This window comes from Streptomyces sp. NPDC002018 (assembly GCF_042890865.1).
Taxonomy (GTDB): domain Bacteria; phylum Actinomycetota; class Actinomycetes; order Streptomycetales; family Streptomycetaceae; genus Streptomyces.
In genome coordinates, this window is the sequence record NZ_JBIASO010000013.1 from 1 (window position 1) to 229,112 (window position 229,112).

193 protein-coding genes and 7 pseudogenes are annotated in these 229,112 nt (G+C 71.3%); 82 read left to right on the forward strand and 118 right to left on the reverse strand.

Going from position 1 to position 229,112, the window contains the following annotated elements:
* The coding region (locus ACFYYH_RS21840; protein ID WP_388553484.1) for a lantibiotic dehydratase at positions 1-1,800 on the forward strand (1,800 nt) is incomplete at its 5' end.
* A 443-nt stretch (positions 1,801-2,243) separates the two neighbouring features.
* Here the strand turns inward: ACFYYH_RS21840 and ACFYYH_RS21845 are convergent.
* The 3 genes from ACFYYH_RS21845 to ACFYYH_RS21855 all read right to left on the reverse strand — a co-directional run bounded on the left by ACFYYH_RS21845 (position 2,244) and on the right by ACFYYH_RS21855 (position 17,335).
* Positions 2,244-9,602 carry an amino acid adenylation domain-containing protein gene (locus ACFYYH_RS21845; RefSeq protein WP_388553487.1) on the reverse strand — a complete coding sequence of 2,453 codons (7,359 nt, stop codon included), beginning with the start codon at positions 9,600-9,602 and terminating at the stop codon, positions 2,244-2,246.
* Positions 9,599-16,141 (reverse strand): amino acid adenylation domain-containing protein, encoded by a 6,543-nt coding sequence (locus ACFYYH_RS21850; protein WP_388553490.1) that lies wholly within the window; start codon positions 16,139-16,141, stop codon positions 9,599-9,601. The genes ACFYYH_RS21845 and ACFYYH_RS21850 overlap by 4 nt, the downstream gene beginning before the upstream one ends.
* Positions 16,142-16,291: 150 nt before the next feature.
* The gene (locus tag ACFYYH_RS21855) at positions 16,292-17,335 is read right to left on the reverse strand and encodes a TauD/TfdA family dioxygenase (protein ID WP_388553492.1); all 1,044 of its coding nucleotides are present in this window, start codon (positions 17,333-17,335) and stop codon (positions 16,292-16,294) included.
* A 187-nt stretch (positions 17,336-17,522) separates the two neighbouring features.
* Between ACFYYH_RS21855 and ACFYYH_RS21860 the strand changes: the two genes are divergently transcribed.
* From ACFYYH_RS21860 to ACFYYH_RS21880, 5 genes are all read left to right on the forward strand, one after another.
* A complete protein-coding gene (locus tag ACFYYH_RS21860; RefSeq protein ID WP_388553494.1) occupies positions 17,523-17,738 on the forward strand; it encodes an MbtH family protein in 216 nt (71 codons plus the stop codon).
* Positions 17,739-17,884: 146 nt separating this feature from the next.
* Positions 17,885-19,135, forward strand: a complete 1,251-nt coding sequence (locus tag ACFYYH_RS21865) for an MFS transporter (RefSeq protein ID WP_388553496.1) — start codon at positions 17,885-17,887, stop codon at positions 19,133-19,135.
* An 81-nt stretch (positions 19,136-19,216) separates the two neighbouring features.
* On the forward strand, positions 19,217-20,245 hold the full coding sequence (sbnA, locus tag ACFYYH_RS21870) for a 2,3-diaminopropionate biosynthesis protein SbnA (protein WP_388553499.1): 1,029 nt from the start codon (positions 19,217-19,219) through the stop codon (positions 20,243-20,245).
* Entirely contained in the window at positions 20,239-21,237 is a 999-nt protein-coding gene (sbnB, locus tag ACFYYH_RS21875) for a 2,3-diaminopropionate biosynthesis protein SbnB (RefSeq protein WP_388553502.1), read from the forward strand. Before sbnA ends, sbnB begins: the two co-directional genes overlap by 7 nt.
* 181 nt (positions 21,238-21,418) lie before the next feature.
* On the forward strand, positions 21,419-22,933 hold the full coding sequence (locus tag ACFYYH_RS21880) for a hypothetical protein (protein WP_388553504.1): 1,515 nt from the start codon (positions 21,419-21,421) through the stop codon (positions 22,931-22,933).
* Positions 22,934-23,014: 81 nt separating this feature from the next.
* Here ACFYYH_RS21880 and ACFYYH_RS21885 read toward each other — a convergent pair whose 3' ends face one another.
* A complete protein-coding gene (locus ACFYYH_RS21885) occupies positions 23,015-24,019 on the reverse strand; it encodes a phosphotriesterase (RefSeq protein ID WP_388553506.1) in 1,005 nt (334 codons plus the stop codon).
* 413 nt (positions 24,020-24,432) lie between these two features.
* Positions 24,433-25,104 carry an Lrp/AsnC family transcriptional regulator gene (locus tag ACFYYH_RS21890; RefSeq protein WP_388553508.1) on the reverse strand — a complete coding sequence of 224 codons (672 nt, stop codon included), beginning with the start codon at positions 25,102-25,104 and terminating at the stop codon, positions 24,433-24,435.
* Positions 25,105-25,258: 154 nt separating this feature from the next.
* On the opposite strand from ACFYYH_RS21890, the gene ACFYYH_RS21895 reads away from it, so the two are divergent.
* The 3 genes from ACFYYH_RS21895 (at position 25,259) to ACFYYH_RS21905 (ending at position 29,411) form a co-directional block, all read left to right on the forward strand.
* Positions 25,259-26,368: a M24 family metallopeptidase gene (locus tag ACFYYH_RS21895; protein ID WP_388553511.1), complete on the forward strand. Its 1,110-nt coding sequence runs from the start codon at positions 25,259-25,261 to the stop codon at positions 26,366-26,368.
* Between the two features lie 443 nt (positions 26,369-26,811).
* Positions 26,812-28,182: a bifunctional o-acetylhomoserine/o-acetylserine sulfhydrylase gene (locus tag ACFYYH_RS21900; RefSeq protein WP_388553514.1), complete on the forward strand. Its 1,371-nt coding sequence runs from the start codon at positions 26,812-26,814 to the stop codon at positions 28,180-28,182.
* A 110-nt stretch (positions 28,183-28,292) separates the two neighbouring features.
* Complete coding sequence (locus ACFYYH_RS21905) at positions 28,293-29,411, forward strand: homoserine O-acetyltransferase (protein WP_388554011.1); 1,119 nt, start codon at positions 28,293-28,295, stop codon at positions 29,409-29,411.
* Positions 29,412-29,489: 78 nt separating this feature from the next.
* Here the strand turns inward: ACFYYH_RS21905 and ACFYYH_RS21910 are convergent, their stop codons facing one another.
* The 6 genes from ACFYYH_RS21910 to ACFYYH_RS21935 all read right to left on the reverse strand — a co-directional run bounded on the left by ACFYYH_RS21910 (position 29,490) and on the right by ACFYYH_RS21935 (position 35,624).
* Complete coding sequence (locus ACFYYH_RS21910) at positions 29,490-30,842, reverse strand: M14 family metallopeptidase (RefSeq protein ID WP_388553517.1); 1,353 nt, start codon at positions 30,840-30,842, stop codon at positions 29,490-29,492.
* Between the two features lie 268 nt (positions 30,843-31,110).
* Positions 31,111-31,545: an SSI family serine proteinase inhibitor gene (locus ACFYYH_RS21915; RefSeq protein WP_388553520.1), complete on the reverse strand. Its 435-nt coding sequence runs from the start codon at positions 31,543-31,545 to the stop codon at positions 31,111-31,113.
* A gap of 290 nt (positions 31,546-31,835) precedes the next feature.
* Positions 31,836-32,714, reverse strand: coding sequence for a peptidoglycan-binding protein (locus ACFYYH_RS21920; protein WP_388553523.1), 879 nt, complete (start codon positions 32,712-32,714; stop codon positions 31,836-31,838).
* A 117-nt stretch (positions 32,715-32,831) separates the two neighbouring features.
* A complete protein-coding gene (locus ACFYYH_RS21925) occupies positions 32,832-33,173 on the reverse strand; it encodes a hypothetical protein (protein ID WP_388553525.1) in 342 nt (113 codons plus the stop codon).
* Between the two features lie 52 nt (positions 33,174-33,225).
* The gene (gene ctaD, locus ACFYYH_RS21930) at positions 33,226-34,956 is read right to left on the reverse strand and encodes a cytochrome c oxidase subunit I (RefSeq protein WP_388553528.1); all 1,731 of its coding nucleotides are present in this window, start codon (positions 34,954-34,956) and stop codon (positions 33,226-33,228) included.
* Between the two features lie 332 nt (positions 34,957-35,288).
* Positions 35,289-35,624 (reverse strand): CU044_2847 family protein, encoded by a 336-nt coding sequence (locus tag ACFYYH_RS21935; RefSeq protein ID WP_388553531.1) that lies wholly within the window; start codon positions 35,622-35,624, stop codon positions 35,289-35,291.
* 330 nt (positions 35,625-35,954) lie between these two features.
* Here ACFYYH_RS21935 and ACFYYH_RS21940 point away from each other — a divergent pair.
* From ACFYYH_RS21940 to ACFYYH_RS21950, 3 genes and pseudogenes are all read left to right on the forward strand, one after another.
* Positions 35,955-36,392: pseudogene (locus ACFYYH_RS21940) on the forward strand (SPW repeat protein); the annotation flags it as partial.
* A 114-nt stretch (positions 36,393-36,506) separates the two neighbouring features.
* Positions 36,507-37,064: an exonuclease domain-containing protein gene (locus tag ACFYYH_RS21945; protein WP_388553534.1), complete on the forward strand. Its 558-nt coding sequence runs from the start codon at positions 36,507-36,509 to the stop codon at positions 37,062-37,064.
* A 157-nt stretch (positions 37,065-37,221) separates the two neighbouring features.
* Positions 37,222-37,821 (forward strand): annotated as a pseudogene (locus ACFYYH_RS21950) (N-acetylmuramoyl-L-alanine amidase); the annotation flags it as partial.
* Between the two features lie 176 nt (positions 37,822-37,997).
* Here ACFYYH_RS21950 and ACFYYH_RS21955 read toward each other — a convergent pair.
* Positions 37,998-39,572 (reverse strand): alpha/beta hydrolase family esterase, encoded by a 1,575-nt coding sequence (locus ACFYYH_RS21955; protein ID WP_388553536.1) that lies wholly within the window; start codon positions 39,570-39,572, stop codon positions 37,998-38,000.
* A 256-nt stretch (positions 39,573-39,828) separates the two neighbouring features.
* Here ACFYYH_RS21955 and ACFYYH_RS21960 point away from each other — a divergent pair, with 256 nt between their 5' ends.
* From ACFYYH_RS21960 to ACFYYH_RS21975, 4 genes are all read left to right on the forward strand, one after another.
* The gene (locus ACFYYH_RS21960; RefSeq protein WP_388553539.1) at positions 39,829-42,243 is read left to right on the forward strand and encodes a SpoIIE family protein phosphatase; all 2,415 of its coding nucleotides are present in this window, start codon (positions 39,829-39,831) and stop codon (positions 42,241-42,243) included.
* A gap of 192 nt (positions 42,244-42,435) precedes the next feature.
* The gene (locus ACFYYH_RS21965) at positions 42,436-43,623 is read left to right on the forward strand and encodes a S8 family peptidase (RefSeq protein ID WP_388553542.1); all 1,188 of its coding nucleotides are present in this window, start codon (positions 42,436-42,438) and stop codon (positions 43,621-43,623) included.
* 356 nt (positions 43,624-43,979) lie between these two features.
* Positions 43,980-45,176, forward strand: a complete 1,197-nt coding sequence (locus ACFYYH_RS21970; protein ID WP_388553544.1) for a mandelate racemase/muconate lactonizing enzyme family protein — start codon at positions 43,980-43,982, stop codon at positions 45,174-45,176.
* Positions 45,177-45,259: 83 nt separating this feature from the next.
* The gene (locus ACFYYH_RS21975; protein ID WP_388553546.1) at positions 45,260-46,132 is read left to right on the forward strand and encodes a serine protease; all 873 of its coding nucleotides are present in this window, start codon (positions 45,260-45,262) and stop codon (positions 46,130-46,132) included.
* Positions 46,133-46,305: 173 nt separating this feature from the next.
* Here the strand turns inward: ACFYYH_RS21975 and ACFYYH_RS21980 are convergent, their stop codons facing one another.
* Together ACFYYH_RS21980 and htpX are read right to left on the reverse strand one after the other, a co-directional pair.
* Positions 46,306-46,893 carry a hypothetical protein gene (locus tag ACFYYH_RS21980; protein WP_388553548.1) on the reverse strand — a complete coding sequence of 196 codons (588 nt, stop codon included), beginning with the start codon at positions 46,891-46,893 and terminating at the stop codon, positions 46,306-46,308.
* A gap of 109 nt (positions 46,894-47,002) precedes the next feature.
* A complete protein-coding gene (gene htpX, locus ACFYYH_RS21985) occupies positions 47,003-47,908 on the reverse strand; it encodes a zinc metalloprotease HtpX (protein ID WP_388553550.1) in 906 nt (301 codons plus the stop codon).
* A 337-nt stretch (positions 47,909-48,245) separates the two neighbouring features.
* Here htpX and ACFYYH_RS21990 point away from each other — a divergent pair, with 337 nt between their 5' ends.
* A complete protein-coding gene (locus tag ACFYYH_RS21990; protein ID WP_388553552.1) occupies positions 48,246-48,851 on the forward strand; it encodes a DNA-binding response regulator in 606 nt (201 codons plus the stop codon).
* Between the two features lie 67 nt (positions 48,852-48,918).
* On the opposite strand, the gene ACFYYH_RS21995 is transcribed toward ACFYYH_RS21990, so the two are convergent.
* From ACFYYH_RS21995 to lanKC, 4 genes are all read right to left on the reverse strand, one after another.
* The gene (locus ACFYYH_RS21995) at positions 48,919-50,844 is read right to left on the reverse strand and encodes an ATP-binding cassette domain-containing protein (protein ID WP_388553554.1); all 1,926 of its coding nucleotides are present in this window, start codon (positions 50,842-50,844) and stop codon (positions 48,919-48,921) included.
* Positions 50,841-52,724, reverse strand: a complete 1,884-nt coding sequence (locus tag ACFYYH_RS22000) for an ABC transporter ATP-binding protein (protein WP_388553556.1) — start codon at positions 52,722-52,724, stop codon at positions 50,841-50,843. The genes ACFYYH_RS21995 and ACFYYH_RS22000 overlap by 4 nt, the downstream gene beginning before the upstream one ends.
* Positions 52,725-52,872: 148 nt before the next feature.
* Positions 52,873-53,001, reverse strand: coding sequence for a SapB/AmfS family lanthipeptide (locus tag ACFYYH_RS22005; RefSeq protein ID WP_384186777.1), 129 nt, complete (start codon positions 52,999-53,001; stop codon positions 52,873-52,875).
* Between the two features lie 61 nt (positions 53,002-53,062).
* Positions 53,063-55,708, reverse strand: a complete 2,646-nt coding sequence (gene lanKC / locus ACFYYH_RS22010; protein ID WP_388553560.1) for a class III lanthionine synthetase LanKC — start codon at positions 55,706-55,708, stop codon at positions 53,063-53,065.
* Between the two features lie 361 nt (positions 55,709-56,069).
* Between lanKC and ACFYYH_RS22015 the strand changes: the two genes are divergently transcribed.
* From ACFYYH_RS22015 to ACFYYH_RS22025, 3 genes are all read left to right on the forward strand, one after another.
* The gene (locus ACFYYH_RS22015) at positions 56,070-56,672 is read left to right on the forward strand and encodes a hypothetical protein (RefSeq protein WP_388553563.1); all 603 of its coding nucleotides are present in this window, start codon (positions 56,070-56,072) and stop codon (positions 56,670-56,672) included.
* A gap of 12 nt (positions 56,673-56,684) precedes the next feature.
* Positions 56,685-57,530 carry a fibronectin type III domain-containing protein gene (locus ACFYYH_RS22020; RefSeq protein ID WP_388553565.1) on the forward strand — a complete coding sequence of 282 codons (846 nt, stop codon included), beginning with the start codon at positions 56,685-56,687 and terminating at the stop codon, positions 57,528-57,530.
* Between the two features lie 171 nt (positions 57,531-57,701).
* The gene (locus ACFYYH_RS22025) at positions 57,702-59,210 is read left to right on the forward strand and encodes an MFS transporter (protein WP_388553568.1); all 1,509 of its coding nucleotides are present in this window, start codon (positions 57,702-57,704) and stop codon (positions 59,208-59,210) included.
* Between the two features lie 100 nt (positions 59,211-59,310).
* Here ACFYYH_RS22025 and ACFYYH_RS22030 read toward each other — a convergent pair whose 3' ends face one another.
* Together ACFYYH_RS22030 and ACFYYH_RS22035 are read right to left on the reverse strand one after the other, a co-directional pair.
* On the reverse strand, positions 59,311-60,066 hold the full coding sequence (locus ACFYYH_RS22030) for a hypothetical protein (RefSeq protein ID WP_388553571.1): 756 nt from the start codon (positions 60,064-60,066) through the stop codon (positions 59,311-59,313).
* Positions 60,050-60,637, reverse strand: a complete 588-nt coding sequence (locus ACFYYH_RS22035) for an RNA polymerase sigma factor (RefSeq protein WP_388553574.1) — start codon at positions 60,635-60,637, stop codon at positions 60,050-60,052. Before ACFYYH_RS22035 ends, ACFYYH_RS22030 begins: the two co-directional genes overlap by 17 nt.
* Before the next feature lie 305 nt (positions 60,638-60,942).
* Between ACFYYH_RS22035 and ACFYYH_RS22040 the strand changes: the two genes are divergently transcribed.
* The gene (locus ACFYYH_RS22040; RefSeq protein WP_388553577.1) at positions 60,943-61,752 is read left to right on the forward strand and encodes an SAM-dependent methyltransferase; all 810 of its coding nucleotides are present in this window, start codon (positions 60,943-60,945) and stop codon (positions 61,750-61,752) included.
* A 118-nt stretch (positions 61,753-61,870) separates the two neighbouring features.
* On the opposite strand, the gene ACFYYH_RS22045 is transcribed toward ACFYYH_RS22040, so the two are convergent.
* From ACFYYH_RS22045 to ACFYYH_RS22055, 3 genes are all read right to left on the reverse strand, one after another.
* Entirely contained in the window at positions 61,871-62,908 is a 1,038-nt protein-coding gene (locus ACFYYH_RS22045; protein WP_388553579.1) for a hemolysin family protein, read from the reverse strand.
* Positions 62,905-64,239, reverse strand: a complete 1,335-nt coding sequence (locus ACFYYH_RS22050; protein WP_388553582.1) for a hemolysin family protein — start codon at positions 64,237-64,239, stop codon at positions 62,905-62,907. Before ACFYYH_RS22050 ends, ACFYYH_RS22045 begins: the two co-directional genes overlap by 4 nt.
* Positions 64,240-64,443: 204 nt before the next feature.
* The gene (locus ACFYYH_RS22055; protein WP_388554014.1) at positions 64,444-65,715 is read right to left on the reverse strand and encodes an LCP family protein; all 1,272 of its coding nucleotides are present in this window, start codon (positions 65,713-65,715) and stop codon (positions 64,444-64,446) included.
* 387 nt (positions 65,716-66,102) lie between these two features.
* On the opposite strand from ACFYYH_RS22055, the gene ACFYYH_RS22060 reads away from it, so the two are divergent.
* Positions 66,103-66,558 (forward strand): tellurite resistance TerB family protein, encoded by a 456-nt coding sequence (locus ACFYYH_RS22060; protein WP_388554017.1) that lies wholly within the window; start codon positions 66,103-66,105, stop codon positions 66,556-66,558.
* Positions 66,559-66,689: 131 nt separating this feature from the next.
* Here the strand turns inward: ACFYYH_RS22060 and ACFYYH_RS22065 are convergent, their stop codons facing one another.
* The 4 genes from ACFYYH_RS22065 to ACFYYH_RS22080 all read right to left on the reverse strand — a co-directional run bounded on the left by ACFYYH_RS22065 (position 66,690) and on the right by ACFYYH_RS22080 (position 70,391).
* Positions 66,690-67,544: a YhjD/YihY/BrkB family envelope integrity protein gene (locus tag ACFYYH_RS22065; protein ID WP_388553585.1), complete on the reverse strand. Its 855-nt coding sequence runs from the start codon at positions 67,542-67,544 to the stop codon at positions 66,690-66,692.
* A 124-nt stretch (positions 67,545-67,668) separates the two neighbouring features.
* Complete coding sequence (locus ACFYYH_RS22070; RefSeq protein WP_388553587.1) at positions 67,669-68,427, reverse strand: PIG-L deacetylase family protein; 759 nt, start codon at positions 68,425-68,427, stop codon at positions 67,669-67,671.
* Complete coding sequence (locus tag ACFYYH_RS22075) at positions 68,424-69,116, reverse strand: papain-like cysteine peptidase (protein WP_388553590.1); 693 nt, start codon at positions 69,114-69,116, stop codon at positions 68,424-68,426. The genes ACFYYH_RS22070 and ACFYYH_RS22075 overlap by 4 nt, the downstream gene beginning before the upstream one ends.
* Positions 69,117-69,134: 18 nt before the next feature.
* Positions 69,135-70,391, reverse strand: coding sequence for an SAM-dependent methyltransferase (locus ACFYYH_RS22080; RefSeq protein ID WP_388553593.1), 1,257 nt, complete (start codon positions 70,389-70,391; stop codon positions 69,135-69,137).
* A gap of 314 nt (positions 70,392-70,705) precedes the next feature.
* Between ACFYYH_RS22080 and ACFYYH_RS22085 the strand changes: the two genes are divergently transcribed.
* The gene (locus ACFYYH_RS22085) at positions 70,706-71,524 is read left to right on the forward strand and encodes a lipase family protein (protein WP_388553596.1); all 819 of its coding nucleotides are present in this window, start codon (positions 70,706-70,708) and stop codon (positions 71,522-71,524) included.
* Positions 71,525-71,607: 83 nt separating this feature from the next.
* Here the strand turns inward: ACFYYH_RS22085 and ACFYYH_RS22090 are convergent, their stop codons facing one another.
* Positions 71,608-71,964 (reverse strand): PRC-barrel domain-containing protein, encoded by a 357-nt coding sequence (locus tag ACFYYH_RS22090; protein WP_365904259.1) that lies wholly within the window; start codon positions 71,962-71,964, stop codon positions 71,608-71,610.
* Positions 71,965-72,118: 154 nt separating this feature from the next.
* Between ACFYYH_RS22090 and ACFYYH_RS22095 the strand changes: the two genes are divergently transcribed.
* Positions 72,119-72,607 carry a GNAT family N-acetyltransferase gene (locus ACFYYH_RS22095; RefSeq protein WP_388553598.1) on the forward strand — a complete coding sequence of 163 codons (489 nt, stop codon included), beginning with the start codon at positions 72,119-72,121 and terminating at the stop codon, positions 72,605-72,607.
* A gap of 159 nt (positions 72,608-72,766) precedes the next feature.
* Here ACFYYH_RS22095 and ACFYYH_RS22100 read toward each other — a convergent pair whose 3' ends face one another.
* Positions 72,767-73,483 carry a phosphatase PAP2 family protein gene (locus ACFYYH_RS22100; protein WP_388553600.1) on the reverse strand — a complete coding sequence of 239 codons (717 nt, stop codon included), beginning with the start codon at positions 73,481-73,483 and terminating at the stop codon, positions 72,767-72,769.
* A 366-nt stretch (positions 73,484-73,849) separates the two neighbouring features.
* On the opposite strand from ACFYYH_RS22100, the gene ACFYYH_RS22105 reads away from it, so the two are divergent.
* Both ACFYYH_RS22105 and ACFYYH_RS22110 read left to right on the forward strand, forming a co-directional pair.
* Complete coding sequence (locus ACFYYH_RS22105; protein ID WP_388553602.1) at positions 73,850-74,269, forward strand: DUF4259 domain-containing protein; 420 nt, start codon at positions 73,850-73,852, stop codon at positions 74,267-74,269.
* A gap of 167 nt (positions 74,270-74,436) precedes the next feature.
* Positions 74,437-75,138, forward strand: a complete 702-nt coding sequence (locus ACFYYH_RS22110) for a 2-phosphosulfolactate phosphatase (RefSeq protein WP_388553604.1) — start codon at positions 74,437-74,439, stop codon at positions 75,136-75,138.
* 46 nt (positions 75,139-75,184) lie between these two features.
* Here the strand turns inward: ACFYYH_RS22110 and ACFYYH_RS22115 are convergent, their stop codons facing one another.
* Positions 75,185-75,859, reverse strand: a complete 675-nt coding sequence (locus tag ACFYYH_RS22115; protein ID WP_388553607.1) for a response regulator — start codon at positions 75,857-75,859, stop codon at positions 75,185-75,187.
* A gap of 95 nt (positions 75,860-75,954) precedes the next feature.
* Positions 75,955-77,244, reverse strand: coding sequence for a sensor histidine kinase (locus ACFYYH_RS22120; protein WP_388553610.1), 1,290 nt, complete (start codon positions 77,242-77,244; stop codon positions 75,955-75,957).
* Positions 77,245-77,474: 230 nt separating this feature from the next.
* Here ACFYYH_RS22120 and ACFYYH_RS22125 point away from each other — a divergent pair, with 230 nt between their 5' ends.
* Positions 77,475-78,413: a CPBP family intramembrane glutamic endopeptidase gene (locus ACFYYH_RS22125; RefSeq protein WP_388553613.1), complete on the forward strand. Its 939-nt coding sequence runs from the start codon at positions 77,475-77,477 to the stop codon at positions 78,411-78,413.
* Between the two features lie 258 nt (positions 78,414-78,671).
* On the opposite strand, the gene aac(6') is transcribed toward ACFYYH_RS22125, so the two are convergent.
* Together aac(6') and ACFYYH_RS22135 are read right to left on the reverse strand one after the other, a co-directional pair.
* Positions 78,672-79,145, reverse strand: coding sequence for an aminoglycoside 6'-N-acetyltransferase (gene aac(6'), locus ACFYYH_RS22130; protein ID WP_388553616.1), 474 nt, complete (start codon positions 79,143-79,145; stop codon positions 78,672-78,674).
* A 75-nt stretch (positions 79,146-79,220) separates the two neighbouring features.
* Complete coding sequence (locus ACFYYH_RS22135; RefSeq protein WP_388553618.1) at positions 79,221-80,072, reverse strand: helix-turn-helix transcriptional regulator; 852 nt, start codon at positions 80,070-80,072, stop codon at positions 79,221-79,223.
* 142 nt (positions 80,073-80,214) lie between these two features.
* Here ACFYYH_RS22135 and ACFYYH_RS22140 point away from each other — a divergent pair, with 142 nt between their 5' ends.
* On the forward strand, positions 80,215-81,063 hold the full coding sequence (locus tag ACFYYH_RS22140; protein ID WP_388553621.1) for an SDR family NAD(P)-dependent oxidoreductase: 849 nt from the start codon (positions 80,215-80,217) through the stop codon (positions 81,061-81,063).
* Positions 81,060-81,908 (forward strand): alpha/beta fold hydrolase, encoded by an 849-nt coding sequence (locus tag ACFYYH_RS22145; RefSeq protein ID WP_388553624.1) that lies wholly within the window; start codon positions 81,060-81,062, stop codon positions 81,906-81,908. Before ACFYYH_RS22140 ends, ACFYYH_RS22145 begins: the two co-directional genes overlap by 4 nt.
* A gap of 195 nt (positions 81,909-82,103) precedes the next feature.
* Here ACFYYH_RS22145 and ACFYYH_RS22150 read toward each other — a convergent pair whose 3' ends face one another.
* A complete protein-coding gene (locus tag ACFYYH_RS22150; RefSeq protein ID WP_388553627.1) occupies positions 82,104-83,489 on the reverse strand; it encodes a hypothetical protein in 1,386 nt (461 codons plus the stop codon).
* A gap of 250 nt (positions 83,490-83,739) precedes the next feature.
* Between ACFYYH_RS22150 and ACFYYH_RS22155 the strand changes: the two genes are divergently transcribed.
* Positions 83,740-84,927 (forward strand): PQQ-binding-like beta-propeller repeat protein, encoded by a 1,188-nt coding sequence (locus tag ACFYYH_RS22155; protein WP_388553630.1) that lies wholly within the window; start codon positions 83,740-83,742, stop codon positions 84,925-84,927.
* A 131-nt stretch (positions 84,928-85,058) separates the two neighbouring features.
* Positions 85,059-85,298: a hypothetical protein gene (locus ACFYYH_RS22160; RefSeq protein WP_388553633.1), complete on the forward strand. Its 240-nt coding sequence runs from the start codon at positions 85,059-85,061 to the stop codon at positions 85,296-85,298.
* Between the two features lie 292 nt (positions 85,299-85,590).
* Here ACFYYH_RS22160 and ACFYYH_RS22165 read toward each other — a convergent pair.
* Positions 85,591-85,986, reverse strand: a pseudogene (locus ACFYYH_RS22165) (hypothetical protein); the annotation flags it as partial.
* A gap of 294 nt (positions 85,987-86,280) precedes the next feature.
* On the opposite strand from ACFYYH_RS22165, the gene ACFYYH_RS22170 reads away from it, so the two are divergent.
* The 3 genes from ACFYYH_RS22170 to ACFYYH_RS22180 all read left to right on the forward strand — a co-directional run bounded on the left by ACFYYH_RS22170 (position 86,281) and on the right by ACFYYH_RS22180 (position 88,488).
* The gene (locus tag ACFYYH_RS22170) at positions 86,281-86,598 is read left to right on the forward strand and encodes an ArsR/SmtB family transcription factor (RefSeq protein ID WP_388553636.1); all 318 of its coding nucleotides are present in this window, start codon (positions 86,281-86,283) and stop codon (positions 86,596-86,598) included.
* A complete protein-coding gene (locus ACFYYH_RS22175; RefSeq protein ID WP_388553639.1) occupies positions 86,595-87,224 on the forward strand; it encodes a hypothetical protein in 630 nt (209 codons plus the stop codon). The genes ACFYYH_RS22170 and ACFYYH_RS22175 overlap by 4 nt, the downstream gene beginning before the upstream one ends.
* Before the next feature lie 139 nt (positions 87,225-87,363).
* The gene (locus ACFYYH_RS22180; RefSeq protein ID WP_388553641.1) at positions 87,364-88,488 is read left to right on the forward strand and encodes an acyltransferase family protein; all 1,125 of its coding nucleotides are present in this window, start codon (positions 87,364-87,366) and stop codon (positions 88,486-88,488) included.
* A gap of 51 nt (positions 88,489-88,539) precedes the next feature.
* Here ACFYYH_RS22180 and ACFYYH_RS22185 read toward each other — a convergent pair whose 3' ends face one another.
* Together ACFYYH_RS22185 and ACFYYH_RS22190 are read right to left on the reverse strand one after the other, a co-directional pair.
* Positions 88,540-88,995, reverse strand: a complete 456-nt coding sequence (locus ACFYYH_RS22185; protein ID WP_388553644.1) for a tellurite resistance TerB family protein — start codon at positions 88,993-88,995, stop codon at positions 88,540-88,542.
* A gap of 77 nt (positions 88,996-89,072) precedes the next feature.
* The gene (locus ACFYYH_RS22190; protein WP_388553647.1) at positions 89,073-91,160 is read right to left on the reverse strand and encodes an ABC transporter ATP-binding protein; all 2,088 of its coding nucleotides are present in this window, start codon (positions 91,158-91,160) and stop codon (positions 89,073-89,075) included.
* 499 nt (positions 91,161-91,659) lie between these two features.
* On the opposite strand from ACFYYH_RS22190, the gene ACFYYH_RS22195 reads away from it, so the two are divergent.
* Positions 91,660-92,385 carry a dienelactone hydrolase family protein gene (locus ACFYYH_RS22195; protein WP_388553650.1) on the forward strand — a complete coding sequence of 242 codons (726 nt, stop codon included), beginning with the start codon at positions 91,660-91,662 and terminating at the stop codon, positions 92,383-92,385.
* Between the two features lie 115 nt (positions 92,386-92,500).
* Here ACFYYH_RS22195 and ACFYYH_RS22200 read toward each other — a convergent pair whose 3' ends face one another.
* Positions 92,501-93,472: a UbiA family prenyltransferase gene (locus ACFYYH_RS22200; protein WP_388553653.1), complete on the reverse strand. Its 972-nt coding sequence runs from the start codon at positions 93,470-93,472 to the stop codon at positions 92,501-92,503.
* A gap of 190 nt (positions 93,473-93,662) precedes the next feature.
* Between ACFYYH_RS22200 and ACFYYH_RS22205 the strand changes: the two genes are divergently transcribed.
* From ACFYYH_RS22205 to ACFYYH_RS22215, 3 genes are read left to right on the forward strand one after another with little or no spacing between them, the layout of a single operon-like run.
* A complete protein-coding gene (locus ACFYYH_RS22205; protein WP_388553656.1) occupies positions 93,663-94,724 on the forward strand; it encodes a type III polyketide synthase in 1,062 nt (353 codons plus the stop codon).
* Positions 94,725-94,767: 43 nt separating this feature from the next.
* A complete protein-coding gene (locus tag ACFYYH_RS22210) occupies positions 94,768-95,292 on the forward strand; it encodes an isoprenylcysteine carboxyl methyltransferase family protein (protein ID WP_388553658.1) in 525 nt (174 codons plus the stop codon).
* Positions 95,289-96,305 carry an NAD(P)/FAD-dependent oxidoreductase gene (locus ACFYYH_RS22215; protein ID WP_388553661.1) on the forward strand — a complete coding sequence of 339 codons (1,017 nt, stop codon included), beginning with the start codon at positions 95,289-95,291 and terminating at the stop codon, positions 96,303-96,305. Before ACFYYH_RS22210 ends, ACFYYH_RS22215 begins: the two co-directional genes overlap by 4 nt.
* 34 nt (positions 96,306-96,339) lie before the next feature.
* On the opposite strand, the gene ACFYYH_RS22220 is transcribed toward ACFYYH_RS22215, so the two are convergent.
* Positions 96,340-97,596, reverse strand: a complete 1,257-nt coding sequence (locus ACFYYH_RS22220) for a DUF4032 domain-containing protein (RefSeq protein WP_388553663.1) — start codon at positions 97,594-97,596, stop codon at positions 96,340-96,342.
* A 216-nt stretch (positions 97,597-97,812) separates the two neighbouring features.
* On the opposite strand from ACFYYH_RS22220, the gene ACFYYH_RS22225 reads away from it, so the two are divergent.
* Positions 97,813-99,324 (forward strand): MFS transporter, encoded by a 1,512-nt coding sequence (locus tag ACFYYH_RS22225; RefSeq protein ID WP_388553665.1) that lies wholly within the window; start codon positions 97,813-97,815, stop codon positions 99,322-99,324.
* Positions 99,321-99,962, forward strand: a complete 642-nt coding sequence (locus tag ACFYYH_RS22230; protein ID WP_388553667.1) for a TetR family transcriptional regulator — start codon at positions 99,321-99,323, stop codon at positions 99,960-99,962. Before ACFYYH_RS22225 ends, ACFYYH_RS22230 begins: the two co-directional genes overlap by 4 nt.
* A 10-nt stretch (positions 99,963-99,972) precedes the next feature.
* Here ACFYYH_RS22230 and ACFYYH_RS22235 read toward each other — a convergent pair whose 3' ends face one another.
* From ACFYYH_RS22235 to ACFYYH_RS22250, 4 genes are all read right to left on the reverse strand, one after another.
* Positions 99,973-101,724, reverse strand: a complete 1,752-nt coding sequence (locus ACFYYH_RS22235; protein ID WP_388553669.1) for a TIGR03767 family metallophosphoesterase — start codon at positions 101,722-101,724, stop codon at positions 99,973-99,975.
* A gap of 572 nt (positions 101,725-102,296) precedes the next feature.
* Positions 102,297-103,634: an FAD/NAD(P)-binding oxidoreductase gene (locus ACFYYH_RS22240; protein WP_388553671.1), complete on the reverse strand. Its 1,338-nt coding sequence runs from the start codon at positions 103,632-103,634 to the stop codon at positions 102,297-102,299.
* Positions 103,631-105,085, reverse strand: a complete 1,455-nt coding sequence (locus ACFYYH_RS22245) for an FAD-dependent oxidoreductase (RefSeq protein WP_388553673.1) — start codon at positions 105,083-105,085, stop codon at positions 103,631-103,633. Before ACFYYH_RS22245 ends, ACFYYH_RS22240 begins: the two co-directional genes overlap by 4 nt.
* 75 nt (positions 105,086-105,160) lie before the next feature.
* Positions 105,161-106,681 carry an FGGY family carbohydrate kinase gene (locus ACFYYH_RS22250; RefSeq protein ID WP_388553675.1) on the reverse strand — a complete coding sequence of 507 codons (1,521 nt, stop codon included), beginning with the start codon at positions 106,679-106,681 and terminating at the stop codon, positions 105,161-105,163.
* A gap of 773 nt (positions 106,682-107,454) precedes the next feature.
* Here ACFYYH_RS22250 and ACFYYH_RS22255 point away from each other — a divergent pair.
* Both ACFYYH_RS22255 and ACFYYH_RS22260 read left to right on the forward strand, forming a co-directional pair.
* On the forward strand, positions 107,455-108,459 hold the full coding sequence (locus ACFYYH_RS22255; protein ID WP_388553677.1) for a hypothetical protein: 1,005 nt from the start codon (positions 107,455-107,457) through the stop codon (positions 108,457-108,459).
* 201 nt (positions 108,460-108,660) lie between these two features.
* Complete coding sequence (locus tag ACFYYH_RS22260; protein ID WP_388553679.1) at positions 108,661-110,190, forward strand: amino acid permease; 1,530 nt, start codon at positions 108,661-108,663, stop codon at positions 110,188-110,190.
* Positions 110,191-110,335: 145 nt separating this feature from the next.
* Here ACFYYH_RS22260 and ACFYYH_RS22265 read toward each other — a convergent pair whose 3' ends face one another.
* The 3 genes from ACFYYH_RS22265 to ACFYYH_RS22275 all read right to left on the reverse strand — a co-directional run bounded on the left by ACFYYH_RS22265 (position 110,336) and on the right by ACFYYH_RS22275 (position 114,209).
* On the reverse strand, positions 110,336-111,157 hold the full coding sequence (locus ACFYYH_RS22265) for a glycoside hydrolase family 75 protein (protein ID WP_388553681.1): 822 nt from the start codon (positions 111,155-111,157) through the stop codon (positions 110,336-110,338).
* A gap of 115 nt (positions 111,158-111,272) precedes the next feature.
* Positions 111,273-111,767, reverse strand: a complete 495-nt coding sequence (locus ACFYYH_RS22270; RefSeq protein ID WP_388553683.1) for an NUDIX domain-containing protein — start codon at positions 111,765-111,767, stop codon at positions 111,273-111,275.
* 246 nt (positions 111,768-112,013) lie between these two features.
* A complete protein-coding gene (locus tag ACFYYH_RS22275; RefSeq protein WP_388553685.1) occupies positions 112,014-114,209 on the reverse strand; it encodes a discoidin domain-containing protein in 2,196 nt (731 codons plus the stop codon).
* 420 nt (positions 114,210-114,629) lie between these two features.
* On the opposite strand from ACFYYH_RS22275, the gene ACFYYH_RS22280 reads away from it, so the two are divergent.
* Positions 114,630-115,484, forward strand: coding sequence for an SDR family oxidoreductase (locus ACFYYH_RS22280; protein ID WP_388553687.1), 855 nt, complete (start codon positions 114,630-114,632; stop codon positions 115,482-115,484).
* A 76-nt stretch (positions 115,485-115,560) separates the two neighbouring features.
* Here the strand turns inward: ACFYYH_RS22280 and ACFYYH_RS22285 are convergent, their stop codons facing one another.
* Entirely contained in the window at positions 115,561-116,325 is a 765-nt protein-coding gene (locus ACFYYH_RS22285) for a TetR/AcrR family transcriptional regulator (protein WP_388553690.1), read from the reverse strand.
* Between the two features lie 315 nt (positions 116,326-116,640).
* On the opposite strand from ACFYYH_RS22285, the gene ACFYYH_RS22290 reads away from it, so the two are divergent.
* Positions 116,641-118,719: a SpoIIE family protein phosphatase gene (locus tag ACFYYH_RS22290; RefSeq protein ID WP_388553693.1), complete on the forward strand. Its 2,079-nt coding sequence runs from the start codon at positions 116,641-116,643 to the stop codon at positions 118,717-118,719.
* Between the two features lie 105 nt (positions 118,720-118,824).
* On the forward strand, positions 118,825-122,271 hold the full coding sequence (locus ACFYYH_RS22295; protein ID WP_388553696.1) for a BTAD domain-containing putative transcriptional regulator: 3,447 nt from the start codon (positions 118,825-118,827) through the stop codon (positions 122,269-122,271).
* 66 nt (positions 122,272-122,337) lie between these two features.
* Here ACFYYH_RS22295 and ACFYYH_RS22300 read toward each other — a convergent pair whose 3' ends face one another.
* Positions 122,338-123,420 carry a siderophore-interacting protein gene (locus ACFYYH_RS22300; protein ID WP_388553699.1) on the reverse strand — a complete coding sequence of 361 codons (1,083 nt, stop codon included), beginning with the start codon at positions 123,418-123,420 and terminating at the stop codon, positions 122,338-122,340.
* A gap of 46 nt (positions 123,421-123,466) precedes the next feature.
* Positions 123,467-124,351, reverse strand: a complete 885-nt coding sequence (locus tag ACFYYH_RS22305; protein ID WP_388553702.1) for an ABC transporter substrate-binding protein — start codon at positions 124,349-124,351, stop codon at positions 123,467-123,469.
* A 271-nt stretch (positions 124,352-124,622) separates the two neighbouring features.
* On the opposite strand from ACFYYH_RS22305, the gene ACFYYH_RS22310 reads away from it, so the two are divergent.
* From ACFYYH_RS22310 to ACFYYH_RS22325, 4 genes are all read left to right on the forward strand, one after another.
* Positions 124,623-125,108, forward strand: a complete 486-nt coding sequence (locus tag ACFYYH_RS22310; RefSeq protein ID WP_388553705.1) for a cation:proton antiporter regulatory subunit — start codon at positions 124,623-124,625, stop codon at positions 125,106-125,108.
* A gap of 6 nt (positions 125,109-125,114) precedes the next feature.
* A complete protein-coding gene (locus ACFYYH_RS22315) occupies positions 125,115-126,593 on the forward strand; it encodes a cation:proton antiporter (RefSeq protein WP_388553708.1) in 1,479 nt (492 codons plus the stop codon).
* 333 nt (positions 126,594-126,926) lie between these two features.
* Positions 126,927-127,337 (forward strand): BlaI/MecI/CopY family transcriptional regulator, encoded by a 411-nt coding sequence (locus ACFYYH_RS22320; RefSeq protein ID WP_388554020.1) that lies wholly within the window; start codon positions 126,927-126,929, stop codon positions 127,335-127,337.
* A gap of 4 nt (positions 127,338-127,341) precedes the next feature.
* Entirely contained in the window at positions 127,342-128,370 is a 1,029-nt protein-coding gene (locus tag ACFYYH_RS22325) for a M56 family metallopeptidase (protein ID WP_388553711.1), read from the forward strand.
* 150 nt (positions 128,371-128,520) lie between these two features.
* Here ACFYYH_RS22325 and ACFYYH_RS22330 read toward each other — a convergent pair whose 3' ends face one another.
* The 5 genes from ACFYYH_RS22330 to dhaK form a co-directional block, all read right to left on the reverse strand.
* A complete protein-coding gene (locus tag ACFYYH_RS22330; protein WP_388553714.1) occupies positions 128,521-130,065 on the reverse strand; it encodes an SDR family oxidoreductase in 1,545 nt (514 codons plus the stop codon).
* Between the two features lie 203 nt (positions 130,066-130,268).
* Complete coding sequence (locus ACFYYH_RS22335; protein WP_388553717.1) at positions 130,269-131,717, reverse strand: FAD-dependent oxidoreductase; 1,449 nt, start codon at positions 131,715-131,717, stop codon at positions 130,269-130,271.
* A 246-nt stretch (positions 131,718-131,963) separates the two neighbouring features.
* Complete coding sequence (locus tag ACFYYH_RS22340; protein WP_388553720.1) at positions 131,964-132,392, reverse strand: PTS-dependent dihydroxyacetone kinase phosphotransferase subunit DhaM; 429 nt, start codon at positions 132,390-132,392, stop codon at positions 131,964-131,966.
* Positions 132,389-132,994, reverse strand: a complete 606-nt coding sequence (dhaL, locus tag ACFYYH_RS22345; protein WP_388554023.1) for a dihydroxyacetone kinase subunit DhaL — start codon at positions 132,992-132,994, stop codon at positions 132,389-132,391. The genes ACFYYH_RS22340 and dhaL overlap by 4 nt, the downstream gene beginning before the upstream one ends.
* Before the next feature lie 153 nt (positions 132,995-133,147).
* Positions 133,148-134,140 (reverse strand): dihydroxyacetone kinase subunit DhaK, encoded by a 993-nt coding sequence (gene dhaK, locus ACFYYH_RS22350; RefSeq protein WP_388553723.1) that lies wholly within the window; start codon positions 134,138-134,140, stop codon positions 133,148-133,150.
* 631 nt (positions 134,141-134,771) lie between these two features.
* On the opposite strand from dhaK, the pseudogene ACFYYH_RS22355 reads away from it, so the two are divergent.
* A pseudogene (locus tag ACFYYH_RS22355) lies at positions 134,772-134,917 on the forward strand (pirin family protein); the annotation flags it as partial.
* A 246-nt stretch (positions 134,918-135,163) separates the two neighbouring features.
* Here the strand turns inward: ACFYYH_RS22355 and ACFYYH_RS22360 are convergent.
* From ACFYYH_RS22360 to ACFYYH_RS22375, 4 genes are all read right to left on the reverse strand, one after another.
* Positions 135,164-135,589: a hypothetical protein gene (locus ACFYYH_RS22360; RefSeq protein WP_388553725.1), complete on the reverse strand. Its 426-nt coding sequence runs from the start codon at positions 135,587-135,589 to the stop codon at positions 135,164-135,166.
* Between the two features lie 121 nt (positions 135,590-135,710).
* Positions 135,711-136,166: a hypothetical protein gene (locus ACFYYH_RS22365; protein ID WP_388553728.1), complete on the reverse strand. Its 456-nt coding sequence runs from the start codon at positions 136,164-136,166 to the stop codon at positions 135,711-135,713.
* 93 nt (positions 136,167-136,259) lie between these two features.
* Positions 136,260-136,598, reverse strand: a complete 339-nt coding sequence (locus ACFYYH_RS22370; protein ID WP_388553731.1) for a hypothetical protein — start codon at positions 136,596-136,598, stop codon at positions 136,260-136,262.
* Between the two features lie 164 nt (positions 136,599-136,762).
* Entirely contained in the window at positions 136,763-137,200 is a 438-nt protein-coding gene (locus ACFYYH_RS22375; protein ID WP_388553734.1) for a hypothetical protein, read from the reverse strand.
* Between the two features lie 246 nt (positions 137,201-137,446).
* Here ACFYYH_RS22375 and ACFYYH_RS22380 point away from each other — a divergent pair, with 246 nt between their 5' ends.
* The 8 genes from ACFYYH_RS22380 to ACFYYH_RS22415 all read left to right on the forward strand — a co-directional run bounded on the left by ACFYYH_RS22380 (position 137,447) and on the right by ACFYYH_RS22415 (position 143,984).
* Positions 137,447-138,445, forward strand: coding sequence for a DUF5937 family protein (locus ACFYYH_RS22380; protein WP_388553737.1), 999 nt, complete (start codon positions 137,447-137,449; stop codon positions 138,443-138,445).
* Positions 138,446-138,791: 346 nt separating this feature from the next.
* Entirely contained in the window at positions 138,792-139,085 is a 294-nt protein-coding gene (locus ACFYYH_RS22385) for an Hsp70 family protein (RefSeq protein ID WP_388553740.1), read from the forward strand.
* On the forward strand, positions 138,976-139,299 hold the full coding sequence (locus ACFYYH_RS22390) for a hypothetical protein (RefSeq protein ID WP_388554037.1): 324 nt from the start codon (positions 138,976-138,978) through the stop codon (positions 139,297-139,299). Before ACFYYH_RS22385 ends, ACFYYH_RS22390 begins: the two co-directional genes overlap by 110 nt.
* A 432-nt stretch (positions 139,300-139,731) precedes the next feature.
* Positions 139,732-140,808, forward strand: coding sequence for an MBL fold metallo-hydrolase (locus tag ACFYYH_RS22395; protein ID WP_388553742.1), 1,077 nt, complete (start codon positions 139,732-139,734; stop codon positions 140,806-140,808).
* 64 nt (positions 140,809-140,872) lie between these two features.
* Positions 140,873-141,682 (forward strand): alpha/beta hydrolase, encoded by an 810-nt coding sequence (locus ACFYYH_RS22400; RefSeq protein ID WP_388553745.1) that lies wholly within the window; start codon positions 140,873-140,875, stop codon positions 141,680-141,682.
* The gene (locus ACFYYH_RS22405; protein ID WP_388553747.1) at positions 141,679-142,485 is read left to right on the forward strand and encodes an SDR family NAD(P)-dependent oxidoreductase; all 807 of its coding nucleotides are present in this window, start codon (positions 141,679-141,681) and stop codon (positions 142,483-142,485) included. Before ACFYYH_RS22400 ends, ACFYYH_RS22405 begins: the two co-directional genes overlap by 4 nt.
* 61 nt (positions 142,486-142,546) lie before the next feature.
* Complete coding sequence (locus ACFYYH_RS22410; RefSeq protein ID WP_388553749.1) at positions 142,547-143,578, forward strand: alpha/beta fold hydrolase; 1,032 nt, start codon at positions 142,547-142,549, stop codon at positions 143,576-143,578.
* Positions 143,579-143,726: 148 nt separating this feature from the next.
* Positions 143,727-143,984: a hypothetical protein gene (locus ACFYYH_RS22415; protein ID WP_388553751.1), complete on the forward strand. Its 258-nt coding sequence runs from the start codon at positions 143,727-143,729 to the stop codon at positions 143,982-143,984.
* Positions 143,985-144,164: 180 nt separating this feature from the next.
* Here the strand turns inward: ACFYYH_RS22415 and ACFYYH_RS22420 are convergent, their stop codons facing one another.
* Positions 144,165-146,945, reverse strand: a complete 2,781-nt coding sequence (locus ACFYYH_RS22420) for an ATP-binding protein (RefSeq protein ID WP_388553753.1) — start codon at positions 146,943-146,945, stop codon at positions 144,165-144,167.
* A 257-nt stretch (positions 146,946-147,202) separates the two neighbouring features.
* On the reverse strand, positions 147,203-149,965 hold the full coding sequence (locus ACFYYH_RS22425) for an AAA family ATPase (protein WP_388553755.1): 2,763 nt from the start codon (positions 149,963-149,965) through the stop codon (positions 147,203-147,205).
* A 782-nt stretch (positions 149,966-150,747) separates the two neighbouring features.
* Here ACFYYH_RS22425 and uvrA point away from each other — a divergent pair.
* Positions 150,748-153,234: an excinuclease ABC subunit UvrA gene (gene uvrA, locus ACFYYH_RS22430; protein WP_388553757.1), complete on the forward strand. Its 2,487-nt coding sequence runs from the start codon at positions 150,748-150,750 to the stop codon at positions 153,232-153,234.
* Here the strand turns inward: uvrA and ACFYYH_RS22435 are convergent.
* From ACFYYH_RS22435 to ACFYYH_RS22450, 4 genes and pseudogenes are all read right to left on the reverse strand, one after another.
* The gene (locus ACFYYH_RS22435) at positions 153,186-153,467 is read right to left on the reverse strand and encodes a transposase (RefSeq protein WP_388553759.1); all 282 of its coding nucleotides are present in this window, start codon (positions 153,465-153,467) and stop codon (positions 153,186-153,188) included. The two genes, uvrA and ACFYYH_RS22435, sit on opposite strands and share 49 nt — an antisense overlap.
* A gap of 273 nt (positions 153,468-153,740) precedes the next feature.
* Positions 153,741-154,013 carry a DJ-1/PfpI family protein gene (locus ACFYYH_RS22440; RefSeq protein ID WP_388553761.1) on the reverse strand — a complete coding sequence of 91 codons (273 nt, stop codon included), beginning with the start codon at positions 154,011-154,013 and terminating at the stop codon, positions 153,741-153,743.
* Positions 154,014-154,051: 38 nt separating this feature from the next.
* Positions 154,052-154,501 (reverse strand): DUF1931 family protein, encoded by a 450-nt coding sequence (locus ACFYYH_RS22445; RefSeq protein WP_388553763.1) that lies wholly within the window; start codon positions 154,499-154,501, stop codon positions 154,052-154,054.
* A gap of 416 nt (positions 154,502-154,917) precedes the next feature.
* Positions 154,918-155,244 (reverse strand): annotated as a pseudogene (locus tag ACFYYH_RS22450) (aldo/keto reductase); the annotation flags it as partial.
* 380 nt (positions 155,245-155,624) lie between these two features.
* Here ACFYYH_RS22450 and dnaK point away from each other — a divergent pair.
* Genes dnaK through ACFYYH_RS22495 form a run of 9 tightly spaced genes read left to right on the forward strand, consistent with a single transcriptional unit; the run spans position 155,625 to position 165,215 of the window.
* Positions 155,625-157,520 (forward strand): molecular chaperone DnaK, encoded by a 1,896-nt coding sequence (gene dnaK, locus ACFYYH_RS22455; protein WP_388553765.1) that lies wholly within the window; start codon positions 155,625-155,627, stop codon positions 157,518-157,520.
* An 8-nt stretch (positions 157,521-157,528) separates the two neighbouring features.
* The gene (locus tag ACFYYH_RS22460) at positions 157,529-158,140 is read left to right on the forward strand and encodes a nucleotide exchange factor GrpE (protein ID WP_388553767.1); all 612 of its coding nucleotides are present in this window, start codon (positions 157,529-157,531) and stop codon (positions 158,138-158,140) included.
* 6 nt (positions 158,141-158,146) lie between these two features.
* A complete protein-coding gene (locus tag ACFYYH_RS22465) occupies positions 158,147-159,100 on the forward strand; it encodes a DnaJ C-terminal domain-containing protein (RefSeq protein WP_388553769.1) in 954 nt (317 codons plus the stop codon).
* Positions 159,097-159,504 carry a chaperone modulator CbpM gene (locus ACFYYH_RS22470; protein WP_388553772.1) on the forward strand — a complete coding sequence of 136 codons (408 nt, stop codon included), beginning with the start codon at positions 159,097-159,099 and terminating at the stop codon, positions 159,502-159,504. The genes ACFYYH_RS22465 and ACFYYH_RS22470 overlap by 4 nt, the downstream gene beginning before the upstream one ends.
* Complete coding sequence (gene clpB / locus ACFYYH_RS22475; RefSeq protein ID WP_388553775.1) at positions 159,495-162,134, forward strand: ATP-dependent chaperone ClpB; 2,640 nt, start codon at positions 159,495-159,497, stop codon at positions 162,132-162,134. The genes ACFYYH_RS22470 and clpB overlap by 10 nt, the downstream gene beginning before the upstream one ends.
* Complete coding sequence (gene trxA, locus ACFYYH_RS22480; RefSeq protein WP_351578620.1) at positions 162,131-162,577, forward strand: thioredoxin; 447 nt, start codon at positions 162,131-162,133, stop codon at positions 162,575-162,577. The genes clpB and trxA overlap by 4 nt, the downstream gene beginning before the upstream one ends.
* A gap of 5 nt (positions 162,578-162,582) precedes the next feature.
* Positions 162,583-162,846 (forward strand): UBP-type zinc finger domain-containing protein, encoded by a 264-nt coding sequence (locus ACFYYH_RS22485; protein WP_388553779.1) that lies wholly within the window; start codon positions 162,583-162,585, stop codon positions 162,844-162,846.
* Positions 162,846-164,660 carry an FAD-dependent oxidoreductase gene (locus tag ACFYYH_RS22490; protein ID WP_388553782.1) on the forward strand — a complete coding sequence of 605 codons (1,815 nt, stop codon included), beginning with the start codon at positions 162,846-162,848 and terminating at the stop codon, positions 164,658-164,660. The genes ACFYYH_RS22485 and ACFYYH_RS22490 overlap by 1 nt, the downstream gene beginning before the upstream one ends.
* A 54-nt stretch (positions 164,661-164,714) precedes the next feature.
* The gene (locus tag ACFYYH_RS22495) at positions 164,715-165,215 is read left to right on the forward strand and encodes an Hsp20/alpha crystallin family protein (protein ID WP_388554026.1); all 501 of its coding nucleotides are present in this window, start codon (positions 164,715-164,717) and stop codon (positions 165,213-165,215) included.
* A gap of 694 nt (positions 165,216-165,909) precedes the next feature.
* On the opposite strand, the gene ACFYYH_RS22500 is transcribed toward ACFYYH_RS22495, so the two are convergent.
* Together ACFYYH_RS22500 and ACFYYH_RS22505 are read right to left on the reverse strand one after the other, a co-directional pair.
* Positions 165,910-166,380, reverse strand: coding sequence for a DUF4334 domain-containing protein (locus tag ACFYYH_RS22500; protein WP_388553784.1), 471 nt, complete (start codon positions 166,378-166,380; stop codon positions 165,910-165,912).
* 304 nt (positions 166,381-166,684) lie between these two features.
* Positions 166,685-167,290, reverse strand: coding sequence for a reverse transcriptase N-terminal domain-containing protein (locus ACFYYH_RS22505; protein WP_388553787.1), 606 nt, complete (start codon positions 167,288-167,290; stop codon positions 166,685-166,687).
* A 71-nt stretch (positions 167,291-167,361) separates the two neighbouring features.
* On the opposite strand from ACFYYH_RS22505, the gene ACFYYH_RS22510 reads away from it, so the two are divergent.
* Positions 167,362-168,324: a threonine/serine dehydratase gene (locus tag ACFYYH_RS22510; protein ID WP_388553790.1), complete on the forward strand. Its 963-nt coding sequence runs from the start codon at positions 167,362-167,364 to the stop codon at positions 168,322-168,324.
* 231 nt (positions 168,325-168,555) lie between these two features.
* Here the strand turns inward: ACFYYH_RS22510 and ACFYYH_RS22515 are convergent, their stop codons facing one another.
* The 4 genes and pseudogenes from ACFYYH_RS22515 to ACFYYH_RS22530 all read right to left on the reverse strand — a co-directional run bounded on the left by ACFYYH_RS22515 (position 168,556) and on the right by ACFYYH_RS22530 (position 170,656).
* Positions 168,556-169,356: a hypothetical protein gene (locus ACFYYH_RS22515; RefSeq protein WP_388553793.1), complete on the reverse strand. Its 801-nt coding sequence runs from the start codon at positions 169,354-169,356 to the stop codon at positions 168,556-168,558.
* 251 nt (positions 169,357-169,607) lie between these two features.
* Positions 169,608-169,793, reverse strand: a pseudogene (locus tag ACFYYH_RS22520) (hypothetical protein); the annotation flags it as partial.
* 31 nt (positions 169,794-169,824) lie between these two features.
* Entirely contained in the window at positions 169,825-170,154 is a 330-nt protein-coding gene (locus tag ACFYYH_RS22525) for an AAA family ATPase (RefSeq protein WP_388553796.1), read from the reverse strand.
* A gap of 358 nt (positions 170,155-170,512) precedes the next feature.
* Entirely contained in the window at positions 170,513-170,656 is a 144-nt protein-coding gene (locus ACFYYH_RS22530; RefSeq protein ID WP_388553798.1) for a hypothetical protein, read from the reverse strand.
* Positions 170,657-171,041: 385 nt separating this feature from the next.
* Between ACFYYH_RS22530 and ACFYYH_RS22535 the strand changes: the two genes are divergently transcribed.
* Together ACFYYH_RS22535 and ACFYYH_RS22540 are read left to right on the forward strand one after the other, a co-directional pair.
* Positions 171,042-172,157 carry an AI-2E family transporter gene (locus ACFYYH_RS22535; RefSeq protein WP_388553801.1) on the forward strand — a complete coding sequence of 372 codons (1,116 nt, stop codon included), beginning with the start codon at positions 171,042-171,044 and terminating at the stop codon, positions 172,155-172,157.
* A gap of 354 nt (positions 172,158-172,511) precedes the next feature.
* Positions 172,512-172,976, forward strand: a complete 465-nt coding sequence (locus tag ACFYYH_RS22540) for a TetR/AcrR family transcriptional regulator C-terminal domain-containing protein (protein WP_388553804.1) — start codon at positions 172,512-172,514, stop codon at positions 172,974-172,976.
* Between the two features lie 132 nt (positions 172,977-173,108).
* On the opposite strand, the gene ACFYYH_RS22545 is transcribed toward ACFYYH_RS22540, so the two are convergent.
* Positions 173,109-174,593 (reverse strand): MDR family MFS transporter, encoded by a 1,485-nt coding sequence (locus ACFYYH_RS22545; protein ID WP_388553807.1) that lies wholly within the window; start codon positions 174,591-174,593, stop codon positions 173,109-173,111.
* Positions 174,594-174,684: 91 nt separating this feature from the next.
* Between ACFYYH_RS22545 and ACFYYH_RS22550 the strand changes: the two genes are divergently transcribed.
* Positions 174,685-175,245 carry a TetR/AcrR family transcriptional regulator gene (locus tag ACFYYH_RS22550; RefSeq protein ID WP_388553809.1) on the forward strand — a complete coding sequence of 187 codons (561 nt, stop codon included), beginning with the start codon at positions 174,685-174,687 and terminating at the stop codon, positions 175,243-175,245.
* A 451-nt stretch (positions 175,246-175,696) separates the two neighbouring features.
* On the opposite strand, the gene ACFYYH_RS22555 is transcribed toward ACFYYH_RS22550, so the two are convergent.
* Positions 175,697-177,163, reverse strand: coding sequence for an aldehyde dehydrogenase family protein (locus ACFYYH_RS22555; RefSeq protein WP_388553812.1), 1,467 nt, complete (start codon positions 177,161-177,163; stop codon positions 175,697-175,699).
* 418 nt (positions 177,164-177,581) lie between these two features.
* Between ACFYYH_RS22555 and ACFYYH_RS22560 the strand changes: the two genes are divergently transcribed.
* From ACFYYH_RS22560 to ACFYYH_RS22570, 3 genes are all read left to right on the forward strand, one after another.
* Complete coding sequence (locus ACFYYH_RS22560) at positions 177,582-178,754, forward strand: NAD(P)-dependent alcohol dehydrogenase (RefSeq protein WP_388553815.1); 1,173 nt, start codon at positions 177,582-177,584, stop codon at positions 178,752-178,754.
* Positions 178,755-178,808: 54 nt separating this feature from the next.
* Positions 178,809-179,876: an MBL fold metallo-hydrolase gene (locus ACFYYH_RS22565; protein ID WP_388553819.1), complete on the forward strand. Its 1,068-nt coding sequence runs from the start codon at positions 178,809-178,811 to the stop codon at positions 179,874-179,876.
* Between the two features lie 133 nt (positions 179,877-180,009).
* Complete coding sequence (locus tag ACFYYH_RS22570; protein WP_388553822.1) at positions 180,010-180,516, forward strand: MarR family winged helix-turn-helix transcriptional regulator; 507 nt, start codon at positions 180,010-180,012, stop codon at positions 180,514-180,516.
* 140 nt (positions 180,517-180,656) lie between these two features.
* Here the strand turns inward: ACFYYH_RS22570 and ACFYYH_RS22575 are convergent, their stop codons facing one another.
* The 21 genes from ACFYYH_RS22575 to ACFYYH_RS22675 all read right to left on the reverse strand — a co-directional run bounded on the left by ACFYYH_RS22575 (position 180,657) and on the right by ACFYYH_RS22675 (position 197,755).
* The gene (locus ACFYYH_RS22575) at positions 180,657-181,712 is read right to left on the reverse strand and encodes an ABC transporter permease (protein WP_388553825.1); all 1,056 of its coding nucleotides are present in this window, start codon (positions 181,710-181,712) and stop codon (positions 180,657-180,659) included.
* Between the two features lie 191 nt (positions 181,713-181,903).
* Positions 181,904-182,470, reverse strand: coding sequence for an FMN reductase (gene msuE / locus ACFYYH_RS22580; protein ID WP_388553828.1), 567 nt, complete (start codon positions 182,468-182,470; stop codon positions 181,904-181,906).
* Positions 182,467-183,537 (reverse strand): LLM class flavin-dependent oxidoreductase, encoded by a 1,071-nt coding sequence (locus ACFYYH_RS22585; RefSeq protein ID WP_388553831.1) that lies wholly within the window; start codon positions 183,535-183,537, stop codon positions 182,467-182,469. Before ACFYYH_RS22585 ends, msuE begins: the two co-directional genes overlap by 4 nt.
* A gap of 180 nt (positions 183,538-183,717) precedes the next feature.
* Complete coding sequence (locus ACFYYH_RS22590; protein ID WP_388553834.1) at positions 183,718-185,145, reverse strand: MFS transporter; 1,428 nt, start codon at positions 185,143-185,145, stop codon at positions 183,718-183,720.
* On the reverse strand, positions 185,138-185,584 hold the full coding sequence (locus ACFYYH_RS22595) for a MarR family winged helix-turn-helix transcriptional regulator (protein ID WP_388553837.1): 447 nt from the start codon (positions 185,582-185,584) through the stop codon (positions 185,138-185,140). Before ACFYYH_RS22595 ends, ACFYYH_RS22590 begins: the two co-directional genes overlap by 8 nt.
* 66 nt (positions 185,585-185,650) lie before the next feature.
* Positions 185,651-187,057, reverse strand: a complete 1,407-nt coding sequence (locus tag ACFYYH_RS22600) for a serine/threonine-protein kinase (protein WP_388554028.1) — start codon at positions 187,055-187,057, stop codon at positions 185,651-185,653.
* Positions 187,058-187,416: 359 nt separating this feature from the next.
* Positions 187,417-187,689 carry a GlsB/YeaQ/YmgE family stress response membrane protein gene (locus tag ACFYYH_RS22605; RefSeq protein WP_388553840.1) on the reverse strand — a complete coding sequence of 91 codons (273 nt, stop codon included), beginning with the start codon at positions 187,687-187,689 and terminating at the stop codon, positions 187,417-187,419.
* A 282-nt stretch (positions 187,690-187,971) separates the two neighbouring features.
* Positions 187,972-188,784, reverse strand: coding sequence for a type 1 glutamine amidotransferase (locus ACFYYH_RS22610; RefSeq protein WP_388553843.1), 813 nt, complete (start codon positions 188,782-188,784; stop codon positions 187,972-187,974).
* Between the two features lie 440 nt (positions 188,785-189,224).
* On the reverse strand, positions 189,225-189,710 hold the full coding sequence (locus ACFYYH_RS22615; protein ID WP_388553844.1) for a hypothetical protein: 486 nt from the start codon (positions 189,708-189,710) through the stop codon (positions 189,225-189,227).
* Between the two features lie 47 nt (positions 189,711-189,757).
* Complete coding sequence (locus ACFYYH_RS22620; protein WP_388553847.1) at positions 189,758-190,159, reverse strand: gas vesicle protein K; 402 nt, start codon at positions 190,157-190,159, stop codon at positions 189,758-189,760.
* A 59-nt stretch (positions 190,160-190,218) separates the two neighbouring features.
* On the reverse strand, positions 190,219-190,440 hold the full coding sequence (locus ACFYYH_RS22625; RefSeq protein ID WP_388553850.1) for a gas vesicle protein: 222 nt from the start codon (positions 190,438-190,440) through the stop codon (positions 190,219-190,221).
* The gene (locus tag ACFYYH_RS22630) at positions 190,437-191,321 is read right to left on the reverse strand and encodes a GvpL/GvpF family gas vesicle protein (RefSeq protein WP_388553852.1); all 885 of its coding nucleotides are present in this window, start codon (positions 191,319-191,321) and stop codon (positions 190,437-190,439) included. The genes ACFYYH_RS22625 and ACFYYH_RS22630 overlap by 4 nt, the downstream gene beginning before the upstream one ends.
* Positions 191,318-191,764, reverse strand: coding sequence for a gas vesicle protein (locus tag ACFYYH_RS22635; protein ID WP_388553854.1), 447 nt, complete (start codon positions 191,762-191,764; stop codon positions 191,318-191,320). The genes ACFYYH_RS22630 and ACFYYH_RS22635 overlap by 4 nt, the downstream gene beginning before the upstream one ends.
* 41 nt (positions 191,765-191,805) lie before the next feature.
* A complete protein-coding gene (locus tag ACFYYH_RS22640; RefSeq protein ID WP_388553856.1) occupies positions 191,806-193,029 on the reverse strand; it encodes an SRPBCC family protein in 1,224 nt (407 codons plus the stop codon).
* Positions 193,022-193,624 (reverse strand): hypothetical protein, encoded by a 603-nt coding sequence (locus ACFYYH_RS22645; RefSeq protein WP_388553858.1) that lies wholly within the window; start codon positions 193,622-193,624, stop codon positions 193,022-193,024. The genes ACFYYH_RS22640 and ACFYYH_RS22645 overlap by 8 nt, the downstream gene beginning before the upstream one ends.
* Positions 193,625-193,654: 30 nt before the next feature.
* Complete coding sequence (locus tag ACFYYH_RS22650) at positions 193,655-193,912, reverse strand: gas vesicle protein GvpG (RefSeq protein ID WP_388553860.1); 258 nt, start codon at positions 193,910-193,912, stop codon at positions 193,655-193,657.
* Positions 193,913-193,938: 26 nt separating this feature from the next.
* Positions 193,939-194,652, reverse strand: a complete 714-nt coding sequence (locus ACFYYH_RS22655; RefSeq protein ID WP_388553862.1) for a GvpL/GvpF family gas vesicle protein — start codon at positions 194,650-194,652, stop codon at positions 193,939-193,941.
* A gap of 6 nt (positions 194,653-194,658) precedes the next feature.
* On the reverse strand, positions 194,659-195,120 hold the full coding sequence (locus ACFYYH_RS22660) for a gas vesicle structural protein GvpA (RefSeq protein ID WP_388553864.1): 462 nt from the start codon (positions 195,118-195,120) through the stop codon (positions 194,659-194,661).
* Between the two features lie 73 nt (positions 195,121-195,193).
* Positions 195,194-195,502, reverse strand: coding sequence for a gas vesicle protein (locus ACFYYH_RS22665; RefSeq protein WP_388553867.1), 309 nt, complete (start codon positions 195,500-195,502; stop codon positions 195,194-195,196).
* Positions 195,503-196,045: 543 nt separating this feature from the next.
* Positions 196,046-196,636, reverse strand: a complete 591-nt coding sequence (locus ACFYYH_RS22670) for a hemerythrin domain-containing protein (RefSeq protein WP_388553870.1) — start codon at positions 196,634-196,636, stop codon at positions 196,046-196,048.
* 225 nt (positions 196,637-196,861) lie between these two features.
* Positions 196,862-197,755 carry an SDR family oxidoreductase gene (locus ACFYYH_RS22675; protein ID WP_388553873.1) on the reverse strand — a complete coding sequence of 298 codons (894 nt, stop codon included), beginning with the start codon at positions 197,753-197,755 and terminating at the stop codon, positions 196,862-196,864.
* A gap of 349 nt (positions 197,756-198,104) precedes the next feature.
* On the opposite strand from ACFYYH_RS22675, the pseudogene ACFYYH_RS22680 reads away from it, so the two are divergent.
* The 4 genes and pseudogenes from ACFYYH_RS22680 to ACFYYH_RS22695 form a co-directional block, all read left to right on the forward strand.
* Positions 198,105-198,275: pseudogene (locus ACFYYH_RS22680) on the forward strand (oxidase); the annotation flags it as partial.
* A 206-nt stretch (positions 198,276-198,481) separates the two neighbouring features.
* Positions 198,482-199,189: a M24 family metallopeptidase gene (locus ACFYYH_RS22685; RefSeq protein WP_388553876.1), complete on the forward strand. Its 708-nt coding sequence runs from the start codon at positions 198,482-198,484 to the stop codon at positions 199,187-199,189.
* Entirely contained in the window at positions 199,186-199,821 is a 636-nt protein-coding gene (locus ACFYYH_RS22690) for a LysE family translocator (protein ID WP_388553879.1), read from the forward strand. Before ACFYYH_RS22685 ends, ACFYYH_RS22690 begins: the two co-directional genes overlap by 4 nt.
* 133 nt (positions 199,822-199,954) lie before the next feature.
* Positions 199,955-200,371, forward strand: coding sequence for a PH domain-containing protein (locus ACFYYH_RS22695; RefSeq protein WP_388553882.1), 417 nt, complete (start codon positions 199,955-199,957; stop codon positions 200,369-200,371).
* A 95-nt stretch (positions 200,372-200,466) separates the two neighbouring features.
* Here the strand turns inward: ACFYYH_RS22695 and ACFYYH_RS22700 are convergent, their stop codons facing one another.
* The 4 genes from ACFYYH_RS22700 to ACFYYH_RS22715 form a co-directional block, all read right to left on the reverse strand.
* Entirely contained in the window at positions 200,467-201,120 is a 654-nt protein-coding gene (locus ACFYYH_RS22700; protein WP_388553885.1) for a TetR/AcrR family transcriptional regulator, read from the reverse strand.
* A 148-nt stretch (positions 201,121-201,268) separates the two neighbouring features.
* The gene (locus tag ACFYYH_RS22705; RefSeq protein WP_388553888.1) at positions 201,269-202,159 is read right to left on the reverse strand and encodes a fumarylacetoacetate hydrolase family protein; all 891 of its coding nucleotides are present in this window, start codon (positions 202,157-202,159) and stop codon (positions 201,269-201,271) included.
* Positions 202,156-203,391 (reverse strand): cupin domain-containing protein, encoded by a 1,236-nt coding sequence (locus tag ACFYYH_RS22710; protein WP_388553890.1) that lies wholly within the window; start codon positions 203,389-203,391, stop codon positions 202,156-202,158. Before ACFYYH_RS22710 ends, ACFYYH_RS22705 begins: the two co-directional genes overlap by 4 nt.
* A 51-nt stretch (positions 203,392-203,442) precedes the next feature.
* A complete protein-coding gene (locus ACFYYH_RS22715) occupies positions 203,443-204,711 on the reverse strand; it encodes an FAD-dependent oxidoreductase (RefSeq protein ID WP_388553893.1) in 1,269 nt (422 codons plus the stop codon).
* A 57-nt stretch (positions 204,712-204,768) separates the two neighbouring features.
* Between ACFYYH_RS22715 and ACFYYH_RS22720 the strand changes: the two genes are divergently transcribed.
* Complete coding sequence (locus ACFYYH_RS22720) at positions 204,769-205,578, forward strand: IclR family transcriptional regulator (protein WP_388553895.1); 810 nt, start codon at positions 204,769-204,771, stop codon at positions 205,576-205,578.
* A 52-nt stretch (positions 205,579-205,630) separates the two neighbouring features.
* On the opposite strand, the gene ACFYYH_RS22725 is transcribed toward ACFYYH_RS22720, so the two are convergent.
* The 16 genes from ACFYYH_RS22725 to ACFYYH_RS22800 form a co-directional block, all read right to left on the reverse strand.
* Positions 205,631-207,196: an ethanolamine ammonia-lyase reactivating factor EutA gene (locus ACFYYH_RS22725; RefSeq protein WP_388553898.1), complete on the reverse strand. Its 1,566-nt coding sequence runs from the start codon at positions 207,194-207,196 to the stop codon at positions 205,631-205,633.
* Positions 207,193-207,924, reverse strand: coding sequence for a class II aldolase/adducin family protein (locus tag ACFYYH_RS22730; RefSeq protein WP_388553901.1), 732 nt, complete (start codon positions 207,922-207,924; stop codon positions 207,193-207,195). Before ACFYYH_RS22730 ends, ACFYYH_RS22725 begins: the two co-directional genes overlap by 4 nt.
* On the reverse strand, positions 207,924-209,081 hold the full coding sequence (locus ACFYYH_RS22735; protein WP_388553903.1) for a Rieske 2Fe-2S domain-containing protein: 1,158 nt from the start codon (positions 209,079-209,081) through the stop codon (positions 207,924-207,926). Before ACFYYH_RS22735 ends, ACFYYH_RS22730 begins: the two co-directional genes overlap by 1 nt.
* On the reverse strand, positions 209,071-209,409 hold the full coding sequence (locus tag ACFYYH_RS22740; protein WP_388553906.1) for a hypothetical protein: 339 nt from the start codon (positions 209,407-209,409) through the stop codon (positions 209,071-209,073). Before ACFYYH_RS22740 ends, ACFYYH_RS22735 begins: the two co-directional genes overlap by 11 nt.
* A gap of 2 nt (positions 209,410-209,411) precedes the next feature.
* On the reverse strand, positions 209,412-210,548 hold the full coding sequence (locus ACFYYH_RS22745) for an ethanolamine ammonia lyase-activating protein (RefSeq protein ID WP_388553909.1): 1,137 nt from the start codon (positions 210,546-210,548) through the stop codon (positions 209,412-209,414).
* A gap of 18 nt (positions 210,549-210,566) precedes the next feature.
* On the reverse strand, positions 210,567-211,682 hold the full coding sequence (locus ACFYYH_RS22750) for an ABC transporter substrate-binding protein (protein WP_388553911.1): 1,116 nt from the start codon (positions 211,680-211,682) through the stop codon (positions 210,567-210,569).
* Entirely contained in the window at positions 211,682-213,565 is a 1,884-nt protein-coding gene (locus ACFYYH_RS22755) for an ABC transporter permease (protein WP_388553913.1), read from the reverse strand. The genes ACFYYH_RS22750 and ACFYYH_RS22755 overlap by 1 nt, the downstream gene beginning before the upstream one ends.
* A complete protein-coding gene (locus ACFYYH_RS22760) occupies positions 213,562-214,737 on the reverse strand; it encodes an ABC transporter ATP-binding protein (protein WP_388553915.1) in 1,176 nt (391 codons plus the stop codon). The genes ACFYYH_RS22755 and ACFYYH_RS22760 overlap by 4 nt, the downstream gene beginning before the upstream one ends.
* A gap of 101 nt (positions 214,738-214,838) precedes the next feature.
* Positions 214,839-215,834: a PDR/VanB family oxidoreductase gene (locus tag ACFYYH_RS22765; RefSeq protein WP_388553918.1), complete on the reverse strand. Its 996-nt coding sequence runs from the start codon at positions 215,832-215,834 to the stop codon at positions 214,839-214,841.
* Positions 215,835-215,840: 6 nt separating this feature from the next.
* The gene (locus tag ACFYYH_RS22770) at positions 215,841-216,476 is read right to left on the reverse strand and encodes a 4-carboxy-4-hydroxy-2-oxoadipate aldolase/oxaloacetate decarboxylase (protein ID WP_388553920.1); all 636 of its coding nucleotides are present in this window, start codon (positions 216,474-216,476) and stop codon (positions 215,841-215,843) included.
* Positions 216,473-217,159, reverse strand: coding sequence for an RraA family protein (locus ACFYYH_RS22775; protein ID WP_388553923.1), 687 nt, complete (start codon positions 217,157-217,159; stop codon positions 216,473-216,475). Before ACFYYH_RS22775 ends, ACFYYH_RS22770 begins: the two co-directional genes overlap by 4 nt.
* Positions 217,156-217,854 (reverse strand): RraA family protein, encoded by a 699-nt coding sequence (locus tag ACFYYH_RS22780; protein WP_388553926.1) that lies wholly within the window; start codon positions 217,852-217,854, stop codon positions 217,156-217,158. Before ACFYYH_RS22780 ends, ACFYYH_RS22775 begins: the two co-directional genes overlap by 4 nt.
* Positions 217,851-218,939: a hypothetical protein gene (locus ACFYYH_RS22785; RefSeq protein ID WP_388553929.1), complete on the reverse strand. Its 1,089-nt coding sequence runs from the start codon at positions 218,937-218,939 to the stop codon at positions 217,851-217,853. Before ACFYYH_RS22785 ends, ACFYYH_RS22780 begins: the two co-directional genes overlap by 4 nt.
* A gap of 5 nt (positions 218,940-218,944) precedes the next feature.
* Entirely contained in the window at positions 218,945-219,982 is a 1,038-nt protein-coding gene (locus ACFYYH_RS22790; RefSeq protein ID WP_388554030.1) for an amidohydrolase family protein, read from the reverse strand.
* Positions 219,983-220,315: 333 nt separating this feature from the next.
* Positions 220,316-222,346 carry an NAD-binding lipoprotein gene (locus ACFYYH_RS22795; protein WP_388553931.1) on the reverse strand — a complete coding sequence of 677 codons (2,031 nt, stop codon included), beginning with the start codon at positions 222,344-222,346 and terminating at the stop codon, positions 220,316-220,318.
* 178 nt (positions 222,347-222,524) lie between these two features.
* A complete protein-coding gene (locus tag ACFYYH_RS22800) occupies positions 222,525-223,598 on the reverse strand; it encodes an alkene reductase (RefSeq protein WP_388553934.1) in 1,074 nt (357 codons plus the stop codon).
* 129 nt (positions 223,599-223,727) lie between these two features.
* Here ACFYYH_RS22800 and ACFYYH_RS22805 point away from each other — a divergent pair, with 129 nt between their 5' ends.
* Together ACFYYH_RS22805 and ACFYYH_RS22810 are read left to right on the forward strand one after the other, a co-directional pair.
* Positions 223,728-224,105, forward strand: coding sequence for a MerR family transcriptional regulator (locus ACFYYH_RS22805; protein WP_388554032.1), 378 nt, complete (start codon positions 223,728-223,730; stop codon positions 224,103-224,105).
* Between the two features lie 174 nt (positions 224,106-224,279).
* The gene (locus ACFYYH_RS22810; RefSeq protein ID WP_388553937.1) at positions 224,280-225,119 is read left to right on the forward strand and encodes an oxidoreductase; all 840 of its coding nucleotides are present in this window, start codon (positions 224,280-224,282) and stop codon (positions 225,117-225,119) included.
* Between the two features lie 58 nt (positions 225,120-225,177).
* On the opposite strand, the gene ACFYYH_RS22815 is transcribed toward ACFYYH_RS22810, so the two are convergent.
* The 5 genes from ACFYYH_RS22815 to ACFYYH_RS22835 form a co-directional block, all read right to left on the reverse strand.
* Entirely contained in the window at positions 225,178-225,753 is a 576-nt protein-coding gene (locus tag ACFYYH_RS22815) for a DUF4396 domain-containing protein (protein ID WP_388553939.1), read from the reverse strand.
* A gap of 164 nt (positions 225,754-225,917) precedes the next feature.
* Entirely contained in the window at positions 225,918-226,601 is a 684-nt protein-coding gene (locus ACFYYH_RS22820; RefSeq protein WP_388553942.1) for a DUF305 domain-containing protein, read from the reverse strand.
* Positions 226,602-226,694: 93 nt separating this feature from the next.
* Entirely contained in the window at positions 226,695-227,108 is a 414-nt protein-coding gene (locus ACFYYH_RS22825) for a DUF6153 family protein (protein ID WP_388553944.1), read from the reverse strand.
* Positions 227,109-227,620: 512 nt separating this feature from the next.
* Entirely contained in the window at positions 227,621-227,860 is a 240-nt protein-coding gene (locus ACFYYH_RS22830) for a hypothetical protein (RefSeq protein WP_388553947.1), read from the reverse strand.
* Positions 227,861-227,953: 93 nt separating this feature from the next.
* Positions 227,954-228,982 carry a FecCD family ABC transporter permease gene (locus ACFYYH_RS22835; protein WP_388553951.1) on the reverse strand — a complete coding sequence of 343 codons (1,029 nt, stop codon included), beginning with the start codon at positions 228,980-228,982 and terminating at the stop codon, positions 227,954-227,956.
* Between the last annotated feature and the right edge of the window lie 130 nt (positions 228,983-229,112).

Here is a 229,112-nt window from a genome sequence, read left to right on the forward strand (position 1 = left end):
GAGGTGTATTTCTCGAGTTGGTCGGTGGACGCTCTGGCTCGGGTGATCGGTGGGGTCGAGGGGGTGCGGGAGTGGGTCGCGCCGCGCCGGGTCCCGTTCGTGGGGGTCGTGGACGGGACCGTACGCGTACCGGGACGCCCCACCCGCGACGTCTCCGCGGAGGTGCTCCGCGTTCTCGAACTCTGCGACGGCATACGCTCCGCCCACGCCATCCAGGAACTGCTGGGACCGGACACCGATGTCACCGAGGCGCTCGACACCCTGGTGGGACTCCGCTGTGTCACCTGGCGGCTGGACGTTCCCGCCGACACCCGTCCCGAGCGGAAGCTGCGGGAGATCCTGGACCGGATCGGCGACCCCGCCGTACGGGACACCGCGCTCGCGAAACTGGACGTACTGGAGCGCGGACGCGACCGTGTCCGGGAGGCCGGGGACGATCCGGAGCGGCTGATCACGGCGATGGCGGGGCTGGAGGAGGACTTCGAGCGGCTCACGGAGGCGGCCGCCCAGCGCGAGAAGGGCGCCACCACCGCGCCGTGCCGGGCCCTCGTCTACTCCGACTGCGTACGCTCGGCGCAGGCCGTGATCGGGGGCGACCTCGTGACGGCGCTGGCCCCGCTGGATCTCTTCATGACCAGCGCCACCTGGCTGACCTCACGGCTCGCCGAGCGGGTGATGCACCGGGCCGGTGAGGTGTTCGACCGGCTCGCCGCTCAGGCGGGCGGGGACGGCACGGTGGATCTGGCGTCCTTCTGGTTCGGCTGTCTGCCGGTGCTGCACGGGGAAGGCGCCGCCGACGCGAGGCGTCTCCAGGAGGAGTTCCGCCGGCGCTGGAGCGACATCCTGCGTGTGCCCGAGGGGGTCCGCCGGGTCCGGGTGCCGGCTGCGGAGATCGCCGGCCGGGTGGAGGAGGCGTTCGGCGGTACGGGGACGGGCTGGACGGCGGCCCGCTATCTCAGCCCGGACGTGATGGTCGCCGCGGCCGGCCAGGACGCGCTGGAGCGCGGCGAGTTCGAACTCGTCCTCGGCGAACTCCATCTCGCCACCAACACCCTGGGCGCGTCCCTCTTCGTCCACCAGCACCCCGACCCCGGGGAGCTGATCGCGAGGACCAGCCGCGACCACCCCGGTCCACGGCTGATGCCGCTGCTGCCCAAGGAGCACAAGTCCCGGCTCTCCGCCCGGATCAGACACTCCCTGGTGCGGCCGGAGGACTACCATGTCGCGCTCCTGGACCACACGGCCGACCCGGGCCGGCCCAATACGGTGCTGAGCGCCGACGCCCGGGTCGAACGGCGGGGAGACCGTCTGGTCGTGGTGGTGCCCGACGGGAAGGTGTTCGACGCCGTCGATGTCTTCTCGCACGTACTGACCACCCTGGTGATGGATCTCTTCCAGATCCTTCCGGAGAGCGACCGTTCGCCGCGGGTCGCCGTCGATTCGCTCGTGGTGGCGCGCGAGACCTGGCGGTTCGTTGCGTCGGGGATGGAGTTCGCGGGGGAGAAGAGTGAGGCGCGTCGGTTTGTGCGGGCGCGTCAGTGGCGTGTGGCGCAGGAGTTGCCGCGGTGGGTGTTTGTGGTGTCTCCGGCGGAGCCGCGTCCGTTCTTCGTGGATTTCGACAGTCCGGTGTATGTGAATATTTTCGCGAAGGCGGCGCGTCGGTTGGCTCGTAAGGATCCGGGGGCGCGGATGACGGTGTCGGAGATGCTGCCGACGCCGGAGCAGGCCTGGCTGACGGATGACGAGGGCAACACGTACACCTCCGAACTCCGCCTCGTCGCGGTGACCGACGGAGACTGACCCGTACTGCCCGCGGTTCCCGGCCCGGGGCGGTCCTGACCATCAGGACCGCCCCGGGCCTTGTCCTGTGCGGACCCGGTGCCCCGTCCGCGCCACCGCCTGCCGGCACGCCCGCCTGTCGGGCACGCCCACGAGCCCGCACGCCCACGAGCCCGCACGCCCACGAGCCCGGCGGACATGGACCACCGCCCTGCCGACGGGGTACGCCCGGTACGGGCACCGCCCCGGGTACGACCGCCTCCGGTACGCCCGCCCCCGGGTACGCCCGCCTGTGTACGACCGCCCCGCGTGCGGGCACCCCGCGTACGTCCGTCCCCCGCGCGTCCGGCGCCCGTCCGTACGGCGACCGGCGCGCACGAGAGCGGTGGGACACCGTCCTCCGGTGTCCCACCGCTCTCCGTAGGCTCCCGCCCTCGGCCGTGAGCCGTGAGCCGTGAGCCGCGTCAGCCGTCCGTCGGCCCCTCGCCGGCGATCACCGCGTCGATGACCTCCGCCAGCCGTGCCACATGCGGTGGCTTCATCACCCCGAAGTGGTCGCCCGGCACCCGGTGGACCTCCACCCCCTCGGTCAGCAGCTCGCGCCAGCGGCTCACATAGTCCTCGAACGTCTGACCGAACGCCACCTCGTGCTCGCCCTGGGCGAGTTCATCGCTGACGATGAGATGGAGCCTGCCGGGGAACGGCCGGTGCCGGTACGCGAGGTCCATCTCCATCACCTCCCGCCAGATCCGGGCGGCCCGCGGCCAGGCCTCGCCCACGCCCTCGTCGGGCAGCGTGATCCCGGTCTCCTCGTCGACATCGTCGACCAGGTGGTTCAGCAGATCCAGGATCTCCGCCCGGCGCTCCGGGGTGTCCGCCTCCGCACCGCCCCGCGCCACCTGGTCGACCAGCCGCTCCAGCCGGCGGATCAGCGCCAGCTCCCGCCATCCCTCGGCCCGCTCGTGCGCGTCGAGGCCCGGGTCGAGGAGCATGAAGGTGACCTCCTCGCCCGCGCTCACCAGCCGGTGCGCCATCTCCGAGGCGATACCGCTGCCGCCGCACCAGCTGAAGAGCACATACGGCCCGACGGGCTGGAGGACCCTCAGCTCGGTGAGATAGCGCTCGGCCATCTCCTCGGCGGTCGGCGGGGCGGCCGACGCGTGCGGTCCCGGCCACTCGAACGCCGCCACCGGCCGGCCGGTCCGCAGATGCGGGGCGAGCCGCAGATACCAGTGGGCGCTGCCGCCCCCGGGGTGGACGAAGAACAGCGGACGGCCGCTGCCCTCCTCGCGGATCCACAGCATCGCCCGGCCGTCCTCCTCGTCCGCCGCGGCCGACGCGCCCCGCGCGGCCTCGACGCTCGCCGCCAGCCCGGCGACCGTACGGTGCTCGATGAACGACCGGAACCGCAGCTCCAGACCGTGCCGGGCGCGCAGCGTCGCCACGATCCTCATCAGGGCCAGCGAATGACCGCCCAGCTCGAAGAAGTCGTCCTCCGCCCCGACGCGTTCGATGTTCAGCGCCTCGCTCCACGCCTCGGCGATGGCCTCCTCCAGCTCGCCCGAGGGAGCCACGTACCGCGCCAGGAGCGCGGGGCGCGCACCGTCCGGTACGGGCAGGGCCGCGCGGTCGACCTTCCCCGCGGGGGTGAGCGGGAAGGTGTCGAGGACGAAGTAGTGCGTCGGGAGCAGCGCCTTCGGCACCCGGCCGCGCAGACGCTCACGCAGCTCGGACGGCTCCGCCGTGCGCCCCGGCGCGGTCCTGGCGTACGCCACCAGGGTCGCGTCGGCCGTGCCCGCGCGGTGCACCGTGACCACCGCCGAGGCCACCGCGGGATGGCCGAGCAGCAGATTCTCGATCTCACCGGGCTCGGCGCGCAGTCCGCGCACCTTCACCTGGTGGTCCTGGCGGCCGTGGTACTGGAGGGTGCCGTCGGCGTTGCGCGACACCAGGTCCCCGGTGCGGTAGAGCCGTGCCCCGGGGCGGTCGCCGTACGGGTCCGGCACGAAGCGTTCCGCCGTGAGCTCCGGACGGTTGAGATACCCCCGGGCCAGCCCTGCGCCGCCCACATACAGCTCGCCCTGGACGCCGTCCGCCACCGGGCGGAGGTCCGCGTCGAGGACGTACACCTGGAAGTTCCCGATGGGCCGGCCCATCGACGGCGGGCCCGGCCGGGCGCCCGCCCCGGCGGGGGACACGGGCGCGAGGGTGGCGCACACGGAGGTCTCGGTCGGTCCGTAGGCGTTGATGAAGGTCACCCGGTCCGACCAGCGCGCCGCCTGCTCGGCGGAGCAGGCCTCCCCTGCGGACACCAGCACCCTCAGCCGGGGGAAGTCCGCGGGCGTCAGCCGGTCGAGCAGGGACGGCGGCAGGGTCATATGGGTGACCAGCCCGGCCTGCTGCCGCAGATCACCGGGGTCCGTGTCCGGCGGAGGCAGCACCAGCTCCGCCCCGTTGGTGAGCGCCATGATCACCTCCCAGACGAAGGCGTCGAAGCTCGGCGAGGCGAACTGGAGCACCCGGTCGCCCTCGCGCACATCGAGGTGTTCCCGCTGCGCGTACCGCAGGTTGAGCGGTCCCCGGTGCGGCACCCCGACGCCCTTGGGCAGTCCGGTGGAACCGGAGGTGTAGATCACGTAGGCCAGGCTGTCCAGCGAGGGCCGGCCGCCCGGATCCGGCGCGGGAGGCCGCCCGCCGGGCAGATCCGCGTCGTACGGTTCCCCGTCGGGCGGCACCCCGTCCTGCGGGCTCCCGCCGTCCCGTTCCCCGTCGAGCTCAGCGGGCAGGTCCTCGACGCTCTCCACCGCGCAGGTCACCCCGGAGGGAAGCGCGGAGCGCAGCGCGTCCGTGCTGAGCAGCACCGTGACCCCGGAGTCGGTCACCATGTGCCGCAGCCGCCCGGCCGGATACTCGGGATCGAGCGGCAGGAAAGCGCCCCCCGCCTTGAGCGTCGCCAGCAGCGCCACGACCAGGTCCGGAGTGCGCGGCAGATACAGGCCGACGACGGTGTCGGGCCCGACGCCCCGGGCGCGCAGCCGCCGCGCCAGACGCTCGGCGCGCTCGTCGAGGGCGCCGTACGCGACGCTCTCGTCCCCGTACCGCAGGGCGACCGCGTGCGGGGTCGACCCCGCCTGCCGGGCGGCCAGTTCGTGCACCAGCGCGTCGCCGGGCACCGGCCGCTCGGTGTCGTTGCCCCGGCGCAGGGTCCGGTCGTGGTCGGCGGGCGGCAGCGTCAGCCCGTACGCGTCACCGTCCGGGTCGGTGGCCATCGCCTCCAGCACATGGCGGTAGACCCGGCCCAGCAGTTCGAGCCGGTCACGTCCGATCACGCTCGGCCGGCCGCCGAGCCGCAGCACTCCCGGGAACGTCCACACCTCCAGGGCGAGTTCGCTGGGGCTGAAGTCGTCGACCATGCCGACCTCGTCGGACTCCCAGTCCAGGACATGGAAGTCCAGATAGCCGAAGGCCACATCGATGAGCGTGGGCGAGGTGCCCCACTCCCGCTGCATGGCCGGCATCGGATAACGGCGGTGCGGCCACAGCTCGGCCTCGCCCGCGAACACCCCGCCGACCAGCTCGCGCCAGGTCGCGGCCGACAGATCGGCGGCGAACGGGACCGTGTTGAGATACAGCCCGCGCACCTCGTCCCCCCGGGCCAGCTCCGGCCTGCCGTTGCAGACCAGCCCGGTGTAGAACCGCCTGCGGCCGGTGACGGCCCCCAGGGCCCGCAGATGCGCGGCGTGCAGCACGCTCTTCAGCGAGCCGCCGGCCGCCGCCGCGAGCCGCCGCAGACCGGGCAGCAGATCCCGGTACGGCACCTCGACGATGGTGGCCTTCTCGTCCTGCTCCGTGGTGCCCCAGGCCTGCGGGAGCTCGAACTTCTCGCCGTCACCGATCCGGGCGGCCCAGAAGGCGCGGTCCTCGTCCGAGGCCAGCGCGGCCCGCTCCAGCGCGACGAAGTCCGCGAACCGCACCTCGGGCGGCGGCGGAAGATCCGGTGTCCCGCCCTGCCGTACCGTCCGGTACAGGGAGATCAGCTCGGCGACCACCGAGGTGTGGCTCCAGCCGTCCAGGATGGCGTGCGCCTCGATATGGGTCAGCCACCACTCCTCGTCGGAGACCTGATGGACGTGGTAGCGCAGCAGCGGGGGACGGCCGAGGTCGAAGGGCCTGCGCCGCTCGCCCACCAGGAACCCGTCCACCACGGCCCGCTGGTCCGCCGCGGGGACGGACCTCAGATCGTCGAAGCCGAGGGGGAGTTCGGCCTCCCGGTGGACGAGCTGCATGGCCTCGGAGTAGCCGGACAGATCGAACGAGGTGCGCAGGATCTCGTTGCGCGCGACCAGCAGCCGGGCCGCCTCGGTCAGGGCCGCCAGGTCGAACGGCAGCGCGTCGCGGACCGTGTAGCAGGAGACGTTCTGGTAGACGGCCCGGTCGGTGGCCGCCAGCATCTCGTAGACCATCCCGGCCTGGGTCTGTGCCAGGGGATACGCGTCGTCCAGGCCGTCGGGAAGCCGGGCCCGGTCCTCGTCGGTCACCAGGGCGAACCGCTCCACGAGCGCGTCGGCCGCCCCGGCGCCCGCCGTACCGCCCGCGGACCGCCCGCGCGCCAGCTCCGCCAGTTCGGCGACCCGCTGACGGGTGAACAGATCGTGGACGGAGACCTCGAACCCCTGCTCACGCAGGCGGCCGACGGCCCGGATCGCGCGCAGCGAGTCACCGCCGAGCTGGAAGAAACTGTCGTGCACCCCCACCTTGTCGACGCCCAGGGCGTCGGCGAACGCGTCGGCGAGTGTCCGCTCCAGCGCGTCGCGCGGCGCGGTGTACTCCCCGGCCCAGAGGGAGCGGGCGTCCTCGGGCGCGGGCAGCGCCCTGCGGTCCACCTTTCCGCTGGTCGTCAGCGGCAGGGCGTCCAGCAGCATCCAGTGCGCCGGGCACATGTGCTCGGGCAGCCGTCCGCGCAGCTCCTCCCGTACGGCGGCGACATCCGCGGTGGCGGGGGTGAGGTGGGCGACGAGCCGCTCGTCGTGCAGGGTGACCGCGACCGACTCCACCCCCGCGCACTCGGCGAGGACGGCCTCGATCTCCCCGAGTTCCACGCGCTGGCCGCGGATCTTGACCTGGTGGTCCAGCCGTCCGAGGTACTCGATGCTCCCGTCGCTCCGGTACCGGGCCAGATCGCCGGTGCGGTACAGCCGCTCACCGGAGCCGGAGCCGGAGCCGGAGCCGGTGCCGGTGCCGAACGGGCTGGGCACGAACCGCTCCGCGGTCAGCGCCGGCCGGCCGAGATACCCGCGGGCGAGCTGCGCACCGCCGAGCAGCAGCTCTCCCGGCACCCCCACCGGGACCGGCCGCAGCCCGTCGTCCACGATGTACGTACGGGTGTTGGCGACGGGCCGTCCGATGGTGACGGGCAGACCCGGCACGCACCGCGCGGCGGTGACGTCCACCGCGGCCTCGGTCGGCCCGTACAGATTGTGCAGCTCGCAGCCGATCCGCTCGTGCACGGCCGTGACCAGGTCGGCGGTGAGCGCCTCGCCGCTGCATATCATCCGCCGCAGCGAGGGGAACGGGGGCAGCGGTCCGGCCAGGAACGCCCGCAGCATCGACGGTACGAAGTGCAGCGTGGTGACGGCCTCGGCGGTGATCACCCCCGCGAGATAGGCGGGATCGCGGTGCCCGCCGGGACGGGCGAGCACCAGGGTGGCGCCCGTCACCAGCGGCCAGAACAGCTCCCACACCGACACGTCGAAGCCGTACGGGGTCTTCTGGAGCACCCGGTCGTCCGCGGTCAGGAGGTACGCCTCCTGCATCCCGTGCAGCCGGTTGACGATGGCGCGGTGTTCGACCACCACCCCCTTGGGACGGCCCGTCGACCCCGAGGTGTAGATGACATAGGCGGGATGCTCCGGCGCCGGGCGGGGGCCGGGGAGCACGCCGCCCGGCCCGGACCGGTCGGCGTCGATGTCCACGACCCGCCGGTCCCCGCCGGACACCAGGTCCGCCAGGGCCGCGTCCGTGACCACGACCGTCGCGGCGGAGTCGTCCAGCATGAAGGCGAGACGGTCGCGCGGGTACTCGGGATCCAGCGGCAGATACGCGCCCCCGGCCTTCAGGACGGCCAGCAGCGCCACCACCAGACCGGTGCCCCGGGGAAGACACACCCCGACCACCGACTCCGGGCCCACACCGCGCGCCCGCAGCTCGCCGGCGAGCCGGTCGGCCTCGGCGTCCAGCCGCGCGTACGACAGCTCCGTGCCCTCGTACCGCAGCGCGGGCGCGTCCGGGGTCCTGGCGGCCTGCGCCTCGAACAGCGCGGGCAGCGTTCCCGCCGGATACGGCCTGGCGGTGTCGTTCCACTCCTCCAGCAGCAGGCCGCGCTCGGCGGCGGGCAGGATCTCCAGCTCGTCGACGGGCACACCGGGCTCGGCCGTGGCGCTCTCCAGGAGCCGGGCGAAGTGCGTCGCGAACCGCTCGGCGGTCTCCCGGTCGAAGAGGGCCGACGCGTAGTTCAGGCCCCCCGACAGGGAACCGTCGGACAGCTCGGACACCCCCAGCGTCAGATCGAACTTGGCCGTGCTCTCACCGACCGGCAGCCGGCCCGCCGTCAGCCCGCCCATGGTCCGTGGTCCGGCCGCCGCCGCGGACTCCTCCTGCCACAGCAGCATCGCGGAGAACAGCGGGGTACGGGACGGATCGCGCTCCGGCGCCAGCTCGTCCACCAGCCGCTCGAAGGGCACCTCCTGATGGGCGTACGCGTCCAGCGCCGTCTCCCGTACCCGGCGCAGCACCTCCGTGAAGGAGGGCGCGCCGGACAGATCGGTCCGCAGGACCAGGGTGTTGAGGAACAGTCCTGCCATGTCCTGCACCTCGGGCCGGTCGCGGCCGGCCACGGGCGTGCCGACGGCCACGTCCCGCTGTCCGCTCCAGCGGCCGAGCAGCACCGCGTACGCGGCGGTCAGCGCCATGAAAGGGGTGGCGCCCCGGGCGCGCGCCAGCTCCGTCAGCCGCCCCGCCACCTCCGCCGGGACCCTGAGCGGCACCTGGCCGCCCGCGACCTCGCGGACCGCCGGACGCGGCCGGTCCGTGGGCAGCTCCAGCGGCTCCAGCCCGGCCAGCCGCTCACGCCAGTGGGCGAGCTGCTTGTCCAGCAGCTCCCCGGAGAGCCGTTCGCGCTGCCAGACCGCGAAGTCCGCGTACTGCAAGGGGTTCTGCGGCTCCGCCGTGGGACGGCCGGCCACCGCGTCGCCGTAGCGGGCCGCCACCTCGGCCACCAGCAGGTCCTCGCTCCAGCCGTCCGAGGCGATGTGATGGAAGGTCAGCAGCAGCGCGTGCTCGTCACGCGCCAGCCGGACCAGGGTCGCGGACAGGACGGGACCGGTCGCCAGATCGACGGGGTGCCGCTCGGAGGTGACGAGGGCCGCCAGCCGGGCATCCGCCTCTTCCCGGTCGAGTCCGCCGAGGTCCAGCTCGGTCAGCGGTACCGGGCCCGGCTCGTCGATCATCTGCACCGGCTCGTCGCCCACCACCGGATAGCGGGTACGCAGCACCTCGTGCCGGGCCACCGTCCCGTCCAGTGCCGTGCGCAGTGCGGACGGGTCCAGCTCGCCCCGCAGCCGCAGGGCCGCGGTCATCAGATACTCCGTGCCGCCCGGCTGGAGCTGGTCGAGGATCCACAGCCGGCGCTGTGCGAAGGACAGCGGCAGCGGGCCGCCGCGCGGGGCCCGGCCGATGCCGTCGCTCCGCCGGGGCGCCGCCCGGCCGCTCAGCCGCTGCCGCAGCAGTTCCTGCCGCAGCGCCGCCCGGTTGCTGGTCTCGGTCATCGCGCACTCCTCTGGGACAGCAGTCCCGCCACTTCGTCGTCCGACAGCCCGGCGATCTCGGCCTCGACGGCCTCGGACACCGCCTCGGCCAGCGCGGCCACCGTGGTGGCCTCGAACAGCCTGCGCAGCGGCAGGTCGACCGCGAACGCCTCTCTGATCCGTGCGAGAACCCGGGTGGCCAGCAGAGAATGGCCGCCCAGCGCGAAGAAGTCGTCCAGGGCGCCGACCCGCGCCAGATCGAGCACCTCGCACCAGATCGCGGCGACGGTCTCCTCCGCCGGGTCGCGCGGTGCCAGGTACTCCCGTCCGCCGTCCGTCCGGGCGAGCACGGGATCGGGCAGCGCCGTGCGGTCCACCTTCTTGCTGGTGGTCAGCGGCAGCGCCGGAAGTGTCACCCACAGCGAGGGGATCATGTACTCGGGCAGCAACTCGCCCAGATGGGTGCGGAGTTCGCCGATGGCGGGGACCGAGCTGTCCGGCCGCGCCACCAGATACGCGGCCAGCCGCCTGTCCCCGGGCGCCACCTCCGCCGCCACGGCCACGGCCTCCTGGATCGCGGGATGGCGCACCAGCGCCGCCTCGATCTCGCCCAGCTCGATCCGCAGGCCGCGGATCTTGACCTGGTGGTCGATCCGGCCCAGGAACTCGATGACGCCGTCGGGCCGGTGGCGTACGAGATCACCGGTCCGGTACAGCCGCCCGCCCGGCTCGGTGCCCAGCGGATCGGGGACGAACCGGTCGGCGGTCAGCTCCGGCCTGCCGTGGTAGCCACGGGCCAGCCGCACCCCGCCGAGGCACAGCTCACCCGGCACACCGGCCGGCACCGGGCGCAGATCCGCGTCCAGCACATAGGCCCGGGTCCCGGCCACCGGCCGTCCGAGGGGCAGCGCGGAGGCGCCCTGTTCCGTGCCTTGTTCCGTGCCGGGTTCCGCGCCGACCCGGTGGAGGAGGCAGGTGACGGTGGCCTCGGTGGGCCCGTAGTTGCACAGGAAGCGTCCGGGCAGCCCGGTCTCGGCCCAGCGCCGCGCGTCGGCCGCCGTGACCACGTCACTGCCGACATTCATCAGCTTCAGACCCGTCAGCCGGTGCAGCGAGCCGGACTCCGCCATCGCCCGGTAGTAGGCGGGGGTGATCTCCACGATCGTCACACCGTGCTCGGCGAGCCGGGCGGGCAGTTCCGCGGGCGTCCAGAAGACCGGATCGCCCACCACGATCGTGGCGCCGGCCGTCAGGGTGGCCGCGATCTGGTCCATCGCCACGTCGAAGGTGAGCGCGGAGAGCAGCACCACCCGTTCCCCCGGCTCGATGCCGTACTCGTCCGCGATCACCCGGCAGTGGTGGGCGTAGGAGCGGTGCTCGATCATCACCCCCTTGGGGCGCCCGGTGGAGCCGGAGGTATAGATGATGTACGCGAGATTGCCCGGGGCCACCGGTACGGGCACGTCGGCGGAGGCCTCAGGACCGGCCGTCGTTTCCGGTCCGGCCGCCGCTCCCGGTCCGGCCGTCGTCCCCGGTCCGGCCGCCGGACCGTGGTCCGCCGCCGTCCCCGGTCCGCCGCTCGTGTCCAGGCCGTCGACGGTGATCACACGGTACGGGCCGCTCCCCAGCCGTTGCGCGAAGTCCCCGGCCGTGACCACCACCGACGCCCCGACATCGCCCACCATGAAGCGCAGCCGCTCCAGCGGGTGCAGCGGGTCGAACGGGGCGTACACCCCGCCGGCCTTGAGCACCCCCAGCAGCACCACCACGGCCTCCGCGCTGCGCTCCAGGCAGGACGCGACGACCGTCTCGGGACCGACGCCCAGGGAGCGCAGCCGGTGCGCGAACCGGTTGGCGCGGGCGTTCAGCTCCGTGTACGTGATCTCCAGTTCCCCGGCCACCACCGCGACCGCATCCGGTGTCCGCGCGGTCTGCCGCTCGAACAGCTCGGGCACGGAGAGCGCGTGCTCCGCGGCGGGGTCGAGCAGGGCGAGCCGGTCACGCTCCGGGTCCGCCCAGATGTCCACCAGCGTCCGGTGCTCGGCCTCGGTGAGCAGCGCCAGTTCGCCGATCCGCGCGCCGGGACCGGCCGTCACGCTGTTCAGCAGCGCCAGATAGTGCCCGGCCATCCGCTCGATCGTGGAGCGCTCGAACAGCCCCGTCGCATACTCGAACCAGCAGTGCAGCCGGCCGTCCGCACGCTGCTTGACCGTCAGGGTGAGATCGAACTTGGCCACAGAGGGACCGGTGTTGACCGGCTCGATGACCGACTCACCGAGGGTCGCGGGCACCCCCTCCATGTGCTGGAGTTCGAACATCACCTGGAACAGCGGATTGCGGGAGAGATCGCGGTCGGGCCGCAGCGCGTCCACGAGATGCTCGAACGGCACGTCCTGATGGGCCATCGCCTCCAGGGACACCGTGCGCACCTGGTCCAGGAAGTCGGTGAAGACCGGATTGCCCGACAGATCGTTGCGGATCACCAGGTTGTTGGTGAAGAAGCCGACCAGGTCCTCGGTCTCCTCCCGGGTCCGTCCCGCGACCGGGGTGCCGACCGCGACATCCGTCCGCCCCGTGTAGCGGCCGAGCAGAAGCTGGAACGCCGCCAGCAGCACCATGAAGGAGGTCGCGCCGTGGCGCCCCGCGAGATCCGACACGCCCCGGCCCGTCCCGGCCGGCACATCCACGATCACCGTGTCACCACGGGCGTCGCGCACGGCCGACCTGAGCCGGTCGGCGGGCAGTTCGACGGGGCTGAGCCCGGCCAGCCGGTCACGCCAGTAGGCGAGCTGTCCGGCGATCTCGCCCGCCGCCTGCTGTTCGCGCTGCCAGGCCGCGAAGTCCGCGTACTGCACGGGCTGGTCGGGGGACGGCGCGGGCAGCCCGGCGGCCAGCGCCTGGTACGCCGCGTCGAGATCCTTGAGGTAGATCCCCATCGACCAGGCGTCGAAGGCGATGTGATGGAGCGTCAGGCCGATGAGGTGGTCGTCGGGCGCCGTACGGATCACCGTGACCCGGAACGGGGCCTCCCGCTCCAGATCGAACGGCAGACCGGAGGCCCGGTCCAGCAGCTCCCGGGCCGTGGTCCCGGCGTCCGGTGCCCCGGACAGATCGTGCAGCGCGAAGGCCACGGGGCCGGGCGGGTCGATGAGCTGCACCGGATCGCCGCCGCGCGAGACATACCGGGTGCGCAGGATCTCGTGCCGGGCGACGGTGGCGTCCACGGCCCGCCGGAACACCCCGGTGTCCAGCGGCCCCCGCAGCCGCAGCGCCACCGGCACGACATACTCGTCGCTGCCCGGATCGAGCTGGTCCAGGAACCACATGCGCTGCTGGCCGAACGAGAGGGCCAGCTCCCCGCCGCGCGGCACCGGCCTGATCCCGGGCTCCTCGGCGTCCGCCCCGGCCGACCCGACCCTGGCCGCCAGCTCCGCGACCGTGCGGGCATGGAACAGCTCGCCCACCGTCAGCTCGACGCCGAAGGCGCGCCGCAGCCGCAGCACCAGCCGGATCGCCAGCAGGGAGTGCCCGCCCAGCGCGAAGAAGTCGTCGTCGGCGCCGACCCGTTCCACCCCGAGGATCTCGCCCATCAGCTCGGCGACGGTCCGCTCGGCGGGCGTACGCGGGGCGGTCCGGACCGTCCCGCCCGGCTGGGTCCGGCTCTCCGGCGACGGCAGCCGGCCACGGTCCACCTTGCCGTTCGGCGTCAGCGGAATCGCGTCGAGGGCCACGGTGACCGACGGGATCATGCTCTCCGGCAGCCGGGCCGCCAGCAGGGCCCGCAGCTCCTCCGGGTCCGGCAGCGCCGTCCCCGGAGCCGGTACGAGATACGCGACCAGCTCCGTGTCCCCGGACTCCGGCCGGTGCGCGGTCACCACGGCGGCGGCGACCGCCGGATGGGCCGTGAGGGCCGCCTCGATCTCGCCCGGCTCGATCCGCACCCCCCGCACCTTGACCTGGTCGTCGATCCGGCCGACGAATTCGAGCGCGCCGTCCGCGCGGTGACGCACCAGGTCCCCGGTGCGGTACCAGCGCTCACCGGGCGTGCTCGGGAAGGGATGCGGGGTGAAGCGGTCCGCCGTCAGATCTCCCCGCCCGGCGTATCCGCGCGCCAGGCCGACCCCGGCGACACACAGCTCACCGGGGACACCCACCGGCACGAGCCGGTCCTCGGAATCCACCACGAACACACGGACATTGGGCAGCGGACGGCCGATCGGGACGATCTCGGCCGGCTCGGTCCCGTCATAACGCCACGCCGTGGAGTCGATCGCGCACTCGGTCGGGCCGTAGGTGTTGAACACCTCGGCACCGACCGTCTCCCGCAGCCGCGCGCACAGCTCCGCGGGCAGCGGTTCACCCGCCGAGCACACCAGCCGCAGCGCGGAGCACGCGCCGAGGTCCGTCTCGGCCAGCAGCAGCCGCAGCACCGAGGGGACGAGCTGGAGCACGGTCACCCCGTGCTCGGCCACCGCCCGGACCATGACGGAGGGATCACGGTGGGCGTCCTCGGGCGCCATGACGACCGTGCCGCCCGCCACGAGCGGCGACAGGAACTCCCACACCGCCGCGTCGAAACCGATGGTGGTCTTCTGGAGCACCCGGTCGCCCGCACCGAGCCCGTAGCGGCCCACCGACCACAGCACACGGTTGCGTATTCCGGCATGGGTGACCACCACACCCTTGGGCCGGCCCGTGGAACCGGAGGTGTACATGATGTACGCGGCGTCCAGCGCCCCGACCCCCACCGGAGGCGTGCCGGCCGTGTCCGCCGGTCCGTCGGCGTGCCAGGGGCCGTCGACGGTCACCACCCGGGGGTGGGCGGGCAGCCGCTCCCGCAGCGACTCCTGGGTGAGCAGGACCTCGACCCCGGCGTCGGAGACCATGAACGCCAGCCGCTCCGCCGGATGTTCGGGCGCCAGCGGTACATACACGCCTCCCGAGGCGAGGACCGCCAGGAGCGCCGTGACGAGATCGGTGCCGCGGTGCAGTGCCACTCCGACCGGAGTGCCCCGGGTGACCCCCAGGCTTCCCAGCCGGCGGGAGAGGGCGCCGACCCGCTCCGCGAGTTCCGCGTAACGGGTCCGCGTACCGCCTGACACCACGGCCACCGCGTCCGGCGTGGCCCGCGCCCGGTCCAGGAACAGCTCGGGCAGGGACCGGTCGGGGACCGGCGTGTCCGTACGGTTCCACTCGGTGAACCGGGGCACCTCGGACTCGGGGACGATCTCCAGCCGGTGCACGGACACCTCGGGACGGTCGGCGATGTCCGTCAGCAGCCGCAGCAGCCCCGCCGCCGTCCGCTCGATGCGCGCCCGGTCGAACAGGGCCGTCGGATAGAGGAACTTCGCCTCCAGCGAGCCGTCCGGCAGCGCGGCGAGGTGCAGCGACAGATCGAACGCCGAACTCGCCGTCGGGGACTCGTACTTGGAGACCTCCAGGCCGGGCAGCCGCAGCGGCCGGCGCCGGGCGTTGTGCAGCGCGAACCCCACCTGGAACACCGGGTTGCGGGAGGGATCACGCTCCGGGGCCAGATCGGCGACGACCCGCTCGAACGGCACCTCCTGATGGCTGAAGTCGTCCAGATTGCTGTCACGGACCCGTCCCAGCAACTCCACGAACGAGGGATCGCCGGACAGATCGGTCCTCAGCACCACGGTGTTGAGGAACATCCCGATCATCTGGTCCAGCTCGGCCTGGTCACGGCTGGCCACGGACACCCCGACCGCCACGTCCCGCCGGCCCGAGTGCCGGGCCAGCAGAAGCTGGAACGCCGCGAGATACGTCATGAACGGCGTCGCGCCCGCGCGCCGGCCGATCTCGTCGACCCGCGCCGCGAGCGCGGCCGGCACCGTGAAGGACAGGCTGTCCCCGGCGGAGTCCCACCGGGCCGGCCGCGGCCGGTCGGCGGGCAGTTCCAGCGGATCGAGATCCGCCAGGCGCGCACGCCAGTAGGCCCGCTGACGCTCCATCGCCCCGGCGGACGCCTCATAGCTCTCGCGCTGCCACTGCGCGTAGTCCAGATACTGCACGGGCAGCGGCTCCAGCGGCGACGGCTCACCCGCCGCGAACGCGCCGTACAGCGCCTCGATCTCCTCCGCGAGCACCCCCCACGACCAGCCGTCGAAGGCGATGTGATGCACGGTGACCAGCAGCGCGGTGTCGTCGGGGCCGAGGTCCACGAGGGTGGTCCGCCATGGCGGGCTCTCCCGCAGATCGATCGGCGTACGCAGCTCGGCGGCGCTCAGCTCCCGCAGCCGTGCCCGCCGTTCGTCGGCGGGCAGCCCGGAGAGATCCACCCGGGCGGGCCGGACCGGCCGTGGATCGTCCACGGTCTGCGCGCCCGCGCCGTCGGCCGAGGTGTAGCGCGTGCGCAGCACCTCGTGGCGCACGGCGATCTCCGACAGGGCCGCCGTGAGCGCGCGGGCGTCCAGCGGCCCCCGCAGCCGGAAGGCCTCGTGCAGCAGATACTCGGTCGTGGCTCCGGACCGTAGCTGATCGAGAAACCAGAGCTGTTCCTGTGCGAATGACAGCGGGTACGGGCCGTCGCCGGTTGCCATCGGTCGCCTCCCAGAGCGAGAAGTAGGGGTTCACGGGACCGGGATGAGGACACCCGGTGGTGCGGAGCGGGACGCCCCGCGGAAGGGGAGCGCGGGTCCGGGCCGGACCGGGGAGCGCGGTGCGCGCGCCGGCCGGGGGAGCGCGCGTGCTCAGGCCGGGCGGGGGAGCACGGCGTCCGACGGCTCGGCCATGGCCACGGCGATCTTCCGAAGGCCGGTGAACGGCTCACGGGCGTGCGACGCCAGCATGTTGTCCACCAGCAGCACATCGTCGCGCTGCCAGTCGAAGCGGCGCAGTTCCGCGCGGTAGCAGCTCCGCAGATGGGCGACGATCTCGTCGGGGATGCGCTCGCCGTCGCCGTAGAAGGTGTTGGTCGGCAGCTCGTCCTCGTCGAACATCTCCCGCAGGCCCGAGCAGATCTCCTCGGCCAGCGTGGTCACATGGAAGAACGAGAGATGGTTGAACCAGACCTCCTCGCCGGTGACGGGGTGCCGGTGCACGGCCTTCCTGCGGGCCCGCGTCCGCAGCCCGTCGCCACCCGTCCACTCCACCTCGACCCCGTTGCGGGCGCAGTAGCGGGCCACCTCGTCGCGGTCGTCGGTGTTGAACGCCTGCTGCCAGGGCACCCCGAAGCCCTGGATGAAGTTGCGCACCACCATCCAGCCACGGGCGGCGAACTCCTCGCGCACCGCGGGATCGATGGCCCGCAGCACCCGGCGCGTGTCGGCGAGCGGGGTCGCCCCCAGGGACGCCGGTGGCCGGACACAGTAGAAGAACAGCGTCATCGGCCAGGTGGCCTGGTAGGAGTTCTCGTTGTGCAGGAAGATCTCCTCGGTCGGCGGATAGTCCGTCGAGGTGTACACCTGCCCCTTGATGGTGCTGCGGGGGGACGAGCGCTCCGCGTACGCCAGGGGCTCGCCCGACACCGCGCGCACCACGTCCTCGAACCCCTCGACACCGCCGACGTCGAAGCCGCGCAGCAGGACCGCGCCGTGTTCGCGCAGCCGCTCACGGATGAACGGGCGGGCGTCGGGCAGGAACGAGGCCACGGGCGTGCCGGGCGTCCGCGCCGGGACGACGAACGGCAGCGTGGAGTCGGCGGCCTGGCCGGACGCGTCCGGCCCGGGGGCGGACCGCCGTCCGGAATCCGCGCGGGCGGGCGGGGCGGTGGATGCGGATGGGTTCGCAGTCATGCGCCTCAGCCTCAGCGGCGGGCCGCGCCCGAACGAGAGAACAAGCGGCAGCACTGTCGGCAGCGCGCGTGCCCGCCTCTCTGCGCTTTCTTCTCTGCAACCCGCGGTGAACCACCGGCAGGCTCGCTTCCGTCGCCACCGATCACGTGGCGTCCATGACGCGACCGTGAAGCCGAGGAGGGCCGCCATGGCCGAGGAACACACCGACGAGCGTACGCACCAGGTCGTCGTGAACGACGAGGAGCAGTACTCCGTCTGGCCCGCCGACCGGGCCCTGCCGCTCGGGTGGCACGCCGAGGGCACCCGGGGCAGCCGGGCGGACTGCCTCGCCCATATCGGCACCGTCTGGACCGACATGCGGCCGCTCAGCCTGCGCCGTGAGATGGAGCAGGCCGGCGCCTAGCGCCTCGCGCCCACCGCCCTTCACGCCGTACCGGACCCTGCTGGCCGAGGTGCCTGACTGATGAACATGCCAAGGACCCCCGAACGAGGTCTGCCGGGCCGGTACGCCGCGGGGCGGGTACCGGCCACCGTGGGAGGGGACACACCATGACCACCGTCGCGAAGTCCCCGCCCGACGGCCCGGTGACCCCGCTCCACCGCAACCGCGACTTCATGCTGCTGTGGAGCGGATCCGCCGTCTCCCTCGTCGGCTCGACCGCCTCGACGGTCGCCTACCCCCTGCTCGTGCTCGCCCTGACCGGCTCGGCGTCCGACGCGGGCATCGCCGGCTTCTTCTCCCTGCTGCCCGCCCTGCTGTTCCAGCTCCCGGCCGGTGCGCTGGTCGACCGCTGGAACCGCAAACGCCTGATGATCTGGTGCGATGTCCTGCGCTGCCTGGGGGCCGCCAGCATCGTGGCGGCCCTGGCGCTCGGTGAACTGCGCCTGGCGCACATCCTGGTCGTCGGATTCGCGGAGGGCACCCTGTCCGTGTTCTACGCGCTGGCCGCGCACGCGGCGGTCCCGAATGTCGTCGGCCCCGGCCAGTTGCGACTCGCGCTCTCGCGCAACGAGGCACGCGGCCGGGCCGCGACGATGCTCGGGACTCCGCTGGGTGGCATCCTCTTCGGCGTGGGACGGGCCGTCCCGTTCCTGCTCGACGCCGTGACCTATCTGGTGGCGCTGGTCAGCCTGCTCCTCGTACGCGGGGACTTCGAGGCCGAGCGGACCCCCCGCCGTGCCGGCGGCATGGCCTCCCAGGTCTGGGAGGGACTGGTCTGGCTCAAGGACCAGCCGTTCGTACGGGCCACCACCCTGCTGGTCGCGGGCAGCAACTTCCTCTTCCGCGCGCTGTTCCTGATCGTCATCGTGATGGCCACCGGCGCCGGGGCGTCCTCGGCCGGGATCGGCGTCATGGTCGGGGCCGCCGGGGCCGGCGGGGTGCTCGGTTCGCTCACCGCCACCTGGTTCGGCCGCAGATTCTCGCTCGCCGCCCTGGTGATCGGGGCGAACTGGGTCTGGGCGCTGCTGATGGGCGTCATCGTCTACGCCGACCATCTCGTCGTCCTCACGCTCGCCTACGCGGCGATGTGGTTCGTCGGGCCCGTCTGGAATGTCGCGGTCGGCAGTTACCAGCTCGCCGTCACCCCGGACCGGCTGCGAGGACGGGTCCTCGCGGCGACCAGCATGCTCTCCGCCGGAGCCCTGCCCGTCGGCGCGCTCGCCGGCGGACTGCTGCTGGACGCGGTGGGGGCGCACCGGGCCGCCGCCGCCCTGGCCGTCTGGATGGTCCTGCTGGCCTGCGCCGCGACCTTCTCCCGCTCGGTACGGCGGAGCACCGCTGACTCGGTGGATTCCTGACCCAACCGGTGCACAACCAAGGAGGAACAACCGTGTTTCGCACGATGCTCGGACCGCGACTCCCCGGGACGGGGACGAGACATGCCGCCGTCTGACCCCGGGTCCGTACGACCCGCCGGAGTGCTCGGGACCATCGGGGGGACGCCGCTGGTCGAACTGGCCAGGCTCGACCCGTCCAGGCCGTTCCGCACCTTCGCCAAACTGGAGGCGCACAACCCCGGCGGCAGCATGAAGGACCGGTCCGCGCTGGAGATGCTGCGCGACGGCATCCGTGACGGCCGGATCGTCCCGGGCCGCTCGGTCGTGGTCGAATCCAGCTCCGGCAATCTGGGCATCGGTCTCGCCCAGGTGTGCGCGTACTACGGAATCCGGTTCATCTGTGTCGTCGACCCCCGGACCAACCAGCAGAACGTGGCGATCATGCGGGCGCTGGGCGCCGAGGTGGAGGTCGTCCGGGAGACCGATCCGGCGACCGGCGAGTATCTGCCGGTCCGTATCCGCCGCATCCGGGAACTCACCAGTCTGATCAGGCACGCGTACTGGCCCGACCAGTACTCCAACCCGCTCAATCCGCGGGCCCATCAGAACACCATGGGGGAGATCGTCGACAGCCTGCCGGGCGGGCTCGACTACCTCTTCTGCGCCACCAGTTCGTGCGGCACCCTGCGCGGCTGCGCCGAGTACGTACGGGCCAACCGGCTGCCGGTGACCGTGGTCGCCGTGGACGCCGAGGGGAGCGCCATCTTCGGCAACCCGCCCGGCCCCCGGCTGATCCCCGGCCATGGCGCGGCGGTCCGCCCCGGCCTCTACCGCGACGGCCTGGCCGACGAGGTCGTCCATGTCGCCGATCTGGACTGTGTGGTCGGCTGCCGCAGGCTGGCGGCCCGTGAGGCGATCCTCGCCGGCGGCTCGACCGGCGCGCTGATCGCGGCCCTCGGCGCCCTGAGCGAGCGCATTCCGGCGGGGGCGAATGTCGCGCTGATCCTGCCCGACCGGGGCGAGCGCTACCTCGACACGATCTACAACGACGAATGGGTCACCCGTCACTTCGGTGATGTGTCGCACCTGTGGAAGGAGAAGAGGTCCGAGATGGGGGTGGCACCATGCTGATCCTGGGAGCCGAGGACGTGCACCAGGTCCTCGACGGCGCCGAGAAGGATGTCCTGGAAGCGGTCCGCCAGGCGTATGTACTGCACGACCAGGGCCGTTCCGCCCTGCCGCACTCGGTCTTCCTGAGGTTCCCGGACGACCGGCGCAACCGGATCATCGCCCTGCCCGCCTATCTGGGCGACGACACCCCGGTGGCCGGCGTCAAATGGGTCTCCTCGTTCCCCGGCAATGTGGCGGCCGGTCTGCGGCGCGCGTCGGCGGCGATCATCCTGAACTCGATGAGCACCGGTATGCCCGAGGCGTTCATGGAGGGCTCCGTGATCTCCGCCCGGCGCACCGCGGCGAGCGCGGCCCTGGCCGCCGCCACGCTCGCGGCGCGGACCCCCGACACCGGGGTCTCCCTCGTCGGCTGCGGAGTGATCAACTTCGAGGTGCTCCGCTTTCTCCGGGCGGCTCTCCCCGATCTGGCGGAGGTCACCCTGTTCGACCTGGACCAGGAGCGCGCGCGCTCGTTCGCCGAGCGCTGCGCCGCCCACTGGCCCGAGCTGCGGATCGGCCCGGCCGCCATGGCGGACGAGGCACTCGCCGCACACCGGCTGGTGAGCATCGCCACCACGGCCGCCACCCCGCATCTGACCACCGACGCCTGCCGGCCCGGCACGCTGGTCCTCCATCTCTCGCTGCGGGACCTCACGGAGGAATCCGTCCTGGCCGCGGTCAATGTGGTCGACGACGCCGACCATGTCTGCCGGGAGGCGACCTCGCTCCATCTCGCCGAACAGCGGACCGGCGGCCGTGACTTCATCGAGGCCCCGATCGGCGCCGTCCTCGCGGACCCGGCCGCCCAGCGGCGCTCCGAGGACCGGATCACCGTCTTCTCCCCGTTCGGTCTGGGGGTGCTCGATCTCGCGGTCGCCGATCTGGTCCGCCGCAGGGCGCGGACGCTCTCGCTGGGTACCCGGCTGCCCGGCTTCCTGCCGGCCCCGGACTGACGACCCGCTCCACGCGACGTCCCGTGTCTGCGCGCAGCAGCGTACGACGGGGGAACCCGCCCTCCCCGGGGGCGGGTTCCGCCGTTCAGGGCGTGGGAGCGGCGTCGGGCGGTCCCGGCCGCGTCGTCCGGGTGCCCCGTCCCGATGGTGGGGCGGGCGGCGCGGATGCAGCGTGGTGCGTATGGCAGAGATCTCGGCCGTGGCGTCCGGACCACGGGGGACGCGGGCCCGGCCCGGGGAGGGCAGGGCGAGCGCGCGCGACCTCGGCCTGCTCGGGGCCGTCGCGGGTGTCTACACGCTCGTCCAACTCGTGTTCTTCGTCCCCGGCTCGGGGCTCGGCTGGGACGAGACGGTGTACGTCAGCCAGGTCGCCCGGGACGCCGACGCCGCGTTCTTCAGCGCGCCGCGCGCCCGGGGCATCACCTATCTCGTCGCGCCGGTCACCCTGCTCACCCCGTCCGTCGGGGTTCTGCGGGTCTTTCTGGCGCTGCTCTCGGGCGCCGGTCTCCTCTGCGCGCTCCTGGTGTGGCGACGGCTGCTCCCCGTGCCGGTACTCGCCGTCGCGGGGGCGCTGTTCAGCGGACTGTGGATCACCGTGGTCTACGGTCCGCAGGTCATGCCCAATCTGTGGGTCGCCCTCGGGTCGCTGTGCGCGGTCGGCTGCTTCCTGCGGGCCGCGCGCGACCGGTCCGACCGCCCCGCCCTGGCCGGTCTGGGCGGGGCAGTGGCGTTCGTCGCGCTGATGCGCCCCTCGGACGCCCTCTGGCTCGCCCTGCCGCTCGCCGCCGTCGTGCCGCTGGTCCGGGAGTGGCGGCGGCCCGTCCTGCCGCTGGTGCTCGCCGCCGGGGTGGCGGCCGGCTGCGCGCCCTGGGTCGTCGAGGCGTACACCGCCTATGGCGGCCTCACCGCGCGCCTGCGCCGCGCGAGCGAGATCCAGGGGCATCTGGGCTGGCACCTCGCCTTCTTCGACCAGATACGGGCACTCGACGGACGGCTGCTGTGCCGCCCCTGCGACGTGCCGTGGCGGCGGCCGGTCACCGCCCTGTGGTGGTTCGCCCTTCCGGCGCTGGTCGCGGGCGGTGTGACGGCCGCCGTCCGGCGGCGGCTGGGGGCCGTCGTTCTGGTGCCGGCGCTGACCGGTCTCGTGCTGGCGGTCCCGTATCTGCTGCTGATCGGTTATGCCGCGCCGCGCTTCCTGCTCCCCGCCTACGCGCTGCTCGCGCTACCGGTGGCGCTCTGCCTGACCTGGATCGGCGGATCCCTGCGCCCGCGCCCGCTGGCGGTGACCGTGCTCGCCGTGGCGCTGACCGGGCATCTCGCGGTCCAGTACGCGGTACTCGACGGTGTCGCCGCCCGCAGCCGCGCCGGTCAGATGGCGTTCGGCCGGGTGGCGGCGGAGCTGGCCCGCCAGGGGGTCCGGCCGCCCTGTGTGATCAGCGGCGCGGAAGCCGTCCGTATCGCCTTCCGGTCCGGCTGCGCCTCGCGTCAGACCGGCGGACACGACGCCAGCGTCACCCCCGCCGGACTCCTCGCCGCCGCCCGCGACGGGCCGGTGGCCGTCGTGGTGGACGGGGACGGCGAGCCGCCGTCGTACACGCGCGGCTGGCGGCTCCGGCGGCTGCCGGACCTGCCGGGCGGGCTGCGCTGCCGCGCCTATCTCTCCCCGTCCGCCCGTGCCGCTCCCGGCGCCCGGTGACCGGCGAGGGGCGTCGGCTCCGCCCGGTGGGGCGGTGTCCCGCGCTCGCGCGGTCCCTCGGTACGCGCCACGGCGTTCGAGTCAGTACGCGCCACGGCATTCGAGGATCCGTCTCGGATTGTCGACCAGCATGGTGGTGATCTGCTCCTCCGTCACGCCCCGTCGGCGCAGGGCGGGCAGCACCTCCCGCGAGATGTGCAGATAGTGCCAGTTCGGCAGGAGGACGGGCAGATCGCGCATCGGAAGCCAGTCGATGTAGCAGGAGGCGTCGTGCGCCAGCACGATCCGGTCGGTGTAGCCGCGTGCGCACAGGGCGGCGACGGTGTCCACCCGCTGTTCGAACGGCAGGAACACATCGAGGCCGAAGCGGTCCATACCGAGGAAGGAGCCCCGGTCCGCGATCGTCATCAGATAGTCCAGGTCGGCGGTGTCGCCGCAGTGCCCGATGACCACCCGGGTCAGATCCACGCCCTCCGCGGCGAACACGTCCTGCTGCTCGATACCGCGGCGCGTCTGCGCGTGGGTGTGCGTCAGGATCGGGACCCCGGTGGCGCGATGCGCCTGGGCGACGGCCCGCAGCACCCGCTCCACACCGGAGGTCAGACCGGGCGCGTCGGTCGCGCACTTGAGGATGCCCGCCTTCACCCCCGTGTACGCGATGCCGTCGGTGATGTCGGCGATGAACATCTCCACCAGCGGATCGTCACCGCCCAGCAGGGTGCCGGGACCGCGCAGGCTCAGAAAGTGCGGGACGTCCTCATAGGTGTAGAGCCCCGTCGCCACGACGATATTGAGGTCGACCCGCTCGGCCACCCGCTGGATCCGGGGTATGTAGCGGCCGAGTCCGATCACCGTCGGGTCGACGATGGTGGAGATGCCCGTGGCGGCGAGTTCCGTCAGCCGCCGCACCGCCTGGGGCACCGCCTCGGACTCCCTGAACCCGGCGTGTTCGGGATGGTTGGTGACGAACTCGGGGCTGAGGACGAAGATGTGCTCGTGCATCAGGACCTGGCCCAGTCCGCCGACCGGCACGGGGCCGCGGACGGTGTTCACCTCGGCCGTGGCCGAGACGGTTTCGTACGGCATGTCGGGCTCCCGCATCACGCGTGGACGCACGGCGGTCGGCCGCGCTGAGGACGGACTGAGAACGGACTGAGGACGGTGGGGCTCACCCGGCCCGGCCGGCCGCCGCGCCGCGGCACCCCCGGTCCTCCGGCGGAGCCGCCGCGGACACCCTCCACCCGCGTGAACGCGGTGGGTTCACGAGCACCCTCGGTACAGATTTGCCGCCGCCACCGACCCTGTGAAGGCGCATCCTCCCGGCGCTTGGCGCACGCGGACCTGTCATCGAACGCAGGGGAGCGCCCCCTGCTCCAGCGGCACTCCCGCACCGCCGACCGCGCGCCTCTCGTGAGCCGACGCCCGGCCCCGTGCACACCGTCCGTGCCCCCGGCAGGTGCCCGTCCCCGTCCGGGACGGGGACGGCTCCGCCCTCCGGATCAGGCGTCAGGTCCGCGCCCGAGACCGGACCGGCCCTCGGCGGCGGGGATGAAGCGGGTCATACCGAACCGGTCGGCCACGGGCGGGACATCGGGCGGCGCCCCGTCCGGAGCCCCGTCCGACGGGTCCGCGCTGCGCGCCGGGCCACCGGAGATGTCCGAGGGCAGGACATAGGGCCGGCGGAGCACCTCGTCCAGGATGATCACCGTCTCCGTGGCGCGCACCGCGGGGATACCGGCGAGCCGCTCGGTGACGAGCCGGTGCACCGCGCCCACGTCGGGCACCCGGATCTGGATCATCGCATCGTGCTGACCGGTGGTGATGGCGCAGTACTCCACCTCGGGCATCCGCGTCAGCGCGGCCCTGAACTGCGGCCACATCTCCTGCCGTACGGTGACGAAGACCAGCGCGCAGACGCCGAGCCCCACCCGCGCCGGATCGACCCGCGCGGAGAATCCGCTCACCACACCGTCCGCGCGCAGCGCCTCGAAGCGGGTGTAGGCGTTCGCCCGGGAGACCCCGATCCGCTCGGCCAGGGCGGCGATGGAGATACGCCCCTGGGTACGCAGCACATCGAGGATCCTGAAGTGCACCGCGTCCAGGGCGAGACCGATACCGATCCGTCCAGGGCGCCGGTCACCCGATGGCTCCGGACGCGACATATCCCCCATGGGGAGGTCCCTTCACGACATTCCGTCTCGCGATGATCCCGCCGAGCCGAGAAATTGATTGGCTTCGCCCACCCTAACGATGAATCGTCCAGAGGATCTCCGTACGCCCCTCGCGGGGGGCGCACGGGACCGCGCACGCCTCGGAGGCCCGCTGATGACACCACGCTGCCAGGCAGACCGACTCGACCGGGCCCGGGAGGCCGCGTCCGCCGCCGGGATCGATGTCCTGCTGGTCTCGCCCGGAGCCGATCTGCGCTATCTCACCGGCTACGACGCGCAGCCGCTGGAGCGCCTCACCTGTCTGGTCCTGCCTTCGGACGGCGAGGCGTTCCTGGTCGTACCGGCCCTGGAGAGGCCCGCCGCCGAGGCATCGCACGCCGGGCGCCTCGGGATCGGGATCACCGGCTGGGACGAGACCGACGACCCCTATGCCCTGATCGCCGCCCGGCTCCCGCGCGCCCCGCGCCGGGTCGCCCTCGACAACCGGATGTGGACCGAGAAGTCACTGGCCTTCCGGGCCGCGCTGCCGGAGGCCGAACAGGTGCTGGCGGGGGAGGTGCTGTACGCGCTGCGGGCGCGCAAGACCCCGGCGGAGGCGCAGGCGCTGCGGCGCGCCGGGGCGGCGATCGACCGGGTGCACTCCCGGATGGCCGAGTGGCTGCGGCCCGGCCGGACCGAACGTGAGGTGGGGCGGGACATCGCCGACGCGATCGTCGCCGAGGGGCATGTCCGGGTGGACTTTGTGATCGTCGGCTCCGGGCCGCACAGCGCCAGTCCGCACCACGAACTGTCCGACCGGGTGATCGGGGCGGGCGATCCGGTGGTCGTCGACATCGGCGGCACCACCGAGGAGGGGTACTGCTCCGACTCCACCCGCGTCTACGCGATGGGTGAGCCGCCCGAGGAGTTCCGGCGCGCGTACGAGGTGCTGCTGCGCGCCCAGCGCGCCCAGACCGAGGCGGTACGGCCCGGCCTGCGCGCCCATGAACTGGACGCGATCGGCCGCGATCTGATCACCGAGGCCGGGTACGGGCCGTACTTCATCCACCGGACCGGTCATGGCATCGGACTGGAGAGCCATGAGGAGCCCTACATCGTGGCGGGCAATCAGCTTCCGCTGGAGCCGGGGATGGCCTTCTCCGTGGAGCCGGGCATCTATCTGCCCGGCCGCTACGGGGCCAGGATCGAGGACATCGTGATCTGTACCGAGAACGGCGGGGAGCGGCTCAACCGGACCGGCCGGGAACTGGTGCTGCTTCCCTGACCCCGTGTCCCGGGGGTGGTGGCGGGGGCCCACCGCCCCCGCCCCGTCCCCGTCCGTCCGGCATCGAGCGCGCGCCGGCGGCTCCCGCGCGCGGAGACGAGGCGGGTTGTACGCGACGCGGTGCTGTGGTTACCTGACGTCATGACGCTCCGGCTCGTGACCCGCCGCCACGTGGACTACGTGCGTGTCACCAGCACGGGCTGTCACGCCGCACGCTGACGCCGTGCCGGCCGTGCCGGCCGCCGCTTCCCCGGCCGCCGTGGCCCTCGCCATCGCATCCGCCGTTCCCGCAGGGCCGGTCCAGGCCACGCCCCGCGCCGGTGTGCGCCCTCGTGCGCCCCCGCCGCCCGTGTCCTCGCCCTCCCCTGTGCTGACTCCACCCTGCTGTTCACCGTCTCCGCCGTCTCCGCCCGCTCGGCACCCGTACCGCACCAGGGAGAACCATGAGCCAGTCCAGCCAGCCCATCGATTCCGTCACCGCCGGACACACCCCCGAGGACCACTCCGACGGCCCCGACACCTCCGCCTGGTCGTTCGAGACCAAGCAGGTGCACGCGGGCGCCACGCCCGATCCCACCACCGGCGCGCGGGCGGTGCCCGTCTACCAGACCACCTCGTTCGTGTTCCGCGACACGCAGCACGCGGCGGACCTGTTCTCGCTCGCCGAGCCGGGCAATATCTACACCCGTATCCACAACCCCACCCAGGACGCGTTCGAGCAGCGGATCGCCGCGCTCGAAGGCGGCGTCGCCGCCGTGGCGCTGGCCTCGGGGCAGGCCGCGGAGACCCTGGCCATCCTCACGCTCGCCTCCGCCGGGGACCACATCGTCTCCAGCACCTCGCTCTACGGCGGGACGTACAACCTCTTCCGCCACACGCTGCCGAAGTTCGGCATCGAGGTGAGTTTCGTCGACGACCCGGACGACCTCGACGCGTGGCGGGCGGCGATCCGGCCCCACACGAAGGCGCTGTTCGCCGAGACACTGGGCAATCCGCGCGGCAATGTCCTGGACATCGAGGGTGTCGCCGAGGTCGGGCACAGCTCCGGCGTGCCGCTGATCGTGGACAACACGGTGCCGACGCCCTATCTGCTGCGGCCCATCGAGCACGGCGCGGACATCGTCGTGCACTCGGCGACCAAGTTCATCGGCGGCCACGGCACCACGATCGCCGGTGTCGTCGTGGACGGCGGCACCTTCGACTTCGGCGCGCACGCCGAGCGTTTCCCGGACTTCAACGAGCCCGACCCGAGCTATCACGGACTGCGGTACTGGCCGGCCCTGGGCCCGAGCGCGTTCGCGGTCAAACTGCGGGTGCAGCTCCTGCGCGACCTCGGCCCCGCCCTGTCACCGCTGTCGGCGTTCCTGCTCCTCCAGGGGGTCGAGACACTGTCGCTGCGCATCGAGCGGCACTCGGCCAACGCCCAGGCGCTGGCCGAGTGGCTGGAGCAGCGGGACGAGGTCGCCGCGGTGTACTATCCGGGGCTGCCGTCCAACCGCTGGCACGAGGCCGCCCAGCGGTATCTTCCGCGCGGAGCCGGCGCGGTGCTGGCGTTCGAGCTGCGCGACGGGGTGGAGGCGGGCAAGCGCTTCGTCGACGCGGTGGAGCTGTTCAGCCATCTCGCCAACATCGGCGATGTACGGAGCCTCATCATCCACCCCGCCTCGACGACCCACAGTCAGCTCGACGCCGGGCAACTGGCCGCGACCGGCACCTCGCCCGGCCTGGTGCGGCTGTCGGTCGGCATCGAGAACCTCGCCGACCTCAAGGCCGATCTGGAGGCGGGCTTCCGCGCGGCGAAGGGCGCGTCCTGAACACCGGGACCGATACGGACCCCGGACCGCCGGGTTCCGGTTCCCCCGGGCCCGTCCCCCCGGCTTCCGTCCCCCTCCCGCCGGCCACCGGTGCCTGGCGGGAGGGGGACCTGCCGGGCCGCCGCGCGTGGTGGGCCGCGCCGAAGCCGCTGCCCCTGGAGTCGGGCGCCGAACTGCCGGGAGTCCGTATCGCCTACGAGACCTGGGGAGCGCTCGCCCCCGACGCCTCCAACGCGGTCCTGGTGCTGCACGCCCTGACGGGGGACAGCCATGTCGCGGGCCCGGCGGGGCCAGGTCATCCCACGCCCGGCTGGTGGGACGCGCTGATCGGGCCGGGACGGGCCCTGGACACCGACCGCTGGTTCGTCGTCGCGCCCAATGTGCTCGGCGGCTGCCAGGGGAGCACAGGACCGTCCTCGGCCGGCCGGCACGGCGGGCCCTGGGGCTCGGCCTTTCCCCGGCTGACCCAGCGCGACCAGGTGGCCGCGGAGACCGCTCTCGCCGACGAACTGGGCGTCGAACGCTGGGCGTTGGTGCTCGGCGGCTCGATGGGCGGAATGCGGGCCCTGGAGTGGGCCGTCGCCTTCCCCGAGCGCGTGGGAGCGCTGATGCTGCTCGCCACCACGGCGAGCGCGAGCGCGGAGCAGATCGCCTGGGCCACGCTCCAGGCCCGCGCGATCCGCTCCGATCCGTGCTGGCGCGGCGGCGACTACCACGACGCCGGGCCGGGGCGCGGTCCGCACAACGGGCTGGGACTGGCCCGCCGGCTCGCCCATGTCACCTATCGCAGCGAGCCCGAACTGCGGGTCCGGTTCGGACGGGAGCCGCAGGGCGGGGAGGATCCCCGGCGGGGCGGCAGATACCAGGTCGAGTCCTATCTGGACCACCATGCCGCCAAACTCGTACGGCGCTTCGACGCCGGCAGCTATGTGGTGCTCACCGAGGCCATGAACGGCCATGACGTGGGACGGGGGCGCGGCGGCACGGCCGCCGCGCTGCGCCGGGTCACCGCGCCGGCCCTGGTGGCGGGTGTCGACTCGGACCGGCTCTACCCGTCCTCCCAGCAGAGGGAGCTGGCCGCGGGCATCCCCGGCGCGGACCGGATGCGGGTGATCGAGTCGCCGTACGGCCATGACGGCTTCCTCATCGAGACGGACCAGGTCGGCACGCTGGTACGGGAGCTGACCGGTGCCGAAGGACCCGTGCGGCAGGAATCCCGCCCCCGCTGACGGCCGCGCGCACGAGGGCGCCCCCGCCGCCGGCGGGGGCGCCCCTGTACGCACCTCATGGCACCTCACGGCACCGGATCAGCAGTACTGCGCCTCCTTGCCGATGGAGCGGTACATGCAGTCCGCGTTCTCCAGCAACTGGAGCACCGCGTCGCGGTTCCTGCTCGTCTCGCGGTCGATCACCTCGTCGGGCGGGTAGAAGCCGCCGCCCGAACTCGACGACGGGTACATCTCGAAGGTGTACGAGAAGACCTTGTGCGTGCCCCACAGCCAGTCGTCGATCGAACCGTCCGTGATGTAGAGGTCGCTCGCCTGCTCGGCGGTGTAGCCGTTGCTGGCGGCCATCTTCCGGCCGACGGTCGCGAAGGCGTTGCGGTCGTCCGCCGTCATACCGGTCGTGGTGTCCGCGGTGGTGTAGCCGAAGGGCCACAGGACCAGTTCGCTGTAGGTGTGGAAGTCGATCGCGGCCTTGATCTGCTGCACGCCGCCGAGGACCCGGCCGCGGACGAAGTTCGCCACGACCTTCACCTCGGGGGCGGACTCGCCGGCGCTGCCCCGGTAGGTGTCCGAGGAGGGGCTGCTGGAGGAGCCGCCGCAGCAGCCCCACCGGTAGGCCCAGTTGCGGTTGAGGTCCGTACCGATCGCGGTGGAGCCCGAGTTGGGCTGACGGTTCTTGCGCCAGCTCCGGTACGAACCGGTGGCGACGTCGTACTCGCCGCCGTCCGGGTTGAGGTCAGGGACGATCCATATCTCACGGCTGTTGACGAGGTTGGTGACCCGCGAGTCGGTGCCGTAGTCGGAGGTCAGCTCCTTGAGCAGATAGAGCGCCATCTCCACGGTGAGGTGCTCACGCGCGTGCTGGTGGTGGGTGAAGAGGACCTCGGGCTCGCTCTCGTCGGTGGCGACGTTGTCGCTGATCTTGAGGGCGACGATGTTCCTGCCCTGGTACGAGGTGCCGATCACCCGCTGGCTCACCAGGCCGGGGTTGGCCGCGATGACAGCGCTGATCTCGCTCGTCATCTCCGCGTAGTTGTGGTACCTGGAGTCGGCGGAGGGGAAGTCGAACGGCTCGACGACGCCGTTCAGGGTGCGGTCGGGGACGGCGCCCAGCGGTGTGGGGTCGTAGCCGAGCGCGCGCAGCCGCTTCGCCTGCGCGGGATCGGCCGAGACGACCACGGTCTCGCTGTCCGACTCGTCGATGGTCACGCCCGTCCTGGCGAGCGCGGTGCGTGTCGCGGAGGTCGCGTGCATCTGGATCTCGTACTGCCGGATCTCCTCGTCGGCCGCCGCGGCCCTGGCGGCGGCGGACGGGGGCGTGGAGTCGGCGCTGGTGGCCGTGGCGGTGACGCCGAGGGCCAGGGTCAGCAGGGCGGCCAGGGTCGCTGTCCGTCTGCGGCCGGTGGTGCCGCTTGCGCGTGTTCGGAGCCGCATGAAGTCTCCCGGATCTGGAGGTGTGGGGGGTACCGCTGCGACGCGCCCTGTGCGGGATGGATGAAGTCGGGCCGTCCGGGGTCATCCTGCGGGTATGACATGAGCCGGTCAAGAGTGCCGAAATGGCGGCCCGTACGACCGGGGCGGACGGGGGCACGGGTCCGCTCGCGGCGGCTCCCGCCCCTGGCGGCGCCGGGGGCGGGAGCGCGTCGCGGCCGGACGCCCGGCCCCGGCCGCCCGTCGGTGGACGTCCGGAACCGGACGGGTGTCAGAAGGCGAAGACCGCGCCGCTCCCGCTGTCCTTGGCGCACGGGTTGCCGAAGGTGTGGGCGTACGAGAAACGTCTGCCCTCCCAGACGCCCTCCGCCGTCACGGTCACCGGGTTCCACTCCTTGCTGCACGCGGCGCGCGAGCCCGGGGTGGTGATCGTGTCCAGCCGGGCCCGGGTGGCGCGCAGTTCCGCGCAGGCGCCGACCGCGTCCGGATGGCTGCCCTGTGCCGTGGGCGCGCAGGTGAGCGTCACGGCGCGCAGCACCGTACCGGCCGTGGCGTCGTCTCCCGCGGTGACGGCGAGCACCAGGGCGGACGGCGCGTACAGGCTCTCCGCGCCGGTCTGTGCGGCGCTCGCCGCGCCGGTGCCGGCCGGCGTGGTGAACGCCAGGGCGGTGGCGGTGAGCGTCAGGCCTCTTGCGATGGACCGCATGCGAACACTCCTTGGGTCGGGTTCGTGGAACGCAGGCAGTCTTGCCCGCTCCGACCCGGAACGCGTGGCGCCACCACCACATCTGCTCGCTCCGAGTGACGGATCGGATGTGGTCCATGAGGGCGCGGCCGAAGAGCCCGTGTCCGGTGATGGATCAATGGATCATAAGAGCGAAAACCGTTCGCGCCTTTGACCGCGAGGACCGGCTGTCCGGCGCCCCGGCCGCGGAGTCGCTCCGCGGCCGGGGCCCGCGAAGTGGCTCCGCGCGCACGGGGCGCCGGGCCGGTGGATCAGACGTTGGGCACCTTGAGACGGTCCCAGCTCGTCTTTCCCGGCGTACCGTCGGCGTCACCACCGGTGTAGCCGAGCTTGCGCTGCCAGGCGGCGTACGACGCGCGGTCGGCGTCGGACCACGCCGGTCCCGGCCCGACCTCGTACCGTCCGCACCCCTCCGCCACCAGCCGCTTGCCCATCGCCGTGATGATCGCGCTGCGCCGGCCGGCCGCGAAGAACGCGGCTCCGGGGAACGGTTCGTAGGCCACCGGGGGCTTCGGCGGCGGGGAGGGGGTGCCGGGGCCGGCGGCGAGCCGCTCCTTGACGCGCCCGCGCATCGACTCCATGGTGAAGCCGCGCGGGTCGATCTTGCCCGGCTGCCACTCCAGATGCCCTATCACGGAGCGGTGACTCCAGCCGTGCGCCCGGCAGACGGCCGCCGCGGCCTTCTCGATCGCCTCCAACTGGGCGGCCGGCCACGGGTCCTTGCCGTCGCCCAGATTCACGGCCTCGAAGCCGTAGAAGTGCCGGTTGCCGTCGGTGTTGGCCTCGTTGTCGGCGGGCAGCGCCGATTCGCCGATCACGGCGCGCAGGACCTCGTCGTCACCGAGGCCGGCGTGGTTGGCCCGGCCGTTGCCGACGAGATGGACCGAGCCGTCCTTGGCGATCACCCCGTGGCACAGCGGGCCCGGCAGGGTGGAGTGGCCGTTGTAACACAGCTCGACCGAGGCGGCCGTGCCCGAGGTGACGGTGTGATGGATCATCACGCCGTGCAGCGGGCCCCAAGGACCCTTGTGATTGCGGTTGTGCGTCCGCCAGCTCCGGTGCTCGACGACCTTCAGTCCCTCGTCCCGGAGTGCTTTCAGGAGTTTCGCGGCGGTCAGAGGAGTTGCCATGGTGGTGCTCCTTCCCAGGTGCGATGGGCCGATTCTGCCGCGCCCCCGGTTCTCCCGTCGCACCGCCCGTGCCGCACGGCGCCGCCGGGCCCCGGCACCGCCCCGCCGCACCCGCCGTCAACGGCCGAGAGACATCACCGCCGCGCACAGGCCGCCCGCCGCGCCCACCGCCAGAACGGCCGCCGCCACACAGCGTGTTCTGAGCCGCCGGTAGCGCTCCGTGTACTCGTCGCGCAGTTCGGCGGCGCGTTCCGAGATCCGGACGAGCATCGCCTTGGAGAGCGCCAGCCGGTCGGCGACATAGACGCGTTCCACGTCCTCGCGCTGGGCCGTCGTCAGCCAGGGCAGCTGTTCGCAGAAGCGCACCGCCCGCGCGCGGGCGTCCCCGACCTCGGCGCTCCACAGGAGATAGCCTTCGAGCTGGACAAGACCGCGAGCGCTGTCCTGGTCGGGCTCCACGCGTTCCTCCTCGTTCCGGCGCGGCGTGCCACGCCCTCTCCGGCTCCTGTTCTCACTTCTGGTTGTCCCCCGGCGCCACCGTCGCGGAGGTGTCGTGCCGGTTCGCGGCCTCGTCGAGCGTCCGGATGGCGGGGTAGTGCAGATCGAACGCCGGGGACTCGGAACGGATCTTCGGCAGGGTGAGGAAGTTGTGCCGCGGCGGCGGGCACGAGGTCGCCCACTCCAGGGAGCGCCCGTAGCCCCAGGGGTCGTCCACGTCGATCTTCTTGCCGTACTTCGCGGTCTTCCAGACGTTGTAGAAGAACGGCAGCATCGACAGCCCGAGCAGGAAGGAGGAGATGGAGGAGACGGTGTTGAGCGCGGTGAATCCGTCGGAGGCGAGATAGTCCGCGTACCGGCGCGGCATTCCCTCGGCGCCCAGCCAGTGCTGGACGAGGAACGTGCCGTGGAATCCGACGAACAGCGTCCAGAAGGTGATCTTCCCGAGCCGCTCGTCCAGCATCTTCCCGGTGAACTTCGGCCACCAGAAATGGAATCCGGCGAACATCGCGAACACCACGGTGCCGAAGACGACGTAGTGGAAGTGCGCGACCACGAAGTACGAGTCGGACACATGGAAGTCCAGGGGCGGCGAGGCCAGCAGGACACCGGTGAGGCCGCCGAACAGGAAGGTGACCAGGAAGCCGATCGACCAGAGCATCGGGGTCTCGAAGGAGAGCGAGCCGTGCCACATGGTGCCGATCCAGTTGAAGAACTTCACCCCGGTCGGCACCGCGATCAGGAAGGACATGAAGGAGAAGAACGGCAGCAGTACACCGCCCGTCACGAACATGTGGTGTGCCCACACGGTGATCGAGAGACCCGCGATCGCGATGGTCGCGCCCACCAGACCGATATAGCCGAAGACCGGCTTGCGGCTGAAGACCGGGAGGATCTCGGTGACGATGCCGAAGAACGGCAGGGCGATGATGTACACCTCGGGATGGCCGAAGAACCAGAAGAGGTGCTGCCAGAGCAGGGAGCCGCCGTTGGCCGCGTCGAAGACATGCGCGCCGAACTTGCGGTCCGCCTCCAGGGCGAGCAGCGCGGCGGCCAGCACGGGGAAGGCGAACAGCACCAGCAGGGCGGTCAGCAGCACGTTCCAGGTGAAGATCGGCATCCGGAACATCGTCATGCCGGGGGCGCGCATACAGACGATCGTGGTGATGAAGTTGACCGAACCGAGGATCGTGCCGAAGCCCGAGAAGGCCAGCCCCATGATCCACAGATCACCGCCGACCCCCGGCGAGTGGACCCCGTCGGTGAGGGGGGAGTACGCGAACCAGCCGAAGTCCGCGGCGCCGTTGGGGGTCAGGAACCCCGCCACCACGATGAGCGAGCCGAAGAGATAGAGCCAGTACGCCAGGATGTTCAGCCGGGGGAAGGCGACATCGGGCGCGCCGATCTGGAGCGGCATGATCCAGTTGGTGAAGCCGGCGAACAGCGGTGTCGCGAACATCAGCAGCATGATCGTGCCATGCATCGTGAACGCCTGGTTGAACTGCTCGTGCGAGATGATCTGGATCCCGGGACGGGCCAGTTCGGCGCGCATGAAGAGCGCCAGCACACCGCCCATGATGAAGAATCCGAATGAAGTGACCAGATAGAGCGTGCCGATCGTCTTATGATCGGTGGTGGTCAGCCATCCGACGATGACAGCGCCCGGCCGCTTGCGCCGTACCGGCACCTCGTTCTCGTAGGAGTCCTCGGCCTCAGCCGACTCTTCCGTGCCTGTCGTCGTCACTGCAACGTTCCTCCGGTCAACGCCTGGGGTGGGGACTCGGCAAGCAGCATGGCGTTGCTTTCCCCGGCGCGGCGCGACCGCTTCCTCCCCGGCGCGTCGTCAAGGCTCCCGGCGAACCCGTCGGAGGTGCGGATTTTCCGGGCCAGCGCGGCGAACCGGACAGCCGCGCACGGCCCTTCCCCCGTCAGCCCCCGCGACATGACTTTCACCCGATAGGGCGGTCGGCGCGGGGTTACGGGCGCGGGCGGCCGGTGTCCCGCGGTCCCGTACCCGGGTACGGGACCGCGGGTACGCGTCGGCCCCACGTACGGACATGGCGCGATGACGGCCGGTCAGGAGGTCGGCAGCGAGCCGCTGTGCCACTCCAGGTGCACGGTGAAATTGGCCTCGGTGGCGGCCTTCGCCACCACCACCCCGGCCTCGGCGGTGAGCTTGACACCGAAGTCCACGGCCACGGTGTCCGGCGGATGCGCCAGCTCGCGCACCTTCTCCACCATCACATTGAGCGCCGGGCGCACCCGGTCCAGAGCCTCCTGCAAGGTCTCGGCGACGGTCTGCACCTCGGCGCCCCCGCGGGCCGCCCTGGATATCCCGCCGTCCTCCCCCTCGTCGATCTCCAAGGGGACGGACGTCCCGTCCGAGAGCCGCAGTTCCCCCATGTACGGCATGGCCACCCCTCCGCCGCCCGGTCGATCAGCCCCGTAAGGATCCAGCGAAATGCCCCTGAAAGCAACGCGGTTGCGGTGCCGCTTCCCGCCCCGGCGCCCTTCGGCCCGCTCCGGGCGGCACCCACCGCCACCGTTCGCTCACCCTCCGTGCGGGGTGCGACGCGGTGGGCGCGGAGCCGCCGGGGAGATGTGAACGGGCTCTGAGGTGCGGCGATGGTCCGCCGGGGCCCCGCGTTTAACAAAAACCGACAAAGCGCGCAGAATGGACAGAGCGCGACCCGGTGTCGCGCCTCGCGGTCAGACTTGCGGCGAACGAAGGAGGCGAGTCGTATGGCCGACGTTTCACATGCGAGGGGGGACCTTGCCGGTCATCCCGATGTCCCCGAGATGCGGGAGCGGTACGCGCGCATGCTCGGCGGACGCGATGTGGCGCTCGTGGACGGACCGGTGTTCCTCGTCGGTCTGTACTGCGCGCTGTCACCCTGGATCCTGCACTTCTCGAACACCCAGCAGTCGCTGACGATCCACAACGTGATCATCGGTATCGCCATCGTCGTGCTGGCGCTCGGCTTCACCAGCGCCCCGGCGAGGATGTACGGGCTGAGCTGGGCCATGTGTCTCATGGGAGTGTGGCTGATCGTGTCCCCCTGGGTCGTGGGCAGCGGCCCCGACAAGGGCATCATCTGGAGCAATGTCGTCATCGGCGCGCTGACCTTCCTGCTCGGTCTGCTCTGCGCGGGCGCCGCGATGAGGAGCGGACGCAAGCGCCGGGTCGGCACGGTGGAAGACAGCCCTCTCGGACCCCCGCAGGGAAACAGCCGACTCGGCCCCAACCAAGGAAACAGGTGACCGCCAGGCGAACTTCGCACTACGCTCTGCGGCATGCGCAGCTCCGGGGGACTGCTGAACGTCGTTGACGTGGAAGCCACTTGCTGGGACGGAACGCCACCGCCCGGCGCCGTCAGCGAGATCATCGAGATCGGACTGACCGTCGTCGACCTCGACGCGGGCGAACGGATCGCGCGGCACCGTATTCTCGTACGGCCCGCGCGGTCCACGGTCAGCGACTTCTGTACCGGGCTGACCGGCCTGACCCAGGCGGAAGTGGACACAGGCCTCGGCTTCGCCGAGGCCTGCCGCGTGCTCGCGGTGGAACACGCGGCCGGTCTGCGGCCCTGGGCGAGCTGGGGCGACTACGACCGGCGGCAGTTCGCCCGGCAGTGCAGGACCAGCAGCGCCACGTACCCCTTCGGGCAGCGGCACACCAACGCCAAGCTGGCCTTCACCGCCGCCCACGGACTGCGCAGGCGCCCGGGGATGGCCGAGGCGCTGCGCATCGCGGGACTTCCGCTGGAGGGCCGCCACCACCGCGGGGACGACGACGCGTGGAACATCGCCGCGCTGGTCCTGACGCTCGCGGCCCGGGGTGCCTGGGTGTAGGCCGCGGGGAACCGTTTGGGGCAGAAGGGTGGTCTTCCCTGTCCGGGTGACCCGGGTGCCGGGTCGATCCCGGCGGGGACCGTCCCGCCGTTCAGCATGGGGCGGGCCGCGCCGCGCGTGCGGCCCGCCGGCCCGCCCAGCAGAACAGGAGAGCCCCATGGAAACCGAAGGAACCGCCCCGACGCGACGGGCGTTACTCCGCGCCGGCGCGTATCTCGGCTCCACGGCTCTCGCGGCCGGCACGGCCTCCGCCGTCGCGCGGGCCGGTGAACGCCGGGCCCCCGTCGCGCCTCCCCCCACGCACTGGATGCCGGCCACCCCCGCCAACTACACGGTCTCCGACCGCCCCTCGGAGTATCCGGTCGAGTTCGTCGTCATCCATGTGACGCAGGTGGCCTTCCAGAAGGCCAGGAGGATCTTCCAGAATCCGGCCAAGCAGGTCTCCGCGCACTACATGGTCGCCTCGGCCGACGGGTACATCGGCCAGTTCGTGCGGGAGCGGGACATCGCCTGGCACGCGGGCAACTGGGACTACAACACCCGCAGCGTGGGAATCGAGCACGAGGGCTGGGTGGACCGGCCCGCGTACCTCACCGACGCGCTCTACGACGCGTCGGCGGCGCTGACCGCCGCCGTCTGCGACCGGTACGGCCTGCCGAAGGACCGGGGCCACATCATCGCGCACAGCGAGGTCCCCGGCGCCACGCACACGGATCCCGGGCGCTACTGGGACTGGGACCGCTATATCGACATGGTCAACCGCACCGGCCCGGGGGCGCGTTGGGGGGCGGGGCCCCCCCCCCCCCCCCCCCCCCCCGCGGGGGGGGGGGGGGGGGGGCGGGCGCGCCCCCCCCCCCCCGCCCCCGCGCGCGGCGCTGTGGTGGGCTGTGCCGGGCCCGAGCGCCGAAGACGGCGGACCGGTACGGGGGCTGGTTACTCCTCCCACTCCACCGTCAGCGTCGCGTCGGCGCCCGACTTCAGAAAGACGTACGCCGTCGAGGCCGGCGCGTTCACCAGGCGCAGCCGTGCCTGGGTGACGCCCGTACGGTTGACCGTGGTGAAGGCGCCGGACGCCTTCGTCCCGGAGGTGAAGGCGCCGAACTCCGCCGCCTCCGTCACCGAGGCCGCGGCGCCCCAGTCGTCCGACCCCGTCGAACAGGCGGCACCGAAGCAGCCGGTCCTGATGTCCAGCACCAGCCGGTTGCCCGCCGCCCAGGGATCACCGCCGCCGCTGCCGCGCGCCACCGTCACATAGGCCCGCTTCACGTTCGCGCCGTCCGGCAGGGACGAGGTGTCGAACGAGAGGAGGGCGCGGTTGTGGAGCCCGTCCGTACCCCGGCCGACCGCGACCCCGAGGCTGCCTTCGAGGGTGCCGACGGCGGGAGCGCCGCCCGTCGCCGACGCCTTCACATACCCGTCGTCCGCGCCCAGGCTCGGAAACACCACGGTGCGCGGCGGCTCCTCCCCGCCGGGCTCGCCGGGATCCTCCGGCGTGCCACCGCCACCGCCCAGACCCCAGAACTGACCGATGCGGTACGAGGCACAGATGTTGACGTCCAGGATGTACGCGCCCGCGGTGCCGCACTGCTCGGCCCCCGTACCCGGGTCGACCGGCTGGCCGTGCCCCATGCCGGTGAGGGAGTACGTCTCCACCACGGCCCGTCCGGCGCCGTCGCGGTACACCGCGTGCGGATAGCCCGCCACGGTGTCGTTGGTGTCGGCCGTGGCGTCCGTGCCGTGGACGGCGGTCCACTGCTCCACGGTCTCCCGCATGTTGGCGGGGACGACCGTCGCGTCACTGGTGCCCTGCCAGACCGAGACCGACGGCCTGCTCCCGGTGTAACCGGGGTACGCGCCACGGACCTTGTCCGCCCAGGCGGCCGGTGTGAGGTTGGTCCCCGGGCTCATGCAGGTGTAGGCGGCCAGCACACTGGTCGCACAGGCGTAGGGCAGCCCCGCCACCGGCGCTCCGGCGGCGAAGACGTCCGGGTAGGCGGCGAGCATCACATTGGTCATCGCGGCCCCGGCGGAGAGCCCGGTCGCGTACACCCGCCCCGGGGCACTGCCCAGATCGGTCTTCATCCGGTCCGTCATCTGCTTGATCGACAGGGCTTCGCCCGCGCCCCGCCCTATGTCGCCGGATTCGAACCAGTTGAAGCAGGAGTTGAGATTGTTCCCGGACTGCTGCTGCGGCAGCAGCAGGGCGAAGCCCCACTGGTCGGCCCACTTGGTCCAGCCGGTCTCGGTGTCGAACGCGGCGGCCGACTGCGTACAGCCGTGCATCGCCACGACCAGGGGCCGGCCCGTGGGCAGACCGTCGGGCACATAGCGGAACATCCGCAGATTTCCGGGGTTCGAGCCGAACCCGGTGACTTCGGTGAGCGACGCGGCCCGCGCCACGGGCACGAACCCGGGCCCACCCGCACCGAGCAGGGCGACCAGCAGCGCGAGCAGCAGCCCGGCGGTGGAGAGTTTTCTCTGACGGGTTCGTGTACGGGTTCCCTGCATGGCGGCTCCTTCGAGGTGTCCCCCCTCTGGTGGATACGGAGAGTAGGGCCGCTCACGCACCGCCGAGCACGGGCCGGACCACCATCAATCCGGTGGAGCGGTGGGGTCCGGCCATATGGACGCCCTACGGAGCGGCACCGTCCGGCGACGGACCGCTCCACCACGCATGACGCCCCACGCGGAGGGAATACCAGTGTGAAGGGCTAATAGTCCGATATGTGGAGAATCATGAAATTGTGCGAAAGCTGAGATCGGGATGGATGACACGCGCGGCACGGCCGCCTCGCGGACGCCGGCCGGGTCCGGCGGCGGGGTGACCTGGGCCACGGCGACCGTCGACGCGCAGGGCGTCGTCCTGGCCTGGAGCACGGCCGCCGAGCACCTGCTCGGCTACGCGCCCGTCGAGATCGTGGGACACCCCGCCTCGGAGCTGCTGCGAGGCGCTCTGCCCGCCTCCGGGCGGCGCTCCCTGTCCCGCAAGGAGCCGTGGAGCGGCCGGATCCCGGCACGGCACCGGGACGGCGGCCCCGTGGACGTGGACCTGCTGGCCTCCCCGCTCCGGAGCGCCGACGGAACCGGCCAGTGGCTGCTGGCGACCGTGGCCCACCCCTTTCCCGCCCCCGGCGCCGATCTGGCGGAGCGTTCCTTCGCCCAGGCGGTGCTCCCGATGGCGATCCACGACACGGACCTCCGGCTGCTGCGTGCCAACCACGAGATGTGCCGGATCGTCGGCCTCACCGAGGACGAGATGCGCGGGAGGCGGTCCGGATTCCTGACGGAGAACCGTACGGACGCCCACGTCGAGAGGCCCATGCGACGGGCACTGCGCACGGGCGAACCCGAGACCGCGCTGACCTTCCGCCGGGCGGCGGGCGAGCACCACGAGCGCGCCTGGAACGTGTCGCTCTCACCGCTCACGGACCAGGAAGGACGGGTGAGGGCCGTGGCCGTGACCGGCCTGGAGATCAGCGAGGAGTACCGGGCCCGCGAGGGCCTCGCCCTGCTCAACGAGGCGGGCCTGCGGATCGGCACCACGCTGGATGTGACCCGTACCGCCCAGGAGCTGGCGAGCACACCCCTGCCCCGGTTCGCCGACTTCATCAGCGTCGATCTGCTGGACTCCGTACTGCACGGTGACGAGCCGACGCCCGGCCCGCCCACCGGCGACGTACGGCTGCGGCGGGTCGCGCACCGCTCCGCCCACCGGCCCGACGCCCCCGAGGCGGCCGTCGCCCTCGGTGACGTCGACAACTACCCCGAGTACTCACCCCCCGCCCGCTGTCTGTCCACCGGCCGGGCCGTTCTCACCGGGCCCTGGGACACCGAGTACCTCAAGTGGATGACGCGGGACCCCAACCGGGCCGCCAACTGCCCGCGCTACGGGGTCCAGTCGATCGTGGCGGCGCCCCTGGTCGCCCGGGGGAACATCCTGGGCGCTGCCCTCTTCTGCCGCAGCGTCAACCCGGAGGCCTTCACCGAGGAGGATCTGCTGCTCGCCGAACAGCTCGCGGCCCGCGCCGCCGTCTGTATCGACAACGCACGGCGGTACACCCGGGAACGCGGCACCGCCGTCACCCTGCAACGCAGTCTGCTGCCCCGGGGAGAGGCCCCGCAGTCGGCCGTGGAGGTCGCCACCCGTTACCGGCCCGCCGACAGCCAGTACGGGGTGGGCGGCGACTGGTTCGACGTCATCCCGCTCTCCGGCTCCCGGGTCGCCCTGGTGGTGGGTGATGTGGTCGGCCACGGCATCCACGCGTCCGCCACGATGGGCCGGCTGCGCACCGCCGTCCGCACGCTCGCGGACATGGACCTGCCGCCCGACGAGCTGTTCACCCATCTGGACGATGTGGTCGTACGGCTCGCCTCGGAGAACACCGGCGCGGTGGCCGACGACGCCAATGTCGGCGCGAGTTGTCTCTACGCCGTCTACGACCCCGTGTCCCGCCACTGCTGTGTGTCCCGCGCCGGCCATCCGCCGCCCGTGCTCGCCGGGCCCGACGGCACGGTGGAAGTGCTCCAGGTGCCGGCGGGACCGCCGCTGGGCCTGGGTGATCTGCCCTTCGAATCGGCCGAGTTCGACATCCCGGAGGGCAGTCTGCTCGTCCTCTACACCGACGGGCTGATCGAGTCCCGCGAACACGACGCCGGCTCCGGCATCGAGGTGCTGTGCGACATCCTGCGCACCCCCTCGCCCTCGCTGGAGTCCGTCTGCGACACCGTGCTCCAGTCCCTGTACTCCAGCACTCCCGTCGACGACGTCGCCCTCCTCGTCGCACGCACCCATACGCTGGACGCCGGCCAGGTCGCCACCTGGGAGCTGCCGGCCGAGCCCGCGCTGGTCGCCGACGCCCGCGAACGGGTGACGGGCCAGCTCGCCTCCTGGGGCCTGGAGGAGCTGACCTTCAGTACGGAGCTGGTGGTCAGCGAGCTGTTCACCAACGCCATCCTGCACGCCGGGGGCCCCGTCCGGTTGCGGCTGATCCGTGACCGGACCCTGATCTGCGAGGTCTCCGACAGCAGTACCACGGCCCCGCACATGCGCCGGGCGCGTGTCTTCGACGAAGGGGGCCGGGGACTGCTGCTGGTGGCCCAGCTCAGCGAGCGCTGGGGCACCCGGCAGATCCCCACGGGGAAGTCCATCTGGGCCGAACAGGCGCTCCCCGCCGCCTGACCCGTACCCTTCCGTATCCCTCCGTATTCCTGCGTATCCGGTCCCCGGCGCGGCGCTCCCCGGCCGCGGCGGGGCGCTGCGCCATTCGGCCGACGCCGCTCAAGCGGAGCGTGTGTCGTGGACGAAGGACGGGTGTTCCTCCCTCGCGTACACCCCTGTCCGCGACCGAATCCGTCATCCCAAGGAGAACGCATGCGCCTGCGCACGCGCTGGGCACCGGCCGCCCTTCTGCTGCTCGTCCCCCTGCTCGGCGGTACCGACGCCCTGGCCGGGGCCCGTGAGGACCACATTCCGGTGGAACGTTCCGCGCGGGCGGTGCCCCACCAGTACATCGTCACGCTGAAGCCCACGCTCTCACCGGCCGAGGCGACGCGGCGGCTCGGTCTCGACCCGCTCTTCGTCTACGAGACCACTCTGCGGGGATTCGCCGCCGTCCTCACGCCCTCCCAGCTCGGCGCGGTACGCGCGCTCCCCGGGGTCGCGGCGGTGGAGGAGAACGGCCGGGTCTCTGTCAGTCCGCCCGTGGCGGGGCGGGACCGCGGCCGGGACCGGAACACCGTGGCGAGCTGGGGCCTCGACCGGATCGACCAGCGGAATCTGCCCCTCGACAAGGAGTTCACCGTGACCGGCACGGGCAGGGGCGTCACGGCGTACATCCTCGACACCGGGATCGAGACCGCGAACAGCGAGTTCGGCGGCCGCGCCACGGTCGGTTTCGACGCCCTCCGCGACCGGCGCAACGGCCAGGACTGCAACGGCCACGGCACGCATGTGGCGGGCATCGCGGGCGGTGCGGTCCATGGTGTGGCCCGCTCGGTCTCGCTGGTCGGCGTACGCGTACTCGACTGCCGGGGCAACGGCACCTGGGCCGGCATCCTCGCCGGGCTCGACTGGATCGCCAGGAACGCCAAGAAGCCCGCGGTCCTCAATGTGTCACTCGGCGGGCCCTCGTCCACGGCGGCCGACGACGCGGCCGACGCCGTCGCGGCCCGGGGTGTCCTGCCCGTCGTCGCGGCGGGCAACGAGTCCGCGGACGCCTGCGCCGCCTCGCCGGCGGGCGCCGAACAGGTGGTCGCCGTGGGCGCGACCGACGTACAGGACCGTGAGGCCGACTTCAGCAACTACGGCGAGTGCGTGTGGACATACGCCCCGGGCTCCGCCGTCGTCTCGGCCAGACTCGGCGGCGGCTCCGTCGCGCAGAGCGGCACCTCCATGGCGAGCCCGCATGTCGCCGGGGTCGTCGCGCTGTACCAGGAGAAGCACCCGGAGGCGAGCCCCAAGGACATCGCCCTCTGGATCGCGGAACAGGCGGGCAAGAACCTGGTGTCGCCCATCAGCAAGGGCTCGCCCAACCGTCTGCTCCACACCGGCGGACTCTGACCGTACCGGCGGCGGGGCCGGCCCCCGTCCCCGTGCTCTCCCGTGCGCCCCTGCCGGGCCCGATCCGGGCCCGGCAGGGGCGTTTTCGTGGTCAGGCATGACCGAGGGCCTCCCGTTCGGATCGTGCTGGGCTCGCGACCCAGCCTGATCCAAACGAAAGGCCCTGGGGGCCGGCGAGGCGTGGACGGGGCGACCGGGGGGCAGGGCTCTCCTCGTCGCCGTGCCGGCCCGACGGGTTCGACTACGCGGGGCGCGGTCGCCGGGGCAGCCGTCCGTTCCGGCCGCCCTCATCCCGACGGCCGGTCTCCGACGCCGTAATGCGACGTACCCCGCGCGTAGTTCGAAGGAGCCGTGTCATGTCAGCCGCCGCCCAGCCCTCCACCCCCCGGCCCTCCGCCGCCCAGCCGTTCGCCCAGGCCCCGGGGCCGGCCACGCTCGACCGGATCTGCGGCGTCCGTCTCTCGCTCGTCAGGCTGCCGCTGCCCGCCCCGGTCAGCGACGCCAAAGTACTGACGGGGCGTCAGAAGCCGCTCACCGAGATCGCGTTCGTCTTCGCGGAGATCAGCACCGAGGGCGGCCACGAGGGGATCGGCTTCGGCTACTCCAAGCGGGCGGGCGGTCCCGGACTGTACGCCCATGCCCGGGAGATAGCCCTCGAGCTGATCGGTGAGGACCCCAGCGACACCGGCCGGCTCTGGCAGAAGCTGGTCTGGGCGGGCGCGTCGATGGGCCGCAGCGGACTGACCACCCAGGCCGTCGCCGCCTTCGACATCGCCCTGTGGGACCTCAAGGCCCGCCGGGCGGGACTGCCCCTGGCCAAGCTGCTGGGCGCCCACCGTGACTCCGTACGCTGTTACAACACCTCCGGCGGATTCCTCTCCGCCCCCCTCGACCAGGTCCTGGAGAACGCCGGCCTGGCGCTGACGCGGGGCATCGGCGGTATCAAGATCAAGGTGGGCCAGCCGGACCACCGGACGGACCTGCGGCGCGTCGAGGCCGTACGGGAACGCCTCGGCGAGGACGTGCCGTTGATGGTCGACGCCAACCAGCAGTGGGACCGCACCACCGCCGCCCGGATGGGCCGCGCCCTGGAGGGCTTCGGTCTCACCTGGATCGAGGAACCGCTGGACGCCTATGACGCCGAGGGGCACGCCGCACTGGCCGCGAGCCTGGACACCCCCGTGGCCACCGGTGAGATGCTCACCAGCGTCGCGGAGCACACCGGCCTGATCATGTCCGGAGCCGCCGACTTCATCCAGCCCGACGCGCCCCGGGTCGGCGGGATCACCCCCTTCCTCCGGATCATGGCGCTCGCCGACCACAGGTTCCTGGGCATGGCGCCCCACTTCGCGATGGAGATCCACCTCCATCTCGCCGCCGCCTATCCCCGGGCCACCTGGGTCGAGCACTTCGAGTGGCTGGAGCCGCTGTTCAACGAACGGCTCGAACTGCGGGAGGGCCGGATGGTCGTGCCGAGCCGCCCCGGACTGGGTCTCTCACTCAGCGATCAGGCCGCGGCGTGGACCTCGGAGACGGCAACGGTCGTGCGCTGAGGCGTGGTTGCCCGCCGCCGTGGGCGCATCCACAATGCGCATGACAAAACCGAAGGCACTTCGGTCACAGAGGGGACCCCCACATGAAGAAGCCTCTCCTCGGCGCGCTCCTCGCCGTCCTGCTCCTCGGAGCGGGTACGGCACCCGTGATGGCAGCGAGCCATGACACGGTGGCGCCGACGACGGCCGCCACGACCGACACGACTCCTCAAGTCGAGGTCAAGGCGGTCGACTTCGCCGGAACGGTGGCACTCAGCAACTGCTCGGGCTCCGTGGTCCGTACGCCGGGCTCGCAGCCGAACGATCCCGCCCTGGTCCTGTCCAACGGCCACTGTCTGGAGACCGGCTTCCTCGGCCCCGGCGAGGTCGTCGTCGGCCGGGCCTCCACCCGTACCTTCAGTCTGCTGAACTCCGCGGGCAGCAGCGTCGCGACCCTGCGCGCCGGCAAGATCGCGTATGCGACGATGACCGACACCGATGTCTCGCTGTACCAGCTCACCAGCACCTATGCCCAGATCCAGAACACGTACGGGATCACGGCGCTGGAACTGAACACCACACGTCCGGTCCAGGGCAGCGCCATCAAGGTGGTCTCCGGCTACTGGAAGCGCATCTACAGCTGCAATGTCGACGGCTTCGCCTACCGGTTGAAGGAGGGCGACTGGACCTGGAAGGACTCGGTCCGCTACACCTCCGCCTGCAACACCATCGGCGGCACCTCGGGTTCGCCCGTGATCGACAACACCACCGGCAAGGTCGTCGCCGTCAACAACACCGGCAACGAGTCCGGCGGCCGGTGCACGCTCAACAACCCGTGCGAGGTGGACCAGAACGGCACGGTGACGGTGCGCCAGGGCATCAACTACGCCCAGGAGACCTATGGCATCGTGCCCTGCGTCGGCGCGGGCAACCAGATCGACCTGAACCGCGCGGGCTGCGCCCTGCCCAAGCCGTAACGCCCCAGGGCCTCCCGCCCTGGGCCTCTCGACCCTGGGCGGGAGCGCGGACCATCCGTGAACGCGGCGCCGCCGGCCGTCCGGCGGCGCCGTCGCCCCGCCCCGCCCGCCCGCGCCCGTTCCGGTGCCACCGTCGCGTATGAGCGGTCCTGTCGTCGCCCCGGGGCCCGGTGTCACAGACCGGGCGCGCCCCAGACGGGGAACCAGCGGGCCAGATCGGGTTCGATCCGCAGATCGTCGCCGAGCAGGGCCCGCACCTGGAGCTCCCGTTCGTTGTCCCTCTTCTCGGCGCCCCCGGGCAGCGGGGCGAAGGGATAGAAGGCGCCGCGCTTGTAGAGATAGACGAGCCCGAGAGGCCGCTGCTCCGAGTCCCGGAAGCTCATCAGGGAGCAGAGGAGCTGCGGGCCGAAGCCGCCTTCCTCCAGCAGGGTGTTCACCGCGTGGAGATCGTTGACCAGGGCGGCCGTGTCCTCGGGCGGCTGCCGGGTGAGCAGCCACGTATAGCCGTACGCGTCCTGGCTGAACACCACCGGATCACCGGCCGCCCGGCCGGAGTCCGCGTCGAGCAGCTCCCGCACGTCCTGCCGGATCCGCGCGAAGCCGCCGCCCTCCACGCCCGCGAAACAGACGGAGCCAAGACCGGTGGGCACGAACCCCGCGCCGGCCTGGAGGGTGAGGGCGGCGGACGGAAGGGCGAAGAGCTGATCGAGGTCGGGGCGGACGGGTTTGCTCCGGCCGAGGATGGTGTCGAGAAGACCCACGGGACCAGCTCCTCGCTGCTCGGGTCGTACACGGCTGCTCGGGTCGTACGCGGCTCCGGTCGTACCCGCTCCGGTCGTCCGCGCGTACGGCCGGTCGCACGGTCCCGGGTCACGGGCGGGCCAGTTCGGCGGACAGCCGGGCGAGCTGCTCCAGACGCTGTTCCAGGGTCGGGTGGGAGGAGAACAGCCGGCTCAGGCTCTCCTTCGAGGAGAACGCGGGGACGAAGAAGAAGGCGTTGTACGGCTCGGCCTTGCGTAGGTCCCGGGTCGGAATCCGGGCCATCTGACCGCTCACCTTGGTCAGGGCCGAGGCCAGCGCCGACGGGCGGCCGGTGAGCAGCGCGGCCGCGCGGTCCGCGGACAGCTCCCGGTACCGCGAGAGCAGCCGGGTCAGCAGAAAGCCGATCACGTACACCACCGAGCTGACCAGGGGGATGACCATGATCGCCAGACCGGCGGGACCGGCGTTCCTGGCACTGCTGGACAGCCCGCTGTAGAGGGCGAAACGGGTGATCAGACCCGCCATCACGCCCAGGAACGACGCGATCGTCATGACCGCCACATCGCGGTGGGCGACATGGGACATCTCGTGCGCCAGAACCCCTTCCAGTTCCTCGGGCTCCAGCCTGCGCAGGAGTCCCGTGGTGGCACAGACCAGGGCGCTGCGCTCGCTGCGCCCGGTGGCGAAGGCGTTCGGGATGTCGCTCTGCGAGATCGCCACCCGTGGTTTGGGCATGTCGGCCAGCGCGCAGATCCGGTCGATGGCGCCGTGCAGCTCGGGCGCCTGCTCGGGAGTGACCTCACGCGCGCCCATGCCGAAGGCCGCGATCCGGTCGCTGAACCAGAACTGCGCGATGAACAGCGCGCCCGCGACGATCAGGATGACGGGCCAGAACTTGCCCAGCACCGCGAGCAGCACACCGACCAGGACCACATACAGCAGACCGATCAGGAACATGGTGGTCACCATGCGGGTGGTCAGCCCATGATCCTGGGTGTAGCGGGTCTGTGACATCGCTTCGCCTCCAACGGGGACTCTCTCTTCTGCTATTTTCCTCCTTTCCCGGCGAAACGGGATAAGTAGCGCATATGGACGGCCGGGGGCCGCCCACCCTCCGGCCCGCCGGTCCTCCGGGGCGCCCCGGCCCCCGCCGGCCCTTAGCGTCCGGCGGCGCTTCTGTGAACCCCCTTGGGCTTATACGCCGTACCGCTGGGCGCGCGCGGTGGCGCACTGCTGCACGCGGGGGCTCGCCGTGCACCGGAAAGTGCCTCCCTTACCGACGAATTTCGCGTTCTTCCTCGCATTCCCGGGGCATTGTGGTGTGGGCGATGACACCAAGAGGAGGCAGGGCATGATCCGGGTACATGTGGTGCACCATGTGAGTCTGTTCCGCTCGGCGCTGGTGGCGTTGTTGCGGGCCGAAACGACACTCGATGTGTCGTCGGCACCCGGATGTACGCCATTTCACGGTGCGTACGGCACACCACCCCATGTGTATGTAGCCGATGTCGACTGTCTGGATACACCGGGACATGCCGACAAGATGGAATCCACCTACGGTGACCTGGGACATGGCCCTGGTCTGCTGGTTCTCGCCACCGTACGGAAACCGGGAGCTTTGCGGAAAGCTTTTGACGCGGGGGCTCTCGGTTACGTCAACAAAGACGGTGAGCCCCGGCGATTAGTCGAAGCCATCCACAGAGTCGCCAGAGGTGAGCGATTCATCGACGAATCGTTGGCCTTCGATTTTCTCCAGGCCGCGAAGATGCCGCTGACACCACGCGAACTCAGTGTTCTCGCGCTGGCGGCGGAGGGCGCGCCGATCGATGAAATCGCGCGGTCCCTGCATCTGTCCAAGGGGACTATACGCAACTATCTGGCGGCCGCGATACGCAAGGTCGGTGGACGCAACCGGCTGGACGCGGTCCGCATTTCCCAGGGCGCCGGCTGGCTCTGACCGGCGCGGGCCGGCCGTCCCCACCCGCTCCGGCCCCTCCCGCCCGTTCCGACAGCGGCCCGCCGGATCACCAGTGGCCCGTCAGATCGCGGTAGAGGGCCGAGCCGGTCAGCAGCTCCTCATGTGTCCCGCAGGCGGGTCTGGTCCCGTCCAGCACGAGGACGCGGTCCGCGCGGCGCGCGGAGGAGAGCCGGTGCGCGACCACGATCAGCGTGCCGGGACGTTCGGCCAGAGCCCGTTCCGCACGCGCCTCCGCGACCGGATCGAGATGGCAGGTGGCCTCGTCCAGGATCATCAGGGGCGCGGCGGAGACATAGGCGCGGCACAAGGAGAGCACCTGGCGCTCGCCCTGCGAGAGCTTCGCTGGCTCGACCGTCGCGTCCAGCCCGCCGAGCCGCCCGATCAGGCCGTCGGCGTCGAGCACGCCGACGGCCGAGGTCAGCTCGGCGGACGACGCATCGGGACGCAGGTGCAGCAGATTGTCGCGGACGGTGCCGGTGAACACGTACGCCTGCTGCGGTATCAGCACCCGGTGGCCTGCCAGCTCCCGCGCCGGCCGGCCGGCCACGGGCTCGCCCGCCAGCAGCACGGTTCCCCGGCCGGGAGCGAGCAGACCCGCGATCACCGCCGTGAGGGTCGACTTGCCGATACCGCTCGGACCGACGACGGCCAGGTGTTCGCCCTGCTCGACGGTGAGATCGAGACCGTCGAGCACGGGCGGCGCGCCGGGACCGTACGCCACCGTCACCGAACGGACCTCCACCGCGGGCCGGGACCGGCGCGCCGGCGGTGCGCCGCCGTTCGCCACCGCCTTCCGCGCCGGGCCGTGCGGCGCGGTCACCGCCGGATCCGCGCCGTGATCCACCGCGGTACGCCGCGGGGGACACCCGGTGGGACACGGCGCCGGGGGAGCGGAGCCGGCTGTCCGGTCCTCGAACCGCTCCAGGACCACCAGCAGCCGGGTGCCCGCGGCCCCCAGCGCGGTCATCAGCGTATGCAGGGCGGGCAGCAGGGCCTGGACCAGATAGGCCAGCGCCCCCATCAGGGCCCCCGCCGTCACCCCCTGGCGCAGCAGCCACGGGGTGGCGGCCAGCAGCACGATCACCGGTAGCTGCCCGGCCACCCCGAGCGCCAGGGTGCGGACGGCCGCCCACCGGGCCAGGACGCGCGAGGTGCGGGCGCCCGCGTCGATCAGCCGCTCCGTACGCCGGGCCACCTCCGCGCCCGTACCGCAGGCGACGATGTCACGCAGACCGGCACCGACCGCGCCGGCACGGTCCGCGATCGCCTCGTCGGCGTCCAGGAACGCGCGCTGGGCGGCCGCCATCGGACGCAGCGTGGCGAGGAACAGCAGCAGCCCCAGGGCCAGCGGTGGCACGACCACGAGCAGAAACAGCGGCGCGAGCGCCAGCAGCCCGGCCACCGCTCCCACCAGGGTGAACACAAAGGATCTGACGGTGAGGACGAGACCCGCGAAGCTGTCCCTGACGATCTCGGTCTGATGGGTGAGCCGTGAGACCGCGCCACCGTCCGGGCGTGCCGGGTCGGCCACCGCCCGGCGCAGGGCCTGGGTCACCGCGCGGCGGACCAGGGCGTCCCGCAGCGGCTCCACGAGCGAGGCCAGTTCGGTGAAGACACCGCGGACGAGGGGGCCGCCGACGAGGATGGCCGCGGCGGCCACGGCCAGCCACACCAGACCGGCTCCCGTCCGTCCCGCCAGGAAGCCGTGGTCGAGGGCGCGCGCCAGACAGTAACCGCCGAGGAAGGTCTGCGCGGACTCCAGCAGGGACCAGCCCGCGAGCCTGAGCAGAACCCCCTTTCTGCGCAGCAGGAAGCGGCGGCCCCGCGGCAGGAGCCGGCGTGCCGCGCCCCGGCCCTCGCGGCCCCGGTCCTCGGGTGGTACTCCCCGGTCCTCGGGCGGTACTCCCCGGTCCCCGCGCTGTGCTCCCGGGTCGTCGGCGCGAGTCCGCCCGGCCGCCTCCGTCGCCGTCACCGGCCGGGCCCTCCGGCCGGAACGTCCTGGGACAGCGTCGCGACCCCGGGGCGCGCGGAGTGCTCCGCCGCCGGTTCCGGCGACGCGAAGACCTCGCGGTAGGCCGGGAGCCGCCACAGTTCCGTGTGCGGTCCCACCGCCCGTACCCGCCCCTCCTCCAGCCAGATCACCAGATCCGCGCGGACGGCGGAGGAGAGCCGGTGGGCGATGACCAGCCGGGTGCCGGACCGGACCTCCTGGGCCAGGGCGCGTTCCACCTGCCGCTCGGTGACGGTGTCCAGGCTGGAGGTCGCGTCGTCCAGGATCAGCAGCCGGCCGGCGTGCGCGAACGCCCGTGCCAGTCCCAGCCGTTGGAGTTCACCGCCGGACAGGGGCGCCTCGTCCGGCGGTGTGTCGTACCCCCGGGGGAGCAGCCGTACGAACGCGTCCGCGCTCGCCGCCCGCGCCGCCGCCCGTACCCGGTCGGGGGAGACCCGCCCGGCGCCGCTCGCCAGGGCCTCGCCGATCGTGTCGCCCCACAGGACGGGCCGTTCGAAGGCATAGCCGATCTCGCGGCGCAACTGGTCCCGCTCGACGGCTTCCAGAGGCACTCCGTCGAGCAGGACGGAACCCTCGTCCGGCTCGGTGAGCCGCCCGGCGACGGCGGCGAGCAGGGACTTGCCCGCTCCTGAACGCCCCACCACGGCCGCCGAGACACCGCCCGGGATCTCCAGGTCCACACCGGAGAGCAGCGGCCTGCCGTCCCGCACCACCCGTACCCCGCGCAGCCGGAGCGTTCCCGGTCCGTCCGGGGGAAGGGACCCGGCCCCCTGGGCCAGGACGGGCAGGTCCAGCAGCTCGGCCGTTCTGCGGGCCGCGGAACGGCTCCGTACCAGCGAACCGAGAAACCCGGCGGCGGCGCCCACCCCGGCCGCCAGCGCCGCGTACCGGGAGGCGGCCAGCAGTTCGCCGACACTGATCGCACCCGAGGCCAGCCGTGTTCCGCCGACCGCCAGCACACCGGTCGTCAGCAGGGGCATCAGGACACCGGCGCGCGCGACGGCCCGGCCGTGCACGCTCCACATCCGCCGTCCCTGGACGGAGAGTTCGGGCAGCGGGGCGAGGATCCGTTCGAGTTCGCGCTCCGTCGTACCGGCGGCGGCGACGGTCCGCGCGCCGCCCAGCGCCTCGACGAGCCGGGACGCGAGGACGGACTGCGCCCGCTGGTAGCGCGCGACGCTGTCGGAGGAGTCACGGGTGAAGGCGCGCAGCACCAGGAAGAGCAGCGGCAGACCGACGAGGAAGGCGACGGCCGTCCAGAGGTCGATGAGGAACAGCGCGACGACCGCCCCGGCCGGTGCGAGAAGCGAGGCCGCGAGGGACGCGGCGGTCGCCGGAGCGGTGGCGGCCTCGGTGGCGTTCGCGGAGAGCCTGGCCGCCGTGTCGCCGGGGGAGAAGCGGGCGCCCCGCTCGGGCGGCGCCGAGAGCAGCCGGGTCAAGGCCCGGACCCGCAGCCAGGCGGTCGAATGGGCGTTGGCCGTACCGCTCACCAGGGCCACCAGGGCGTCCAGCAGCACTTCCGCCGTGATCGCCACGGCGCACAGCAGGAGCCAGAACCCGGCTCCGCCGTCGCGGTCCAGCAGCAGGTCGAGGGTCCGGCCCACGGCCGCGGGCAGGACGAGGGACGCGGCGGCCGAGGCGGCCGAGCAGAGGAACACCGCCGCGGTGGGGACCGCGCTGTGCCGGGCCGCGCCGAGGAGCGGACCGGGTCCTGACCGCGCCGGGAGCGGTGGCGGCGGCAGCGGTGCCGGTGGTGGCAGCGGCGGTGATGTCGGTGTCGGCGGCGGTGGTGAGTCGCGGTCCGTGGACGGCGGACGCTGGGGTCGGCGCCGGAAAACCATGGGGCGGGGATCTCCTCCGGTCCAGGGCCGGCGGGGGACCGACCGAGGGCCCCGGGCGGCGAACCGCCCGGGACCCCGCTGATCAGCGCGAGAGGCCGTACGTCACATCAGGCCGGCGGATGACGGACGACATCGTTCACCTGTGACGTCAGTTACAGGTGGTGATGCTGAGGCTGCTGTCACCGCAGAGCAGCAGGCTCGCGCGGCTTCCGGTGGCCACGTCGCCGGTCGCCTCTTCCTTCGGGGTCTCCATCGACTGCAGGTCGAGAAGGGTCATGGTCTTACCTCTCATTCATGGGGACGGTGTGCTCTGTTTCGGCTCCTGGCGGGAGCCGGCTCTAGGGCCGCCTGAGCGGCGGGAGGAAGGGCAGCTGGGCCGGACGGCCGGGCGACGCGGCGGCGAGCGCCAGCAGGCAGCCCGCCGTGCCGGTCGACAGATCCATCGACAGCCGCATCATCTGCTCTCCGGGAAAGGCCAGTTGGCCTCGGTAGGTCAGGGCGTGCCAGGAGAGGGCATCCATCTGGCGCCGTAGCTCGGCGGGGCCGGTACCGGGTCCCGGGGCCGTGGTGCGGCTGAGATACAGCACCATCCCCGCGGCGCCGCGGAACAGCCCCGGCTGCGCGTAGAAGGTGGCCTGCGCCGCCCGTACGATCTCACCGCGCGCCCGCTCGAAGGCGTCGTCCGCGCGGTGCGCGAGATAGTCGTCGAGCACCATGCCGATGCCCACGCTGCCCGCGCCCAGATACGGCATGGTGCGCCAGCCCTCGTCGACCTGGAGGGTCCCGCCCGCGCTGTGCTTGCAGCGGGCCAGGTCGCGACGGAGCGCGTCCGCCGCGAGATCGAGCAGCGCGGTGTCCCGGGTGCGCTCGTAGAGCCGGAGGAAGAGCAGGGCGACACCCGAGGTGCCGTACAGCAGCCCCGCGCGGGGCATTCCGCCGCCGGGCCGCGCCGGGCCGCCCGTCACCACGGGGGCGGCCAGCTCCGCGCAGCGCAGTGCCGCGTCGTACAGCGCCGACTCCCCGGACGCCGCCGCGAGGTCGAGCAGCGCGAGCCCGAGCCCGGCGGCCCCTCCGTGGAGATCCGGCGGCAGGGTCTCCCAGGACTGTTCGAGCGTCAGCTCGGCGAGTTCCAGGGCGCGCTGGGGGTGGCCGAGCCGGTGCAGCGTCCAGGCGAGACCGGCCAGGCCGTCGTAGAAGCCGAGGGGTGTGCCCGAGACCGGTTCCTTCGTTCTGAGCAGCAGCCACTCCTCGGCCGGTATGCACCGGCCCGCGCCGCTCTCCTCCAGCGCGTACAGCACCCCGGCCGCGCCGTGGCCGAACGACAGACCGCCGCCCGCCGTGGCGAACTGGGCGATGTCACCGGGGAAGAAGCGGTCGTCGCGGTCGGGCGACGCCGAGGCGAGGATGGCGTTCACCATGGAGTCCCGGCTCCGGGGCCAGTCGGCGGGCTCGGCCGGCAGATACGGACCCGTGGCGCCGCTGCCGCCCGCCACGGGCCGCACGGCGGAGCCCTCTCCCGCCGCCCGTGGACCGGTGGCCGCCTCCCGGTCAGCCACGGGGTCGCGGAGCAGTTCCGCGACGGCTTCGTCGAGGAACGCGCGCTCGACCGGGAACTGCCGCGCCACGATCTCGGCGAGATGGACGGCCTTGGCACGGTCGACGGCGAACAGACTGGTCAGCGGAATGAACAGGGCCAGCCGCAGACAGGCCAGCGCATAGCGGTCGACATCGAAGCCACGCCGGCCGGCCGGTGCGACAAAGGCCGGATTGGCCACGGTCTGGCGCCCGTTGTCATCGACGTGCGCGGCGGCCTCGAAGTCCAGCAGCACCACGGACGACTCGTCCTCGGAGACCATGATGTTGAACAGATGCAGATCGTTGAAGACCACGCCCCGCGCGTGCACCTCCTCGACGGCCTTCTCGACCAGCCGGTGGATGCGCAGGGCCCACGCCGTGTACTCGGTGAGCCGCGCCGTGCCGGGATCGGCGTCGATCAGCGGATGGCGCCGGGCGAAGAAGGTGTTGAGCGGCTTGCCCTCGATGTACTGGAGCACCAGGAAGTGATGGTCGCCCATGGTGAAGCTGTCCAGCACCTCCGGGGTGCAGGCGAGCCCCGACAGCCGTTCCAGGGCCTCCTGTTCCCGCTTCAGCCGGGTGACGGCGTCGGCGCCGTCGGCGGCCAGACCGGCGTACGGCCGTGCCTCCTTCAGTACGACCTTCTCGCCGCTCCTGTTGTCCCGGCCGGCGTAGACCCCGCCGCCGTTGGAGAAGTGCAGTGCCCGCTCGATCGTGTACGGCAGGTCCGCGACGGACACGGCGTCACGCGCGTCGAGATGCGGGCGCAGGAAGGACGGCGGGGTGACCCAGTCGGGTATCCGGAAGACGGGACCGCGCAGATCCGGCACGAGCCGTCCCTCGGCGTCCTCGACGGCCGGGCGGAGTTCGCCCTCGTCGTCGTAGCAGTTGCGCTGGGTGAAGCTGCCGTAGCGGAGATGGACCGGTCCGCGGCCCCAGCGGAGATCGCTGAGGATGTACGGTCCCGCCTCGCCCGCCAGCAGGGCGTCCAGTTCCGCGGCGATGGTGCCGCACCGCTGGTCGTCCGCCGGATAGACGGTGATGAACTTCCCGCTGGCGGCGCGGTCCGCGTACTTGGCGTTGCGGGTGTGCAGCAGATAGCGGCTCGGCACGAACTTGAAGGCGATGCCGCGCGGAACGCAGTAGTCCATGACGCGGTCCAGCACCGACTCGGCGTTGTCCAGACACGCCGACACATGGATCTTCCAGCCCTGGGAGGGCAGTTGGCCGTCGAGCGGACGCCAGGCCAGCCAGTCGCCGGCGCGGTGGCGCTGCCAGCCGTCGGGTGCCGGCCGCCGGGCGGCCTCGTACAGGGCCTCGTGGCCCGTGCCGCCGGTGGACGACAGCCGGTGCGGTGCGTCGTAGAAATGCCGGTCCGCATCGCAGAACGCGGCGTATCCCTTGTTCACACACACTCCCTCGGCCGTTGACGGTGCCAACCGTGTCATGGCCCCGGAAGTGCGGGTAAGTCGCCGATGTCACCTCCCCGCAGTGGACTACTCACGAGTAACTACCGCTGTCCTCAACGGTCGGGACGCCGGTGTCAGGAATGGCGCGGCTGGGGCGTCGCACGCGTCGGGTTCGTCTATCTGAACATTTTTCCGCCCATCGGTTCCGTCGCGAGGTCGACTGGGGTGTTCGGTGCGCCCCGTGGGGCTCTTGACGGATGATTGGTCCAGTCCTACGGTCCACTCAACCATTCAAATGCAGAGTCACTGTTCATATATGTGACGGTCGCTCTGGTCACGCCTCACGACAGGGAAGTGACACATGACCCATCGCCTCCGGATGTTCACGGTGCTCGCCGCCGTGGGTGTCTCCTCGTTGACCGCCGTTCCGCAGGCCTCCGCGGAAGTGGAGCCCGGCGGATGGACCTCGGTCTCGCCGACCTTCACCGTGCAGGAGCGGGGGTGCGGCCAGGTCGACGGCCTGACGTTCCGGCTCACCTGCTCCACCGCGAGCGGCGACCAGCGCGCCGAACGCCGGTACGCCACCTATACGGGAGGCACCCGGCAGTTCGAGGGCTACTTCCGGGTCAGCAGCCTGAGCGGCACCCGCATCAGCCTGAAGCAGACGTTCAACGAGTCGGCGGCCGGGCCGTACTTCATGCTGGCCGTCGAACGAGGCGGGCGGCTCTACGCCGTCCACGGGGGCGACACGCTGTCCAACGCAGGCACGGTCGGCGCGACGGTCCGCGTCAACACGGTCCACCAGGTGGGCAGTGCGCACCGCACCTATATCAACGGCTCGTTGCAGCACACCTACGCCAGCCCCGGCGGCAGCTTCTACGACAAGTTCGGCGCCTACCGCACCAACAGCGGCAACGGACCCGCCACCGTGGTCTGGAGCGATGTCCGCTTCTGGCGCAAGTAGCGGGGACCGGACGTGCCCCTCCCCCTGCGAGCGGTCGTACCCGCCGTGCTCGTACTCGCGCTGGCGGCGGCGTGCTCGGCGCCCCCGCCGGCCGGGCACTCCGCGCGGGTACCCGGCGCCCCACCGGGCGGTGCCCACCCGGACGGCACCGCCGCCGAAGGGCTCTCCCCGGACGGCGGATCCGCCGGCCCGGGGAAGGCGCGGGCCGGCGCGACCGCTCCCACGCTCCGCGCCACGCTCGCCACGCCCACCGACATCGATCTGAGCTGGCGCGGCGCACCCGGCTCCGCCGGACACGTACTGGAGTTCGCGACGGAGGAGGCGGGCCCGTACACCGTCCTGAAGTACCTGCCGCCCGGTGCGACGGCCTACCGTCATCCCGATCTGATCCCGCGCACGACGTTCTTCTACCGGCTGCGGGCCTTCCAGGGCCCCGCCTCCGCGCCGGTCGACGTCTCCCTGCCGGCCGGCGGACTGACGGCGGCCGACGAGGAGGCCGGGCATGACTGGCTGCCTCCCCGCACGGTTCCCGGCCGGTCCGTGACCGGCCACTCCGTACGGGACGGGGGAGCCGCCGCGCCCTCCGGCCTCACGGCCGAGATCAAGCACGCGAACGGGATCCTCTTCATCTGGACCGATCATGCCTCGGACGAAGCGGGCCATCTGCTGGAGGCCCGGCCCCGGGGGTCTTCGGCCTACGATCCGGTCGTCGTCCTCGATCGCGACATCAACTCCACCGGCCTGATCACGCTGCCCACCGAGAAACGGGCCTCCTACCGGGTCCGTGCCTTTCTTTACGGTGCGGAGTCGAACGTGGTCCGGCTGACCACCGGCGACTCCACCGCCGCCCCGGAATAGGCCGCGCCGCCGGGCCGGGCTCCGGGAGGGTCGGCCGGGTGCCGGGTGCCGGGTGCCGGGTGCCGGGTGCCGGGTGCCGGGTGCCGGGCCGGGTCGGGCGGGGTGCCGCGCTGTCCGCCGGTCGGCGCGCTCCGGGTGAGGGATCGGGGTACGCGAACTAGGGTCCGCTTCATGGGCGCAGACGCAACGCGGGACAGCGGAGCCGGCGCGGGCGGGCCCGCCCCGTCCACGCCGGGCGCGGCGCCCGACCCGCGACGCTGGAAGGCGCTCACGGTCTGTCTGGTCGCGGGCTTCATGACGCTCCTCGACGTCTCCATCGTCAATGTGGCCCTGCCGTCCATCCGCGAGGGCCTGCACACCCCGGTCTCCGATCTCCAGTGGGTGCTGTCCGGATACGCGCTCGCCTTCGGTCTCTTCCTGATCCCGGCCGGGCGGCTGGGGGACGCCCGTGGCCGGCGCCCGGTGTTCATGGTGGGGCTCACGCTCTTCACCCTGTCGTCCGCGGCCTGCGGAGCGGCCCAGTCCAGCCTGTGGCTGGTGATCGCACGGCTGGTGCAGGGCTTCGCCGGAGGCACGGTCACCCCGCAGATCTCCGCGCTGATCCAGCAGATGTTCTCCGGCCGTGAGCGGGGCCGGGCCTTCGGCATGTTCGGCACGGTGGTCGGTCTCTCGATGGCCGTCGGGCCGCTGCTGGGCGGTCTCATCATCCAGTTGGCCGGGGCGGACGAGGGCTGGCGATGGGTCTTCTACGTCAATCTCCCGCTGGGCGCGGTCTGTCTGCTGCTCGCCCGGCGGCTGCTGCCGGACACCCCGGCCGCGGGCCGGGTCAAGGTGCGCGAGCTGGACCCGGTCGGCGTACTGCTCCTCGGCTCCGGTGTGCTGGTCCTGCTGCTGCCCTTCGTCCAGTCCCAGCAGTGGCACCGCGACGAGAAGTGGCTGCTGCTGCTCGTCGCGGCGGGGCTGCTGTTCGGCTTCGTGAAATGGGAGTCCCGCTGCCAGTCGGGAGGCTTCCAGCCGGTTCTCGATCTGGCGCTGTTCCGGGTCCGCTCCTACTGGCTGGGATGTCTGCTGATCCTGCTCTACTTCGCCGGATTCACCTCGATCTTCTTCATCACCACGCTCTTTCTCCAGAGCGGTCTGCACTACTCCGCGCTGGAGGCCGGACTCGCCATCACCCCCTTCGCCCTCGGCTCGGGCGGCGCGGCGGGGATCGGCGGCCGGCTCGTCAGCCGGTTCGGCCGGCCGCTGGTCGTGGTCGGACTGGTCATGGTGACCGTGGGGCTCGCCGCCACCACCCTCGCCGTGCATCTCGTGCCGGGCCACGGCGCGGGCTGGGCGATGGCGGCGCCCCTGCTGGTGGCCGGGGTGGGCAGCGGACTCGTCATCGCGCCGAACCAGACGCTGACCCTGTCCGAGGTACCGGTGGCCATGGCGGGCAGCGCGGGCGGCAGTCTCCAGACCGGTCAGCGCGTGGGGTCCGCGGTCGGTATCGCCGCGGTGGGCTCGGTCTTCTTCGCCCAGGTGGAGCCGGACGGATGGCCGACGGCGTACGACCACGGGCTGGTGGTGGCGGTGGCGTTCGTGATCGCCGCGCTGGTGGTCGCCGTGGCCGATGTGGTCACGGGCCGCCGGGACAGGAAACACCCGCCGGCCGGCCCGCGCCCCGCCTCGTCGGAGTAGTCGCCCGGCGGCAGCGGCAGGGCGGCGATCACCCCGATGGCGTAGCCGGCGCAGACCACCGTGACCGTCAGCTCCCAGAAGCCGGGCCGGCCCGGCCGGGCTACCCCGCGCCGGGCGCCCGGCCATGGGTACGGCGGCCGGTGCCGCGGGCCGGATCGCGGGTCAGATCGTGGGCCAGGCTGTCATTCGGCTGGGGGACCTCACCGAAGTCCTCGTCCGCGCTGTCGACGCTGAGGCGGTTGATGACCGCCTCCAGCGGCGCAGGCAGGGTGGGATGACGCCCACGATGGCACTGGCTGAGCAGATCGTGCCGGACCGTCTCGGGCAGCAGGGCGGAGAGGGCGGGCGGTGTCCTCGTACCGCCGGGCCGGGCCGGCCCGCGCGACTGGGCGCGCCAGTACGCCGCGTCCCTGAACTCGGCCCGCTGCTGATGGGCGAGGAAGAGACAGAAGGCCGCGGTCCTGTTGCCGCCGCCGGCCGCGAACTGCCACCAGAACTGCGCCGCGTCCCGGTGGCCCGTCAGATGCAGCAGCGCGGCGAAGACGACGGCGCCCTCGGGGTCGATCCGCTCATGGTCGACCAGCCGGGTCAGACCCGCCGCCGCCTCGGGGGCGTTCAGGATCAGGGCGACGGCGAGATTGAGGTCCTGGGCCGCCTGTTCATGGGCGGAGGGGCGGCGCCGGGGCGGCACGCCCACGGGGCACGCCTGCCTCTCCTGCTTCTCCGCCGCGCACCGGGCCGCGACCCGGGCGCGGGCCGCCTCCGTGTCGTAGTCGTCGTAGGTGTCGGTGAGCACTTCGGCGTGCTCCAGCAGCACCTCGACAGGGCTGGACGCCGGTTCATCGGTGCGGTGCACGGTTCATTTCCCCCGTCTCGATCTCCCACAGGTCCAGTGCCTTGGCCAGCCGCCGTCTGGCGTGCCGGGCCTGGGAGCGGACCGTGGCGACGTCGATGCCCATGTACTCGGCGACCTCCTCGTCCGGGACCCGGAGGACATGGCGCAGCACCACGACGTCGTACTGCCGCTCGGGAAGCCGGGAGATCGCCGCGTACAGCCCGATCTCCTCTTCCAGCACCTCGAATTGATCGCGTGTCCCCGACAAGAGCAGTTTGCCGATCGCGGAGTGGAAGGCGGCGGTGCCGGCCAGCACCGGTTCGGGACAGCTGTGTTCGCCCAGCCATCGCGCCACCTCCTCCTTCAGGACGGCCCACGCGTACTGGGGTACCGATTCCCTGGAGAGGACATGCTGCCAGTCTTCCAGCAGTCGCGCACAGGCGGCGTCCACGACCTGCTCGGCGGCGGCCCCGCTGCCGACCTGGGTATGGGCGTAGCGCAGCCAGAGTGTGTGGTGGTGCGTGTCGAACGCGTCGAACGTCAACTCCAGTCGCCGCCGCGGCCGGTCGGAGATCTGCGGATCGACGTGCACGGACGCCCCGTTCCCTGGACGCCGCGCCGCTCCCGGGCAGAGGGCGTCGGCGCGAGAGGTGTGGTCCTCTCTCATTGATCAGCCGGCCCACCGGGTGCCCTTACTGCGCGGAGCACCTCTGGGGCTTTGCGCTGATAGTCATCATATGATTACTCAATCGCGGAGTCAGTGGCTTGGCCCATTCTGTTTCTTCTCTCACACCAGGCCCGCTGGTAACCGGAGTTGGCGTGTCTCGTACGGTTGTCCGTATGCGGTGGTGGGCAGCCACCGACGGTCAACCGGCATCGAGAACAGGGGTCGTCACGATGGGGGACAACAGCGCGGTGGATCTGGAGCTGGACCGGGCGCACTCGGCGCGGATGTACGACTACTACCTCGGCGGGACGACCAACTTCCCCGCCGATCGCGAGGCGGCGGCCCGTGCCATGACCGCCTTCCCCTCCATCCTGTCCACCGCCCGTATCAACCGTCGTTTCATGAACCGCTCCGTCCGCTTCCTCGCCCGCGACGGCATGCGTCAATTCCTCGACATCGGGACGGGCATCCCCACCTCACCGAACCTCCATGAGGTGGTGCAGCAGGAGGAACCGACGGCCCATGTCGTCTACACGGACAACGATCCCATCGTGCTGGCGCACGCCCGCGCGCTGCTCCACAGCCATCCCGCCGGGCGCACGGCCTACGCCCACGCCGATGTCACCGCGCCGGAAGCCCTGCTGGCCGCCGAGGAGATCCGCTCGACACTCGACTTCACCCGGCCCATCGCGCTCAGCCTCAACGCGCTGCTCCACTTCGTGACCGACGAGCACGGCGCCCATGACATCGTCGAGGTCCTCAAGGACGCGCTGCCGTCGGGCAGTACGCTCGCGATCGCCCATGTGACGCCCGAGTTCGACCCCGAGGGCATCGCCCGGCTGACGGCCGCCTACCGGGCGTCGGGCAACCCAGGACAGGCGCGCGGCCGCGAGGAGATCGCCCGTTTCTTCAGCGGCTGGGAGCTGCTCGAACCGGGGATCACCCCGTCGCACGAGTGGCGACCCGACCCCGAGGACCACGCGGAGAACATCACCGCCAAGGAAGCGGCCTGCTACGCCGGGGTGGCACGCAAGCCCTGAGCCGGATCCCGCGACCCGCGGCCCGCCGCGGCGTCCGGGGCCCGGGACGGGGCACCGGACGCCCGACGGATCGCGTCATCGCCCGGCGGGCCGGGGCCGTGTCACCGCCGACCCCGTGTCACTGCTGACCGGCGGTCCGTGAGCCGGCCGCCGGGCCGACCAGCTCGTCCAGGACGTCCTCCATGGTGACGAAGCCGATGACGGTCCCCTTGTCACCGGTCACGGCCGCGAGATGCGTCCCGGCGGCGCGCATGGCGGTCATGGTGTCGTCCAGCGGCGTGTCGATCTCGACCCGGATCACCGTGTGCAGCGCACCGCGGGGGAAGGGCCGGGTGCGCTCCTCGGCGCCGAGCGCGTCCTTGATGTGCAGATAGCCGAGGATGGTGTCGTCCGGCCCCGTGACCGGCAGCCGGGAGAAGCCGGACGACACGGCGGCGCGCTCCAGCTCCTGCGGGGTGACCCGGTGGCCGACCGTGACCGTCCTGCTCAGCGGGACCATCACCTCGCCCGCCGGGCGCGTGCCCAGCTCCAGGGCATCCCGCAGTCTCTCCCCGTCCGCCGGATCCAGCAGTCCCGCCTCGCTGGAGTCCTTGACCAGCCGGGCGAGTTCGTCGTCGGTGAACACCGACCCGACCTCGTCCTTGGGCTCCACCTTCAGCAGCCGCAGGATGGCGTTGGCGAACGCGTTGATCCCGAAGATCACCGGACGCAGCGCACGGGTCAGCGCGACCAGGACGGGCCCCAGCGCGAGCGCGGTCGGCGCGGGTGCGGCCAGCGCGATGTTCTTCGGCACCATCTCGCCGACCAGCATGTGCAGATAGGTCGCCAGGGTCAGCGCGATCACGAAGGCGATCGGATGGATCAGCCCCTCGGGCACACCGATCGCCTCGAACGGCGGTTCCAGCAGATGCGCGATCGCGGGTTCGGCGACGGCGCCCAGCACCAGCGAGGAGATGGTGATACCGAGCTGCGCCGTGGCCATGGCGGCCGACAGATGCTCCAGTCCCCACAGGGTGGTCCTCGCGCGGCGGCTGCCCTTGACCGCCAGGGGCTCGATCTGGCTGCGCCGTACGGAGATGAGGGCGAACTCCGCACCCACGAAGAGCGCGTTGGTGAAGAGGGTGAACACGCCGATGGCGAGTTGCAGGACGGTCATCGGTGGTCCTCCGAGGGGTCGCCGGCCGGCGCGGACGCGGTGATCCGCACCCGGTCGGCGCGCCGGTGCTCTATGCGCAGGACGGCGAACCGCCAGCCGTCGATCTCCAGGGTGTCCGCGAGGACGGGCAGCCGCTCCAGCCGCGTCGCGAGCAGGCCCGCGAGCGTCTCGTAGGGTCCGTCGGGCGCGTCCAGGCCGATCTCCGCGAGCTGGTCGAGCCGGACTCCGCCGTCCGCCTCCCAGACGCGGCGGCCGTCCGCGGTCGGTTCCTGCGGGACCAGGTCGGGCGTCTCGTCCGGGTCGTGTTCGTCGCGCACCTCTCCGACGACCTCCTCGACGATGTCCTCCACGGTGGCGACGCCCGCGGTGCCGCCGTACTCGTCGATCACCACGGCCATCGTCCGCGCCTCCCGCAGCCGCCGCAGCAGCCGGTCGACCGGGAGCGAGTCCGGGACGAGCAGCGGGCTGGTGGCCAGTTCGGTGACGGGGGTGTGGTCACGGAGGGTCTCGTCCAGCGCGAGGACATCACGGACATGGACGGTGCCGATGACCTCGTCCAGGCTGTCGCGGTAGACGGGGAACCGGGACAGACCGGTCGCCAGGGTCAGCCGGGCGGCGTCCCCGGCGGTGGCACGGGCCTCCAGTGCCCGGACATCCACCCGGGGCGTCATCACGTTCTCCGCGGTCAGCTCCGCGAGGTGCAGGGTCCGTACGAACAGCTCGGCCGAGTCCGCCTCTATGGCGCCTTCCCGCGCGGAGTGCCGCGCCAGGGCGACCAGCTCCTCGGGTGTACGGGCGGAGGCGAGCTCCTCGGCGGGCTCCAGACCGAAGCGCCGTACGAGCCGGTTGGCGGTGTTGTTGAGATGCCGGATCAGCGGGCCGAAGGCCGCGGTGAAGCCGCGCTGCGGCCCCGCCACCACCTTGGCGACGGCCAGCGGACTGGAGATCGCCCAGTTCTTGGGCACCAGCTCACCGACCACCATCAGCACCACCGTGGACAGGCCGACACCCAGCAGGGTGGCGACGGTGGAGACACCGCCCTCCGGCAGCCCCGTGGCCTCCAGCGGGCCCCTCAGCAGCACGGCGAGGGACGGCTCCGCGAGCATGCCGATGACCAGGGAGGTCACCGTGATGCCGAGCTGGGCGCCGGAGAGCTGGAAGGTCAGCCGCTTGGCCGCCGCCAGCGCGCCCGCGGCGCCCCGCTCGCCCGCGGCTGCGGCACGTTCCAGCTCGCTCCGCTCGATCGTGGTCAGGGAGAACTCGGCCGCGACGAACACCGCGCAGGCGAGGGTGAGCGCGAGAGCGAGGAGCAGCAGAAGTACCTCGGTCACCGTGCCACCTCCGCCCGCCGGCTCGTCGGGACGGGGATGGCACGGCTCGTACTGGGAGGCTCACCCATTGCGGGACCGCAGCTCCTTCTCGGATCGGATGGATGGGGACGGGGTGGGCACCCCGTTCAGATATAGTAAAGGAATCGTAAACAGCGCCCGGTGGCGGTCGGTGCGGGTCATCCGGTGGACCGGCCGTCGCGCGGATCATCTCAGGGTGTCGAAGTCCGGGCCCAGGGTCAGGGTCACCGCCCCGGGGGCCGCCTGGGCGTCCTCGCGTACGGCGCTGCCCGGCAGCCGGGAGGCCAGCACCTCCGCGGACGCCCTCAGGCCCGGCGGATGACGGACCGTGGTCCGCTGCGTGGGCTCGGGCGCGTTGCCGATGCCCGTGACGGTGAATCCGGCCGTGCGCAGGGTGTCCGCGGCCTTCGCGGCCCTCCCCGGGGTGCCGGTGCCGTTGAGGACCCGTATCCGTACGGTGTGGGCGTAGACGGGGTCCTTCGAGTCGGCCGCCAGCCGCTCCTTGTCGACCTCCTTGTCCTGCGCGAGGGCGGTGAACAGGTCGGCGGCCTGCGGATACTGCCAGACGACATTGGCCCTGTCGGCCGGTACGTCGACCTCGCGCACATAGTTCGGCACCGTCAGGAAGGTCAGCCGGTCGCCCGGGACGTGCTTGATCTCGGAGGCGAGGGCGGAGAGCGGCTTGATGCCCGCCAGTGCCTTGTCCGTGGTCAGGGACCTGGTGGCGGAGTCCAGGAATCCGTAGAGCGCGTTCGGGCTGGTCAGCTTGGTCCGGGCCTTCGCGGCCAGGGCCTCCATGAACTCCTGCTGCCTGCCGATGCGCCCCAGGTCGGAGCTGTCGCCGATGCTGTAGCGGGTCCGTACGTACCCGAGGGCCTTCTCGCCCTTGACGGTCTGGCAGCCCGCGGCCAGATCGAGATGGGCCTTGGTGTCGTGGATCGCCGTGCGGGGGCAGACCTCGATGCCGTCCAGCGCGTCGACCATGCCCTTGAAGCCCTGGAAGTCGACCGACATGAAGTGGTCGATCCGCAGTCCGGTGTTCCGCTCGACGGTCCTGATGGTGCAGGCGGCGGCGCCGGCGACCTCCCCGCCCGTACCGCCTATGGCGAACGCCTCGTTGATCTTGAAGTGGTGCGGTGCGGAGCGGCTGCCGTCGCCCCGGTCGCAGGCCGGGACGGCCACCCAGGAGTCCCGGGGGAGCGAGACCACCGTGGCCCATTTCCGGTCCGCGGCCACATGCAGGACCATCAGCGTGTCCGACTGCATGGTGGTGAGGTCCCTGCCGTACTTCGCGTTGCCGCCGGCCCGTGAGTCCGAACCCACCACCAGGATGTTCTTGGAGCCCGGACTCGCGTTGACCGGCCGCCCGCCCCCGATCCTGTTGTCGACGTCGGCGGAGTGGATATTGCCGTCGAGGTCCTGGTAGACCCAGGCCGCGGCGCCCGACGCGGCGATCATCCCCACGGCGAGGACCCCGCCGGTCCAGACGGCTATCCGGCCGCGCCGGGTCAGTCGGGTGCGGCGCGCGCCCCGGGCGGCGCGCGGCCGTCCGCCCTCGGCGGGGCCCCGCCGTTGCCTGGATTCCGTACCCACGCTGTTCCTCCGTCCCCCGTACCGGTCTGCCCACCGCCTGCCCGCTGGGCGCGCCGGTCATCACCCTGTGCGATTCGTGCACTCTACTTTCTCTACAGACGTGTAGAGGGAGTCGGGTGGTTGCCGTGCGGGGCCCGGTCGTGCGCGCCCTCGGGGTGCTTATTTCTACAGTGTTGTAGATTTACAAGGGTTGGGCCGGCCGGCCCAGCTCGAACGACCGTCATCGTGACCGACACTCCCAGGGGAGTTCCCGTGGCCCTGTGGGACCGCATCAAGGATTCCGCCTCGTCGATGCAGACGCAGCTCAACGCCAAGAAGAACGACCTCAGGAGCGGCGCCTTCCGCGACGCGAGCATGGCCATGTGCGCCCTGGTCGCCGCCGCCGACGGCTCCGTCGACCCGTCCGAGCGGCAGCGTGTCGCCTCGCTGATCATGACCAACGAGGTACTCCAGAACTTCTCCGCCGAGGACCTCAGGACCCGGTTCGAGGACTACTGCCACAAGCTCACGCTCGACGCCGGGTTCGGCAAGGTCGGCATCCTCCAGACCATCGGCAAGGTCGCCAAGAAGCCCACCGAGGCGCGCGCGGTGATCCAGATCGGCATCGTCATCGGCGGCGCCGACGGCGACTTCGACGAGAGCGAGCGGGCGGTCGTCCGCGAGGCCTGCTTCGCCGTCGGGGTCGCGCCGGGCGAGTTCGACCTCTGACGGGGGCGGGGCCATGAAACGGGGCGTGCCGTTCCGCGCGGCGCGCCCCGCGGGGAGTCCGCTCTCCAGCGGGAGGTGCCCGCCGTCCAGGGCGGATGTCCACCGTGCCGGGGCGGCCGGGCGCGGCGGGATCAGATCTTCTCGGCCTCGATCTCGTGCTGGAGGCGCAGATGGGTGCGGTGCTCGTGGTAGAGCCGGCCCACCAGCGCCCCGCCGTAGACCACGAAACCGACCCCGACGAGCCAGGACTGGAGGACCAGCACCGTGCCGAAGGGGCCGTAGGTGACGGCGTTCGCGGCGATCAGGGGCGAGAAGACCAGACGCGAGAACACCCGGAGCCCGAGCAGTCCCAGCGCCGTCGCGATGGCGCCGGGGATGAGGGCGCGCCAGCGGACGCGGCCCGCGAGAAGGAAGCGCTGCGACCACCAGAAGAAGAGGAACGTCCCGATCACATCACCCACCGTGGAGATCACCAGCTCGATCACGGACGCGGAGGTGACGGGCGTGTTGACGAAGACCAGCAGGAAGAAGACAAGGACCGCGAGCCAGACGACATGGCGCCACATGGTGTGCCAGCGGGCCGTCGGCAGCTCCCAGACCTTCTCGTAACCGGTCTGCACCGCCGAACCGAACGTCAGACCGAACGCGGCGAGCGCGGCGAGACCGAACGCCGTCGTACGCTGCAACGCCTGCCCCGGTCTGCCGAAGAGCTGCTGGATCTGCTCCTGCGCCGACGCCGACACCCCGAGCCCCTGACCCAGCCAGCGGGCGAACCCCTCGCCGCTCGCCGGGTCGGCGGCGGCGACCAGGACCAGCAGGGGCACCAGCGTCAGAAAGCCGAGCGCGGCGAAGCTCATGGCCCGGTGCATCAGCTCCATCTCCCGGCCGCGACTCCAGGCGAGCCCGGCGGGCGACGTGATGATCCTGCTGTACACGCGCTCCAGCCGGTGCCGGTATTCGGCCGCACCGAGAGGCTTTCGGGTCATATGTCGTCTACTACCCCGGCGGGCGCCCCGCCCGGTCCACGGCCCCCGGATGGGGGCCTCCGGTGCCCACGGCCGCGCCCGACGGCCGTGGTCCGTCCTGTCAGCCGAGGATATGCCGCACCGGTCAGCGGCGCTCCTCCAGCGCCCACACGCGCTCGGCGCGCAGCGGACCGCCGCGCGCCAGCACACTCCCGTGGTCGACGGCGAGCGGCGCGAGCTGCGAGGCGTAGCACTGCACCGCCGCGCGCTTGGCCGCCCACCGCTCGTCGGACAGGTTCAGCTCGTACGCGACCCGCAGCGCGAAACGGCTGTCGAGATCCTGGTAGGCCACTCCGAAGTCGACGTGCTTGGCGAGCGCGGCCTCCGTCCCGGGCGTGCCCCACTCCGGCAGATGACCCGTGTACGGCAGATCGGCGTAGACGAGGGGCAGCGGCCTGCCGAGGGCGGTGAGCCGCCCCAGGGCGTGGTCGCGCACCCGCGCGTGATCGGGCTGATTGGTGCTCAGCGGAACCAGCAGCCGGGTCCCGGGATCGAGGTCCGCGAGATAGCTGTCGAGCTCGTCGAGTGGGCCTCCGTCCTGGTAGGGGCCGTCGGGATGCCCCAGGGCGACGCACCCGGCACCGAGCAGCGCACAGGCACGCGCGTCCTCCGCCCGGCGGGCGAGATACGCCTCGCCCGCCGAGGAGAAACCGCAGGTGCTGTCCCACCAGGAGACGCCGTGGTCGGGGGAGGGCGCTCCGCCGTGGACGGTGACGACCGTGACCGGGGAGTCCAGCGAGGGGATCAGCCCCGCGAGCGACAGCACGGCGTCGTCGAAGTGCGGGGAGAGGATCACGGTGGCGGGCGGGGCGGACGGGGCCGGGGCCGGCCGGGGCGTGGTCATACGGGAGTGCTCCTGTCGGTCGTGGTGCCGAGCCGGTTCCCGGTCGTGGTGCCGAGCCGGTTCCGGACCGCCTGCGGTCGGCCGCCGGTGAACCGTATGCCGTGGAAGGCGGTGTCCCACTGGGCGTCGTCGCCCTGCCACCGCCCGGGAGCCGCCGCCACGGTGCCCCATCCGATCCCGGGGCCGAGCGCGTCCGCGTCCGGGGGCGGTGTACGGCGCAGCCAGAGCAGCTCGAAACGGTGCCCCGGATGCGCCGTCGCGATGACCAGCCGCAGCCGGCGCAGATCGGCCGCGACGAGTTCGTCGAAGGCGTCGTGATGGACGTACAGCACCCGCGCCGGCGATGCCGCGAGCGTGCGCCAGCGGCCGGCCAGCGCCGCGAACTTGGCCCGCACGGAGCCGAGTTGCGCCCCGATGTCCTCGTGGTTGAGCGCGCTGCCCGAGGAGGCCCGGAAGTCGTGGAAGAACCGGATGTCGGAGCCCCGGTCCAGCGCGCAGAGGCCGTCGCTGAACGGTTCGACCATGCCCGGCCGCAGAACGTTGGCGAAGTCGGCGGCGACGGTCTCCACGACGGACTCGAAGTCGAGATCGAGCCAGTCGAAGAAGTGCGCGCGGTCGTCGCCGGTGATACGGCGGATCTGATAGGTGGATTCGCAGTGGTAGCCGAGACCGACACAGCGGTCGTACATGTCCGCTCTCCCGGGTGGTCAGCCGGCCGTGCGCCGCAGCAGCAGGCCCACACTGCCGCGCTTGCTCAGATAGGCGCGTCCCGCGCAGACGGTCTCGACCCGCGGCGGGACGAGCACGACCTCCTCGTCCGCCCGCCACACCGTGGACCGTTCGAGCCAGGGCCGTACCTGGGAGGCGAGGGTGTCCGGTTCGAGGGCGACGAACACCAGGTCCGTGGCGAGTCCGTCGAGCAGCGCGAGATCCTGGCCGTAGTAGAGCATCTCGATCAGCAGATGGGCCGTGGCGCGCGGCGGCCCGTCCTCCTTGGCCAGTTCGGCCAGATCGGCTCCGTCCACGGTGACCGCTCCCGAGCCGGCGAACGCGGAGCCCAGCCGGGTCCTGAAGGCCGCGTTGGGCTCGGTGGCCCGTACGGAGAACCCCGCGGCGGCGAGCCGGTGGGTCAGCGCGCCCTCGCAGGCGCCCACCTCCACCAGGAGACCCCCGGCGCCGGCGCAGTGGTCCCGTACCCACTCCGCGGTGGCGTCGAGCCGCTGTTCCTCGTACGGCGAACTGCCGAACTCCCAGGGGTCCTCGACGGACGCGGCCTCGTCGTCCAGGCTGGCCAGCAGGGCGTAGAGCCGCTCGCGCTCGCCGGGGTCGGCGTCGAAGAAGCGCTCGGCGGCGGGGATACGGGCCGTCTGCACGACGTAGTCGGGGTCCTCCTCGGTCAGCAGATGCCCGCACGCGTGATTGACGAAGTCCAGCTTCGCGGCGACCCGGCTCCGGGTCAGCGGCCGGTCCAGATCGCTGAGGAACTGGAGATACGGCGAGTAGCCGACGGCGTGGCGCAGCGGGGGCCCGTCCTCCCCGGCGCCACCGTCACCGCCGCCGTCACCGCCGCCGTCGAGCAGGCCGCGGGCGAGGGCGGTGTCACGGCCGAGCCGTCCTCGGCTGCGCCGGTTGTCCGCCGGGGAGTGTGTCCAGATCCGGACGGTCTCCGGGCTCTGTCCGTCGTGTGCGTCCGGCCCGTCCTGTAGGCCGCGCCCGGCTCCGGCCCGGCGGAGGAGACCGGCGAGGACCTCGGGGCCCGGCGCGGTGATGCCCCCGGTCACGGGCCTGACATGGGGCGCGAGCAGAGCGAGCCGCTCGGAGGTGTCCGTTCCGGCGGGGAGGGTCAGCATCTCGGCGCGGTCGCCGAGGATCACCCGGGTCTCACCGCCCTGGTCGTCGGTGAGCACGGACAGGAAGTCGAGGACGGCGTCCTCGGCCCGGAGTACGACAACGATATCAACCACGGCACTTCGGTCCTCGGTGCAGAGCCGACGGGGGGAGCGGGACAGGGTGAGGCCGGTCGGGGGAGGCTCGTGACGGGGTGTCGGCTGGCAGGGACCCTAGCGGGAGCCCAGCCATGTGGTCCAGACCAATCGAGAGAGGGGGCGTCGGTTTTCGGCCAACTCCCTGGGAGGGATACGCGCTTCGCGCGCTCCCCGGTGGCCCGAGCGCTTCCGTGCGCCGTCCGTGCGGGTGAACGCGGTTCTGGGAGGAGTCCGGAGAGTAGCCAATCATCGGGCTTGACACTGAATACCCGCATATGCCCGGAGGTTCTTTCGTGCCCCTCGCCCCGATCGACCATCAGACGACGGATTACGATCTGTCGCACGCCTACTGGCTGGCCAAGGCCTCGGAACTGGCCTACCGCGACCAGGACGTCGCCCGGTCCGCCCTGGCCGAATGGGGGTTCGACCGGTTCCGGCACTTCGCGTCACGGCACCAGATGCCGTTCCCCCTCGACGACACCCAGGCGTACACGGCGGCCAGCGACCGGATGATCATCACGGCGTTCCGCGGTACCACGCCCCACGAGATCCGTGACTGGCTGACCGACGGCACCACCCCTCCCGTGCCGGGTCCCGCGAACAAGGGCTTCGTCCACCACGGTTTCCACCAGGCGCTCGCCTCCGTCTACCCGGATGTGCGCGACGCCGTCGAGGAGTTCCGCACCGGCGGCCAGACCGTGTGGTTCACCGGCCACAGCCTCGGCGGCGCGCTCGCCATGCTCGCGGGCACCCGGATGTACTTCGAGGAGCCGAGGATCCTGGCCGACGGCATCTACACCTACGGCCAGCCCCGCACCTGCGACCGGCTGCTCGCCGCCGCGTACAACTCCGCCCTGAAGAGGCGTACGTACCGCTTCGTCAACAACAACGACATCGTTCCGCAGGTCCCGCCGGCGCCGCTCTTCACCCATGTGGACACCGTCAAGTACTTCGACGCGCACGGGAGGATCCATGACCGGCTGCCGTTCGTCGATGTCCTCAGGGACCGGGTGACGGGCCGTACGGCCGATATGTTCGCACCCGCCTCGGACGGCGTCCGCGATCACTTCATGCCCGCCTACCTGGCGAACCTGGAGAAGAACCTGGTCTGAGCCCGCTCGCGCCGACAGGCTCGGCCGTACGGGGCCCGGCCGACATACGGGGCCCCCGGGCCGGGCCTCCCGGCCGGCCCGTCTCAGCGGCGGGCGAGACGGCGTTCGCCCGCCGCGCCGGTCGCGTAGGGCAGTCCGTAGTGCGAGAAGATCTGCGGTTCGTCCTGCGCGAGCAGTTCTCCGTCGGTGTCGATGGAGGGAGCCTCCTTGGCGAGGTTCCTGTCCCAGGTGACCTTCAGATAGCCGGGACCGACCGTGGCGTCGCCCAGCGGGACGAAGACCAGGCGCCGCCTGGTGGGCAGTCCGACGGTGACGGTGGCGAACGACGGGGCGTCCGTCGCGGTGTCGACATAGACGGCTTCCAGCGAGCCGATCTTCTTCTTGTCGGCGTCGACCACATCGTGGCCCCGCCACTCACGAATGTCCTCAGCTTCGAACATGAGCGATTCGCCTCTTTTCGGCTCCCCCTCTTTGCCTCATTACGGTCATTATCCAGCAAAGACGGCAGGCCGCCCGGGGTGCGCGCGTAAGCCTCTCCGGGCCGCCCGGAGAAAGCGCTGGCGACCGGGCGGACGGTGGCGGCATCCTGGCCGCATGCTGATCAGGGAAGCCACCGCCGAGGACTGGTCCGCCATCTGGCCGTTCTTCCACGAGATCGTCGCCGCGGGTGAGACGTTCTCCTATCCGCTCGACCTGGACGAGAACGAGGGCCGGGACTGGTGGCTGCCGGCGGCTCCGAACCGTGCCGTCGTCGCCGTGGACGAGAGCGGCACGGTCCTCGGCACGGCGAAGATGCAGAACAACCAAGGGGGGAACGCCGCGCACGTCGCGACCGCCAGCTACATGGTCGACCCGGCGCGGTCGGGACGCGGGGTGGGCAGGGCGCTGGTCGTGCACACGCTCGACTGGGCCCGTGCGGCGGGCTTCCGCTCGATCCAGTTCAACGCCGTCGTGGAGACCAACACACACGCCGTGAAGCTGTACGAGTCGCTCGGCTTCCGGATCCTGGGCACGGTGCCGGAGGGTTTCCGGCATCCCGCGCGTGGCTATGTCGGGCTGCACATCATGCACCGCGCGCTCTGACCTCGCGCCCTCGGAACCTGCCCTCCGAACCCGCTTCCGGAACCCGCGCACGGCACCCGGGCGCGGCAGGCGGGCGCGGCGCCCGGCCACGGCACCCGGGCGCGGCACGCGCGCACGGCACCCGGGTACGGGACCCGCGGCGACCGTGGCGCCCCGGACTCACCCGCCCTCGGGCCGGTCACGCGGCGGCAGCCACCGCTCCACCGGGATCAGTGCCGCCCCGAGACCGAGCCAGGTGCCCGCGTAGAGCCACCCGCCGAGGACATCGGTCATCCAGTGCACCCCGAGATAGACCCGGCTCAGCCCGACGGCCACGGCCCAGCAGACGATCAGCGCGCAGAGCGCGTACGCGAGGAAGCCCCGGCCCCGGGGGCGCCCGTCCTCGCGGCCTGCACGGCTTCCACGGTCTTCGTGGCCTCCGTCGCCTTCGCAGCCCTCACGGCGGGAGGGCGCGCGGCTCCGGCGCAGCACCGCCCAGACCAGCAGACCCGCCACGAGGGCCGAGGTCGTCGCGTGCCCGGAGGGGAACGCGTAGCGGGAGGCGTGGGTCGCCCAGTCGGCGACCGGGGGCCGGGGCCGGCCCACGGCGTACAGGACGCCGTAGCGGACGGCCTGTACGACGAGGAGGAACACCAACGCGCCGGCCGCCGCGGTGAGCCGCCGTACGTCCCGGCCGGCCAGCAGCCCTGCCACGACCGCGCACAGATAGGGCAGGGCCCCGGTGCCGGTCGCCGTGATCCCCCGCGCCACCGCCAGGGCCTCGGACGGGCGGTGCCCCAGCGACCAGTCGAGCGCGTCACGGTCCAGGGGGAACGGCGCGCCGTCCCGGCCGGTCACCACCACCGTCAGCAGGGCGAACGCCACGGCGAGCAGCATGGCGCCCCCCAGCGGTGCCGGACGGACGCCTCGGCGCACGGGCGGGGCCTGGGGCGTCGGCCGGCTCACCGCGGGGCCACCGGGCGAGCGGCGAGCGCGGATACGGCCATAAGGGGGTTGCTCCCATAGGTGTGGGCGGGGGTGTCCTGCGTGACCATCCGACTCATCTGTAGCGCTGTAGACGGTCTACCGCACTGTGGACGAAAGGCGCGGGAGGAGCGTTCCCCGGCGCCTGCGGTAGGCCGCGAAGGGTTCGCAGCTGTCCGGCTGCGGACCGGGGACAGATCCAGAACCTCCTCCATGAGGACTGTCAGTGGCTCCTGGCACGCTGACCCCGTCCGAGACACCGATACCAGGAGCTCAGCCATGGGAACGTGGGGAACCGGCCCGTTCGACAGCGACCTCGCAGCGGACTTCGTCGATGAACTTGACGGACTCGCCCCCAAGCACATCGCTGACGTGCTCGAGCGGGCATTCCAACGAGTCATGAACTCCGGCGCGCGTCTGGACGGCGGGGACGGCGTCGAAGCAATCGCCGCTGCCGCACTCGTGGCCGGCCAACTTCCCGGCGCCCAGGTGGTGATCGATCCTGAAGACGGACCGAAGGAGCCACTGCCAGAGCTGCCGACATCACTCCGCGCGTTGGCCCGGAACGCCCTTCACCGAGTCCTGCGAGACGGATCGGAAGCGGCGACGGGCTGGGTGCACAGTTCCGACGCCGACCAATGGCGACAGGAAGTCCAACGGATCATCCGTGCTCTGGACACCGCTGACCATCAGGCTTGAGCCCGCAGGGGCTGTGTGCGGGAGACCCCGTGTGGCGCTTGAACAGGCACGTCGCTGTGGACCGCTTTCGCGGCGCGGGCAGTCGGGTGTGTTGCATTCCGATGCCGTCGATGTGATGTGGATCACCGCCTGGGTGCTTCGGGTCGGGCATGCGCGATCATGATCGGATGGACGTTCGTTTCCTTGGCATCGCTGAGCTGGTCGAAGTCCCGTCCGTGGCGGTCGTAGTGGACGTCATGCGTGCTTTCACCGTGGCTGCCTGGGCCTTTGCCCGGGGGGCGGAGAAGATCGTTCTTGCTGAGTCGCTGGACGAAGCCCTGGCGCTCAAGGCTTCCCATCCGGATTGGGTGGCGCTCAAGGACGGTCCGCCCGCGCCCGGGTTCGACATGGTCAACTCGCCGGGCCTGCTGCGCTCTGCTGACCTCGGCGGACGGACCGTTGTGCAGAAGACCACGGCAGGCACGGTCGGCGCCCTCGCGGTCAAGGAGGCGTCGCTGGTGCTGTGCGCCGGCTTCGTGGTGGCGGAGGCTACGGCTCGGCTCCTGCGGACACGCGCGAGTGACAGTGTCACGTTCGTGGTCACCGGCGACGAGGGGCAGGCCGATGAAGATCTGGCGTGCGCTCACTACATCGCTCGGAGGGCCACCGGGGCTGGGACGGATGCTGCTGGGTTCCTCCGCCGCGCTGCCGAGTCGCGCGCCGCCGCCGAGCTGGCGCAGGGGGTGCGCCAAGGAGTCCATCCCGATGACGTCGCACTCTGTCTTGAGGTCGACCGGTTCCCCTTTGCCATGGCGGCGGTCCTGGAAGGCTCGCTCATGGTCCTCCGCCCGTGCGCCGCGCCTTCGCCGGCCGACGGTGCCCCGATCTGATCGCCGGTGAAGTCCCCGACCCCCACCATGCGAGAGCCGGCGTCCGTCACGCGCTCCCGCCACTCCTGTCGGCGACGCCCGCGCGGTACGCGAGGACTACGGCCTGGACGCGGTCGCGCAGATCGAGCTTGGTGAGAATGCGGGACACGTAGGTCTTCACCGTCTCGCCGCTGAGCACCAGCTCGGCCGCGATCTCCGCGTTCGAGAGCCCTCGGCTGATCAGCCGCAGCACTTCGTGTTCACGCGGGCTGAGCACCTTGAGCCGCTCCCGGTTGGGCGAGACGGCCGGGGCGGAGGGGCGCAGACGGTCGGCGTACGTACCGATGAGGGTGCGGGTGACAGCCGGCGCGAGCAGGGAGTCCCCGCGTGCGACGGTGCGGACGCCCTCGACCAGTTCCCTCGGTGGCGCGTCCTTGAGCAGGAAGCCGCTGGCACCGGCGCGCAGGGCCTCGTAGACGTACTCGTCCACGTTGAAGGTCGTGACCACGAGGATCTTCGTACGGTGGGCGGACTCCGGTCCGGCGAGGTGGCGGGTGGCCTCGATGCCGTCGAGCACCGGCATGCGGATGTCCATCACGACGACATCGGGCCGCAGTGCCTCGGCCGCCTCGATCGCCGCGCGCCCGTCCGCGGCCTCGCCCACGACCGTCATGTCGGGCTGGGCGGAGAAGATCGTGACGTAGCCGGTCCGTACCAGGGCCTGGTCCTCGCAGACCAGCACCCGGACAGGAGCCGGCGGAACGTCCGTCCTGGCGGGGCCTGCAGCTCCGGCAGGTCCGGCAGGTCCGGCAGGTCCGTCGGGCGTGGGAGGCGTGCTCATACGGCACCTCCGGTGGGTATGCGGGCGCCGACCGCGAACCCGCCGCCGGGCCGGGACTCGGCCGTGAACCGGCCACCGAGCATGTCCACCCGTTCGCGCAGCCCACCCAGCCCTCGGCCGCCCGACACGTGAGCACTGCCCGACACGTGGCCACTGCCCGGCCGCGGTGCGGCCCCGGCGGCGGCACCGTCCGGCCCCTCGGTGATGATCGCGACGTCCATGTGATGGCGACCGTAGTGGACGCGGACCAGCGTGGGCCGTCCGGCGGCGTACTTCACCGCGTTGGTGAGCGACTCCTGTACGACGCGGTACACCGCGAGTTCGGTACCGATGTCCATGGGCGCCCGTTCACCGTCCTCCACGAATTCGACCGGCTGCCCCGCCAGCCGGGTCTGCTCGACCAGGTCGGACAACCTCCCGTGCGCCGGAGCCCGTTCGTTCGGAGCCGACTCGCCGGTCGCCTCCAGCACACCGAGCAGATAACGCAGTTCCGCCAGGGCGCGCCGGCCGGTGCCGCTGATCGCGGTCAGTCCCTCGGCCAGGCGGTCGTCGGAGGAACCGGGTGAGGCGGAGAGGAACTGCGCGGCGTCGGCCTGGACGACCATCGCCGTCACATGGTGGGTCACCACGTCGTGCAACTCCCTCGCCAGGCGCGCACGTTCTCCGGCGGTGGCCGCCAGTGCGGCGAGCCGCCGCCGCTCCGCCTCGTCCGCGCGACGCCCCCGTACGTACGCACCCGCTCCCCAGAACACGGCGAGCGCCAGAGAATAGACGGCGTAGTCGACGAAGCCCGCCGGGGAGCCCAGCCGCCACAGGACGAGCGCGAAGACCAGGTACGCCGCGACGGCGGGCACCGGCAGCAGCAGCCGCCACCGATCCTGGTGGGCGCCCACCGAGTACAGCGCGACATACAGGCCCATGCTGCCGAAGTTCGGCGGATAGGCGCACGTCTGGAAGGCCGCGAAACAGAGGCCCACCAACGCCAGACAGACGGCCGGCGCCCTGGTGCGCACGGCGAGCGGGAGGGTCTGCCCCAAGGTCAGCAGGACACTCGGGGCACCGGCCTGCCGGACGGGCAGGTCGCCGAACTGGGCCCCGACGCTGTCGAGCGGCGCCGCGAACGACAGCACGGCCAGCACCACCGCGAACTCGAGGTCCCGCGTGCCCGACGGCCGCGTGTGCCACCAGACCGACAGGGAGCGGTACCGCTCGGCCACCGTCGACAGCGGGCGGGAAAAGCGGGTGACGGCCTGCGGGCCGGGCGGCGGTTGCCTGTCGATTCTCACTACGTCCTCGCGCTTCGGGATCGGGCGTCGGGCGGAGCGTATCCAGGGGCCAGGGGTCCCCACGTCCCCCGTGGGAGGACATCTCATGTAGCTCGCAGGGGGTGGCTCCGACGGGGGACAGCCGTCCCCGGGAAGTGTCCACTCGGCGGTGACGATCCACCGTGCCTCCGGCGCCTACTTTTCCGGCGTCGGACATCGGTGCAGCCGCACCGGGCCACGAGGAGGACACCATGGCACCGCGGAACAACGATCAACGGCCCCCGGCAGGGGACGACTTCGCACCCGTACGGAGTGAGGGGACGAAGGCGGCCGGTGCGCGCCGGTGGGCACGGTCCCCGTGGGGACGGCCCGTCGTGGTGATCGTCGCCCTGGCGGTGTTCAGCGCTCTCGCCGGTCTGGTCAACGGCGCCGCCGACGCGACACCGGTGACAGGTCTGCTGTTCGGTGTGCTGACGGCCGCGCTGGGAATCGGCCTCTACCGGTGGCTGGTACGGCGCCTGGAGGACCGTGATCCGCGGGAGCTGCGGATGGCGGACGCACGGTCCGGAGTGCGGCAGGGCGCGCTGATCGGCCTCGGCGGCTTCGCCGTGACGATCACCGTCATCGCGATGACCGGCGGCTACCGCGTGGACGGCTGGGGATCGTTCGGCGGCGCGCTGACAACGCTGGGACTGATGTGCTGCGTGGCCGTCACGGAGGAACTCATCTTCCGGGGCGTCGTGTTCCGCCTCCTGGAGGAGCATGCGGGCACCTGGGGCGCGATGGCCGCGTCAGGGCTGATCTTCGGTCTCGTGCACCTGGTGAACCCCCAAGCCACGCTCTGGGGCGCTTTCGCCATCGGCATCGAGGGCGGCCTGCTCCTCGCCGCGGCCTACGCGGCGACGCGCACCCTGTGGCTGCCGATCGGTCTGCACCTGGGCTGGAACATGGCGGTGGGCGGCATCTTCGGCACCACCGTCTCCGGCTCGGCGGCCGGCCTCGGCAGCCTGCTGGAAGCAACGGTCAGTGGCCCGGAGGCGATCACCGGCGGCTCGTTCGGCCCGGAAGCGGGCGTCGTCGCGATCCTGGTCTGCCTGATCCTCACGGCCCTCTTCCTGCGCCACGCGAAGCGCCGGGGCCGCCTGTACGCGCGAGGCGACAGGGCGCGCCCGACGGCCACGCGGGACTGACCGAGGGCGCGTCGCCCCGCCGCCCCAAGGGCCGCGGGGCAAGGGCCACGGCCCGGCGTTACCGGCACACGGATGGTTCGCCGTCGCGCCCCGCGCCGTCCGGGGCCTGGCAGGGGATTCGAGCGAGACGCGCTGGAACCGTACGCCCTTGTGCGGCACGACCCCGAAGGGTTCGACAGCCCGCAGCCCGCAGCCCGCAGCCCGCAGCCCGCAGCCCGCAGCCCGTAGCCCGCAGCCGACCGCCGACAGCCGACCGTGTCAGGTCAGCTCGTCCGCGAGCAGGTCCATGAGCAACCCGTCCTGCCAAGCGCCACTGCGGTGGTCGCGCCAGTACGCTCGCATGATCCCTACGGGTTTGAACCCGACCTTGCCGTAACTGCGGATCGCCGCGGTGTTGGCCGCGGCGGGATCGATGGTCAGCCGGTGATGGCCGCGTTCGCGCACCAGCCACCGGGCCAGCGTGCGCACGGTGTCGGCGCCGAGCCCCTTCCCGTGATGACTCGCCGTCAGGAAGATGTCGATGCCGGCCCGCCGGAACTCGGGGTCGGTCTCTTCGTCGAACTGGACGGCTCCGATGACTTCACCCGCGAGAACGACGGCCAGCATGTCCTCGTAGTCGTCCGGGGGCGGCCACCACGCCGCGACCTCCGGTTCTCTGACGATCCTGTCGAGAACTTCGGAATCGCCCTCCGTCATCGTCCGCAGCACGACCCTGTCCCCACGCAGTTCCATGCCCTCATCCTTCCCGAGCGGGGACCTCACGACGAGCCAGTTTCCCGCGTGACGTGCTCGGCGGCCCGCGCGGCCTCAGGTCGCACCGGGTGAGCGGTGCCCGGTGGAGGCTCCGAGGGTGCCGAGGAGGGCGAGGCGTTCGGCGGTCGGTGTTCCCGCCGCGGGCGGGAAGAGGGCGAGGACCTGGGTACGGTCCTCGTCGATGAGGGCCTGGCAGTCGAGTTCCAGGAGGCCGACGCCGGGATGGTGGATGCGCTTGCGCCGGCTGCGCATCACACCGACGTCGTGCAGGCGCCACAGGGCTTCGAACTCGGGGCTCTCGCGCAGTAGCCGGCCGACCAGTTCCTTGGCCGGTGCGTCGTCGCGGCGGGCGACCGCGGCGCGGAGGTCGGCGACCAGTGCCCGGGACTCCGCGGTGTGGTCCTGGAGGGGATGTCCGGCGCGGGCCGAGGGGTCGGTGAACCATCGGTGGACAACGGTGCCGACCGGGCCGTGGAGCCGGGTGAGGTCGCCGAAGACCGCACGTGCCAGGTCGTTCTGGGCGAGGGTGGAGCCGAGGTCGGTCATGACCTGGGCCGGGAAGTCCGACAGCCGGTCCAGCACGCTCAGCAGGCCCGACGGCACATGGTCGTCCGAGCGTCTGCGCTCCGGTGGCCGGTGCCCGGCGAGGCGGAACAGATGGTCGCGCTCGTCCAGGGTCAGCCGCAGCGCCCGGGTGACGGCCCGCAGCACCCCCGGTGACGGCTGCGGCGCGCGGTCCTGTTCCAGACGCGTGTAGTAGTCCGTGGAGATGTCGGCCAGGCGGGCGACCTCCTCACGGCGCAGCCCGGGTGTGCGCCTTCTGCCCGTGGCGGGAAGGCCCACGTCGCCCGGGGTGAGCGCCTCGCGGCGCACCCGCAGGAAATCGGCGAGCTGCTGTGTGTCCACCCCTCAGTCTGCGCCGTCGGGGAAACGGCAGCCAGAGACCGCCGATCCCTGGGTAGAGCGACTCTGCCTACGGCCATGGCCCGGCGGAACACTGGCGTCGAGCCGGGAGACGCCCGGCCGGACGAATGCGGAGAGAACCCTCATGACGACTGCTGACACCCCCAGGACCTGGTTTGTCACGGGTGCGTCCCGTGGACTGGGCGCGTACTGGGCCGAGGCGATCCTCGCCCGCGGTGACAGGCTCGTGGCGACCGCCCGGGACTCGGCAGCGCTGGCCCCGCTGTCCGAGCGCCACGGCGATCGCGTCCTGTCACTGCGACTCGACGTCACGGACTCCGCCGCGGTGGACGACGCCGTGCGCGCGGCCGAGGAGCGATTCGGCGGGATCGACGTTCTGGTCAACAACGCCGGTCATATGCTGGTCGGCGCGGTGGAGGAGGTCACCGAAGAGCAGGCCAGGGCGCAGATGGACGTCAACTACTTCGGGGCGCTGTGGACCACGAGGGCTGTGCTGCCCGGCATGCGGCAGCGCCGCGCCGGCCGCATCGTGCAGGTCTCCTCGTTCGGGGGCCTGGTCGCCTACCCGGCACTGGGTGTCTACCAGTCCTCGAAATGGGCCCTGGAGGCGATGAGCGAGTCACTCGCGGCCGAGGTCGCGGCGTACGGCATCCACGTCACCCTGGTCGAACCCGTCATGTTCCCCACCGGCCTCGTGGCTTCTTCGCCCCAGGCCCGGCAGGATCCGGCCTACGCCCACGCCCGCGAGGCGCTGTACGCCGGGGCCGGCGCGAGCGGCTTCGCACCCGGTGACCCCGCCGCGACGGCGGACGCGCTCCTCGCCCTGGCGGACGCTCCCGAACCCCCCTTGCGTGTCCTTTTCGGGACCGGCGGCCTGGAAGCCCTGCGCACCGAGTACACCGGCCGGCTCGCCGCCCTGGAGCAGTGGGACCACCTCTCCCGCCTTGCCCAGGGAAAGCCGGGTGGCCAGTGACGCGGCACGAGGCGCGTACGGGCCGCGTGCCGGGACAAGGAGAGGACGCGACCGGCGCACAGGTCCCGGTCAGGGGCGCGGAGATCGCCTTCACCGCGAGGGGGAGGGGCGACGTCGTCCTCCACGCCCACGGGCTCACCTCCAGCCGTGCCGCGGATACCGCCCGCGACCTGGTCGACTACGCTCCGGCCGCGGCGGGGCACCGGCTCATCTCGTACGACGCCCGTGGACACGGTCGCAGCACAGGGGCGCCCAGGCCGGAGGACTACCGGTGGGACGCTCTCGCCCAGGACATGCTGGCGCTGGCGGACCATTTCTCGCCCGACAGGCCGGTCGGCGTCATCGGCGCGTCGATGGGAACCGCCACCGCGCTCCACGCGGCGGTGCGGGCCCCGCACCGGTTCTCCCGCCTCGTGCTCACCACCCCGCCCACAGCCTGGGAAGCCCGCGCGGCGCAGGCGGGCCAGTATCGGTACATGGCGGACCTCGCGGCGCGGGACGCCACCGGGCTGATGGCACTGATCCGCGACAGTCCGGCTCCCGCGGCCCTCGCGGGTACCCGTTACTCCGCCGAGCCCGATGTCTCCGCTGCGCTCCTGCCGCATGTGCTGGCCGGCGCGGCCGCTTCGGATCTGCCGGCGCCCGAAGCGCTCGCCGCTCTCCGGCTGCCCACACTGATCCTGGCCTGGGACACGGATCCCGTTCATCCGGTGGAGACGGCGGAGCGTCTCAAGGCGCTGATCCCGGCGTCACGACTCCACGTCTCCACCACGCCCCAGGACATCGCCGGCTGGGGCAGGCGGGCCGCCGCGTTCCTCGGTGAGCCGACCCGGTCGACGCACTGAGTCCGACGGCTCATCGTGTTCGATCATGCCCACGACCGTAGTCCCCGGTACTGACACGAACCGAGAGGATCACGATCTCCCCTCCGGCCCGTCGGCCCCGGCCCATCGGTGGTCCGGAGAGGTCGGGGCGCAGGTCGAGCCGGCCGGTCCCCGGATGGAGGGCGGGCCGCGGAACGGCGCTGGGGACCGGGGTGCTCAGCCCGGGACACCCGCCCGGTCCAGGAGCGCTGTCATCTCCCTGGCCGGCAGGGCGGGATTGCCGGCCGCGGCGGCGCCCACGTCGGGATCCTCCAGCAGCTCCACCAGCCTGGGCACCGGAAGCCGTGGGTCCCGGGCGGCCGCCTCCCGTACCCCCGGCTCCGGGTCCCGGCTCAGCCCTTCGACCAGCGCCGGTGTCGCACCGGGGTCGCGTACGGCCAGGGCGCGGGCCCACGGGTCCGCCGCGTCCGCGAAACGCGCCGCGAGGCCGGCCGCCGGGAACTGCGGCCTGACAGCCAGCATGCCGACGGCCCGGTGTGTGCCGTTCAGATACAGATCGAGGAGCAGTTCCGCCGGTGCCTTCGGGTGGTGCTCGGCGAGCAGCAGCCGCACGACGAAGTCCGCATCGTCCGCGAGTAGTTCCACGCAGTCGTCGGGCAGCTCCGTACACACCGCGGCGCTGCGCCGCAGCCAGGTGTGCGCGGACGTCGCGCACCGGCGCAGGACCTCTGGCTCCTCTCGGGCGTCCCACACCCATCGCAGGGTCTCCAGCCGGTCATCGGGGGTGACCGTCCAGTCGATCGCGGCCCGTTCCTCCTCCGAGAGGCCGGGGCGGGCGGAGACCGCGAGCCGCACGGCGGGATCCTCGTGATCGGCGAGCCGTTCCGCGAGGCCGGCGGGGAACGTGGGGTTGCGCGCGAGTCGCGCAAGCAGTCTCCCCTCGTCCAGCAGGCGCTCGGCGAGGGCCCGCCCGAGCAGGCCGTGTTCCATCACGTCCCCCAGCCGCCAGTCGTCCGCGAGTGTCTCGACGAGCTCGGCGGTGCGCTCCTCGTTCTCGTGCATGACCTGGAGCGACGCGGTCGTGCGCACCGCCGGGTGCGCATCGCCGAGGAGCGCCGTGCGCCGGTCGTCGGTGAGTCCGTGCCAGACGCGACGGCAGGCGGTCAGCCGGAACCCCGGGTCCTCATGGCCGGCGAGCCGCACCAGCACATGTCCCGGCACGGTGGGCGAATTGACCGTCTCGTACCGGACGAGGTCCTGCTCGTGGTTCAGCAGCCGCTCGTACGCCCACTGCGGCAGTGGCGGCACCTGGGTCCGGTACGGACGCGGGCCGAAGGCGACCGCGATGGCGTCCGACGCCGGCCCGTCGAGGAGACGGGCCCGCAGTCCGGGGTCGGCGGCCGAGCTCTCGGCGAGTGCGAACCGCACCCCGCGATGAGGGTGGGCGAGCATGGCCTCGGCCACACGGTCGGGCAGCGTCCGGCGCAATGACAGCAGCCTCGCGACCCGGTCGCCGTCGTCCAGCGCCAGCAGCCGCAGCAGCACGCCGACGGGTGCCGCCGGATTCATCACCAGCCCGGTCAGCGCACGATGCGTCGTCAAGGCTCCCCCCCTCGCTGGGCTTCCCGCGCCCTCACCCCGGACAGGGGATACCCGGCAACAGACAGGGGACACCCGGCGCCCCGGCCGGGATCGCGGAACGCGGTCGCGAAGATCTCCAACTGCCCGAAAAAAGCCGACCGTTCCGGCGGTCCTGGAGGACTATGGCGCGTGGAAGCGGGCCACCGGACCTGGGGGCTGGTCCGCCCTGAGCGCATCGCCACAGCGATGCCGGATGATGGGGGATACCTGAGTGAACCTTCGAAGAACCATCGCCGCCCTGATCGGTGCGTCGCTGTCGGCCGTCGCGCTGGTGACGCCGGTCTCGGCGCAGCCGACGCAGACCGGGGTCTCGACCACCTACCAGATCAACGCACGGCACGACGGCAGTCTCGTCGACTCCGGTGTGGGGGCGCCGCCGCTCCACCAGAAGTGGTCCCGTGACCTGGGCGGAAGCGTCTCCTATCCCATCGTGGCCGGCGGGCGCGTCTTCGTCACCGCTGCCTCGCCGGACGGGTACGGCACGATCCTCCACGCCATGGACGCGACCACGGGCGAGAACGCCTGGGCGCCCGTTGACCTCGGCGGCACCTACTGGTGGTCCGCGCTCGCCTACGGGGGCGGCCGGCTCTACGCCCAGAACGACGACGGCGTGCTGACCGCGTTCGACCCGGCCACCGGATCGGAGATCTGGACCGTCGAGTTGCCTGGGCAGTATTCCTTCACCTCGCCGCCCACGTTCGCCGGCGGTGTGGTGTACACGGGCGGCGCCGGCTCGGGCGGCACCCTGTACGCGGTGGACGCTGCTGACGGCGCGGTGCGCTGGACCCAGCCGGTCGAGAACGGGGACAACAGCTCGCCCGCCGTCACGGCCAACGGGGTCTACGTCTCGTACGCGTGCGAGCAGACCTACGCCTTCGACCCCACGTCGGGCGACCCGATCTGGCGCCACCAGACGGGCTGTTCCGGCGGCGGGGGCCGTACCCCCGTTCTCGCTGACGGCGGTGTCTGGGTTCGCGACGATGCAGGGACGGTCCCCTCGGTCCTCAACGTCGCGGACGGGAAGGTCCGCGGCACGTACGAGGCCACCGGCTGGTCGCCCGCACCGGCCTTCGACGGCCGTCAAGGCTACTTCGTCGATGACGGCGTCCTCCAGGAGCGACACAGCCGCACCCTGGCCACTCGCTGGCAGTTCGAGGGCGACGGCCAGATCAGCACGGCGCCGATCGTCGTCAACGGCTATGTCTACGTCGGTTCCCGCACCGGTCGGCTCTGGGCGCTCAACGGCGCCACCGGTGAGTCCGTCTGGTCCACCGACGTCGGCGCGCCGATCAACGAGCCCGACGAGCACAACGTGTCCGAGCCGCTCACCGGTCTCGGTGCGGGCGGCGGGCTGGTGGTGGTTCCGGCCACCCACCTGCTGGTCGCGTACGGGAAGTGAGCAGCGGGGGTGGTCGCCGGTCCCGGTGACCACCCCCTGCGGGCCCGCCCGCGAACACGGGGCGGAACAGTGCCGCGCGGCAGGCCGATGCGACGCGGCCGCTCATGGTGCGGGCCGTTGCCGATTCGTCGGTGGGTCGATTCGTCGGTGGGTGTGAGCCCGGCGGCAGTGGCGACGACGGATGCGCCCGGCACCGGGGCGGCGCTCGCACCCGCGAGCGGCCGGCCGAGGCGCTGCCCGCGAGGGAGCTGAGTCCGCCGCTCACCGCGCCGACGACGCCGCCGGACGCCGGGTCCGGGGCGCGCGTCGACCTGGCGGTGACGGCGGGTCCGGTGCTGTCCGGCGTCACGGCGGTGGGCGCCCGCGAATGACCACCCTGCGCATATCGAAATCACGCCGGGGGAAAGCGCGGGGGACCGACCCGCCGGTGCCGGACGGCGGGTCCGGATCACCGCGACGGCGGTTTCGCCTCCTCCTCCGGGCCCGTCGGGGAATTCATCCGTACAGCCGTCCCAGTCGCATCGTTTCGCCGGGCGATTCCTCATGCGTCATCCGCTGCCGGTCGGCGTGGCCCGAGTGTCTTCGGTACTCATGTGCCGGGGTCCGCGCGGAAGCCGCGAACGGGTACTCCTGGCGGGGTGTTTCCGGTGCCGAGGCGGTGCCCAACAGAACCGGAAGCGCCCGGTCCATTCGCAGCGCGTCCACCGATTCCGCGAGCAGTTCGTATTCGGTGGTCTCGTCGCGTGTGGCGACACGCAGCAGCCGTCCGGCGGCCAAATGCTCGGCGACCAGATCCTGATGGGCCACATCGTCCCGCCAGGCCCGGAGCGCTGCCGGTACGTCGGGTACGCTCTCCGCCACCGGAGCGAGAGCTTCCGCCGGAAAATGCTCGCTTTCCGGACTGGGATCGAGTCGTTCGGCGATCCATGTCGCGCGATCCCGCAACCACCACAGTGCAAGTGCCAGAGTGGGAGCGCGATATGTGCCGAGGGGTACGCCGATACGCTGTCCACCGCTTACTCCGTACGCGGTGACATGACACAGGAATTCGTCATGCACGGCCGCTCTCCTTGCGCCGTTCTGTGAGGCCGGACGGTCTGGGCCGCAATTCTTGGCAGTGACATCGCGCGGTGCCGCAGAGCGATTCCGGAGGCCGATTTCCCCAGTGGGCGGAGATCGGCCCTGGAAGGCCCGAAGTTACAACTATGAAGCCATTGCTGACGCCCTGTCATCAGGGGGATTTGGCCAGAGTGGCGCTTCTTCGTCGCACGGTGGCCGAAACCGCATGTAATCGCGTCGGGACACGCTGTGCATGGCTGACGGGCTATATAGCCGCCCTGGTATGTTCCGGATATGCCCATACCGTTCGACGTTCTCGCGGAACCGAACCGGCGGAAGATCCTCGATCTGCTCCTGGAGCGTCCCCACACGGTCGGACAGCTCACGGAGCGGCTCGGGCTGAGTCAGCCCGGCACCTCGAAGCATCTGCGGGTGCTGCGCGAAGCCGGTCTCGTCGGGGTCCGGCAGGAGGCCCAGCGCCGCTGGTACGAACTGCGGCCCGAGCCGCTCGCGGAACTCGACGCCTGGCTCGCCCACTACCGGCATCTGTGGTCCGGCGCGCTCGACGCGCTCGAACGGCATCTCGACGCGACGGAGGACGACTCCCCATGAACACCGATCCGCACGGCGACGCGCCGCGAGGAGACACCCCGCACGACCTGCCCCACCACCCGGCTCCTTCGGGTTCCGCTCCTCCGGGCGCTGTTTCCCCTTCGGGTTCCGCTCCCTCCGACGCCGCCTCCGACGCCACTCTGTCCGCCGCGGGGCCGATCGGGACCGTGCACGACCGGAGCGGCGCGCTGCACGAGTCCTACGTGAAACGGTTCGGTCTCGACCGGGGCGGCGCCGAGCGGGCCGAGGGCGGCAGCCGGATCCGCTTCGAACGCCAGCTCGTACGGCCGGCCGAGACGGTCTGGGCCGTCCTCTCGGCCGGTATGGAGCCGGTGGCAGGGCTGCCCGCCCCCGAGGGCTTCACCACGGAGAAGGCCCCGGCGGGCCCCGTCACGGAGGTCCGGGCGCCGAACTCGCTCACCTACAGCTGGCGGCAGCACGGAACGGTCACCTGGGAGCTGATGGGTGGTACGGGGCACGGCGCCCGGCTCGTGCTTGTCCAGACCGGCCCCGAGGACCTCGACACGGACGCCGCGCTGGCCGCCTGGCGGACCCGGATCGAACAGCTCGCGGAGGAACTGGTGCGTACGCGGACAGATGTCCGGGGGCCCCGGGGCGGCGGGTGAGGGCGGCCGGGGAGTGACACCCGGGTTAACGCCTGGTTGACGTACTCGTTAGGGTGCCTTGAATGTTCGCTCCGCTGATTCCTCCCACCACTCCGCCAAGAGGCGTTCCCGTCGCCCCAGGTTCCCCCGGGGAGGCGCTATGACGCAGATCACCGAGCAGTCGGCGCGGGCCGTGTCGGGCGCCTCGGCACAGGCCCCGGCCGCCGCGCGTACGGCCCCGGCGGCCAAGAGCCGGGACGCCTTCTTCGACAACGCCAAGTATCTGGCGATCGTCCTGGTCGCCGTGGCGCACGCGTGGGAGCCGCTGCGGAGCGGCAGCCGTGCGGTCTCGGCGGTCTATATCGTCGTCTACACCTTCCACATGCCGGCGTTCATCATCATCTCCGGTCACTTCTCGCGGAATTTCGACTTCCGGCCCGACCGGGTGCGCAGGCTGATCACGGGCATCGCCGTCCCGTACATCGTGTTCGAGGTCGCCTACAGCCTCTTCCACCGCTGGACCACGGACGATTCGGACATGCCGATCAGTCTGATCGACCCGTGGTACCTGACCTGGTTCCTGCTCGCGCTGTTCATCTGGCGGATGACGGCGCCCATCTGGCGGCTGGTGCGCTGGCCGCTGCCGCTCGCTCTGGCGATCGCCGCGCTGGCCACCACCTCACCCCAGATCGGCAACGACCTGGATCTTCAGCGGATCCTTCAGTTCCTGCCGTTCTTCGTGCTCGGCATGGTGCTGAAGCGTGAGCACTTCCTGCTCGTCCGCCGCCGCGCGGTGCGGATCATCGCCGTACCGGTCTTCGCCCTCGCCCTGGTCTTCGCCTACTGGGCCGTCACCCGGATGAACATGGCCTGGTTCTTCCACCGTGACAGCGCGGAGGAACTGGGGGTGCCGTGGTGGACCGGGGTGCTGATGACCTTCGCGCTCTTCGGCTGCTCCCTCGTGCTGACCGCCTGCTTCTTCGCCTGGGTGCCCGGCCGGCGGCTGTGGGTCACGGCGCTGGGAGCCGGCACGCTCTGCGGCTATCTGCTGCACGGGTTCGTCGTCCAGAGCGCGGGGACCTGGGGCTGGTACGACCCGGCGTGGATGCACCGGCCCGTGGGCGCGGTCGTCGTCTCGGTCGCCGCCGCCGTTCTCGTCACCCTGCTCTGTACGCCACCGTTCCAGCGGATCTTCCGGTTCGCCCTGGAGCCGGAGATGGCCTGGGCCTTCAAGAAGGATCCCGCGAAGCAGGCGCCCGGCGAGCGGGCCGCGAAGAGCTCCTGAAGCGGTGCGGGGCGGTGGCCGGGAACGGCCACCGCCCCGCCGTGTCCGCCCTCAGAGGTCGAACTCGTGCGGGGGCAGATCCAGCGCGTAGCAGGCCTCCCGGACCACGGCCTGCTCCTGCTTGTCGAAGTGGCCGTCCGCGCCGCCGATGACAATGCCGATCTGGATCACCGCCCGTGCCTCGGCGGGCTTCTTCTTCGCCTTGGCGACCTCCTGGAGGACACCGACCTTGCCGAACGCGAAGTCGGCGGTCAGCTTGTCCAGCGCCGCGTCGAAGCGGCGCTGGAGATCCTCCGCGGGGAAGTTCCGCAGCACCTCATTCGTGGTGATCAGGGACGCGACCCGCTGACGCTCCGCGGGGTCGACCGTGCCGTCCGCCGCGGCGACCAGGGCACACATGGCCATGCTCGCGTCGCGGAAGGCACCGCTCTTCAGGTCGTTCTTCTTCGCCATGAGCTGCGACTGCATCGTCGTGGCTGATTCCTTGAACCGGTCCCACAGAGCCATTCCGTCATCTCTCCTCAGATGGTGCACAGAGCCACCAGGACAACGCCCGGGACAGCCGCCACGTGCCCGCGCCGGAGTCACCCCGTACTTTCCGGGGCGCCGCTGCCCGCCCGGTCACCCCGGTCCGCCGCCGCCGAGCCGTTCTGGGCGGGCACGGCCGGCGCGCCCGTCCGGTACTGCTCCGACTGCAGCGTGAACAACTCCCGGAACAGGCCCGGCCCTTCGTGCTCGTCCGCCATCAGCGCCGCGAAGTCGCCCGCCTCCACCAGCCGGCCCCCGTCCAGGACATAGATCACATCGGCCGACCGGACACTGTGCAGCCGGTGGGTGACAAGGATGACGGTCTGCCCGTCGCCCGCGAGATCGCGGATCTGCTGGAACGCGGCGATCTCGGCCGCGGGATCCATACTGCTCGTCGGTTCGTCGCAGATCAGCAGGGCCGCCCGCCGGTAGTACGCGCGGGCCAGGGCGAGCCGCTGCCACTGACCGCCCGACAGGTCCACCCCGCCCTCGTACCCCTTCTCGCACAGCGTGTCCCAGCCGCGTGGCAGGTCCCCGACCACCGTGTGCGCGTCGGCCAGTGCCGCGGCCGTCTCCAGCCGCTCCGGGTCATGGATCTCGGACGGCCTGCTGATGGCGACATTGGCGCGTGCCGTGAACGGCCACCGCTGGTAGTCCTGGAGCACCAGCGCCACCTGGTCGAACACCTGGTCACGGTCGAGTTCGCGGACATCGGTCCCGTCCCAGCGGATCTGTCCGTCCGACGGCAGATACAGCCCGGCGAGCAGTTTGCTGAGCGTCGTCTTGCCACTGCCGTTGACCCCGACGAGGGCCACGATCTGCCCCCGGCGGATGGTCAGCGACACCGAGTCGAGCGCCGGGGTCCCGCGGCCGGGATAGGTGAAGGAGACCCGGTCGAACTCGATCAGTCCGGGCGGCCCCGGCACCGGAGTGCCGCCGACGGGAATGGCCCGGAGCGTGGCCTCGTCCCGCGCCTTGATCAGATCCGTCATGAACAGCGACTGCTCGTACAGATGGTGGATATGGGTGACCATACGGCGCAGCCCCGAGGTGCCGTTGGTCAGCGCGAGCGCGGCCGTGGCACCCGAGGCGAGCGGCATATGGCCATGGGTGAGCAGCCAGGCCAGCAGGCCGTAGGTCACCGCGGCGGTCACCCCGGACAGCGCCGAGGTCAGCAGATCGGTGCCGGCCTCCCGGTGCGCGAGCTTCGTCTGCTCCTCCGCGGCCTCGACGCCCATCCGGTCGAACTGCTCCAGCAGGAAGGGGCCCGCGCCGTGCACCCGCAGCTCCGGTCCCGCCTGCTGGGAGATCAGCAGCCTGCGCAGCGCGCTCTGCTGCCGTACGTGCTCGATCCACACCTGGATCGACTCGTAGCTGCGGCGGGCCGCCCTGACCGTGCCCCACGCCTTGGGCACCACGACGGCGATCAGCAGGGGCAGCAGCACGGGATGCAGCACCGCGAGCACCCCGCTGACCGCGATCAGCGCCATCAGCGATTCGACGATGCCCAGGGTGTGCTGGATCAACTGGCGGGCGGCGGTCTGGCCGTGCTGCCCCGAGTCGAGGATCTTGTGGAACTCCGGCTGCTCCAGATGCTCCATCTCCACCCGGATCACCGGGGTGAGCATGGTCAGCGCGGCCAGTCGCTCCACCTTCGGCTCCAGCCGGCCGGTGCCGCCGAAGGTGACCGCGCGCAGCACGGCCGCCACCGCCCCGGCCCCGCCGACCAGCAGCAGCGAGGGCAGCGCCTCGGCGATGCGGTCCGCCGTGGGGCCCGCGGTGAAGAGGCTGACCAGCACCCGGTTGGTGGCCAGCAGCCCGAAGACGGTGGCCGCGGCCTGTCCGAGCTGGGCGATCGCGACGACGGTGAGCGCGGCGCGGTCGGCCCGCCAGGCCAGCGACACCGTATGGCCCACCAGCCGGGGGATCTGCCGCAGGATCGTCCAGAACGAGGTCCGCAGCGGCGCGCCCTCGTGGACGGCCCAGCCCCAGGCGCTCTTCAGCCGGCCGCCGAAGAGCAGTTGCTCGGGCGGGGAGTTCTGGATGTACGGCCTCCTGCCCCATCGGAAGCGCGGACGGGGCCGGGGCGGCCCGGGGAGCGGGGACCGGCGGCGGAGCGGGGACCGTAAGCGGGGCGGCCTCACGTGTCGGCACCGCCTTCGGCGTCGGCCCGGCGTACGGTCGCGCCGGGGGCCGCGCCACCGTACGTGAACGGGCGCGGTGCACGGCGGGTGCGGGCGGGTCGGGGAACGGGGAACATGAGTCCTCCTGAAACGACGGCGACGGATACGGGCGCTCGGACAACGGACCTGATCAAGGGCGTGTAACGGGCCGCGAGGGGCGAATCGTCGGACAGGGTTCCGAGAAGGCCCGGCGGCCCCCGGCCGGCCCCGGCGGTCGGCTCATCGTGCCCCGTTCGATTCACCCGGGAGGGGGCGTTCGGCCACCGGAAGGATCGTGTCGCGGCAGTGGAGCCACGGTGCGCGCCGGGTCGCGGGACACCGCTGCGAGGGCTCCCGGGACACCCCGCGACGGCACATGACCGAGCGGCGCGCACACGCCGGCCCCTCCGCTCCTTACGATCTTGGTCTCACCGGCGACCCGGTCCCGGTGTCACCGCCCACCGTCTGAGGAGCACCGTCCATGGCCAGCGAGCCCACTTTCCAGAACGTCTCGTTCCCGAGTGCCGGGAGCACCGCGTACGGCTATCTCGCCGTACCGCCCGCCGGACACGGCCCCGGCGTCATCGTCATCCAGGAGTGGTGGGGGCTGACCGCCCATATCAAGGACGTCACCGACCGCTTCGCCCAGGAGGGCTTTGTCGCGCTCGCCCCCGACCTGTTCGGCGGCCGGGTCGCCCACGACTCCGACGAGGCGCTGCGCATGATGACCGAGCTGCCCACCGAGCGGGGCGTCGAACTGCTCTCCGGCGCGGTCGGCTACCTTCTCTCGCGGCCCGGGACGGACGGCGACACGGTCGGAGCCGTCGGCTTCTGCATGGGCGGCGGATTCGTGCTCCAGTTGGCCGCCCGTGACGAGCGGGTCTCCGCCGCCGTGCCGTTCTACGGTGTCGTCCGGGACGGCATGCCGGACTTCTCGCACCTCCGGGCGGAGATTCTCGGCCATTACGGTGAGGAGGACCACACCGTGCCGCCCGAGACCCTCGACGAACTCCGGAGCACGATCGAGTCCCAGTCGGGCATCGTCCCGGACTTCAGGCTCTACCCGGGGGCGGGCCACGCCTTCTTCAACGACACCCGGCCCCAGGTGTACCGCGCGGAGGCGGCCGAGCCGGCGTGGGAGCGCACGCTCGCCTTCCTCCGCAGCAGGCTCGCCCCGTCCGCCGCCGGGGCCGCCGCCACCGGCTGACCGCGGTCCGGCCGGCCGGTACGGTCCCCCCGGCTCCCGGTCGGCACCGTTCCCCCGGCTCCTGGCCGGCACCGTCCGACCGGCCCCGGCCGGCCCCCCACCGGCCGGGGCCGGCTCAGGACAGAGCCGTCCCCTGCCGGAGCAGCAGCGTGACATCGACGCCCGCTACCAGGATCGCCGCGAGGAAGGGAAGCCTCGGCCGGTGCCGGCCCATCAGCGCGCCGCCGGCCCCCGCGACCAGGGCCACGGCCACGGCGGCGGCACCGAACGCGCCCGGCGGGCCGCCGAGCACGAGCAGGGCCGTCGCCGCGAGCAGGGGAGCGGGCAGCAGCAGCCGGGTCCGGGACGCTCCCAGCCGCTGCGGCCAGCCGCGTACGCCCTGAGCCAGATCGGTGTCGATGTCGGGCAGCACATTGCCGAGATGCGCGCCGACGCCCATTAGCGCCGCCGCCGTGACGATCCACCAGGCGGGCCGGGGCTGCCCCGGCAGACCCAGCGTCACGAAGGCGGGCAGCGCGGCGAATCCGACCGCGTACGGCAGCCACGACAGGAGGGTCGACTTGAGCCGGACGTTGTACGCCCACGCCGCGACCACCCCGACGAGGTGCACCGCACCGGCGAGCCGCCCGTACGCGAGGGACAGCGGTACGCAGAGAGCCAGCGCGACGAGCGCCGCGGTCCCCACGGCCCGCGCGCCCACGGCGCCGCGCACCACGGGCTTGGCGCCCCGTCCGGCGGCGGTGTCACGCGCCGCGTCGACGGCGTCGTTGCTCCAGCCGACCGACAACTGCCCGGTCAGCACGGCGGCGGACACCAGCAGACATCCGGCCGCGTCCTGTCCGGCGGCCATCGCGAGTCCGGCGGCCAGCAGCGTCACCGCGGCGGTCGGCAGCGGGTGGCACGCGCCGAACAGGGCGGTGGTGCGGCGCGCCCACCGTCCCGGTGCGCCGCCGCGCTGATCCCGGCCGGTGCTTCCCCTCCGGCCGGGAAGGTCCCGTCCACCGGGAAGGGCCGACGCCCCCGGAAGATCCGGTACAGCGTGACGGTCCGTCCGGTCGGCCGCGCGCGCCCCGTCGATTGCGTCCACGCGGCCATCGTAGGCAGCGTGCCGCCACCGGACGAGTGCACCGGCGCCGGACGACCCGTCACGTGGGGGACCGGCTGTCGCGGATCCGGCGTGATATCGCTGTCGCGGGGCCGTACAGGCGACTTCGCGTGTGACGCGGCGGTGCGGGGGCAGGGATTGCTCGTCAGTCGCCCCCTACCTCGGACCGCAGATGACTCGCATCGCAGCCGTCCATGGAGCCCTGGCTCCGCATCAGCACTCCCAGCAGGACCTCACGGACATGGTCGCCGAGGTCTGCCTGCCCGAGGCCGCCGACCGCCGGGTACTGGACCGGCTGCACAGCGGCGCACGGGTGCGCACGCGCCATACGGCCCTGCCCCTCGACCAGTACGCGGGGCTCAAGGACTTCGGTGAGGTCAACGACGCCTTCATCGCCGCGGCCGTACCGCTGGGAGCCGAGGTCGTCGGCGCGGCGCTGGCCACCGCGGGTCTCTCGCCGCGCGATGTCGATCTGCTGATGTTCACCTCGGTGACGGGCATCGCCGCGCCCTCGGTGGACGCGCGCCTCGTGTCGCGGCTCGGTCTGCGCCGCGATGTCAGACGGGTGCCGGTCTTCGGACTCGGCTGTGTGGCGGGGGCGGCGGGAGTCGCCCGGCTCCACGACTACCTGCTGGGACGGCCGGACGACGTGGCCGTGCTGCTCTCGGTCGAGCTGTGTTCGCTCACCTTCCAGCGAAACGATTCGTCACCCGCCAATCTCGTGGCCACCGGACTCTTCGGCGACGGCGCGGCGGCCGTGGTGGCCTGCGGGGCCGGGCGTCGGCCCGCGGGGTCCGCCGGTCCCACCGTCATCGACACCCGCAGCTGTCTCTATCCGGACACCGAGGGGGCCATGGGGTGGGACATCACCGGTTCCGGCTTCCGTATCGTCCTCGACGCGAGCGTTCCCGACCTCGTACGCAAGAACCTCCCGGAGGAGGTCGACGGATTCCTCGCCGAGCACGGTCTGCGGCGCGAGGACATCACCGCGTGGGTGTGCCATCCCGGCGGGCCCAAGGTGCTGGAGGCCGTCGAGGAGGCACTCGAACTGCCCGACGGGGCGCTCGACATGACCTGGCGTTCGCTGGCGGCGGTGGGGAACCTGTCCTCGTCCTCCGTGCTGCACGTACTGCGCGACACGCTGGCGGAGCGGCCGCCACCGCCCGGGACCGCCGGACTGATGCTCGCCATGGGGCCGGGATTCTGCTCCGAACTGGTACTGCTCCGGTGGTAGGGCCGGGCGGGCCGCCGGGACCGGCGCGGAGGGACGGGGAGAGATGATCTGGTACACCGTGCTGGTGCTGGCCGTCGGCGCGGAGCGCGTCGCCGAACTGGTCGTCGCCCGCCGCAACGCGCGCTGGAGTCTGGCGCGCGGCGCCGTCGAGCGAGGGCGGGGGCACTACCCGCCGATGGTCGTCCTGCACACCGGTCTGCTGGTCGGCTGTCTCGCCGAGGTGTGGCTGGCCGGCCGTCCCTTCGCCCCGGCGCTCGGCTGGACGATGCTCGCCGTCGTGGTGGCCGCCCAGGGGCTGCGCTGGTGGTGCATCCGTACGCTGGGGCCGCGCTGGAACACCAGGGTGCTGGTCGTGCCGGGGCTCCCGCTGGTCACGGGCGGCCCCTACCGGATGCTGCGGCACCCCAACTACGCGGCGGTGGTGGCCGAGGGGGTGGCACTGCCGCTGGTGCACGGCGCCTGGATCACCGCGCTGCTGTTCACCGCGCTCAACGCGGCGCTGCTGACCGTCCGGATACGGTGCGAGAACCGCGCGCTGGAGACGGCCGTCGCCGGCGCGCACCCATGATCGATCTGCTGGTGGTGGGCGGCGGGCCCGCCGGACTCGCCACGGCGGTCCACGCCACGCTGGCGGGACTGGAGACGGTGGTGATCGAACCGCGCGCCACCCCGGTCGACAAGGCCTGCGGGGAAGGCGTGATGCCCAGTGGCGTCCGTGCGCTGACCGCGCTCGGACTCGACCTGCCACGCGGCCATCCGCTGCGCGGGATCCGGTACGTACACGGCTCCCACCGGGCCGAGGCGCCCTTCCACGACGGACCCGGGCTCGGGATACGCCGAACGGAGCTGCACACGGCGCTGGTCCGGCGGGCCGAGGAGGCCGGGGTGACCTTCGTGACCGGCCGGGCCGGCGAGATCGCGCAGAACGCGGACGGCGTGAGCGCGGGCGGGCTGCGGGCCCGCTGGCTGGTGGCCGCGGACGGACTGCACTCGCCCGTGCGGCACAGTCTCGGTCTGAGCCTGCCCGACCGCCGGCCCCGGCGCTACGGCCTGCGGCGCCACTACCGTATGAAGCCCTGGACGGACTTCGTGGAGGTCCACTGGTCGTCGGGCGGGGAGGCGTATGTGACGCCGGTGGCCGACGACCTGGTCGGGGTGGCCGTGCTGAGCACGGCGCGGCGCGGCTACGACGACCATCTCGCTGGCTTCCCCCGGCTGCTCTCCCTGCTGGACGGGGAGCCCGCGAACGCGGTGCGCGGGGCGGGGCCGCTGCGCCAGCGGGTGCGCGGCCGTACCGCGGGCCGGGTACTGCTCGTGGGGGACGCGGCGGGCTATGTCGACGCACTCACCGGCGAGGGCATCGCGCTCGCGCTGGCGTCGGCGGAGGCGGCCGTACGGTGTCTGCGGGCGGGTCGGCCGCAGGCGTACGAGGACGAGTGGCGCAGGCTCTCGCGGCGCCACCGGCTGCTGACGGAGGGGCTGCTCCGGGTGAGCGGACACAGGGCGGGCGCCCGGCTGATCGTCCCGGCCGCGGCCCGGATGCCCTCACTCTTCGCGGCGGCCGTACGCGCCCTCCAGTGACGGTGCAGGCGTGGCTCGTGCTCCCCACACGCCGTCAGGGGGACAGGCCGTTGGACGACTCCGCCGTCGGCGGGGCCATCGCCTTCAGCGAGTGGGGCAGCACCTGGGTGAGGTAGTCCTCGATGGTCGCCTCCAGACCCACATCGCGCCCCGCGCGCTCCGACAGATACCAGCGGTGCTCCAGCACCTCGTGGTAGATCTGCGCCGCGTCCATCTCGCCGCGCAGCTCCAGCGGCACGGCCCGTACCGTCGGCCGGAAGACATCACGGACCCAGCGGTGGGCCAGCACCTCGGGGCGGGCCCCCAGCGGATCGCCCGGCGCGTAGTCCTCCTCGCCGGCCATCCAGCTCTCCAGGTCGTTGAGCAGCCGCCGCGCCTGGTTCTCCTCGGCGTCCAGACCGGTCAGCCGCAGAAGCTGCCGCTGGTGGTGGCCCGCGTCCACCACCTTCGGCAGAAAGGTCACCGTGTCGCCCACCGGGGAGCGTTCGATCTGCATCTCCGCCACGTCGAAGCCCAGATCGTTCAGACGCCGGATACGCCGGTCGATGTAGTGCCGCTTGTCCACCGGGTACACCGACTCGCGTGTCACCTCGTGCCAGAGGTCCTCGTACCGCTGGACGATCGCCGCGCCGAACGGCACCGGGTCCACGGACGGATGGAGCGCGCCCGACGCCTCCAGGTCCATCAGCTCCCCGGCGATGTTCACCCGGGCCAGCTCGATGTCGTACTCCCGCTGGCCCCGGCTCAGGTTCTGCTGGATCTGCCCCGTCTCGGCGTCCACCAGATACGCGGCGTACGCCCCGGCGTCCCGGCGGAAGAGCGCGTTGGAGAGCGAGCAGTCGCCCCACGCGAAACCGGCGAGATGCAGGCGTACCAGCAGGACCGCCAGCGCGTCCATGAGCCGCTTGACGGTCGTGGGGCGCATCGTCGACTCGAACATGGAGCGGTAGGGGAGGGACCCCTTGAGATGGCGGGTGATCAGTGCGGGCTCCAGCGGCTCGCCGTCCGCGCCCACCCGTCCCGTCACCACCGCCAGCGGGTCCACCGCGGGGATACCGAGCCGGTGCAGATCGCGCAGCAGCCCGAACTCACGCACCGCGCCCCGCTCGGATATCTCCTTGACCGCCACCACCTCGGGCCCCGCCGACGCGAAGCGGACGACATGGCGTGAGATACCGCGGGGAAGGGCCACCAGACACGCGTCGGGCCACTGGTCCAGCGGCTCGTTCCACGGCAGATCGAGAAGCACGGCGGGCTGCTCGGGGTTGGTCGCGCTGATCTGGAGCGCCATCGTGCCTCCCACGGCGGTCGTTCGGGGCGGGCGCCGGACCGGGAACCGCCTCTCACAGTGTGCCGGGTCGCTCGGACAGCCGGCGTCCGGGTGGTGCCCGCCCCGGTGACCACCGGGTGCGGTCCTGGTGTGCCGCAGGGGTGCACACGTGTTTACCCTGGGGGTGAACGGCTGTGCACCCCGACCGTGCGCGCCGGACGCGCCCCTGCCCCCTTTGTGTCGGTACGGAGAGAGATGGCCGAAGCGAGAGAAGCGATATCCGAGCCCGCCGCCGCGCCCCACCAGCCCGCCGCCGCGCCCCACCCCCGCTTCCTGGTCGCCGTCCTGGCGTTCTGCGGAGTGGTCGTCGCCGTCATGCAGACGCTGGTCGTCCCTCTCCTCCCGCATGTCCCGGCGCTCACCGGCGCCAGCCCCACCGCCGCGAGCTGGCTGGTCACCGTCACGCTGCTGACCGGAGCCATCTGCACCCCCGTACTCGGCCGGGTCGGTGACATGTACGGCAAGCGCCGGGTGCTCCTCGCCTCCCTCGCCGTGCTGGCCGCCGGTTCCGTGCTCTGCGCCGTCAGCTCCCAGATCGGGGTGCTGATCGCCGGCCGCGCGCTCCAGGGCGCGGCGCTCGCCGTCGTCCCCCTGGGCATCAGCATCATGCGCGACGAGCTGGCTCCCGGGCGGGTGCTGTCCTCGGTCGCGCTGATGAGCTCGACGCTGGGCATCGGAGCGGCCGTCGGACTGCCCGTCGCCGCCCTGGTCGTGGAGCACTACGACTGGCACACCATGTTCTGGGCCTCGGCCGGGCTCGGCCTGCTCGACATCGTGCTGGTGCTGCTCTGCGTACCGGAGTCGCCGCGGCGCACCCGGGGCCGGTTCGACGCTCCGGGCGCCCTCGGGCTCTCCATGGCCCTGCTCTGTCTGCTGGTCGCGGTCACCCAGGGCGGCTCCTGGGGGTGGACATCCGTCCGTACGCTCGGACTGCTCGTCCTCGCCGCGGTGGTCGGAGCGGTCTGGGGCTGGTACGAACTGCGCGCCCCCACCCCCATGGTCGACCTGCGCGTCTCCGCGCGGCCCGCCGTCCTGCTGACCAATGTCGCCGCCCTGCTGATCGGCTTCGCCTTCTACGCCAACTCCCTGGCCACCGCGCAGATGGTGCAGGAACCCACGAGCACCGGGTACGGGCTCGGCGCGTCCATCGTCGTGAGCGGACTCTGTCTGCTGCCCGGCGGACTCGCCATGGTGGCGCTGTCGCCGGTCTCCGCGAGGATCTCCGCCGCTCACGGCCCCAAGACCGCGCTGGCGATCGCCTCGGCCGTGCTGGCGGTCGGCTATGTGGTGCGCTTCTTCACCAGCCATCGGCTCTGGACGATCATCCTCGGGGCGACCGTCGTGGCGGCGGGGACCGCGATCGCCTACTCCGCGCTGCCCGCCCTGGTGATGCGTGCGGTGCCGGTCGCCGAGACCGGCGCGGCCAACGGTCTCAACACCCTGATGCGCTCGGTCGGACAGGCGTTCTGCAGCGCCACCGTCGCCGCCGTGCTCACCCGTCTCACCTTCGAGGTGGACGGCCGCACGGCCCCCACCCTCCACGCCTATCTGCTGGTCTTCCTCATCGCGGGCGGTGCGGCGCTGCTCGCCCTGGCCGTCACGCTGTGCCTGCCGCCGCAGCGGATCAAGGCCACCGGTACCGTCGGGCGGGACGACCGTACGGCGTCGCTGGCCCAGGAGGGCACATGAACGGGCGGAGAGCGGACGGAGCCGCCGATGGCGGGGCGGCCGGCGCCGGGGCGGCTGACGGCGGGACGGCCGGCGGGACCGGCGGGACACCTTCCCCGGAGGCGGGTACGGGGCGTGCCGCGATCCTGCGGGCCGCGCGGCGCGCCTTCGCCCTGCGCCCCTATGCCGAGGTGACGCTGCGGGACATCGCCGCCGACGCCGGGGTGAGTGCCTCGCTCATCGTCAAGCACTTCAGCACCAAGGAGCGGCTGTTCAACACCGTCGCGGACTTCGGCCCCGCGGCCGATCAGCTCTTCGCGGCGCCCCTGGACGCGCTCGGCCACCATATGGTGCTGACCTTGGTCCGCAGCCGTCGCGAGCAGCAGCGGGGAGACCCGCTGCTGCGCGTCGTGTTCGCCCTCGGCAACGACGACGAGCGCACCCTGCTGCGCGAACGCTTCACCGAGCAGATCACCCGACGGCTGACGGCCCTTCTGACCGGCCGCGAACGCGCCGTGCGGGCCGAGCTGATCGTCGGGCAGCTCCTCGGCCTCGGGGCCACGCTCAGTCTGCACCGCGAGGGCGCGAACGCCCGGGTCACGCCGGAGCGTCTGGCCGCGCTGTACGCCCCGGCGCTCCAGGGTCTGATCAGCGAGTGATCACAATGGATCAGCGGGTGATGAGCAGTTCGGTGTTGCGGTCCATCAGCTTGCCCGCGGGGGCAGTGGTGGAGCCCGGCGCGTTGTGCGCCAGCTCCCGGTAGAGCGCGGCCAGACCGGTCTGTGACAGATCGTGGAAGTCCGTCCGGTGCGGGGCCGCCGACTCGATCAGGGTGGTGAACAGGGACAGGGTGCCGTCCCGGTTGTCGGTGATCTCGATGATCCTCGCGAGCTGGGGGAAGTCGATGTGCGAGGCCGTGGAGATCTCCCAGAAGGAACCGCGCGCGTTGATCGAGTTCCGGTGGCTGTGACCGTTGACCCAGGCCAGCACAGGACGGTGCCGGTTGAGCAGCGCCAGCACCTCCTCGCCGTTGTGCCGGCCCTCGCGGGGACGGGCGGGATCGGGATGCGTGTTGGTCATCGTCCAGCTGTTGTGATGGCTGAAGACCACGACGTAACCGTCCCGGTGCTCCTTGAGCGTCCGCTCCAGCCAGGTGAACTGGGTCGTGTCGAGCGAGCCCGTGAAGTGCCCGGCACGGTCCGTGGTGTCCAGGCTGATCCCCGTGATGTTCTCGCCCATGGGGAAGGTGTAGTAGAGCGTGTCACTGTCCAGATTGGCCTGGCTGTAGCCGTGTCCGACAGGGCCCGCGCCCCCGCGCGCCGGGTCGAGATGCGCGGCCAGATACTCGCGCGGGCCGAACGGCGCCCGGCCCGGGTCGGGGGTGACGGAGCGCATCCCGCGCCTCGACCGGCGCAGCAGTTCGATCAGTTCACCGCCGCCGGGCATGCTGCCCTTGGCGAGGATCTTCGCCAGCTTCACGGCGTCCGTGTCCGGGATGTCGTACAGCTTCCGTGCCCCGACGGCGAATTCGGCCAGATAGCCGCTGCGGTCGGCCATGGCACCGCTGGCCAGACTGTCGTGGTTGCCGACGGTCGAGTACCAGGGGAGCCGCAGCCCGGGGCTGTTCACGGAGCGGATCGCGGCCTCCAGGAAGCCGTCGATACGGGGGAAGCCGTACTCCTTGTCGGTGTCGCGGCGGGAGTCCTCCGGATGCCAGAACAGCCGCTCGTCGGAGTTCTGCACCCCTTCGTACCGGCGGTCGTCACCGGTGTTGGGGGTGATACGGCCACCGCTCATCACCGTGAGGTACCAGTCGAGTTCGGCCCGGGAGTTGTTGTCGGTGTTGTCGCCGGTCGTCACGGCGAAGGACAGCGGCTCGCCGGTCGCGGGTCCGGCCTTGACGGCGTTGATCTGCTCGATCAGCGCCACCGCGCCCGGCACGGTGAGGGCCTCCTGGGGCCGCCATCCCGAGACTCCCTGGGAGCGCAGATACTCGGTGCGCACCGGATGCTGGACATCCGTCAGATGCAGATCGGTGAGCTGTACGAAAGAGCTGAGCACCGTACGCCGTGCGGCGCGGCCCGCCCGGGGAGCCGCCAGCGACTCCCGTACGACGCGGCGCCAGCCGGGCCCGTCGCCCAGACGGCGGAAGGCCGCCGAGGAGTCGCGCGGCGCGGCGACCGTCTCCAGCGTCGTACGCGCGGGAACGGCGCGGGAGGGTGTGCCGGCGGGCGTGGACGGGACGGGCGTACGGGGGGCCGGCACCGCGGGCGCGGAGGCCCCGGGCGCCGCGGCGGCCTCTCCGGAGCCGCCACCCGCGCCGAGTGCCAGTCCGATGCCCGCGGAGACGCCGACCGCGCCGGTCGCGGCGAGGAAGGAACGGCGGTCGACAGCGGTGACTGCGGAGCGTATGCGTGTCATGGGTGCGGTCTCCCGAGTGCGAGCCCATCGGCAGGAGCGCCCGGGGATCGTCCCCTGGCTACTCCTCGATGTTCGGCACACGGCGTGGCCTGCGCGTGAACGACATTCCAACTGCGAACACCCATCACCACACAGGGATCACCGACGTCGGCGAACCGTCGCCGTGTCCATGGCCACAGGACGGAAGCCGGTCACTCGGCGTTCACCATGCGGGGAAGCGGCGGGTGCGATCCGCTCTCGGTCATCGACCAGGCCGGGTGCGCGGCCCTGGCGCCTACGCCCTGAGGGACGACTTCGCTTCTGCTACGGCCGCCGGGACGGATGCGACGGTGCTCGACACATTCGCCTTCCCGAACCACTCCGGCAGGCTCCATCCGGAGGTGGGCACGGCGCTCGCGATGCTCGACATGGAGTCGGACTGCTCTCCGCTGGTCCTGGGCTCTGCCTGACCGTTCCCGACGCGTTCCACCCGACGCGTTCCACCCGGCCCGTTCCACCCGGCCCGTTCCGCCCGGCCCGTTCCGTCCGTCATGGGACATCCGGCCCGGGACATTCCGGCACCCGCGGGGATCTCAGCCCGCCGAGATCACGACCGGGCCGCCGCCGGGGCGCGCGCGGTCTATCCAGTCGGCGGAGGCGTACAGAGGACGATTGGGGACCGCCGCCCGGCGCAGCCGCTCACGGTGCAGAAGACGGCCGTCCTGGGTGACGACCAGCGCCGACAGCCGGCCGGCCGTGCGCGTCGTACGCAGGGTGAACCGGCCCAGGGGCGGCCGGGGGCCATGGGGATCGATACGGTTCGGGGCGACCCACCGCAGGGGCGCGTCGACCTCCACCGGCACCTGACCGCCCGGCCAGGCGCCCTCCGCGAGATAGCGCAGGACGGGACCGGCGACCAGCCGCCCCTCCCGCGCCGCCGTGCCCGCGGGCTCCACGGCGTGCAGCAGATTGCCGACCGCGAAGACCCCCGGCGCCGCCGTACGAAACGCCGTGTCCACCGCCGGTCCCCGCGTGCCCCGGTCCAGTGCGATGCCACCGAGCCGGGCGAGTTCATGGTCCGGGATCCAGTCGCCCGTGAAGACGACCGTGTCACAGGCGACGGTCGTGGTCCTGCCGTCCGTGTGCCGCAGCGCGACCCCGGTGAGCCGGCCCCGGCCGAGGAGTCCGGTCACCGTGGTCCCGGTGAGCAGCGGGACCCGGTGCCGCAGCCGGGCGTCGAACCCCGACGCCCAGGAGGACTGGTGGTGCGGCTGGTCCGTCACCATCGCCGCGACCTCGACCCCCGCGCCCCGCAGGGTGCGTACGGCGGAGTAGCCGACGGGTTCGGCGCCGACGACCACCGCCCGCAGACCGATGTGCTGATGGTGCAGATGGACGGCCTGCTGCACCTCGCCCGTGGTGAACACCCCGGCCGGCCTGGTACCCGGCACCAGCCGTGCGCTGCGCGGCCGTTCCCGCGCGCCCGTGGCCAGGACGACCGCCCGTGCCGTGAGGCGTTCCAGTCCGTCCGGGCCGGTGGTGTCCACGGAGAGCGGACCCGCCCCGCCCGCGGGGGCCGCCACCGGGCCGGACGGTCCTGGCCGCCCCGCCCAGCCCGTGACGGAGACCCCGGTGCGCAGGGCGGCCCCCGCGCCGGTCGCCAGATCGCACCAGTGGCGGGCGTACGCGGGACCGCTCAGGGGGCGCCGCAGTTCGCGCAGCCCGAACCCCGAGTGGTAGCAGTGGCGCGGTACGCCGCCGGCCTGCTCCTCGCGGTCGACGACCTCGACCGCTCCCGCGCCCGCGGCGGCCAGCCGGGCCGCCGCGGCCAGACCGGCCGGACCCGCGCCGATCACCAGCACATCGACCGTACGCGGCCGCCGGTCGGGTCCGGGGACGGAGGAGCCGTCCCGGTTCGTCGTCGTGCTCATGGTCCGACCTCCGGCCGCGGGGATGGTGCGCCGCCCTCTGACGCGTCGGGGGCGCCGGTCGCTCCGGGGGTGAACAGCGCGCGCACCGCGGCCCCGCAGTGGAACCCCTGGCACCGGCCGCCCCGGGCGCGGGTGCGCCGCCGCAGCCCCTCGGGCGTGCTGGGCGCGATCGTACTGGCGAGAGCGTCCCGGATCTCCCCCCGGGAGACCCGTTCGCAGTGACAGACGAGCCGGCCGTACTCCGGATCGGCCGCGATCAGGTCGGCGCGCTCGTAAGGACGCGGGAACGCCTCACCGATGTTGGGCATCCGTACGGGTTCGGGTTTACGCGGTGTCCCGAGCTTCACGCCCGCGTCGGCGAGCAGCTCCACGACATGCGCGGCGATCGCCATCGACGCCGTGAGTCCCGTGGAACGGATGCCGCCCACCGTCACGTACCGCTGCTCCGCGTGGCAGCGGATCCGGTAGTCGTCGTGCTCGGTGGCGGCGCGCAGTCCCGCGTAGACGGCCGTGACCTCCTCGTCGAGCAGCGCGGGCAGGACCCGCCCGCCCCGCTCGCGCAGAAAGGCCAGGCCCTCCGCCGTGGAGCCGGTCGCCGTCCTGTCGTCCAGGTCCTCGGCGGTCGGGCCGAGCAGCACATTGCCGTACACCGTCGGTGCCACCAGCACCCCCTTGCCGAGCGCGGTGGGCACCGGCAGCAGGATATGGCGGACCAGAGCGCGGGCGAACTTGTCGAAGACCATGAGCTGACCGCGCCGGGGTGTCACGGTGAAGTCGGTGTGGCCGAGCCATCGGTCGATCTCGTCGGCGTACAGTCCGGCGGCGTTGATCAGGACGCGCGTGCGCAACGTGCCCCGGCTGGTCCTGAGTTCATGGGGAGCCCCGCCGTCGGCCCCCTCCACCGCGCAGTTGAGATGCAGATCGACACCGGCGCGGACGGCCTGGGTGGCGTACGCGAGCGTCGTCGTCCACGGGCAGATGACGCTCTCGCCGGGGACGTCGAGCCCGCCCAGCGCACCGGGGCCGAGAGAGGGTTCGCGGGCGTACAGCTCCTCCGCGCCGATGATCCGGGTCTCGCGGTACCCGTTGCGCTCGGCCTTCTCCACCAGCCGTGGCAGGGCGGCCAGTTGTTCGTCGTCCCAGGCGACGAGCAGCGCGCCGACCGGCTCGACGGGGATACCGGCCTCGGCGGCGTAGGCGGCCAGCCGTCGCTGCCCCTCCCGTACCAGCCGGGACTCCAGCGAGCCGGGGACGGCGTCGAAACCGGTGTGCAGGATGGCCGTGTTGGCCTTGGAGGTGCCGTCGCCGACATCGTCGGACGCCTCCACCAGCGCGACACGCAGCGGATAGCCGCCGAGTTCCCGCGCGATGGCGGTGCCGACGACTCCGGCGCCGATGACGACGATGTCGTACACCGCGTCCGGCAGCGCCCCGGAGGTGGTGACAGCCATGGTGCTCCAGTTCCGGACGTGGACTCGGGCGTGGACTCGGGCGTGGACTCGGACTCGGACTCGGACTTCGTGTCCTCAGTGTTCCGTGGCGGAGGCCGCGCGCGGGGGCGGGGGTGGAGCCGGCGTACGGTCGAGGAGCGTGGCCACCGCCGAGCGGAAGACACCGAGACGGTCGGCCGCCTCTGCCGCACCGATCCGTGGTTCGTAGACCGCCGCGGGCTTCCACTCCGGCACCGCCTCGCCGGGCGTCAGCGCCGCGTCGAGGCCGAGACGGGCGAGCGCGCCCACGCCCAGCGCCGTGGCATCGGGCAACGCCGAGACCTCGACGGGCCGTTGCAGCAGATCGGCCTGGGTCTGCATCAGCAGCGCCGACCTCGTCAGACCGCCGTCCACCCGCAGACTCGTCAGCGGTTCCCCGAGATCGGCGGCCACCGCGTCCGCGAGCTCCACGACCTGGGCGGCGATGCCCTCGCAGAGCGCCCGCACAAGATGCCCGGCCCCGGTGTCGAGCCCCAGCCCGCCGATCGAGCCGCGCAGATCGCCGCGCCACCACGGCGCGGCGAGTCCGGCGAGCGCCGGTACGAAGGTGACTCCGCCGCTGTCCGCCACGGTCGAGCCGACCGTGTCCAGCTCGGCAGCCCCGGAGATCACCCCGAGGCCGGTCAGCCAGTCCACGGCGGACGCGGCCGTGTAGACCTGCCCGTCGAGGCAGTAGCTGGTGTGCCCGCCGAGCCGCCAGGCGACACAGCTCACCAGCCCCGACGTGCCCCGGCGCGGCCGGCCGCCGGTCTGGGCGAGCAGGAACGCCCCTGTGCCGTAGGTGCACTTGGCGGATCCCGGTTCGGTCACGCTCTGGGCGAGCAGCGCGGCCTGCTGGTCGACGATCACCCCGGTCAGCGGGATCTCGGCACCGAAGGCGGTGGTCGTGCCGACCGTTCCCGCCGTATCGACGACACGGGGCAGCGCCTCGTCGGACAGTCCGAAGACCTCCAGGGCCTCCGCAGACCATTCGACACGGTCCAGGTCGAGAAGCTGGGTACGCCCGGCGGTCGCGGCGTCCGTGACGAACGCGCCGGTCAGCCGGTGGATCAGCCAGGAGTCGCTGGTGGTGACGGCGCCCTCGCGGGTCAGCCGGCGCCGGATCCACGCCATCTTGGGCGCGGCGAAGTACGGGTCGAGCGGAAGCCCCGTCAGGTGCCTCAACCGGTCGTCGTGCGGGGCGAGTTCACCGCAGAGGGACTCCGCGCGCCGGTCCTGCCAGACGATCGCGTCGGTGAGCGGTGCGCCGGTTGCGGGATCCCAGGCGAGGACCGTCTCGCCCTGGTTGGCCAGACCGACGGCCGCGACCGGTTCCGCCGCCTCGGCGAGGGCCGCGCGTCCCGCGTCGAGCACGGAGCCGAGCAGAACGGCCGGATCGATCTCCACCAGGCCGCCGGAGCCGTACCGGGGCGGCGCCGGTGCCGATCCCGTGCCGATCACCCCTCGTTCGGGGCAGATCACCAGCGCCTTGGTGGACGAGGTGCCCTGATCGATGGCGAGCACCGGCCGGGTGGCTGAGCCGGCGCGCGGGTGGGGAGAGTGCTGGGCTGGCGGCATGTCCCGCTTCTTCGTGTCAGGGATCTTCGGTTCAGGGATCTTCGGTCGGTTCAGATCGGTTCAGATCGGTTCAGATCGGTCCGGGTCGGTTCAGGTCTGTTCCTGCGGCTCCGGTGGGGCCGGGCCGGGTCGGCCGGCTTCCGCCGCTTCGGGGTTGTTCGGTCGAGTGGGGCCTTCCGCTGCCGGGGCTGATCGCTGAGCGAAAGCGTGGTGCAGGTCAGAGCGGGCGTCAAGGGTTTCAGGAGCCGTCCGGGCACCGTCGGCGGCCGTGGTGGTGAGGGTGCCCGGCGAACCGTTCCGGCACCCGTACGGGAAAGGGCTCAATCCGCCGTGATCAACGGAGAGTTGCGAAAGATCAGCAAAGTGTTCGAGCGTGGTCACTTGGGCCCCTACACTGATCGCCGCGGCGGCAGACGTCCCTGACCGGTTTCGTTCCTGCCCGCGGCCACGGCAGGCCCGTGCCTGTGTGACGCACCCCGGATCGCTCCACCCCCACCGTCCTAGAGGATCTATGACGACCATCTTTTCAGCCGGACGCCTCCTCGGTCGTGTCCGGCCCCGCACAGCCCCCGGGGCGTCCGGATTCCTGACACCTGCGCGTCTGTGTCATGCCCGTGTCCAGGGGCCGCCAGGGACGGGGGTGGAGGTCTGGTGCTAGGTTCCCCCGCCCGGCCGCCCTGCCGCCGGCCGTCGCACGCGCCGTCCCCCGCGCCCGGGTGCCCGGAATCCTCGTACGCCGGGCCGCCCTCGCCCGCGCGGACGGAGCCGAGCTGATGGCGAGCGATCACTTCCGTCCGGTCTACCACCCGGCCGGTCACGACAACGAACTGCGCACGGCGGTACAGGATCTGCGCACCGGGCGCTGGCTCGCGATGCGCAACCTCCTCGCCGAGACGACCGACTGGGGGCAGTGGACCCAGCGGACCCAGGTCCTCGCCGCCGTGGCCGCCGGTTCCGACGCCGTACAGGCCTGGCGCGCCGAGGAACCGCGGAGCCTCGCCGCGACGGTGATGCACACCCGGGTCACGGTGGAGCGGGCCGTACGGGCCCACCGTGACGGACATCCCCGTACCCAGGAACTGTGGCAGCAGGCATGGGAGGCGTGCCGCGCCGCCACCCGCCACGCGCCGGCCGACCCGGTGCCCTGGGTATGCCTGCTGGCACTGGCCCAGCTCGACGGCAGGCAGCAGATGGAGGAGCACCGGCTGCCCCCGCCGGGGCCGATGCTGTTCCCCGGCCCCTGGGGCCTGCTGGCCGAGGCCGACAAGCGCGACCCGTTCAACCGCGAGGCCTACCACCGCATGCTCCAGTTCGTCTATGCGCGACGGGCCGACGGATCGCTCTCCGAGGCCGTCAACTTCGTTCAGTGGGCGGCCTCCGCCGCTCATGAGGGCTCCCCGCTGCACGCCCTGCCGCTCTATGTCCGGGTGGAGCGCTACCGCCGCGAGAACGGCAACGAGAAGGCCCTGGACCTCCACTGGGTGACGGAGGACGCGACCCGGGACGCCCTGCGGGCCCTGCGCCTCTGGTTCGACCACGCGGTTCTGGCCGAGGCGTCGCTGCTCGATCTGAACCATCTCGCGCACGCCCTGTGGGGTTCGCTCCAATTCGATGAAGGGGCCCGGGTGTTCGAAGCGCTGGGGCCTTACTACGCCACGCTGCCATGGGCGTACCGTACGCGGAGTCCCGGTGACGCGGCCCAGGCCGAGGACGTGTTCCTGCGTGCCCGCAGCCGGTGCCTCGGCGCCCGCGAGGGGCGGAACGGACCGTCCGGCTGAGCCGCTCCCGCCGGGGCCGTACCCACCGCACGGTTCCGCCCGCACCGCGTACGTACCGCACGCATACGTACCGCACCGCACGGCCCCACCCCGTACCGCCCCGCCCCGCACCCGCACACGTACCGCCCCGCATGCCCGCACCGCCGCACGATCCCTGTCCCTGTCGCCTATACCTGTGCGTTTCCCACCGGAGGTACTTCCGTGTCCGTTTCCCCGCCGACGTGGTCGAAGGCCGACCTCGTGCCGCAGAAGGATGAAGAACAGAGGCTGCGGGAGCTGGGCTACCAGCCCGTCCTCGCCCGCCGTATGGGCGGCTTCGGCAACTTCGCGATCAGCTTCTCGGTCATCTCCATCCTCTCCGGCTGTATGACGCTGTACGGATTCGGCATGGGCGCCGGCGGCCCTTCGGTGATGCTCTGGGGCTGGGCGGGCGTCGGACTCTTCGTCCTCTGTGTGGGCATGGCACTGGCCGAGGTCACCAGCGCCTACCCCACCTCGGGCGCTCTGTACTACATGGCCGACCGGCTGGGCGGACGCAAGTGGGGCTGGTACACCGGCTGGCTGAACCTGCTCGGACTGCTGGGCGCGATCGCCGGTATCGACTACGGCGCGGCGCTCTTCACCGGGGCCTTCCTGAATCTCCAGTTCGGCTTCGACCCCACGCCGGGCTGGACCATGGTCATATTCATGTGCATCCTGCTGCTGCATGCCACGCTGAACCTGTTCGGCGTCCGGCTGGTCAGTGTGCTCAACTCGATCAGCGTGTGGTGGCATCTGGCCGGTGTGGCCATCATCGTCGGCGCGCTCGCGATCATTCCCGACAGCCACCAGTCGCCGTCGTTCGTCTTCACCGAGTTCGTCAATGAGACCGGCTGGGAGAATCCGATCTATGTGGCGGCCATCGGTCTGCTGCTGGCGCAGTACACCTTCTCCGGGTACGACGCCTCCGCGCATCTCTCCGAGGAGACCTCCAACGCCTCGGTGTCGGCCGCGCGCGGTATCGTCCGCGCCATCTGGGTCTCCTGGATCGCCGGCTTCGCGCTGCTGGCCGGACTCACCTTCGCCATCCAGGACTACGCGGGCACCCGCAACAGCGACACCGGTGTGCCGCCCGCGCAGATCCTGATCGACGCCCTGGGCACCAGCGGTGCCACGGCCCTGCTGCTCCTCGTGATCGTGGCGCAGCTCTTCTGCGGCAACGCCGAGGTCGCCGCCGCCAGCCGGATGGTGTTCGCCTTCAGCCGTGACAACGCGCTCCCGGGATCCGCGCTGTGGCGCCGCGTCAGCAGCCGTACGCAGACCCCTGTCCCCGCGGTCTGGCTCTCGGTCGTCGTCGCGTGCCTGCTGGCCGTACCGTCCCTGTACTCCACGACCGCGTACGGCGCGGTGACGGCCATCAACGTCATCGGTATCACCCCCGCGTACGCCATCCCGATCTATCTGAAGCTGCGCGCGGGCAACCGCTTCGAGCCGGGCCCCTGGACGCTGGGCCGCTGGAGCAGGCCGATCGGCTGGATCGCGGTGGCGTGGGTGGCGGTGGTCACCGTCCTCTTCTGTCTGCCGCAGTCGAACCCGGTGACCGTCGACTCGATGAACTACGCGGTGATCGCCCTGGCCGTGGTGCTGGTCCTCGCCACGGTGTGGTGGTACGTGGCCCGTGGCTCGTACAGCACCCCGCAGGCGTACGGCAACGCCCGCGAGCAGTCGGAGATCTCCGAGGGCATCGTCTGACCGCGGAAGGCCGCCGACGGGGGGTGGTGTGCGGCCGGGTCTCCCGCCGTGCACCACCCCCCGTTCCGCTGCCGCCCGCGCCGTCGGATCCGTCCCGCGCTCCGTCATCCGTTCCGCGTCATCCGTCGCGCCGTCCGTTCCTTCGTCAGTTCTCCAGCAGGAACTGCCTGGCGAGCTCCTCGCCCTGGAGCGCGGCGCTGTCCTGGTCCTCCAGGGACGCGACTTCCGAGTGCTTGAAGATGATGTAGGTCACCCCCTCGCCGATGCCGCCGCCGTACGGGTCGGTCGAGATCCCGAGCCCGCGGGCCGTGGCGAGCGAACCCTCCCCGATGATCCCGGGCGGACCGGTGTCACCGACGACGGCGTACTGGACCCGGTCGCCGTGGATGACCGCGGCGACGGACCCGCCCCGGATGCCCGAGGAGCGGTAGTTCCAGATCGCGCTGGGGGTCGGCACGACGATGTACGGCAGTTCCTTGGCGTTCAGCGCCCTGCCGCTGGACTCCGTGTAGGCCGTCGCGCTCTGGAAGTAGGGGTCGGTCTTGAGGTTGCAGCGGTCCGTCACCTGGCCGTCGCAGTCGATGTCCATGTCGGCCTTCCAGAACACGGCACCGTTCGCGTCGCAGACGGGAACCGCGGTGGAGGAGCTCTCGCGGGTGCGGTAGAGACCGTTGGAGATCTGCTGGCAGTGGCTGACCTTGGAGAGCAGCGCCTCCGCGGTGACGGGTCCTCCCTCGGTGGCCGGTCCGCCCCCGGCCGGCGGTCTTCGGGCGGGCGGCGGTGGTCCCGCGGCGGGATTGCCGGCCGGCGGTCCCGGGACCCCGCGGCGTTCGGCCCGTGGCACGGGGGCGGCGGGGGGCGGCTCGTCGGTGGACTGGGCCAGGGCGGGGAGCACGGTGATGGGGACGGCCGCGGCGGCCAGCAGAGCCGTACCGACGGTGATCAGGACATAGGTACGAGGGTGCACGGAGGATGATGCCCTTTCCTGGTTCCTGGACTGGGTGGCGGGGCCCCGACGGCTCCTGGACGGCTCCTTGGACGCTTCCTCGGACGGTTCGGACGGTTTCGGGGCGGCGAGTGGTCTAGCGGCCGGACGGGGGCCGGCGGAGGTCGTCGCCTATGCACTCGTCCAGTCGTTCGAGGAACACTCGCTGTCCCGTTACCAGCGGTTCCACGGCGTCCCGCAAAAGGAACCAGCCGACCCGGTCCAGCTCGGGGAACTCACGCACCACTCCGGACCCCCTGGGCCACTCCATGGCGAACGTGCCGAAGACGGCCGACGCGGGGTCCAGATCACCCTCGACAGCCCAGGCGGTGACGGTCTTGCCGCTCTTTTGGCGGACTTCGCCGAGGGGGGTCCAGGGCCCCTCGGGCACGGGCACTCCCAGCTCCTCCTGGAACTCCCGGCGGGCCGCGTCCCGCGGCCGTTCCGCTGATCCGTACTCACCCTTGGGGATGGTCCAGGCGGCGGTATGACGAGCTGACCAATACGGTCCGCCCATGTGTCCGAGAAGCACTTCGAGACCGGAGTCCATGACCCGGTAGAGGAGGATTCCCGCGCTTCGTTTGCCCGACATGCCGTCAAGTCTGGGCGGGGGCGCGAGGCGTCGCCATTCGCGCGCCGGGGGAGTGCGCCGCCCTCGAAGGGGGCCGATTCCGGCGCCGGCCCGGAATGAACGGGGCTCCGGCGCGTGCTGACACGCCGGAGCATTACGGTGATAACACCGAGCCGATCGTATGAACGGTTGCGCCGTCCGGCGGCAGGGCTGGGCCGGCCGCCGGACGGACCGGCCCGGCCTCCGTGGGAGGCCGGGCCGTGCGTGCTACGGGAACGAGGTGATGGTCGAGGGGACCGTCGAGGTTCCCGACGTCGGCGAGCCCAGGTTGTTGATGACGTGGTTGTACTGACCCATGCCGCCGAGGGAGACCACCAGGAGATCATGGAACTTCACACCGGGTTTGACCGGTGCCTGGAATCCATGGTCCTGCTGGATGTTCGGGTCCGAGGTGTAGTTGCAGTAGCTGCCCAGACCCCATCCCTCGTGGTTGTTGACGGAGTCCGCGACCTTGTAGGCGGCGTACCCCTTGATGCTGCCGTTCTGGATCGAGGCCTGGTTCGGCGCGTCGTACGCCTTCTCGTTCTGGAAGAAGATCGTCTTGCCGTTCTCGCCGTACCACTCCACGTCGTACTTGTTGAAGTGTTCGACGAAGAGACCGGTCGCCAGGACGTCGTCACCGTTGACCCGGACGCCGTAGTCCGCGCGGTTGGTCTCCCAGCCGACGTCGGCGCCGTGGTCGGCACGCCAGACCCAGGTGTGGTCGATGATGGTGTCGTCACTGTTGATCACCATGCTGGTGGTCGCCTTGCCGGGACCCGCTCCACCGATCCGGATGAAGACGTCCTGGACCGTGGTCGGGTTCACGGAGTGGTCCGCGGACGCGCCCTGCGGCCCGACCTCCAGCAGCGTGGGGGAGTTCACGGGACCGGCGTCGATCAGGAATCCGGCCAGCTTCACTCCGTCCACATCGGCGACCTTCATCGCGGTCACCCCGTTGTCCGGGATGATCGTGGCGAGGCCCAGACCGAGGACCACGGTGTTCGCGCGGTTCACGTTGATGGTCTGGTCGATGTGGTAGATGCCCGGCGTGAACAGGAGGTTGAGCCCCTGGGCGAGCGCCTGGTTGATCGTCGCCGCGGTGGCGCCGGGCTTGACGACATAGAACTGGTCGAGCGGCAGGGACTGGCCCTGCGGGGCGCCGTTGCCCCAGGTGGTGCCGCGCGCGTTGGTGCGCTTGGCGGGAACGAACACCTTGTACGCGTTGCCGTCCAGGTAGAGGAACGGCTTCTCGCGGGAGACGGGCGTGTTGTTCAGCGTGGTGTACGGCGGGTTCGGGAAGCTCTGCGCGGGAGCGCCCTCGACCCCGGAGAACACCATGTTCCAGACGCCGTTGGTCCAGCCGCCGACGGAGCTGTCACGGGTGTACCACTGCTGCTGGGAGTACGGGCCGACGGTGCCGTCGATCTTGCTGTCGGCGATGTAGCCGCCACTGGCCCAGCCGTAGCCGTTGGGGGCGAGGTTGAGCCCGCCCTTGACGTGCATACGGCGGAACGGCGCGGCCTGCGCGACCGCCCACCGGTTGGTGCCGCTGACCGGGTTGAGTGCCAGGTTCTCGGCGGAGCGCCAGAAGTTCTGGGTGGCGTTTCCGTTGAACCATCCGGCGTCCACGGTCACATCACCGTTGAAGGTGGTGTCGTCCGGGGAGAGGCCGAGGCCCGAGATCGAGGTGTAGAAGCCCAGTTGGGCGTTGATGTTGTTGTACGTGCCGGGCTTGAACAGCAGTTGGTAGCGGCCGGCGCCGAACTGGTCGGACTCCTGCTGCTTGAAGATCTGGTCCAGCCTGCCCTGGATGTTCGGGGTCGACGGGTCGAAGACCACGACGTTGGGACCGAGGTCCCCGCCGCCCGGGATCGGGTCGCCGGTGCCGCCCGAGGTGCCGCCGAAGACCTGGAACTCCCAGAGCGAGTAACCCCACTGGGTGGCCCGCGTGGTGCCCGTGAGCCGTACGAAGCGGGCGGTGCCCGACACGTTCAGGGTCTCCGTGCCACCGGGGCTGGTGGTGGTGGCGTAGGCCTGCGTCCAGCCGCTGGTGCCGTTGGCCGAGAACTCGATCTTGTAGGCCTTGGCGTACGCGGCCTCCCAGTTCAGGACGATCTGACTGACGGCGACACTGGATCCGAGGTCGATCTGGATCCACTGCGGGTCGGACGCGGCGCTCGACCAACGGGTGCCGGTGTTCCCGTCGTTGGCGGCCGAGGCGGGGGTGCCGCCGTTCTCCTGGCTGGAAGCTGTCACCGGCTTGCCCTGGGAGAGCAAGGTGGGTGCGGCCTGGGCGGTCGTGCTGGGGATGAGGAGCAGCAGTGAGGCGATCAGAGTGGCCGCGACCGAAGCGGCCAGGCCTCGCCGACGTCCCGGAGCGGATCTCCGGAACACCGGGGAAGTGAGCGGAGGAGCGTGCATGGGCAGGTCTCCTGAGTCGTCAGACATCGGGCAGGCGGAGCGAGAGGTATACCGGAGAGCGCTCTCTCGGTAGGGGAGATGCTTCTCTCGTGTTTCGGACACGTCAAGAGTTGTGCACGAAGCTGCCATGGTTGGTTCTGCTGTCGACAACAAATAACGGGCGGGACGCGGCGATTGTCGGGCTTTGCGCGGTGTCCGGGGTGCGATGAGGGGGTGTCGTTTCAGGATCTGACGGCTCGTGACGGGTGTCTGAAACATGGCCACGAGACCTGGAGAACGTGGCCACGAGACCTGGGGAACATGGCTGCGAGTTCTGCGGAACGTGGCTACGAGGCCTGGGGTAGCGTCGATAACGTATCGATGTTAACGTTGTTCCAGGTGGGTGCGGAGGATGCGCCCCGACCGGAACGGAGCATGGTCATGCCTGAGAACGCCGAGCGGATCGAGAACGCTGGTAACGCGGGGCGCGCCGGGAGTGCGGGGGACGCCGGGAGCGCGGGAGACGCGGGGCAGGGGGGACGCGCGCAGGGCGCCGCGGGTGCGGCTTCCGCGCGCCGGGTCGCCATCGTCACGGGCGGCTCGCGGGGGATCGGCCGACGGAGCGCGGAGCGCCTCGCGGCGGACGGCTACGCGGTCGTGGTCAACTACGCGGGCAACAAGGAGGAGGCCGACGCGGCGGTCGAGGCCATCACCGGTGACGGCGGGCGGGCGATCGCGGTCCAGGCCGATGTCGCCGACGAGACGGCCGTCGCCGCGCTCTTCGACACCACGACCGAGACCTACGGCGGAGTCGACGTGGTCGTGCACGCCGCCGGCAGTATGGTGCTGGCGCCGCTGGCCGAGGCGGATCTGGACGCGCTCGATCGTATGCACCGCACCAATATCCGCGGCACGTTCGTGGTCGACCAGCAGGCGGCGCGCCGGGTGCGCCGGGGTGGGGCGATCATCAACTTCTCGACCTCCGTGCTGGGTCTGGCCCTTCCCGGATACGCCGGCTACGCCGCGAGTAAGGGGGCCGTCGAGGCCATGACCCTGATCCTCGCCCGTGAGCTGCGCGGACGGGATGTCACGGTCAACGCGGTGGCGCCGGGACCGACCGCGACCGCGCTGTTCCTGGACGGCAAGGACGAGGAGACCATCGCGCGGATGGCGGCCCAGCCGCCGTTGGAGCGGCTGGGCACCCCGGAGGACATAGCCGAGGTCGTCGCCTTTCTGGCGGGTCCCGCGCGCTGGATCAACGGCCAGGTCGTGCGGGCCAACGGCGGCATCATCTGACCGCCCGCGCCCGGATCCGTTGGGGGCCTGACGGTTCTACGAGGCTCGGGTTCCGCGAGACCTGGCTCGGGGGTTTCTACGAGGCCTGAACGGTGGATGCCGGTGCGGGGACGGTGGCGCCCGGAGTGTTCGCCACGCGCTCCAGCCACTCGGACAGCAGCGCGGCCTCGACGGCCGTCAGGGACGAGGGCGGTGTCCGGCGGAGCAGGGCCCCCAGACGGGCCGCCGCGGCCGGGGTCTCGGTGCCGGGTTCCTCAGGGGCGGTGGACGTCTCACCGGAGGTATCGCCGTACATCGCCTCGGGAGTGAACGCGGCGGCGTGCACCGCGTCGCGAACCCGTCGGGACATATCGGGATCGGTGAAGGTGCCGGGCCGGGAGACCAGCATCAGCGCCACGCCGACATTGGCCGACATGATCATCTGGGCGGCGAGTTCGGGGGAGAGCCGCAGCAGTCCCCGGGCCGCGGCCCGCTCCAGATCGCGGGTGAGGATCTGATGTGACTCGGCGGCCGAGGCGGGTGGCTTGCGCATCAAGGGGGAGTTCATCAGCCGGTACAGATGGGGATTCGCCAGCGCGAACGCGACATGGGTGTCCCATCCGTCGCGCAGGTCCTGGATCGGATCGGTCCCCGGTTCACGCAGTCGCTTGGTCGCCAGATAGGTGTCGAAGCCGTAGTCGACGACGGCGGAGAGAAGTCCCTCCTTGTCGCCGAACTGCCGGTAGAGCACCGGCGCGCCGACCTGCGCGGCGTCGCAGACCGCCCGCGTGGAGATGTCCCCGTTCGGTGACTTCGCCAGCAGCTCGGCGGCCACCTCCAGAATGCGTGTTCGCGTGCTCATGGGAGGGATGCTACCAAGAAGGGGATAACGTTGCTAATGCGTATGTGTATCCATCGCTACGCCCTGGTGGGCGGGTCGGCGACCGGTGGTGGGCCGGTGGCGCACACGGTGCGCGGAGGTGGCTTCGGAGTGCGACTGTTATGCGGTGGTGTGCCGGAAAAGTTACGCTTCATGATTGGACACACGTGCCCCGGCGACCGGGCGAAGGAACCCTGGCCGTGGGTATCGGACCGCGGGGCGCGGAGCCAGTGTCCCGGACGACGAGGAGCCCGGCCGTCCGGCCGGGTTTCCCGGCCCATCTCCGGAGCGGGGCGCATGGCAGGATGCGATCGGGACCGCAGTCGGGACCGGAACCGAGCGGTGATCGGTGCCGATGAGAGGCTTGCCCTCAACCGCATGGGCAGCTTCGACTGGGATCTGGAGAGCGGAAACCTGGGACTGGACCCGGCGGCGCTCGATGTCTTCGATCTGTGCCCCGGCGAGTTCGAGGGCACGGCGGAGTCGCTGCTGCAACGCGTACCGCGTGCGGAGTGGATCCGTCTCGAAGCCGTCGTGGACGGGGCCGTCAGGAACGGCCGGCTGTCGTACGGCTCGTACTTCCTGCTGGTGCGCCGCAGTGGTGTGCGGCAGTGGACCCATACGCGGGGCCGGATCCTGCGCGACAGTCTGGGCCGCGCCTACCGCGTCGTCGGAATCGTCCGTGACGCGACGGCGGAGCTGGCGGAATTCTCCCTGGTCAGCCCCTCCGAGGAGACCCGCCAAGGGCTGAACAGCCTGGTCCGGAGCACCACGGAGGCGCTGTCCCGAGCGGTCACGGTGGACGATGTCGCCGCCGTGCTGACGGGAGTGGGAGGACTGGAGCGTTTCGGTGCCGACGGACTGGCGCTCGGTGTGGTCGAGGGCGGCACCCTGAGACTGATCGCCCTGGCCGGAGAGTCCATGGACGCGCTGGACGATCTGCGGCTGCACCGCCTCGACGGGACCCTGCCGCTCGCCGAGGTGGTCCTGAGCAGACAGCCGCGTTTCGTCGCCTCGCTCAGCGATCTCGTCGTCGACCGCTTCCCGGGGCTGCGGCCCTATGTCCGCAGACTCGGCTACAAAGCGGCCGCCTTTCTGCCGCTGATCACCCAGGGCCGCTCCATCGGCTGTCTCGCGCTCTTCTACCGGCGGCGCACGCACTTCTCCGCCGAGACCCGCTCGATGTGTCTGGGCCTGGCCGGGATCGTGGCGCAGTCGCTCCAGCGCGCCATCCTCCTGGACCAGGAACGCGAGTTCGCGACCAGCCTCCAGGCGTCCATGCTGCCCCGCGACATCCCCGAGTTCCCCGGCGCCGAGATCGCGGTGCGCTACCACGCGGCGTGGAGCGGCAGAGAGGTCGGCGGAGACTGGTACGACGTCATCGCGCTGCCCAGGAACCGGGTCGGCGTGGTCGTCGGTGACGTCCAGGGACACGACACCCATGCCGCCGCCATCATGGGCCAGCTACGGATCGCCCTGCGCGCCTTCGCGGGCGAGGGCCACAGCCCCGCGACCGTTCTGGCACGCGCCTCGCGCTTTCTCGCGGAACTCGACACCGAACGGTTCGCGACCTGCACCTATGCTCAGGTGGATCTGGGCAGCGGTGTCATACGGGCCGTACGGGCGGGTCATCTCGGCCCGCTCGTCCGCCATACCGACGGCAGGACCGGCTGGCCCAATCTGCGGGGCGGGCTCCCGCTGGGCTTCGCCACCACCTTCGGCCAGGAGGACTTTCCCGAGACCCGGCTCGATCTCGTGCCCGGGGAGACGCTGATCCTCTGCACCGACGGGCTGGTCGAGGAGCCGGGACGCGACATCTCGGCCGGGATGGACACCCTCGCGGACATCGTCAGATCCGGCCCCGGCGCGGCGGGCGCGCTGGCCGACCATCTCTCGGACCGGCTCTGGGAACGCTGGGGGACGGGCGACGACATGGCGCTGCTGGTGCTGCGCCGCCGCCCCGACCCCGGCACGGACCAGGCGCCCCGTATCCACCAGTACGTCCACCAGGCCGACCCCGAAGGGCTGGTCGAGACGCGTGCCGTGCTGCGCCAGGCCCTGGCGGACTGGGGCCTGGCGGCGCTGACCGACGATGTCGAACTGGCGGCGGGTGAACTGCTGGTCAATGTGCTGCTGCACACCGAGAGCGGCGCGGTGCTCACTCTGGAGATCCTGCCGGAACCGGTCCGCCGTGTCCGTCTCTGGGTCAAGGACCGCTCCAGCGTCTGGCCCCGCCGCCGTACCCCCGGTGAGGCGGCGACCTCCGGCAGAGGACTTCTGATGGTGGACGCGGTGTCCGCGCGCTGGGGAGTGGAGCCACGGGGAGACGGCAAGGCGGTCTGGTGCGAGTTCGACCCGGATGCCGGACGGTGCTGACGCGTGAGCCGGCGCTCAGGGCTGGGGCGCGCTCAGGGGTGGAGTGCGGCTCCTGCACAACAGATGCCGAAGGAGCGGAGGCCGAAGCCCAGGGAGAATGGCCGGGTGAGCTATCGCTACCACGTACTCGGCGCCACCCGGGCTGTTCGTCAGGACGGGACCGAGGTGCCGTTGAGCGGGGCACGGCTGCGGGCGCTGCTGGTCGCGCTCGCGGCGGCCGGGGGACGGACGGTGACCACCGGACGGCTGGCGGTACAGGTCTGGGGCGAGGACGAGGTTCCGCCCGCCGACGGGACGGCGGCGCTCCAGGCACTGGTGGGCCGGTTGCGGCGGGCACTCGGCGGTGAGGCCGTGGCCTCGGCTCCGGGTGGCTACCGGCTGGCTGTGCGGCCCGAGGCCGTCGATCTGTTCCGCTTCGAACAGCTCGCCGGGGAAGGCACCGCCGCACTCGACGCGGACGACCCCGAGCGGGCGGCCGGAGCGCTGGACGAGGCCCTGGCCCTCTGGGAAGGGCCGGCGCTGGCCGACCTGCCGGGGCGGGGAACGGAGCCGACGGCCGTACGCGCGGAGCGGCTCCTCACCGAGGCACGCCGCGCCCGGCTGGCCGCCGAGGTCGGACGGGGCCGCCCGGCACATGCCCTGGCCGGGCTCGCCTCCCTCGCCGCCGAGCAGCCGCTGGACGAGCCCCTCCAGGCACTGCGGATCCGGGCCCTGCGGGCGGCGGGCCGTCCCGCCGAGGCACTCCAGGCGTACGAGGACATGCGGACCCTCCTCGTCGAACGCCTCGGCACCGGCCCCGGCCATGAGCTGCGGGCGCTGCACGCCGAACTGCTGGCGGGCGAGGAACCCGCGCCGCCCGCTCCCGCCGGGCGGGACGCCCCGGGCGGCTTTCGGCCCGGCCCGGTCCGAGCGCCGGTCCGGCCATCGGGACGTCCGTCCGTCCGGGAGGCGTCCGCGCCCGCCTTCCCCGCCCGGCCCGCCGGATCCGGGAACCTCCGGACGCCCCTCACCTCCTTCGTCGGCCGGGAACCGGAGCTGGCCGCTCTCGCCACCGAGCTGCGAACCGCCCGCCTGATCACACTGACCGGTCCCGGCGGTGCCGGGAAGACCCGGCTCTCGCTGGAGGCCGCCGCCGCGTCGGCCGGAATCTGGCCGGACGGTGTACGGGTGGTCGAGCTGGCACCCGTACACGACGCGGGGGCGGTGCCGGAGGCCGTCCTCACCGCGCTCGGCGCACGCGAGACCGTCGTGCGGGGCCCGGCGGCGGCGGACGAGGGGCCGCGCGATCCGCTGCTGCGGTTGACCGAGCACTGCGGACAGCGGCGGACGCTGATCGTGCTGGACAACTGCGAGCATCTGATCGACGCCGCCGCCGTACTGGCCGAGACGCTGCTCACCGCCTGTCCCGGGGTGAGTGTGCTGGCCACCAGCCGTGAACCGCTCGGTGTGCCGGGCGAGTCGGTACGGGTCGTGGACCCGCTGCCGCAGGAGGCGGCCCTGCGCCTCTTCGCCGAGCGCGGCGCCGCCGCGCGCCCGGGGTTCCGTGTCGATGACGACCCCGGTGCCTGCGCCGAGATCTGCCGCAGACTCGACGGACTGCCGCTCGCCGTCGAACTGGCCGCCGCGCGTCTGCGGGTGCTCACCCCGCGCCAGATCGCGGACCGGCTCGGTGACCGCTTCCGGCTGCTCGGCGGGGGCGGCAGCGGCGGCAGAACCGCACTGCCGCGACAGCGGACCCTGCGGGCCGTCGTGGACTGGTCCTGGGATCTGCTCACGGAGGACGAACGTGCCGTGCTGCGCCGGATGGCGGTCTTCTCCGGCGGCTGCGCCCTCGCGGAGGCCGAGAGCGTCTGCGCGGGGAGCGCGGAGGACGACACCCTGGGGCTTCTCGCCTCGCTCGTCGACAAATCACTGGTCGTCGCCGTCCCCGAGAGCGCCGACGGTATGCGCTACCGGCTGCTGGAGACCGTCGCCGAGTACGCCGCCGAGCGGCTCGACGCCTCGGGGGAGCGCACGGCCGTCGAGCGGCGCCATCTCACCGCCTACCGTGAGCTGGCCCGCACCGGCGATCCCGAGCTGCGCGGCCCCCGACAGGACTCCTGGCTACGGCTGTTCGAGCGCGAACACGACAACATACGCGCCGCGCTGCGCACGGCCGTCGACCTCCGCGAGGAGCAGGAGGCGCTCTGCCTCACGCTCTCGATGAGCTGGTACTGGCAGCTCCGCGACCACCAGGGCGACGCCCACGCGTGGACCGCGGCGACGGCCGCGCTCGGCCCCGACCCCTTTCTGCCGCCCGTACGACCCGCCGGCCCCGTGGCCGAGCCGTGTACGGCGCTCCCGCCGCCCTGGCCCGAGGAGTGGCTGTGGGAGGCCAGACGCGGGGTACGGCTGATGTCGCTGGCGAGCACCGACACGGTCGGTACCGAGCTGGACCGGCCGGACATCCGGACCCAGGTGCGGGCGATCACCGCGGCGTACCGCCCCGGGCTGCCGCAGCTCTCCCGGCAGCCGGGTTCCCTGTGGTTCTTCGTCAAGCTGATGGCGGGAGGCTTCGCCGGGCTCGGTGAGACGGTGGACGCCCTGGTCCATGCCTGCCGGGAACAGTGGGACGGTCCGACGGGGCAGGACACGACCACGCGGGGCAGCCGGGCGAGTTGGGATCCCGGGCTGGCCCTGATGCTGCGGGCGCGGCTGCTGAGCGGCCGTCCTGACGGGCTGACACGCTCGGTCCGGGACGCGGACGAGGCACTGGCCCTGTTCGAGGGGACGGGCGATCTCGTGGTGATCGCCGAGACACTGGCGGTACGAGCGGGGGCCTACGAACGTCTGGGCCGGTACGCGGAGGCCGCCGCCGACTACCAACGCGCCATGGAGAGCTGCGCCCGGATCGGTGCCCCCGGCCAAGTACCCCTGTTCAAGGCGCGGTTGGCATCCGTACGGCTGGAGGGCGCCGCCGGGGACCCGGACGCCGAGGAGAGCGCGGAACGGCTGCTGCTCGACGCGGTCGAGGAGGCGGGGGCGGGCCTCGGCCAGCCCGTCTCCACCGCCCGGCTGCTGCTGGCCCGCCGCTACGGCCGCACGGGACGCACGGAAAGGGCGCGGGGGCAGCTCCGGGCGCTGGAGCGCGAGCCGTCCTTCGCCGAACAGACCCTCCTCAGCGGCATGGTCGCGGGCACGCACGGCTGGCTGGACTGTCTGGACGGTGCGTTCGGACGGGCGCGCGACCAGGTGGCGGCGGCCGTACGGCGGCTGGACAGTCTGGCCTATCTGGTCGCTCCCGACCTGATTCTCAGTCAGTTCCCCTGCGCTGCCTGGGCCGTGGCCCGTCTCGGCGCTCCGGAGGACGCGGCACGGCTGCTGGGCGCCTACGACCACCACGGCCGACTGCCCGAGAACACCGGTTTCCGCCCCTGTCCGGTGGCCCCCGACGCGGAGAACCGCGTGCACGCGGAGGCCTCGGTCCGCGCGGCTCTCGACGGCGACACCTACGCCCGCGCCCACGCCGAAGGCGCCGCCCTCCCGGTGAAGGAGGCCGCGGCCCTGATCTGATCCCGGGCCCCGGCCGCACTGTCCCGGCGCCCGGCGCAGGGCCCGGCCCCGCGCCGTACGACCACATCAGCCCCCGGCCGCCGCCCGCGCGTCAGCCAGGCGTTCCCGCGCCTCCGCGAGGTCCGCCTCCGTCGGCGCGTCGTCCTGGGTGAGGGCGACACGCCAGTAACCCGTGAAAAGCACCGAGCGCCTGTCGAGGCCGCGTTCGCCGACGAGATGACGCCGCAGCGCCCGCACCACGCCCGCCTCTCCCGCCAGCCAGGCGACGACCGAGCCCGCCGGGAAGACCGCGGAGCGCACCGCCGCCACCAGCGGGCCGTGCCCGGCCGGGGCCTGACCGCGGTGGAGCCAGTGCACGGTCACATCTCCCGCCGTCTCGAACCGTTGCTCCTCCGCCGCGTCCCGCACCTCCGCGTAGACCACCGCCCGAGCTCCCCGGGGCAGCGCCTCGACGAGTGTGCCGATCGCGGGCAGGGCCGTCTCGTCACCCGCCAGCAGCATCCAGTCGGCCGTGCCGAGCGGTACGGGTACCGCGAAGTGGGCGGACGGTCCGAACATGCCGAGTACGGCGCCGGGCGCGGCCGACCACGCCCATCGCGTGGCCGGTCCCGCCCAGGCCCCGGCCTCGGCACCGGCCCTGGCCCTGGCCTCGGCCTTGGCACCGACACCGGTCTCGGCACCGCTCTCCCGGTCCCGACGGGCGTCTCCGTCCGGTCCGGGAGGTCCGTCCCCGTGCAGGACGAAGTCGATGTCGATCGTGCCGCGGCCCGGGTCGTGCGCGCGTACGGAATAGCTGCGCATCCACGGCCGTTCCCGCTCGGGAATCGCCTGGAACGCGCCGTACCACCGCATCACGTCGCCGTCCGTACCCACCGCGGGAAGCCTGGGAGCGGTCTGCCCCGGTCTGGGGAAGTACAGCTTCACCTGCTGGTCGGGCCCGTCCAGGGTGAAGTCGGAGAGAGAGGACCCACCGAACGTGACGCGCACCATGCGCGGGGAGATCCGCGTGACCCCGGTCACCTCGACGGTCCGTACCGGCAGCGCCCGGGGTGCGGCGCCGCCGTCGTACTCCTCCTGGCCGTACGTCTCCTGGCTGTACCCCTCGCGGCCGTATCGCTCCTGGCCGTACCGCTCTGTGTTCTCTGTCATACGGGGAACGCTGGCAGCCGGCACCGACACGCGACCGACACCCCGCCTACACGGTGCCGGCCCGCACGGTGTCGACGGCGTCCGCGACGGTGTCGAGGAACCGGGCGTGCGCGAGATGGCTGCACGGCGCCTCAGGATTCCAGGGCACGATCCGCGCCCGCTCCTCAACGGCGAGCCAGTGCGCGTTGTCCCGGAGCCGTGCGCGGGGCGCCGCGTTGGCCCGTACGTCGGCGAGCACGATGTCCGGCTCCAGCGCGGCGGCCTCGGACCAGCCGACCGTACGCCAGTTGACGCCGCCGCCCTCCTCGGGCTCGATCAGGGCCACCCCCAGCTCACCGAGGGTCCGCAGATCCGGCCACGTCTGCGGCCTGGCCAGATAGGCGGTCTCGGGATCCGCGGCCGACAGCGCCAGCACCCGGGGCGCTCCGGGCCGGGCCGCCGAGCCCCGCAGCCGGGACTCCGCGCGCTCCAGCTCGGCCACCGCGGGCAGACGGGGGGCGTCCAGCGAGCGGGCGAGCGCCGTGAACCGGTCCCTGACCTCGTCGAGCGTGCGGTCCTTCCCGACGTCCAGGACGGCCACGGGCAGCCGCTCCTCCAGCCGCTTGGCGGCCTCCGGGTCGATGCCGTAGACCTGTCCGCCGCCGTAGCTGACGGCGACCACCAGATCCGGCTCCGCCGCGAGCAGCGCGTCCAGGTCGAGGGCGCTGCCCGCGCCGAAGTCGCGCAGCTCGGCGAGGGGCAGCTCACCCGCCTTCGCCGGATCGGGGACCCCGCCGTCATGGTGGGAACCGAAGATGCCCAGGGGGCGCAGACCGTGGTCCCACAGGGTCGCGCCCGCCTGTATGTAGGTCACCACCCGTGCCGGGCGGCTCTGTGCGACGGTCAGATGGCCTCGGTCGTCGGTGAACTCCCAGCGGTTGCCCGGGTTCATGTCTCGCCTCGTTCCGCTCGTGGTTCCGCTCGTGATGGCGCGGTGTCCTGTGCGCGGCGCCCGTACGCGCTGTTCGCGCGGGCACCACCCACTGTCTGCCCAGCCCGGGGCGCGGGAACTCCCGCTGTACGTTTGCGTGGACCGGTCCCGCTGAGCGTGGCGGCGGGATGATGCAGAATCCCTGATCGTGGCGGGCGGCACGCCTCCGCCGCACGGATCCCAGGGGCCTTGTGCCCGAAGACCTCTCAGCACGCCCGTATGGAGCGTATTCATGGAGCCCACCGCTCATGTCAGCAAAACCGCCCTGCCCGGGGTCGGTACCCGTTACGACCTGAACACGGACGCCGGAAAGCATCTGTCGATCGTCGTGCACCAGGACGGGCGGCGCATCCTCGCCTTCCACGACCCCGAGGACGACGACAACTGCATGGACGCGGCGTCCCTCGCCCCGCACGAGGCGACGGCCCTCTCCAAACTCCTGCTGCCCGACCCGGTCGCGCATCTGCACCAGCATCTGGAGATCGACCTGCTCACGGAGCACATCCCGGTCACCAAGAGGTCGCCGTACGTGGGCCGGACGCTCGGCTCCACCCAGGTGCGCACCCGTACCGGCGCCTCCATCGTGGCCGTACTGCGCCGCACGGACGCCTTTCCCTCGCCCACCCCGGACTTCCGCTTCGCCCTGGGGGACACCCTCGTCGTCGTCGGTACCCGGGAAGGCGTCGACGCCGTCGCCGAACTGATCACCGGAGGATAAACGCCCGTGCACGACACCACCGCACTGCTCATCGAACTCGGGTCCGTCATCCTGGCCCTGGGCATACTCGGCCGGCTGGCCGGCCGGGTGGGCTTCTCCGCGATCCCGCTCTATCTGCTCGCCGGACTCGCCTTCGGCCACGGCGGACTGCTTCCGCTCAACGCCAGTGAGGAATTCATCGCCACCGGCGCCGAGATCGGCGTCATCCTGCTGCTGCTCCTGCTCGGCCTGGAGTACAGCGCCTCCGAACTCGTCAGCAATCTCAAGACCCAGTACCCCTCCGGCATCGTCGATTTCGTACTGAACGCCGTGCCGGGCGCGGTCGCCGCACTGGTACTGGGCTGGGGCCCGGTCGCCGCGGTCGCCCTGGCCGGTGTCACCTGGATCTCCTCCTCCGGGGTCATCGCCAAGGTCCTCGGTGACCTCGGTCGGCTCGGCAACCGTGAAACGCCCGTGATCCTCGGCGTCCTGGTGATCGAGGATCTCGCCATGGCGGTCTATCTGCCGCTGCTCACGGCGCTGCTCGCCGGACTCAGCCTCGCCGGCGGCAGTCTCACCCTGCTGATCTCGCTCGGTACGGTCGGCGCGGTCCTCTATCTGGCCCTGCGCCACGGCCGGCTGATCAGCCGCGCCGTCTCCAGCGACAATCCCGAAATGCTGCTCCTGGTCGTGCTCGGGCTGACGGTCCTGGTCGCCGGGGTCGCCCAGGAGCTCCAGGTCTCCGCGGCCGTCGGGGCGTTCCTGGTCGGTATCGCGCTCTCCGGCGAGGTCGCCGAGGGCGCGCACAATCTGCTGGCCCCGCTGCGCGATCTGTTCGCCGCGGTCTTCTTCGTCTTCTTCGGTCTGAACACCGATCCGGCCGCCATTCCGCCGGTGCTGGTCACGGCCCTGATCCTGGCGACGGTCACCACCGCGACCAAGATCGGCACCGGCTGGTACGCGGCGAAGCGCGCGGGGGTCAGGACGGCGGGCCGCTGGCGGACCGGCGGAACCCTGGTGGCGCGCGGTGAGTTCTCCATCGTCATCGCCGGTCTCGCGGTCGGGGTGGAGCCCCGGATCGGCCCCCTGGCCACCGCGTATGTGCTGATCCTGGTGATCCTCGGCCCGCTGGCCGCGCGCTGGACGGAGCCGCTGGCCCGGCGTATCACCGGCAGGAAGGTGACCCGCGGGACAGCGACCCGCAAGTCAACGACCCCCACGGCAGCGGCCGGCGAAGCGGCGCCCGCGGTGTCGGGGGTCTCCGGGGTCTCCGGAGCGTCCGGGGTGTCCGGGGCGTCCGGGGCGTCCACATCGGAAACGCACTCTTCGGCGGCTCCGGCTCCGGCACCGGGAACGTCCGCTCCGAGCACGCCCGGCACGGAAGCGCCTGGCACGGAAGCGATCGCCTCGGACGTGTCCGCCTCCGGGACTTCCGCTTCGGACGGCGTGTCGCGGCCGGGACCGACCGCCCCGGAAGCGACGGACGCGGCGCCCAGCCACGGCTGACCGGCGTCGGCCGGCCGCCCAGCCACGGCTGACCGGCGCCCGCCGGCCGCCCGACCACGGCAGAACCACGGCGGAAACGGAACACCGCCCCCGGCCGGCGCCCCTGGCGACCGCCGACCCGCACGACAGACGGGGCACAGAACGCGCGCCCTGCGTCCTGTGCCCCTGTCGCGGCCGTGCCCGCCTGGCGCCGGGCCGAGGCGGGCCGATGACCGCCATAGAATCTACAGCAGTGTAGAAGCGTGCGGGAGGGCGCCCGTGGAGCGCGGGAGGCGCCGGGCTCAGTAGCATGAACGGCTGCCACGCGGTGCGGCCGCGCGGCTGGAGGGAGACATCGTGAGGGTGCACGGCGGTCCGGACGGTCCGGACGAACGCCCCCGCCGGCGCGGCCAGGGCGAGCTGGAGGCCCAGGTCCTCGCCGCCCTGCGGCAGGCGCCGGGACCCGTCACGGCCGCCTGGGTGCTGGAACGGCTCGGCGGGGATCTCGCCTACACCACGGTGATGACCATCCTGACCCGGCTCCAGGCCAAACGGGCGGTCACACGGGAGCGGGCGGGACGCTCCTTCGAATGGCGCGCCGCCTCCGACGAGGCGGGCCTCGCCGCCCTGCGGATGCGCAAGGTGCTGGACGCGGAGGCGGACCGCGAGGCCGTCCTGGCCCGGTTCGTCACCGCGCTCTCCGCGGACGACGAACGGCTGCTGCGCGATCTGCTCGGCCTGCCCGAGGACGGGGCGGAGGGCTGACGGAGTGGGGGTGTTCGTCTTTCTGCCGCTCGTCCTGCCACTGACCGCGCTGCCCGTCGCGCGCCTGGCCGAGATCCATCTGCATCCCCGTATCGCCACCCGGCTGCTGTCCGCGCTGGCCGGGGTGCTGGCCCTGTGCAGCACGCTCTGCCTGGGACTGCTGGTGGTGGTCGGTACGGCGCAGCTCCCCGGCAACCCGCTGCCGGACGCCTGGTCGGACCCCGAGGTCCGCGAGGCCGTCCCGTATGACGAGATCGCGGGGAAGGCGGCCATCGTGGCCCTCACCGTGGTCACCGTCGGCTGCGCGGCGGCGGCCGGACGCCACCGGCGGGTGCGCCGCCGCGCTCACCGCGCCCTGGCCGGGCTCCCCGACGGTGAACTCGCCGTACTGGCCGACGAGGCGCCGTACGCCTACGCGCTGCCCGGTTCCACTCCGGCCCGGCTGCCGGGCGCCCGTATGCGTGCGCGTATCCGAACGCGTACCCGTGCGCGTGCCCGTGCCCGGATCCACGGGTGGGGGAGCCGGGGACAGGGGCGGGTCGTCGTGTCCACGGCCATGCTCGATTGTCTGGACACCCGCGAGCGCGCCGCACTGGTCGCCCATGAGCGGGCTCATCTCAGCGGGCACCACCACCGGTATCTGCTGGCCGTACGGCTGGCCGCACGGGCCAACCCACTGCTGCGCCCGCTGCGCGCCGCCGTCGCCTACACCGCCGAGCGGTGGGCGGACGAGGAGGCGGCCCGGGTGACCGGGGAACGTACGGTCGTCGCACGGGCCATCGGCAAGGCGGCCCTGGTCTCGCGGGGCACACCCACGCCGACACTGGCCGGTCTCGCCGCGCCCGGCCCGGTGCCCCGCCGGGTGGCGGCCCTGCTGGAACCCGCGCCCTCCGCCGTGAACTGGCCGTCGATGTCCCTCGCGGTGGGTCTGGCCGTCTGGACGGCCGCGGCCGGGACGCTCGGCTCGGCTCTCTCCTCGGCGAACGCCACGGTCACGCTCTTTCTCGTGCTGAAGGCCGCCACGCCCCTCTGATCCCGCCACGCCCCTCTGATCCCGCCACGCCCCTCTGGCACCGCAATGCCCCACTGATCCCGCCACACTCCTCTGATCCCGGCCGTCCCCTCCGGCCCCGGCCTCGGCCACGGCGGGGTGCGGAGGGGCAGAGGGGGGACGGTGTCAGGCTCAGGTCCGGGCCGGCTCCCCGGTCGCGGCGGCCCCTGCCGTGGCGACCGCCGGGGACTCGGCGGCGCGCGCGATATTGCGGGCCATCCCTCCGAAGACGACGGCGTGGAAGGGCGAGACACTCCACCAGTACGCCTGACCGAGCAGCCCCCGGGGATGGAACAGCGCCCGCTGCCGGAACACCGTACGGCCCTCGTCGTCCTCGTCCGCCCGCAGCTCCAGCCAGGCGAGCCCCGGCAGCCGCATCTCCGCGCGCAGCCGCAGCAGTCTGCCCGGCTCGATCTCCTCCACCCGCCAGAAGTCCAGCGAGTCACCGACCCGCAGCCGCTGCGCGTCCCGTCTGCCCCGGCGCAGCCCGACCCCGCCGATGAACCGGTCCAGCCAGCCCCGTACCGCCCAGGCCAGAGGCATCGAGTACCAGCCGTTGTCCCCGCCGATGCCCTCGATCACCCGCCACAGCGACTCGCGCGAGGCGTCCACGGTCAGTTCACGGCGGTCCGTGTAGAGGCTGCCGCCCGCCCAGTCGGGATCGGTGGGCAGCGGATCGCTGGGCGCGCCGGGAACCGAGGCCGACGACCATCGTGTCGTCACCTGGGCGTCCTGGATACGCCGCAGCGCCAGCTCGACCGCGCGGTCGAAGGTGATCGGGCCGCCCGGCGGATCGGGGACGTACCGGACGATGTTCCGTTCGTGGCAGACGACTTCATGCCGCAGGGACTCCGCCAGCGGCCGGGCGATGGTCCGGGGGACCGGCGTGACCAGCCCGATCCAGTGGCTCGACAGCCGGGGCGTCAGCACCGGCACCGGAACGATGAGCCGCCGCGGCAGCCCGGCCACCGCCGCGTAGCGCCGCATCATGTCCTGGTAGGTGAGCACCTCCGGGCCGCCGATGTCGAAGGCCCGGGAGACCTCGGCGGGCAGCCGCGCGGAGCCGACCAGATACCGCAGCACGTCCCGTACGGCGATCGGCTGGATCGAGGTGCTGACCCAGCTCGGTGTCACCATCACCGGCAGTCGCTCCGTGAGATAGCGCAGCATCTCGAAGGAGGCCGACCCCGACCCGATGATCACCGCGGCCCGCAGCGCCGCGGTCGGTACCCCCGAGCCGAGGAGGATACGGCCGACCTCGGCCCGCGAGCGGAGATGCGGCGACAGCTCACGCTCCGGGACGCCGACCGGGGTGAGCGCGCCCAGATAGACGATGCGCCGCACACCCGCCGCCTTCGCCCGCTCGGCGAAGATCAGGGCGGCACGGCGGTCCGTCGTGGCGAAGTCCCCTCCGCTGCCGAGCGCGTGGACCAGGTAGTACGCCACGTCGATGCCGTCCATGGCCGCCGCGACCGACCGGGCGTCGGTCATGTCACCGCGCACGATCTCCGTACGGCCCGCCCACGGATGGTCGCGCAGCTTGTCCGGCGTGCGGGCCAGACAGCGCACCGAGTGGCCCGCGTCCAGCAGTTCGGGCACCAGCCGGCCGCCGATGTATCCCGTCGCTCCCGTCACCAGACAGCGCAGTCCGCCGCCGGCCCCCATGTCCGATGTCATACGACGCTCCCTTCGAGACCCAATGCCGAGGCCGGGGCTCCCTGGCGGTACCCCTCACCGTGAGCCTGTCCCCGGAGCGCGCGATCGGCAACGCGAACACGGGCGTACGGGAACCCGCCGCCGCACACAAGGGACCCGAGCGCCCCTCCACCACACCCGGGAGGATGCGCGACTCCGTGTCCGGGACGCTCCGCCGCGCGTGGTCAGTCCGCGGCGCGCTCCCTCCGCAGGGGCGGCTCCAGGGGCGCCGGAGCGACAGGGCCGAACAGCGCCGCACGTGCGACACGCGGCGAGAACAGCACGGACACCGGCTCCATGAGCGAGCTGGCGGCGCGGAACGCCGCTCCGACGACCGGATCACCGGGCGCCCGCTCCACCACCCGGGCGAGGTACCAGGCCGCGGGCCGGTCCACCAGCCGTGTGCCCGCCGCGTCGCCCCGCGCGCCCGGCAGCACCTTGTCCGCCCCGGACGCGATGTCCCAGGCCTGCCGGGACGCCTTGAGCAACGCGCGCTGGACCCGGCGTGTCGTGGGTGTACGGGCGGGGTCGGCCAGCGTGTCGCGCAGCGCGACCGCACCGAGCGCGGCGACCGCCATGCCCTGCCCGTAGACCGGGTTGAAGGCGCACAGCGCGTCGCCCACGGCGAGGAAACCGGCCGGGCGCCTGCCCGGACGGTCGTACCGGCGCCGGACGTTGGCCGTCGCGCGGAAGGCGTGCACGGGGGACTCGGGCCGGGCCCGCGACAGCCAGTCGTGCAGCACCGGATGGGGGAGCCGTGCCGCGAACTCGGTGAACGCCTCCTCGTCGGAGGGCGGTTCGGTGCCGCGCAGTCCCGACAGCGTGACGAGATGCAGACCGCCCTCGACGGGCAGAGCCACCCCGCCGCGCGCCTCGCCGCTGCCGGGGATGAAGTAGTAGCCGAGGCAGTCCCCGTCGTCGGCGTCCTCGTCATCGCGCCGGTAGAGCCGGGTGGCGTAGGCGAGCCCGGTGTCGAGCGTCTCCTCGTGGGGCGGTTCCGCGCCGATCGAGGCCAGCCAGTCGGGGGCGCGGGAGCCACGGCCCGAGGCGTCCACGACCAGATCGGCGGCCAGGTGCCGTACGTCATGACGGCTTTCCGCCCCGCGCTCACGCACCTGTACGCCCCGGACCCGGGTGGAGTCGCCGAGCAGCCCCACCACCTCCGTACCCTCCAGCACCGTGATCCGGCCCTCGGCCAGGACCCGGCGCCGTACCAGCCACTCCAGCAACGGCCTGGTGCCGGTGAGGAGATGCGCGGTGGCGGCGGTGCGCCGGTAGTAGCGCCCGGACTGCCACTGCACGAGGTCGCCGGGCAGCCCCACCCGGGGCGCGCCGTGCTCGCGCAGTTCGGAGACGATGCCGGGGAGCAGCTCGTCCAGCGCCCGCTGGCCGCCCTCCAGCAGCACATGGGTGTGGCGGCTCTGCGGGACCCCGGCCCGAGGCTCGGGCCCCTCGGGGAGGCGGTCACGCTCGACGACGGTCACCCGGTCGGCGTGGGCGCCGAGCACATGCGCCGTCAGCAGAGCGGCGATGCTCCCGCCGATGATCACGGCGTGGCGGGCCCGGCGGTCGGGGGAGCGGTACGCGCCGTCCCCCTCCGCCCCATCGGTCTCCCCGTCCGCCGTGTGCACCATGCTCGTCCCTCCGGAGTCCTGTACCGACAACGGATCCGCGTTCCCGGCCGGATCCGTGAGGGTTCAGTATTCCCATGCGGCGATACGGGGAAAGACCGCGATTCCCACGCGGCGATACGCGGAATGACCGCGCGGTGATACGAGGATCGCGGCGGTCACGCGCCGTTCCCGCCGTGATCCGCGCCGTACGGGCCGTCTCCCGGCGCTGTCGCACCGCTCGGCGCTCCCTTCCCATCCTCCCTCCGCTCACTCCTTGTGGTACTGGTACGCCTCCCTGGCGGCGGCCTCCACCGCGTCCAGATCCCCGCCCGCCGAGGCGGTGACGAGCGCGGCCACCGCCCCCTCGACGAACGGAGCGTCCACCAGCCGTGTCCCGTCCGGGAGTTCGTCTCCCTCGGCGAGCATCGTCTTCACCGTCAACACGGCGCTGCCGAGATCCACCAGAATCGCTACGCCCGCACCCCGGTCCACCTGGGCGGCGGCCGCCGAGATCAGCTCCGAGCTGGTTCCGAGCCCTCCGTCCGGGGTTCCTCCGGCCGCCGCCACCGGCGCGGTCGCGCCCCCTCCCGTCAGCCCCCGGGCCATGGCGGCGACGGCCTCCGCCAGCGGTCCGCTGTGCGACACGAGCACGATGCCGACCGGCTGCCCGACGCTCACCGGCTGCCCGACGCTCATGGAGTCGCCTCCGCCGTGTCGGCGAGCGCGGCGACCAGCAGGGCGGAGGAGGTCGCCCCCGGATCCTGGTGCCCGATGCTCCGCTCGCCCAGATAGCTCGCCCTGCCCTTGCGCGCCTGGAGGGGTACGGTGGCGAGGGCGCCCTTCTCCGCCGCCTCCGCCGCCGCCCTGAACGAGGTGCCGAGCGCCTCGGCCGCCGGCTCCAGCGCGTCCAGCATGGTCTTGTCCCCGGCCTTCGCCCCGCCGAGCTGGGCCACGGCCGCCACCCCGGCGCGCAGCGCCTCGGTGAACTGCTCCGGTGTGACCTCGGCGGCGTCACCGAGCGCCTTGCCCGTACGCCGCAGCAGTGTTCCGTAGAGCGGCCCCGACGCGCCGCCCACCGTGGAGATGAGCTGCCGTCCCGCCAGGACCAGTACGGCCCCGGGGCCGGCCGGTGACTCCTTCCCCAGTTCGGTCATGACGGACCGGAAACCGCGCTGGAGATTGCTGCCGTGGTCGGCGTCACCGATCGCCGAGTCCAGCTCGGTGAGGCGGCCGGCCTCGCGCTCCACCGCGCCGGCGGCGGCGGTCAGCCAGCGGCGGAAGAAGTCGGTGTCGAGCATCCGGTCGGGTTTCTGAGCGGTCACGTGATCTCCCTCGCCCGTGAGTCGTGCCCTGCCGTCCCAGTTTCTGTGCCTGTCCTGCCGTGCGTGCCGACCTTGTCTCCCTCTTACTTCGCCGTGCGCTGTCCGCTGCCTCTTCGCCGTTCGCCGTTCTCAGCGGCCCCAGCGGAGCGCGGGGGTCTGCACCGGCGCGTCCCACAGGCGCAGCAGCTCCTCGTCCACCTGGCAGAGGGTCACGGAACAGCCCGCCATGTCGAGCGATGTCACATAGTTGCCGACGAGCGTACGGGCCACCGGGACACCGCGCTCGGTCAGCACCCGCTGCACCTCGGCGTTGAATCCGTACAGCTCCAGCAGCGGTGTGCCGCCCATGCCGTTCACCAGGACGATCACCGGTCCCGAGGGGCGCTGATCCTCCAGCACCGTGTGCACGGCGAAGTCGGCGATCTCGCGCGAGGTCATCATCGCGCGCCGCTCGCGGCCGGGCTCGCCATGGATGCCGATGCCCAGTTCCAGCTCGCCCTCCGGCAGGTCGAAGGTCGGACTGCCCTTGGCCGGTGTGGTGACGGAGCTGAGGGCGACACCGAAACTCCTCGAACGGTCGTTCACCCGCCGGGCGATCGCCTCGACCCGCTCCAGCGGCGCTCCCTCCTCGGCCGCCGCGCCCGCCAGCTTCTCGACGAACAGGGTCGCGCCCGTACCGCGCCGGCCCGCTGTGTAGAGGCTGTCCGTCACCGCCACATCATCGTTGACCAGGACTTTCGCGATCTGTACTCCCTCGTCCTCGGCCAGCTCCGCGGCCATATCGAAGTTCAGGACGTCGCCCGTGTAGTTCTTGACGATGAAGAGCACCCCCGCCCCACTGTCGACGGCGGCGGCGGCCCGCACCATCTGATCGGGCACGGGGGATGTGAACACCTCACCGGGGCAGGCCGCCGAGAGCATGCCGGGCCCGACGAACCCTCCGTGCAGCGGCTCGTGCCCGGACCCGCCCCCGGAGACCAGCCCGACCTTCCCGGCGACGGGCGCGTCCGCGCGTACCACCACCCGGTTGGCCACATCCACGGAAAGCTCCGGATGCGCCGCGGCCATCCCCCGCAGGGCGTCCGCCACCACGGTCTCCGGCACATTGATGAGCATCTTCATGGGCGTCTCCCGGGTAGGTTAGTAGCTATGCCTCTGACCATGGTTTTCGCAGGTCACACTGGCTGTGGCCACTCTGCGATCTTGGCGGTCCCCGGCGCTCCGAAGCGGCTTTCGGCGGTACTGACGCTGACCAGACGCTGACTTTCCTGACGCATGGTCAGCTCCTTGGGGCGCGGTGGAAGACGCTCCGCGACGGTCTGCCGCTCGATCCAGTATCGATCCAACTCCGCCACCCGGCACGGCCTACGGGAAACGAGTTTGTTCCCGGGGGACACGTACATCCGTTCGGGTGAAGGTGGGCTGCAATCGAAAAGGAGGGCTGCTGTTCAGGCCTGGGCGGTGCGGTCGGAAAGCTGCGGCTCGTCTGTGCGCCACCGACAGCCGGAGGCCCCCAGGAGCTTTCGGCGCGGACCGCCGGCGCGCTTCCACCGGGAGTTCTGTGGTCACCTGGGCCAGCCGATTCAGTTGCCTTGAGCGCCTCTCCCGGCATTGAGGCGCGGCTTCGCCGGCGTCGACCCTCGGCGACCACACTGAAAACCCTCTCCGAGCTGCTCAGACCGTGTCCTATGTGGTGAGTCGGGTGAGTCCCTGAAGAAGGTCCCATGCCGCGGGCCAACGTCTTGGTTGCCATGGTCGTACGCGGCAGGAGATCGAAGAGGCCCGCCAGGCCTGGACGGACGGCACGCGCTTCGGCGAGGTGGAGGGCTACAACGGCGCCCCCCTCCCCGCCCCCGACCTCCCCCGGTCCCGCTGAAACCACGGGGACGGGTGCGTTGAACTGGGCGGCGGTGTCGCGGCGGCCATGAGGCTGTCGGGCCGCCCCGTCCGGTGCGCGTCGTGGTGGTGCCGAAGGAGCGGAACGAGGGTGAGTGGCCTCGCCTTTCGTTCCCGGCTTGTTGTGAAGCGGACCGCAGGCGTTATCGGAGAAATCCGATAACGCCTTTCCGTCCTTCTCGGCGGCCAGGTGGGGGCCGGACTGCGTTTCCCACCAACTTGCGCGCCGTTCCCGGATTCGGTCGGAACTCAGTAGGCGAGGAAGCCTCCGACGCGGATGCCGTGCATCGACTCGGTGGATTGGATCTCGACCCGGAAGGTGGTGTTGTCGAGCACGTCCGAGGCGATCACCAGCCAGCCGTTGCCCCAGCGGTAGCTCTTCCAGCCGTTGCACTCGCCGGTCCGCACGAAGCAGACCCGCACCAGTGCGTTGAAGCTGGTGTTGCTCGTCTGGGCGACCTTGAAGTTGATGTCCCCGCAGCGCGGTGAAGTCGTGTAGTGCTCGGTTCTCGAAGGAAGGAGCGGGTTCGGGGAATCGGCCGTCGCGTACCAGATGGTCGCACCGTCGTAGCAGGCGGCGGCGTAGGCCGGTGACGCGGGGAGCAGTCCCAGGGGCAGCGCCAGCAGCGCTCCCAAGAGGGCGATGGACCACTTCTTACCGAGGCTTTTGATCATGGTGCTGCGTTCTCCGATCCTGTCGTCGTGCCGGTCCTTCCGGAGGTACTGGGACGTGAGGTGAAGACCTGAGGACCCAGTGGCAGGCGGTCGACCGCGGAGGCGGTGACTCGCCGCCCGTTCAGGTGTGGCATTCGCCGCTGATCGCCTTCCACCCCACGTACAACCTGCCCCGCGCGTTGATGTCGACCCTCGACCCCGTGCTGTCGGGTGTGTTGCTGGCCCAAGTCGCCTGACTGCCCTGGTAGATGACGAAGTTGCCGTCCTCCTGGTACACGGCTCGGTCACCGCGCCCCACCGTGTTCGAGGCCCAGCAGACGCGCCCGTCGGCCGCGTGGAGCACCAGGTTTCCGTCGTTCTGCATGACCAGCCGAACCGTCTCGTTGCCGAAGTCGGGAAGGGACCGCTCGATCCAGTCCCCCCGGTTGAGGTAGTTCTCCCAGTCGATCCCCCGCAGCAACTCGTTCCCCTTGGAACCGGCGTGGGCCGGTGTCGCGGCCATCACCGGCAGCAGTGCCGCCAGGGAGAGGACGAGGGCCCGGATCGCGACCGACTTGCTTCTGACGTGAGGCTTCACAGATGGTTCTCCGTCTCTGGTGTTCCGGCCCGGAAGCGGGCGGAGTCGAGGACTGCGCGGAACAGATGGACCATGTCTTGCTCGGCCGGCGGATCAGGGCCAGAGGAGGTATTCGCCGGCGACCCAGCCGGTGAGCTTGGTGCCGCCGTTGTAGCCGTATCCGCACACCCAGTAATGGCCTCCGGACTGCACACCCGAGGAGCTGAAGTAGAAGGCGGCTCCGCCGGCGAGCTGGCCGATCGCCGTGTTGCTCGTCGACGGTCCGGTGCGTACCTTCAGCCAGTCCACGCTCGTCAGGACATGTGTGTAGCTGCTCAGAGAGCCCGGGCAGGTGACAGCGCTGATCGTGCTTGCCGGGGTGGCGTGGGCGGCCGGCACGACGGCAAGCGAGAGCGCCGCGGCGGCGAGGGCGGCGGCGAGGGCTTTTCTCACGAGAACTCCTGGATGAGATCGGATGCGGGAACGTCACGGGGCCATGACGAGGTCCGTGTGAACGTACGAAGGTGTGCGTCAGGCGTCCGGGACCCACGGCGGTTGCGGTGCGGGCTCGTTGTGGGCGTTCCATGGATCGCGTGCGCCCGGTTTCCCACCGGGCGTCACCACCAGGCGGTGGCGTTGGTGGAGTTGCAGGTGGTGACGATCGTGGTCACGTAGCAGGCGCGGAAGGCAACGGCCGAGCTGGAACTGGTCCGGTAGCCGCTGGTGTAGTTGCGGGTGCCGGCGGACCGGATGTCGGCGTATTCCCAGATGCCGCCGCCGAGGGAGACCTCGAAGCGGATGTAGTCCGCCGAGCCGTAGTTGAGGATGCGCCCCCAGCCGTACTGCGTGCCATCGCACGTGCCGAAGCGGATCTGGACCTGGCGACCGCTCACGGTTCTCTCGGTCCCCGTGGCGACGTTGGCGCAGGAGTTCGGGTCGCTCCACCACTCGGGGGCGGCGGTCGCCGGGACTGCGGCGAGCATGGTCGTGGCCGCGGCAGCGGCGCACACCGCCGCGATGGAGCCCATGCGACGGGTTTTCGTCTGCTTTGCCATGGTGTCCTCCGCTTCGTGGAACTGACTGGTGTCGCCACGAGGCGGCGCGACGACATGGTCCTGAGCGTGTGGATGTGGTGGGCCGGTCCAGGGCGGGGGGCCCGCGTTGTGCCGAGATCATGATGGAATCCGCTTTCCTGGACTCGCAAGGTTGTTTAGTCTCTGCCAATAGAGGCTGGTCAGACGGGCGTGCGGCGCTTGGAAGCACACAGGGCCGTTCGGGGGGCGGGATCTGTGGGGCTCAGGGTGCATTTCACGGCGCAGGATCTGGCCCGGGTGCGGGTGGCCGGCGGACCGGACGTGATGTGGGAGATCGTGCTGAGCGCCGCTCAGCTCGCCGGTACCACCGGCCAGGCCGTGTTCGGCCCCTGGCGCGTCCACGCGCGGACAGGGCTGCGCCGTTTGCCCGCTTCTCACCGGCGGCTGATCCGCTACCTGGCGCCCCCGGTGGGGGACTTCCCCGATTTCCTCACTCCGCCCCAGGCGGCCCAGGGCCTGCCCGCCGGTATCGACGCGGTGCTGTCCTTGCGCCCGCAACGGATACGCCGGGATCTGGCGGTCCTACCCGACGCACCGCACTGGGCCCGCTCGTTGGCCGACGCGGACCCGACCGCGCTGGGCGAACTCGCGGACGCGCTGCACGGCTACCACCGTGCCGTCCTCACTCCCGTCTGGCAACGTCTGCACTCCGCGGTCGACGCCGAACGGGCCGTACGCGCGCGTGCCCTGCTCAACCATGGTGTGGACGGACTGCTCAACAGCCTCAGGCCCACCCTGCGTTGGTCGCCGCCGGTACTGGAAGCGGACTATCCCGTCGACCGCGACCTTCACCTGGCCGGGCGGGGCCTGCTCCTGGTGCCCTCGGTGTTCTGCTGGCGCACCCCGGTCACCTTCGTGGATCCCGGCCTGCCTCCGGTCCTGGTCTACCCCGTTAACCTGGAACCCGGCTGGGTCACCGACCCCGCCGCGCCCGCCGGCCGCGCGTCAGGCAACGAGGACCCACTCGCCCGCCTGCTGGGGGCCAGCAGGGCCGCCGTCCTGCGCCTGGTCGAAGACGGCTGTACCACCGGTGAACTCGCCCGGCGTACCGGTCTCTCCCAGCCCTCCGCGAGCCAGCACACCGCGGTTCTGCGCGAGGCGAACCTGATCACCACTGTCCGCCGGGGAAACGAAGTGATGCACACCCTCACCCCCCTGGGAACCGCGTTTCTCACCGCGAACCCCTCGTCGGCGAGCCCTCGCTAGGGCATGACCGTAAAGTGTGCCGGCCGTTGGTAAGTCGTGGTGAGGCGTCATGAGTCGAGTGATGAGTCGTGGACTGTGGTGGAGCGCGGTGGACGGGTCGTCGCCGGCGCCTTGGCCGTGGCGCTGTCACTGGGCCAGGACATGCACGGCAGCACACGGTGCTTTCGGTGATATGCCCGCTGACGATCCGTCGGTAACGGAAACGGGGCTTGGCCGGATCGGGGGCCGTGCCGAAGCGGCGAAGGGTCTTCGCCGAAACGAGCGGTCAACTGGCCCTGGAATGTGCATGATTGCGGCTGTCGGCAGTTCCGCACGCGTAAAGGGGGAATCAGCGGTGGCGCGAGTTATGGGCATCGACCTCTGGACGACGTACTGCGCCGTGGCGGTCGCCGACCGGTCGGGCAGCCCGTCCATCGTCCGCAACCGGGAAGGCGAGAACATCACTCCGTCGGTGGTGATGTTCCAGGGCGACACCGTCGTCGTCGGTTCCCAGGCGAAGCGGTCCGCCGGCCACGGCTCCCGACTACGTGGTGCAGTCTGTCAAGCGTTACATGGGGGAGGCCGACCCCATTTACCACTCGGAGTCCGGCACGCCGTACCGGCCTGTGGAGATCGCCGCTCTGCTGCTCGAACGCCTTGAGGAGGACGCCGAGATGATGCTCGGCGAGCCCGTCGAGCAGGCCGTGCCGCCCGATTCGGCCTGCTCCTCGGCGCGCCTGGCTTCCAGCCAGGCGGCCTTGTCCGGCCGAAGCCGGCCGCGTTCGGGCCGCCGCGGTGTGCACGAGCGCGACCACCGCTCAGATGCCGGCGGCCCGCCAGCGCTCCGAGTAGGCGGGCTTCGTGGCTTGCCGTAATGCGGCAGCCACCTCGCCCACGATCCGCCGGACGCACCCGAGGTGAGCTGGGGCCAGGTCATGAGCACCCAAGGCCCGTGCCGACCTCGAAGGTCCACTGCCTGCGACGCGAGGATCGCCCTGGGGCGCGCCCGGCTGTGCGACCCGGCCGATCAGCTCTTCCGGGAGGGCTTCGGACCGGCTTCGCACCGGGGCCGACCCCAGCCGTGCCACGCGACCGCGGCGTACCAGGACAGGGGTCCTACCCCGGTTCGAACGGACCGGGTCGGCTGCTGTCCTGTTGGCAGCCGAGTGGAACGCCGATGGATGCCCGTCATGGGCCTCACCGCGGCGTGGCCCGCGGTGGCCGCGATCGTGCCCGGCACGGCGGACGGTCCGCCGCGAGCGCCTGAACCCCTCGGCGCCGCGTCTTCGATCCGGAAAGGCAAGTCCATGAAACCGATGCCCTGGAACGCCGCCACGGCGTACCGCCGGACCCTGCTGCGCACGGCGGCCGCGCTGCCCTTCGCAGCCGTCGTCGGCGCTGCCCTGGAGGGCACCGCCGTCGCGAGCGACACCCCCGGCCTTCCCGACTTCGCACCGGTCCCGGCCGCAGCGATCGGGCCGGAGCTCAACGACTCGGGGTACTTCGTCGGCCGGATCGGCGGAAACCTCCACTGGGTCACCGACGGCTTCTACCAGGCGATGTTCCTCAGCACCCGGGACGGCGTCGTCCTGGTCGACGCGCCGCCGACGATCGGGCACAACCTTCTGCGGGCGATCGCCGAGGTGACGCGGGCCAACGGCCGTCCGGCGAAGGTCACGCACCTGGTGTACTCGCACTCGCACGCCGACCACATCGGGGCCTCGTCGGTCTTCGGCAAGGACGTAGTGCGTATCGGCCATGCCGAGTGCCGGCGCCTGCTGCGGCGCGACAACGACCCGAACCGTCCGGCGCCGAGCGTCACCTTCGAGGACCGCTACACGCTCCATGTCGGCGGTGAGCGCCTGGAGCTTGCCTACCACGGCCCCAACCACAGCCCGGACAACATCTTCATCCATGCCCCGGAACACAAGACCCTGATGGTCGTCGACGTTCTGTACCCGGGCTGGGTGCCGTTCAAGAACCTCGCGGTCTCCCAGGACATCCCGGCCTGGCTCCGGGCGCAGGACATCGCCATGGGGTACCCGTGGCGGACCCTCGTCGGCGGCCATCTCGGCCGCCTCGGTGTGCGCGCGGACGGCGACCTCCAGCGTGCCTACATGGCCGATCTCGAAGCCTCCACGCGGGCGTCGATGAACCTGGACCCCACGCCCTACTTCGAGAAGTACAGCCCGCAGGGCAACTCGTGGGCGATCTTCAAGACGTACCTCGACGCGGTGGCGGCCCAGGCCGCCGCGCCGGTCGTCGCCAAGTACACCGGGGTCCTCGCCGCCGCCGACGTGTTCACCCTCGACAACGCGGCGGCCTTGGCCGAGTCCTTCCGCATCGACACCGGGCTGCTCGGCCCGTTCGGCATCCACCCCTGACGCCCGCACCGACATCGACGAACCCGCGTCTGCGGATTCCGCTCCAGAGAAAGGCCCCATCGTCATGACCAGCCCGATCCCGGTCCTCTTCATCCACGGCCTGTGGCTGCACAGCACGTCCTGGCAGCCGTGGGTCGACCTGTTCCGCAAGGAGGGCTACGCTCCGTCCGCGCCGGGCTGGCCCGGCGATCCCGACACCGTGGAGGAGGCGCGGCAGAACCCGGAGAGCATCGCCGACCACGGCATCGACGACGTCGTCGAGCACTACGCGGCGATCATCCACGGCATGGAGACGCCGCCGGTCCTCGTCGGCCACTCCTTCGGCGGCATGATCGCCCAGAAGCTGCTCGGCCAGGACCTGGCCGCGGCCGCCGTGGCGATCGACGCGGCACAGATCAAGGGGGTCCTGCCGCTGCCGCTGTCCGCGCTGCGGGCGACGCTGCCGGTGTTCAGGAACCCGGCGAACAAGCACCGCGCCGTGTCCCTGACCGCCGAGCAGTTCCGCTTCGCGTTCGGCAACGCCCTGACCGAGGAGGAGTCCGACGCGCTGTACGGGCAGTGGACCATCCCGGCGCCCGGCAAGCCGCTGTTCGAGGCCGCCGCGGCGAACTTCAACCCCCACTCGCCGGCGAAGGTCGACACCGCGAACTCCGGGCGTGGTCCGATGCTGCTGATGTCCGGCGGTAAGGACCACACCGTCCCCGAGGCCGTCACCCGTGCCACGCTCAAGCAGTACCGGCACTCGCAGGCCGTCACCGAGTTCGTGAGCTTCCCCGACCGCGGGCACTCGCTCACGATCGACGCCGGCTGGCGCGAGGTCGCGGACGCGGCGCTGGCCTGGCTTCGGCGGCAGAGCCTGGAGACCTCCCGGTGACCGCTCCCGCCTTCGACCTGGGCCTGGCCGGTCAACGGGCCGTGGTCACCGGCGCCGGCCGCGGTATCGGCCTGGCGGTCACCGAGGGCCTCCTGGCGGCCGGGGCCCGTGTCGTCGCCGGGACCAGGAAACGTACCGAGGAACTCGACGACCTGGTCAAGGGGGGCGCTGAGCTGACCGTTGTGGAGGTCGACCTGGCCACCCCCGACGGTCCGGGCGCGCTCGTGGCCGCGGCGGCCGGGCTGTACGGCGGGCTCGACGTCCTGGTGAACAACGTCGGCGCGGTGCGGCCGCGGGTTGACGGCTTCCTGGCCACGACCGACGCTGACTGGGACTGGACGTTCACGGTCAACGTGATGGCCGCCGTCAGGGCCACCCGCAGCGCGCTGCCGCACCTGATCGCGTCCGGCGACGGCCGGATCGTCACCGTCTCCTCCGTCAACGCCCGGCTTCCCGACCCGCTGGTCATCGACTACAGCGCCGCGAAGGCGGCCCTCTCCAACTTCTGCAAGGCGCTGTCCAAGCAGGTGGGACCGCAGGGCGTGCGTGTCAATTCGGTGAGTCCGGGCCCGGTCGAGACCGCGCTGTGGAAGGGCGCGGACGGGGTGGCCGCGACCGTGGGTGCCGGTCTGGGTCTCGATCCGGGCACCGTCGCCGAGACCGCCGCGGCCGATGCTGTCACCGGCCGTTTCACCCTGCCCTCCGAAGTGGCCGACCTGGTCGTGTTCCTGGCCGGGCGGTGTTCGGGCAACGTCACGGGCGCCGACTTCGCCGTCGACGGAGGCATGACCGACACGCTCTGATCCCGTGCGCCGTCGCTGCTCGCCGACGTTCCGTCATCCACCACCCGTCCAGGAGTACCGAATGAGATTCCCCCTGTCCGGACACCGCCGCCTGCTCGGCGTGGTCCTCGCCGTGGCCGTCGCCGTGGGCGCGACCACGATCACCGCGACCGTGACCTCGGCAACCCCCGTAACACCCGTAACGCACGCAACTCACGCGGCCCCCGCGTCCGTCCCATCCGCCGGCGAGAAGATGCCCGCGGGGTTCAGCGAGCACAAGACCCACGTCGCCGGCATCGGTCTGAACTATGTCATCGGCGGCCACGGACCGACGCTGCTGCTCATCCACGGCTACCCGCAGACCTGGTACGAGTGGCACGACATCATGCCCGCACTCGCGAAGCACTACACGGTCATCGCCCCCGACCTGCCCGGCGCCGGACAGAGCGACGCCCCGCCCTCCGGCTACGACAAGAAGACGATGGCCGCAAAGCTGCACGCGCTGCTGGCGTCGCTCGGCAAGGACGCCGACGTGCGGATCGTCGGCCACGACATCGGCTCGATGGTCGCCTACTCCTACGCCGCCCAGTACCCGGCCACCGTCACCAAGCTCGTCCTGAGTGAGGCGCCGATCCCGGACCTGGACATCTACAAGATCCCCTCGCTGACCGAACAGGGCCCCGGCGTGTGGAACTTCGGGTTCTTCGCCCTGACCAACGGCCTGCCGGAGAACATGATCAAGGGCCGCGAGGTCGCCTGGACCGCCGGCTTCATCAGCGGGTACGAGGGGGTCCAGGGCGCGGTGAGCCCGGCAGACATCCGGGTGTTCGCCCATTACCTGCGCGACCCCGCGCACCTGGCTGCGAGCCTGGCCTGGTTCCGCGTCTTCCCGCAGGACATCCGCGACAACGAGCGGTTCCGGGAGACCCCGCTGCGGATGCCGGTGCTGGCCATCGGCGCCTCGGGCAGCCTCGCCGGCGCGGTGGGGGAGCAGGCCGCGCGGTACGCCTCGGACGTCACCGGGGTGACCGTTCCGGACTCCGGCCACTGGATCTACGAAGAACACCCCGAGGAGCTGACCGCCATGCTGCTCGGCTTCCTCGGCCGCCCCTGAACCGCCGGCGCTGAGGCCGGTGACCTCCCCGCCGGCCTTCGACATGACGGCCGTCGTGGGCTCGGCGGAGGCCTTCCGTCCGCGTGTCACCGGACCACCGCCGACGCTGTGACCGGCCCCCGGGGCCCCGAGCCTGAAGGAAGCCGACATGACGTACACCCGGCCCCTCCCGTCCGGCCGAGCCCCGCTGCGGCGCAAGAGCGTCGTGATCCCCGCGCTGGTGGCCGCGGCTGCCGCCACCGCGAGAACAGCCAGGCCGACGATCGTCCTGGTGCACGGCGCCTTCGCCGACTCCTCCAGCCGGGACGGCGTCGTCGCCCGGCTGGAGCGCGAGGGCTACCCCGTCCTCGGCCTGGCGAACCCGCCGAGCGGGCCATGGCCCGGCGCGCCCACGCGCGCACGGTGACCGTCCCGGGCGCCTCGCACGCCGTGCCGGTCTCCCACCCGGGAGCCGTCGCGGACCTCGTCGAGGCGGCGGCGCGGGCCACCGTCTGAGCCGTCGACCACCGATCGGCGGGACCGTGCGGCCACACCGCTCCCGCCGGCTTCGTCCGGAAGGAGAACGACCCCCGCCCGAGCAGTGGCGTCAACTGACCGAAGACGGCCGCGGCGAGGACTGATCGCTGTGGGCGGCCAGGGCGGCAGCCAGCTGATTGCGGGAGGCGATGCCGAGTTTCGGGAACATCCGGTACAGGTGCGAGCTGACCGTCCGGTGCGACAGGAACAGGCGCTGTCCTATCTCGCGGTTGGACAACCCCTGCGCGGCCAACTCGGCGATCTGGGTCTCCTGCGGCGAAAGCAGCTCGCGCGGGCTCGACGTCGGCTGCCATCCGCGTTCGCCCGTCGCACGGAGCTCCTGGTCGGCCCGCCGCGCCCAGGTGCGAGTACCCACGGCGTCGAACGTGGCCCTCGCCGCCCGCAGCGGTCCACGGGACTCGACGACGCGCCGCTGCCGCCGCAGCCACGAGCCGTAAGCCAGCTCGACGCGGGCCCGATGCCAGGGCAGCTCGCGAGCCGCGCCAGCCATGGCCGCCTGGAAGAGCGACTCGGCCGAGGCGCGGTCGGCCAGCACCGCTCTCGAGTACTCCAGGGCGATGGCCGAGCCCGTGGGAGGGCAGGCACCCGCGATCTGTTCGACGGAGGCCAACACTGATCTCGCCTCGGCCCGGTGATTGGCGCGGACGGCGGCGTCGGCCAAGTAACTGAGTGTCCAAACCTGCTGCATCCGCTGGAACGCGGGATCGGCGGGCGCGAACACCCGGCGAAGCTCGCCGTACGCCTGCTCGTGCCGGTTCGCACCCAACTCGGAGACGCCACGGGTCAGTTGCACACCGGCCAGAAGGGACGACGCGGCATTCGGGGTCCGCAGCGCCACCTGCTCGGCGTGCGACAGCAGATCATGGCGAGTGTCCCGGTCTCCGCGGACCGCATCGATCAACGCCACGGCGATGCGTGCGGTGGCGGCCCACAGCGACTGACCCGTCTCGTCCGCGAGTCGCATGGCCTCGTCGGCCGAGCGGGCCGCGTCAAAGACCCCCAGGTAGACCTCGGCCCATGCCCGAATCGCCAGCGCCTCGGCAAGCAGGCTCATGCGGCCCTGCGCGCGGAGCTCCTGGACGGGCGTGGACAGGAAGGCGACGGCATGGCGGAAATCGCCGGTGCAGAACGCGGCGATGCCCAGCAGGCCCGCCAGATCCGGTCGTCCGCCGGCGTCCGCCGACCACCGCGCGAGCTGTTCGACGACCACCGGCCTCTGCTCGTCGGACTGGGCAAGGGCGTAAATGGCCAGCAGCCCGGGGTCGTGGGCCGGCAGGCTCACCTGCTGGGCGGCCCGGACGATCTCGTGCCGCACCGTCGCACCGGGATCGCGCCACCACACCCTCCGGGCCGCGCCGACCAGCAACTGCATGGCGAGGTCGACGTCCTGTGCGCCGATGGCGTGCTGCGCCAGGCCGACCAGGTGACGTACTTCCGCGGGCTCACCCGTGGAGCCGTCGTGGAAGACGCCTTCGAGCGCGGCCAGCCTCGACTGGTCCCGGTGCCGGAGCGTCATCCCCGTGACCTGCGCCTTGATCTGCTCGACCTGGCGGAACCGGCCGAGCTGATAACCGAGTTCCGCGGCGCTGAGCAGACGGGCGGCCTGTGACCGCGGGTCCGGACTCAGCGCGGCCGCTCGCTCAAGCCACGCGGTGGCCGAGGCGACCGCACCACGGCGCTGGGCGTTCTCGGCCGCCCGTTCCAACTCGGCCGCGAAGTGTTCATCGCGTCCTGACACCGAGGAGGCCCGGTGCCATGTCGCGCGGTCCGGCTGATCGGCCAGGACGCGCGCCAGCGCCGCGTGCGCCCGCAGACGTGTGGCCGGCGGCATGCCCTGCCGCAGGGCAGAACCGACCAGCGGGTGGGCGATCCGGTACCGCTCGCCGAGCAAGGTCAAGAGCCCCTGCTCGAACGCGGGCTGCGCCATGACGAGGTCGACCGGCGAACCGAACAGGATCCCCGCGGCCGCGAGGACATCGTTGAGGTCGTCGCCGTCGTCGACCGCGGCTATGGTCAGAACCGCGCGCACGGCCGGGGCGAGGTGCTCGGCATGCCGGGCGAACGTGCGTTCCAGGCGTGTGGTCATGGGCAGGTCCTGGTCGAACTCGGTCCACGTGTACCGACCCGACGCCAACGCACTGGCGAACTCGATCAAGGCGAGCGGATTGCCACGGGCTTCCCGCAGTACGCGATCGCGAACGGTCGGGACGAGCTGTGGCGCCCGCGCGTCCAGCAACGCGGCCGACGCGGCCTCGTCGATGCCTTCCAGCTCCACCCACTCGGTCGTGTGGGCATCGGCGAACGGTAGCGACTCGGGCCGCGATGTGCACAGTACGATCACCCGCTCACCGGCGATGCGACGGCTGACAAAGGCCAGCACGTCGATCGACGGCTGGTCCATCCAATGGAGGTCGTCGAGACACGCGAGGACCGGCATGTGTTCCGCCGAGTCGACGAGCAGCTCCAGAACGGCCAAGGACGTGAAGAACGGCCGCACCTCGATCGAATCGCTCATCGCGAAGCAGGCGAGGAGGGCGTCGCGCTGCACGGCCGGAAGACGGTCGACGCGGGGCAGCAGGGGCCGCAGCAGCTGATGGAGGCCGGCGAACGGGAGGCGCGTCTCGGACTGACTGCCCCGCGCGGTGAGCACGGTGAATCCGGCAGACCGCGCGTGCTCCACGACCTCTGCCAGCAGAGCACTCTTGCCGACCCCGGGTTCTCCGAACAGCCCGATCGCGCGCCCCCTGGAATCGACCTCGTTCAGGTACCCGAACAGGGATCGCAGCTCGTCGTCGCGCCCGACGAGACGCCGGCCGTTGGTCGTACTCACCCGACGATCATTCGATCGACAGCGCCCGCTGTCCACCATGGGCTGGACAAAACTAGGCCCTGTCCGGTCGATCTTCGTGGGCCCGGAACGCCTGGTACGGCACCTCGCCGCGTTGTCGGACTCGTCCACGTACGGTCCGGGCCGTCGACAATGCCGACCCTCCGCCTTGCGATGCTCCCCCGTAGCCTGAACGGCACGGGAGGTACCCCCTCCACCAGACGCCCCGGCCTGATCCACGAAGATCGACCGGACAGGACCTAGTCGGACGTTGAGGGACCGCCGTCGAATCCCGGCCGGCCGAGTGCGGCGGCGATCTGCCTCCGCGAGGTGAGCCCGAGTTTGCGGAACACCTTGTTCAGATGGAACTCGACCGTCGAGGTCGTGATGAACAGCCGGGAGCCGATCTCGGCGTTGGTCAGTCCTGAAGCGGCCTGCAGGGCCACCTGTCGTTCCTGGGGCGTGAGATCGAATCTGGTTTCCGGGACGCGTCTGCGCGCTGTCTCCCCTGTTGCGAGCAGCTCGATCCGGGCTCGTTCGGCGAACAGTGACGCGCCCCAGGCGCCGAAGGACTCATACGCGGCCCGCAGATGGGTCCTGGCCTCGGACCGGCGCTTGCGCCGACGGAGCCACTCGCCGAACAAGAGGCGTGACCGTGCGTGTTCCGCGGCGAGAGGGACAGTGGCCAGAAAGTCGATCGACTCCCGATACCGGATCTCGGCGTCGGCGGTCTCGTCCGTCAGGGCCCGGCATCGGGCCAGGAGCCCCAGCGCCCACGGCGTTCCGGCAAGCTGCGCACGCTCTTCGAGCCGCTTCAGCGCAAGGGCCGCCGTGTGCCGGTCGCCTGCGCGGACGGCGGCTTCCACGAGAAGCGGCAGCACGAGGTTGCCCTGCGACGGCACGTCCTCCTCGTAGACGGGCAGCGCGTGACGCAACGCCTCGTCGTAGCGCCCCATACCCAGGTCGAGAATGCAGAGTGCGTGAAGCGCCAACTGGCGCAGCATGCCCAGTCCGTATGTCGTGGCGACGACATCCATTGTCGCCACAACGGCGCGCACATCGCTCTCCCTGCCCATCCACGCGTACAGCAGGGCCCTGTTGAGATCTCCTTGCGTCGTCAGTCCCATGGCGGTGGCGTAGTCGTCGGCCTCGGCGAAGAGCGCGTCCGCCGCGGTCAGCCGTCCGTTGCGGATCTCGGTGTACGCCAGGGCCGACAAGGACAGGCTGAGGCCGTACAGCGCTCCCTGGCTGCGGTCCGCGGCCGCGAGCCGGCCGACGATCTCGACGGATGCCTCGATGTCCCACACGTCGTCCGCCGCGAGGCTCACGATGATGCTGAACGGGCTCGCCACGTCGTGCAGTTCGGCTGAGGCGCGCAGCTTCGCCAGGGCTTCCTGGATCGTCGCCACGCTGCTCTCGTAGCCGTAGGCCGTACGGAGAGCCAGGCCTTTGATCAGCTCGTCGGGGCTCCAGGCCGGGGCGTCCGGGCGGTGCGGGGTGGCGACCGCGGCCTTGGCCACGTCCGCCAGGGTCGTGCGATGCATGGGGTCCCGGGCGATGACGGCGGCGTGCATGGCCTCGTAGAGCAGTTCCCAGGTCATGCGGGGATCCGCGTCGGCGAGTTCGGCCACGGCGTCGAGCATCATGGCGGGGACGCGGTCGTTGCCGGTGTCGAAGAGCTCTGCCGTGGCCCGGATCCGGAGCGCTCGGGCGCGGGCGGAGGGGTGCCGGAGGGCCGGTACGGCGAGGTCGAGCAAGGGGTGCACCGCGGCGCGGTCGCCGGAGGTCAGATGGGCCTGGGCCGCGGCGAGATAGCGCTCAGCGCGTTTGGCCGGCTCGGCGGTGAGCTCTGCGGCCTTGGACAGGAACAACGCCTGAGCGGAGTAGCCACCCCTGGCCCGGGCCAAGTCCGAAGCGGCGTCCAGGTCCGCGGCCGCCGCGTCGTCGGGGCCGAGGGCCGCCTGGGCACGGTGCCAGGCCCGCCGGTCGGGAACATGGGCCGGATCGCTGGCCGCCTCAAGGGCGGCATGGATCCGCCGCCGGTCGTTCCCGGAAGCCGCCGCGTAGACCGAGGATCGGATGAGCGGATGCCGGAACCCGAGGCCGGCGCCGTGGTCCAGGATCCCGGCCTCGACCGCCGCGACCGCGGACCTGGCCGGCAGGCCCAGCACGCCCGCCGCGTGCCAGACCACCGCCATGTCGTCGGTCGGTGCCGCGGCCATGAGAAGGAGCAGCATCCGGGTGTCCGACGGCAGCGCGGCCACCGACTGCCGGAAGTGCTCCTCCAGCAGCCTGCTCACGGGCAGGGGCTCGGGCATCGGTGCGACCCCGGCCAGCTGCTCGGCACCGAGATGCGACGCCAGTTCGATGAGCGCCAGCGGATTGCCGCCGGTGCCGTCCACGATGGAGTCCGCGACCGCCGTGTCCAGGTGCCCGTCAACGGCGAGGGACAACAGCTCCCGGGCGTCGGCGGCGGGCAGCCCGCCGACATGCAAGGAAGGCATGGCGTCGAACAGTCTGTGGTCGGCGAGGTCGTTCCTGGCCGCGAAGATCAAGCCCAGCGAGTCGGCGTGGAGCCGCCGGGCGACAAAGGCCAATGTCTCGGCCGACTCCCGGTCGAGCCAGTGGACGTCGTCGATCAGGCACAGCATCGGCAGCTCCGACGCCGCGGAGGACAGCAGCGCCAAGGTCGCCAGACCGACGAGGTACCGGTCCGAGTGCGAGATGTCGGCCAGGCCGAGCGCGGCGTTCAACGCGTCCTGTTGTCTGGTGGGAAGCCGGTCGATGCGGTTGAGGTGCGGCCGTAGGAGCCGGTGCAGCGCGCCGTAGCCCAAGAGCTGCTCGGCTTCGACGCCGACCAGCCGCGTCAGCCCGACACCGGTGGCTTGGGCTGCCGCGTGTTCCAGCAGGCGCGTCTTGCCGATCCCGGCTTCGCCCACGAGTACCAGGACGCCGCTGAGCCCGTCCCGAGCCGCGTCGAGTAGTTGCTCGATCGCTTCGCGTTCGGCGAAGCGGCCGACCATCGGCCGCACCGTCCCGGGACGAGCCCCGCGCCACACCATGGAATCCCCTGTCGTCGAGACCCTGACGTGAGAAGACGCTAGGCGCGCGGGGATGTCGTAATCGAGCGTCACATGACGGTGATCCAACTCAAAGCGCCACCCGTCTTGCACGGCTCGGTGGAGAAGACGAGGCTGAGTGCGGGGAAGGCCCGGTGCTGGCGCGGGCCGCGCACCTGGCGGACGCGGTCCTCGAATGCGCCGGCTCGATGCCGGCCCCGGCCACCTCCTTCAGCGCGGTGCGCGATGGCGGGGTGAACCGCCCTGAAACAGCACCGGGCCGTGGCCACCCCATACGACAAGCGCGCTACGTCTTCCTCGGCACCGCAACAGCGGCAGCCCTGACCATGGGACGGTGCTGGGCTCTGTGGCGTGATCACCGTGCACGGCTCCCGGTGAGCGTTGAGCGGCCGTTGCCGGGCGGAGGCCCCGCACAGCTCGGATCGGGCATCCGCAACCGGCGGTTACGGTGGGCTGGGCGGAGGCGCTCCTGCCTTCGGCGAGGCCGCCCCACGCCTGGTGCTGGACGCCGGCTCGTGCATGGTGCCCAGGAGCCGGTCGGGGTCGGACGTTTGCGTGATCATGTCCATCCAGATCGGGCCGCCGGTGTGGGAGGGGACGCCGACACCGCTCGTCGAATGTTCCCCGGGAGCAGCTCATACCGGGATTCTCCGGATGCTCGTGTGAGCGGGCCCGATGACGGCGCCTGTCGCGCGGTTCCCGGCGCGATCAGGTAATCAGGAACGGTGGACAAGGACGCGACCGACCCCTTCGTGCATGTCCGGGGCGCCTGTGAGAACAACCTGCGGAACATCGATGTCGACGTTCCTCGGGACGCGATGGTCGCCTTCACCGGCGTCTCCGGTTCGGGCAAGTCCTCGCTCGCGTTCGGCACGCTCTACGCGGAGGCCCAGCGGCGCTACTTCGAGTCCGTAGCACCGTACGCCCGAAGGCTGTTGCAACAGGTCGGCGCACCGCACGTGCGGGAAATCACCGGACTGCCACCGGCCGTGGCCCTGCAGCAGCGACGCGGGACGCCCAGCTCGCGCTCGACGGTCGGCACCATCACCACGCTGTCCAATCTGTTGCGCATGCTGTATTCCCGCGCCGGCACCTATCCGCCCCGGGCCGCACGGCTGGAGGCCGAGTCGTTCTCACCCAACACCGCGGCCGGCGCCTGTCCGGAGTGCCACGGGCTGGGCGTCGTGCACGACGTCGCCGAGGACCTGCTCGTCCCGGACCCCTCGCTGAGCATCCGCGAGGGGGCGATCGCCGCCTGGCCGGGCGCCTGGCAGGGCGCCAACCTGCGCAGTGTCGTGAGCGGCCTGGGGATCGACATCGACCGACCGTGGCGCAGACTCAGGAAGAAGGACCGGGACTGGCTGCTGTACACGGACGAGCAGCCCTCCGTGTACATCGAGCCGGAGGAGGACCGCGTCGACTACGGCTACCAGGGCAAGTTCTGGAGCGCCCGCAAGCACGTCATGCACGTCCTCGCCGACTCCAAGAGCGAGAAGATGCGCGAACGGGCGCTCCGGTTCGTCAGGAGTGTGCCCTGCCCCGAGTGTCACGGCAGCGGACTGCGGCCCGAGGCGCTCGCCGTGACCTTCGCCGGACGTTCCATCGCCGGGATCAACGCGATGCCGCTCACCGAGGTCGTGGCGCTGCTGCGGCCTGTCGCGGGGCGGTCCGAGGCCGACGCCACCACGTCGACCGCCCGATCCGGGGAGACGACCGAGGTCGCGGTCCGGATCTGCTGCGATCTGGTCGCGCGGATCGACGTACTGCTCGACCTGGGCCTCGGATATCTCAGCCTCGGGCGCCGCTCGACGACCCTGTCGCCCGGCGAGGCGCAGCGCCTGCGGATCGCCACCCAGCTGCGCTCGGGGCTGTTCGGCGTCGTCTACGTCCTCGACGAACCTTCCGCAGGCCTGCACCCGGCTGACGCGGAACCGCTGCTGGACGTGCTGGACCGCCTCAAGGCGGCGGGCAACTCGCTGTTCGTCGTGGAGCACGACATGGACGTCGTACGGCGGGCGGACTGGGTGGTCGACATCGGCCCCGGCGCGGGCGAGGGCGGCGGACGCGTGCTGTACAGCGGCCCGGTCGCCGGTCTTGAGCGGGTCGGGGAGTCGGCCACGAGCCAGTACCTGCTCGGGCGCGCCCAGCCGCTCGATCACCGCCCGCGCACACCGCACGGCTGGCTGCACCTGCGCGGCGTCTCCCGCCACAATCTGCACGACGTGTCCGTCGACGTACCGCTCTGCGTACTGACGGCGGTGACGGGCGTGTCCGGTTCCGGAAAGTCGACGCTGGTGACGCAGGTGCTCGCCGAGGTCGTCCGCGGCCACCTCGGACTTGTACCCGAGGAGCCCGACGAGGCGCGGCTGGAGGTCGACGTCCAGGACGCGTCGGGGGTCGAGTCGTTCGACCGGCTGGTCCGGGTCGACCAACGGCCCATCGGCCGGACTCCCCGGTCCAACCTGGCCACGTACACGGGGATGTTCGACGCGGTGCGCAAGCTGTACGCGGCGACGGACGAGGCCAGGGCGCGCGGCTACTCGGCCGGGCGGTTCTCCTTCAACGTGCCCGAAGGGCGGTGCGAGACCTGCCAGGGCGAAGGATTCGTCGCGGTGGAACTGCTGTTCCTGCCCGGCACCTACGCGCCGTGCCCGACCTGCGAGGGCGCCCGGTACAACGCCGAAACGCTGGAAGTCACCTACCGCGGCAAGAACATCGCGGAAGTGCTGGCGCTGTCCGTCGACGCCGCCGCCACGTTCCTGTCCGCCGTCCCGGCCGCCTCCCGCAGTCTGGAGACGTTGCGCGAGGTGGGACTGGGGTACCTGCGGCTGGGCCAGCCCGCGACGGAACTCAGCGGTGGTGAGGCGCAACGCATCAAACTGGCCACCGAACTGCAGCGAGCCCGCCGCGGGCACGCGCTCTACCTGCTCGACGAGCCGACGACGGGGCTGCACCCCTCGGACATCGCGCTGTTGCTGCGACAGCTGCACCGGCTCGTCGACGCAGGCAACACGGTCGTCCTCGTCGAGCACGACCTGGACACGATCGCCACCGCCGACTGGGTCATCGATCTCGGGCCGGGCGGCGGTGACGCGGGCGGGCGGGTGGTCGCGGCGGGCCCGCCGGCCAAGGTGGCGAGGGCCCGCCGCAGCGCCACCGCGCCCTATCTCGCGGCCCGGCTCGCGCGCTGCCATCGGCGGAACGGGTCGTAGACCCGGCCCCACGGCCCGTACTCGACGGGCATGTCCCGCCACGGAACACCGGTACGGACCCGGAACCGTATGCCGTATGCCGTATGCCGTCGATCAACTGCCGCCGAGGCCAGACAGGCGGCCGCCCCTCCCTGGCACCGTGCCCAGGGTGGGGGCCTGCACCCCGCGCAAGGCGACCCGTAGGTCCGCCAGTCCAGCAGTGTGCCGCAGCGTCCGCCGTTCGGCGCCGGCATGCTGCGGCGTCCCGCGGTACTGATTGCGACCGCCGCCGGGGAGTGGAATGCCACGACTGGCTCGATGCAGTCATCCTGACGGCGCTCATCGTGGTGATGACGATCACCACGTGGGCGTGCCGGCCTTCGACGCGGCTGTGTGACGCTACGGACCGGCAGCCGTACGGAGGCGACCGCCCCGGCTGATCGGCCCGTGGGGTGGAGAGCGGGCCCAGCAGGCCCACCCGCCCCTGTGCACCGCCTGCTCCCACCGCCTGCGGCCAGGCCGCCGGGTCAGCCGGGCATGGGGTGGTGCGCCCGGGCGAACTGTTCCACGACGGCGGCGCGGAAGGCGGGCAGGTCGGCCGGGCCGCGGCTGGTGACCAGCTGCCCGTCGACGACCACCTCCTGCTCGGCGACGACCTCCGCGCCGGCGTTGCACAGGTCCGGTGCGGATGCAGGTCCGGTGCGGATGCTGAGCCAGGACGTCAGGCCGCGAACGCACTGCGGGGTGACCCGGGCCTCGGTGAAGGTTCCCAGTCTCTGCCTTCCGTCCTCGTCCGGCATCTCAGCTCAGTCCGGCGACACGCACCGGGGCGCGACTGCTACAGCAGCCGGTCGAACACCGCGGTCACGCCCTCCCAGTGACTGGTCTGCGGGTTCTTGACATCCGGATACACGATTTTGAACGTCTCGGCGAGGGCGACGCTGAGACCGCCGATGATCTCGGGGTACCGCTCTTCGGCCTCCGGCGTGGGTGTCCTGTCGAGGAGAGGGTGCGCGGCGAGCTGTTCCAGGATCGGCTTCAGCTCGACCTCCTCGTCGAGCCGCCGGAACCGGTGGATGCTCTCCTGGAGGCCCTTGGTAATCGGTAGATCCCACGGTTCGACGGTATCCCTGCCGTTGGCCTTGGCCGATGCCTGGCCGACGACCAGGAGGTCGTAGAGCTTGGCGTCGACGAAGTCGCCGTACCGCTTCAGATCGTTCCTGTCCACGTCGAGGCTTGCGGCGGCACGGAAGAACCTCTCGAACTTCGACACACCCATCACGGTCATGCCTCTCGCCTCCTCACCGGGAACGGACGGCGTCGTTCGCTCCCGCCCACGCCGCCATCGGCTGTTACCCGGTCGAGATTCGCAGAGCCCCTTGCTGAGCGCCTCCACACCCCGGGCCGAAAAAGGGCGCCCCCTCTTCCCCTGGCAGAGCAGCATGAAGTGCGCAGGCATCCCTCGGCCAGCCGTACGTCCGTCCGTCCGCAGGAGGCTGCACGGCGTTGCAATGCCTCGAACGAGAATTGCTGACCGGACGACACGACCAGCTCGGGGGGCGGGCCTGTATGAGGAGGGCTCCCAGCCGAGACCGGAACAAGACCGGGCTCGGCTCAGGGGGTCGGGCTGAAGAGCAGGCAGCGCGTGCGGACCTGGTGCGCCCGACCCGGGGCGCGCAGGGCGCCGCGGGCGGCCCGCACAACGTTGGTCAGCTCGACCATGTCGGCGACGTCCAGATTGCTCACGCCCCAGTAACGGATCTTCTCCGCCTCCACCAGATCGGTGAATCCCGCAGGGGTCTCCTCGAGTGGCCACCGTCCCCGCCAGCGCAGCAGGTAGAGGCGCCCCCGCCAGTGCAGCAGGCAGAGGTCCAGCCGTTCCGCACGGAGCCGCCGCAGGCCGCCCTCGCAGGCGGCGACGGTGCCCTTCCGGTCGGCGTGGCCGGGCAGCACCTTGCTGACGAGGAAGACCTCCTCCCGGCGTCCCCGGAGGGCCTCCCCGACGAGCTCCTCGGCTGCGCCGTCGCCGTAGAAAGGCCGGCCCGCCCGGTCGCCCGGTCGGTCGGAGCAGCGGTGCTACAGGCTGTGCGCCCGACTGCCGGCCATGGGATCACTCCGTTCTCCCTGAGCCTTCAGGGAGGAGCCTTCAGGGAGGCGAGCGGTATCTCATGTACCCGCTCCGGGCCGGCTTGTCCGAGATGTCCGGATTCTTTCTCTCGTCCTCGTGGGGCTACCAGACCCGTGCATTCCTGACTCGCCAGGCGCAGGCGTGGAGCCACCCGGTTTGCCACCCTGGGGAGTGTTAGAGACCCTCCGTGCGCACCGGTAGGAAACCGGCGGAGCTCCCACCCCTACCCGAACGAACGGGATCCGGAGAGTCGACGCAGGCGCCGTAGCGGGAGGAGTTCCTCATGGCCAAGGCAGTGGGCATCGACCTGGGCACCACCAACTCGGTGATCGCCGTGTGGGAGGGCGGCGAGCCGTCCGTCGTGCCCAACAGCGAGGGCAACCGCACGACACCGTCCGTAGTGGCCTTCACCGACACCGGGGAGCGCCTGGTGGGCCAGCTGGCCCGGCGCCAGGCGATCCTCAACCCCAAGGGCACCATCTACTCGGCCAAGCGGTTCATCGGCCGGCACTTCGACGAGGTCTCCGACGAGGCCAGGGCGGTGGCGTACGACGTCGTCGAGGGCGATGGCGGGGCGGCCCGCTTCAAGATACGCGACAAGCTCTACGCGCCTGAGGAGATCAGCGCACAGGTGCTGCGCAAACTTGCCGACGACGCCTCCAAGCAGCTGGGGGAACGGGTCACGGAGGCGGTCATCACGGTGCCCGCCTACTTCAATGACGCTCAGCGCACCGCCACCAAGGACGCCGGACGGATAGCGGGACTGGAGGTGCTGCGGATCATCAACGAGCCGACGGCGGCCGCCCTCGCGTACGGCATGGACAAGAAGGAGCACGAGAGCGTCCTCGTCTTCGACCTGGGCGGCGGCACCTTCGACGTGAGCATCCTCGACGTCGGCGACGGCGTGGTGGAGGTGCGCTCCACCGCCGGTGACAGCCATCTGGGCGGCGACGACTTCGACCGGCGTCTGGTGGACTATCTCGCGGACGACTTCCAGAAGGCGAACGGCATCGATCTGCGCAAGGACCCGCAGGCGCTGCAACGACTGTTCGAGGCGGCGGAGAAGGCCAAGACCGAGCTCAGTTCGGTGACGCAGACGCAGGTCAGCCTGCCGTTCATCACCGCTGACGCCTCGGGCCCCGCGCACCTCACCGACTCGATCATGCGGTCCACTTTCGAGCAGATCACCGGCGACCTGGTGGAGCGGTGCCTGGGACCGGTGCAGCAGGCGATGGCCGACGCCAAGGTCGGCGAGAGCGACATCGACGAAGTCATCCTCGTCGGCGGTTCCACCCGCATCCCCGCTGTCCAGGCCCTGGTCCGCCGGCTGACCGGCGGCAAGGAACCCAACATGAGCGTCAACCCCGACGAGGTCGTGGCCCTGGGCGCCGCGATCCAGGCCGGGGTGCTCAAGGGTGAGGTCAAGGACGTCCTGCTGCTGGACGTCACCCCGCTCTCGCTGGGTGTGGAGACCCGTGGCGGAGTGATGACGAAGATCGTCGAGCGGAACACCACCATCCCGGTGCGCCGCAGCGAGACCTTCTCCACCGCCGAGGACAACCAGCCGGCCGTCGATGTGGTGGTCCTCCAGGGCGAGCGCGAGCGGGCCGCCGACAACCGGGTGCTGGGCCGGTTCCAGCTCACCGACATCCGGCCGGCGCCGCGGGGCGAACCACAGATCGAGGTCACCTTCGACATCGACGCCAACGGCATCCTCAACGTCAGGGCCCGCGACCGGGACACCGGCAAGGAACAGGGCATCACCATCAGCGAGAGCTCCAACCTGGACCGCAGTGAGGTCGAACGCATGGTCCAGGAGGCCGAGCGCAACCAGGGCCAGGACCAGGCACTCCGCGAGGCCGTCGACGCCCGTAACGAACTCGACGCCGTCGCGTACCAGGTCGAGAAGCGCCTCGCCGAACTGGGCGACGCAGCGCCCGCGCACGAGAAGGCACGCGCCGAGATGCTCGTGTCCGACGCCCGGACTGCGGTCAAGGAAGATGCAGGCGTGGAGCGCGCGCGGCCCCTGACCTCCGAACTCCAGCAGGTGCTGGCCGGGCTGGCGGCCCATCAGGGCGCCGCCACCGCGGATGGCGGTCCCGGCCAGGACGCCGCCACCGGTGGTCCCACGAGCGGCGGTGGCGACGATGTCATCGACGCCGATTTCGACAAGGGCTGAGGCGCGCCATGCCCACCCACCCCCGTGAATCCGACCGAGCCGCGTCGGATCCGGTCGAACCGGTCCCAGAAGGCGCCGTACGCCCTTCTCGCGGCGATTCGCCGCAACCGGGCCCGCCGCCCCGGCCCGAAGCGGCGCACGACGAACCGGGACCCGACGCCGCCGGCCCCGCGGCTGCCGAGGACGAGTACACGACCGCGATCCAGGAACTGGAGGACCGCTGGCGGCGCGCACTCGCCGACCTCGACAACCTTCGCAAGCGTCACGCCAGGGAACTGGAGCGCGAACGGGCGGCCGAGCGGTCCCGCACGGCGGCCGCCTTCCTGCCCGTCCTCGACAACCTCGAACTCGCCCTGACCCACGCCGGCGCCGATCCGGGCGCGATCGTGGAGGGCATCGGGGCCGTACGCGACCAGGCGGTGAACGTCCTCGAACTGCTGGGCTACCCGCGGCACGCGGAGACCGGCGTCGCCTTCGACCCGGCCCGGCACGAGGTGGTCGGCGTCGTCCAGGACCCGGACGCCCCACCGGGCACGGTCGTCGAGGTGCTGCGCCCCGGCTACGGGGACGGCGAGAGGCAGCTCAGGCCCGCCGCCGTGACCGTCGCGAAGCGGGAGTGACCAGTCATGGCACGGGACTTCTACGAGGTGCTGGGCGTGTCACGGACCGCGAGCCAGGACGAGATCCAGCAGGCATATCGCAAACTCGCCCGCAGGTACCACCCCGACATCAACAAGGACCCCTGGGCGGAGGAGCGTTTCAAGGACCTCAACGAGGCATACAGCGTCCTGTCCGATCCCAAAACCCGAGCCCGCTACGACCGCTTCGGCGAGGATTTCCGCACGATCCCCGAGGACTTCGACGAACGGGTCGCGGCGGGAGCGGGCGGCGGCTTCCGCGGTCGGAGGACCGCAGGCGGGGACGGTCCTCACGGCCGGTACGCCACCGGCTTCGGCGACGGCTTCGGCGCGGAGGGTATCGACATCGAGGATCTGCTCGGCTCCATGTTCGGAGCCGGCGCCGCCCGAGGCGGCGTCCCCGGAGCGGACCAGGAGGCCGAGCTGCCGCTCACCGTCGAGGAGGCGTACCGAGGCGGCCGTCGCACCGTCACGCTCGCCGGTCCCACCGGGCAGCCGCGGCGGTACGAGGTCGACGTGCCGCCGGGCGTCACCGACGGGCAGCGCATCCGGCTGGCGGGCGAGGGCGGCCGGGGCAGTGGCGACGCCGTCGCGGGCGACCTGTACCTGCGGGTGCGTATCCAGCCCCACCCCCGGTTCCGGCTGGACGGCCGCGACGTGCACATCCAGGTCCCGGTCGCCCCCTGGGAGGCGGCCCTGGGCGCGACCGTGCCGGTGCCCACGCCCGGCGGCGGCGCGGCCAAGGTCACGGTGCCCGCGGGTTCGTCCAGCGGCCGGCGGCTGCGGCTGCGTGGCGAGGGCATGCCGAACCCGCGCGGCGCGAACGGCGACCTGTACGCCGAACTCCGCATCATGGTGCCGCCCACCCTCGGTGACCGGGAGCGCGAACTGTTCGAGGAGCTCGCCGCCACTTCCTCGTTCGACCCCAGGAGGACGCGATGAACGACCGACCCGCGGGAGCGGCAGGCATCGGCCGGGCCGGCGTGGGCGCCCGTCCGGTACGAACGGGCGCCGACATCACCGCCTCGACGGCTGTCCGGTACGCGCTCATGCCCGCCCCCAGGCTTTCCCTCGACGCCGTGGCCCGTCGCTCGGGCCTTCACCCCGATCTGATCCGCCGGTTCGTCGCCCTCGGCCTGGTCGACGCCGAACGCGACGCCGCGGGGCACCTGGTCTTCGACCCCACGGCGCCGGCGGTTCTCACCCGCATCCAGCGGCTGCGCACCGGACTCTGCCTCAACTACGCATCCATCGGCCTGGTGCTCGACCTGCTCGACCGCATCAGCCTGCTCGAAGCCGCCCTGCGCGGCCGCAGCACGAGGAGTGAAACACCGCCATGGACATGAACCGTCTCACCCAGAAGTCACAGGAAGCCCTCCAGGAGGCCCAGACAGCGGCCGTCGGCATGGGGCACACCGAGGTCGACGGGGAGCACCTGCTGCTCGCACTTCTCGATCAGGAGGACGGTCTGATCCCGCGGTTGATGCAGCAGGCCGGCACCGAGCCGAAGGAACTGCGGGCGGCCGTGCGCGAGGAACTCTCCCGCCGCCCGAAGGTCACCGGCCCCGGCGCGGCACCCGGCCAGGTCTTCGTCACCCAGCGCCTCGGCCGCCTGCTCGACGCCGCCGAACGGGAGGCCAGACGCCTCAAGGACGAGTACGTGTCCGTGGAGCACCTCCTGCTCGCCCTGGCTGAGGAGAGCTCTTCGACCGCCGCCGGGCGACTGCTCAAACAGGCCGGCATCACCAGGGACTCGTTCCTGGGCGCGCTCACCCAGGTCCGCGGCAACCAGCGCGTGACCTCCGCCAACCCCGAAGTGGCCTACGAGGCTCTGGAGAAGTACGGCCGCGACCTGGTCCTCGAGGCTCGGTCCGGGCGGCTGGACCCGGTCATCGGCCGTGACGCGGAGATCCGCCGCGTCACCCAGATCCTCAGCCGCAAGACCAAGAACAACCCCGTCCTCATCGGCGACCCCGGCGTCGGCAAGACCGCCATCGTCGAGGGCCTGGCCCAGCGCATCGTTCGCGGCGACGTCCCCGAGGGCCTGCGCGACAAGACGGTGTTCGCCCTCGACATGGGCTCCCTGGTCGCCGGCGCCAAGTACCGCGGCGAGTTCGAGGAACGCCTCAAGGCCGTGCTGTCCGAGGTGAAGGCCGCCCAGGGGCGCATCCTGCTCTTCGTCGACGAACTCCACACCGTCGTAGGAGCGGGCGCCGCCGAAGGGGCCATGGACGCGGGCAACATGCTCAAGCCGATGCTCGCCCGCGGCGAACTCCACATGATCGGCGCCACCACCCTCGACGAGTACCGCAAGCACATCGAGAAGGACGCCGCCCTCGAACGCCGCTTCCAGCAGGTCCTGGTCGACGAGCCGAGCGTGGAGGACACCATCTCCGTCCTGCGCGGACTGCGCGAACGCCTGGAGGTGTTCCACGGCGTGAAGATCCAGGACACCGCGCTGGTCTCCGCGGCCACCCTCAGCCACCGCTACATCACCGACCGGTTCCTGCCCGACAAGGCCATCGACCTCGTCGACGAGGCGTGCGCCCGGCTGCGTACCGAGATCGACTCGATGCCCGCCGAACTCGACGAGATCACCCGCCGCGTCACCCGCCTGGAGATCGAGGAAGCGGCCCTCTCCAAGGAGACCGACCCCGCCAGCAGAACCCGCCTGGAGGAGCTGCGCAGGGAACTGGCCGACCTGCGCGGCGAGGCCGACGCCAAACACGCCCAGTGGGAGGCCGAACGTCAGGCGATCCGCCGCGTGCAGGAACTGCGCCAGGAACTGGAGCAGGTCCGCCACGAGGCAGAGGAGGCCGAACGCGCCTACGACCTCAACCGCGCCGCCGAACTCCGCTACGGCCGGCTCCAGGACCTGGAGCGCCGACTCGCCGCAGAGGAGGAGCAACTGGCCGCCAGACAAGGGCAGAACCGGTTGCTGCGCGAGGTCGTCACCGAGGAGGAGATCGCCGAGATCGTCGCCGCCTGGACCGGCATCCCCGTCGCCCGCCTCCAGGAGGGCGAACGCGAGAAACTGCTGCGCCTCGACGAGATCCTGCGCGAGCGCGTCATCGGCCAGGACGAAGCCGTCAGGCTCGTCACCGACGCCATCATCCGCGCCCGCTCCGGCATCCGCGACCCTCGCCGCCCCATCGGCTCGTTCATCTTCCTCGGCCCCACCGGCGTCGGGAAGACCGAGCTGGCCAAGACCCTCGCCCGGACTCTGTTCGACTCCGAGGAGAACATGGTCCGCCTCGACATGAGTGAGTACCAGGAGCGGCACACCGTCAGCCGGCTCATGGGCGCACCGCCCGGATACGTCGGCTACGAGGAAGGCGGCCAGCTCACCGAGGCCGTACGCCGCAAGCCGTACTCGGTTGTGCTGTTCGACGAGATCGAGAAGGCGCACACCGATGTCTTCAACACCCTGCTGCAGATCCTCGATGACGGCCGCATCACCGATGCGCAGGGCCGCACCGTCGACTTCCGCAACACCGTGATCATCATGACGTCCAACATCGGCTCCGAGCACCTCCTCGACGGCGCCACCGCCGAAGGTGAGATCAAGCCCGACGCCCGCGCCCTGGTGATGGGCGAGCTGCGCGGGCACTTCCGCCCGGAGTTCCTCAACCGCGTCGACGACATCGTGCTGTTCAAACCGCTCGGCGAGCGGCAGATCGAGCGGATCGTGGAGCTGCAGTTCGACGAACTGCGGCAGCGGCTCGCCGAACGCCGCATCACCGTCGAACTCACCGACGCCTCCCGGGAAGTGATCGCCCACCAGGGCTACGACCCGGTGTACGGGGCCCGGCCACTGCGCCGCTACATCTCCCACGAGGTCGAGACACTGGTCGGACGCGCCCTGCTGCGCGGCGACGTCCAGGACGGCGCGACGGTCCGCGTCGACGCCGAACACGGAGAGCTGGTGGTCACCTACGACCAGCCCGAGGACGCGAAGGGAGCGCGGGCGGCATGAGCACGATGCAGGCCACGACCGTCAGTTGTCCGAACTGCGGGCGCACCAACCGAGTGCCCGTGGCCGCGGAGGGCCGCCCCAAGTGCGGCCACTGCAAGCAGCCCCTACCGTGGATGGTGGACGCGGGCGACGACGACTTCACCGAGGTCGCCGAGCGGGCCGACGTCCCCGTCGTGGTCGACCTGTGGGCCACCTGGTGCGGCCCCTGCCGCATGGTCAGCCCCGCGCTGGAGAAGGTCGCCACCGATCTCGCCGGCCGAATCAAACTCGTCAAGGTCGACGTCGACAAGAATCCGCGGCTGTCGCAGCGTTTCGAGGTCCAGGCGGTGCCGACACTGCTCGTCCTCGACCAGGGCGAGACGGTCGCCCGGCAGGCGGGGGCGGCGCCCGCCCCCGCTCTGCGCCAGTGGGTGGAACAGTCGATCACGGCCCGGGAAGGGTGATCCGGATGACCCTGCACGCAGACCCCCACCTCTCGCTTGTCCGGCCGGTCCAGCCGCTGACCCCGGAAGGGTGTCAGGAGTGTCTGCTGCTCGGCTCCCCGTGGGTCCACCTGAGGCTCTGCCTGACCTGCGGGCACGTCGGCTGCTGTGACTCCTCGCCGAACAAGCACGCGCGTGGGCACGCGGCCGCCGACGGCCATCCGATCGTGCGGTCGTTCCAGCCCGGCGAGGAATGGCGCTGGTGCTACGTACACGAGGCGTTCGTCTGATGTCCGGCGACCAGTCGCTGCCGGGCGAAGAACCGGTGCCGGAGAAGGCGGACGAGGCCGTCTTCTGGGAGACCCCGGACATCTACGGCGCGTATCCGCGCCTTACGGAGGACCAGATAGCACGTCTGGCGGAGCACGGGCAACGCCGGAGCACGGCTCCGAACGACGTGCTGATCCGGGAGGGGGAGCGCTGCGAGACGTTCTTCGTCGTCCTCGGCGGTACCGTCGCCGTCGTCGAGGACTACGGCACTCCCGAGGAGCGCGTGCTGCGCGTGCACGGCCCCGGTCGCTTCATCGGCGAACTCGGGCTGCTGCACGGACAGGTGGCCTTCTACACCGCTGTCGCCAGGGAGCCGGGCGAGGTCCTCGTCGTCTCCTTGGACCAATTGCGCCACCTGGTGGCCCAGGACTCCGCCATCGGGGACGTCGTGCTGCGCGCCTGTCTGGGCCGTCGCGCGCTGCTCGTCGGACAGGGCGTCGGCTTCCGCATCATCGGCTCGCGCTACTCGCCCGACACCCGGCGGCTGCGCGAGTTCGCCATCCGCAACCGGCTGCCGCACCGCTGGATCGACCTGGAGACCGACGAGGAGGCCGAGGAGCTGCTGCGCCGCTTCGGCGTCGGCCCGGAGGAGACACCGCTCGTCATCTGGCGGGACACCACCCTGTTGCGCAACCCCAGCAACGCGGAACTGGCCCAGCTCATCGGCCTGCCGTCACTGCCCCCCGGAAACCGTCACGGCGACATCCTCATCGTCGGCTCCGGACCCGCCGGCCTCGCTGCCGCGGTGTACGCCGCCTCCGAGGGCCTGAGCACCACCGTGGTGGAGGCGATGGCCACCGGCGGCCAGGCCGCCACGTCGTCCCGCATCGAGAATCTGCTCGGTTTCCCCGCAGGTATCTCCGGCGCCGAACTCACCGAACGCGCCGTGCTCCAGGCCGACAAGTTCGGCGCCAGGATCAGCATTCCGGTGGAGGCGACCGGTCTCCACCCCAAGGGCGAGGACCACTACGTGGTGGCGTTCGCCGACGGCAGCGAGATCGCCGCCCGCGCCGTCGTCCTGGCCACGGGTGCCCGCTACCGCCGGCTCCAGGTGCCCGGTATCGAACGCCTGGAGGGAACGAGCGTCCACTACTCGGCGACCGTCTACGAGGCCCAGCAGTGCCGCACCGACCCGGTGGGAGTCGTCGGCGGAGGCAACTCGGCGGGCCAGGCGGTGCTGTTCCTCGCCGGGTACGCGTCGAAGGTGCACCTGCTGGTCCGAGGACCCAGCCTTGAGGCCGGCATGTCCCGCTACCTGGTCGACCAGGTCGAGCGCCATCCGCGGGTGGAGGTCATGCTGCACACCGAGGTCACCGAGGTCAGCGGCCAGGAGGTGCTGGAGGAGCTCGACGTGGTCGACAACCGCACGGGTGGGCACCGCCGACTCGCGGTACGGGGCCTGTTCGTCTTCACCGGCGCCGACCCCCACACCGAGTGGCTCGCCGGCATCATCGCCCTCGACTCCCGCGGTTTCGTCCTCACCGGCCCGGAGGCCCAGGAAGCCTGCGCCTACCCCGAGGTGTGGCACGCGCGCGGGCGCTCGTGCATGACCCTGGAGACCAGCCTGCCCGGGGTCTTCGCGGTGGGGGACGTCCGTAGCGGCTCGGTAAAGCGGGTGGCCTCGGCGGCCGGTGAGGGCGCGATGGCCATCCACTTCGTGCACCGGCACCTGGGGCACTCGGCCGCACCCGGCACCACGGGCACGTCCGCTGCCGCGGGCGGCTCGGACGTCTCCCCACGCATACGTCGCAAGGAGTCCGCATGGCTCGCATGACGAATGGCGGGCGATGAGATCACGAGAAGGAAGAAGGAGGCGATGGCGATGGCCATGGCCACGCCCGTCCGGCGCCACCGCGGTGGCGGTCTGCAGGAAAGGCCCGTCTGGGCACCCACCCCTCTCAGTCCGCTGGTCGAGTTCGACGAACTGCTCAACCAGATGAGCGGCCTGCTGGAGTCGACGGTGGGCGCGACACCCGAGGTTGCGTGGACGCCTCTCGCGGACGTGTCGGAGTCCGAGGACGCGTTCCACATAGAGATCGAACTTCCCGGTGTGAAGAGCAAGGACATTGACGTCGAGGCCAACGGTCCCGAACTCGTGGTCACCGGAGAGATCAAGGAGCGGGAGCGCAAGGGGGTCCTGCGCCGCAGCACCCGCCGCGTCGGAGCCTTCGAGTACCGTTTGCGGCTGCCCGGAGAGTTGGACACCCACAAGATCAAGGCCGACATGCAGGACGGAGTGCTCAGCATCACCGTCCCCAAGGCCGAAGTCGCAAAGCCCCAGCACGTCGAGATCAGCGAGACGAGTGAAAGCACCGAGAGCGGCGGCTGAGACGCGAACGCCGCGGTTCCGGGCACCCGTCCGGCACCGCGGCCGGGCCGGCGAGGCTCGACACCCGGGGCGGCCGCGGCAGCCCTCGCGGTCCCCGGCGTGACCGGCCCGCAACCCCGCCTCGCCCAACGCCTCGCGGAAGCCGCCGCACCCACCCGCACGGGTAGAGCACTCCGCGGCCGGTCCTCCCCAGGTGGAAGTGGTGCGCACCGAACCGGCGAATACCTCTTCTGGATCACCGACCCGCAGGACGCCCCCGACACCTGGCGCATCGCCGTGAACGAAGCCCGCGGCCGCCGGTGGTTCACCTTCGAAGGCACCCTGACCGGCTTCCTGACGTCCGTCCTGAGCGGGGAGACAGCCGTCCCCGCGTTCCCCGAGGACCTGCTTGAGGAGCCGACAGGCTTCACTCCCTGCTCACATTCTTTGAAGCTTCGGAGGGAGTACATGCGAAAGAGGCTCATAGCCGCTAGCTCAGCGCTGGCGGCCTGTGGCGCTCTCATGGGCGCTTCACCTTCCACAGCGAATCCGTCAGGCGAAGGTGCTCTCGTAGCGCGCCACTTTCAAGTCACAAGCGGTACGTGGTATTGCGAGAACAACGCTGAAGGTTTGGCGACTGGCTCATCGTTCTACTCGCCGATGATCTCCAGGGGGTGGACCCTGTGTTAGCCGGGCCCCAGTTAGCGGCAGGAGTCTATGACTCTTCACGCTCAAGCCAAAAATAGTATGGGGCCTCAACTCCCAATGTCGATTCCAGTTTTCCTTCCATGACGGCCATGAGAAAACTGTCGTCGACCCTTGCAAAATGGTCAACCCATGGCATGTAGTCATAGACCAGAGCTGCCGTGACCTTATCGCGAAATTCCATCGACCACATGGAGGCTTCGCCGTTCCCGCTGGGTTCAGTGTTCGAGTAGATTTCGCCGTCGTCTTTTCGGCATAGCAGCGGCTTGACATCGAGCGGGCCGTTGAATTCCTTGCCGTACCAATTCATTTCTTCAAGCGCACTGTTCACAGCATGCCCTGTGGCAAATATGCCACCTCGCCACCTCCCGAGGAGCTCCTGAGGTGTCACAGGGGTCAGATGGGGCCACAGTTTATAAAGCTGATCGGGCGAAACATCATCGCTTGACCGAAGTTCATCGAATACGCGTTTAATCTCCATGCTGAGAATCTTACACCGCAGCTGCAGTTCCGGCCATGGCTACCTGTGAGTGTGGGACCGGATCAAGACGCTCGTTATTCGCAGTGCGGAACCGCCGACATGCGGAGGGTGGCGGGCGGGAATTCTTCTTGCGCGACAGCCGAGCCCCATCTTTTGACGACTGCCACCAGATGGCGTTGCTGTGACAAAGATCAATTCGGCAGGGCTGCTCCTCAATATTTTCCTGGAGTGCTGTGCCCCCCCTCGGGCCAGGCCCCTGCCAGCGGCACCCCCAAACGGCAGCACAAGTCCCGCGAATCCAGTCTTATAGGCGCGGTCTCCCGTGTGCTGTGCCGAAAAGCGAAGGTCGCTCCTGGCGACGCGAACGCACCGCGGACGTTGATCTTCGGATGGCATCTACCAGACCTCTGCAAGGTGCCTCAGCATACTTTTCAGAAGTCGTATCTCTATCGATCGCGAGGTCGGCTCCTGCGGCGATAACTGCCGCAGTGAAACGCGTTTTACGCGACGAAGATGCCGACTCGATCGCGTCATGGCAGCCCCGGCCCGGAAGAAAGCCGGTATGACCTCGCCTCGAACCGGGCCTCCCAGTCAGGTTCCAGCGCCGCCGACACACGGGCCTGATGAGCCCTGTCGATGATGACGGGAATGCCGAGTGGGCGCTGCTTGCGTCCCCTCCCTTGCGTCCGGCGTTGACCTCTGGCACCCGTCGCACGCTGACCAGCGGGTTGCTCAGGTTCCGGAGCATCAGCTTCTGCAGGTTCCTGACCTTGGCCAAGTCACCTTCCTTCGATGCCGTGAAGATGCGTTGGCGCAGGACCTCCTGGAGTCGTGGGCCGGCGAGCCGCGGCTGACGACGCAGGCGCCCAGCAGCATGCCAGTCGGCGGGGTGGGCAGGTTCTCCTCCCATGCCTCGGCCTCGTCATACCTCGTCACAGGCGAACTGATCGAGGGCGCGCGCGGTGCGGTACGTTGCTGGTCATGTTCACGACGCGCCTCGATCTTGCCCGGATCCGCGCGGCCCGCGGGGATATCGATCCGATCTTTCTGGATACTCCGCTGTACCGGTGTGACGCGTTGGGACGCGAGCTGGGGTGCACGGTGAGTGTCAAGCTGGAGACGGCGAATCCGGTGCGCAGCTTCAAGGCCCGGGGTACCGAGCTTGTCGCCGGCCGGCTGGCGGGCCGGGGTGGTACGGCCGCGGTGTGTGCCAGTGCCGGCAACCTGGGCCAGGCACTGGGCTGGTCCGGTCGCCGCCGTGGCATCGAGGTGACGGTCGTGGCATCGCGCCGGGCGCCCGCGGTCAAGCTCGACCGGATCCGGGCGCTGGGTGCGGAGTTGCTGCTGGTGGACGGTGACTTCGAGATGGCCCGCGAGCGGGCCGTGAGTGTCGCGCGACGGCGGGGCGTGCGGCTGGTCGAGGACAGTCTCGACATCGAGACCTGTGAGGGTGCGGCGACCATCGGTCTGGAACTGGCGAGCGGGGCGTCCTGCTTCGACGCTGTCCTGGTCGCCCTGGGCGGCGGCGCGATGGCCACCGGTGTGGGGTACGTCCTGAAGACGCTTGCGCCGGACGTCGAGGTGATCTGCGTGCAGCCCCTGGGCGCACCCGCGATGACCCGCTCGTGGCACCAGCGCCGGGTCGTCACCACCGACTCGGCCGACACCATCGCCGACGGCGTCGCAGGCCGGTACCCCATCCCCGAGGTCCTGGACGACCTCCTCGCGGTGGCCGACGACGCCGTCCTGGTCCACGAGGCGTCCATCGTCACGGGCATGCGCATGCTCCTGGAGCACGCGGGCCTGGTCGTCGAACCCTCGGCGGCCCTCGGCGTCGCGGCCGTCCTGGAAGACCCTGACCGCTTCGCCGGCCGCCATGTGGCCACCATCATCTGCGGCAGCAACGTCGACCTGGACGCCTACCAGCGCTGGATCCGCACATGAGCCGACCGACACGGCCGCCGACGGGCCCTGCACACCGGCCCCCCTGTTTCGGTCGACAGGCCAGCATCACGAGACCCGGGCCGGTCCCGCCGACCGCCGCACGCCCCCCGGCACCCGCGCCTGCGTCGCCGACCAAGGCGCCAACACGGTGTCGGTGATCGACACGCACGGCCAGCGCCATCACCGTCGGCTGAACTTCCCATACCTGAGGCCCTGTCCGTGGACAGGGCCTCAGCGCTGTTCGGGGCTACGCGGCTGCTTCCCAGGATCAGTCAGACGAAGTGTCTCTTTGATCCTCTCGTTTCCCCCGAGAATCTTCCCGAGTTCAGCCGATGTCTCATCGTCGAGAAACGATGGATTCGCCTCAAGCGTCTTGACGACGTTCGCAACTTGCTGAGGTGTCAGTTCGGCAACTGCGCGTGCCAGTTCAACAAAACCATCATCATCTTCGATGTGGGCACTGGAAACTATTCTTACCTGCTCTTCGCTGAACGCCTTGGCCGCCAGAGCCAACAGAAGGCGCACCCGCGCTTCTGTGCTGCTCATGCTGGCTCTATGTCCGTCGAGCGCAGAAACCACTTCTTGCGAGGAGTTCACCACTGTAGCCTCAATCACAGTCGACGCCTCGGCAGTGGCTGGTTGACTGTCGGTCCCACGAGTTCTGGCAGGTCTGTTCCACCGAGACTTGATGGCCGGAAGTGCCTGATTTTTCCACCATCTCTTGACGTGTGGCTTAGCCGTAGCGACAGCATGGTATATGGCATGAGAAAGCAGCTCGGAAATCACCTCGACTAGTTCGTCGCGCTCCTTTGACCGCGAAACCGACCTGTACTCGTCGGTGACGTAGACGTGGACGAATGCCGACGGCGGGTCCGTTGGTAAATCTGCTTCGTTCTCATCGTCGGGAAAGAACGTGCCATGGTCTGCGAGGCGTCCATGGCTGTCGTAGAGGTTTTGATGGAGGCCACCATCTTTTGATTTCCCAGGAGTCAGGTCATCAGGATATTCAAAACGACCTTTGATACTAGCCATTTGCCACCTTCAGCCTGCGGGCACGCCGCCGTTCGGGGAGCGCGATCAGTTCATTGGGAGCCATGCTCCGACTGTACGTGCGACCATCGGCGTTTCCACAGGGAACCATAACGGCCACGGACGGCCTCGGTGCCGTCATGGGGCACCAGTGGATCGGCTCGCTCGGATCGGAGCCTGGTGCGGCCGGGGCGCGAGCGTTCTGGGGTGACTTGATCAAGACCGCAAGAGCCGCGGCGGGAACAGGGGCGTCGTTACGCCGAGGAGAAGCTGGTCGGACTCGGGGGCGGGCGGCCCGACCCCTTTTGCATGTGGTGCGCGAAGGTCTGCGGTGTGGTCATGTCGAGCAGGAGCATGGCGTCGTGGTCGGGGGCGCCGGGTTCGGCGGCGTAGGCGCCGAGGCGTTGGCCGGGGGTGCCTTCGAGGTGCATGCTCTGGGACGCGTGACCGCTCGGCTATTGCCCCGCCTGCTCAACGGACGCATCCGCGGCCGGCCGCGCCGATCACCGAGCTGATCGCGGCGACACGGCGGGCCAGGCAGTCCGCGGGAACGTCGACAAGTTCGAAACCGAACTCACGGTAGCTCTGCTCGTGGAACCTCTCGAAAACCAATGACTCCTCGAAACTGATCCGACGGGCACTGGTGGGCTCACAGAATCCCAGATTGCGGACGAAGAGCACCTGACGCTCGTAGATGTCCTCGGCGGTGATCCGCTCGATCTCCGCACTCAATGCGCGGGACACGGGCAGCCCCAGGTAGTTGGCGAGCGCGTATGTGCAGACCGGAGACCGGTCGAACACCTGGACGCTGGGTCGTCTGACGCCGACGTCGGAATTCTGAACCGGGTCAGCGGCTGGCGCAGGGGTGAGGCCCTGGTCCGGTGTGGTCAGTTCCGGGAAGCTGGAGGCTCTCGTTCTCTCCCCGGTCAACGCGAGGGACGGGCACGTGAGTTCAGATGCGGCACCGGGTCCTGGACGCTGTCGTGGCGTCCAGGACCGTCCTGGACGAGTGGCCGCTGTGGCTGGCTGGGGACAAGACACGGGGGGAGCGGCTTGCAGAAGGGCTCGCGACCCGGTGGGCGTCGACGCGTGGCGAAGATATTGCCTGTCCGCCCGCTCGCGGGCGTCTATGTACCTAACGCGGCAGCGGAGTCGGGGATCACGTCGAAAGGCCGAGGGCGCGGTGGCGGTAGTCCCTGGGCGGGATGCCGTAGGTGGTGCGGGAGGCACGCGTGAAGGCCGTGTGGTCGTTGAACCCCCAGCGGACGGCCACGATCGATATGCGGTCCGGTCGTTCAGCCACTGCGCAGAGGTCTCTTGCATGCTTTCGCGCGCCTGCGTCGGCCGGTTCGGAGAGTCCAGGAACCCCCGGTGGCTCCCACGCCCGTGCCGGTGCCGGTGCCGATGCCCGTGCCCGTGCCCGGTTGCAGTCGGGCGGCCGTGGTCGACGGTTGGTACGAAGTGTTGTCCCCGGCGAGATCTTCAACAAGAAGCCCGTTCGAGTCACCATCGGTGTCCGGCGAGGCCGCATACGGTGAACAGCAGAAACGGCCGATTGGCCAGGACAGGCCGCCACTGTACGTCGCGAAGTCACCGTGCCTGGCAGTCAGTCAGCCGACGACAGCCACCACGCTGCTACGGATAGGCAGCGCTGCCGGTGTGACCGGAGCACCAATAGGGTGATCCCCATGTCTGCCGCGTTGAGTTCCATGAAAACTGCCGCCGCGCTCCGGGCGTCGGCGCGTGTCTCCGCCGAGTTGCTGCTGGTCCTCGCGACGGCTGCGGTGTCCCTGTGGGTTTTGGGCCGGATGTGGTCGGTCGTCTGGCCCCTCATAGTGGGGCTCTTCCTTACCACCCTGACCTGGCCTCTGGCTCGTTTCCTGCGTCGGCACGGGTGGCGACCCGCTCTGGCGGCGTCGGTGGTGACCGCGCTGTTCCTCCTGGTAGCCGCGGGCATCGTGGCGCTGATCGCGGTACCGGTCGCGTCCCAGTCCGGCGAGCTGACCGACGGTGTGGTCAAAGGCATCCAGCAACTGCGCGACTGGGCTGCCGGACCGCCACTGAACATCGGTGAGGACCAGATCGCAGGTGCCTCCGACGCGGCGATCGCCCGTATCCAGAACAGCGTCGGCAGCGTGGTCTCGGCCTTCGCCACGGGAGTGGGCACCGTGTTCAACGGCGTCGTCACCGCCATCCTCGCGCTGTTCCTGATGTTCTTCTTCCTCAAGGACGGCCCGCGGTTCTTGCCGTGGCTCTCCCGTCAGCTCCCCGGCCGGTTCGCCACCGATGTCCCGGTCGTGGCCGCCCGTGGTTGGGAGACCCTGGGTGCTTTCGTACGGTCCCAGGCATTCGTGGGCCTGCTCGACGCCGTCTTCATCGGCCTCGGACTGTGGCTCGTAGGGGTTCCACTGGTGCTCCCGCTGGCGGTGCTCACCTTCGTATCCGCGTTCGTGCCGATCGTGGGTGCGCTGTTCGCCGGTCTGGTCGCGGTGCTCATCGCGTTGGTGTCGAACGGTCTGACAGACGCACTGATCGTGCTGGCGATCATCGTCGTGGTGCAGCAACTCGAAGGCAATGTGTTCCAGCCCATGATCCAGAGCCGTGGGCTCGGACTCCATGCGGCGGTGGTCCTGCTGGCGGTGACGTTGGGCGGCAGTCTGGCCGGCATCGTCGGCAGCTTGCTCGCGGTACCGGCGGCCGCGCTGACGGCCGTGGTCTGGAACTATCTGCGCGAGCAGCTCAGCGACCCGCCGCAGGAACCGGATACCGACGAGTCGCACACTGGTGCCGCCGCCTCCTCGTAGTATCCGACCCCACCACGACGACCCGGCCGAGCCGAATACGGTAACGGACGTTCACTCCTGGGCGTTCCCGGGGTGAACGCCTCCCTTCGCGCCGACCGGGAGGGCCGCCGGCTCCTTGGACCGTGGGTGAGGACGCTCTGCGGCGGTCCGCGAGGGAGGGCGTGGTTGCGCGCCGCGTGCGCTCGGCCCCGGCGCCTTCGGTCGGCCGGGACCGAGCGCCGCGGGGAACGCGGGTCCTCCCGGTGCGACGCGCGCGCCAGCTCCTGATGGCTGCCCGGCCGCAGGGCGGTAAGCGGCGCAGGGGCGCGCCTGGTCGACGGCCGGACGCTGTCCCGGTGTTCCGCCGGCGCCCCGGTGGCTCGCCGGTCTGCGGCTCGCCGCCACCCCCACGTCCTGCCCCTGCTCATCGCCCAGGTCCCCGTCGGGCCCAACGGCCTCGCGCAGCGCGAACGCGTCCTGCGACTGCTGCTGGCCCACGGCTTCCCCGCGGACCTGGCGGCCCGGACCTTCACCGCTGTGAGCCACTACGTCATCGGCTTCGCCGCCCAGCAGCACGGTCCCGGCTCGGCCGACCCCGACAGCGCGCCTGCCCTCGCCGCGTTCTACCGCGGCCTCGACCCCACCACCTACCCCGCCATCACGGCAGCCGCCCGAACCCTCACCCGTACCCCCCTCGACGAGGAGTTCCACTTCGGCCTCGCCCTCCTCGTCAAAGGCCTGGAACCCGTCGTGGACCGGCACGCCGGGACGCCGCGCGCCGGGGCCGGTACACCCGGCGGTCGAACTGACGCTCCCGAAACCGGGTCCACCCACGGCTGACCACCGAGCCGCCTGGCCGGAGCGTGAAGGTGATCTCCCGCTGATCGGAGGCGCGTTGATCCGCCCGGGATCGTCGGCGTATGAAGGGTCTGCCTGTGCCGTCGGCAGCGGCACGGAGGTGTGCTGGAGGAACTAGGCCTGAGCGGCAGCTTCGGCTTCGGCCTTGTCGGCGGGGGCCGCTGGCTTGGGGCGGCCGGGCAGGAGCAGGCACAGGGGGAGGGCGACGGCGGTGAAGGCCACCGACCACCAGAAGGTGTCGTCGAAGCCGTCGGCCAGGGCGCCCGGGGTGTGGGCGTCGTCGGTCGTGTGCTGGAGGATGACGGCGAGGACGGCGGTGCCCACCGAGCCTCCGATCTGCTGGGCGACGCGGGTGATGATGCTGGCGTCGGGGATCTCCCCCTGTTCCAGGCCGACGTAGGCGGCGCCGGTGAGCCCGATCGTGGCGGCGCCCATGCCGATGCCGCGGACGAGCAGTGCGGCCATGAGCAGGACCTCACTGGTGTCGGCGGTGACGAAGGCGAACGGCACAGTGGCTGCGGCGACGACGGCGAATCCGGCGAAGGCGACCCGGCGGGGGCCGGTGCGGTCGGTGTACGTGCCTGCCAGGGTGCGTGAGAGGAGCAGGCCGACGCCCTGCGGGATGAGCAGCAGTCCGGCGCCGAGCGCGTCCTCGCTGCGGACCTGCTGAAAGTACAGGGGCAGCAGCAGCATCGCCCCGTACAGGGTGATGCCGGCCAGGAAGCCGAGGGCGGAAGCGGAGGCCGGCGCGCGGTGGCGCAGGAGCCGCAGGTTGACCAGGGCGCTGGTGGTGCGGGTCAGTGCCCAGGCGGTGAAGCCGCCGATCAGGGCGAGCCCGCAGGTCAGCGGGGTGAGGACCTCGGCGCCGGTGAAGCCCGCGCTGCCCTCGACCCGGGAGAGGCCGTAGATGATGGCGGCGACGCCGGGGGAGAGCAGGAGCAGGCCGATGACGTCCAGCTGGGTGCGGGGGCTGTTGGGCGCGGGTCGGTCGTCGGGCAGGTTGCGCCGGGCTAGCCAGGCGCCGACGACGCAGAAGGGGATGTTGACGAAGAACAGCCAGCGCCAGCCGGCCAGATCCAGGATGCCGCCGCCCAGGACCGGGCCGAGGATCGGGCCGAGCGCGGTGGGCAGGGTGATGGTGGCCATGACCTTGCCGACGTTGCGGCCCTTGGTGGCCTGGATGATCAGCGTCACCATGAGCGGCATCATGATTCCGCCTCCGATGCCCTCGACGACACGGAAGGCGATGAGGCTGGTCGCGTTCCACGCCAGCGCGCACAGGATCGAGCCGAGCAGGAACATGCCGATGGACGCGATCCACAGGCGTTTGCCGCCCAGGCGGGACTGGGCCCATCCGGCGAGCGGGATGGTGACGAACATGGCCAGCAGATAGCCGGTGCTCACCCACTGGATGGTGGAGAGCGGGGCGTCGAGTTCCTTCGCCAGGTCGTTGAGGGCGACGCTGACGATGGTGGTGTCGAAGACGACGGCGAGGGCGCCCACGATCAGGGTGAAGGCCATGCGTCGCACGGCGGGGTCCATACGGTCGGGGTCCGCCGCCGTGGGCGCGGGGTTGGTCGTCCCGTTGGGAGTACTCATGAACAGCCACCTAAGATATAGAGTCCTATCTTACGGCTGACAGGGTAGGGCGCTAGAATAAGATAGGCAAATCTATCCAAGGGAGATTCGGATGCCCGAGCGGCGCCGCGGGGCGGCACTGGAGAAGGCGCTCCTCGATGCGGCCTGGGAAGAACTCACGGACAACGGCTACGCCAGGTTCACCATGGACGCCGTCGTTCAGCGCGCGGGCACCAGCCCTTCCGTCCTCTACCGCCGCTGGTCCGACCGCGAGGAACTCGTCCGGGCGGCCATCGTCCACATCCTGGCGGAGTACCGCCTCGGCATTCCCGACACGGGAAGCCTGCGGGAGGACATCCTCACCCTGATGCGGGAGATCAACGCCACCCGTGTCCAGCTCATCACCCTCATGAGCGTGCACCTGGCCGGCTACTACCAGGAGACCGGGACCACACCCGGTGAGCTCCTCGCGACGGGTCCCGAGGAAAGCGTCGACGTACTGTTCGACCGCGCCGTCGACCGCGGCGAGATCAAACCGGAACTCCTCACCGAACGCATCAAGTCCCTCCCCTTCGACCTGCTGCGCCACGAAATCCTCACGACCTTCGCCCCCGTGCCCGACCATGTCCTCGAAGAGATCACCGACACGGTCTTCCTCCCCCTGGTGCACTGACCGCGGCGGCGGCACACCTCGGCTCTCAGAACCCAGGTCTCTGACCTGCGGCCACCGCACGACAAGCGCTATCCGTCAGTGTGTTCACGCACCGGGTCCACCCTGCGGCCCGGACGCGTCCGCCTCACCGTTCGCGACCGGAGAAGGCGGCCGGCGCAGCAGGGTCTCGCTGATCTGCCGCAGTTCGCCGACCTGCTCCGCGGAGAGAAGATCCAGGAACCGCTCCTGTGTGTACCGGGTGTGCCGCAGTGTCGCCTCCTGGAGGACGGTGTGCCCGGCGGGACCGAGTTCAGCCAGATGGGAGCGTCCATCGTGGCGGCTGTCCAGACGGCGTACCCAGGACCGCTCCTCCAGGGCGGGTCCGATCCGAGGGCGGGGGAGCGGGCCCCACCGGGCGTGGTCCCGGCGGGCCGGTGATCCGGCCGGCCGGGCGGCCGCCGGAAGATCTTGGTCAGGTATGGCGCGGGGCGGAGTGGACGATGTGTTTGATCTCCTGGAACTCCTCCAGGGCACGTACGCCGTTGAGGCGGCCGACCCCGCTCTGTTTGAAGCCGCCCTCCTCCATCTGGTCGACGATGACGGCCCAGGTGTTGGCCCAGACGGTGCCGGCCTCCAGCTCCCGGCCGACACGGAGCGGACGGTCGACGTCACGGGTCCAGACGCTCGCCGCCAGGCCGAACTCGGTGGCGTTCGCGCGGGCGACGGCGTCGGCCTCGTCGTCGAAGATCTCGAAAGTGGCGACCGGGCCGAAGACCTCCTGCTGGACGATCGGTCGGGACACGTCGTCGACCTCCACCAGGCTCGGCCGGACGAATGCCCCGGCGGCGAGCGGCCCGTCGGTGACGAGGCCGCCCCGAACCAGGATCGTCGCGTAGGCGGCGGCGTCGGCGACGACCTGATCCACCCGCTCGGCGTTGGCCCGGTCGACGAGGGGACCCATGTCGCTGGCGGGGTCGTCACCCGGACCGACCCGTACCGCCTCCAGGGTGGCGGACAGGCGCGTCCGCAGTTCGTCGGCGACGCCGCGCTGCGCCAGTACCCGGCTGCCGGTCATGCAGAACTGACCGGTGAAGGTGGTGATGGCCTTGGCCAGGACAGGAACGGCGACGTCCAGGTCGGCATCGTCGAAGACGATCATCGGGGTCTTGCCGCCGAGTTCCAGCGACATGCCCTTCAAGTGCTGGGCGGCGTCGGCCATGATGCCGCGCCCGACCCCGGTGCTGCCGGTGTAACTGATGACGTCCACACCGGGATCCGCGACGATCAGCCGGGCACCCGTGCTGCCTGATTCGGTGAAGGCGTTGAACACGCCCTTGGGCAGCGACGCGGTCGCGTCGACGATCTCGTACAGCAGGTTGTTCGTCAGCGCGGTCTGGCCCGGCAGCTTCAGCACGACCGTGCAGCCGGCCGCCAGCGCCGGTGCGAACGACCGCACGGAGAGGATCACGGGGGAGTTCCACGGTGCGATCACCCCGGCGACGCCGGCGGCCTGACGCAGCGTCATGGAGTAGAGGCCGGGCTTGACCTCTGCCGCACGTCCGGCGTCGGTCAGGGCGAGCGCCCCGTAGTAGCGGATCTTGGAGATGGTGAGGTCGACCTCGAGAGCCGCCTCGGGGAGGACCTTGCCGTTCTCCTTCGACAGGAGGCCGACAAGGTCGTCGCGCCGGTCCGCCATACGGTCGGCCATCTCGAACAGGGCCTGGGCGCGCAGATCACGGTTACGGGACCAGTCCGCCGTCTCGAAGGCGCGCCGGGCGGCGTCGATGGCGGCCCGCGCCTCCCCGGCGCCGCCGTCGGCGAAGGTGCCCAGTTCCTCTCCGGTGGCGGGGTCGAGGGAGGAGGACGTCGTGGCGGAATGGATCCACTTTCCGTCGATGTAGTTCCGGACGTGAACCGTGCCGGAGGTGGCGGGGGACATGGGATGCATCTCCTCGTAAGAGTGATGAACAGCGTGGGCCGCGCCCATCATGAGGTGGCATGGCGGCGGAGGCGAGCAGGCCAGATAGAAGCAAAATAGCTGCTCAGGGCTCTGATGTGTCGATGTGTAGTTCGTTCTGCAACGAATAATACATGCCGAGTGGGCGATGGGTGTGGGGGTGTGTTCGTGGAGCGGGAGACCGCCGGGCGGATCGCTTGACCCTGCGCGAAGCGCGTGCATATATTCGTTGCGCAACGAACTATATGGCCCCCGGGGCAACCGCGGAACAGCAACCGCCCCGCTCGCCCGGACGTTCGTCAGCGCTTTCAGGCGCCCTCAGCGGCAGCCGATGGATCGACTCGTGCGACGACGCGGCAAGCGGCCGACGCGGCGCGTGCAACCGGTTTGGAGAATCACCATGGCGGACCAGGAGAGCTCACTCCCACCGCATCCCTCGGGCAGTGCCCGCGGCACCACGGCGGTCACCGCCGCGGTCGTCCGTGAAAAGGGTCAGCCCTTCCAGTTCGAAGAGCTCACCCTCGACACCCGGCTCCGGCCGGACGAGATACTCGTGAAGGTCGTGGCGGTCGGCGTCTGCCAGACGGACGTGCACGTACGCGACCAGGACCTTCCCGTACCTCTCCCCGCCGTGCTCGGCCACGAGGGCTCCGGGACCGTCGAGGCGGTCGGCAGTGCTGTGACCGCGGTCGCCCCCGGCGATCACGTGGTCATGTCGTACCAGGCGTGTGGCCACTGCCGCCCCTGTCTGAGCGGTCGCTACGCCTACTGCGCGCGAGCCTTCCCCATCAACTTCGGCGGCTCCCGGCTGGACGGCACGAACGCGCTCCGCGGTGGTGCCGACGGTAGGGACGAGGAGATCCACGGACACTTCTTCGGCCAGTCCTCCTTCGCCACCCATGCCCTGGCCACCGAGCGCAACGTGGTCAAGGTGGACACCGGCATCCCGCTGGAACTGCTCGGCCCGCTCGGCTGCGGATTGCAGACCGGAGCCGGGGCGGTGCTGAACTCACTGGAGATCCCCGCAGGCTCGTCCGTGGTCGTCATCGGCACCGGAACCGTCGGGCTCGCCGCCGTCATGGCCGCCGCTGTCGCCGGCGCCGGCGCGATCATCGCCGTCGACGTGGTGCCGGAACGGCTCGCGCTCGCCGCCGAGTTCGGTGCCACCCACACCATCAACGGCACGGAGGAGGACATCGCCGCCCGGATCAGCGAGATCACCGGCAACGGTGCGGACTACGTACTGGAGATCACCGGACGACCGCAGATGCTCACCCTCGCCGTCGATGCCCTCGCCCCGCTCGGCACCGCCGCCCTCATCGGCGGCGCGCCCGCCGGAGCGCAGGCCCCGGTGAACATGAACGCCCTGCTGGGCGGCCGAAGCGTCCGTGGGATCGCGCAGGGTGACTCCATTCCACAGCTGTTCATCCCTCAGCTCATCGACCTCTACAAGGCCGGGCGGTTCCCGTTCGACCGGCTCGTGAGCTTCTACGACTTCGGTGACATCAACCAGGCCGTCACCGACACGCGGAGCGGCGCCGTGATCAAGCCGGTCCTGCGCATCGGGCGGTAGCAGCACCACCCGAGCCGCACCGCCCCACCGTCACCACTCATCGAAGGAAAGACCGTGAACGACCGCGAGAAGTTCGGCACCCCCACCGACCGCCATCAGCTCGGCGCCGCCGGAATGCCGCTCAACACCCTCTCCGACTACCGCCCCATACCGGCCGACGCCTACGGAACCCTCTTCCTGCCGGACCGTCTGGCCAAGGGCTACCACGTCGAAGAGATGAACGACGGGGCCTACTACGTCACCTCCGGCGCCTACGACGCGATGTTCGTGCGCACCGGGAACGGCGTGGTCGTCGTCGACGCTCCGCCGCTGCTCGGCGAGAACATGCTCCGAGCCATCAAGGAGGTCACCGACGAGCCGGTCACGCATCTGATCTACAGCCACTACCACTCCGACCACATCGGGGCCGCAGGTGTCTTCGGTGACGGCCTGACCGTCGTCTCCCACGAGTACACCCGGGAGATGATCCAGCGCTGGCCCGACCTGGGCGGCGAGAGGGGCTTGCCCGTGCCGACGCACACCTTCTCCACCAGCGAGACCCTCGACGTCAACGGCGTGAGGTTCCAGCTCGACTACCGGGGCGTCAACCACACCCCGGGCAACATCTTCGTCTACGCGCCGCGGCAGAAGGTGCTCGCGGCGATCGACATCATCAGCCCCGGATGGAGCGCCTTCAAGCACTGCGACGCCTCCGAGAACATCCGCGGCTGGGCGGAGGCGCACGACTGGATCCTCGACTACGACTTCGAGGCCGTCGTCTCCGGCCACGTCAACCGCTGGGGCACCCGCGAGGACGCGATCGCCTCCCGCGCCTACACCAACGACATCGTCGACTTCGCCAAGGAGGCCCTCGACCAGGCGGAGGACCTGGAGTTCATCAAGCGCATCGGCTTCAGCAACGCGTGGGTGCTCTGGGAGAACTACTTCAACGAGATGACGAACTACGTCACCAGGAAGACCCTGGAGAAGGTCACCGACAACGGCCAGACCTGGGCCCAGCGCCTTGCCGGCGCCGACGTCATGACCAAGTACCACGCGTACTCGATCCTCGAAGCCCTGCGTCTTGAGTACGGTCTGGTCACCGGCTTCGAGAAGCGGATCATTCCCCAGCCGCAGTCGTAGAACATCTGGCCACCGCCTCACAGCTCCCGTTCCCCGGATGCCGCCTCCTGCCCGGGGAACGGGAGCTGTCGGCGTCGGGCTGGGCTCCGGGGCGGATGTTACAATTCGTTGCTCAACGAACGTTGGAGAGAGCATGACAGCCAACCGTACCGAGGGCCCACACAGTCGGGCGGCCTGCTCCCCCTCCCGCGCGCTGAACCGGACGGAACGGGATGTCTGGCTGGGCTTCCTCTACACGCACCTCCAGCTTCTGCGCAAGCTGGACAAGACGCTCATGGACAGCCAGGGCATCCCGACGTCCTCGTACGAAGTCCTCCTGACGCTCTCGGAAGCCCCCGAGGGCCGGCTGCGGATGAAGGACGTGGCGGCATCGCTGGTGATCAGCCGTAGCGGGCTGACCCGGATAGTCGACGATCTCGAACGTAAGGGATACGTCGAGCGCCAGAAGTGCCCGACGGATGCGCGGGGCCTGGACGCGGTACTGACCGACAACGGCTGGAAGGCCTTCCGCCGCGCACGCAAGGTGCACCTGACCCATCTCCGCGGCGAGTTCCTCGACAAGCTCAGCGACGAGCAGCTCCGCGCGCTGGACGAGATCTGGCGGACCATCGGCCTGGACAAGCCCCTCGACGAGGACTGACATCTGCGCAGGGGCGGCAGAGGAGCAGCCGCCCCATCCCATCCGGCCGGCCGTGATGGCGCTGGGAGGGCAAGGGGCGGCGCGTGCGGCGTCGCCCCGCACGGAGACCCGCCCCCGGCATCGCCGGGGGCGGGCCCATGTCAGCGTCGCCCAGCCCGGCGGACGAGGAACCTTTGATGAAGCCAGAGGCCGGTGGCACCGGCCAGGGCCCAGGCACTCAGTAGTGTCACGGCCCTGGCCACTCCGTCCCCTTCGAAGAAGGCGAGCCCGTTGACGGCCCGCACCCCTACGCCGACCGGCAGGGCGGAGGAGAACGGGTGGAGCCAGCCGGGAAGGAAGTAGGCCGGCAGGCTGCCACCGCTGGTGGCGTTGCCGAGCGTCATGAACAGCACCGCCGCCGTGCTGGAGCCGACGACACCGAGCGTGCGGACGAGCAGCATGGTGGCGGCCCCGACGGCCAGCGCGACCAGCGCCACCAGGCCGGCAACGCCGAAGAAGGCCGCGGGCAGTACATCGAAGGCGCGGACGACGGCGGCGACCGTCATTCCGCCGGCGACTCCGAACGCGGCGAGGCTGGCAAGCCGTTGGGGCAGTGCGATGCGGGGTGCCAACTGGTACGTCATGATCCCGAACAGATAGCCGGACAGCACGAGGCCGAACGTCGTGTAGAACACGACGAGCCCCCGGGTGTCCCGTGGAGAGGCCGGGACGACATCGAGGGTCTCCAGTTCTGCCCCGTCCACGGCGGCGGCCTGATCGAAGGCATCTGTGACGACTCCCGTGACCGACGGGCCGTGCGCCCCGCCGTAGAGCATCCGAGGGCCACCGGCCGCGCGCGGTTCGTAGGCCCCGAAGACCTTCCCGTGCTCGACGGCGGTGCGTGCCGCGGCCGCGTCAGGAAGCGCTCGGACGCGGAAAGCGTGAGGAGTGCGGTCTGTGAGCAGCTTCTCCACGCGTTGTGCGTCGGCAGCCGTGCCGACCACGGCGACGGGCAGGTCGCGTGGCACCGGTGCGTGGAAGGCGGCGAGATACACGCTGATGAAGATTGCCCCGATCGACACCACGATGGCGACGGGAACGAAGGTCGCCCTGCTTCCGCTCAGCCCCGTCCGCACGGCAATGGGCGGGGTGTGGTGGTCCGCGGCGGAGGCGGGGCGGTTCTCGGTGGCGCGGCGTCCGACGGGAGTGCGGGGCATGTCGTGGTCCTTGTGGTGAGCCGCCGGGACTGAACGCGGAGGCCTTCCGCCGGCGGTGGGGAGAAAGAGGAAGACCCCGCCGCCGGAGGAGGAAGCAGCCGGTGACGGGGCGACCATCTGTAGTTCGTTGCGCAACGAGCTATATGGAGGTGGGGTACTGCGGTCGAGGCGCGCCTCACGTCGGCGGGCGGTCAGTCGGCCGCTGACTGCCGGGCCGCAGCCAGCGCCACCGCGATCGGCACCACGTCGGAGACGGCCATCTCGACGCGTTCGTAGACCTCGGGGTTGAGGATCGTGGTGCCGTCGAAGTCGCCCGCGCTCAGATAGATGCCGGCCGGTGCGGTCCATGCCTGGAGGAACGCGAACAGGGGCCGCAACGCGTGCTCCACGACAAGGGCGTGCCGGTCGCTGCCCCCGGTCGCGGCCAGGACCACCGGCTTCGCGGCCAGCGCGTACGGTGCGATGAAATCGAAGAAGTGCTTGAACAGCCCGCTGTAGGAGCCCTGGAGGACCGGGCTGGCCGCGATGACCAGATCCGCCGATTCCACGGCGCGCAGCGCCGCCTCCGCCTTCTCCCCGAGTTGCTCACGCTCCGCGGCGCCCACCAGGTCGGCGCCGAGCGTATGGATCTCGACGACCTGCGACTCCGTCTCCGTCCGCGCCGCGAACGCCGCCAGAATCAGCTCTGCCAGAGCCGTTGTCCTCGACGGGGAGCGCAGCGTACCCACGACCGCGACCACTCTCAGGGGCCCGCTCATGCCGTCTCCTCCGTCGCGGACCGGCCGAGGGAGGAGATCTCCTTGCGGACGACCGGTGCCACCTCGCTGCCCAGGAGCTCGATCGACTTGAGCATCTCCTTCTGGGGGACATCGCCGAAGCCCATCTGGATCATCACGCGGTCGTGCCGGAACAGCTCGTACTGCGCCATGATCTTGTCGATGACTTCCTGTGGGCTGCCGAGGAAGAACGCGCCCGCCGGGCTCGACTGCGCTTCGTAGGCCTGGCGCGGCATCGGGACACCGCGGCCGCGCTGATGGTGGTTGGCCATCCAGCCGGCCTGGAAGTACGGGTGGGACACCTCGACCGCCTCGTGGTGGGACGCCGCGAGGAAGCCGGGCGAGTTGATGGAGACCTTCAGCCGTGCCGGATCGTGCCCGGACTCTTCGGCGACCTGTCGGTACAGGTCGACGAACGGGGCGAACCGCGCATAGCCGCCGCCGATGATGGCCAGCGAGAGGGGCAGGCCCAGCCGGGCGGCCCGGATGACGGACGCGGGGGTCCCGCCCACCGCCACCCACACCGGCAGTTCGCGCTCGGGTCGGGGGGTGATGTCCCCCTGGTCGAGAGGCGGCCGCATCGTTCCCCGCCAGGTGACCGGATTTTCCCCGCGCAGGCGCAGCAGCAGGTCGAGCTTCTGCGCGAAGAGATCCGAGTAGTCGCGCAGGTCGTATCCGAACAGCGGGAACGACTCGGTGTACGAGCCGCGCCCCGCGATGATCTCCGCGCGGCCGCCCGAGATCAGATCCAGTGTGGCGAACTGCTGGAAGACGCGCACGGGATCGTCGGAGCTCAGAACCGTTACCGCGCTGGACAGTTTGATGTCGCGGGTGTTCTCCGCCATGGCCGCCAGGACGACGGCGGGAGTGGAGACCGCGAAGTCGGTGCGGTGGTGCTCACCGACCGCGAACACGTCCAGGCCGACGTCGTCGGCGGCGCGCGCCTGTTCGATCAGTTCACGCAGCCGCACTCCGGGCTTGGGCGGGACGCGGGTGGTGGGGTCCGGCGTCAGCTCGCCGAAGTGGTAGATGCCGAGCTCGAAGGCCATGGCAGGCCCCTTCCGTAGCGGGATCGTGGTCCGGGGCGGTCGTGCCCCGGTGGTGTGGTAACCATTGATCCCACGATTTTATTCGTTGCGCAACGAACCACTTTCGACGGGGTGGGCGGGTGTACGGAAGCCGAGTGCCGAGGTGATGACGGCCTCGCGGCGTGGAGCCCCTCGGGTGGTCTACGGCGCCTGCGGCGTAGTGGCCGTGTCCCCGCCCGTCGCGCGGCCGAGCGTGCGGTCGAAGACGGTCAGGAGGAGGTGGAGCACGCCCGCGCCGAGCATGATCCAGGCGAGATGGTGCATGCCACCGGAGTCCGCGCGCCGCCCGAAGGAGGCGGCCGCTGTGGAGGAGGCGACCATCGAGCCGACGTAGGCGAAGGTGCGCAGCAGGCCGGCCGAGGAGGCGGTGCGCTCGGGATCGGCCTGGACGTAGACGGAGTTCTGGAGGGCCAGGTTGTTCAGTCCCTGCGGGACACCGAAGATCAGGGCGACGAGGACCAGCATCCACACGGCGCTGTCCCCGGTGAGCGTCAGCATCACCACACAGGCGACAATCTGTCCGAGCGCGCCGACGAGCAGCTTGCCTCGCACGCCCTCGCGCCGCCCGGAGACGACCGAGACACCGATGGCCACCAGGAACATGGGGATCTGCACCAGCCCGGCGTGGAAGGGCGAGAGCCCGAATCCCTCCTCCGTCCACTGCGTGAACCCGTAGAGGAAGGAGTAGGCGACGACGTAGGCGACCAGCGCCCGCCCGTAGGTGACCAGCAGGGGTGGGTTGCCACCCAGCACCCGCAGGTCGATGAACGGGGTGGCGGCCCGTAGCTCCCACGCCGCGAACGCGGCGCTCGCGGCGGCGGCGATCGCCGGCAGGTACCAGTCGCGCGGGTGCGGGTTCATCAGGAACAGCAGCAGCGAGACGAGCATCGCGGCGAACAGCGCCATGCCGGGCAGGTCGAGCCGGGCGGCGAGGCGCCCCCGTCGTGGGGACTCATCCGTACCGGCCTCCTTGGGCAGCCGGAGCAGCCCCAGCAGCACGGCCACGACGGCCAGCGGCACATTCAGCGCGAAGGTGGCGCGCCAGCCGCCCAGCCCGATCAGCAGGCCGCCCAGCAGAGGACCGATCACGGCGATGGTCTGGTTGGCGACGGCCAGGGCGGTCAGCACCCCGCCGGGACTGTCCCGCCCGGTGCGCCGGGCCTCGCTGCGCAGCAGCGCCATCGCGGCGGGGTACCCGGCGCAGGTGCCGAACCCGAGCAGGACCCGCGAGGCGATCAGCACCCCCAGGTCAGGCGCCAGGGTGCCGGCGACACCGGCGACCCCGACCAGGCTCGTGCTGACGAGGAAGAGCCTGCGCGGCCCGAAGATGTCGATGAGCCGACCCACGACAGGCTGCCCGAGCGCGGTGGCCAGATAGAGGGCCGAGACCAGCCACGCCGTCTGCGAAGGCGGCGCGCCCAGCGCGTCGCCGATGGGTACGAGCGTGACGGCGATGATCGTCGAGTTGATCGGGTTCAGGACCGACCCCAGCAGCATCGGCGGCAGCAGCCGCCGGTCGAAGCCCGCCGTCGCCGTGCTGCCTCGCCCCTCTGTTTTCTGATCAGTCATGGGTGAGGCGCTCCAGTACCGCCATGGCGGCGATCACGGCCCGCCGTTCCTCTTCCGTGCACTTCTCCTGCAACTCACCGGCCAGCCATTCTTGCCGGGCCTGTCGCCCCTCCTCCACCCGCCGGTGCCCCTCCGCGGTCAGCGCGATCAGCAGACGGCGCCCGTCATCGGGGTCGGGCCGCCGTTCCACCAGCCCCAAGGCCGTCAGTGACGTGACCGTCGCCGTCATCGACTGGTGGCGCACTCCCTCGGCCGAGGCGAGCTCACTGGCCGTGACGCCTTGCTTGCCGGACAGGCGCGTCAGGACGGACGCCTGCCCGAGAGTGATGTCCTCGGCTTCGGCGGCGTTCAGGATGCGGCGCCGCAGACGGCTGATGACCGTACGGACCTCTCGCGAGGCCCGCACCGCTGAGGGCGACAGGCGCGGGCTCTCATGCATGCGTCGCAGACTAGAACCCGCAGCTTGAGTTGTACAGTTTTATCTGTACAACTTTATCTGTACAACTCAGCCTGCTTGAAGATCCTGTGCGTCCGGTCCTGTGGTGGTTTCGGGGTCCGGCTGGTCGGGTGCGGGGGCCGTCGCGGTGGGGGAGGGGGGCTCCGTGGGAGGCGTCGTGGGGGGCTGCGTGGGCCTGGCCGTGGGCGACGGATTCACGGTGGGCGGAGGCGTCCTCGACGGCGACGGGGCGGGGTCCACCGTCGTTTTTCCCTCCTGAGGCGCCTTCTTCTCCGCTGCCGGTGAGGCGGACGAGCCGGCCGGCACCGCGTCCCGGGACACCGCCGTCGGGGACGGCCCCGCCGCGGGTGCCTCGGTGGCCGCGTCCTCCGCGGCCGATCCTGTCGTGGGCCCGGCCGCCGGTGATCCGTCCGCGTGGCGCGTGTCCGGGGCCGAGGAGGACGGTGGAGGGGACGAGGGCTCCTCGCGACCGCCGTCGGACGATGTGGCGGCCGCGCCCACGACGACGGCGGCGAGCGCCGCGGCTGCCGCGCCGACCAGCATCTGCGGCCGACGGAGTCGCGAATTCTGTCGCCCGGCCGACCGCGTGTGCGTGGTGTCGCGCGGCAGCTCCGAGGTCTGCCCGGCAGACCTGGAGAGGCCGTCGGCGGGGTGGTGAGACGCGATCGTCACCTCCCGTACGGTCCGCTCCAGCGGTATCCAGTCCTCGGCCGCCGAGAGGAAATCGGCGGCCTGCTCGGCCGTGGGCCGTCGGGCCGGGTCCTTCGTCAGCAGCCGCAGGACGAAGTCGTCCAGGGCGCCTGGCAGTTCAGGGGTACGGTGGCTCGGGGGCTCAGGAGCCGCCTCGACGTGCCGGTAGACCATGACCGCGGGAGTGTCCGCCCGGAACGGCGGGCGCGCGGTGAGGAGTTCGTACAGCACACATCCCAACGCGTACATGTCCGCGGCCGGCCCCGCCGGACGCCCCAGGGCCCGCTCCGGGGCCAGATAGGCGCTGGTGCCGATGACCTGGCCGTTCATGGTCAGCCCTGTCGTGGGGTGATCCGCGAAGCGCGCGATCCCGAAGTCGCTTATCTTGACGGTGTCGTCGGGCGCCAGCAGCAGATTCGCCGGTTTGACGTCCCGGTGGACCACCCCTTGGTGGTGTGCCGCCGCCAGTCCGGCGGCGACCTGGCCCCCGATACGGGCCGCCCGCGCGGGAGGCGTCGGCCCGTTCGCGCGCAGTTCCTCCGCCAGGCTGCGCCCTTCGACCAGCTCCATCACCAGATAGCCGCGGTCGGCCTCGGTGCCGGTGTCGTATATCGTCACGACGTTCGGGTGGCTCAGCCGAGCCGCGGTCTGCCCCTCCAGTTGGAAGCGGGCGATCGCGGTGGCGTCGGCCACCTGCTCCCGGAGCAGTTTGACTGCCACGGGGCGTCCCAATACTTCATCGCGCGCACGCCAGACCTCGCCCATTCCGCCCCGCCCGAGCGGCTCGCTCGTCCGGTATCGCCCAGCCACCAACACAGGCAACGCCCCTTTTCGGTATTCCGGGCATCGCGTGCCCGGCCTCTCTTACCTCGCAGGTCCGTCCTGTGGGCCCCGCCCGCCGGTGACATCGGCTCCGTAAGGCTTCGGTGAAACGCACGTGGCCGACAGCTCGCCCGTAGGCCCGCTATCCGCCTCGCGTGCCCCGGGACGCGCTTCTCACACCTGTGGGACAGCCCTTGGGGAAGGCGTCGGCGGTACCCCGTGAAGCGTCATGGCCGGCCCGTTTCGTACGGGGCCGGCCATGACGAAGCTTCTGACTGAGCACGGAGTGGTACGGGGCGCGGTCAGGCGTGGGCGCGGGTACGGCCCGTGACGAGCCGGTAGATCAGCAGCACGATGACGGAACCGATGATCGCGGCGATCCATGTCGACAGGTCGAAGAACCCGTCGATGGAATCGACCTTGAAGATCACCTTGCCGAGGAAGCCGCCGAGGAGACCGCCGACGATGCCCAGCAGCATGGTGATGATGATCCCGCCGGGGTCCTTACCAGGAACGATGGCCTTGGCGATGATGCCGGCGAGCAGTCCGATGATGATCCAGGCGATGATGCCCATGGCGCACAACCTTCTTCCGGTCCTAGAACGCGTGAGACTTATGCGTTCCTTACGGACTGGGTGTGACCCGAAAAGCCGAACCGAAACGCCTGAACGGAAGATTCTCTGCCCGGCCCATGAGCGACCCGGGCACGCGGGTACCCGGGCCCCGGCGAGCAGGGCCGGCGAAACGCGGGGGAGCGGGGAGCGCGTCGGCCGGCGGCCGCCGCGCGCTCGGAAGCCCACCGCTCGGAAGCCCACCGCTCGGAAGCCCACCGCTCGGGCGTCGGGCGGGACGACGGGTCACATGACGGCGCGGCCGGACGAGACATGGCCCGTGTACGTGTGGACGACAGCGGCGAAGTTGGCCGTCAGACGACGGGCGGCACGGGCCGAGGCTGCCTCCGCGGCCTCGGCCTGGGTGCGCAGCATCTCAAGGTCCAGCCCGGACTGGGCCAGGGCCGCCTCGTCCCAGCCGGCGAGACGGCCGGCGTCGGCCTCCGGGTGGAATTGCAGCCCCCAGGCCCGCGCACCCACCCGGAACGCCTGCACGGGACACCGCTCGTTCTGGGCCAGATGGACAGCGCCGGACGGCAGGCCGGTGATCTGGTCCCGGTGGTTCTGGATCGCCGGGAACACGCTCGGCATGCCGGCCAGCAACCGGTCGTCCGTGGCCTCGGGGCGCAACGTGATGGCGCACGATCCCCGCTCGGGCCGGCCGTGCTCGGCCGTCACCTCGCCGCCCGTCGCGACGGCGAGCACCTGAGCCCCCAGACAGATGCCGAGCAGGGGCACGCCGTCGGCGGCACACTGCCGGGCGAGATCCCGCTCGGCGGGCAGCCAGGGGGCGTGCGCGTCGGCGTCCGGCAGAAAGCCGCCGCCCAGCAGCACCACGGCATCGAAGCCGGCCGCCGTGGCGGGCACGGCGGTGCCGGACGCCTCCACCACGGTCAAGCCCTCCGCGCGTAGCCAGGGCAGCAGCCGGCCGGGACCACTGCGCTCGCTGTTGCGCACCATCAGCACCCGCGGCGCGCCTGCCCCGGCCGGATCGGCGCCACCGGTCTCGGCCCGGGAAGAGCCGGTCACGGCGTCCGGCCGTACGCGATATGCAGTCATGCTCCGGTCCCTCGCATCTCGTACCGCCCGCCACCTCACCCACCACCTCTACCTCATCAGGACCCGGCGCTCCAGGCACGTGTGAGCGATCCCTCACCGGCGCGGGTGGCGTGTTGGCGCCCTTCCCCCCCCCGCCTGAGCCCTCGACGGGCCTGAGCCCTCGACGGGCCTGAGCCTGGGCACGGCCGATGCCCGGTCTGGGTACGGCGTTCCGGCATGAAATGACGGAACGCGTTCTTCCTCACCGTGGTGAGGAAGAACGCGTTCGGGTTGGTGCGGGATCGACGGGCCGTGGCCACATGGTCCTGGCCTCGCGGCTGTCGCTCTGACGAAGCGGTGGGTGGTGGAGCAGGCTAAGGCCTGTCCCCTGAGGAATTCCCGACCGGCGAGCCGCACCCGGCCCTCCGCGTGAAAGGGGGAATCAACTCGCTTGTCGGCTCTCAGATATGGCCGTGCGTCAGCCGGGTGAGCGGACCGCCCTTGAGCCTCGCGGTGCGGCGACCCGCCGTAAAGGCGATGCCCACCACCCCGACGAGCCCCGCCGTCGCGCCGGCGGCGACAGCCTTGCGGTGCTTCGCCAAGGCCCATGTCGTGGCGACGGTGGAAGCCGCCTTGCCGGTGGCGGAGACCACCGCCTGCCGGCCACTCTCCACACCTTCGATCGCGGTTCGCCCCGCTCGCTTGGTCGCCTCACCCGCCGACCCCGCGCGCGATTTCACGGCCTCCGCCGATTCGTGTGCGGAATTCTTCGCCTCGGACACGCCCCGGGAGGAAGCCGATGCGGCTCGACCGGATACGGTTCCCGCGCTCTGCCGCGTCGTATTCGCGGTACGGGAAGCGGTCTGCCGGGCCTTGGAGCCCGACGCCTTGGTCTGGCGCCGGGGCTTGTCCTCGGGAGTCTCTGAATTCTTCTTCGCTTCAGTCATAAAGTGCGTGTTACCGCCCAACAGGCAGTGAAACACGAGCTTTCCGATCAGCCCTCTTCGCGGGTGAGCAACGAACCCAGAGGCCCCAGATCAAGATTGAGGTCGCTCATGGTGAGCCCGTACCGCTCGCACAGTTCGGACATTCGGTCCTGGAGAATCATGAGCGTCATACCGATGCGTTCCTCCTGATCCTCACTCAGATCCCCCTGGTCGACGCGGTGCAGAGCGGTGCGCTCCATGAGCTGGCGCAGCAACTCGACGATGGTGAGGACGAGTTTGATCAGATCGCGTTCGACGGTGTCCGGATCGGTGGTGAGCCGTTGAATTCCGCCGCCGGGCGGCCGCCGCTCGTCGGGCCCGGCGGGCAGGAGATCGAACGACCGCGCCGCGGCGGTCGCCGCTTCCCGCAGTACGGATTCACCGGAGGGTACTTCGGCTTGGTCGGTCATCGACTCACTTCCTCATCGCGGACGGCGGGTCCGGCCCGCGCCCGGCGTGCCGTGGTCGGTCACCACGGAGCCGGGCTGTCGGGCGTGACCGAGCGGATGACCGCCCGCAGGTTGATATGCACCAGGTCCACGTCGGCGATGGACAGGACCAGGTCTCCGGTAAGGACGGCGCCACCGTTCAGCAGGCGGTCCAGGAGGTCGATCAGCGCGACCTGGCGCCCGCCGACGAGGCTCTCGTCCGCCGGACCGCTCCGCGGGGCCGGGGGGTGGCCGAGCGTCATGACGGGCCGTCCTGGGGGGACGGTGTCGCGAAGGAGTACGGTGCCCACGGCCCGGTGATCTCCACACGGGCGCCGGGGGTGTCCCGTTCCAGGCCCGCCAGTGCCGCGCGGAACTCTTCCACCTCCGCGGCCGGGACAAGATATGCCTCGTTGGCGATGTTCTCACCCGTGCCGGAGGCCAGGACGCCCTGCTGGGGCCGGTGCACCACCCTGGCGCAGGCCAGAGCGGCCACGAGGTCAGGAACCCGTGCCGCCAGGGCCCCCGCCGCCCGGTACGCGTTCTGGTGGCTGCGGCGCTGTGCCCGGCGGCGCTCCAGATACGCCCGGCCGGGGCCGGCCGGGGCCGGCGGACGGTCAGGGTCAGGGGCAGGGTCAGGGGACGCGACGGCTGTGTCCTCGGGGTCCGCGTACACCTTGACGCCGAGTTCGACGCGGCCTTCGAGCCTGGAAAGCAGCTCGCTGAACTCCTGGTGGCCCGTGTGGAGCATCGACATCACGCGCGCGTCGTCCCGGCAGACGGTCGCCAGGCGCATCGGGAGGACCGTGGTGCTCGCGTAAGCGGCCTCCACCACCGCGTGGTGCGACCGGGCCAGTGCCTCGAGCTGCCGGAGGTCCTCCATCCGGGTCTTCATGCCCTCGGTGTCGTAGGCGGCGGACGGAACGTCGGAGACGAGGGCCGCCATCCCCTCGCCGCCGAACGTCCCCTCACCGCCGACCGTCCGCAGTGCCCCGCCCTCCAGGCCGGTCATGTGGGAGACGGCGGAATCCAGGGCGGCGCCTGCCCGGCCGACGGCGTACACGTACGACATCACGGGACCGTGCTCCGCCTCCCCGGTCCGCCGCGCCGACAGCGCGGCGCCGCTCGGGGCTTCGGTGCTCATCGCGTCTCCTCTCGGTCCGCCGGCTCGGTGGCCGCGACGGGCGCCCCCTGCTCGGACGCGGGCGGCAGCCCCGCTGCCGCCCGCAGGTCGGCGAGCTCGGTCCGCAGCCGCTCGTTCTCCGCGGCCAGCGCGTCACCGCCCGTCGCGGGGGAGTGCGCGGCGGCCTCGGGGGCGGGACCGCGGGCCCGGGAGGAGAGCGAGGGGTCGTGCTCCCACCAGTCGATGCCCATTTCCTTGGCCTTGTCGACCGAAGCGACCAGCAGCCGGAGCTTGATCGTCAGCAGTTCGATGTCGAGCAGGTTGATCTGGATGTCGCCCGCGATGACCACGCCCTTGTCCAGAACGCGTTCGAGGATGTCGGCCAGATTGGCGGAGGACCCCTGCTGGCCGTACTGCGATACTCCCGGCGAGGTCCCCATACGGCCGGCGAATGAATCAGACACGTGTGATCGGCCTTGTCTGTGCGGTCCGGGTGCGCCGGATGTCAGCGTCGGGCGGAGGCGGTACGGCGCCGGGAACGACGGACCGGCTTCTCGTCCTCGGCCACCTCGTCCTCGGTGTCCTCCTCGGGCTCGACCTCGTCGTCGTACCTGCCGCCACGGCCGGACTCGTCATCGGCGCCGGCTTCGGCCTCCTCGTCGTACGCGTCCTCGTCCCGGTCGGCGTCGTAGTCACCGTCCTCGTCGCGGACGTCGTCGTCGCGGACGTCCTCGTCCGGCAGGTCCCGTTCGTCGAGCCGGTCGCCGTCGGTGAGCTCGTCGTCCTCGTCCTCGTCCGCGTCGTAGGCGTCCTCAGGATCGCGGTCGTACTCGTCGGTGGCCTCGTCGTCCCTGATCCCGGCGTCGTCCTCACCGTCGGGCCCGTCGTCGGCCGCGCGCTCTTCCTCCTCGACGGCCTCTTCGTGGTCCATGACGACTTCGCCGTCCCGGATCTCACCACGCCAGCCGTCGGTGGCTTCACCGCGCATCATGATGAACTTGCGGTAGAGCTTGAGGTCCAGCCGGGCCCTGCGGCCCTGGGCGCGCCAGATGTTGCCCGTCTTCTCGAAGAGACCCTTCGGGAAGTACTCGAGCACCAGCAGCACCCGGGTCAGGTTGTCGGTGATGCGGTGGAAGGTCACCACTCCCTTGACGGTGCCCTTCGCGCCCTCGGTGGTCCAGGCGATCCGTTCGTCCGGCACCTGCTCGGTGACGTTCGCCTTCCAGCTACGGGTGGACTTGGCGACCTTCACCTTCCAGTTGCTGCTGGTGTCATCCGCCTTCTCGACGCTGACGACACCCTTGGCGAAGGTGCTGAACTCCTGGAACTGCGTCCACTGGTCGTACGCCTCCCGCACGGGGACGCCCACATCGATGTCCTCGCTGATGGTCACGCTCTTCGACTTTCCGCCGCCCCCCTTGCGGCCCTTGCCGAAGAGGCCCTTGACCTTCTCCTTGACCGTGTCCTTGAGATGCGAGGCGCCCACGCTCAGAGCGGCCTGCCCGGGGGACTTGCCCTCGCCGAGCGCCTTCCCGCCCTTCGCCAGCCCGCCGACGAGGCCGCCCGGACCCTGTCCGGGCTCGGCGAGCTTCGTCATGTTCTCTCCCAGCTTGTACCCGAGGTGTGTGACGGCGTGCTGGGCCCGCGCCTGGAGGTAGTCGCGCAGCTCTTCCTTGAGCTGCTCGGCGGCCGGGCTCTTCGCGACCTTGCTGAACGCGGAGTCAGCCATTGCCGCCACCCCGCTCACTCGACTTGCGCGCGGCTCCCGAAGCCGTCTTCCGTGCGCCGGAGGAGGCGGACTTTCCCCCACGGGGAGACGCGGTCTTCCGCGCACTGCCCGAGGCGGCTCCGCGAGCCTTGGAGGATGCCTTCGCCGCGGCCGACCCGGTCTTCCTGGCCGGAGCCCTGCCGCGCGACGCGGGTGTCTTGTCCTCGGCGCCGTCCCGCTTCTCGGCGGCCCGGCCCTCGTCCTCGTCCTCGTCGGCTTCCTGTTCCCGGCCACGGCCGGCGCGGGCGCCTTCGTCGTCGTGGTCCTGGAGGTCCAGGGTCCTCTCGTGCAGCGAGTCGGCGAGGCCGTTCATGCGCCGGGTGAGCGCCGAGGTGGCGGCCGACTTCGTGGCGCCCACCAGTTCCTTGCGTACCTGGTCGTTGAGGGACCCGAGCACGGGCGAGTTGGCCACGAGCTTGCCGAGCTGCTGGGGGTCCAGGCTCAGCTTCTTGCCGGCCAGGAACATCCCGAGGCCGATCGCCAGCTTCGCCTTCTTCGTACGTCCCAATACGTAGCCCCCTACGAGGGCCACACCTATTTTGGCGTTGTTCATCATTTTCTGTACACCTCATTGTTCTGCGTGTGCTCAGGAGCTGGACTCCAGGCGCCGCTGATGGGCATCGAGCCACTCCAGCCGGTCCAGCAGTTCGTCCTCCCTGCGGTCGAACTCGTCCTCCGCGATCAGACCGCCCAGGAGATCCCTCTCCAACTGGGCGAGTTCCTCGCGCACGGGCGCAGGGTCGTAGTACTCGCGCTCCGCGGTGAGCACCACCTGATCGAGCACCCAGGCCGTGCCCCGCACCGGGGCGAACGGAAGCAGCAGGATCTCTGTGACGAGGCCCATGACGGGTTCCTCCAGTCGGACGGTGGTCAGACGAAGCTGTACGGCGGCAACGGGCCGTTCAGACGGAGGGTGTATGCCTCTCCGCGCCTCTCCGCCTCCTCGTGGACGGCCTGCGAGAAGGCGGCGGCCTTGTCCCGCTTGACCAGGAAGGAGACGTTCAGGAAGTGGTCCTTGGACGGCTCGGCGAACGCCGTACGCTCCGCGGCGGGGGCGAGCCGGTCCACCGTCTCCTGTGCCTCGCTGTCCTGCCGGGTGCGCACCTCCCGTGAGATCAGCTCGCCGAGAGCCATCCGGTCCTCATGGGTGCCCTGGTTCTGGCGGGTCCGCTCGTTGAGCGCACGGGCCTCGGCGGAGGTGGTGAGGATCTCCCGCAGGAGGTCTTCCTCGTCGCGTGACGCCTTCAGGTTGTACTCGACACAGCCGGCGACCTCCTTCAGCCGCTCGGTGTAGGCGTCGCGCTGTTCCTCCAGGACGGCGGAGACACGCTCGTCGTCCGGTCCCACCAGCCCGAACCGCATCGGCAGGGCCGATCCGTCGGCCGACAGCCTCTCCAGGACGGTCTGATGCGCCGCCAGGTCCCTGCGCTTGGCCCGCAGGTCGGCCGGTGCCTCGCTCACCACGGCGCTCAGGTGCTTGGTACGGACCGTTCGCAGTTCGGTGACGGGGTCGCCGACTCCGTGGATACCGTCCAGCCGCAGCGGATGGTCGGCCGCGGTGATGGCGTAAATGTAGGTGGGCATCTGCTTCTACTCCTCTCGGCGACGGGCGGTGCGGCGGCTGCTGGAGCTGGCGGAGGACTTGCGCGCGGGGCGCTCTTCCTCCTCCGGCTCCTCCTGGTCGTCACGGCCCTTCCGCAGGGACTCGCCGAATGCCTCCACGGCACCGGTCAGGGCCCCTTTGGACTTTCCTTTGGCACCGTTCTCCGTCATATCGCCGACGAGATCGGTCAGTTGACTGGGCGCCTTGCGGCCCGACTCCAGATCGAGACGGTTGCACGCCTCGGCGAACCGCAGGTACGTGTCCACACTGGCGACGACCACACGCACATCGATCTTGAGTATCTCGATACCGACGAGAGACACCCGTACAAAGGCGTCGATGACGAGTCCGCGGTCGAGGATGAGCTCCAGGACGTCATAGAGATTGCCCGAGCCACCCCCACCACTCGTCACGCCACCGGACGCATTGGATTGCTGAACGACACTCACAGTGAATCTTCCTTTCCCATGGGGGTGGTCCGGCCCTCGGGCCGGTCAGGGCGCCGTGATCGGCCGCATGCCGTCAACGGTCGACCTGCCCCTTCGTATAGCGGCGGGTCCTTTCGTATCCGACGAGTCGCCCCTGCTCATCGAGCTGCACACGGTAGGAGGCCATCACGCTCGTGGTGGCGGGAATCCTTTCGAGTTCGACCACCTCCACGTCGGCCGACCAGCCGTTGTCCGTGGCCTTGAGCGCCGATACGGATTCGGGTGTGTGGTGAAGCATCTCCGCGAGCTGTCCGGCGGCCTGTCGCATTGCCGCCGGCGCGGTGATTCTCTCCGCCCCGTTCTCGGCGGTGTCCTTACCGCCCTCGCTCTCCGTCGTTGCCATGATCCATTCCGTTCCACGTCGCGAGAATTCTGATTGCCGGAATACGACTGGCTGCCATTACGCGGCTGAAGAGCGCGTGCCCCTGGGATCCGCACATATGCACCATCGCTGCGTTCGGTGGCCATCGCCTCATGCCTCGTGCCGCCATTTCCCCGGTCGGCGGGCTCTCCTGATCGCCACCGCCGTGGCAGTGGCATTGGCAGTGGCATTGGCAGTGGCAGTGGCAGTGGCAGTGGCAGTGGCAGTGGCAGCGGCAGTGACGGTGGCAGTGGCAGTGGCAGTGGCGGTCGAAGGCGGGCGCGCCCTGGGGCGGCCGGCGGCGAGAACGCGGAGCGAAGGAGGATCAGGGGCCGGTCGTGAGCATCGGCCGTGAGGTGGATCCCTGTGGTCAGCCCCGCGCGGGGCCGGCTGCTGCTCGCACGCACGCACGTCCGGCTCGCGGCCGGGGCCTTTTCTGCGGGCCCGGCCGCGAGCCGGTGAGTCCGTACGACCGTGGGGAGGGCCGGCTACCCCGGCGGGCCGGGGGCCGGCGGGCGCGCCGTGTCAGCGGCTCGACGTCCCGCTGTGGGTGATCGCGTCCCGGGTACGGTCGACCAGGGAGGCGAAGGGGCCCACGGTCCACTGCGCCATCGGCGAGCCCGCGGCCGCCGGATGCGGGCGGGTGGGGGCGATCTTCTCGGCCGCCAGGAGCCGCCTGCCCATGTCCCGGAGCTGGTCCTCGCTCCGCCCGCCGCGCACTGCGGGGAACTCCTCCCGCTCCTCATGGGTGGCGTGCTCGATGACGGCCCGCTCGAACTCCGCCAGCCGGGCGTCGAACTGCGCGTCGGTGACGTCCATCTTCTCCAGCTGGGCGAGCACCTTGTTCGCTTCCTTCTCCTCCTGGTTGCGCGCGTCGGCCTCCGCCTTGCCCGCCGTCTCCTTCGCGACGGGGCGGACAATCATCTCCTCGGCCGTCTCATGCACCGCCAGAAGGGCGCGCAGTTCGTCGAACGCCTGCTGCTTGACCTCGCCCTGTGCGTTCTTCACCTCCGCGAACAGGTCCCGGATGCGCGCGTGCTGCCGCAGCAGAATCGCCACGACGTCGTCCTCCGGCATCTCGGCGGCCTGAGCGCGTTCCATGTCTGCCTCGTTCATCTCATGTCCTCTCCGTGTCACGTTCTGCTTTCCGCCCGTCCGTTCGCTTCCGAAACGGGTGACCGCTGAGACCCCGGCGAAACTCGTGGCGAGGCACCGCTCACGTACCGCTGTGAGCGCCTCGCCCGCCGGCGGCGGCCTCTCACCATCCTTGGCCGGGCGAGGTGATCCCGCGACGCGACGACAACCGTGACGGAGGAACGCGGGCACGGGCCCGCCGTGTTCTCAGGGGAGCGGTACGCCGCCGGTCGCGTTGACGATCTCCGCCGTGATGTAGCTCGCCTGGGGGGAGGCGAGGAAGACATAGGCGGGGGCCATCTCGGCCGGTTGCGCGGGGCGCCCCAGTGGCGACTGCTTGCCGAACTCGGCGGTGTCGGGCATCGTCGCCGGGATCAGGGGGGTCCACACGGGTCCCGGGGCAACGGCGTTGACCCGGATGCCGTCCTTCGCCACCATCTGCGCCAGGCCCTGGGTGAAGGTGACGATCGCGCCCTTCGTCATCGCGTAGTCGAGCAGATGCGGACTGGGCTTGTACGCCTGCACCGAGGTGGAGTTGATCACGCATCCGCCCTTCGGCATATGCGGCAGCGCCATCTTGCACAGCCAGAACATGCCGTACAGATTCGTGCGCACCACCCGGTCGAACTGCTCCGTCGAGATGGCGCCGATTCCGTCCGGCTGCGACATCTGATAGGCGGCGTTGTTGACCAGGATGTCGATCCGCCCGAACTCGGCGACCGCTCGTTCGACGAGCGCCCGGCACTGCCGTTCCTCACGGATGTCGCACTCGACGGCGACCGCCTTGCGCCCGGCCTCCTTCACCAGGCGCGCGGTCTCGTGCGCCTCGTCCCGCTCCTCGGGCAGATGGGTGAACAGCACATCGGCGCCCTCGCGGGCGTAGGCCAGCGCCACCGCCCTGCCGATACCGGAGTCCCCGCCCGTCACCACCGCCTTGCGGTCCTCCAGCAGACCGTGGCCGCGGTACGAATCCTCCCCGTGGTCGGGCGGCGGGTCCATCGGGCCCGACCACCCCGGATACTCCTGGTCCTGCTGGGGGAACTCCGGCCGGGGATGCTTCGTCGCGGGGTCCCGCCCATCCGCTTCGTCACGCGTTGTCATGACGGCTCCTGTCGAGGTCAGTGGCCCAGGGCCTTGGCGAGCTGTTCCTTGGTCATCGTCGAGCGGCCTTTGTGCGGACGCTCCCGCCGGGATCCGGACCACGCGGCATGACGCCTCTTCTCCTCGCATCCGGGACCGGCCCAGCCAGGGACCGCACGCTTCCGCTCCGGGCGCGTACCCGCAGAACCGTGGGGATCACCCGCACCCGTGGATCGCTCCACTCGTTCCACTGGACATCGTCCGTCCGGCTCCCGCCACAGAAGAGGGCCGTGCGGACGCGACGCCTGTCCGCCACCGGCACCGCCACCGGCACCGGCACCGGCACCGGCGGCGACGGGGGAGGGCGATCCAGTTGGCCGGACGGCCCAGCGCGGCGTCGACCTTCTACTGGCCCACTCTCGGTCGGCAGGTGCGGGTGCGGGGGCCGGTCGTCGCGGAGCCCGCGGAGCGCGGCGCGGCGGATTTCCTCGCCCGTTCGGCTCCGGCGCGCGCCGAGGCGTTGCTGGGACGCCAGAGCCGGCGCCGGTTCGTGGTTCCTCCTTCTCATCTGCGTGCCTGGACGCGTCTTGAGGTGTGCGGATGCGCCCCTGATGGGTCGGCTAGGCTCGCGGGCACAGTCAGGGGCGAGGGGTGCTCCGGCCGTCGAGCGGTGAGACGGAGGTGCCCGCAGGCCTCCGGGCAACACATTGCCGTCGACCGGCGCACAGGGGCAGTGGGGGTTTTGGTATGACACGTGAGGCAGCGGGGCCCGAGGAGGCCCGGCGCGTGGCGGGGCTGGTGGCGGCGCAGGAGAAGGCGATCGCGCTGTTCGCGGAGGTGGAGGCGCGAGGGCTGGTGGCGCCCGGTTCCGGGGAGCGGGAGGTGAGCGACCGCGTCCGGGATCTGGCGAACGACATGTTCGGCACGACCAAGCACTGGCACAAGCGGATCATCCGTTCCGGGCCCAACACCCTGCTTCCGTACCGGGAGAACCCGCCGGACCGCGTCATCGGTGAGGACGACATCGCCTTCGCCGACTTCGGCCCGATCTTCGAGGAGTACGAGGCGGACTTCGGCCGTACCTATGTCTTCGGCGGCGACCCGGACAAGCACCGGCTCCTGCACGACCTGCCGCGCATCTTCGATGCCGGGCGGGCCGCGTTCGCGGCCGATCCGCACATCACCGGCAGGCGGCTGCACGCCGAAGTCGAGCGTCTGGCCGCCGAAGCGGGCTGGAGCATCGGCATCTGGCACGCCGGTCATCTCGTCGGGGAGTTCCCCCACGAGACCAACGACGGAGCGAAGGCCGACTCGTACATCACCCCGGACAACGACACCCCACTGCGCCGTACCGACCGTGCGGGCCGGGTCTGCCACTGGATCCTGGAACTCCACCTCGTCGACGAACGCCGCGGATTCGGCGGCTTCTACGAGCAACTGCTGGACCTGGCGTGACCGGTGCCGTGCTGGGGTTCGCTCTGTTCGCGCTGGTGGTGACCGTTGTGCCGGGTCCCGATCTGCTGCTGGTGCTGCGCAACTGCCTGCGGGGCGGTCGTCGTGCCGGGGCGGCGACCGCGATCGGCGCGGCGGCGGGATCGCTCGTGTGGGCGATGGCCGCGGCCGTCGGGCTCGCCGCGGCGCTTCAGCGGTGGGACGCGGCGTTCATGACCGTACGTCTGGCCGGTGCGGCGTACTTGACGGTCCTGGGCCTCCAGGCGCTCCGGACGCTGCGCGCGGGTGCCGCAGACGAGCCCTCCCCGCCGGCCGGGCCGGACAAGGTGACTGCCGTGCGGGCGCTGCGTCAGGGGGTGGTGAGCTGTCTGCTCAACCCGAAGGTGGGGATCTTCTTCGTGGCGGTGGCCCCGCAGTTCCTGCCCGAAGGGCACTCGGTCCTCGCGACCACGCTGCTGTTCGGTGTCATCGACGCTGTGATCGCCGCTTCCTGGCTGCTGCTCGTCGCCATCGGTGCGGACCGTCTCATGGCGTGGCTGCGGCGCCCCCGCGTGACGCGGATACTCGAGGGCACGGCCGGCGGCGCGCTGGTCACTTTGGGAGCGGTCACGGCCGTGGAAGCCGCCCGCGCCTAGGGTCTTTCGTTTGGGTCCGGCCGGATCGGGGAGGACTCGCCGCGGGAGCGGCTGGTGCCAGGGCCTGTTCGCGGAACTCCGCGGTGGGCAGGGGCCCGAGGCCGGAACTGGGTCGCGTGGCGCTGGAGGGGGCGTGCGGTACAGCATACGGATCTGGTGGACATGGGGGCTGCATGTGCTTCTGGTGCAGGTGGGTGTGGCTCTCGGGGGCGGCGCCCTCGTGGAGTGGCGGCCGCCCTTCCTCCACGTCCTGTACTGGGTGTTCGGCGCCACATGGGTGGTGCTGACATGGCGAGTGCTGGCCCGGCGTCTGCGTGTGACGTCCTCGGGGGTCCGCAGTCACGGACTGTGGCGTACCCGCCATGTCCCGTGGGACGACGTGGTGCTGTTCATGAGCGACGGGGACCCACGGTGGGAATCCCCGGCGGCAGAGCTCCTCGACGGGCGGCTGGTGATCCTCGACGGTGTACGCGGACTGTGCAGCGACGAGGACTCCCCGGTCGACAAGATCGTGAGCCGGTTGAACGCCGAGCTGGACAGGGCCTCTTGAGGGGGCCGGGGCGCGTGCGGCGTCCGTCGCCGACGCCACAGGCGCCCGGGACGGTCCGCTGTCCGCCCTCGAAGAACATCGGCGCGCGCCCCCGCTCACGGACGTGAGACGGGGGCCAGCCACAGCCCCACGAGCGCGTCGATCAGCCCTGTCGCGGCGTCGTGCCAGCTCGACCGCGGAGTGGGGGTGTCCTGGGCAAGCGCGCGCTCCCGCTCGGCGCACATGTGCACCATCAACTGGCGTGCCATGTCCGTGCGTTCGGCGCGCACTTCGGGCGGCAACGCCGGGAGGCACCGGTCGAACCCCGCACGGATCCGGCGCAGGGAGGGCGCGCTCAGCGATTCCTGGACCATGATCTCGCGCAGGACCGGGTCGGTCATCACCTGCGCGCCGAACCGGGCGTACCAGGTGGGGCTGCCAAGAGCGGCCAGATGCTCCGTGGCCGGACGTACCAGGCACGCCACCCAGTCCCGTACCTCCGTGGAACCACCGATCTCGTCCACCATCCGCAGCCGCAGCCGCTCCATCGGTTCGGAGTGTCTTCGCGCGATCGCCCGCACGAGATCCGTCTTCGTACCGAAGTGATAGCCGACCGCGGCGTTGTTCCCCTGTCCCGCGGCTTCGCCGACATGACGATTGGAGACAGCGAACACACCGTGCTCCGCGAACAGCCGCTCCGCCGTCGTGAGTATCAGCTCCCGCGTCGCGTCGCCCCGTTCCGCCCGTACGGCCCCGTCCGTCACCGCCATGTCTCCTCCCCGAAGCCGACCCTGAACACTCGATCAGTCAACTGTCCTCGCTGGAGCAGAGCAAGTGACTGACCTGATCGGGTCCGGGCGTCCGCCCCGGGGGACGCTCGAAGACCGCCGGGGGTGCGGTCGGGGCGCGGTGGCGTCCTCAGCCGGAACCGGCGGGGCCCTCGGCCAGGACCGGCAGTGTCATGGCGCCGAGCCGGCTGATCGAGGTGTCCAGCACATCACCCGGCACGATCGGCCCGACACCGGGAGGTGCGCCGGTGAAGATCACATCTCCGGGGTTCAGTGTCATCATGCGCGAGGCGTAGGCGATGATCTGCGGTACGGGGGTGATCAGCGCGGACGTGTTGACCGCCTGCCGCCGTTCGCCGTTGCAGGTGAGCAGGATGTCGAAGTCCGCCGGGTCGCCCGCCTCGTCGCTCGTGGTGAGCCAGGGACCCAGGGGGCTGAAGCTGTCGTAGCTCTTGCGCCGTGACCGGTCGGCCGGGCTGCGTACGGTGATGTCCAGTCCGATGGTGTAGCCGAGCACATGCTCCAGGGCGTCCTCGACGGCGATGTCCTTGCCGCCCGTGCCGATCACCACGACGAGTTCGGACTCGTGGTGGATCTCGCTCCCGGCCGTGAGGACATCGCGCGGCAGCACGATGGCGTCCTCGGGTCCCACGATGGACGAGGGCGCCTTGAGGAAGACGTCGAATTCCATCATCCATGACTCGACCTGTCCCAGGGTGCGTCGCTGCACCGCGTGCATCTCGGCCACGTGTTCCCGGTAGTTGCTGGCGGAGGCGATGATCTTGGTCGGTCCCAGTACCGGCGCGGCCAGCCGTACCGAGCGCAGCGGCCGGCGCGGGCCGCTGCCGGCCGCCTCCTCCAGGGCGGGCGCGAGCGCGGCGAAGTCCCGGCACAGGCCGCGCCACCAGCCCGCGAGCAGGGGATCGGACGTGTGCGGCCACGGCAGTACCTGGGTCACATCGACCACGTCGTCACCGATGACGACACCGAGACGGTGGTCGTCGAAGATCGCGAGTCTCATACGCTCACCGTCCCGGTCCCGGTCCCGGCCCCTGCCCCGGTCCCTGCCCCGGTTCCAGTCCCGGTCCCGGCGTCCGTGTCTGTTCCCGTGCTCGTGCTCGTTTTCGCGGGCCGGAGCGCCGCCGGGGTGAAGACGCCGGTCACCGTCTGGGGCGCGTCGAGCGTCAGCTCGCGATGGATCCCCAGCGCCCGCAGTACGGGGCTGTCACCGATGGAGAACAGATCCGCGCCGCCGGCGGAGGAGTGCTCCACCGCGGACCAGGACGGAACGACGAACATGTCCCCCCTCGACCAGTCGAAGCGCTGACCGTCGATCACTGACGAGCCCGACCCCTGGTGCACGACGAAGACCGCGTTGCCGGTGCGCCGTACGGGCAGGGTCCGCGCCCCCGGTATCAGCCGGTGCATGCCGCAGCTCATCGTCGGCAGCACACTGGCGCCGGTCTCGGGGCTGACGTATTCGAGGCTCACCAGCGGTCCGCCGCCCTCGGCCACCAGCCGTGACAGTTCCCTGTCGGTGTCCGGCCACCGGTAGACCAGGAGCGGGGAGTGCTCGGTGGTGAGGACGTCGCGTACGGCTCCGCTGACGAAGCGCGGCCCGGGGCCGGCCTCCTTCTCCGAGCGGTTGCGCGGATCCGCGCCCGGCTGCCGCACCTCGGGGTACGGCTCGAAGAACACCGCGTCCAGCGCCTCGATCATCGGCAGGTCCAGTCCGTCGAACCAGAGCATCGGACCGTCGCTGGCACTGCTGTGGTCGTGCCAGTTCCACGACGGTGTCAGGATCAGATCGCCGGGGTGCATGTCGCACACATCGCCGTCGACCGTGGTCGCGACACCGTCCCCGGACAGGATGAAACGGATGGCGCCCGGGGTGTGCCGGTGTGCCGGTGCCGTCTCACCGGGGCCCAGGCACTGGATGGCACCCCACAGCGTCCCGGCCGCATAGGGCAGTCCGGCCAGGCCCGGATTGCCGAGGCTGAGCACCCGGCGCTCTCCGCCGCGCTCCACCGGCACCAACCGCAGGGCCCGCTCGGCGAGTTCGTTCAGTACGGGGGCGCTCCACAGCCAGGGGACCGAGCGGGGGCGCGGTGCCGGCGGGAGCAGATCCCGGGTGATCGTCCACAGCGGATGCAGATCGACATCGGCCAGATCCCCGTACAGGGCGGTCAGTTGAGCTTCTTCCCCGGTGCTCGCGCGATCGGTGCGCGCGGGCGGGGTCCTGTCGAGTGTCATGGGTCCTCATTTCACCTGCGCCGCGCCGGTCGGGCGACGGCGGCAGTTCGCTCAGGGGGTGGAGTCGGCGGCCGCGTCGATACGCCGGCGCACCTGCGTCGGTGGCAGGCCGATGCCGAAGCGGGTCACCGACTCCAGCAGGGAGGCGCGCCTGCACCAGGCGCGCGCCCGCTCCGGATCGGCCGCGACGGCGCGCAGCTCCTCGTGGTTGGCCCGTCGCCTGGCCTCGTCGCGCTCGCTGATCCGCTCGGTGTTGCGCTTGGTGTCGGCCTGTACGTACTCGACGGCGACCCGGCGGCGCAGCTCGGCGAAGGTCGCCAGCTCGGCGTCCTCGTCCGCGCCGCCGTGGAGGATACGGACGAGTCGGCGGGCGAGGTCGACGGCGTCGTGGATACCGCTGTTGAGTCCCACTCCGCCGAGCGGGCTGTTGATGTGCGCGGCGTCGCCGATCAGCGCGCACGGCCCGGAGACGAACGAGTCCGCCACCCGCTGGTGGACGTGGTAGATCTGGCGGTCACCGATCTCGTAGCCGCCCGGAAGGGCCGCGATGCCCTGGAGGCGGCTCTGCATCTGCGCCGGATCGGTGGCGTCCTCGTACGTCTGGCCGGGCGGGACGGGGTACACCGCGCGCCAGGACTCCGGGGTGCGCAGCAGGAACAGCCATTCCTCGGGATCGGCGACATAGTTGACATCCGCGATGTCGGGGATGAGCGCGCGGAAGTCGGCCGAGGTGCTCGCGATCAGGAACCGCTCGGGGTAGGTGAAGCCCTCGAACTCCACGCCCAGCAGCCCCCGGGCCGTACTGCTCGCACCGTCGGCCGCCACCAGGAAGCAGCCGCGCAGGCTCACCGGGCCGTCGGGGCCCTCCCCTTCCACGACCACACCGTCGTCGCCCGTGCGGATCGCCGAGGCCTCGATGCCGTAGTGCAGGGTGGCGTTGGGCTCGTCGGCGAGCCGCTCCACCAGCATCCGGACCAGGTGCTGCTGGTTGAGCTGGAGCCGGTGCGGATACTTCGTCTCCTCCTTCAGCAGGGTGAAGTCGAACTCGGCCACGAGCCCCGCGCGCCGGTCGCGGTACTGGTAGCGCGGCACCGTCAGCCCCTCGGTGTGCATCTGTGCCGCGAGGCCGAGTTCGTCGAGCAGTTCGAGGGTCGGCGGATGGAACGTCGACGCACGCCAGTCGGTACGCGGCTCCGGCTCCCGCTCGATGAGATGGACCCGTACGCCGGCTCGGGCGAGGGCCCACGCGGCGGTGGCGCCGACAGGGCCGCCGCCGAGGACGAGCACAGGGAGCCCACGATGATTCGACACGAATGTCATAGCTCAAACCTTAGTGATTATTCCGTGCGCCGAAAGAGTTGACGCTACTATTCCGATATGAAGAACTCAGTCCACGATGAGCCCCACCACGCTGGTCCGTACTCCACGCAGTCCGGCCTCTCATCGGTCGACAACGCCCTCCAGTTGCTGCATCTGATCAGCCAGCGCCGCGCACTGCGCGTCGCGGAGGCCGCCGACGACTTGGGCGTCGCCCGTTCCACGGCACACCGGCTGCTGACCGCGCTGCGCCGGCAGGGCTTCGTGACCCAGGACAAGCCGAACGGTGTCTACCGCCCCGGCCGCGCCCTGCTCGAAATCGGGCTGGCGGCCATCGGCCGGGTCGATATCCGGCACGCGGCCCGGCCCGTCCTCGAGAAGCTGAGTGAGGACACCCAGGAGACCGTCAGTCTGCTGTTGTTGGAAGGGAATTCCGTCCGGTTCATCGACTGTGTGGAAGGCTCACGGTCGGTGCGTGTCGCCACCCGTACCGGCATCGTCCTGCCCGCCCACTGCACGGCGGGCGGCAAGGCGATCCTGGCTGCGCTGCCCGCCACCGACCTGGGCCGGCGCTACCCGACACGGCAGTTGGACACCCGTACACCGAACTCGATCGGGACCTGGTCCGCGTTGGAGACCGAGCTCGACGAGATCCGTGATCGCGGTTACGCGGTGAACTTCGGCGAGGGGGAGAGCAGTATCTGCGCCGTGGGAATGGCGATCTACGATCTCATCGGCTATCCGCTCGCCGCGGTCGCCGTGGCCGTGCCGCACTCCCGGCTGGAGACCGTCGACCAGGCGCGGGCGCTCGCGCCCATGCTGGTCGAAGCCCAGCACTCGGTGCGCGACGCACTCAACGAGACGCTCTGAGCGGCCCCCTCCCCACGCCGCGGCGGCGGTCTGGCCCACGCCGGTCCGCCGTTCACAGCGAGAACACCATCGACTTGAGCGAGACCGGTACGGTCCCGGACCCGGGCAGCACCGCGCCGATGTCGACGAAGTCCAGCTCGGTGACCGCGATGCCGTCGACGGAGATCACCGGCACCGTGACGCCCTGGTCCAGCAGGATGCCTCCGACGGTCCTGGCGATATCACCCTCGAAGAGCAGACACAGCGGCAGACCCGCCGCGATCCTGTCGCGCAGACCGCGCCGGACGCCCTCCACGAAGGCGTCCAGCCGGGGAAAGCTCGGCAGACCGCGCCAGCGGAAGCCGAGGACCAGCGCGTCCGCCGGGTCCACACCGGCCCCGGCCAGACATGTCCCGATCGCCGCCGCGACCCGCAGGGGATCGACTGTCCCGTCCAGCTCCACCTCGGGGCGGACCACCCGCAGGTTGTGCAGCGGAAGCAGATCCGGGTCACTGATGTGGATGGTGTTCCCGCTCACCCGCACGGTGTACTGGGACGCGCCGAGCACCGTCGCCCTGATCGCCCGGCCGCCGTCCTCCACCGGCCCCGGCAGCCGGTCCGACCGCTCGGCCAGCGCGCGGCCGAACAGTGCCCCCAGATCGCCGAACTCCCGGGACTCGCGGCCGTAGAGGTACTCGGCGACCCCTCCGGAGAACAGCACCGCGTCGTACGGGCCCCGCTCGGGCAGCGGCTCGGTGAGCTGGACCCAGTCGAGACCGACGGGCGGAGCCGGGGCCCCGTTGACCGCGGCGATGACGGTGTCGGCCATCAGCGCCGCCAGTTCGGCCAGTTCGGCCGCCCGGACCCGGTCACCCAGCGACCAGTCAAGACCGAGCGACGCGGCCAGCCGCCTGCCCGCGGGTTCCAGCCGGACGACATGTCCCGATCCGTCGACCACGACGAGCCGCGCGCCCAGATGCAGGGCGCCGGTCGACCGGACGGCACCGGCCTCGGCCACCGACAGTTTGGTGGTGCCGCCTCCGATGTCGATGTTGAGCACCCGTGCGGGGCCGCGTTCGCTCCTGGCCACCGCGCCCGACCCATGGGCGGCGAGTGCCGCCTCCATGCCGTGACCGGCCGCGGCGCAGAGGAAACGCCCCGTCCGCGCGGCGAACAGATCGGCGACGGCACGCGCGTTCTCCCGGCGGGCGGCCTCACCCGTGAGGATCACCGCGCCGGTGTCGACCTCGTCGGCAAGGATGCCCGCCTCCTGGAACGCCTGGTCGACGATGGTCCGCAAGCGCTCCTCGTCGATCCGTAGCCCCTCGGAGTACGGCGTGAGGGCGACGGCCGACTCGTGGACGATCCGTCTGTCCACGACGACGAAGGCGCTGGACAGCTCACGCCCCGGCCGGCGCAGGGTCAGCCGGGAGAAGAGCAACTGACTGGTGGCGGAACCGATGTCGATCCCGACACTGGTCAGGACGATCTGATCGCGTTCCCGGAGGGGATGGTCTGGGTCGTCGGCTCCAACGGTCGTCGCGTGGTCGTGGCCGTTCCCATGACCGTCGCCATGACCGTGGTCGTGACCGTGGTGGTGTGTCCCGGTCAGGGTGGTGTCCGGCATGTCGTCTCTCATCGCTCCCCGGTCCTCCCGGCCTCTTCGCCGGCGCACCGGCGGTAGAAACGCCAGGCGGATTCGATCAGTTCGGGGCGGGTGAGACCCGAACCGACGATCTCCTCGCGCTCGGCCGGCTCGATCTCCCTCGGCTCCCCGAGCTGTCTCGCCAGGAAGTTCAGCTCGGCCAGCTCGCTGAGTTTGATGACATTCAGGGCCGCCTCCTCCGGGCTCGCGCCCACGGTCGTGACCCCGTGGCCGCGCATCAGACAGGCCGCGCCCGCCCCGAGCACGGCGGCCAGTTCGTCCCCCAGCCGCCGGGTCGTCACCAGCACACCGCGCTCGAACGTCGGCACACCCCGGGCCAACAGCCGCAGTGCGTACGGGTCGTACGCGCCGATCACCGGCAGCAGCGGTACCTCACAGATGCCGAAGAGCACCGGCATCATGGGATGCACGTGCGCCACGCTGGTGACATCGGGGCGGGCGCGGTACACCGCCAGATGGATGGCGAGCTCCCGGGGGGCTTCCAGTCCGGGCGGATCCGAGAGCGGTGTTCCGTCCCGGTCGACCACCACCACGTCCTCCGCGCCGGCGAAGCGGAGCCCGGACTCCGAGGGGCCGCGGGCCTTGACCGCGACGGTGCCGTCGTCGAGCAGCATGCTGATGTGGCCGGCCGGTTCACGGGTGAGGCCCATGCGGCCGAGGACACGGCAGGCCGCCGCGACGCGCTCGGCCGCGGACGTCATCACACCCGGCCCTCGGCCACGGCCACCCGGGCCTGGCCACGGGACACATCGAACGTGACCACGGCCTGCCCGGGATCGCGGATGAGCGCCATCGGGTCCTCGCCGGCCTGTACGCGCTCGATCTGCTGCCGCAGCAGCCGGCGGTACATGGCGATGCCCTTGTCCTCCGCGCCGAGCATCTCCCTGGTGCGGTCGTAGACGGCGCCCTGGGTCTCCCAGGCCATCCGGTCCTGGCTGGTGAAGGTGGTCATCGCGTGATCACCGTCCTCGGTCATCTCCGAGGGGACGCGCACCACGCTGGGCTCCTCGTCGTGCACCCGCTCCTCGCCCGGCTTGTCGGGCAGCAGACCGGCCCGGATGAGCATGGTGTGCTCGTCGTCGACGGGCACCCGCCAGTGCATCGCCTGCAACGGGCCCTCGGGCAGCCGCAGGATGTTCGGGAACACCAGCGGGTGTCCCGTCTCCTCCTCCAGCTCACCGGCAGTGTCACGGTAGACGCGGCGCTTGATGATGCCCCACTCGAACTGCTCGAAGGAGTACTTCTCGATCGGCCGGTAGTAGTAGCTGCCGCGGTCGATGCCCTTCAGACGCATGGTGTGCCCGTGCAGCCAGAAGGTGTGCACGGTGTCGACGGCGTTCTCCATCGGCTGGAGCCAGTTGCACTCCAGGTCCTGCTCGACGAAGAGGGTGAGATGGCCGTCGCGCCGGTCGAGCACGTCCCACCGGGGCAGTACGGGCGGCTCGCCGGGGCCCATATAGGCGAAGACGATGCCCCGGTAGGCCTTCACCGGGTAGGCGGCGATCCGGGCGCGCTCGCGGGCCCGCCGGTTCTCCTGCTCGAACGGCTGCTCAAGGCACTGGCCCGTACGGTCGTACTTCCAGCCGTGGTACGGACAGCGGATCTCGCAGCCCTCCACGAAGCCGTAGTAGAGGGACACCCGTCGGTGCGCGCACGACTCCGCGACGAGAGCGTGGGTGTTCTCGTCGGTGAGATAGAGCACCAGGTCCTCGCCCAGCACCCGGATCCGCTTGGTGCGCTTGTCCGGTGAGAGATCGGCGGTGAGGGCGACGGGCTGCCAGTAGCGCCGCAGCAGGTCGCCCGCCGGGGTGCCCGGACCGACACGTGTCAGAAATTCGTTCTCGGCTTCACTGATCATGAGCATGCTCCTCTTGGTTCCGCAGTGCCCGCCGCAGCATGGCGGCGACCCGCCGCCGGAGATCGTCACGCTCGCCGGTGCCCGGGGCCGCCCAGCCGTCGGCGAGCCGGCGGAGATACGGCGTGGCGTCCGCGTCCGGGAGAGCCTCGATGAGCGGTTCGATATCGCGTTCGAGCTCTTCCAGGTACTCCCAGGCCCGGTCATCGGCGGGGGTCCAGCCGAGCCGGGCCTGGAGCGCGTTCAGATAGCTCCAGAAGTCGACCGACAGTGTCGAGGCGTCCGCCGCGGGGGAGAAGTCCTCGTCGAAAGGCCGTTCCAGAGTGATCATCGTCAGCGGTCCGGCCGGTCGGCCCGGTCGGCTTGGTCGGTCCGGTCGGTCCGGTCGTGGGGCCGCGCCGACCGCTCGTAGACCTCGCCCATACGGCTCCGCGCGCCGTGCTCGGCCAGTTCGGCCTCGAAGGTCGCGCGGACCGACGGGTCCTCGTCCTGGTACTCGATCTGGTCGCCGCCCTGGGTGGTGGGGCGGTCGATGAGGAACTGCTTGAACAGCGGGTACTTCTTGCTGCCCCAGCGCAGGGCGAGATAACGGGCCGGTGTGGTGCCGGTGTTGAAGTGCTGGTGGAACCAGCGTTCCGGCGGTACCACGATCGAGCCCTGACGCCAGTCGACCCTGCGTACCGGTTCGCCCTCACGCCAGAGGAGCGAGAAGCCGGTGCCGCCGAGGATGATCACATGAGCGCCGGCATTGTGCCGGTGGGCCTTCTTGTACGTACCGACCGGGAACTCCGAGACATGGCCGCACAGGCTGTTGTCGGCGATCTCCAGCATGACGTTGCTGCCGCCGGCGCCGCGCGCGGCCCAGGACTTCAGCTCGATGCCGGCCGCGTCGGGGATGAATCTGCTCTCCCACACCCGGGACCGGTAGGCCGTTCCCGCGCCGCTGAAGTCGTTGTTGTCCGACCCGAACCGGTCGGTGAAGTCGAAGTCGCACTCGTAGATGAACGAACGGTTGTGGAACAGCCCCATCACCAGCGGTGCGCTGGTCACGGTGTAGAAACGGGCCGACGCCGACCCACTGCCGTTGAAGTGCTGTGCGTGGGCGTTGAGCGGCACGGAGAACACACTGCCCGCGTTCCACTCGAAGGTCGTCTCCGCTCCGGCGGAGTTCCACACCTTGGTGGAGCCCCGGCCGGAGACGACATAGGTGATCTCCTCGTAGAGATGGCGCTCCGGTGCCGTCCGGCCGCCGGGAGCGATCTCGATGATGTGGGCGTCGTTGACGTCCTCGGTGCCCTCCAGCCGGGCGACCGCGGCCCGGCAGCCGCGCCGCTCCCAGTTCCCCAGCTCGACGGTGCGCAGGTCCTCTATGAACAGTCCCTCCACGACCTTCAGTCCCTCGTCGGTCAGCCACTGTTCGTAGGCCGTCGGGCGCTTGATCGCGGGCAACTCGGTTTCGGCCACGGTCATCTGGTGTCTCCTCATGTGCTAGTTCGAACCGATGAGGCTTTTGATCAGGTCCGTCGCGTCCTTGACGCCCTTGGTGAGGAACTCCCAGGAGTTGGTGTTGAAGTAGTCCACGCCGTCCTGCGGGACCTGCCAGGCGGGCAGATCGGCCGGCGGCTTGACGTCGGCGCGGGCGCTGATGCTCCCGTACGCGTCGTTCCACGCCTTGTTTCCGTCCGGGCAGGCCAGCCACTGGGCCAGCACCTTGGCGGCCTCGGGGTGCGGCGGTCTGTCGGAGACGGCCAGGAAGCCGAAGCCGCTGGTGGTCTGGAGGAGGTCCGGCATGACGACCTCGACCGGCAGCCCGTCGTCCGACGCCGTGTCGACGTCGAGCTGGCCCAGCCCGAGGGCGATCGGGTACTTGCCCCTGGCCAGATCGTCGGTTCCCTGGCGGGAGTCGGTGATGAGGATCGGCTTCTGGTCCTTGTACAACTGCTTGACGAACGCGTCGCCGTAGCCGTCGGCCGCCTGGAACATACCGACGTTGTAGATCGCGCCGCCGGGGCTCCGCGGGTCGATGGTGGCGATCCTGCCCTTCCACTTCGGGTCGAGCAGGTCCTTCCAGGAGGTGATCTCGTCCGCCTTCACCTGGTCGGTGTTGATGACGATCGGGACACTGACATACCGGCTGATGCTGAGGATCTTCTTGTCCGCGTCCACGAACGGGACGCTCCCGCCCCGCCACCCCTTCGCGTCCAGCTCCGACGCGGGCAGTACGCCGGTCAGCGGAGCGATCCAGTTCTGCGCGTGGTAGGTGTTGGCCATGGTGTCGGCGCCGCCGAGGAACACGTCCTGCGAGTAGATCCCGGCCTGCCGCTCGGACTGGAGCCGGGCCGCGTTGTCCTTGCCACTGGTGCCGATGTAGTCGAGGCCGATGCCGTAGGTCTGCTCGAACGCCTTGGGCAGTTGCTGCCGTACGGTGTCGGTGGGCGGGCCCGACATCACGACCGTGCCCTCCTTCTTCGCCTTGGCGACCAGCGCGCCCGAGGGATCCGGGCAGACGCTGCTGACATCGGCGGGGGCGCTGCCCGCGGTCGTGGTGGTCGAGCCGTCACCGCACGCTGTCGTGACGAGGGCCACCGCGGCGCCCGCGCACATCAGCTTCCAGTGGTGATGAGCGATGAATCTTTTGATGACGCACCTGCTTTCGTTGCGGAGAGGGGTGACGGCGGGCCACCGCCGGTCACCCGGAGACGGCGTCCCGGCCGGGGCTTGCGCAGCCGGCCGCCGCCGAGCACCCGGGACAGCAGCGCCACCCCGACGGTGAGCGCGCTGATGAGGACGCCCAGTACGGAGGCCTGTTCGAGGACACCGCTGGTGCTGTATTCGAGAAGGAGGACCGACAGCGGCCGGGAGTCGTTGCCGCTGAGCAGGACGACCGTGCTGACGTCGCTCACGGCGGAGTGGAAGGTGAGGACCCCGGCCGCGGCCACGGAGGGGCCGAGCAGCGGGAAGAGGATGGAGGTGTAGGCGCGGACCGGGGTGGCGCCGCAGATGCGCGCCGCCCGGTCCAGATCGGGACTCACCTGGAGGATCGCGGCCTTCAACTGCTGGGTGCCGGTGGCCATATGGCTGATGACCAGCGCGATGATCAGGCCGAACAGATTGCCGTACAGCACGGTGCGCAGCGGGGTGCCGAGATAGACCCAGAGCAGTCCGAGGCCCAGCAGCATGCCCGGCACGGCCGCCGGCAGCCAGGCCATCACATCGATACCGCCCCGGGTGGGCAGTTCGCTGCGGACGATGACGAAGGAGATGACGAAGTAGACGAGAACACCGACCAGGGTGGCGATCAGGCCGATGATCAGTGTGTTGCGCACCGAGGAGGCGAACAGGTTGTCGTCGAAGAGCGCCGACCAGTGTTCCGTGGTGAAGGGGTTCGCGAGCTCGAAGAACCCGAACCGCCGCATGAACGAGCCCAGGACGATCGCGCCCATGGGAAGCACCACGGTGACGACCGCGTAGAGCGAGAGCACCCCCGCGACCACCCAGCGGCGTACCCGGCCCAGCCGGATCGGTTCGTCGTTGTACGTGTGCGCGCCGACGGTGACATAACTGCGGCTCCGTACGGCGAGGCGCTGCATGATCGCCAGCATGATCAGGATCGGGATGAACACCGAGCCGAGCGCGGTCGCCGTACCGAACCGCGGAGGCGACGACTGGAGCCAGTTGTAGATCTGCGTCGAGTAGACGTTCAGTCCGATCGGTGTGCCGAGCAGCAGCTCGATCTCGAAGGTCTTCAGGGAGTACACGAAGCTGAGCAGTGTGGCGGCGATGATCGCCGGACGCATCATCGGCACGGTGATCCGCACCAGGGTGTACAGCCTGCTGGCGCCGCAGATCTGCGCGGCCTCCTCCATGGACCGGCTCATCCTCCGGAACGCGGGGACCAGCAGGATCACCATGATGGGCACGGTGGTGGCCGTCAGATGCGTCCAGACGATGCCCCAGTAGCTGTAGATGTCCAGCGGACCCTGGGTGAGGCCACCCAGCCCCGGGACCATCCGGATCACCTGGTTCACCACCCCGTTGGCCGGGTCGAGGAGCAGGATCCAGCCGAGGGTCATCGACAGCGAGGGGATGAAGAAGGAGAACCACAGGAAGACTTCGATGATCCGGCCGCCCGGCATGTCCGTGCGCGCGATCAGCCAGGAGACGACCGTGGCGATCACCATCCCGAGCAGGACCCTCGGCACACCCAGACGCAGTGTGTTCCAGGCCGACTCCCACATCGCCCCGTCGGCGAACGCCTGCCGCCAGTTGTCCAGGCCGTAGGCGGTCGGATCACCGGGATCGGCGACATTGAGGCTGTTGAGCAGCAGCAGTGTGATGGGGACGACGGTGACGGCGGCCACCAGCAGCAGTACGGCGGTGCCGGTCACCCGGGAGCCGCTGGAGTGGCGCGCGCTGATCAGCTTTCTCACCGGACCGGGCAGCGGCTCCACGGGTTCCGGTGCCACCGGGGGCAGGACGCCGGTCACAGCGGCCACACCATGGCGCGCCGGGGGTCGACCTCGACGACGACGGTTTCACCGGGCCGGTGCACCACGCGGCGCGGGGCACCGAGCAGCACGGAGGATCCGGCGATGTCGAGGACGTACTCGAAGCTGTCGCCGAGGTAGACCGAGGACAGCACGCGCGCGACCACCTGGTTCGGCGCCGGCTCGCCCCCGTCGAACGGTTTGATGTCGACGTCCTCCGGGCGGAGGTACACCCCTACCCGGTCGCCGTCCTCCAGCCCCTCCGGAACGTCCGGGCCGACGATCTCGCCGACCCGCAGGCCGTCGGTGTCGAGCCGGACCCGGCGCCGCGCCATGTCCGCGGCGAGCACGCCCTCGACGACGACGAGCCGGCCGAGGAAGTCACGTACGAACGCGGTCCTCGGGCGCTCGTAGAGGTCCATCGGCCGCCCGACCTGCTCGACCTTGCCCTTGTTCATCACCGCGAGACGGTCGGCCAGGGACAGTGCCTCGTCCTGATCATGGGTCACGAAGAGCATCGTGATGCCCAGTTCCCGGTTCAGTCTGCGGATCTCGCGACGCATCTGGATCCGCAGCTTGGCGTCCAGATTGGACAGCGGCTCGTCCAGCAGCAGCAGATCGGGGGTGTACACGAGCGCCCGTGCGAGCGCGACCCGCTGCTGCTGGCCGCCCGAGAGGAGGGTGGCGGGACGGTCGGCCATGGCCTCCAGCCCGGTGACCGCGAGAATCTCCTCGACTCTGCGGCGCCGTTCGGCACGCTTCACCCGGCGCATGCGCAGCGGGAACGCGACGTTCTGCGCGACGGTCATATGGGGCCAGATGGCATAGGACTGGAAGACCATCGCGATGTTGCGTTTCTCCGAGGGCAGGAACGTGCCCTGCCCGGCATCGGCGAGGGCTCTGTCACGCATCCGGATCGAGCCCTGGTCGATCTTCTCCAGGCCCGCGATCATCCGCAGCGATGTGCTCTTTCCGCAGCCGCTCGGGCCGAGGAGGGCGAATATCTCGCCCTGCCTGACGTCGAGGTCGATCTGGTCGACAGCGACGACGTCATTGAACTTCCTGGTCACACCGGACAGCCGGAGCTGTACGGCGGGCTCGCCGGAAGTCTGGTCCACCGGGCCCGTGATCCGGCCCTCGATGCGGTCGGGTGTGGTCGCCCTCATCGACATCCTGCACTCCTCGGATCAGTCCTGGTTGACGCGACCTTAACCAGGAATACCTCATAGAGAAACAGTCGTTCTCTAGGTTCTTCTATAGGGAATACGGACCGTCAGAGGTCCAGTGTGAGCAGCCTTGAGGCCGACCGGCCGACGCAGATCATCATCGTGTCGCCGCGCTCCCGTTCCTGGTCCGAGAGCACGGTGTCGTGGTGTTCGGGCACACCGGCGAGCACCTTCGTCTCGCACGAGCCGCAGTAGCCCTCCTCGCAGGAGAACCCCACCTCGGGCACGGCCTCGCGTACCACGTCCAGCAGGGTGCGGTCCGGTGGGACGTCCAGGGTCACACCGCTGCGCCGCAGCTCCACCGTGAAGCCGGCCGCGCCGGGCGACGGGCCCCGGGCGCCGGCGGCCCCGCCGTCCGGCGGACCGTCCGGCGGGGCGCCGAAGCGCTCGACGTGCAGAGCGCCCGGCCTGGACACCGCACACGCCCTGGTGACCGCGCCGACCATGGCCTCGGGGCCGCAGCAGTACACGGCGGTGCCCGGTGGCGCGGCGTCGATCAGCCGAACGACCGGCAGGATGCCCTGTTCGTCCTGCGGCACGATATGGACGCGGTCGCCGCCGACGGCCGACAACTCCTCGGTGAAGGCCATGCTCCGGCGTGAGCGTCCGCCGTAGTACAACTCCCAGGAGGCGTCGGCCGCCGCGGCCCGACGGGCCATCGCCAGGATCGGTGTGACACCGATACCGCCGGCGAGGAAGAGATAGTGCGCCGCGTCGACCAGCGGGAAGTGATTGCGCGGCCCCCGGGCCCGCAGCACGCGGCCGGTCAGCGCCGTGTCATGCACCTCCACCGAACCACCGCGGCCGTGTTCCTCACGGAGCACCGCGACGGTGTAGGAGAGCGGGTCGTCCGGGGGACCGCACAGCGAGTACTGCCGGACCGTGCCGCTGGGGAGCCGCAGATCGATATGCGCGCCCGGTGCCCATGGCGGCAGCCCGGCGCCGTCCGGATCGACCAGGGTCAGGGAGACCACACCCGCGGCCTCCAGGCGCACCTGCTTGACCAGCAGACGCCGGTCCGCGAGGGGGTCGAGATCGTTCATGGCGGCTCAGTCCGTGCCGGCCGGTCGGAAACCGTAGATGTCCAGGGTGAGTTCGCCCCCGGCGATCCGGCTCAGATAACCCGCCTCGGCGGCCTCGCGTGCCCGGCCGCGCTCCAGCACCGACGCGACCGACGCCCACGGAAGCACCACCACACCGTCGGTGTCGGCCACGACGAGATCCCCGCGGCGGACGGTGGCGGCACCCAGGGTGAGAGGGGCGCCGACCGTGCCCGGGTCGTCCTTGACCGTGGTGCGCACCGAGACCGAGGAGCTGAAGACGGGGAACCCGCGCTCACGCAACCGGTCCACGTCCCGCACACCGCCGTCGATCACCAGTCCCGCCACCCCACGGGCCAGCGCGGCCGCCGTGAGCACCTCACCCCAGTAGCCGCAGGCCTCCCGCTGTCCGTCGACCACCAGCACATCACCCGGTCCGGCCTGCTCCAGCGCGAGATGCAGGGGCAGGTTGTCGGCCGGCCCGGTGGACACCGGCAGAGCACGGCCGACGACGGCGGCGCCCGGCCAGACCGGTCGGATCCGCGGTGGCAGGAAGCAGTCCAGCTTCGACGCCTCGTAGAGCGTCGCGGTCCCCAGCCGCAGGAACACGGCGGTGTCCGTGAGTTCGGTCGGCGCGGTCGTCATGCCTGGTTCCTCTGCAGCAGGTGGTAGCCGTGGGCGGCACGCGCCTCGGCCAGGGAGCGGCCCGCGAGCACGTCGTCGACGATGCGCGACTCGCGTTCCTGGATGGTCCGGCAGATCTCCGCGACGTCGTCCTCGACGTCGGGCGGTACGGTGACCACGCCGTCGGCGTCGGCGATGACGAGCTGACGGGGCGCGATCCGGACACCGGCGACACTCACCGGGCGCTGGACGTCCCGTACCTCGACCCGGTCCTTGCCCGTCCGCATGTACCGCCCGCGGGTGAAGAGCGGATAGCCCGTGTCGAGCGCCCGCCGCACATCGCGGCAGACCCCGTCGATCACCGTGCCCGCGATACCGCGGTCGTGCGCCATCGCGGTGAGGATGTCGCCCCACACCGTGCAGTCGGTCCGGCCGCCGTTGTCGAGCACCGCCACATCGCCGGGCCGCATGTCGTCCAGATAGTCGCCGACCGTGCCGGCCGGGCGTCCCGCCGCGGCATACGAGACGGTGTAGGCCCGTCCGAAGATCCGCGCGCCGTCGGACAGCGGGCCGATGCCGAGCAGACAGCCCTCCCTGCCGACACGGTCGAGGGCATCGGCGACGGTGGCGGTCGAGAAGCCGGACAGGGGGTGCGCCGGTCCGCCGGCCACGGCCGGTTCACGGGCGGCGGGATCGCTGGTCATGAGCCGGCCTCCTCGGTGGTCGGGAACTGACTGTCGTGCATGACCTCGGTGACCGGGCGCCCCTGGGCGACCGCGTCGGCCATGGCCGCCTCGCGGGCGACGACGCGTTCGGCGAAGCCGATGACACGGTGGGCGTCGGCCCCGGGCACGAAGACGACACCGTTGCCGTCGGCGACGACATAGTCGCCGGGACGTACGCGGACGCCGCCGAACAGGACCGGTTCGTCCATGGCGTGCTGGACCACACGTCCGCGCGCGCTGACGGGCACCACGGCCCGCGCGAAGACCGGCAGACCCAGCTCACGGCTCTCGTCCGCGTCCCGGCAGGCGCCGTCGACCACCACTCCGGCGATGCCCCGGGCGACGGCGGCCCGGCTGAGGATGCCGCCCCAGCACGACACGTCCAGTCGGCCGTCGTTGGCGATGACCAGGACGTCGTCAGGGCCGGAGATGTCCACGGCCGCGGCGGCGACATGGCCCGCCGGCTGGCCGGAGCGGCGCGCCCCCACCGTGACGGTACGCACGCGCCCGGCCACGACTCCCCGTACCGGCCACACCGGCGCGGGCCCGAGAGCCACCGTGGACAGTCCGTAGGCGTCCAGGGCGTCCGAGACGGCGCAGGAGTCCAGCGCCCGCAGCCGGTCCACCAGGGTGGCGGCCGAGGCGGGCGGCCGCGCCCCGTTCCCCGCTGTCATTCCGCGTCCTGAGGCGGGCCGGACGGTGAGGACGGGCCGGGCTCCGAGGCCCCGGCGGCCTCCGCACCGGTGTGGTCCCGCCAGGTCATGAACGCCATCGCGCAGCCGGTGCCCGCCTCGGTGCGGTAGCACGGTTCGTAGCCCACCAGTTCGGCGGTGAGCGAGGAGGAGTCCAACGCGCCGGCCACCACGATCCAGTTGCGCATCTCCGAGGTCCCCGACCGCAGTACCGCGTCCGGCAGGGAGCGCAGAGAACCGCTGTCCCGGCTGGTCAGCGTCGTGATGAAGGCACGGTCGAGTTCCTCGTCGACGACGAAGTGGCTCAGCCCGCCGGAGGCGACGACACCGACGCGCAGGGGAGCCGGGAATTCCCGGATCGCCTCGCCCAGGGCAACACCGAAGTCGAAACAACGGGCGGCCGACGGGGGGTTCGGCTCCCAGAAGGTGTTCACGAAGACCGGAACCGTCGGCGGGATCTCCTCGCCGCCGAGCACCTGCTCGAAGACGAAGCCCCAGCCGTGCGGGATCCCCGCGTTGCCCCACTCGCCGGGCGGCAGCTCCCTGGACGCGGCCGGGTCGAACCCCGCGGCCGAGGTCCGCTCGATCAGATGCCGGGCCAGCGCGGAGTGCCCCGGACGGACGGTGCTCCCGGCGGGCACGTTCGCGACCTCGGCGACGGCCAGCCCCGGCTTCATCCCGTCCAGTTGCTCCTGGGTGAAGGGCTCGTGCCGCATGGTGTCGCCCCAGTAGAAGGCGAACTGGGGCAGCAGCTCGTCCCCGAACACCTCCTTGTGGTCGCTGCTCACGACCACCAGCACATCGGGTCCGGCCGCCCTGATCCGCCGGCCCAGCTCGTCGATGTCCGCACGGCAGGCGCGGTGGCGCCGACGGCGCTCCTCCAGCTCGCACGCGGCCGCGAACCCCGGTGCGCGCAGCGCCAGCAGTTCGTCGTACGGGTACTCCGCACCGCGGTAGACCAGTGCCCGGTTTGCCCGGTCGGCCGAGGCGCGCTGCCCCCAGTCCTCCGGCGGTGTGTTCAGCAGGGGGCCGTGGGAGGTGCCCACGCCCAGCACGAGCTCGCTCACCCCCCTCACACCTCCAGCCGGAACAGCTTGACGGCGTTCGTCTCGAACAGCGCCGTCCTGTCGTCGTCGGTCAGCCAGTCGATGTCCTCGATGAGCAGATGGATGTCGTCGACCCAGCGGCCGGTCTCCGGGTCCTTCACCGAGCCGGTGCCCGGCTTCTCCGTACCGAACAGACAGCGGTCGACACCGACGGTGCGCAGCAGGAACTCGATCGAGTCGCGTGTGTAGAGGCAGGTGTCGTAGTGGAGGCGGCGCAGGCGCTCCTCGAAGGTGGTGCCCGCTCGCAGGGACGCCGGGTAGAAGCGGCCCTTCTGATAGGGCACGGCCCCGCCGCCGTGCGACACGACGATCTTGAGTTCCGGGAAGTCGTCGAGGACGGAGGACTCCAGCAGCCCGGCCACCGCCAGGGTCTCCTCCTGCACGAAGTGGAGCGAGTAGCTCTCCCTGGCCGGGGGCCGGCAGGCCGCCGAGTGGATGACGGCCGGAACGTCCAGTTCGCAGAGCGCCTCCCACACCGGGTACCAGAAGCGGTCCCCGATGGCCGGCGGCTGGCGCAGCCCCTCGTACGGGTCGGTGTTCAGCGTCGCGCCGACGAAGCCCAGGTCATTGACGCACCGGCGCAGTTCACGGGTCCACGCGACCGGATCGAGGTCCATCGACTGCGGCATCCCGGCGATGCCGCGGAAACGGCTGTCCACCTCGCAGCACATCGCGATGACGTCGTTGGTCTCCGCGGTGAACCACTCGACCAGATTGGCCGGGGTCTCGCTGTGCATCATCTGGAAGGGCCGCGGCGAGATGAACTGGATGTCCACCCCGGCCTCGTCGAGATGGCGCAGATGGGAGATCTTCCCGAAGCTCGGATGCGGCGCGTTGAGCGCCTCCACGACCTGCTCCCTGGTCACCCCCGAACGCCCGCGCCCATGAGCGCCGCGATGGGAGAGAAGTCCGGCTTTGTACGCGTAGAGCTTGTCAGGCGCGGTGACATGCCCGTGGACGTCGATATAGATGGCGCTGCCCTCCTTGTGACCGGAACGGGCGATGCCCGCCGTGGCCGGTGGAGCCGCTCAGGGTTCCTGCCCGGGTGTCCTGAACCATAGGGACGGTGAGCTCTGTGCGGAATAGGTCGCACGAGAATTCCTCATGGCGGTACATGAGGGGGCTCGGGAGTACGGGGACAGCTCGGGTCTCCGCGTCGCGCCGCGCTGATGGGCGGCGGGTAAATGCGTACCGACGCGGAGGAAACGTGCACCGATGCGATGGCGGTCGGCCGTTAGTGCGTCACATTAGGCGAGATTTCGGTCAGTGGACCGGTTAGGTACGAACTTCGCCATCCCGGAGAGGTTTCTGAAGCCGGTTCAGCGGTCGGGCGGTTCCTACGCCTCGGTGTCCGCCCGTCCGGGGCCCAGTTCTCGCGTGTCCTGGCCGGCGGCACCGGCGGCACCGGCGGCACCGGCGGCACCGGTGGGGCCGGTCGGTCCGGTCGGTCCGGTGGTGACGACGACCACCTGGTCCTCGGCGCTCCACTCGCGCCGCTCGCCCTTGTGCGGGTTGAGCCGGACCCCGTGGTCCGGGGACATCGTCCGCCGGTCGTGACGGCGGTAGCCGATGGCGCATTCGCCGCGCTCACGCGCGGCCGCCACGACGGTGGCGAAGGTGGCCTCACTGCCCGGCCGGATATAGGTCCCGGCCTGCCGCAGGCAGATCGAGCTGCCGTCGGCGGAGAACAACTCGTCGAACACGGCTGCCAGATGCCGGTTCTGCGCGATCTGCGCCATGAGCAGTCCGGTCAGCTTTCCGCTGACGATGACGTCGGAGCCGGGGTTGACGGGTGCCAGGGGCCGGTTGCGGTCGTCGGTGAGTTCGGTGACCACGCGTGTCTCCCGTCCGGTGCGCTCCTCCAGCAGCCGCAGGGCCAGCAGGGTCACCAGCGTCCAGTCGTCGGGGCGGTCGGGCCCGACACCCGGATCGGGGCCGAGGACGACCAGCCCGTCGTACGGGGCGAGGTCGAGCCCGAGCAGGGTCTCGGGCCGCGACAGGGCGGCGGACCGGAACCGCACGGCCAGTCGGCCCGCCGTCGCCGTCGCCGTCGCCGTCTCCGGGTCCGGCTCCGGTTCCCGAGGTCCGGGCACGGCCCTGTCCGTGACCACGTCCAGAACGGAACCCGGCCGGGCCGTGCGCCGCAACTGGCCGACGACGAGGGGCGCCCGCCGATTCCAGCCGAGCAGCAGCAGGCGCGCGGCACCGTCCGGTGGTGGCGGGGCCATGGCGATCGCCGACGGGTCGACCAGGTGCCGGCAGTCCTCCAGGAGCGCCGTGTCGTCGTCGCGGGTGAGGACGATCAGACGGCTCCCCGGCGCGACGACGGTGTCGGCGGGCGGATTGAGCAGCGTACTTCCCTGGGGGGTGAGCAGTCCGACCACGCAGGAGTCGGCATGGCCCAGCAGGGCCGCGCCGAAGGGGCCGCCGTGGAACGCGGTCGCGTCGGCGAAGTGGAACTCGTCGCCGGCGAAGTCGAGCAGTTCGCGCAGGACGAGCGAGAGCCCGGGGCGGCCGACGCACTGCGCGATCAGCCGGGCCGTGACCGTGTCGGTCTCCAGCACCGTGCCGCGTGGGCCGGCTGCCAGCCGGGCCGGTGCACGGTAACGGTCGTCCCGCACCGCGGCCAGCACCGGCGGCCCCTCCGCCCCCTCGCCGAGGACCGCTCGCAGCGCCAGCAGGATCCGCAGCACCTCCGCGTCGGCCGTCGGTTCCCCGGACGGCAGTACGAGCACGGTGCTCGCCGTCCGGGGGCTGACCAGCGCGAGTACGCCGGGGTCGCTCGCGGGACCGCTGCGGCAGATCAGCCGGTTACGTCCGGCCGGACCGACGTGGGCGGCCAGCGCCTGTTCCATCTCGGTCTTGTCCCGGTCGGCGAGCAGGACGACGGCCCGCGGCCGGTGCGGGGCCTGGGCGGCGACCAGCTCGCCCACCACTGTCGTCACCTGGTCCGACCAGCCGAGCACCACGACATGGCCCTGCTCCAGGACTGTCGAACGACCACGGCTCAACTCCGCCATCCGCTCGGCCAGGCCCGTGGTGATCACCCCGACAAGGGTCGACACACACAGCAGAGCGACCAGCCCGAGCAGGGCGGACAGCACCATGCGCAGCGGTGTGCCGGTGACCGCCCCCAGACGCAGCGTCTCCGCGCTGGTCCGCCACGCCGCCGTCAGCCGGCCCGACAGCGACCGGGGCGAGCCGGGGTCCGTCCACACCAGCAGCGTGCTCACCGGCACGACGACGGCCAGACAGGTGATCACCAGCCAGCCCATCAGGGTGCCGGTACTGCGGGCCAGCGTACGGTCGAACCGGTAGCGCGCCCGGTCCTGCAAGGAAACCGGCGGCCGCCCCTTCGGTCGTCCCACTCCCACCCCGCCCCTTGCCCTGTACCGCGCACCCCGCGATGAGGCGGGTGCGACACCGTTCGGCCCGCCACCGCACCATGCTGCCTCCGGCACCGGAACACGCCGTATTCGAGAGGCGATTCATCCTTTCGGGCACGCCGCGGGGACCGCTCGTCGGGCCGGTCGGCGCGGACCGGAGTCAGGCCGCGTACTGGTGGGCCGGGTAGGTCAGGTAGCCCGCGTCACCGCCCTGGTAGTACGTGGCCTCGTCGACGGGGGCGATCGGGTGTCCGCCGCGCAGCCGCTCGACCAGGTCGGGGTTGGCGATGAAGGCGCGGCCGAAGCTGATGAGGTCGGCGCCCAGGCCGAGCCAGTGGTCGGCGTCCTCGCGGCCGGTCTGCTTCGGTCCCATCGGAAGCACCGGGTTCATGACGAGGGTGCCCGGCCATGCCCGGCGCAGCGCGACCAGCGACTCTTCGTCGGCGGTGGCTTCGAGGTGTACGTACGCCACCCCGAGGCGGGCCAGTTCGGTCAGCAGCGCGGTGTAGAGCTCGCGCACGTCGGTCTCCTCCACTCCCCAGAACGCCGCGCCCGGTGAGAGCCGGATGCCGGTCCTGGCCGCGCCGACGGCCTCGACGGTGGCGGCGGCGGCCTCGACGGCGAACCGGATCCGGTTGGCGACCGGACCTCCGTAGCGGTCCGTGCGCAGGTTGGCGTTGGACGAGAGGAACTGCGAGATCAGATAGCCGTTCGCGCCGTGCAGTTCCACGCCGTCGAAGCCCGCGTCGACGGCGCGGCGGGCGGCCTGGGCGTACGACTCCGCCTGCTCGGGCACCGCGGCGGTGTCCAGGGCGCGCGGCGTCGGGGCGGGCCGGGGCCCGGCCGGGGTGAACACATCGCCGACGGCGGGGACGGCCGAGGGACCGACCGGCCGCATGCCGGTGGTGTCGGGATGGGAGACCCGGCCGCCGTGCATGAGCTGGGCGAAGATCCGTCCGCCGTTGGTGTGGACGGCGGCGGTCACGGGGCGCCATGCGGCGACCTGCTCGTCGGTGTGCAGTCCCGGCGTCCCCGGACCGGACTGTCCGATCGCGCTCGGCTGCACCCCCTCGGTCACGATCAGCCCGGCCGTGGCCCGCTGGGCGTAGTAGGCAGCCATCGACGGCGTGGCCAGACCGCCGGCGGCGGCCCGGACCCGGGTCATCGGAGCCATGACCACCCGGTTGGGCAGCGTCAGGCCGCCGAGCCGGTAACGGGTGAAAAGAGTTGTCACGTCAGGACTCCTTCGCGGTGCGCGGCGCCCGGACCTCGGGCACGGCAGTTACGCTAAAACCTCACACCGATGTCAGAGGCAAGTCCTGTGGCGCGGGACACAATCGCGGGACACAACCAGGAGGTCTTCGTGCGGATCGGGGAGCTCGCGTCACGGGCCGGGGTCAGCGTCCGGTCCGTGCGCTACTACGAGGAGCAGGGCCTGCTCGCCAGCGTCCGCAGCCCCAGCGGGCAGCGGCACTACACGGACGACGAGGTCGAGCGGGTCGCGTTCATCCAGCGGCTGTACGCGGCGGGCCTGTCCAGCCGCACCATCATCGAACTGCTGCCCTGCGTCGACGCGCCCAGCGAGGAGAACTCCGACTCCGCGCTGGAGCGGATGGCGCAGGAGCGCGAGCGGCTCTCGGCGCATATCGCCGACCTCGTGCGGACCAGGGACACGCTCGACGGGCTGATGGCCACAGCCCGTACCTACCGGGAGGAGTTGCGGACGGCTGTGACCGGCTGACCGGCCGGTGGACAGGGTGGGGCCCGGGGTCTCCCGGCGGTGCGGAGCGCCGGCCGGGAGCCGGCTCGAACCGCTCCAACGGGCAGCAGGTCCCTCCGCCCGGCATGCTGAAAGTCCAGGCCGGGGAGCGGACCCCGCTGCCACGGCACTGCCCGGGACTCTCAGGAGGTCGTCATGCGGGTGTGGTTCATTACCGGTGCTTCCCGTGGATTCGGACTGGAGATCGCGCGCAAGGTCCTCGACGCCGGAGACGCGGTCGTCGCGACCGCGCGTGATCCCCGTACCGTCCACGACGCGCTGCCGGACGCCGGGGACCGGCTGCTGGCCGTGCCGCTCGATGTCACGGTCGAGGAGCAGGCGCGGCAGGCCGTCGACGCCGCCGTGGAGCGCTTCGGACGGATCGACGTTCTGGTCAACAACGCCGGACGCGGGCTGCTGGGAGCCGTGGAGGAGGCATCGGCGGACGAGGTGAGGGCGATTTTCGAGACCAATGTCTTCGGTCTGCTGGCCGTCACGCGCGCCGTACTGCCGGTGATGCGGGGACAGCGCGACGGGCGGATCATCAACATCAGTTCCGTCGGCGGTTTCGCCGCGGGGACGGGCTGGGGCGTGTACGCCGCGACGAAGTTCGCCGTCGAGGGTCTGAGCGAGTCCCTGCGCACCGAACTGCTCCCGCTGGGGATACTCACGACGGTGGTCGAGCCGGGGGTCTTCAGCACGGACTTCCTCGACTCCAGCTCGCTCCACCGCGCCGGACAGGTCATAGCCGACTACACCGAGACGGTGGGCCGCACCCGTCAGTGGGCGGAGGAGAGCAACCACGCCCAGCAGGGCGACCCGGTCAAGGCCGCCGAGGCCATCGTGACCCTCGTGGCCATGGACGACCCGCCGAGCCGGCTCCAGTTGGGAGCGGACTCCGTCGCACGGGTCGAGGCGAAACTCGGCCTCGTGGCCGAGGAACTGACCCAGTGGCGCGAGCTGGCCCTGTCGACGGCACACAGCGGCGCGGGTTAGACGAAAACAGCGGCGCGGGTTGGACGAAAAGTCCACGACCCCGCGAGTTCCGGGGCTCTCAGTGGTAGGCGTGGACGACGGCATGGCCCTTGCCGCGGGAGATCAGCCACCGGTTGACCGGCACGGTGAGGACGAAGGCGACGGCGAGCGAGAACGCCAGGGCGCCCCAGAAGAGAGCACCGTCCAGCCCCGCGTGCATGGCGCCGGGAACGGTGAGCATCACCGTGTTGTCGACGATCTCCATGACGGCGATGGAGACGGTGTCCGCGGCCAGGGCCACCTTGAGCGCCTGGCGCAGCGGCAGCCCGGCACCGAGGACGCCCCGCATGGTCAGCGCGTAACCGAAGACGAACGCGAGGGCGATGGCCAGGGCGATGGTCGCCCCGTTGGACAGGCCGGCCGCCGTGCCGATGACCATGCCCAGGACCTCGCCGATGGCGCAGCCGGTGAGGCAGTGGAGCGTGGCCTGCGCGGCGGTGCGCCAACTGGTGCCGCGGCCCGAGCCGCCGGAGTCGCCGGAGTCGCCGTGCCCGGAGTGCCCGCCGTGCCCGTGGTTCTCCGGGTCTCCGCCGTGCCCGCCGTGCCCGCCGTGCTCGGGGTGCTGTGTCTGCGGATGGTGCGTGTGGTGGTCCATGGCAACCTCCGTCGAATGCGGTCCGCCGTTCGCGTTCCTCTTCTCCCGACCCGAACCATATACCCCACGGGGGTATTCCTGAAAGCTGCTTCCGCCGGGGAGAAACCGGGGGCCGCGCCTCGGCGCGGCCCCCGGCCCGACGGCTCGGGCCGCCGCCCTCCCGGCTACCTGTCGAGAAGCCCCTTCATCCGGGTGATCTCGGCGCTCTGGGAGGTGATGATGCGGTCGGCCATGTCCTTGGCGGCCGGGTGGGAGCCCTGTGACCGCTCGGTCTCGGCCATGGTGACGGCGCCTTCGTGGTGCTTGACCATCAGCTTCAGAAAGGCGGTGTCGAACGCCGCGCCGGACGCGTTCTCCAGCGTGGACATGTCGTCGTCACTCATCATCCCCGACATGGCGTGTCCGGAGTGGTCCGCGCCGTCGGCCGGTACCGGCTCTCCCCAGCCCTTCAGCCAGCCGGACAGGGTCCTGATCTCCGGGTCCTGCGCCTTCTTGATCTCGGCGGCGAGTGTCATGACCTCCGCCGCCGAGGCCCGGGTGGTGGCCAGATCGGCCATCTCGATCGCCTGCCGGTGGTGCGGAACCATGCCCTGCGCGAACGCCACGTCCGCGGCGTTGTGGGCCGCGTCCGGCGTCGGTGCCGACGGTGAGGCGGAGGAGGGGGACGATCCGTTCCCGTGGCCGGAGTGACCGGCGGAGCCGTTGTCGTTGCCGCCGCACGCGGCGAGTGCCAGCGCCGCGCCGGTCACGGCCAGGGCGGTCGCCGTGCGCCGGGCGAGCTGACGGGCGGCGGTGGGCCGGTCGGTTCGCCGGTCGGCGGGACGTGCGGGGTGAGGGAATGAGGTCATGGTGAAGCGACTCCTGTGCGAAGAGGGGGGTTTCGAGGGCATGCCGAAGGCGGCCGACGGCCCGGGGAACGGGGGAGCGGCCGCGGGGCGGGCCTATATGCGCAGGAGTTGCAGTTCGCTCAGGGACGGCGGAGCCCGGTCGTCGGGCGCCGCGCCGGGGACCCGCCCCGGTGCGCTCGCGGGCTCGGGGAGGCCCGAGGGCAGGGAGGAGACCGCCAGGGCGGACAGCGCGGGCCCGGTACTGGTACCGGTCGCCGCGCAGGTGCCGTCCGCGTGATCGAGATGGCCGCCGCCCTCATGATCCGGCTGTACGCAGTCCCGCGCCCCGGCCGGCATGACATGGACGAACGACGGCACATGGGCGGACGACGGCGTCGTGTGTGCGGCCACCATGGCGACCGGCGCCAGGCCGTGCATCGCCAGCACTCCGGCCACCACCGCCAGCACCAGCGGCAGGAGGACCCGCACCCGAGGGGGCCGGGTCGCACCGCGTGGTGTCCATCCCATGTGATCATCGTAGACATCGGGAGGCTCACCGCGTGACGCGGGGGAGTCCGGGCGAGTCCCCGGCGGACGACCAGGGAACGGCCGGGTCCCGGTTCTCCCACCGGGCATCGGCTCGCCCGCCCGTCCGGGGCGAGGCGGCCCGCTCCCTCCCGTCCGACCCGTAAGGACGCACCCGTACGGCATCCAGAACGCACCCGTACGCCATGTGTAGGAGGACACCACATGGTCGGCGACCGTGTGCGTGGTGCCTGTGTGCCCGGCCGCATGGACCGGCATAAGAGCCATGACCCCGGTGGGGCACCACCACAGCCTGGGGAGCGGATCGCCGTCCGGGCCCGGATCATCCGGCGCGTCGGGACCGTGCGCCGAGGGACCGTGCGCACCGAGCGCGTCGAGAACGGGCGCGGCGACGGTGTCCCACAGTCCGGCGAGCACATCGGCCATGACCGTGTCGGCGGCGGCACGCTCGGCCAGGGAGGAGTCCGCCGCGGTCCTTCTCTCCCTGGCCTCCATCAGCCGGAGCGCCTCCCCGAGCAGTGAACGGCGGTCGGTCCCCAGCGGCACCAGTCGCGCCGCGGTGCCCGGGGGGTGAGCTGGGCGATGAGCGACACCGCCGTGCGGTACCGGCGGAGCGCCTCCTCCCCGCGCCCCGCCGTGGCCGCGACGGTCGCTGCCGCGCGGGCCGAGCGCGGCCGGTCGGCCACCGCCGTCCGGGGATCGTCCGCGACGGAGGCACGGCCGAGGAGCGGCACACCGGGGAGCGGCCGGCCGGCTCGTACCCGTGCCGCGCACCGGCCGTCAGCCCACGGATCTCCCCCAGTAACCGAAGCGGATATGACACACCGTCACCGCGGCTGCGCGCTCTTCCGTTCCCTCGACAGCAGCCACAGCAGATAGACCCCGCCGAGGGCGCCGGTGACCAGCCCCACCGGGATCTGGAAGGGGGAGAGAAGACGCTGGGCCAGCAGATCGGCCGTGGCGAGCAGAAGCGCTCCGGTGACCATGGCCGACCCGAGGGGAGCACCCGGGGAACGGGTGATCCTGCGGGCGAGTTGGGGGGCCGCCAGCGCGAGAAAGCCGATGGGTCCCGCCACGGCGATGGCGGTGCCGGCCAGGGCGACACCGAGCAGCAGCCCCGCCGCCCGGACCCGGGTGGTGTTCACCCCGAGGGCGCCCGCGGTGTCATCCCCCATCTCCATCAGCCGCAGCGGTCTGCCGGCGGCCAGCGCCGCCACCGCGAGCACCGGCAGGACGAGCGCCAAGGGGGTGACCTGTGGCCAGGAGACGGCGTTGAGACTGCCGAACGTCCAGGCCTTGGCGCTCTCGGCCGACTCCAGATCGGCCCGGGTGATGAGGTAGTCGTTGACCGAGGCGAGCATGGCGCCGACGGCGATACCGGCGAGCACCAGCCGGTTGCCGGAGACACCGCGCGGGGCGGTGAACCCGTACACGGCCGCCGCCGTGACCAGACCGCCCAGCACCGAGCCCGCGCCGATCCCCACCCCGGCCCCGCCGCCGCCCGCCAGGATGACGACGAGCGCGCCGCTGGTGGAGCCGGTGGTGAAGCCGATGACGTCCGGGCTGCCGAGCGGATTGCGCGACAGGCTCTGGAACAGCGCCCCGGAGAGCCCGAGCGCCGCTCCGACGAGCAGGGCCGCACAGACGCGCGGCAGCCGCTGGCCGACGACGATGAACCGGTCGGTGCGGGAGCCGCCGCCCGCGAGCACGTCGAGGATCTGTCCCGTGCCGATCCGGTAGGTGCCGGTGAAGAGGGTGAGTGCCCACACCGCCGCGCAGGCCAGCAGCAGTACGGCCACCACGGCGGCGCTCCGGCCCGAGCAGCGCAGCGCGATGCCGCCCGGGAGGCGCAGCACCCGGGCCGGCGCGACGGTGCCACGGCCCCGGGCGCGCTGTGCGGAGAAGCGGCGAGAGAGGGAGTGGCGAGAAGAGAGGGAGCGGCGAGAAGAGGGGGAGCGGCGAACGGCGGGGCGTCGTGGCGTCGGG

Bases quoted from the DNA above. Each gene is read 5' to 3' on its own strand.
- ACFYYH_RS22735 (WP_388553903.1), bottom strand. From the start codon at position 209,081: ATGATCAGTGAAGCCGAGAACGAATTTCTGACACGTGTCGGTCCGGGC.
- ACFYYH_RS22335 (WP_388553717.1), bottom strand. From the start codon at position 131,717: ATGGTGCACACGGCGGACGGGGAGACCGATGGGGCGGAGGGGGACGGC.
- ACFYYH_RS22075 (WP_388553590.1), bottom strand. From the start codon at position 69,116: ATGTACGACCGCTGTGTCGGTCTCGGCTACCACTGCGAATCCACCTAT.
- ACFYYH_RS22280 (WP_388553687.1), top strand. From the start codon at position 114,630: ATGCCTGAGAACGCCGAGCGGATCGAGAACGCTGGTAACGCGGGGCGC.
- ACFYYH_RS21880 (WP_388553504.1), top strand. From the start codon at position 21,419: ATGGCAGAGATCTCGGCCGTGGCGTCCGGACCACGGGGGACGCGGGCC.
- ACFYYH_RS22340 (WP_388553720.1), bottom strand. From the start codon at position 132,392: ATGAGCGTCGGGCAGCCGGTGAGCGTCGGGCAGCCGGTCGGCATCGTG.
- ACFYYH_RS22090 (WP_365904259.1), bottom strand. From the start codon at position 71,964: ATGTTCGAAGCTGAGGACATTCGTGAGTGGCGGGGCCACGATGTGGTC.
- ACFYYH_RS22235 (WP_388553669.1), bottom strand. From the start codon at position 101,724: ATGACACGCATACGCTCCGCAGTCACCGCTGTCGACCGCCGTTCCTTC.
- ACFYYH_RS22730 (WP_388553901.1), bottom strand. From the start codon at position 207,924: ATGACGTCCGCGGCCGAGCGCGTCGCGGCGGCCTGCCGTGTCCTCGGC.
- ACFYYH_RS21970 (WP_388553544.1), top strand. From the start codon at position 43,980: ATGTCAGCCGCCGCCCAGCCCTCCACCCCCCGGCCCTCCGCCGCCCAG.
- ACFYYH_RS22485 (WP_388553779.1), top strand. From the start codon at position 162,583: ATGACCCTGCACGCAGACCCCCACCTCTCGCTTGTCCGGCCGGTCCAG.
- ACFYYH_RS22220 (WP_388553663.1), bottom strand. From the start codon at position 97,596: ATGGCGCTCCAGATCAGCGCGACCAACCCCGAGCAGCCCGCCGTGCTT.
- ACFYYH_RS22570 (WP_388553822.1), top strand. From the start codon at position 180,010: ATGACAGCCAACCGTACCGAGGGCCCACACAGTCGGGCGGCCTGCTCC.
- ACFYYH_RS22535 (WP_388553801.1), top strand. From the start codon at position 171,042: ATGTCTGCCGCGTTGAGTTCCATGAAAACTGCCGCCGCGCTCCGGGCG.
- ACFYYH_RS22775 (WP_388553923.1), bottom strand. From the start codon at position 217,159: ATGACCAGCGATCCCGCCGCCCGTGAACCGGCCGTGGCCGGCGGACCG.
- ACFYYH_RS22375 (WP_388553734.1), bottom strand. From the start codon at position 137,200: ATGGCAAAGCAGACGAAAACCCGTCGCATGGGCTCCATCGCGGCGGTG.
- ACFYYH_RS22630 (WP_388553852.1), bottom strand. From the start codon at position 191,321: ATGAGCACCGAAGCCCCGAGCGGCGCCGCGCTGTCGGCGCGGCGGACC.
- ACFYYH_RS22815 (WP_388553939.1), bottom strand. From the start codon at position 225,753: ATGGACCACCACACGCACCATCCGCAGACACAGCACCCCGAGCACGGC.
- msuE (WP_388553828.1), bottom strand. From the start codon at position 182,470: ATGAGCGGGCCCCTGAGAGTGGTCGCGGTCGTGGGTACGCTGCGCTCC.
- dhaK (WP_388553723.1), bottom strand. From the start codon at position 134,140: ATGAAGATGCTCATCAATGTGCCGGAGACCGTGGTGGCGGACGCCCTG.
- ACFYYH_RS22070 (WP_388553587.1), bottom strand. From the start codon at position 68,427: ATGACCACGCCCCGGCCGGCCCCGGCCCCGTCCGCCCCGCCCGCCACC.
- ACFYYH_RS22230 (WP_388553667.1), top strand. From the start codon at position 99,321: ATGAACGGGCGGAGAGCGGACGGAGCCGCCGATGGCGGGGCGGCCGGC.
- ACFYYH_RS22700 (WP_388553885.1), bottom strand. From the start codon at position 201,120: ATGGCGGTGACGGACGGGGCCGTACGGGCGGAACGGGGCGACGCGACG.
- ACFYYH_RS22205 (WP_388553656.1), top strand. From the start codon at position 93,663: ATGACTCGCATCGCAGCCGTCCATGGAGCCCTGGCTCCGCATCAGCAC.
- ACFYYH_RS22575 (WP_388553825.1), bottom strand. From the start codon at position 181,712: ATGCCCCGCACTCCCGTCGGACGCCGCGCCACCGAGAACCGCCCCGCC.
- ACFYYH_RS22395 (WP_388553742.1), top strand. From the start codon at position 139,732: ATGAAACCGATGCCCTGGAACGCCGCCACGGCGTACCGCCGGACCCTG.
- ACFYYH_RS22720 (WP_388553895.1), top strand. From the start codon at position 204,769: ATGAAGAACTCAGTCCACGATGAGCCCCACCACGCTGGTCCGTACTCC.
- htpX (WP_388553550.1), bottom strand. From the start codon at position 47,908: ATGTCACAGACCCGCTACACCCAGGATCATGGGCTGACCACCCGCATG.
- ACFYYH_RS22595 (WP_388553837.1), bottom strand. From the start codon at position 185,584: ATGCATGAGAGCCCGCGCCTGTCGCCCTCAGCGGTGCGGGCCTCGCGA.
- ACFYYH_RS22610 (WP_388553843.1), bottom strand. From the start codon at position 188,784: ATGACTGCATATCGCGTACGGCCGGACGCCGTGACCGGCTCTTCCCGG.
- ACFYYH_RS22065 (WP_388553585.1), bottom strand. From the start codon at position 67,544: ATGACCCGAAAGCCTCTCGGTGCGGCCGAATACCGGCACCGGCTGGAG.
- ACFYYH_RS22590 (WP_388553834.1), bottom strand. From the start codon at position 185,145: ATGACTGATCAGAAAACAGAGGGGCGAGGCAGCACGGCGACGGCGGGC.
- ACFYYH_RS22650 (WP_388553860.1), bottom strand. From the start codon at position 193,912: ATGGGCCTCGTCACAGAGATCCTGCTGCTTCCGTTCGCCCCGGTGCGG.
- ACFYYH_RS21865 (WP_388553496.1), top strand. From the start codon at position 17,885: ATGACCACCGTCGCGAAGTCCCCGCCCGACGGCCCGGTGACCCCGCTC.
- ACFYYH_RS22255 (WP_388553677.1), top strand. From the start codon at position 107,455: ATGGCGAGCGATCACTTCCGTCCGGTCTACCACCCGGCCGGTCACGAC.
- ACFYYH_RS22505 (WP_388553787.1), bottom strand. From the start codon at position 167,290: ATGGGAGGAGAACCTGCCCACCCCGCCGACTGGCATGCTGCTGGGCGC.
- ACFYYH_RS22400 (WP_388553745.1), top strand. From the start codon at position 140,873: ATGACCAGCCCGATCCCGGTCCTCTTCATCCACGGCCTGTGGCTGCAC.
- ACFYYH_RS22620 (WP_388553847.1), bottom strand. From the start codon at position 190,159: ATGACCGACCAAGCCGAAGTACCCTCCGGTGAATCCGTACTGCGGGAA.
- ACFYYH_RS22780 (WP_388553926.1), bottom strand. From the start codon at position 217,854: ATGACAGCGGGGAACGGGGCGCGGCCGCCCGCCTCGGCCGCCACCCTG.
- ACFYYH_RS22555 (WP_388553812.1), bottom strand. From the start codon at position 177,163: ATGTCCCCCGCCACCTCCGGCACGGTTCACGTCCGGAACTACATCGAC.
- ACFYYH_RS22655 (WP_388553862.1), bottom strand. From the start codon at position 194,652: ATGCCCACCTACATTTACGCCATCACCGCGGCCGACCATCCGCTGCGG.
- ACFYYH_RS22000 (WP_388553556.1), bottom strand. From the start codon at position 52,724: ATGGTTTTCCGGCGCCGACCCCAGCGTCCGCCGTCCACGGACCGCGAC.
- ACFYYH_RS22125 (WP_388553613.1), top strand. From the start codon at position 77,475: ATGGCACCGCGGAACAACGATCAACGGCCCCCGGCAGGGGACGACTTC.
- ACFYYH_RS21975 (WP_388553546.1), top strand. From the start codon at position 45,260: ATGAAGAAGCCTCTCCTCGGCGCGCTCCTCGCCGTCCTGCTCCTCGGA.
- ACFYYH_RS22605 (WP_388553840.1), bottom strand. From the start codon at position 187,689: ATGGGCATCATCGCCTGGATCATCATCGGACTGCTCGCCGGCATCATC.
- ACFYYH_RS22330 (WP_388553714.1), bottom strand. From the start codon at position 130,065: ATGACATCGGACATGGGGGCCGGCGGCGGACTGCGCTGTCTGGTGACG.
- ACFYYH_RS22820 (WP_388553942.1), bottom strand. From the start codon at position 226,601: ATGACCTCATTCCCTCACCCCGCACGTCCCGCCGACCGGCGAACCGAC.
- sbnB (WP_388553502.1), top strand. From the start codon at position 20,239: ATGCTGATCCTGGGAGCCGAGGACGTGCACCAGGTCCTCGACGGCGCC.
- ACFYYH_RS22055 (WP_388554014.1), bottom strand. From the start codon at position 65,715: ATGATCGCCGCGTCGGGCGCCGCGGCCTGGGTCTACCAGGACCTCGAC.
- ACFYYH_RS22185 (WP_388553644.1), bottom strand. From the start codon at position 88,995: ATGGCTCTGTGGGACCGGTTCAAGGAATCAGCCACGACGATGCAGTCG.
- ACFYYH_RS22410 (WP_388553749.1), top strand. From the start codon at position 142,547: ATGAGATTCCCCCTGTCCGGACACCGCCGCCTGCTCGGCGTGGTCCTC.
- ACFYYH_RS22510 (WP_388553790.1), top strand. From the start codon at position 167,362: ATGTTCACGACGCGCCTCGATCTTGCCCGGATCCGCGCGGCCCGCGGG.
- ACFYYH_RS22240 (WP_388553671.1), bottom strand. From the start codon at position 103,634: ATGAGCACGACGACGAACCGGGACGGCTCCTCCGTCCCCGGACCCGAC.
- dnaK (WP_388553765.1), top strand. From the start codon at position 155,625: ATGGCCAAGGCAGTGGGCATCGACCTGGGCACCACCAACTCGGTGATC.
- ACFYYH_RS21920 (WP_388553523.1), bottom strand. From the start codon at position 32,714: ATGGCAACTCCTCTGACCGCCGCGAAACTCCTGAAAGCACTCCGGGAC.
- ACFYYH_RS22460 (WP_388553767.1), top strand. From the start codon at position 157,529: ATGCCCACCCACCCCCGTGAATCCGACCGAGCCGCGTCGGATCCGGTC.
- ACFYYH_RS22515 (WP_388553793.1), bottom strand. From the start codon at position 169,356: ATGGCTAGTATCAAAGGTCGTTTTGAATATCCTGATGACCTGACTCCT.
- ACFYYH_RS22445 (WP_388553763.1), bottom strand. From the start codon at position 154,501: ATGACCGTGATGGGTGTGTCGAAGTTCGAGAGGTTCTTCCGTGCCGCC.
- ACFYYH_RS22195 (WP_388553650.1), top strand. From the start codon at position 91,660: ATGGCCAGCGAGCCCACTTTCCAGAACGTCTCGTTCCCGAGTGCCGGG.
- ACFYYH_RS22250 (WP_388553675.1), bottom strand. From the start codon at position 106,681: ATGCCGCCAGCCCAGCACTCTCCCCACCCGCGCGCCGGCTCAGCCACC.
- ACFYYH_RS22245 (WP_388553673.1), bottom strand. From the start codon at position 105,085: ATGGCTGTCACCACCTCCGGGGCGCTGCCGGACGCGGTGTACGACATC.
- ACFYYH_RS21845 (WP_388553487.1), bottom strand. From the start codon at position 9,602: ATGACCGAGACCAGCAACCGGGCGGCGCTGCGGCAGGAACTGCTGCGG.
- ACFYYH_RS22110 (WP_388553604.1), top strand. From the start codon at position 74,437: ATGGACGTTCGTTTCCTTGGCATCGCTGAGCTGGTCGAAGTCCCGTCC.
- ACFYYH_RS22435 (WP_388553759.1), bottom strand. From the start codon at position 153,467: ATGCCGGCGCCGAACGGCGGACGCTGCGGCACACTGCTGGACTGGCGG.
- ACFYYH_RS22760 (WP_388553915.1), bottom strand. From the start codon at position 214,737: ATGTCGATGAGGGCGACCACACCCGACCGCATCGAGGGCCGGATCACG.
- ACFYYH_RS22360 (WP_388553725.1), bottom strand. From the start codon at position 135,589: ATGATCAAAAGCCTCGGTAAGAAGTGGTCCATCGCCCTCTTGGGAGCG.
- ACFYYH_RS21855 (WP_388553492.1), bottom strand. From the start codon at position 17,335: ATGACTGCGAACCCATCCGCATCCACCGCCCCGCCCGCCCGCGCGGAT.
- ACFYYH_RS22490 (WP_388553782.1), top strand. From the start codon at position 162,846: ATGTCCGGCGACCAGTCGCTGCCGGGCGAAGAACCGGTGCCGGAGAAG.
- sbnA (WP_388553499.1), top strand. From the start codon at position 19,217: ATGCCGCCGTCTGACCCCGGGTCCGTACGACCCGCCGGAGTGCTCGGG.
- ACFYYH_RS22285 (WP_388553690.1), bottom strand. From the start codon at position 116,325: ATGAGCACGCGAACACGCATTCTGGAGGTGGCCGCCGAGCTGCTGGCG.
- ACFYYH_RS22585 (WP_388553831.1), bottom strand. From the start codon at position 183,537: ATGGCCTTCGAGCTCGGCATCTACCACTTCGGCGAGCTGACGCCGGAC.
- ACFYYH_RS22705 (WP_388553888.1), bottom strand. From the start codon at position 202,159: ATGAGACTCGCGATCTTCGACGACCACCGTCTCGGTGTCGTCATCGGT.
- ACFYYH_RS22750 (WP_388553911.1), bottom strand. From the start codon at position 211,682: ATGTGCGCGGGCGCCGCGGTGGCCCTCGTCACGACAGCGTGCGGTGAC.
- ACFYYH_RS22290 (WP_388553693.1), top strand. From the start codon at position 116,641: ATGGCAGGATGCGATCGGGACCGCAGTCGGGACCGGAACCGAGCGGTG.
- ACFYYH_RS21945 (WP_388553534.1), top strand. From the start codon at position 36,507: ATGCGCAGCTCCGGGGGACTGCTGAACGTCGTTGACGTGGAAGCCACT.
- ACFYYH_RS22305 (WP_388553702.1), bottom strand. From the start codon at position 124,351: ATGAACCCGGGCAACCGCTGGGAGTTCACCGACGACCGAGGCCATCTG.
- ACFYYH_RS22425 (WP_388553755.1), bottom strand. From the start codon at position 149,965: ATGGTCGGCCGCTTCGCCGAACGCGAAGCGATCGAGCAACTACTCGAC.
- ACFYYH_RS22770 (WP_388553920.1), bottom strand. From the start codon at position 216,476: ATGACGACCGCGCCGACCGAACTCACGGACACCGCCGTGTTCCTGCGG.
- ACFYYH_RS22100 (WP_388553600.1), bottom strand. From the start codon at position 73,483: ATGCTGCTCGCCGTGGCGTTCGCCCTGCTGACGGTGGTGGTGACCGGC.
- ACFYYH_RS21860 (WP_388553494.1), top strand. From the start codon at position 17,523: ATGGCCGAGGAACACACCGACGAGCGTACGCACCAGGTCGTCGTGAAC.
- ACFYYH_RS21885 (WP_388553506.1), bottom strand. From the start codon at position 24,019: ATGCCGTACGAAACCGTCTCGGCCACGGCCGAGGTGAACACCGTCCGC.
- ACFYYH_RS22215 (WP_388553661.1), top strand. From the start codon at position 95,289: ATGATCGATCTGCTGGTGGTGGGCGGCGGGCCCGCCGGACTCGCCACG.
- ACFYYH_RS22645 (WP_388553858.1), bottom strand. From the start codon at position 193,624: ATGATGAACAACGCCAAAATAGGTGTGGCCCTCGTAGGGGGCTACGTA.
- ACFYYH_RS22105 (WP_388553602.1), top strand. From the start codon at position 73,850: ATGGGAACGTGGGGAACCGGCCCGTTCGACAGCGACCTCGCAGCGGAC.
- ACFYYH_RS21990 (WP_388553552.1), top strand. From the start codon at position 48,246: ATGATCCGGGTACATGTGGTGCACCATGTGAGTCTGTTCCGCTCGGCG.
- ACFYYH_RS21900 (WP_388553514.1), top strand. From the start codon at position 26,812: ATGAGCCAGTCCAGCCAGCCCATCGATTCCGTCACCGCCGGACACACC.
- ACFYYH_RS22300 (WP_388553699.1), bottom strand. From the start codon at position 123,420: ATGACAGAGAACACAGAGCGGTACGGCCAGGAGCGATACGGCCGCGAG.
- ACFYYH_RS21915 (WP_388553520.1), bottom strand. From the start codon at position 31,545: ATGCGGTCCATCGCAAGAGGCCTGACGCTCACCGCCACCGCCCTGGCG.
- ACFYYH_RS22005 (WP_384186777.1), bottom strand. From the start codon at position 53,001: ATGACCCTTCTCGACCTGCAGTCGATGGAGACCCCGAAGGAAGAGGCG.
- ACFYYH_RS22415 (WP_388553751.1), top strand. From the start codon at position 143,727: ATGACGTACACCCGGCCCCTCCCGTCCGGCCGAGCCCCGCTGCGGCGC.
- ACFYYH_RS22670 (WP_388553870.1), bottom strand. From the start codon at position 196,636: ATGAACGAGGCAGACATGGAACGCGCTCAGGCCGCCGAGATGCCGGAG.
- ACFYYH_RS22310 (WP_388553705.1), top strand. From the start codon at position 124,623: ATGGAGCCCACCGCTCATGTCAGCAAAACCGCCCTGCCCGGGGTCGGT.
- ACFYYH_RS22825 (WP_388553944.1), bottom strand. From the start codon at position 227,108: ATGGGATGGACACCACGCGGTGCGACCCGGCCCCCTCGGGTGCGGGTC.
- ACFYYH_RS22175 (WP_388553639.1), top strand. From the start codon at position 86,595: ATGAACACCGATCCGCACGGCGACGCGCCGCGAGGAGACACCCCGCAC.
- ACFYYH_RS22385 (WP_388553740.1), top strand. From the start codon at position 138,792: ATGGGCATCGACCTCTGGACGACGTACTGCGCCGTGGCGGTCGCCGAC.
- ACFYYH_RS21890 (WP_388553508.1), bottom strand. From the start codon at position 25,104: ATGGGGGATATGTCGCGTCCGGAGCCATCGGGTGACCGGCGCCCTGGA.
- ACFYYH_RS22765 (WP_388553918.1), bottom strand. From the start codon at position 215,834: ATGAACGATCTCGACCCCCTCGCGGACCGGCGTCTGCTGGTCAAGCAG.
- ACFYYH_RS22810 (WP_388553937.1), top strand. From the start codon at position 224,280: ATGCGGGTGTGGTTCATTACCGGTGCTTCCCGTGGATTCGGACTGGAG.
- ACFYYH_RS22170 (WP_388553636.1), top strand. From the start codon at position 86,281: ATGCCCATACCGTTCGACGTTCTCGCGGAACCGAACCGGCGGAAGATC.
- ACFYYH_RS22550 (WP_388553809.1), top strand. From the start codon at position 174,685: ATGCCCGAGCGGCGCCGCGGGGCGGCACTGGAGAAGGCGCTCCTCGAT.
- ACFYYH_RS22640 (WP_388553856.1), bottom strand. From the start codon at position 193,029: ATGGCTGACTCCGCGTTCAGCAAGGTCGCGAAGAGCCCGGCCGCCGAG.
- ACFYYH_RS22675 (WP_388553873.1), bottom strand. From the start codon at position 197,755: ATGACAACGCGTGACGAAGCGGATGGGCGGGACCCCGCGACGAAGCAT.
- ACFYYH_RS21955 (WP_388553536.1), bottom strand. From the start codon at position 39,572: ATGCAGGGAACCCGTACACGAACCCGTCAGAGAAAACTCTCCACCGCC.
- ACFYYH_RS22270 (WP_388553683.1), bottom strand. From the start codon at position 111,767: ATGTCGGGCAAACGAAGCGCGGGAATCCTCCTCTACCGGGTCATGGAC.
- ACFYYH_RS22625 (WP_388553850.1), bottom strand. From the start codon at position 190,440: ATGACGCTCGGCCACCCCCCGGCCCCGCGGAGCGGTCCGGCGGACGAG.
- ACFYYH_RS21850 (WP_388553490.1), bottom strand. From the start codon at position 16,141: ATGGCAACCGGCGACGGCCCGTACCCGCTGTCATTCGCACAGGAACAG.
- ACFYYH_RS22180 (WP_388553641.1), top strand. From the start codon at position 87,364: ATGACGCAGATCACCGAGCAGTCGGCGCGGGCCGTGTCGGGCGCCTCG.
- ACFYYH_RS22545 (WP_388553807.1), bottom strand. From the start codon at position 174,593: ATGAGTACTCCCAACGGGACGACCAACCCCGCGCCCACGGCGGCGGAC.
- ACFYYH_RS22275 (WP_388553685.1), bottom strand. From the start codon at position 114,209: ATGCACGCTCCTCCGCTCACTTCCCCGGTGTTCCGGAGATCCGCTCCG.
- ACFYYH_RS22140 (WP_388553621.1), top strand. From the start codon at position 80,215: ATGACGACTGCTGACACCCCCAGGACCTGGTTTGTCACGGGTGCGTCC.
- ACFYYH_RS22740 (WP_388553906.1), bottom strand. From the start codon at position 209,409: ATGATCACTCTGGAACGGCCTTTCGACGAGGACTTCTCCCCCGCGGCG.
- ACFYYH_RS22015 (WP_388553563.1), top strand. From the start codon at position 56,070: ATGACCCATCGCCTCCGGATGTTCACGGTGCTCGCCGCCGTGGGTGTC.
- ACFYYH_RS22560 (WP_388553815.1), top strand. From the start codon at position 177,582: ATGGCGGACCAGGAGAGCTCACTCCCACCGCATCCCTCGGGCAGTGCC.
- ACFYYH_RS22210 (WP_388553658.1), top strand. From the start codon at position 94,768: ATGATCTGGTACACCGTGCTGGTGCTGGCCGTCGGCGCGGAGCGCGTC.
- ACFYYH_RS21935 (WP_388553531.1), bottom strand. From the start codon at position 35,624: ATGCCGTACATGGGGGAACTGCGGCTCTCGGACGGGACGTCCGTCCCC.
- ACFYYH_RS22615 (WP_388553844.1), bottom strand. From the start codon at position 189,710: ATGACTGAAGCGAAGAAGAATTCAGAGACTCCCGAGGACAAGCCCCGG.
- ACFYYH_RS22045 (WP_388553579.1), bottom strand. From the start codon at position 62,908: ATGACCGTCCTGCAACTCGCCATCGGCGTGTTCACCCTCTTCACCAAC.
- ACFYYH_RS22500 (WP_388553784.1), bottom strand. From the start codon at position 166,380: ATGGAGATTAAACGCGTATTCGATGAACTTCGGTCAAGCGATGATGTT.
- ACFYYH_RS21965 (WP_388553542.1), top strand. From the start codon at position 42,436: ATGCGCCTGCGCACGCGCTGGGCACCGGCCGCCCTTCTGCTGCTCGTC.
- clpB (WP_388553775.1), top strand. From the start codon at position 159,495: ATGGACATGAACCGTCTCACCCAGAAGTCACAGGAAGCCCTCCAGGAG.
- ACFYYH_RS22470 (WP_388553772.1), top strand. From the start codon at position 159,097: ATGAACGACCGACCCGCGGGAGCGGCAGGCATCGGCCGGGCCGGCGTG.
- ACFYYH_RS21960 (WP_388553539.1), top strand. From the start codon at position 39,829: ATGGATGACACGCGCGGCACGGCCGCCTCGCGGACGCCGGCCGGGTCC.
- ACFYYH_RS22040 (WP_388553577.1), top strand. From the start codon at position 60,943: ATGGGGGACAACAGCGCGGTGGATCTGGAGCTGGACCGGGCGCACTCG.
- ACFYYH_RS22440 (WP_388553761.1), bottom strand. From the start codon at position 154,013: ATGCCGGACGAGGACGGAAGGCAGAGACTGGGAACCTTCACCGAGGCC.
- ACFYYH_RS22715 (WP_388553893.1), bottom strand. From the start codon at position 204,711: ATGACATTCGTGTCGAATCATCGTGGGCTCCCTGTGCTCGTCCTCGGC.
- ACFYYH_RS22600 (WP_388554028.1), bottom strand. From the start codon at position 187,057: ATGGGCGAGGTCTGGCGTGCGCGCGATGAAGTATTGGGACGCCCCGTG.
- ACFYYH_RS22095 (WP_388553598.1), top strand. From the start codon at position 72,119: ATGCTGATCAGGGAAGCCACCGCCGAGGACTGGTCCGCCATCTGGCCG.
- ACFYYH_RS22745 (WP_388553909.1), bottom strand. From the start codon at position 210,548: ATGACCGTGGCCGAAACCGAGTTGCCCGCGATCAAGCGCCCGACGGCC.
- ACFYYH_RS21895 (WP_388553511.1), top strand. From the start codon at position 25,259: ATGACACCACGCTGCCAGGCAGACCGACTCGACCGGGCCCGGGAGGCC.
- ACFYYH_RS22025 (WP_388553568.1), top strand. From the start codon at position 57,702: ATGGGCGCAGACGCAACGCGGGACAGCGGAGCCGGCGCGGGCGGGCCC.
- ACFYYH_RS22710 (WP_388553890.1), bottom strand. From the start codon at position 203,391: ATGACACTCGACAGGACCCCGCCCGCGCGCACCGATCGCGCGAGCACC.
- dhaL (WP_388554023.1), bottom strand. From the start codon at position 132,994: ATGCTCGACACCGACTTCTTCCGCCGCTGGCTGACCGCCGCCGCCGGC.
- ACFYYH_RS21910 (WP_388553517.1), bottom strand. From the start codon at position 30,842: ATGCGGCTCCGAACACGCGCAAGCGGCACCACCGGCCGCAGACGGACA.
- ACFYYH_RS22465 (WP_388553769.1), top strand. From the start codon at position 158,147: ATGGCACGGGACTTCTACGAGGTGCTGGGCGTGTCACGGACCGCGAGC.
- ACFYYH_RS22685 (WP_388553876.1), top strand. From the start codon at position 198,482: ATGACACGTGAGGCAGCGGGGCCCGAGGAGGCCCGGCGCGTGGCGGGG.
- ACFYYH_RS22495 (WP_388554026.1), top strand. From the start codon at position 164,715: ATGGCCACGCCCGTCCGGCGCCACCGCGGTGGCGGTCTGCAGGAAAGG.
- ACFYYH_RS22665 (WP_388553867.1), bottom strand. From the start codon at position 195,502: ATGGCAACGACGGAGAGCGAGGGCGGTAAGGACACCGCCGAGAACGGG.
- ACFYYH_RS22725 (WP_388553898.1), bottom strand. From the start codon at position 207,196: ATGAGAGACGACATGCCGGACACCACCCTGACCGGGACACACCACCAC.
- trxA (WP_351578620.1), top strand. From the start codon at position 162,131: ATGAGCACGATGCAGGCCACGACCGTCAGTTGTCCGAACTGCGGGCGC.